This is a genomic window from Stenotrophomonas sp. 107298_Sma (assembly GCF_056480345.1).
The window spans coordinates 1-226,893 of sequence record NZ_CM151094.1 but is presented as its reverse complement, the minus strand read 5'-3'; the positions used below and the strand labels follow the sequence as shown (position 1 = coordinate 226,893).

Below are 226,893 nucleotides of genomic sequence, written 5' to 3'. Positions count from 1 at the left end.
GTCATCGCGCAGCACGTCCACATCATCATGGAAGGCATCCAGCTCAGCGCGCGGCACCACGTCGCGCGATTCCTCGGTGATGAATTCGGCGGCGCTGTGGGCCAGGTCGATCGCGCCCTGCCGCGCGTGCTGCAGAGCGCTGCGCAGGGTGTTGGCAACCTGCACGCCCAGCACCTCGCCGAACACGCTGACGAAGGGCTGTTGCCAGTCCGGATCGAAGCCCTTGGCGAGCTGCTGCAGGCGGCGCGCCAGTTCGGCATCGCCGGCCACGCGCACGCGGCCCTTGCCGTTGTTGTCGGCGCGCCGTGCACTGGCCAGCAACGGCAGCTGCGCGAGCACGCCGGCCAGGCTGCTGCGCACGGCCAGATCGGCTTCCTGTGCGTCCACTGGACCGACCCGCAGCTGGTCGCCATCGACACTGATGCGCATCGCCAGAGAGGGCGCTTCCAGGGTCAGGTCGATATGCCGGCCATCCAGGCTGGCCAGCGCGTGGCGGGTATCCGGATCCAGCGCCAGCGCGCGGTTCAGGGCGATCTGCAGGGCGCGGCCGGCGACCGGCTTGAGGGACTTGAGCAGGGAGAGAGCCATGTGTGCATTCTACCTGCGTGGGTGGGGGGCTTGGGCCGGGCTGCTGCCCGGCACCCGCAGAGGCCACTGCCAGAGCAACATCAAAGGCTGGCTTCCTGTGGGAGGCGGGGTGGTGTGGGTTTACGGGGACGCCGTGAACCCGTCCATGGGGGCTTGGTCGCCGCTTGCTCGTGTGCGCTGTCCTGCGCACACGGCAAGACCGGGGTTGGGCGTCCTGCCCAACCCGCCCGAGGCATGCCTCGGGCCCATGCGGCTCACACCCCGCAAACCCACACCACCCCGCCTTCGACAGTTTCCTGCAGTCTGTCGGAACGACTGGGGTCGGATCCCGTTGCTGCGCAACGGGCTCTGACCCCAATGCTGATGGCATCTCGCGTTGGTAGATGCCGACCTTGGTCGGCGCTGGATTTCCGGGAGCCAACCAAGGTTGGCCGCTACTTGAGCCGGCCGCCAGGCGGTTCATCTGTGCCTCACCTGAGCGGCAATGGAAGGTTCATGCTGTACGGCCACGCAACGCAAAGGACATCGCAACACCATGGCACGGACCCGGGTCGGCATCATCTTCGGTGGCAAGTCTTCCGAGCACGAAGTTTCGCTGCAGTCGGCGAAGAACATCCTCGATGCGCTTGATCGCGAGCGCTTCGAGCCGGTGCTGGTCGGCATCGACAAGCAGGGCCAGTGGCATCTGAGCCAGCCGGATACCTTCCTGATCAATGCCGATGATCCGTCGCGCATCACGCTGCATCGGTCCGGCACGTCGCTGGCGGTACGCCCGGGTGCCGAGCAGTCACAACTGCAGCCGTCCGATGCAGCCAGTGCGCTGGGACAGATCGATGTGGTGCTGCCGATCGTGCATGGGCCGCTGGGCGAGGACGGTGCGTTGCAGGGCCTGCTGCGCATGGCCAACCTGCCCTTCGTCGGTTCGCCGGTACTGGGCTCGGCGGTGGCGATGGACAAGGACGTGACCAAGCGCCTGCTGCGCGACGCCGGGCTGCAGGTGGCACCGTGGCTGTGCATCCGTCGCCATCAGGCGGCGGCAGTCGATGTCGATGCGGTGATCGCGCAGCTCGGCCTGCCGTTGTTCGTGAAGCCGGCCAACCAGGGTTCGTCGGTGGGTGTGAGCAAGGTCAAGGATGCGGCGGGCTTCGCCGGGGCACTGGAACTGGCGCTGCGTTATGACCACAAAGTGCTGGTGGAATCGGCGGTGGTCGGCCGTGAGATCGAGTGCGCGGTGCTGGGCAACGAACTGCCGCAGGCCAGCCTGTGCGGCGAGGTGGTGGTACACGACGAGTTCTACGCCTACGACACCAAGTACATCAACGAGGATGGCGCCGAGGTGGTGGTGCCGGCGGATATCGATGCCGCAACCCAGGCGCGCATCCAGCAGATCGCGCTGCAGGCCTACCAGGCGCTGGAGTGTGCGGGCATGGCGCGCGTGGATGTGTTCCTCACCGCAGACGGTGAGATCGTCATCAACGAGGTCAACACGCTGCCGGGCTTCACCCGCATCAGCATGTACCCGAAGCTGTGGGGCGCCAGCGGTGTGGACTACACCACGCTGATCACGCGCCTGATCGAACTGGCGCTGGAGCGCCATGAAGCCGATCGCGGATTGCACAGCGCCGTGTAGGGGCGCTCTCTGTAGAGTCGAGCATGGCTCGACTCTACAAAGGAGCGTACCGGCCAACGGTCGGCACCCACCGGAAAGAGCAGTGCCGGCCAGCGGCCGGCACTACCCTGCGGTCTTCTAACCGCGCTTGCGGAACATCGAGATCACTGCCAGTACCAGGAACACAACGAACAGGATCCAGGCAATGTTGCTGGCGGCACCGGCGATGCCGGAGAAGCCGAGCACGGCGGCGATGATGGCGATGACGAAGAAAATAACGGCGTAATGCAGCATGGTGCTCCTCGCAGATGTCCGGGCCGTTGGATGGCGTGGGTCCATCCTCCCGATTCGGCGGTGTGCAACCAGTGATGGCAGGCTCTGCGCGTGATGAAGTCTTCAGCGCCGTGAGCCTGACGTCATGACGCAGCCTTCAGCCTGCGCAGCCCTTCTTCAATGCTGACCTGCGGCACGTAGCCGAAATCGCGGCGCGCCGGTTCCATGCTGTACCAGTGAGGTGTGCACAGCTGCTCGGCCAGGAAGCGGGTCAACGGCGGCTCGCCGCGCAGGCGCAGCAGCGGCCACAGCCGTTCGCAGACCGCACCAATGCGATAAGCGGTCTTGAAGCTGATCGCCTTGTCCACCGTCGGTGCACCCACAGCGGCCAGCAGCTTGTTGACCAGCTCGCGCATCGGCAGCGGTTCGCCGTTGGAAATGAAGTAGGCCTTGCCCGCACACGCTGCACCCGGGGCCAATGCCTCGAAAGCGAGGAAGTGCGCGAGCGCGGCGTTGTCGATGTAAGTGGTATCCACCTTGTTGTTGCCATCGCCGACCAGGCGCAGGCGGCCCTGCCGTGAACGTTCGGCCAGGCGCGGCACCAGCTGCTGGTCGCCCGGGCCCCAGATCAGGCGCGGGCGCAGCGCCACCGTCGCCAACGAGGCGTCGTTGGCCGCCAGCACGCGCTGTTCGGCAATCGCCTTGGTCGCCGCATACGGCGCCTGGAAATCTTCGCCGTACGGGACTTCATCGGCACCCAGGCCCTCCACCGGATGGGTGGCGCGGTGGGTAACACTGGGCGTGGAGGTGTAGACCAAGCGGCTGATGCCATGTGCACGGCAGGCCGCGATGACGTTGTCGGTGCCGACCACGTTGGCCTGGTGGTAGCTGTCATAGCTGCCCCAGGCGCCGGCCTTCGCACCGTTGTGGAATACCGCATCGACGCCGGCCACCGCGTGCAGCACCGCCTGCGCATCGGCCAGATCGCCGCGGATCTGGCCCACGCCCATGGCCTGCAGTTCCGGGTAGTGGCTGCGGTTGAACGCCAGCACCTGGTGGCCACGTTCGACCAGACCGCGGCACAGCGCCTGGCCAAGGAAACCACCACCACCGGTGACCAGGATCTTCATGCGCGCTTCTCCAGTTCGGCGCTGGCCCAGACGGCGAGCTTCTCGCGGCCGATCTTGGCGTTGTGACGGATATCAACGGGGAACGCCGGATGCACCAGGAAGTGCTGCAGGCCGGCTTCTGGCGCGCGGGCTGCTGCGTGCGCACGCAGCGCTTCCTGCAGCGCCGGGCTGTCTGACTGACCACGTTGCAGTTCCACGCACAGCACCGGCACCTGCGCACCGGCCGGACCAACACCGACCAGCGCCGTGCGCGCAACCCCGGGCACGGTATTGAACACCGGCTCGACCTGCTCGGTGTACAGCGGCCCATGCGCGGTTTCCACCCGATGGGTCTTGCGGCCGCAGAACCACAGACGACCCTGCGCATCGAAGTAGCCGACGTCGCCCATGCGATGCACGACGCGCACGCTGCCATCAGCCAAGGTCTCGCTGATCTTCGCCGCCGCGGTGGCCTGCGGGCGGTTGAAGTAGCTGTCGGTGGCGGTCGGTCCGGCCACGGTGATCTCGCCCACCTCGCCCACCGCCAGCACACGCGCCTGCGACCAGTCCGGCAGCGGTGCGTCATCGATGGCGATGATGCGCACCTCGTTCGGCTCGACCACGCTGCCCACGCAGGTACCGGCGCCGGCCTCGGTAGCAGCACGGGTGCGCTCCAGCTCGCGGCCCTCCACCACCGCCACCGGCAAGCATTCGGTGGCGCCATACGGGGTCCAGAACTGCGCATCGGCGGGCAGCAGACTGCGGATGGTAGCGACCACATCCGGCGGCACCGGCGCACCGGCCGAGGTCACCCGGGTCACCGTTGGCAGGGGCCGGCCGTGGCGGGCCAACACCCGCATCAGCGCCGGCGAGCCGAACAGCTGGGTCACCCCGAAGCGCTGGATCGCGTCATGCAGCCGCGCAGGGTCGGCCTGCGCCGGCCGGGTAGGGTCCATGTCCGGAATCACCGAGGTCAGGCCCAGCGCCGGGTCGAACAAGGCAAACGGCGGGAAGGTCGGCAGGTCCACGCCGCCCGCTTCCATGCCGAAGGCGCTGCCCAGCAGCTGGATCTGGCCGACAAAGTGGCGGTGGCGGTAAACCACGCCCTTGGGCACGCCGGTCGAGCCGCTGGTGAACAGGATCGCGGCCATGTCCTCGCCATCGGTAGCGGCCAGCATCGGCCCCCTGTTGGCGCCAGCGCGTTCCAGCGCGGCCAGAGTGGTTCCGCCCCAGCCCAGGCGCCGACCGACGGTGACCAGACGGGTTGCCGACGGTGCCCAGCGCAGGACCAGCCGCGCCACATGGGCCAGCGGAATGCCGATGAAGGCTTCCGGCTGCGCCTCGTCCAGGCACTGCTTCAGCGCGCGCTTGTCGATGCCCGGGTCGACCAGTACCGGCACCGCGCCCAGCTTGAACAGCGCGAACATCAGCAGGAAGAACTCCGGCGACGGCCGCACCATCACCACCGTGCGCACCCCGCGGCCGATCCCATAGCCGGCCAGGCCGGCGGCCATGGCGTCGCTGCGGGCGTCCAGCTGGCGGTAATCCAGGGTCACATCGTAGGCGGCCATGCCGTTGCCGGCGCCGCGGCGGCCAGGGCAGCGGATGGCGATCTGGTCGGGGCGTTCACGCGCCAGTTCAGGCAAACGGGCCGAAATATTGCAGGGTCGGTTCATCCGTTCATTGTCGCCGCTTACGGAATTTCTTGCGCGGCGGCCCACTTCGTGGAAAATCCGCACCCTCGTTCCTGATTCCGACTGCCGCCCGGGGCGGCTTGCCCATGCAACATCCCTGCATGACCTGCGGCGCCTGCTGCACTCAATACCGCGTGGCCTTCCACTGGATGGAATCGGACGAGGTCACTCCCGGTGGCGTCCCCCACCAGCTGACCGAGGTGCTCGATCCGCACCGGCTGTGCATGCGCGGCACCCACTCCAAGCCGGTGCGCTGCGTGGCGCTGGATGCGCAGATCGGCGTGTATTCACGCTGCACCATCCACCCCAACCGGCCCAGCGTGTGCCGCGAGGTGGATGCGTCGTGGGAATACGGCAAGGCCAGCCCGCAGTGCGACAAGGCCCGTATCGCCTATGGGCTGGATCCGTTGACCCTGGCCGACTGGCGCTGGCGCGACGAAGCGGGCAACGACGACGACCATCCGGACGACAACGGCAACAGCCCGTCTTCGCCGCCGCAGGCGCCGATCGCGGCGTAGTGGTAGTGCCGGCCGCTGGCCGGCAACCTCATGAACCCGGCGCGCATTGTGCGCTTGCCGGCCAGCGGCCGGCACTACCGGGATCCGACCCGGGAACCGATCAGATCGGGTTCTTGACCAGGAACGCCCGGATCTCCGGCACCAGCACTTCATGCTTGTCTTCCAGCACGTAGTGGCCGGCATCCTCGAAGGCATGCACCTGCGCCTTCGGCAACGCCGCCTGGAAGCCCTTCAGGAAGTGGTGGTCGAACACGAAGTCGCGCAGGCCCCAGCCGAGGAAGGCCGGACGATCGGCGAACGACGGCAGCGCCTTGCCGGCGCGCTCCAGCAGTGACCACGCCTTGTCGGCCGGCGACAGCGGAATGTCCTGCATGAAGCGGATGGTGCTGATGCGGTTGGCGTAGCTGTTGTACGGCGACACGTAGGCGCGGCGCACATCGGCCGGCATCTTCCGCTCCACGCCCAGCCACGAGGCACCGGACGAGAACGCGTTGAAGGTGCGGATGATCCACTCGCCGATCTTCCAGTGGCGGCCCAGCGCGATCTGCCACGGCATCTTCTTCGCCGCCGGCATCGGGAACGCGGCCGTGTTGAGCACCACCAGGCGCTTCACCTGGTCATGGTGCGACAGCGCCCAGCCGAAGCCGATCATGCCGCCCCAGTCGTGCACGGCCAGCGTCACCGGACCGGTGATGCCCAAGTGCTTCAGCAACGCGTCCAGATCATCCACGCGCGACTGCAGCGTGTACTCGTAGCGGCTGTCATCGGGCTTGTCCGACAGGCCCATGCCGATGTGGTCCGGCACGATGCAGCGGTACGTGTCCGACAGTCCGGACACCAGCGTGCGCCAGTAATAGCTCCACGACGGGTTGCCGTGCACCATCACCACCACCTCGCCATCGCTCGGACCTTCGTCGAGATAGTTCATCGACAGGCCAGGGCGGACCTCGAAACGCTGCGGGTGGGCGGGGTAACCGGGAAGCTGGGACATCGGATCGCACCTGTAGAAAGGGCCGGTAGAACCGGCCCTTGGACACTTGGAAAATCATCGCTGCCCGTCGCGAGCGGTTGGCTGGCACGTGCGGACGGCGCGCAGCAGGTCAGCGGTGACTTTTTTACCAGACCACTTCAGCCATCGAGCAGTTCAGGCCCGAGCCGATGCCCAGAAGCGCGATGCGATCGCCCTTCTTCAGCTTGCCCAGCTGCTTGAGCTTGCTCAGCACGATCGGCACCGAGGCCGGGCCGATGTTGCCGTGCTCGCCGAAGATGGTCATGACCTTCTTCGGGTCGATGCCGAAGTTCTTGATGAACGCAGCGGTATGCGGCTGGCTGACCTGGTGGATCACGAACTGGTCCAGCTCTTCCACGGCCCAGCCCAAGGCGATCTTGGCGGCGGTGAAGGTCTTCTGGGCCAGCTTGATGCCTTCGATCAGCAGCAGGCGGGTATCGGTGACCATGCGGTCCAGGTTGCCCAGGCACAGCTGGTTCCACTCGGTGGCCGAGCGGGTCACGCCGCCCTTGTAGCGCGGTGCATCCGGCACCAGCTCCGAGCGCGCCATCACCATCGCGGCGGCACCCGAACCGGTGGTCAGGGCGGCCAGTTCGTTGCGGAAGTCGTCGGCGGTGACGTCCGGGGCGGTCATCCGCTCCAGGGTCTTCTCGTACACCAGGTTGGCGGTCTCGCCGTCCACCACCAGCGCGTAGTCGATGTCACCGCGCTCGATCATGCGCGCCGCGATATCCATGCCGTTGATGAAGGCCAGGCAGGCATTGGCGACGTCGAAGGTCATGCACTCGTCGCTGACGCCGAGGTTGCCGGAGACGATCGACGCAGTGGACGGCTCCAGGTAGTCGCGGCTGACCGAGGTGTTGACCAGCAGGCCCACCTGCGTCGCATTGATGCCTGCGTCTTCCAGCGCCTTGCGGCCGGCCATGGTGGCGGCGTCGGAGGCCAGCACGCCGTTGTCCCACAGGCGGCGGGCATGGATGCCGGCGATATCGCCGAGCACGTCGGTGCGGATACCAAGGCGATCCAGCGTCGGCTGCAGCCGCTCGTTGATTTCCTTGGTCGTCAGCGTATGCGGCGCATCAACGTGTGCCAGGCCGGCGATCGAGACATTCTTGAAGAGCATCGAGGTTAGCGCCAAGGCTCAGGCAAAAGGGGGCGCTATTCTATAACTCCCGGGGCCTTCACCGCATCTTTACGAATTCAGGCTTGGCCGTATGGTGAAGCATTCAGCGCGGCGGGCACTGGAATGCGGCGAAGCGCTGGCTGCCCTCGGCCGGTGCGGCAGCGGCCTGCACGGCATTGGCACCGGCGCTCGGGGCCTCGTTGCGGGCCAGGGTTTCCAGCTCTTCCTGCACGCGCAGCGGGTTGCGGTTGTAGAAACCGACCTTGCTCTTCACCGTGACCACCACCTCGCCCTTGGCGATGCAACCGGCCGGAACCGGGCCTGCCGGCAGCACGCGGGTCGTCTTGCCCGCCGGTTCGATCGGCACCCAGGTACAGGCGGTGACGGTGAGCAGCAGGGAGGAAAGCAGCAGAACGCGCATGGGCAGATCCTGGAAGGGTATGGGGGGATTCTGCCTGAACAGCCTGAATCGGGGGTAGCCCGTGGGCGGGGTCAGATCCCCCGCAGGGACTCTGACCCCTTCAGAGTTGCCGGCCAGCGGCCGGCACTACCAAGGGGAGCCGGCCCGCCACATGGCGGGCCGGGTCTTGCCTTATTTCATTTCTTGACCGGATTGCCTTCGGCGTCGATCACCGTCACCTCACCCAGATTCAGCGCACGCACCGCCGCTTCAGTCTGCTTGAGGTCACCCACCACCACCCAGGTCAGCGCCTGCGGCTTGATCTCGGCGGCGGCCTGCTGCACCTGTGCCGGGGTCATCGACTCGATCTCGGCCTTGCGACGCAGCACGTAGTCGTCCGGGCGCTTGAACTGCACGATCGAACCGATGGTCGACGCCACCGCGCTGGCGGTCTCGTAGGCACCAGGCAGGCTCAGGGTCTGGATGTTGCGGATGCGGTTGACCTCGGCGGCGGTGGCCGGCTTGCTGCCATCGGCGAACGCGGCAATTTCCTTGCGCATTTCCGCCATCGCCGGGCCGGTCTTGTCGATCTGCACCGGCGCGCTGGCCATCCACGGGCGCTGGCCCACCGAGTTGATCGCGCTGCTGCGCGCACCGTACGACCAGTGCTTGTCCTCACGCAGGTTCATGTTCAGGCGCGAGGTGAAGTCGCCGCCGATCACGCCGTTGGCGATGTCGAAGCGGGTCGAGCTGGTGGCGCTGGACGGCGCCACCACCTGACCGGCGAACAGGTTGGCCTGCACCGCGCCCGGCTGGTCGATCAGGAACACGCGCGGGCCCTTCGGCAATGCGACGTCGGTGGCCGCCTTCACCTGCGGGGCGTCGCCGGCAGCCTTCCAGTCGCCCAGCTGCTTGTCCAGCAGCGGCACGATCTCGGCCAGGGTGGTGTCACCGACCACGATCAGGGTGCCGTTCTGCGGACGCAGCCAATCGTGGTGGAAGTCGACCAGGTCTTCGCGGGTCAGGCCGTTGATCGCCGCCTCGTCACCGCTGCCGGTAAACGGAATGGCATACGGGTGGCCCTTGCCGTACAGCAGCGGCGGCAGCACGCGCATCGCCACCGCACCCGGGTTGACCTTCTCCTGCTGGATGCCGGCGATCCAGGTCGCCTTGACCCGGTCGATCTCGCCCTGCTCGAAGCGCGGCTCACGCAGCAGGTCGCGGTACAGTGCCAGCGACGGCGCCAGGTTTTCCTTCAGTGCCGACAGGTCCACGCTCATCGAGTCCAAGCCGGCCGAGGCATCCAGGCTGGCACCCAGCGCATCGGCAGCATCGGCGAAGGCCAGCGAGCCGAGCTTGCCGGCGCCTTCGGTCATCAGGCTCATGGTGAAGTTGGCGGTGCCCGGCTTGCGGCCCTGGTCGGCGCTGAAGCCGCCCGGGAACTGGTAGCTGAACTGCACCACCGGAATCTCATGGCGTTCGGCCAGGATCACCTGGGTGCCATTCTTCAGCGTGGCGCGCTGCAGGGCCGGGAACTTCAGCTGCGGGAACTCGCGGGTCTGCGGCACGCCGGCCTTGCGGTCCACCTGTTCGGGCAGGGTGCTGTACTTCGGGTCCACCGCCGGCACGTTGAACGGCTTCGGTGCCTGGCTTGGTTCCTCCTTCAGTGCCACGCGCTCACCCGGTGCGATCACCAGGGTATGGCTGCCCTTGTCCAGCCACTGGGCGCCCAGGCGGCTGAGATCGGCGGCACTGGCCTTGTCGATGTTGGCCAGCGAGGTGCGGAAGCAGCCCGGGTCGCCGGTGAACACCGCGCACTCGGCCAGCGCATCGGCCTTGCCGCCAAAGCCGCCGATGCGCTCGATGCCACGGATGAAGCCGGCGCGGGCGCCGGTCTTGGCGCGCTCCAGCTCGGCCGCGGTCGGGCCCTGCTTGATCAGGCGGTCCAGTTCCTCGTCGATGATCTTCTCGACCTTGGCCGGATCCTGGCCCTGCTTCACGGTCGCCACGATCACGAAGTTGGAGCCCAGCTGCGAGGCCGACAGGCCCGAACCGATGCTGTCCACCAGCTTGTCCTGGTGCTGCAGGCGCTGGCTCAGGCGCGAGGACTTGGCACCGCCCAACACCTCGGCGAACAACTGCAGCTGGTCGATGTCGGCGGTGCCGACCTGCGGCACGTTCCAGGCGCGGTAGATGCGCGCCTGCGGCACCTTGTCGGTCATCGTCTCGCGGGTATCGGCGCTGCGCTTGGCCACGTTCACTGCCGGCTGCGCCATGCTCGGGCCGGCCGGGATGCTGCCGAAGTACTTGGCAGCCTTTTCCTTGGCGGTGGCCAGGTCGATGTCACCGGCCAGCACCAGCACCGCGTTGTTCGGGCCGTACCAGGTGCGGAACCAGGTCTTCACGTCGTCCAGCGAAGCGGCGTTGAGATCGTTCATCGAACCGATCACACCGTGGTGGTACGGGTGGCCGACCGGGTACAGCGCCTTGTTGAGCTGATCCCAGGCCTGGCCATAAGGCTGGTTCTCGCCCTGGCGCTTCTCGTTCTGCACCACGCCACGCTGCTCGTCCAGCGCGGCCTGGTCGATCGCACCGACCAGGTGGCCCATGCGGTCCGACTCCATCCACAGCGCCATGTCCAGCGCGGTGGTCGGCACGTTCTCGAAGTAGTTGGTGCGGTCGGTGTTGGTAGTGCCGTTCTGGCCGGTGGCACCCACCTGCTTGAAGGGCTCGAAGTACTCACCGTCGTGGTTTTCGCTGCTCTGGAACATCAAATGTTCGAACAGGTGCGCGAAGCCGGTGCGGCCGGCCGGCTCGTCCTTGCTACCCACGTGGTACCAGACATTGACCGCGACGATCGGCGCCTTGCGATCGGTATGCACGATCACGCGCAGGCCATTGGGCAGGGTGAACTGCTCATACGGGATATCGACCTTGGCCGGTACCGCCGGCTTGGCGGCCAGTGCAGAGGTTGGGGCGAGCGTGCCCAAGGCGGTGCTGAGGGCAACGGCCAGCAATGCAGCGCGCGGGCGAAGGGCGAGAGACATATCCAGATCCTTGGTCACATAGGTGAACCCCGATCCTAGCCTGCGCACGCAGCGGCAGGAATCGGTCGCCAGTCACTGGGGGTGTTTGCCCTTGTGCACCATTCGCGGCCCCTCACGGCCGTGTCCTGGGCGGTCACATGCACCGGCAGCCATCGTCCGGACAGTGTCCGCAACGCATCAAATGGACAGGTGTCCGCCCACCGGACACTTTTTGTCCGACAAAAATCCTTTTAAATCAATGATTAAAAGTTGGCACGGGGATTGCTTGGTACTTCCTGCGCCAGGAAGGGCTTCAGACAAAAGCTGACTGAAGACTGAACAAATGCAGGAAATGGAAAATTTTCCTTGCATGCCCAGAATTGGTGTACTACCTTACTACCACACCACTACCCACCAACACTAAACAGGCCCCGTCATGAACGCCAAGACCATTGCCATCGCCATCGCCCTGATCGCCGGCACCGCGGTTGTTTCGTCGGTGCAGGCCTCCGAATCCATCAAGACCCTGTCCACCGTGCAGGTTCGTCCGGCCGCCGACCAGCTGGCCCAGCAGGCCTGGGAACAGGCCAGCGGCATCCCGACCCTGGCCACGGTGGAAGTTCGCCCGAGCAGCGACCAGCTGGCCGAGCGCAACGGCTACCTCGCCGCCCCGGTTGCTGCCGCGATGCCGATCACCACCTTGGCCTCGGTGGAAGTTCGCCCGAGCCTGGAGCAGCGTGTCGCCCTGGTCGCCGAGCAGGAAGCCCAGCGCTACGCCGCCACCCTGGCTGCCGCCGCCACCAGCGTCGCCAACCAGGTCATCACCAACCTGCCGGCCCTGCAGGTTCGCCCGAGCGCCGCCGACCTGCAGGCCCTGGCCACCGAAACCGCCCAGGTCCTGCTGCGCCCGTAACCGGTGCCGCCCTGCCCCGTGCGGGGCGTGCGCCGTAAAGGCGGCGGTCGTCGCAGGTACACTGCGCCGATGAATGCCGCGCCCCAGTTCCATGTGATCCTGTTCCAACCGGAAATCCCGCCCAACACGGGCAATGTGATCCGGCTCTGCGCCAACACCGGCGCGCAGCTGCACCTGGTCGAGCCGCTCGGTTTCGCACTGGAAGACAAGCAGCTCAAGCGCGCCGGGCTGGACTACCACGAGTACTCGCGCCTGCAGGTGCACCCCGATCTGGACACGACGCTGGCGCGGGTCGCACCGAAGCGGTTGTTTGCCCTGAGTACGCGGGCCAGCGTCCGCTATGACAGCGTGGCGTTCGAAGATGGCGATGCGTTCCTGTTCGGCCCGGAAAGCCGCGGCCTGCCGCAGGACGTGCTTGATGCATTGCCCGATGGCCGCCGCCTGCGCCTGCCGATGCGGCCGGACAACCGCAGCCTCAATCTTTCCAACACCGTTGCGGTGGTGATGTACGAAGCGTGGCGCCAGCACGGGTTTGCCGGCGGGGCGTAAACCGCCTCAGGTAAGTGTGAACCGATCCTGGTGGTTGCGGACCTTGGTCCGCACAGATGTTGCGTCGCACGCTGAAGGAATGTGCCAACCAAGGTTGGCACCCACCGGGAACAGGTTTCAGAACGCGTTGATGCCGGTCAGCTCACGCCCAATCACCAGCTGGTGCACGGTCTCGGTGCCTTCATAGGTGATCACCGATTCCAGGTTCAGCGCATGCCGGATCGCTACATGCTCGGTGGTGATGCCGGCCCCGCCCAGCAGATCGCGACATTCGCGGGCGATGTCGATGGCCATGCGGCAGTTGTTCCACTTGGCCAGGCTGACCTGCTGCGGCTGCAGCTGGCCGGCTTCCTTCAGGCGCCCGAGCTGCAACGCCAGCAGCTGCGCCATGGTGATGCGGCGGGCCATCTCGGCCAGCTTGATCTGTGCGCTCTGGGTCGCGGCCAGCGGGCGGCCGAACAACACGCGCTCCTTGGCATAGCCCAGCGCTTCATCCAGACAGGCAATGGCCGAACCGATCGGGCCCCAGCTGATGCCGAAACGGGCCTGGGTCAGGCAACCCAGCGGCCCCTTCAGGCCCTTCACGTTGGGCAGGCGGTGGCTGTCGGGCACGCGCACGTCGTCGAAGAACAGCGCACCGGTCAGCGACGCACGCAGGCTCATCTTGTGCTTGATTTCCTGCGTGGTGAACCCCGGCATGCCCTTTTCCAGCACGAAGCCCTGGATGCCGTCCTCGGTCTGCGCCCAGACGATGGCCAGGTCGGCCACCGGGCCGCTGGTGATCCACATCTTGCTGCCGTTGATGCGCCAGTCGTCGCCATCGCGCACGGCGCGGGTCTTCATGCTGGCCGGATCGGAACCGCCGTGCGCCTCGGTCAGGCCGAAGCAGCCGATCAGCTCGCCGCGCGCCATCGCCGGCAGCCATTGCCGGCGCTGTTCTTCGCTGCCGTAGGCGTAGATCGGGTACATGCACAGCGAGCTCTGCACCGATACGAAGCTGCGCAGGCCGGAATCGCCGCGTTCCAGTTCCTGGCAGATCAGGCCGTAGCTGACCGCGCCGAGGTCGCCGCCGCCGTATTCGGCCGGAAGGGTGGCACCGAGCAGGCCCAGCGCGGCGATCTCCGGCACCAGCTCTGAAGGGAAGCGTGCCTGGTCGAAGGCATCGCCGATGATCGGCAGCACGCGCTCGTTGGTGAAGCGGGCGACGCTCTTCTGGACCGCGCGCTCTTCCTCGCTGAGCAGGGAACGGACATCGAACAGGTCGTACGGATCCAAAGCCATGGCACTCACACGCAGTCAGGACCCGACCATTGTCGGTCATCCGGGCAGAGCGTGCCGACCAAGGTCGGCACCCACCAGAGCTGCAGCCCTACGCTGCATTGCAGCAATCCGGATGTGAACATCGGCGATCTAGCTCGATCACGCGCGGCCCGGTACCCTGACACATTCAAACAACCGTTTCGCTCGTGGCTGCACGCGCGATTCCCAGGCAACCGCCGGTGGCCCCGATGCCGGCACTACCCACGAGTCATGCAATCGATGAGCGCTGAAGCCAACGCCCTGCCCCCGCGTGAAGTAATGGAGTTCGACGTGGTGATCGTCGGCGCCGGCCCCGCCGGCCTGGCCACCGCGATCCGCCTGCGCCAGCGCGCGATCGAAGCCGGTCGCGAGCTGTCGGTGTGCGTACTGGAAAAGGGCTCCGAGCCGGGCGCGCACGTGCTGTCCGGTGCGGTGATGGACCCGCGCGCGCTGACCGAACTGTTCCCGGACTGGGCCGAGCGCGGCGCACCGCTGAAGCAGAAGGTCACCCGCGACGAATTCCTGTTCCTCAGCGAAACCGGCGCACGCAGCACGCCCCATGCGCTGCTGCCGGAGTGCTTCCACAACGAAGGCAACTACATCATCAGCCTGGGTGAAGTGACCCGCTGGCTGGCGCAGCAGGCCGAGGCGCTGGAAGTAGCGATCTTCCCCGGCTTCGCTGCCGCCGAGGTGCTGTACGGCGACGACGGCGCAGTCATCGGCGTGGCCACAGGCGACATGGGCATCGAGAAGGACGGCACGCGCGGCCCCGCCTTCGAACGCGGCATGGCCCTGCAGGCGAAGTACACCGTGTTCGCCGAAGGCGCGCGCGGTCATCTCGGCCGCCAGCTGATCAGCCGTTTCAAGCTGGATGACGGCAAGGACCCGCAGGCCTACGGCATCGGCATCAAGGAGCTGTGGCAGATCGACCCAGCCAAGCATGAGCCGGGCCTGGTCGTGCACGCCGCCGGCTGGCCACTGGACAGCGACACCTACGGCGGTGCCTTCCTGTACCACGCAGATGGCGGCAAGGTCGCCATCGGCTACGTGGTCGGCCTGGACTACAAGAACCCGTGGCTGAGCCCGTTCGAAGAGTTCCAGCGCTTCAAGACCCACCCGTCCATCCGCAAGCATCTGGAAGGCGGCACCCGCATCGGCTACGGCGCGCGCGCGATCACCGCCGGCGGCCTGATGTCGCTGCCGAAGACGGTGTTCCCGGGCGGTGCGCTGGTCGGCTGCGAAGCCGGCTACCTCAACGTCAGCCGCATCAAGGGCAGCCATGCCGCGATCAAGACCGGCATGCTGTGCGCCGATGCCGCGTTCGATGCGCTGGCCGCCGATCGCCAGCACGACGAACTGAGCGCCTACCCACAGGCCTTCGAAGCCAGCTGGCTGCATGACGAGCTGAAGCTGTCGAAGAACTTCAAGCAGTGGTTCAAGAAGGGCCAGACCGTGGCCACGCTGATGACCGGCATCGAGCAGTGGCTGCTGCCGAAGCTGGGCGTGCGCAACCCGCCGTGGACCCTGCGCCACAGCATCCCGGACCACGCCTGCCTGGAGCCGGCGTCCAAGCACACCCGCATCGCCTACCCGAAGCCGGATGGCGTGCTGACCTTCGATCGCCTCAGCTCGGTGTTCCTGAGCAGCACCAACCATGCCGAAGACCAGCCCAGCCACCTGACGCTGAAGGATGCGAGCATTCCGGTGAAGGTGAACCTGGCCGAGTACGCCGGCCCGGAAGCGCGTTACTGCCCGGCAGGCGTGTACGAGTTCGTCGGCGACGGTAACGACGCGCGCCTGCAGATCAATGCGCAGAACTGCGTGCACTGCAAGACCTGCGACATCAAGGACCCCACCCAGAACATCGTCTGGGTGACCCCGCAGGGCGGCGGCGGCCCGAACTACTCGGGCATGTGATCGCCACGGGCTGCGACTGCGTGTCGCAGCCCACCTGCCCCGTTGCATCGCTATCCTGCCCGCCCATGCGCGCTGCCTGCCTGCTCATTGCCGTCGTCGTGGCCCTTGCGGCCACGGCCTGCCAGCGCCCGCCGTCAGCACCCGCCACGCCCGAACAGGCGCGCCAGCAGGCCATGCAGCGCGCGTTTGAACTGTGTGCGGGCTGCCACACCGTGCAGCCCGGCGGCATCCATCGCTTCGGGCCGAACCTGCATGGAGTGATCGGCCGCCGTGCCGGCAGCCTGCCCGATTACGGCTACTCCGACGGCATGCGCCGCGCCGACATCACCTGGAGCGCGCAGACCCTGGATGCCTTCCTGCAGTCGCCCACCCACGTGGTGCCGGGTACGCGCATGTACAACGCCTTCCCCAGTGCCGAACGCCGTGCGCTGGTGATCGCCTACCTGCAGCAGCAGTCGACTCAGTGAGCCAGGCGCTGCAGTTGCTGCTGCAGCCGCGCCACGAATTCCGCCACGCTTGCGAACACCGCGGTCGGATCGGTGTCGGCCGCATCCTGCAGGCGCTCCACCAGCGTATTGGCCTGCCCGGCCAGCACCGTCGCGCCTATTGCGCCCAGGCCACCGGCCTGCCGGTGCAGGTGCAGCGCGGCTGCCTCGCGATCTCCGGCCTGCAGCGCGCGCTGCACGGCGGCAAGATCGCCTTCGCTGGCCTGCAGCAGGCTGTCGCGCAGCTGGATTGCCACTGCGCGTGAGCCGAAGCGCTGCTGCAACGTGGACAGATCCGGCAGCGCCATGCCGTCGTCGGCAACCACCTCCGTCACCGGTTCGGCGAACGACTGGCCCTGTGCCTGCGGCAACCAACGCAGCAGCGCCGCGCGCAATGTGGCCAGTGACAACGGCTTGGCCAGCACTTCGTCCATGCCGGCCTCGCGGCAACGGCGCGCATCGTCGTCCAACACACTGGCGGTCAGCGCCAGCACGGTCAGGCGCGGCTGGCCATTGCGGCCCTCGCGCTCGCGCAGCAGCCGGGTGAAGCCGAAGCCATCGAGCACCGGCATCCGGCAATCGGTGATCACCAGGTCGAAGCATTCCGACAACAGCCGATCCAGCCCCTGCTGGCCATCACCGACCATCACGTGCGGCACGCCCAGCTGCTGCAGGCGCCAGGCCATCATCGCCTGGTTGGTCGGGTGGTCCTCGATCACCAGCACCCGCGCCTGGCGCAGCGCCTGCGGCAGCAGCGAAGCCTGTTCCTGCTCAGCCACCAGCGCTTCGACATCACCGCTGCCGGCCTCCACCAGCGACAACCGCACCTCGGCACGAGTGCCTTCGCCCAGCGTGCTGTGCAGGGTCAGTTCGCCGTCCATCATCTGCACCAGGCGCTGGCTGATGCTCAGGCCAAGACCGGTGCCACCATGGTCGCGCTGGATGTAGGCACCGGCCTGGGTGAACGGCGCGAACAGATGCTGCAGCTGCTCCGGCGCGATGCCCATGCCGGTGTCGGTCACGCTCAGGCACAACGGCTGGCTGCCATCCTCCGCGGTAGGCCCCAGCACCTCCAGCTGCAGCCGCACTTCGCCGCGCGCCGTGAACTTGATGGCGTTGCTGAGCAGGTTGAACACGATCTGGCGCAGGCGCACGCCATCCACTTCGTGTGCCGGTGCCAGCTGTGGATCGATCTCCACCAGCAACGCCAACCCACGTGCACTGGCCTGCGCCGACAACAACCGGCACACGCTTTCCAGCAGCGGCCGCAGCGGTTGCGGCACCGGTTCCAGGCGCAGCGCACCGGCCTCCAGCCGCGAATAATCGAGGATGTCATCCAGGATCTGCCGCAGCATCTGCGCCGAATCCTCGATCACGCCGAGGATGCGCTGCTGCTCGGCATCCAGCGGCGAATGCGCCAGCACTTCCAGCATGCCCAGCACGCCACTCATAGGAGTACGGATCTCATGGCTCATCGTGGCCAGGAAACGTGACTTCGCTTCCGCCGCCTGCTCGGCCTCGGCTTTGGCCGCGGTCAGGGCCTCGGCCTGCGCACGTGCCTCGCTGACGTCCACCCAGTAGCCACTCCAGGTCACCGCCCCTGCCTCTGCCGCATAGGGATGGGCCTGGCTGCGGACCCAGCGCGCGCCGCCCGCATCGGCACGCAGGCGGAACTCGAGGATCAATGGCGCGAACTGGCGTGCGGCCTGTTCGACCGCCTGCAGGATGCGTTCGCGATCCTCCTCCTCGATGCGTTCCAGCAGCAGTTTCGCGTCCTGCTCGGCCTGCTGCCGGGTAATGCCGAACAACGCCTGCAGGTCACCGGCAATGAACGGAAAACCGAGAGTGCCATCGGCATCGCGCCGTGCCTGGTAGACCACGGCGGGAAGGTTGTCGGTGACCTCGGCCAGGCGCTGCTCCAGATGACGCCGCCCGGCCACCTCGCGACGCAGGCGCCAGTACCCGATGCCATGTACCAGCAGCGCGGTCAGCAGCACCAGCAGCAGCGGCACCCCCCAGCGCAGCGCGTCCCTCCAGTCGATGCCATTGCGATACTCCACGGCCAGCCAGTCGCCCCGCAACGCCTCGCGCTTGCGCGGCGTCATCTGCAGCAGCAGGCGGTCGAAGGTGGTCGCCAGGGCGGCATGGCGGCGTTCCACGGCCAGCACCAGCTGATCGTTGAAGCCCGCAGGGGCGGCCACCTGCAGGCGCCCCGGGAAGCTGCTGCGCAGCAGGTGATCGACCAGTGCCAGGTTGCCCACGTAGGCATCGGCTTCGCCAGCGGCAAGGCGCTGCAGTGCCTGCTCGGTACTGCGCGCGGCGATGATCCGCGCGCTGGGGGCCTGCTGCAGCACGTAGCCACGTATGCGCTCGGGATCGGACAGCAGTACGCGCTTGCCCTGCAGGTCCGACAGGCCCAGCAGCGCCGGGCTGTCGACGCGGCTGACGATCACGTTCGGTACGCTGATGAAGGGCTGGCTGAACACCCAGTCCGGCCCCAGATAGCGTGAATCGGCGGGAATGCCCATTACTGCCTGCAGCTCGCCGCGGCGCGCCTTCTCGCGCACCTCATACCAGTCGTGGCTGTTCTCCGGCTGAAGATTGGCACCGGCCTGCAGCAGCCGTCGCAGATACTCGCCGGCCAGGCCACTGGGCTTGCCTTCCTTGTCGACGAACGACAACGGCGCCGCGTTCGGCGCGAAGCCGATCTTCAGCGGCTGCTCCAGCACCCGCTTCTCGGCCTGGCTCAGCGCCAGCCGTGCCGATGCCGACCACTGCGGCAACGGCAGCCAGCGCTGCACCAATGCGTCGCGCTGGGCCTGGCTGGTCGCGGCCAGGGCCAGGTCCAGTGCTTCGGCCAGCGGCTGCTTGCTGTTGGGAACGCCGAAGTGCAGGCGCTCGGGAGGCAGGTCACTGGGCCGCAGCAGCACCACACCCTGCAGACGCTGGCTGGCGATCAGCTCGGTGGCGACATAGGCATTGCCGATATAGACATCGGCTTTGTCGTCTCTGACCATCTGCAGCGCCGCAATCGAGCTGTTTGCGACAAGCTGCCGGGCGCGCGGGAAACGCGCGCGTACCTGCGGGCCGGTCAGGAAATCCTGCTCGATCACTACCCGCAGCCCATCCAGGTCGGGATTGTCGGAGGCACGCAGGTCGCCCGGGCGTCCGACCAAGGCCAGCGGCGCCTCGCCATAGGCGGCGGTGTAGACCATGCAGCGGGTACGGTCGGCACTGAGACCGACATTCATCACCACGTCGATTTCGCCACGGCACGCCGCGTCCAGCACGGAAGTCCAATCTGGATAACGACGGGCTTCGACCTTCACACCCAGCTGACGGGCAAGAAGCGACAGATAATCCGGCCCCAGCCCGATCTGCCGACCATCACGGAGGGACTCGAACGGCGGCCAGCCGCTGTCATACTGGCCCACGACGATGCTTGGATGCGCGGCCAGGTACTCGCGCTGCAGGGGAGTGAGCGGCAGCGGTCCTGGCACGGCCTGTGCCGGTGCGGCAGGCAGCACCAGCACGGCCAGCAGCAGGACCAGCCCGCGAACAGCCCAGCTACGCATCGGCGTCGATCTCCTAGAATCCTGCCAGGAACCGCGATGGTCGCGGTCCGGCGTGCCCGGTGGCCATACTAGAGCATGAGCTTGCGCATCATCATCGCAGACGACCACCCGGTGGTCCGTATCGGTACCCGCGCCGTCATCGAGTCGAGCGGGGTGGGCCGCGTGGTCGGCGAGGCGGACAGCGCGCAGGCGCTGATGACCCTGCTGGGCAGCCAGCCCTGTGACCTGCTGGTCACCGACTACTCCATGCCGGGCAGCCCACAGGCCGACGGCTTCGCCATGATCGGCATGATCCGCCGCCGCCATCCCGACCTGCCGGTACTCATGCTCAGCGTCTCCAACAACCTGGCGATCCTGCGCATGGTGCTCGACAGCGGTGTGCTCGGCCTGGTCGACAAGAGCTCGTCGATGGACGAACTGCCCCAGGCCATCCAGGCGGTCTATCGCGGCCAGCCCTATATCAGCCGCAGCCTGCGCGAGCGGGTCGAGGCGGCGGGCAGCTGGCGCATGCGCGAGGGCGACGGCAAGCCACTGTCGCCGCGCGAGGTGGAGGTGCTGCGGCTGCTTGGCACTGGCATGACGGTGAAGGAGATCTCGCTGCAGCTGCACAAGAGCGTCAGCACCATCAGCCGGCAGAAGGGTGACGCCATGCTCAAACTGGGTCTGAAGGGCGACGCCGAGCTGTTCGACTACCTGCGCGATGGCAATATCTGAGATGCCGTTCACATAAGAGGGCGCGGCGTGCTGCCCTCTTTGATGCGTCGCGATTCTGTGCAAAGATTGCCGGGCATGGGTTCTCAATGCGAGGTCGAAGGAATCGACCGGCTCATGTCCTCGCTCCTGTCCCCGGTGGATGGGGTGCGGTTTCCTGCCGGCCGTCTGGCCCGGCAACGCTGACCATGGAGAGGCGCATGCATCACCCCCCAAAACCACGTTGGACCCTGCCATTGCCGCCCCTGCGCGCATTCGCGGCGTGCCTGCTCGTCTCTCTTTCCGCTGCCGCCTGCAGCGCCGCCGACCCGGCCCCCTCGTCCTCCCAGCCCGGCGCGCACGCGCAGGCTGCCAATGCGCCCCGACAGGATGTTGCCCCGATGCAGAACACTTCCCCCGATACCGCCGTCACCCCGCCAGATGCGCCGACCGTGATGTATTTCACCTACCAGCAGGACGGCGATGGCGCGACCTCCTATGAGGTCCAGAACGGCAGCGTGGCGACCTTCTGGTTCGGCCATCAGTTCACGCTCGACGGCACCACCTACTACACCGGTTTCTCGTGGGATACCCGCGAGCACTACGGCAAGCCCGGCGAGCAGCAAGCGGCCGGCCCGGATGACCGCGCCAACCTGGCCGAGGCCACCTTCGTGCTGGCCGGCGGCGATGCGAAGAAGCCGTGGAAGTTCCGTGGCCAGGAATGGACCATCGGCGCGCTCGGCGCCTACGACAAGGCCGACGACATCGACACCCGGCGCAAGCCGCTCGAACATCGCACGGCCGATGGCCGCCTGCTGCTGGCGGTGCCGACCAGCAGTTTCGACCGCGGCATCAGCGGCAGCGGCTATGCCCTGCTGCTGTTCAACCCGAAGCGCAGCGAAGACGACGTGGACAGCAAGGTCTGGCGCTATGTCGGTTCGGTACGCACCGGCGAAGACAACAGCGCCGCCTGCGACGACGGCAACGTGATGCCGTGCACCGACAGCGATGGCGAACTGGCCTTCATTGCCGACGGCAACGGCCTGCCGCAGCTGACCGTGAGCTTCAAGGGCACCACCATCGATAGCCCGGGCAAGACCCGCGCACTGGGTGTCGGCGACGCCGTGCACTACCGCTTCGACAGCGTGACCCAGAAGTACCTGGCGCGCTGATTCCCACCCGCACACGCGGGTTACCTGTTGACCGACATGTTCTTGACTCACGGATGAGTCCGGTTGGCGATTCGCGGCTTCCGCCGCTCCATCAACCCCGAGGAAAACGTCATGGCACAGCATGACTACAGCAGAAAGGAAGTCCTGGACATCGTCGAGCAGGTCGCCAGGCAGAAGGGCATCCCCGTGGATGACTTCATGCGCTTCGCGCATATCGAGACCGGCGGCAGCTTCAACGAGCGCGCGCACAACACCTCGTCCGGTGCCAAGGGCCTGTTCCAGTTCGTGCCCGGTTCCGCGCGCCAGTACCACCTGACCGGCCACGAGTTCGATCCGACCCGCAACACCGAAGCGGCCGCACAGATGTACCAGGACAACCTGGACTCGATGGCGCGCCGCAACGAGCGCACCGGCAATCCCTACCTGTCCGGGGGCAACACGCCCACCGGCTTGGACCTGTACCTGGCCCACCAGCAGGGCAGCGCCGGCTATGGCTCGGTACAGACCGCCATTGCCACCGGCACCTTCGGCGTGGTCCGCAACAGCCACGGCGAAGAAATCAACATGCGCCGCAACGTACTCAACCAGATCGGCTCCGACGCGAAGGCGCTGACCGGCCACACCCTGGCCGAGATGCGCGGCATGGACGATGGCGACCTGGCGCGGACGTTCTCCAGCTACTACATCCACAAGTACGCGGCGATCAGCATTCCGGAAAAGAACATCGAACCGCAGGCGGTGGCGCAGGGCCAGGGCCAGACCCCGGCAGCGCCTGCACAGGCCAGCGCAGCCGTGGCGACTGGTGCAGCCACGCTGGCGGCAACCGCAACGGCGGCTGCCACGCCGAAGCCGGGCATTGAACTGCAGGCCGCCTACGAGGCCGGCGTGAAGTACGACGACGTAAGGTACGCCATCAACATTCCGGGCCACGCGCTGTACGTACCGGGCAAGACCGGCAAGAACGTCGAGCAGGGTTATATCGACTGTTCCGGCTGGGTCGGCACGCTGCAGAACCGGACCATGGACGAGATCAACCAGAAGGCCGGGCACGCGGTGTTCGGCAAGGCTGATCGCATCGACCTGGGCAACCTCGGTTCCGGCGGCATCGTGCGCAAGGCGTTCGACCAGTCCGGCGTGCTGCTTGACCGCGACGCGATCCTCAAGCCCGATGCGTTGAAGGAAGGCATGATCATCGGCCTGGATACGGCCAAGACCCGCCACGAGCACTGGAACGGCATCGACCACATCGTGATGGTGGTGCGCGATCCCAACACCGACAAGCTGCTGATCAGCCAGTCCACCGGCAGCAAGGGCGTGCACACCATGCCGGTCGAGGACTACCTGAAGCAGGTGAAGGACCACCCGAACTGGAAGCTGTACGCCTCCGACCCGCTGTCCAGGGCCCGCGATCTGCTGGAGAACCGTACCCAGTCGCACGAGCAGACCCAGGGCAGGCCCGCGGCCGAGCACAAGGCCGCTGCCACGCCGCACGCCGAACTGTACAAGCAGGGCGCGCACAGCGAGGGCGTGCGCAAGGTACAGGAACAGCTGGGCCACCTCGGCTATGTCGGGGCCGATGGCAAGCCGCTGGTCGAAGACGGTCGCTACGGCCGCAACACCGACGCGGCGGTGCGCCAGCTGCAGAAGGACAACGGCCTGGTCGCCGACGGCATTGTCGGGGCAAAGACGCTGGAAGCGATCAAGGAGGCTCGCGAGCGGCCGCTGCTGAACGACGAGCGGCACCCGCGCAATCCGCTGTTCATCCAGGCCAGCAAGGGCCTGGAGCTGATGCCGGCCGGCACCTTCAAGGATCGGCATGCGCTGGAAAGCGCTGCTGCCGCATTGACCAAGGAGGCACACGCCGCCGGCCTGCAGCGCATCGATTCGGTGGTACCCAGTCCGAACGGTGAGCGCCTGTTCGCCGTGCAGGGCACCATTGGCGACCCGGCCGCCATTCGCGCGGCGGTGGACACCCGTACGGCCAGCGAGCAGAGCCTGGCACTCAGCAGCGGTGCCGTCCAGGGCGCCCCGAACGTGCTGCACCAGCAGCAGGATGCCCAGCAGGAGCAGGCCCGGCAGGCCCAGAAGGCGATGGGCGTCTAAGCCCGCGGCGCCTTGGGAGAGAAGGGAGGGCCGCGTCCGCGTGGCCTTTTCCCTTTCTGCCAGCTGAGCGGCCGAGGCCGCTTTCAGCCTTGCTTCATGCCGCCTGCCGCTAGATGAATGCGCAAGCCGCACGGTGGACCAGGCAATGTTCCGGCAATGTTGGAACGCCAGCGTGGACATCACGGCAGCCGGGGCGCCCCGCGCCCTCCCTGCCCAGCGTGGCATGCACCTCACAGGAGAACGAACATGCTCAGTACTTCCGCACTCAGCTTCCGTGGTCTGGCGATGGCTCTGGCACTGGTGGCCGGTGTGGCCGTGGTCAGCGATGCCAGCGCGATGTCGAGGAAGGACAAGCGCACCCTGGTCGGCGCCGTGGTCGGTGGCGTGGCCGGTAACCTGCTCTCCAACGGTGATCCCGCTGCCACTGTCGGCGGTGCCGTGGCCGGCGGCGCGATCGGCAACCTGACCACCTCCGACCGCCGCGACCGTCGTTACTACGACAATCGCCGTTACGACGACCGCTACGATCGCCGTTACGACCGTGGCTACTACCGCAGCGGCTACTACGACCGCGGTGACGACCGTCGCTGGCAGCGCGAGCGCTACTACGACAACCGCTACTACCACGACCGCGGCCGCCATCGCGGCTGGTAACCCGGCGCGGCGGTACCGCCGATGACCATGTGACGACGGGCGGGTCGATGACCCGCCCGTTTGCGTTGCGGGCGGCCATGGCGTTGAATGCGCAGCCTTGGATGTGATTTTCCCCCTTGGGGCTGCGGCATGACTTCTTCTTCCCACCGGGTGCAGGGCCTCAACAACGACGAGGTCGCTGCCGACTGGCCGCCGATCAGCACCGCAGACCTCGCGTGGCTGCGCCAGCGCTTTCCGCAGCTGGATGCGGACAGCCAGCCGCACTGGCACAGTCCTCGGCCGTTGTCGGCCGCCGCCATCGTCAATGGCACGCGCGGACCGGTGTTCATCAAGCGCCACCACCACAGCGTGCGCAGCGCCGCCTGCCTGGAAGAAGAACACCACTTCATCGTCCATCTCGCTGCCGCCGGCGTACCGGTGGTGCAGGTGCTTGCGGCAGCCGATGGCCGCACCGCAGTCGAGCACGGCGAATGGACCTTCGAGCTGCATGCCGTGGGCGTGGGCGAGGACCTGTACCGCGATGCCGTGTCGTGGTCGTTGCTGACCGATGTCGCGCAGGCCCGCGAAGCCGGCCGCATGCTGGCCCGGCTGCACTGTGCCGCCGCCAGCTATCACGCGCCACAACGCAGTACCCATCTGCTGGTGGCGCGCGACGACCTGATCCGCGCCGACGATCCGATCGCCGCGATCAAAGCCGAACTGCCCACACGACCGGGTCTGGCCCGCTACCTCGCGCGCATTCCGTGGGAAACCCAGCTTCGCCGCGACGTGCTGCCGTGGCACGCCGGCCTGGCCCAGCGCCTGCGCGACGAACCGCGGCTGTGGGCGCACAACGACTGGCATGTTTCCAACCTGCTGTGGCGCGATGGGCAGGTCAGCACCGTGCTGGATTTCGGCCTGGCCTCGCCCACCAGCGCACTGTTCGACCTCGCCACCGCGATCGAGCGCAACGCGGTGGCCTGGCTGGAACTGGAGCGCGGCCTGGAGGCGGTGCGCATCGACATCGCACTGGCGTTGCTCGACGGCTACCGCGAGGTACAGCCACTGTCGGCAGCACGCGTGCAGCTGCTGGCCGACCTGCTGCCGATGGTGCATTTCGACTTCGCACTGTCCGAAGTGGAGTACTTCGAAGGCATCACCGGCTCCACCGCAAACGCGGATGTGGCGTGGCAGCCGTTCATGCTGGGGCATCCGGCGTGGTTCCACAGCGCGCCGGGACAGGCACTGCTGCAGGCGTTGCACGCAGCGGCGTGACCCGGTTGGCGCACCGTTGGGGTCAGAGCCCTTTCCTGCGGAAAGGGCTCTGACCCCGCTGCCTGAAGGGCACCAGCTCGCAAATCCGTACCATTTGTAGTGAAATGGTGACCTGAAGCGGGGGTGCCTGGATCTGCCAGGCTGAGAGAGTCCCTTGGAACCTGATCCGGTTTGCACCGGCGTAGGGAGCTTTGAGCCGCAGCCACACCCCCGTCATGGGCCGGTGCACCTGCGCGCCGTCGCTTCGTCTCCCTTGTTGTCCGAAGACGAACCGAATGAACCGCTGCCTGCACCCCACCCTGCTCTCCCTCGCCCTTTGCGCCGCGCTGCCGCTGCACGCCAGCGAAGCCGAGGCGTCCCCCGATGCGGCTGCCACCGGCGCCGAGCGTTCGCCGACCGAACTGGCGGCGGTGCGCGTGCAGGCCGGCAAGCCGAAGGCCGATACCTCGCGCGTGAACGCCTTTGGTGGTGGTTCCTGGAAGGACACGCCGGCGTCGGTGAACGTGCTTGAGCGCGACTACCTCGACCGCCGCCAGGTGCGTTCGCTGTCCGAGCTGGCCAGCAACGATGCCTCGCTGGGCGATGCGTATGCGCCGGTGGGCTACTACCAGAACATCGCCATCCGCGGTTTCGCGCTGGACGCCGCCACCGGCTACCGCTTCAACGGCCTGTCCATCGCCGGCGAACAGCGCCTTGCGCTGGAGAACGTGCAGTCGGTGGAGATCCTCAAGGGTGAAGCCGGCTTGGCCGCAGGCGTGATGGCGCCCGGCGGCATCATCAATTACATCGGCAAGCGCCCGGCCGAAGTGCGCAGCGCCACGCTCGGCACCGATTCGGAAGGCTCGCGCTACGTCGCCGTCGATGTCGGCCACTGGATCACTCCGCGTTTCGGCCTGCGTCTGAATGCCGCATGGGACTCCAGCAATTCCTATGTCGAGCACGCCGATGGCCGTCGCAACTTCTATTCGCTGGCCGCCGACTGGCTGATCGGCGAACGCGGCAAGCTGGAAGTGGATGCCAACTACCAGACCAGTTCTCAGCGCTCGGTGTCCGGATACCAGCTGCTGGGCGCGCGCGAGCTGCCACACGGCGTGGATCGCGAATTCCTGCTGGGCTACCAGCCGTGGCAGCGTCCGGTCGACATTGCCAGCACCAACATCACCGCGCTGCATACCTACGAATTCAACGATGCCTGGCAGTCGCGCGTCTCGGTCGGCCACAGCCGCTCGGTCATCGATGACAACGTCGCCTTCGCCTACGGTTGCTACTACGCCGCGCAGTGCGCCGATGGCAGTGTGCCGGGCAACTACTTCGCGCCCAATGGCGACTACGACGTCTACGACTACCGCAGCCCGGACGACACCCGCCGCAACCAGCAGGCCCGTGCCGAGCTGCGCGGCCGCTTCGAGACCGGCAGCGTCGGCCATGAGCTGACCATCGGTGCCGACTACTTCCGCCGCACCGTGGACAAGCGCCCGAGCGTCAACGAGTACGTGGGCACCAGCAACATCCACGATGCGCAGGTGCCGGTGTTCGAACCGTCGCCGAAGATGCCAGGGCCGTCCGCACGACGCCTGGACAGCCGCCAGACCGCGTTCTTCGCGCTGGACCGGATGAGCTTCGGTGATGACTGGCAGTGGCTGGCCGGCGGCCGCTTCGTGCGCCTGGACGAGCGTGCCTACGACAAGCGTGGTACCCCGCAGCGGCACAGCCGCCTGTCGCGTTTCCTGCCGCAGACCGCCGTGGTGTGGAAGGCCACCGACCAGCTCAATGCCTATGCCAGCTATGTGCGCGGCATCTCGCTGGGCCAGGAAGCGCCGTTCTGGACCAGCAACGCCGATACCTTCCTGCCATCGGTGCAGTCGCGGCAGCTGGAAGTGGGTGTGAAGTACATGCCGGTCGAGGCGCTGACCCTGGGCGCGGCGCTGTTCCGCATTTCGCAGCCGTACCAGTACGCCAAGCCGGACGGCAGCGATGTCGGCTACACCTTCGTCGAGGAAGGCAAGCAGACCCACACCGGCCTGGAGCTGACCGCCAATGGCCAGCTGACCGATGCGCTGCAGATCGTGGCCAGCGCCAGCGTGCTGCGGGCACGCGCGCGCGACACCGGCACGCCCGCCTATGAAGGTCATCAGCTGGTGAACGTGCCGAAGGTGCGCGCCAGCGTGCACGTGGCCTATGCGCTGCCGTTCGTACAGGGCCTGGACGTGACCGGCGGCTGGCGCTATGCCGGTGCCAATGTCGCCCGCGCCGATGGTGGTGTGCGCGCACCGGACTACTCGGTGTTCGATGCCGGCCTGCGCTTCCAGCATCGCCTGCACGAGCGTGCGGTGACCTGGAACCTGTCGGTGGACAACGTGTTCAACCGCTTCTACTGGCGCGATACCGGCAGCAGCGGCGGTGACTACTACCTGTTCCCCGGCGCACCGCGACAGGCCCGCCTGTCGGTGACGTTCGCGCTGTGAGCGGCCTGATGCTGGAGTGGGCCGCCGCGCTGTGCAGCATCCTCGGCGTCTGGCTGATGGCCAAGCGCCGGCTGGTGGCGTGGCCGGTGGGCCTGCTGTCGGTGATGCTGTATGGCCTGGTGTTCGCCGAGGCCAAGCTGTACTCGGACACCCTGCTGCAGGTCGCCTTCGGTGGCTTCCTGGTCTACGGCTGGCTCAACTGGCGGCAGCACGCCGCCGACGAGGGCAGCGTCCGCATCGTGCCACTGGCGCGCGACAAGCTGCTGCGCGACCTGGCCATCGGCCTCTGCGGTGGCGTGGCGCTGGGTGCGGCCATGCACACCTTCACCGATGCCGCGCTGCCGTGGCTGGACGCGATGCTGACCGCGCTGAGCCTGGTCGGCCAGTGGTGGCAGGCACGCCGCCACGTGGCCTGCTGGTGGGTGTGGATCGCGGTGGACGTGGTGTACGTGGGTGCGTACCTGTTCAAGTCGCTGCATGTGACCGCCGCGCTGTACGTGTTCTTCCTGGGCCTGGCATTGTTCGGGCTGCGGGCGTGGCGCGCCGCCGCGCGCGAGCCGCAGGCAGTACCTGCGCAGTAGAGCCACGCCGTGCGTGGCCGGGGTTTACCGGTTGTCGCCAACCTTGGTTGGCGCACGCCTGCCGATCAAGGTCGGCATCTACCAGGCCCATCCACGCATGGCGTGGATCTACTGGGTAAGCAGCAGGCCCAGCCGCAGCGGCTGGCGCATGTCAGCCGGTGGGGCGGCCTGCAACGGCGCGGACTGCAATGTCGCGCGCAGGTCGGCGTCGATCTGGGCGTCGCCCAGGCTGCCGAATTCGAGTTCCGAAATGCGGCCATCCGCCGCGATCCACACGCTCACCGGCAACGGCGTCGGCGTATCCGGGTGTGCCTGCATCCATTCCAGCACGCGCTGCGCCCGCGGATCCTGCTCCTGCTGCAGGCGCTGCTGCAGCTGGCCGCCCACGGCGGCGGCATAGGCCATCCAGTGTGCGGGAGCCTCCTGCGCGGAAACGCTGGCACTTCCAAGTGCGAGCGCACCGAACAGCGCGGCCAACGGCCGCCACCAGCGGCGCACGCCGGCCCTGTTTCCTGCCATGACCATCGCCAGCCTCCTGCGCTTCCATCCAACCTCTGATGGTCGGCGCGATAGATGACAGGCAGATGGCGGGCGGTAATGGCCAGCGCGTAGACCGCAGGCCTGGCGCTATCAGTCGCCCAGGTCGGCCAGCACCTTGCGCGACGGCGCGAAGAAGGTCACGCCGGTGGTGGCGGTGGAGAAATCGAGGATGCGGTCATGCAGCGGCGCGGGATTGCCGATGAACATGCGCTCGAGCATCTTCTCGATCACCCACAGGTGGCGCGTGTAGCCGATGAAGTAGGTGCCGTACTCGCCACGGCCCGGGTTCGCGAAGGGCATGTTGTCGCGCAGGATCTCGTGCTCGCCGTCGGCATCCTCGATGGTGCACAGCGTCTTGTGCGATTTCTGCGCATCGGCCGGCGCATCATCCAGCTCGATGTTGTCGTGCTTGGTGCGGCCGATGATCGCTTCCTGCGCTTCGGTCTTCTGTGCGCGCCAGGCATCGAGGTTGTGCAGGTACTTCTGCACCACCACGTAGCTGCCACCGGCGTGCTCCGGGTCTTCCTCGCCCACGATGGTGGCTTCCGGCAGCGACAGCCCTTCCGGGTTGGCGGTGCCATCGACGAAATCGAGCAGGTCGCGGCCATCGAAATAGCGGAAGCCGGCCACGTCATCGACCGTTTCCACCGCATCACCGAACGCCATCAGCAGGTTGCGCTCGAACGCCACGATCAGGTCCATGGTGCGCGCACGGATGTGGTACAGCAGGTCGCCCGGCGTGGACACCGCGGTGTGGGTCGTGCCCTTGATCTCGCGGAACGGCGCCAGCTCACGCGGCGGCGTGGTACCCACCAGCGGCTGCCACACGCGGTGGCCAATGGCCACGTTGCAGGTGAAGGTGCGCTCGATCTCGCGGATGGCGGTGTTCTTGATCAGGTCGTCGGTGCTGGCCAGTACCTCGCGCGCCTTTGCGATCGATGCCTCGTCATCCTTCACCTTCAGCACCAGGAACGCCGCCGAATGGGTCAGTGGCGCGGTGATCTGCTGCGGCTCGTTGTCGAGCGTGTGGTTGACGGCGGTGATCGGTGCGGGCTGGGAGTTCACGACGGTTCCTGCTGGCTTGAGGCGGGCGCATCGCGTGTAGCGATGTGCGGGCGATCATAGCGGAACCACCTGACCGGGGACGGAGCGGTTCTCGTTCCGTCCACCGGCGAAGGTACGAAGACCTCAATCCACATCACTCCAGACCGCCAGCTCGTAGCCATCCAGATCGCGGAAGTGGAAGCGACGGCCACCGGGGAAGGCGAATACCGCCTGCACCACCTCGCCACCGGCAGCGACCACGCGCTGCTGCGCATCCGCCAGGTCCGCGCAGTAGAGAATGACCAGCGGACCACCGTGCGCACGCACCGGCGCGTCGGAAACGAAACCACCTTTCAGGCGACCATCGTCGAACTCGGTATAGGCGGGGCCGTAGTCGGTGAAGCACCACCCGAATACCTCGCCGTAGAAGCGTTTGCTGCGGGCGATGTCGGCGACGTTGAATTCGATGTTGTCGATGCGGCGTTCGGCACCGGGGGTGGCGTGGCTCATGGTGGACTCCGTGGTTGGAGCCTGCAGCATCGATCAGCGTGGTCTGCCGGTCTTGAACGAAACGGCCATCATTGTCCCCACTCCCCGCGAAGTTCGCGTGCGGTCATGCCAGCCAGTTCGCGGGCCTCGCGGCTGAGATGGGCCTGGTCGGCATAGCCGGCATCGACGGCCAGCATCGCCAACGAATGCTGCGGCAACCCACGGCTGTGGCGCAGGAAGCGTTGCAGGCGCAGGATCCGCTCCAGCGTCTTGGCGCCGTAGCCGAACTGCGCCTGGCTGAAACGGCGCAGGCTGCGCGGGCTCAGGTTCAAGCCTGCCGCCAGCTCGTCCAGCGTAGCTTGGCCACGGCCAAGCGCGTGGAACAACACATGCGCCCGTTGCGCCTGCACGTCGAGGGCCGCCGCGCCCATGTGCTGCTGCAGGCACTGCGCCATCCGCTGCAATCGTTGGGCCGGCGCGGTATCGCCAATGGATGCAGCGGCTGCTGTGGCCCATCCGCCCTTCAGATCGGCCAACGGCACCGCCTGTCCAATGATGCCGGCCAATGGCAATCCCAACGCGGCCAACGCCTGGCCGGGACGAAAGCGCGCACCCAGCACCTGCGCACCGGGTGCAAGCGCCGGATGCGCAGCCACACGATCCGGGCCGACCACGAACAACGCGCCGTCACGCCAGAGGATGTCCACGCAGCCATCGGGCAGCACGGTGATATGGCCATCGGCATCCGCAGCGAGCTGGCTCTGCCATAGCTGGCCGAAATGGCCACGCAGCGGCGCTGGCGCCCGGTGCTCCTGATAGGCCGTGTCGGTACCTGCGAGGGAGGAAGGGTCGCCCATGCCGCATTGTGGCGCCCAGAAGCCCATAAAAGTGAAGCCCGGCGCGAGGCCGGGCTTCGGTTGGCGTGTGGGAGAGAGAGAGAGAGTCACACGCCAGCACAACACGCACTAACGACAGGCGTTTGTTACCAGGTGAAGCGCGGGCCCACGAACCACTCGCGGTCGCCGGCCTTGGCCAGCTTCACTTCGCCACTCAGGCCCCAGTTCTGGTTGAACTTGGCGGTGGCGCCGACGCGGCCGTAGAACTCGCCGTCCGGGTTGATGCCGTGCTTCTTGGTGAAATCTTCGTAGCCGGCCATCACGTAGCCTTCCACGTACGGGTTGAACGCAGTGCGCACGCCCACTTCGGTGGAGTAGCCGTTGAAGTCCAGGCCGCGCTTCTCGTCGTACTTCTGGTAGGCAACACGGGCCACCAGGTCGGTGTTCGGTGCGATGCCGTAGTTGTAACCGACACCCAGGCGCCACTGGTCGACGTCATTCTTGAACTTGTCGGTCTCCTGGGCGCTGTAGTCGCCGAAGACGTGGAAGTTCGGGTGCACCGCAACGGAACCCTTCACCTTCCAGCCATCGGCGTCGCCGCCCTTGGCATCGGTGTTCACGTAGCCGCCTTCAACGTAGTTGTACGACAGGCCATCGGTCGCCGATGCAGCGAACGGCAGAGCAGCCAGAAGACCCAGGGCAAGCAGCGAATTCTTGTTCATCGGGACACACCTTTAATTATTTTGGTTTCGTCGACCGCCTCCCGGGAGGGGGAGAGAGAAGAGGCGGTCGACAGGTGTGAATTATCCGTTAGAGGGTCTAATCGACCCTGAATATTGAACTGACTGGTGTATAAATATGGTTCCCGTTCAGGGAACTCCGCATGGCCTTGCCGGCGGCTTCTTACGCGCACCACGCTCGATGCTTGATGCGGGCGCTGATCCTGGTCGCCTCGCCGGTCGCGCTGCTGCAGGCACAGGCGGCTGAGCGCATCGTTCCTGCCGGGCGCATCGTCGTACAGACAGACGATGTCACGTGCTTCTTCAAGGTGCTGGACGCCAACCACGGGCGCCCAAGCGCCGATGATCTGCAGCACGGCTACCTGGATGTGGGTACGGATGCCCTGCGCAGCTTCACCGACAGCCGTATCGGCTCGATGGAGCGGCTGGCCAGGGCCATCCAGGACAAGCCGTCACTAGTTTGCGAAAGCGAGAACCACAGCATTGCCATCGATCCGCACGCGCGTCGCCGCTGCCGTCGATCAGCTGGGCGCCCTGTTGCCGTCTGCGCGCTTTCCCTCGGTCACCGTACTGGTGGGCCGCGGCAACAGTGGTGGCGTTACCACCGAAGCAGGTGTGGTCATCGGACTGGAAGCGCTGTGCAACGCCGACTGGATGCAGGCCGATGTAAGTGACCGCTTCGTGCATCTGATCGCCCATGAGTATGTGCACGTGCAACGGCCCGGTGCACGCGTGGAAGTCGAGCAGCCCACCCTGCTCTATCAGACGCTGGTGGAAGGCGGCGCCGAATACGTGGGAGAACGGATCTCCGGGCAACCGTCCAAGGCGCATCTGCAGCGTTGGACGCAGGGTCGCGAGTAAGCGCTGGAGCGCGCGTTCCTGCAGGACAGCATGGGTACCGATCTTTCGAAGTGGCTGTACAACGGCCCCGGCGACGACACGCGCCGCGGAGACCTCGGCTACTGGACGGGCTACCGCATCGCCCATGCCTATATTGCGCGCGCGCCGGACATGCACAACGCCATCGCCGAACTACTGAATGTCCAGCCTGGAAACGCTGCAGCGCTGCTGGAAGCAAGTGGATGGCAACCTGCGTGCGGAGCAGGCGGAAGCACGCAGGCGCAGATGCCGTGATGCCGGCTTCATGCTGGTGAATGGGTGATATTGAACAGGCACAAGGCGATCCGCCGGTGCAGATCAGCTCGCTTGATCCCGCTTGTTAAGGTTTGTTGATTTACCGACCTTCACAGCCCATCCACGTCTTCCAACTGCAGCTGAAAGCGCTTGGTAGCGCCGGGAACAAACGCCGCTATATTCCAGCTTCCCCAGACGAAGGAGGGAGTGGAATGAAACTGACCTCGCAACACATGAAGATGGCCCGTGCACTCAGCGTGGCGCTCATCGCCACCGTGAGCCTTGGCGCTTGCGCCTCTTACAAGAACGAGTTTGCAACGATCAACTCGCGTCTCGACCAGCTCGATGTAAAGGTGCAGGGCGCCGCCCAGAGTGCCGAGTCCGCCAACCAGTCGGCGCAGCAGGCCAACCAGCGTCTGGACCAGATCGAAGGCCGCGTGCAGCAGCTTGAAAGGGCACCTGCCGGCCGCAAGCCGCGCGGCTGATCGCTCCCTCACCGTTTGAATTGATCCACCTCTGTATCGGGAACCAGTGGCCTTCGCCGGCCACTGGCGTCCTTCCACCCGCGGTCTCAATGCAAGGAGCCGTCCCATTCGTACCTCCTCCTCCCCTGCACGTCGTGCCCTCCCTGTGTTGATGTTGGCACTGGCCGTAGCGTGCAGCGGCGCAGCCAGCGCCAAGGGCAAGGACAAGGAAGCGCCTGAACAGCGGAGTGCCGCCGTTGATGAACTTCCCGCTGACCAGAGCGTCTCCGAGACGGTGATCGAACTGGCCGGCTGGGTGGTCGCCAGCAAGGACAACCAAGGTTATCCGTTCGCGATCATGGACAAGGCGGCTGCGCAGGTACTGGTCTTCGGCGGCGACGGCAAGCTGCGCGGCGCGGCACCGGCGCTGTTCGGTTCGGCCATCGGCGATCACTCTGCACCCGGCGTTGCCAAGCTCGCGCTGAGTGCGATTCCAGGCCATGACCGCACCACCCCAGCGGGCCGTTTCATTGGTGGCTACGGCCCCTCCGACGATGCCGGACGCGTGCTGTGGGTGGACTACGATTCCGCCGTCTCGATGCACCCGCTTCCGCCAGGCACCCCGAAAGAGAAGCGCGCCGAACGGCTGGCATCACCTTCGCCGGACGACAACCGCGTTACGCACGGCTGCATCAACGTCACGCCCGCGTTCTACGAGCAGATTGTGCAATCCACGTTCGAGAAGGGCGGCGTGTTCTACATCCTGCCGGACAAGGATTCGATCGCGAAGACATTCCCGGAGTTCGCGCAGAGCCGTGGGGATGCCAAGGACGAAGACGAGAAGGGCGCGCGGCGCGCAAGCAAGTAATGCGCCCATCGGCGGATCAGGAATTCAGGAAGCCGCAGCGCCCGCGGCCCGCGCCAATGCAGCGGCATGCGCATCGCCCTTGCGTTCGCTGTAGCGGTCCACCAGGTAGTCCGACCGCCCTCGCGTCAGCAGCGTGAACTTCACCAGTTCCTCCATCACATCCACCACGCGGTCGTAGTAAGGCGAGGGCTTCATTCGTCCATCGTCATCGAACTCCTGCCAGGCCTTGGCCACCGATGACTGGTTGGGGATGGTCAGCATGCGCATCCAACGACCAAGTACGCGCAGCGTGTTGACCGTGTTGAACGACTGCGAACCGCCGCTCACCTGCATCACCGCCAGCGTCCTGCCCTGTGTGGGGCGCACGCTGCCGTCTTCCAGTGGCAACCAGTCGATCTGGTTCTTGAGCACACCGGTGATCGTCCCGTGCCGCTCGGGGCTGACCCAGACCTGGCCTTCCGACCACTGCGACCACGCACGCAACCGCTGCACTTCGGGGTGGCTCTTGTCCACGCTGTCCAGCATGGGCAGCGCATGCGGATCGAACACGCGGGTCTCGCACCCCAGGTAATGCAGCAGCCGCTCGGCTTCCAGCGCCAGCTTGCGACTGAACGACTGCGGCCGAAGCGAGCCGTAGAGCAGGAGGATGCGTGGTGGCCCCAGATCGGCGGCGGCGAGCTGGTGGTGATCGGGCTGGGGCAGCGAGGCTTCTACCAGGTTCGGCAGGTGGGCACTTGTGATTGGCTTATTCATTCGACTATTCTAGAAATATGGAAACGTCGAATGCAATCACTGCCCTGACTGCCCTGGGTCACGCCACCCGCCTGGCTGCCTTCCGCCTGCTGGTGGAGGCCGGCCCGGCAGGACGCATGGCTGGCGACATCGCCACGGCCCTGCTGGTGCCACCGGCTACGCTCAGTTTCCACCTGAAGGAGCTGGTGCAGGCCGGCCTGGTAGAGAGCGAAAGCCAGGGCCGCCATGTGTGCTATCGGGCCAACTTCGATGCCATGAACGGCTTGATCGAGTACCTGACGCACAACTGCTGCGCGGGCTCACCCAGCGATGAGTGCTCGTCCGCAGCACCCGCCTGCAAGTGCTGATACCGCACACGACCTGCCCCATCGAGGCGATTGCCCCATGACCCGTTCTGTCCTGTTCCTCTGTACCGGCAACAGCGCCCGCAGCGTGCTTGCCGAAGCCACCCTGCGCGCCTGGGGCGGCGACCGCTTCACCGCCTTCAGCGCCGGCAGCCAGCCCACCGGCCGGGTCAATCCGTTCGCGCTGGCACAGCTGCAGACCGAAGGGATGCCCATTGAAGGGCTGCGCAGCAAATCATGGGACGAGTTCATGGATGCAGCGCCCATGAATCTGGTCATCACCGTATGCGACTCAGCCGCAGCGGAGGCCTGCCCGGTGGTGTTCGGTGACTTCATCCGCAGCCACTGGGGCCTGCCCGATCCGGCGGCCGTGGCGGGCAGCGATGCCGACAAGGCCGCAGCCTTCGCGCAGGCCCATGCCATCGTGAAGCTACGCCTGCGCGCATTGCTCGCGCTGCCCGAATCGTTGTGGTCCGACCGCGAGGCAATGCAGCACGCACTGGACCGGATCGGCCAGCTGTTGCCGACCGACGGCATGCCGTGAGAGCGCCACTGCCATGAGCCTGTTCGAGCGACACCTGACCCTGTGGGTTGTGCTGAGCATTGCAGCCGGCACCCTGCTTGGCCACGCGCTACCCGATGCCTTCGCGGTGCTGGCCTCCGCCGAAGTGGCCAAGGTCAACCTGCCGGTTGCGGTGCTGATCTGGCTGATGATCATCCCGATGCTGCTGAAGGTCGACTTCACTGCGATGCGCCAGTTGCAGCAGCACTGGAAGGGTATCGGCGTAACGCTGTTCATCAACTGGGCGGTCAAGCCATTCTCGATGGCGCTGCTGGGCTGGCTGTTCCTGCGCCATGCCTTCGCCGACTGGTTGCCGCCGGGGCAGATCGACAGCTACATCGCCGGGCTGATCCTGCTGGCGGCCGCGCCCTGCACCGCCATGGTGTTCGTGTGGAGCAACCTGTGCCGCGGTGATGCCAACTTCACCCTGAGCCAGGTGGCGTTGAACGACGCGATCATGGTGGTTGCCTACGCGCCGGTGGTTGCACTGCTGCTGGGCCTGTCAGCGATCACCGTGCCGTGGGATACGCTGCTGCTGTCGGTTGGCCTCTACATCGTGTTGCCGGTGCTGGTGGCTGCGTTGCTGCGGCGCTGGATCCTGATGCGTAGTGGCGAGGCAGCGTTGCAGCGGGTGCTTCGCAAGCTTGGGCCCGTCTCGCTGTGCGCGCTGCTGCTCACACTGGTGCTGCTGTTCGGCTTCCAGGGCCGGCAGATCGTGGAGCAGCCGCTGGTGATCGCACTGATTGCGGTGCCCATCCTGATCCAGGTCTATTTCACTTCCGGCCTGGCCTACCTGCTCAATCGTCGTTTGGGGGTGGCGCACTGTGTGGCCGGCCCATCAGCGCTGATCGGGGCCAGCAACTTCTTCGAACTGGCGGTAGCCACGGCCGTAGGGCTGTTCGGCGTGCATTCGGGGGCGGCGCTGGCGACGGTGGTGGGCGTGCTGATCGAGGTGCCGGTAATGCTGTCCGTGGTGCGGATCGTGAACCGTACTCACGCTTGGTACGAGAGACACGACGAGCACTGACAGATCACAGTGCGTCGATGTCGATGTACGTTCTTCGCCCCGCACTGTCGTCATCGGCTTGGTGTGGCGCCCGTACGCCACATCATCAACTTCGACCCATGTCGCATATTCCCCATACCGCTACGGCCGTTGCGGCGCCTGCGCCTGCGACGGCTTAACAGCATGCAAGAATGCTGAAAGCGTCTTCGATCAAACGCTGTTTGCAACTCTTCTGATTGGCACCGCGCAGCAGCACGCGTACAGATGACGTGCCACCGGAAAAGGGTGGCCGGGCCTCGAAAACCCGTGGCAATGCGTACGTTGTTTGCGCCTGCCCGTCGGCGTCACCCTATGTGGCGCCGGCGGGCAATTCGTCTGCCGGTCATGGTGGGCGGAGCGTGGAGGCCTTGTGCCTGCCGGCCTTGTACGCACTGTCCCGGTTTTCGAGCCACGTCTCCGCCCGCCACCCTTGTGTGGCGGCTACCGTCTGTCCTGCACGGAGCATTGCCATGACCTCACCGGACTTCCCGCGCCTGCATCCGCATCACTCGCCCGCCAATGCCGGTGAGTCGCCAGATCACACCCCTGCGGCCGATCCGAACACCTTCATCGCCACCCTCAACCGCATCGGCAAGGGCGCGGCCGCCGACGGCCAGCCCTGGCCCGAACGTCATCAGATGCCCGGCCGCCGCATGGCGCTGGCCGACGCGGACTGCGCGTTGGCCGGGCTGCGCGTGGCACTGGAAATGATGCTGGCGGCCGAGCGCGTGCGCCAGAACGGTCCCGACCACGAGTACGTGGGCGACCGCGTGATGGAGGGCCTGATGATGGCCAGTCTGTCGCTGACCGCACAGGTCAGCGCACGCATGCGGCCGGAAGGGTGATACGGGGAGCAACGCTCACTGCAGCGCCGGGCACGGCCCGGCGCCGCGGCGGGCGCCGTGTCACTCGCAGAGCGCGCTGTCTTCCTTCAACGCGGCATCCTGCAGTGGCTGGCGCTGTTCGATCTGCGCACGTTGTTCCGCCGTCGGCTCGCCCAGCCACCACACACGGCAGCGCGCGGTAAGACGGCCGACCATCTTCGCCTGATCGGGCGAATACAGCATCGCCAATGCGGTGCCGGGGCAGTCGTGGGCCTGGCAGGCGGTGTAGAACCACCACGGCTCGCCCTGCAGCACCACCAGTTCGCCAGGCCCGCTGGGCCCGCTCAACAGCCGCTCGCGCAGCGACGGAATCTCTTTGTCGGCGGATTCGGCCGCGGCCGTGTTCTTCATCAGGGCGTTGAACGCGGTCAGCACCTTCCGGTCCTTGCGGCCGCAGTCGTCCACGGTATTGCCGCCCACCAGGGTGAAGAAATGGGTCGCCAGCGGGTTGTCTGCGCAGGTGAGTTCGCCGCCGGCACTCGGGTCTTCCGGTTCGCCTTCGTTGTCCCACACCGAAGGGTCCACACCGTCTTCGATGGACGGTTCCTTTTCGACCACCGTCGCCGTGGCAGCCGGTGCTTCGGTGGTCGGTGCCGGTGCGGCCGGTGCTGCATCCGGCGCCGGTGCCTGTCCGCAGGCGGCCAGCAGCGCGGCCATCATCGCCATCCCTGTGATTCGAATCTTCATTCCGTGTCCTTGTCTGATCTGCGCTGCATGCGCCACGCGGGCAGCTGCGTGATTCTAACCAGCGCCGCGCTAGGATGCGTCTGAAGCCTTCCCATCATCGCCAGGGCCTGGACGCATGCGCCGCACACGACTCGCCATGATGTTCTGCAGTGCCCTGCTGCTGGCATCGCCGGCAATCGCCCACGATGCAGAAGGCGCGCAGCCTCTCCCGGATGCAGCCCTGCCCGCGCCGCTGGAGCGCGTGCTGCGCGACTACGAGCAGGCGTGGCGCACCGGTGATGCCAAGGCGCTGGCCGGGCTGTTCACCGAGGATGGCATTGTGCTGCAGAGCAACCAGCCGCCGGTGCGCGGCCGCAGCGCGATCGAAGCCGCGTATGCCGGCCAGGGCAGCAGTCCGTTGCGGCTGCGTGCCTTGGCGTATGCGGTGGAGGGGAATACGGGTTACATCATCGGTGCGTACAGCTACGGCAACAACGTGGGCGACATCGGCAAGTTCACGCTGACGCTGAAGCGCGTGGGTGACGGCCCGTGGATGATCTTCTCGGACATGGACAACGGCAACGCGCCGCCACGGGCGCGGTGATGAATGCCGCGGGTTCCGCCGTGGATCCACGCCATGCGTGGGTGGGGCGCGCACAAAAAAAACCCGGCGCGTGGCCGGGGTTTTTCGATTCACTTGAACAGCGTGTCCGGATACTCCGGTTTCTGTTCCCGTGCCAGCAATGCGCGCAGGCCTTCTTCAGGCGTCTGCTCGCCGTGCAGCACGGCACGCACGCGGTCGGAGATCGGCAGGTCGATGCCATGACGGCGCGCCTGTCGCATCACTTCGTCTGCGGTCTGCACCGACTCGACCACCTGGCCGATTTCGCGGATGGCGTCCTGCAGCGTCTGCCCGCGGCCCAGGGCCAGGCCCAGGCGGCGGTTGCGCGACAGGTCGCCGGTGCAGGTCAGCACCAGGTCGCCCAGCCCCGCCAGGCCCATCAGCGTTTCCGGCTTGGCGCCGATCGCAGCGGCCAGGCGCAGCATCTCGTTGAGACCGCGGGTGATCAGGCCGGCACGGGCGTTCAGGCCCAGCTGCATGCCATCGGCCACGCCGGTGGCCACGGCCAGCACGTTCTTCATCGCACCGCCCAGCTCGGCACCGACCATGTCGTCGCCGGTGTAGGCGCGGAACGCCGGGCCATGCATTGCCTCAGCCACCGTCTGCGCGAACTCGGGCACGTCGCCGTGCACGGTGATCGCGGTCGGCAGGCCCTGGGTCACTTCCTTGGCGAACGACGGCCCGGTGACGACGGCCAGCGGCACGTCCTCGCCCAGCACTTCGCGCGCTACTTCGTGCAGGAAGCGGCCCGAACCGGGTTCAAAACCCTTGGTGGCCCACGCCACACCGGCACCGGCCGGACGCAGCGGCGCCAGCGCGCGCACGGTTTCACCGAACGCGTGCGACGGGGTCACCACCAGGATCCAGGCCGCGCCTTCCACCGCCGACGCCAGGTCAGTGGTGGCACGCAGGCTGTCCGGCAGCGGGATGCCCGGCAGGTAGCGCGGGTTCTCGTGGCGCTGGTCGATGGCCTCGACCACGGCAGCGTCGCGCCCCCACAGCACGGTCGGGTGACCGTGCCGTGCGAGCAGGCTGGCCAGCGCGGTTCCCCAGGAACCGGCGCCGAGCACGGCGATCTTGTCAGCGGTAGTGCTCATCCGTGACGTCGCGGCCGGAATCAGGCGTTGCCGGCCGGCTCGGAGTCAGCCAGCGACGGTGCGTCGCCCTGCTCCTGGCGCTGGCGCAGGGTTTCTGCGTACAGGCCTTCAAAGTTGATCGGCTGCAGGAAGAACGGCGGGAAGCCGCCGGCCTGGATCAGGTCGCTGACCAGCTGGCGCACGTACGGGAACAGGATGTTCGGGCACTGGGTACCGAGCAGCACGTCGATCGACTGCGGGTCCAGGCCGACCAGGCCGAACACGCCGGCCTGCTTCACTTCGGCCACATAGGCGGTGCGCTCACCGGCCTGGCAGGTCAGGGTCACGGCCAGCACCACTTCGAAGGCGTTCTCGCCCAGGCGCTGCACCTGCTGGTTCAGGTTGAGCTGCAGTTCCGGCTGCACCTGGTCATTGAAGATGGTCGGAGCATTCGGCGACTCGAAGGAAACGTCCTTGACGTAGATCTTCTCGACGGTGAAAGCGGGGCCGGTGGCGGCATCGGCCGGCGCAACGGCGCCGTTGGTGGTCTCTTCGGACATTTCCAGTAACTCCAGGTGAATGCAATGAAAACGATGGTCGAACTACTGCGATGGGGGCGGTTCCAGGCCCATACAAGGCCGGATCCGCCACCTGCGACAATCAGTTGCGGCCCTTGACCAGCGGCAGCTCGGCCTGCTGCCAGGCGGGAATGCCGCCGTCGAGCACGTAGACCTTCTCGAAGCCGGCCTTCTTCAGCGCCTTGGCGGCGGTTTCCGAGGCGTTGCCACTGCGGCACACCAGCACCACCGGCGACTGCTTGGCGTTGGCGACCAGCTTGTTGTCCGGGCCGAAGGCACTGGCCTGGGCATTGCGGCTGCCGGCGATGTGGCCCTTCTCGAAGTCACCGCTGGCCGACAGGTCGACCACCACCGTGCCACCTGCATTGATCAGCTGGGTCAGTTCGGCGGGCTTGATGCCCTTGAAGCCCCGGAACAGGCGGCGGATCTCGGTGACGATGATGGCCACGGTCAGGCCGACCAGGGCCGCGGACAGCATCGGGTTTCGGCCTGCAAAGGCCAGCAACTCTTCGTAATTCACTCAGGTCACGGGTCGATTAAGCGGGCGCCGATTGTCGCACAAGCCGGACGCGGCCCGTCACTGCCCCTTCCACAGGTCCGGCAGGCCGGCGGTCTGCCACCAGCGCTTGGCCTCGGCATCCCAGCGCCAGCGCTCGACCACCACCACGGTGCGCTCGGCCTGGGTGTTCTGGTTGATCACCCCGATTTCGACCCGGCGCTCGACCAGGCCCCCTTCCAGCGCGGCGCTGCTGCGCTCGCGGTAGGACGACACGCGCAGCTGCGCGTAGCGGTTGAGCTCGAACTCGGTGGGCGGCTTTTCCTTGCGCAGCTTGGGGTCCAGATAGCCAATGGCATCGTCCATGCTGCCCCAGCGGATGGTGGCGCCGTAGGCGATCTGGGTCTCTTCCAGCAGCTTGCGCTGCTTGCGGCTCAGATCGTCGGCCGAAGCCACGGCGCTGACCAGCAGCAGGGAGAGCATCAGGAACTGGATGAGGCGGCGCATCGGTGGTTTCCCCAGAACGTCAGCCTGCCATCCTACCCTTTGGCGAAGGCTACGAAGCGACCACTGAACTCGGCGGCGGGCTTGCCGTCGGCGCCGGGCTGGATGGCGACGATGCTGATACGGGCCTTGCGGCGCTGGCGGAAGGTGTTCAGGAAGGCGTCCCAGCCGGTGGCCTCGGCCGCTTCGGCATGGGCGTGCAGGTCTTCGTAGACCGGCGCCAGGTAGCGCAGGTTGCTGTCGGCCACGTAGACCTCCGCATCGTGGCCGGCCAGGCGCAGGCGCAGGCTGACCAGCGCCCAGCCGGACAGGGTCAGCACCGAGGCCAGGCTGCCACCGAAGGCATTGCCCTTGTCGTTGACGTTGGCGGCCAGCGGCGCGGTGATGCGCAGCACGCCATCGGCATAACCGTCGAGCTGGATCTGCATGGCGCGGACCGCCGGCATGCAGTCCAGCACGTCCTGCAGGGCGGCCAGCGAGGAAGTCAGAGCATCAACGGACATCGGAGCAGAGACCACGACAACGAAGGGCCCGCATAATGCAGGCAATGGCCGACCATACGATACCCACTGGCGCCGCCGGTTCCGACGCGGACTGGACCTTCATTTCGCTGCGACCGCAGGGCCAGCATGCGGCGCTGCGCCGCGCCGTTGCTGGGCTGGACGGGCATCTGCTGGCGCTGTCGCCCTGGCGGCTGCAGCGCCTGCATGGCACGCCAGTGGTGCGCCAGCTGCAACGCGCGCTGAACTGCGATCGGGTGGTGTTCACCAGCCCGGCCGCAGTGGCAGCGGCCGCGTCCCTGCTGCCGCTGGCCGACGCGCAGCGCAGCCCGTGGCTGACCGTGGGCGACGGCACCGCGCGTGCGCTGCAGGCGCAGGGGGTCAACGAGGTACATGCGCCGCAGCGGATGGACAGCGAGGGGCTGCTGGCGCTGCCGGTGCTGGCCGACGTACGCGGCCTGCGCATCGGGCTGGTGACCGCCCCCGGCGGGCGCGGCCTGATCGCTGCGCAGTTGCAGGCGGCCGGCGCCAGCATCGAACGTGCCGACGTCTACCAGCGTCGCCTGCTGCGCCTGTCGCCACGCGCACTGGCTCGATTGGCGCATTCAGCGTATCCGTGGGTGCTGGCAGTCAGCAGTGGCGAAGCGCTGCAGCATTTCTGGCAACAGCTTCCACGTGCGTTGCAACAACGCCTGCAGGCCCACGCCAGCGTGGTGGTCGCCAGCGATCGGCTTGGCGAGCAGGCGCAGGCACTGGGCCTGCAGCGCATCAGCCGTAGCGCCGGCCCTGCCGGTGCACAGCTGGTGAGCGCTGCACACGCCACGCTCACCGTCCCGGCAGCGACCTGAACAGGGACGTGGATCACGCTTGCCGCTGTCGTCGGCAACAGTGATGCTGTGCACAACGCGGCCTGCCGGAACCCCACCGGCGACTTGCCGACAAGGAAGCCCGATGAACGAGACCCCGCCCGTTTCCCCGCCCCGTCGACCGGTGCGCTGGCTGCTGCCGCTGGCCGGCGTGGTCGTGCTTGGCGTGGGTGGCTATGCCGGCTGGCGCTTCTGGCATGAGCAACAGGACGCACAGGACGCACAGGCACAGACCACCGCCGTGCAGCTGCAGGGCCTGGAAGCCACGCTGGATGCCCTGCGCCGCGACCAGCGCGCGACCAGCCAACGCCTGCAGGATGCCGCCGCCACCAACCGCGTGCTGCGCGACGAGATGCTTGGCCTTTCGCAGCGTAGTGCGCTGCTGGAAGAAAATCTGGCCAAGCTGGCCGACAGCGCCAACCAGGGCCGGCAGGCGGTGCAGCGCGACGAGGCCGAGCTGCTGCTGACCCAGGCCGCGCAGCGCCTGAACTACGCCGACGATGTGGAAGGTGCGCGTCGTCTGTACGCGCAGGCTGCCACCGCGCTGGCCGATCTGCCCGACAGTGATGGCCTGAACCTGCGCCAGGCACTGGTGCAGGAGCGCGAGGCGCTGGACACGCTCGGCGCCGGACCACGTGTGCAGTCGCTGCAGCGCCTGGATGCATTGGCCAAGGCATTGCAGGGCCTGCCTTCGCAGGTGACGGGCAGCGCCACCGCTAACGCCAGGCCCTGGTGGCAGGCCACGCTGGCACCGTTCGTGGATATCACCCCGAGCCGGCAGAACGGCCCACTGACCGCCGCCGAGCGGCACAACGCCGACGATGCGCTGCAGCTGGAACTGACCCTGGCGCGTGCGGCCATTGAACGTGGCGACCGCAGCGGACGCGATACCGCGTTGACGCGCGTGGAACACTGGGCACAGCGGCGTTGGCCGGATTCACCGGCCCTGCGCGCGCAACGTGCTGAACTGAAGGCCTTGCGCGAGCTTCCGCTGCAGGCCAGCAACACCGTTCTTGGCAGCACCCTGCAGCAACTGCGCACCCAGACCGACCGGAGGTAATCCCGCATGAAACCCCTGCAATCCCTGGTCGTGCTGTTGCTGGCCGTGGCCATCGGCGTGGTCGCCGCGCAATGGCTCGGCGCCGATGACCTCAACCGCTTCGGCGAAGTGACCCTGCGCTATGGCGGCTACGACTATCACAGCAACCTGCCGAAGGTTGCCCTGCTGACCGTGGTCGCCGTGCTGGTGCTGTGGCTGCTGTGGAGCCTGATCGCCGCACCGTTCCGTGCCTGGGGCCGCTACCGCCGCAAGCAGGGCCGGGTGCGCCTGATCGACGGCCTGCAGGCCTATGAGCATGGCCAGTGGCAGCGCGCGGAAAAACTGCTGGATGGCGCGGCGAAGGATCCGGAAGTGAGCGCGGTGGCGCTGGCCAACGCCGTGCGCAGTGCGCAGGCGCGTGCCGATGGTCCCGCCGGTGAAGCACTGCTGCAGCGCCTGGGCGAAAGCGATGCCACCCTGCAGGCGCTGCTGCGCGCCGAGCAGCTGCTGGCGCGCGACCTGCCGGTGGATGCGATCAACGCGCTGGACGTGGCAGCGATCCAGCCGCTGCCGCCGCGTGGCCTGTGGCTGCGTACCGAGGCACTGGCCCGCGCCGGCCGCGCACACGAGGCGTACGGCCAGTTGGGCGCACTACGCCAGAGCAAGGTGCTGCCGGCCGAATCGAACAGCGAACTGGAAGCACGCCTCGCCGCACAGGCACTGCTGGAAGCAGCCGACGTCAATGCGCTGGCCGCACAGTGGGAAGCCACGCCGAAGGCGCTGCGCCCGACCCCGGACGTGGTCGGTGCGTATGCCAGCCGTGCGGTTGCGTTGAGCTGGGACGAACCGGCGCTGCTGGCGTTGGAACACGCCCTGGACCAGCGCTGGGACGATGAGCTGGTGGCGCTGTACGGCCGCCTCCCAGCCGAGCGCCTGGCCACCCGCCAGGCCAATCTGGCGCGCTGGCGCAACGTGCATGACAGCTCGGCCGCGCTTCGCCTGGCGCAGGGCCGCGTGGCCCTGGCCCAGCAGCAGTGGGATGCCGCCGATACGTTCCTGCACGAGGCGATTGCCGCCGGTGCCGGTGCCGCGGCCTGGGAAGCACTGGGTGAACTGTTCGCACAGCGTGGCGACCACGCGCTGGCCGCGCAGTGCCTTGCCAATGCGCTGCGCCTGCAGCGTGGCGAGGACAGCGTGGAACTGGTGCACGGCAACGAGGCGCCGCTGCGTGCCACGGTGGAAGAGCAGCCGATCGCGGTGCAACCGCCGGTGTACGACGCCAACGAAGAGCGCGACGAATTCGGCAACCCGCGGTTGCCGTGATCCCTGCCGAAGCGTGCCGGCCAACGGTCCGCACCCACCGGAGCAAGAAAAAACGCCGCCCACTGGGCGGCGTTTTCATCTGTGGAACCCGGTAGTCGCCAACCCTGGTTGGCGCTCTGACATCTTCCGAACGATGACATCGCATGGCCGACCAAGGTCGGCATCTACCACAGCAGATCCAGCGCGCATTCCCGGTAGTCACCAACCTTGGTTGGCGCGCGGTCGCAACGATCAGCGTTCGACGATCGCGACCACACCCATGCCGCCGGCGGTGCAGATCGACACCAGCGCGCGGCCACCGCCGCGTTCGGCCAGCTGCTTGGCCGCGGTGGCGATCACGCGTGCGCCAGTGGCGGCGAACGGATGGCCGGTGGCCAGCGACGAGCCCAGCAGGTTGATCTTGTCCGGGTCGATGCGGCCCATCGGTGCATCCAGGCCCAAGCGGTTGCGGCAGTAGTCCTCGCTCTCCCACGCGCGCAGGGTGCACAGCACCTGTGCAGCGAAGGCCTCGTGGATCTCGTAGATGTCGAAGTCCTGCAGGGTCAGGCCGTTGCGCTTGAGCATCTCCGGCACGGCCACGGTCGGTGCCATCAGCAGGCCTTCGCCGTGCACGAAGTCCACGGCAGAGACATGCGCGTCGCGCAGGTAGGCCTGCGGCTCATGGCCGTGCGCACGTGCCCACTCTTCGCTGGCCAGCAGCACGGCGGCGGCGCCATCGGTGAGCGGGGTCGAGTTGGCGGCGGTCAGCGTGCCACGGCCGGAGACCTTGTCGAACGCCGGCTTCAACGTCGCCAGCTTTTCCAGCGAGGTGTCGGCGCGCAGGATGTTGTCGCGCTCGACGCCGCGGAACGGTGCGATCAGATCGCTGAAGAAACCGCGCTCATAGGCCGCGGCCAGCTTCTTGTGCGATGACACTGCCCACTCGTCCTGCGAGTCGCGCGAGATGTTCCATTCCTTGGCCATGTCCTCGCAGTGGTCGCCCATGCTCTTGCCGGTACGCGGCTCAGCCACGCCCGGGAATTCGGGCTTGAGCTCGGAGAACTTGAAGCCGGAGGTCAGTGCACGGATCTTGTCACCGGTGCTCTTGGCACGGTTGGCAGCCAGCAGGCGCGCGCGCAGCTTCTTGCCGTACACGATCGGCACGTCGGAGGTGGTGTCCGAACCGCCGCCGATGCCCGATTCGATCTGGCCCAGCGCGATCTTGTTGGCGACAGTGATGATGCTGTCCAGCGAAGTGCCGCAGGCGCGCTGCAGGGTGATGCCGGGGGTCAACGGCGACAGGCCGGAGGACAGCGTGGCTTCGCGGCCGAGGTTCCAGTCGCTGGAGTGCTTGATCACCGCACCCATCGCCACTTCACCCAGCTGCTGGCCGTGCAGGCCGAAACGTTCGACCAGCGCGCCCAGCGTACGGACCGACATGCCGAGGTTGCCGACATCCGAATACGCGGTGTTCTGGCGGCAGAACGGAATGCGGACGCCACCGAGGATGGCGACGGGACGAGCGTTGGGCATGGAGATACCTGGCATGGATGAGGGTGTCTGCAACATGGCCTGCACGACGGAGCAGGCATAATGGAGCCAAGTGTAGCTGCCGCCCTGTGATGGGCCAACCGTGGAACCATGAGCAAACCCGACCCCGCGATGAATGCCCTTGGCGTGCTGGCCCTGGAACTGGCCGGCGGCGAAATCCCCCGCCAGGCGGTGCTCAGCGCCGAACAGGCCGGTGAACTGGCCGAACGCGTCGGCCGTGACCTGGCCAAGCAAGTGCCGCAGGTGGCCGAGCTGGACCTGGTGTTCGCCGCCGCCCATTTCGACCCGGCCGAAGTGCTGCGCCCGGGCTGGCCGATCCACCGCCGCCTGGAAGAGCTGCAGATGCGCGCACCGGGCCGCAACCAGGGGCCGCGCCTGCTGGCCTTCGGTACCGACGCCGCTGGTGATGTGCCGCTGCCGTTCCAGGCCGATGCCAGCCTGGTGGGCGGTGGCCTGCGCGTGGTGCCGTTCCTGCTGACCGGCAGTGACGTGGCCACCACCAATGCGGTGGCCGAAGCGCTGGAAGAGACGCTGCTGGCCAACGGCATGGCGCATGCCGACACCGCGCTGATGGCGCAGAACGCGTTCGGCGCCCGTATCGAGCATGCGCGCTATTTCACCGTGAACGACCTGGCCGCGATGATGTCGATGCAGTACGACAACCAGGGCCTGGCCGCGCTGTGGCCGCTGATCGAGACTGCGATCATGGCGCCGGGCGAGGACGAGTGGCTCAATGCCGCGCCCGAGCCGCTGCTGCGCTATACCCATGGCGAAGCACGCATGGCGCTGTTCGATCCGGCCGGCTGGTGCGCGCATTACGACCACGGCAACAACGACTGCGACCGCCTGCAGGGTATCTACGAGCAGTTCCTGATGCGCCAGCGGCAGATGGCTGCGGTGCTGGAAGCGCACGGCGTGCCGGTGCTGTTCGTGCACTGCGAAGCCGGGCAGGACGCGCGCGAGCTGCTGGCGCGCTGATCGGAAACAGCCGCCGCCGTGTGTTGTAGAGCCGAGCCCATGCTCGGCTCAGGTCCACCGAAGAGCAGGTAGTGCCCGCCGCTGGCCGGCAACCTCCGGATCTGCGATTGCCGGCCAGCGGCCGGCACTACCGATCAAGAAAACGCCGGCTTGCGCCGGCGTTTTCTGCTTCTTACGGCGCCTTCTGGATCACAGCACACGCCAGGCGTGCGCCGGCATTGCCGGTCGGCTGGGTCTTGTAGTCGTCCGCGTCGGCGTGGACGATCAGGCCTCGGCCGATGATGTCGAAGTCATCACCCTTGCCGATGTTGACGTTGCTCGACACCGGGCCGTCGATGGTGGCCACGCCCTTGTCGTCGGCCTTGATGTTGGGCATGTCGCCGCCGTGGTGCGGATCGACGGCCACGCTGCCGTGGTCCTGCTTGCCCGGGTTGAAGTGGCCGCCGGCGCTCATGCCGTCCGGCGCGCTGCAGTCGCCCTTCTCGTGGATGTGGAAGCCGTGCTCGCTGCCCGGCTTCAGGCCGCTGATCTGGCCGGTCACGTGGACCTTGCCGTCGACCACCTTGAAGGTGACGCTGCCCTTGGTCTCGTTGCCCTGGGTCGGTGCCAGTTCGGCCGTGGCCGAGGCGTCGGCAGCCGGAGCTGCTGCCGGCGCTGCGGCCGGTTCGGTGGTGGCGCCCTCGGCCGGGGCGGCCGGCGGGGTTTCAGTCTGCGGCGCGGCGGGCTGCTGGTTGCAGGCCGCCAGGCCCAGTGCGGCAATGGCCGCGAACAGCGAAGTGTGGATCAGACGCATGGAATCTCTCCCTGGATGATGCCGGCAACGATCAACGGACAACCCGGATCACGCCACAGGCGATGCGGACGCCGGCATTGCCGGCGGGCTGGCTGCGATAGTCGTCGGCATTTGCATGCACGACCAGTGCACGTCCGGCGATATCGGTGGCGGCGCCTCCGCCAAGGGTAACCCCCTTGAGGTGGATATCGACGTTGGCGCGGCCCTGGGCGTCGGCACGCAGATTGTCCATGTCGCCCAGATGGTGCTTGCCGGTGCCTGCGCGGCCATGCGCGGTGCCACCGGGGTTGAAATGGTTGCCGGCGCTACTGGCATCCACCGCGCTGCAGTCGCCGCGCTCGTGGATGTGGAAGCCGGCCTGCTGCAGGGGCTGCAGTCCACCGACCAGGCCGGTGATGTGGATGCCACCGGGCTCCACCATCAGCGCGATGCGGCCGCTGACGATGCTGGCCGAGGCCGGCGAGAGGTTGGCCTCGGCCTGCTTGGCGGCGCTGACGGCCACCGGCGGTGGCGGGGTGGGCTCGGCCTTCTTCGGCGCACTGCCACAGGCAGACAGCAGCACGGCGGCGGACAACGGCAGGATGGCAAAGGACAGACGCATCGAAGACTCCTTGCAGGTGACACTACGGACGGCATCGTCCATGAACGATCAACAGTTCGGCAAGCGGGTGCGAGGATCGCGTGCAGGGACCGTTCAATGGCCCCCGCGGCGGCGCCCGGCGCCCAGCTTGCGGGTGAGGGTATTGCGGCCGAGGCCCAGGCGGGCAGCGGCTTCGGCACGGCGGCCATGGGTGATCTGCAGCGCCGCCTCCAGCAAGGCATGATCGACCCGCTCGCGCACCTGTGCGTGCAGTCCTTCCACGCCCTCGCCCAGCTGCCGGCGTGCCCATTCGGCCAGCAGCGCCTCCCACTGCCCCGGATCGGCGCCACTGGCGCTGCTGCGGCGGCCCCGCGTGCGATTCAGCGCGGTATCAACGTCGGCCACGCCGATGGTATCGGCGGCGGCCAGCGCCGCCATCCGCCAGCACACGTTCTCCAGCTCGCGTACGTTGCCCGGCCAGTCGTGCTCGCGCAGCGCCTGCAGGGCGGCGGCGGTCAACCGCTTCGGCGGCGTATCCAGCCTGTGTGCAGCGGCAGCCAGGAAGGTGCTGGCCAACTGCGCGATGTCCTCGCGGCGCTCGCGCAGCGGCGGCAGCTGCAGGCGCACCACGTCCAGGCGGTGCAGCAGATCGGCGCGGAACTTGCCCTGCGCGACCAGGCCTTCCAGGTCCTGGTGGGTGGCGGCCACCACGCGCACATCGACGCGGATCAACTCGCGGCCACCGACGCGGAAGAACTCGCCCTGTGCCAGCACGCGCAACAGACGGGTCTGCAGCGGCAGCGGCATGTCGCCGATCTCATCCAGGAACAGGGTGCCACCGTTGGCCTGCTCGAAGCGACCGATATGGCGGCGCTGGGCACCGGTGAAGGCGCCGGCTTCGTGGCCGAACAGTTCGCTCTCCAGCAGCTCGGCCGGGATGGCGGCGGTATTGAGCGCAACGAAGGGCGCCTGTGCGCGCGGCGATTCGCGGTGCAGGGCATGCGCCACCAGCTCCTTGCCGGTGCCGGTCTCGCCGGTGATCAACACCGCCAGCGGTGCCTGCGCCAGGCGGCCGATGGCGCGGAACAGCGCACGCATCGGCGGGGTGTCACCCACCAGCTGCGGTGGCTGATCGCTGCGGGTCTCGGCTGCGGTTGTGGGCGCAGCCATTGCCGGCGCCACCGCCGGCAGCACGCGCTGCGCCAGCGCCACTGCATCATCCAGATCAAACGGCTTGGACAGGAATTCATGCGCGCCGCCGCGGAATGCACCGGCGGTACTGGCAACATCGGTATAGGCCGACATCACCACCACCGGCAGCTGCGGCAGCGCGGCCTTCAGCTTGTCCAGCAACACCAGGCCATCGTCGCCGGGCATGCGTACATCGGTGAACAGCAGCGCCGGCGGCGGGCCCTCGCTCAGGGCCTGCAGGGCGGGAGCGGCGCTGTCGAAATCGACAACCTGGTAGCCCGCCTCGCGCAGCGCGGTGCACAGCACGAAGCGCACGGCACGGTCGTCGTCGACCACCCAGATGCGTTGTGCGGGAGTGGAGGCGTCAGACATCGCGCGGGGCCTCCTCGGCCGGGGCGGCGCCGTTGCCGATCGGCAGCAGCAGAGTGAACACGGTATGTCCCGGGCGCGAGCGATAGGTCAGCGTGCCGCGATGTTCGCGTGCGACCTGCTGCGCCAGCGCCAGGCCCAGGCCAGTGCCTTCGGCGCGACCACTGACCAGCGGCAGGAACAGATGCTCGGCCAGCTCCTCGGGCACGCCACGGCCGTCGTCGGCAATCTCCAGGCGCAGCGCCAGCGTGTGCAGCTGCTCGGCGATGCGTACGCCGTGCTCGACGCGGGTGCGCAGGGTGATGTTGCCGGCACCGGCCTGGATCGCGTTGCGCACCAGGTTCCACACTGCCTGGGTGAGGCGGTCGGCATCGCCATGGAATTCGGGAATGCTGGGGTCGTAGTCGCGCTGCAGGCGTACCGCCCAGCCGGCCTCGTTCTCGGCCAGGCGCAGCACGCGTTCCAGCGCGGCGTGGATGTTCAGTTCGGCGTGAGGCGCGGCCGGGGCCGGTGACAGCAGCTGGTCGAGCAGGCCGTTGAGGCGTTCGATCTCCGAACCGATCAGCTCGATCAGCTCACGTTCGCTGGCGTCACGCTGGGCGGCGCGCCGGGCCAGCAACTGGGCCGCGCCCTTCAAGCCAGCCAACGGATTGCGCAGTTCATGGGCCAGCCCCTTCAGCGCCGCGCTGAGCGCGCTGGGCAGGGCCTGGGTCGGGTCGAGCCCGGGGAACTCATCGACCGGGTGCGCCTCCAGCAACCAGCCACCATCGTCGCGGCGGCTCATCCAGCCCTCGGCGAAGCGCGGTGCCTCACCGGGCACCGCCAGCGCCAGCCGGTTCAGGCGCAGGCTGTCGCGCTCATCGCGGGCCAGGAAATGGGCCAGCGCCTCACCCTGCACTTCCAGCGCGGCCAGGGGCTGGCCGAGCAGGCGGCGGATGCTGACACCCAGCCAACGCGCGAAGGCCGGGTTGCAGCCGATGATGCGGCCATCAGCCCCAGCCCAGGCCAGCGGCGTGCCCAGGGCGTCGAGGGATGGCGGCGGTGTGGGGTCGGACATTGCACCAATGTAGTGCAAAAACCGGATCCGGGGTCAGAGTCCTTTCCGTATGGAAAGGGATCCGACCCTGCGGGGCCTGCGACGGTTACACCGGGTAGCCGGTCGCCTCGCGGGCCTTCTTCCAGGCGATGTCGAACTCGCGCGCGCTGATTTCGTCGTCTTCATCGAAATCCATGAACGACACCGGCTGGTCGGCCAGCACGAAGCGGTCATCGCTCTGCCCGGTTTCATCGGCCCAGACCACCTTGGCCCCGTAGATCTCCACCTGGCGCACGATTTTTTCACCACGGGCTTCCATCAACACGTTGCCCTTGCCCAGGCTCGATTCGGCCCAGTGCTTGTAGTACTTCTTGCTGTTGGTCTTTGCGTTGGGTTTTGCGTATTTCATTGCATTGGTCCTGGCCGCAGGTGCGACCGGAAAGTTCGGAATGGCGCCATTATCAGGCATTCGCGCGCAGATCCCTTTCCTGCGGAGAGGGATCTGACCCCTGCCAAACTACTTCGGCAAGGGGGCGCCCTTCGGCCACAGCATCCAGATGCTGCCCTTCTGTTTCATGTCACCGGCCAGCTTGCCCGCGGCATCGCCGCTGCCCCAGTACAGGTCCGCGCGCACTTCGCCGGCAATCGCGCCGCCGGTGTCCTGCGCGGCCACCGGGCGCACCACCGGGCTGCCGTCCGGGCGCGTGGTGGACAGCCACAGCAGGCTGCCCAGCGGCACCACGGTGCGGTCTACCGCCACGCTGTAACCCGCCGTCAGCGGCACGTTCAGCGAACCGCGCGGGCCTTCCGGGCTGTCCGCGCTGCGTACGAAGAACACGTAGCTGGGGTTGCTGCGCAGCAGTTCCGGCACACGGGAAGGGTTGGCCCTGGCCCAGGCGCGGATCGCGTCCATGGTCACGTCCTCCTTCTTCAGCTGGCCCTGGTCCACCAGCCAACGGCCGATCGCGCGATAGGGATGCCCGTTCTGTTCGGCATAGGCCAGGCGCACCTGCGTGCCATCGGCCAGGCGAACCCGGCCCGAGCCCTGGATCTGCAGCAGCTGCAGGTCCATCGGATCGGTCAGCCAGGCCAGCACCGGGGCCTTGGCGCCCTTGGCCGCGATGGTGCCTGCATCGTCATAGGGCTTGAGCACCTTGCCATCGACACGGCCGCGCAGGCGCTTACCCTTCAGTTCCGGGTAGACGCTGTCCAGCTGCACCACGATCAGGTCATCCGGCGTGCCGTACACCGGCACGGTGGCCTTGTCGGTGCGGGTCAGGCTGCCGGGGTAGATCGGCTCGTAGTAGCCGGTGATCAGCCCATCAGCCTGGTGCCCCCCGGCACGCAGCGCGTAGGCATCGAGGTCGCGCTGCAGGAACTGGCGGATCGCGGCAGGGTCCTTGTCGTTCACTGCTGCAGCCGTAGTGCAGGGCTTGGCCCAGACAGCGTCGTTCTTCAGGCGGGTGCAGCTGCTGCGCCAGGCAACGAAGCCGGCCTGCAGATCGGTATCGGAAACCGGCGGCAGCGCACTCCATTCAACCTTGGCGTAGGTGGCGGCAGGCTTGATTGGTGCTGGCGGTGCTTCGGGACGGGTGCCGGTGGTGCTGCAGGCCGCAAGCACGGCCAGCGCAAGAAGGCTCAAGCTCGTGCGGCTCAGGGGGGCGATGATGTCTTTCATTGCCCCAATGTAGAGGAAATGGCACGGCACCGGACCCGTCGGGTGCCCGGCGCCGCGCTCTCCCTTCAGCGTCCGCCGCTACCCAGCAGGCCACTGTTGCTGGTGGCGAACACCGGCGGCGGCACGTCCAGCATGGCATCGCTCACGGTGCGACCGGCCAGGAACTCGACGATGCTGCGGGCGATGGCGGGGTTGCCCGTCCACAACTCGTTGTGATGGCTGGCGTTGCGTACCAGCAGCGAGCGGCCGTTGCGGAAGCCTGGACGCAGTGCATCGGCGTTGGCTGGTGGCGTGCGTCCATCCAGCGTGCCGCTGATGAACAGCACCGGCACCTCGCTGCGCAGCGGGCCACGGAAGGATTCGCCCAGATCGGCCAGGCCCAGGCCGTTGCCGATGGCGGGGAACGGGAAGTTCAAGGCGTCGCCGAACAGGCTTTCGCGCGCCTGCGCCTCCACCCGTGCCAAGCGCTGCGGGCTCTGCCCGGACGCCACATCCATCGCCAGCCCCATTGCCGGGTACTCGGCGAACTGAGCACGCACGATCAGCACCAGGTCTGCCAGCGGATCGTAGTTGCCGCGCTCGGCCTCGCGCAGCACCAGCGGCAGCCACTGCTGGGTGTGCCGCTGGCCGAGCGCATTGGCGATCAGGATCTGCGCATCGAATTCACCGATGGTCACCTGGCGACCCTCGTGCATGCGGCTGCGGCCCTGCCGTGGCTGCTCACGCAGCGCCTGCAGCACGCGTGAGGCCGATCCGACCAGATCGTCGAAGCCATCCTTGCGCGCCAACTGCGCAAGCTCCTGCAGCAGCGCGTCGCTGCTCAGCGGCAGCTTCAGTGTGTCATCAGGACCTTCGGTGCCCATCAACACCACGCGCTCGAGGCCTTCACCGTGCAGTCGCACCGCAGCCAGGGCCAGATGCGTGCCGTAGCTCATGCCCCACAGGCTGATCTTCGGCACACCCAGCGCGCGGCGCAGGTCGTCAAGGTCGGCGGCGCTCTCGGCCGTGGTGTAGGCACCCAGATCAACGCCAGCCTGCCGCCAGAACGCCACGCACTTCGCTGCCGTTGCCTGCAGCGCGACCAGCGCCGTATCGCGCTGCAATGGCTGCGCATCATCGAATCGGGTCTGGTGCGGGCATTCCGGCGGCGGTTCGGACAGGCCGGCGCCGCGCTGGTCGAGCAGCAGCACATCGGTCTCGCGGCGGACCAGGTCGAACACCGGCCAGCGTGGGCCGCGCGCAGTGTCGATGCCGGAGCCGCCCGGGCCACCGGCCAGGTAGACCACGGGAGCGCTGCGACCATTGCCGCCGTTTGCACGCAGGCGTACCACTTTCAGCTGCATGCGTGGTCCATCCGGCTCGCTGTGCCGTCGTGGCACCGCAAGCACGGCGATTTCCGCAGGGATGCTGCCATGTGCCTTGGTCTGCAGTGTGTAGGGCTCGAACGCCAGTGCAGCCGGACTGGCCTGCGCGGGGGTGGCCACGGCCAGCGCCAGGCCGATTGCAGCCAGCGCGGCGGCGATGGCAGTGCGGCAACGATGGGAACTGCGGGGAAGCGTGCGGGCGCTGCGGGTCATGTCGGGCTCCGATGGAAGGACGTGCGCCACCAGCGTCTGCCCTTCCGCAGCACACGGGGCGTGCGCACCTGCCGAACGTCTCCAGGCGGCCGTCCACTGTCTCCACGCAACCGATAGGATGGCCTCCATGCAGATCCCACGAACCCTGGCTGTCCTTGCTGTGCTGCTTGCGGCCGTGGCCGTCTGGCTGCTCGTGTCGACGCCGCCACCCGGTCTGGTGCAGGTGCCGGGCGCGCAGATGGCGCTTGCGAACATCGGGGCCGCCGGCGCCGTGCCCGCGCGACCGCCGCAGGATCTGGACTGGCAGCCACTGGACCAGCGCGAGCTGGCAGGTTGGCGCGGCCCCTACTGGCTGCGCTGGCAGGTGCCAGCGCCGACCACCGCGGACGTGCATGGCCGCACGATGCGGCTGTCGCTGCGTGCCGCCAGCCAGCTGTACTGGAACGGCAACCCGTGGGTCGGCAATGGCGTGGTCGGCCGCAGCGCTGCGGAAGAGCACCCTGGACGCATCGACCTTGTGCGTGTGCTGCCTCCTGCTTCGGGCAACCGCAGCGACGAACTGATCGTGCTTGCGTCGAGCCAGCAGCAGCACTTCCATCTGCATGGTGCCGATGCGATGGTGCTGATCGCACCCGCGGCCGTGCTGTACGGCCAGATCATCCTGCCGTGGTTGATCGCCGCCTTCGCCACCGGTGCACTGGCGGCGGCCTGTCTGTACTTCCTCACCGTGTTGCGCGGCCAGACGCAGGCACCCGGGGCCCGTCTGCTGCTGGCACTGGGCGCAGTGGGGCTGGCACTGCCCGTGGTCGAGGCCTGGCGCTCCCTGCTGGGGTATCCCTATCCATGGCATGGCCCACGCCTGGTGGCACTGTTGTGCCTGCATGTGGCGGCAGCGGCGTTGCTGCCGGCCTATCTTGCACGCCGCTTCGCGGTAGCCATGCCGCGGGCCGCCTACCTTGGCTATCTGGCCGTGATCATTGCCGCCGCTGTCGCGCTGCCCGGCTTCGATACGCGCTCAGCGGCAGTGCTGCTGTCGAGCCTGATCGCCTCGGCAGGGGTACTGTTGCGCGCGCATGGCGAGTCCGAGGACCGCTGGCCGATCCTGGCCTTGCTGCTGGCCGGACTGCTGGCGCTGCTGGTCGCAGGCGGCGCCTTCCTCGATGGGCCCTTTTTCCTGCTGCTGGCGGTGCTGATGGTGTTCCTGCTGCTGCGCCACGCTGCCCAGTTGCAGGCACTGGACCGGCACAACGCTTGGCTGAGCGAAGAACGCGCGCAGCTTTCGCTGCAGCTGCTGCAACGGGGCATCCAGCCGCATTGGCTGATGAACACCCTGACTTGCCTGCAGGAGTTGATCGAACAGGCACCAGCGCGTGCCAGCCGCCTGGTGGAATCACTGGCCGACCAGTTTGATCGCCTGCGCGACAGCAGCAGCCGGCGCAGCGTTCCCCTGCAGGACGAACTGGCGCTCTGTCGCAGCCATCTGGATATCGTTGGCATGGCATTGGACCAGCGCATGCGGCTGGAGGTCGATGGCGAAGACGCGATGCTGTCGTTGCCGCCCGGCATCCTGCATGCCCAGGTGGAGAATGCATTGACCCACGCAGGTGCGCTGGCCTGCGCAAAGCATCCGTTCCACCTGCACGTGCAACGCACCAACGCGCGCTGGATACTGGAGCTGCGCAGTGCGCGGGGTTCCGCCCCACACCGTGGCCGCGGCACCGGCACGCGCTATATCGAGGCCAGCCTGGCCGCCGCCTGTCCTGGCGGATGGGCCTTCGTGCAGGGCGCCGAAGGCGACCACTGGTGCAGCCGGATCGAACTGACATGCGCATCCTGATCGTCGAGGATGAGCCGCTGGTACGCCAGCGCCTGCTGCGCCTGTGCAGTGAACTGGCAGGCGCGCGCGCGCGCTTCGACGCCGTTGCTGATCTGGAGTCGGCCGGAGATCGACTGCAACGCAGCGTCTACGATGGCCTGCTGCTGGACCTCAACCTGGGCGGCGACGATGGTTTCGAGCTGCTTCGGCGCGCGGTGGCCGGACGCTATCAGTGCGTGGTGGTGTCGGCCCATCGCGATCGCGCGCTGCAGGCATTCGAGCATGGTGTGCTCGACTTCGTACCCAAGCCGTTCTCGCGTGAGCGCCTTGGCCAGGCACTGGAACGCCTGCTCGACACCGGCGGCTCCCGCCCTGGCCGCGCGCGCTATCTGGGTGTCTGGCGGGCGCAGGGCACGGCGACCGTAGAACTTGCTGACGTGCTCTGGATCCGCGCCGACGGCGACTACAGCCAGGTGCGCATGCGCGATGGCCGCAGCGAGCTGCACGACAAGTCCCTGGCCGGACTGGGCAGCGTGCTGCCTGGCGACTTCGTGCGTTGCCATCGTTCCTATCTGGTCAATCTGCAGCATGTGCGCATGCTGCATGCAGGATCGGGCAGCCGTTACTGGCTGGTGTTGAGCGATGGCAGCGAGCTGGCCGTGGGCCGCGCGCATGTGGCGGCAATACGCGGAGAGCTGGGGATGGAGTGAGGTGTGGAAGCTGCCAGCCATGGGCTGGCACTACTGCACTTCGTGGTGGTGGCCGCGCTGCGCGCTCGCCGGGCATGGCCCGGCGCTACCCACTTCCGGGTGTTCTGCGCCGCGCGAGCATCTACGGGGTCTGCAGCAGCAAGGAATGCAGGATGCGGGCATCTTCGGCATCCAGCGTCTTCGGCAGGTCGTCGCGGCCACGGAAGCGACGGTGGAAGGCGGCGACGGTGGCCTCGCGGTTGTCCAGCGGGTAGCCAAAGCGGGCCAGCGCATTCCATGCATCGAAGCCTTCGGGTGCCGCACCATCGGCGGCGCGCGGCCACACGCCGAACCCGGCGTCGGCCAGCTGCTGCCAGGGGAAGAAGCGGCTTGGGTCCTGCTTGCGGGTCGGCGCCAGGTCGGCATGGCCGATGACCTGCCGCGGCGGGATGTTCAGCCGTTCAGTGAGATCGCGCAGCAGCACGATCAATGACTCGATCTGCGCCGGGCTGAAGGGACTGCGACCGTCGTTGTCGAGTTCGATGCCGATCGAGGCTGAATTGAGATCGGTGATGGTGCCCCAGCGCCCGGCACCGGCATGCCAGGCGCGGCGTTCATCGGCCACCAGCTGGTAGCGATGGCCATCGGCGCCGATCAGGTAGTGCGCGCTGACCCGTCCGCCGCTGTTGGCGGTACGCAGCGTGTGCAGGCTCTGCTGCACCGACTTCTGCTCGGTGTGATGGATGACGATGATGACCGGCGTGCGCGCGTTCTGGTTCGGCGACGGCACCCAGGTGGCGAGCGGATTGCGGGCTTCCTGTGGCGCGGAAGCGCAGGCGGCCAGCAACAGACAGGCCGAGAGCATCAGAGCGGTGCGGATCGGGTGCATGGCCCGATTGTGCGCGATCAGGCCGGATGATGCATGCCACGGTGCCGACCAACGGTCGGCACCCACCAGAGCAGGAGCAGTGCCAAGCAAGCTTGGCACCCACCAAACGCAAAGGCGGCCCCGCAGGGCCGCCCGCCACGCATCAGGCCTCGTAGGCCGATTCGCCGTGCGAGGTCACATCCAGGCCAGTACGCTCTGCTTCCTCGGTCACGCGCAGGCCGACCACGCTGCGCACCACCAGCAGGATCAGCGTGGTCACCACCGCCGACCAGACCACCGTCAGGCCAACACTGACCACCTGCACCCACACTTGGTGCGCGATATCCAGATCGGCCTTGGTGCCGCCCAGCGACTGCGCACTGAACACGCCGGTGAGGATCGCGCCGACGATACCGCCGACACCGTGTACGCCGAACACGTCGGCGGTGTCGTCCACCTTCAGCAGGCGCTTGAGACCGGTCACACCCCACACGCAGACCACACCGGCGACGAAGCCGATGACGATCGCGCCGAGCGGGCCGACTGTGCCGCAGGCCGGGGTGATGCCGACCAGACCGGCCACCGCACCCGAGGCGGCGCCCAGTGCCGACGGCTTGCCCTTGCTGATCGCTTCGACCAGCGTCCAGCCCAGCACGGCAGCAGCGGTGGCCAGCACCGTGTTGAGGAAGGCCAGCGAGGCGACGGTATCGGCGGCGGCGGCGGACCCGGCATTGAAGCCGAACCAGCCGACCCACAACAGCATCGCGCCGATGTAGGTGAACGGGACGTTGTGCGGCTTCAGCGCGGTCTGTCCGTAGCCCAGGCGCTTGCCGACGAACCACGCGGCGACCAGGCCGGCAACACCGGCATTGATGTGGACCACGGTGCCGCCGGCGAAATCGATCGCACCCATTTCACCGAGGTAACCGCCACCCCACACGATGTGCGCCATCGGGATGTAGCTGAGGGTGAACCACAACGCCGAGAACAGCAGCACCGCGCGGAACTTGATGCGCTCGGCGAAGGCGCCGACGATCAGTGCGGTGGTGATGCCGGCGAAGGTCGACTGGAAGGCGACGAACAGGTAGTCCGGCAGGCCCTTGATCGGGGTGTTGCCCACCGACTCCGGCGTGAACCCCTTGAGGAAGGCGAACTCGGTGAACGAACCGAAGAACGGATTACCGGCGCTGAACACCGCGCTGTAGCCATAGGCCACCCACAGCAGCAGCACCAGCGAGAACACGACCAGGATCTGGCTGAGCACCGACAGCACGTTCTTCGAACGCACCAGGCCGCCGTAGAACAACGCCAGGCCCGGCACCACCATCAGCAGCACCAGCAGGGTGGAGGTCAGCATCCACGCCACGTCGCCATGGTCGTAGGCCGCGGCGGCTTCGGCGACGGCAGGTGCGGCAGCCGCGGCGACCGGGTCCTGCAGCGGTTCGACCGCTACGGTTTCGCTTGGCAGCGGCGACACCTGGGCCTGCGCATGGGCAGTTCCCGGCCAGGCGCCAGCAGCCAGCGCACTGAGCAGCATCAACAGGCACACCAGATGGAACCGGGCTTGCCACCCGGTGAGAAGGCGCATCTTCATGGGGGAGTCTCCGGAAGGGGGTTACAGCGCGTCGGCACCGATTTCGCCGGTGCGGATGCGGATGACCTGTTCGACGGCGGTGACGAAGATCTTGCCGTCACCGATCTTGCCGGTGCCTGCAGACGACTGGATCGCTTCGATCACTGCGTCGGCACGTTCGTCGGTGACCACGGTTTCGATCTTGATCTTGGGCAGGAAGTCGACCACGTACTCGGCACCGCGATACAGCTCGGTGTGGCCCTTCTGGCGACCGAAGCCTTTCACTTCGGTCACGGTGATGCCCGACACGCCGGCATCGGACAAGGCCTCGCGGACCTCGTCGAGCTTGAACGGTCGGATGATGGCGGAGATCAGTTTCATGCGCATGTCCCGATGGTGGATGGGGCCAGCGCGCCAGCGCGCGATGGCATCAGGCAACCACGGGCCATCGTGTTGATGGCCGTGGCTGTTGCACCGGACACGAACCGGGCCGGGACAGCCGTGCCTCTCTCCTTGCACGGCCGACGCGGGAGGGAGGGCGGCCCATGTCGCGTATCCGGTCTCTCTTACCCCTGGATCAGCGGGCCAAGGGCCCGCGTTTCCAATGCAGCGGACCAATGGTCCGCTCTACCACGGCGGGCCGGGGCCCGCCCTGCGGCTCCCCAGCCGCGAAGACGGAAGCGATGGCGGCGGGTGGGAGGGGGAAGCCCACCGCCATCGCCACCGATCAGCTGGCGTAGTACAGCTGGTATTCCAGCGGGTGGGTGGCCGCGCGGAACTTGGTCACTTCCTGCATCTTCAGCGCGATGTAGCCGTCGATGAAGTCATCGCTCATCACGCCGCCGGCCTTCAGGAACTCGCGGTCCTTGTCCAGCGCTTCCAGCGCCTGGTCCAGCGAGGAGCAGACCTGCGGGATCAGCTTCTCTTCTTCCGGCGGCAGGTCGTACAGGTCCTTGTCGCTCGGTGCGCCCGGGTCGATCTGGTTCTTGATGCCGTCCAGGCCGGCCATCATCAGCGCGGTGAAGGTCAGGTAGCCGGACTGGATCGGATCGGGGAAGCGCATTTCAATGCGGCGTGCCTTCGGGTTGGACACCCACGGAATGCGGCACGATGCCGAACGGTTGCGGGCCGAGTAGGCCAGCATCACCGGCGCTTCGTAGCCCGGCACCAGGCGCTTGTAGCTGTTGGTGCCCGAGTTGGCGAAGGCGTTGATGGCCTTGGCGTGCTTGAAGATGCCGCCGATGTACCACAGCGCCATCTGGCTCAGGCCGCCGTAGCCGTCACCGGAGAACAGGTTGGTGCCGCCCTTGGACAGCGACTGGTGCACGTGCATGCCGCTGCCGTTGTCGCCGACGATCGGCTTGGGCATGAAGGTAACGGTCTTGCCGTTGCGGTGCGCCACGTTCTTGATCACGTACTTCATGCGCAGCAGTTCGTCGGCCTTCTGCACCAGGGTGCTGAACTTGGTGCCGATCTCGCACTGGCCGGCGGTGGCCACTTCGTGGTGCTGCACTTCCACTTCGATGCCGACCTGTTCCAGGGTCTTGCACATTTCGGCGCGCAGGTCGTGCAGGGTGTCGGTCGGCGGCACCGGGAAGTAACCGCCCTTCACGCCCGGACGGTAGCCGCTGTTGGCGCCGTCGTACTTGGCGCCGCTGTTCCACGCCGCTTCTTCCGAATCGACCTGGAAGAAGGTGTGGCCCATTTCATTGGCGAAGCGGACCGAATCGAAGATGAAGAATTCCGGCTCCGGGCCGAAGAAGGCGGTTTCGGCAATGCCCGAGGACTTCAGGTACGACTCGGCGCGCTTGGCGATGCCGCGCGGGCAACGGCCGTAGGGCTGCATGGTGGCCGGGTCGAGGATGTCGCAGCTGATCACGATGGTCGGATCGGCGTAGAACGGATCAACGTAGGCGCTGGCGGTGTCCGGCAGCAGCACCATGTCCGATTCGGCGATGCCCTTCCAGCCAGCGATCGAGCTGCCATCGAACATCTTGCCTTCTTCAAACAGCGACGGCTCGACGATGCTGACCGGGAAGGTCACGTGCTGCTCGACACCGCGCATGTCGACGAAACGCAGGTCGACGAACTCGATCTGGTTGTCCTTGATCAGCTTTTCTACGTTTTCCACGGACATCGGTACGACCTCGGATGGGGATGAATGCCTGCTGAGGTACAGCAACGACCGTGCCAACTTTTGGCCGCCCGCAAGTCATTGATTTCAAAAAGGGCGCTCCGGATCGGTGCAGAACAGCGCGCACCAAACGGGTGCAACTGGAACCAGACGCACCCGTTTGGTGCGGCATGGATCGTCTATTCTTTCGACCTTCTTCTGCCGCCCACACCCGCACTGTCCATGTCCGACCTGCTCTCCGCCCTGCTGCTGGGCATCCTCGAAGGCTTGACCGAATTCCTGCCGATCTCCAGCACCGGCCACCTGCTGATCGCCCAGCACTGGCTGGGCGCGCGATCGGACTTCTTCAACATCATCATCCAGGCCGGTGCGATCCTGGCCGTGGTGCTGGTGTTCCGCCAGCGCCTGCTGCAGCTGGCCACCGGCTTCGGCCAGCGCGAGAACCGCGAGTACGTGTTCAAGCTCGGTGCCGCCTTCCTGGTAACCGCGGTGGTTGGCCTGGTGGTGCGCAAGGCCGGCTGGTCCCTACCGGAAACGGTCAGCCCGGTGGCCTGGGCATTGATCATCGGCGGCATCTGGATGCTGCTGGTGGAGGCCTATACCGCACGCCTGCCCGACCGCGACCAGGTGACCTGGACGGTGGCCATTGGTGTCGGCCTGGCACAGGTGGTGGCCGGTGTGTTTCCCGGCACCTCGCGCTCGGCCTCGGCGATTTTCCTGGCGATGCTGCTGGGCCTGAGCCGTCGCGCGGCGGCCGCCGAATTCGTGTTCCTGGTCGGCATTCCGACCATGTTCGCGGCCAGTGCGTACACCTTCCTGGAACTGGCCAAGGAAGGAAACCTGGCCAGCGAGAACTGGACCGAGGTGGGTGTGGCCTTCATTGCCGCGGCCATCACCGGCTTCGTCGTAGTGAAGTGGCTGATGGGCTACATCAAGTCGCACAGGTTCACCGCGTTCGCGCTTTACCGCATCGCGCTGGGCGCCGCGCTGCTGCTGTGGTTGCCCTCCGGCAGCTGAACAGCGCCGGGGCACGGTAACCCCGTTGCCGGCCCCACCCCGTTTCCCCCACGGTTCCCCAAGGAGAATCACCATGAACCGCAAGCTCACACTGCTCCTCCCGCTGGCCCTGATGGCCGCCTGCAGCCAGACCCCGGCACCGGCCGGCACCGGCGGCGACGACGTTGCCCCGGCGGCGGCCAAGGCAGCAGACCAGCAGACGCTGGCGCACCTGGATGCGCAGCGACTGCAGAGCCAGCATTGGCTGCTGCAGCAGGCCACCGCCGCCGACGGCAAGCGCATCGACGCGCTGTTCGCCCGCGAAGACAAGCCGGTCACCCTGGACTTCGCTGATGGCCGCCTGTCGGTCAGCAACGCCTGCAACCACATGGGTGGCGGTTACACCCTGGCCGACGGCAAGCTGAGCGTCAGCGCGATGGCCTCGACCATGATGGCCTGCACCGACAAGGCGCTGATGGCGCTGGACGAAGCCGTCTCCAGCCGTCTGCAGGGCGAACTGAAGGCCGAACAGGACGCCAACGGCGTGCTGACCCTGACCACCGCCAAGGGCGATGTGCTGGTGTTCAACCCGGAACCGACCGCTGAAACCCGCTATGGCGGCGCCGGCGAAACCGTGTTCCTGGAAGTGGCTGCGAAGACCGAAAAGTGCTCGCACCCGCTGATCCCGGATTACCAGTGCCTGCAGGTGCGCGAAGTTAAGTTCGACGACAAGGGCCTGAAGCAGGGCGAGCCGGGCAAGTTCGAGAACTTCTACGGCAACATCGAGGGTTACACCCACGAAGACGGCGTGCGCAACGTGGTGCGTGTGAAGCGCTACGAAGTGAAGAACCCGCCGGCAGATGCGCCGTCGCAGGCGTACGTGCTGGACATGGTGGTCGAGTCGGCCATCGAGAAGAAGTAAAACGATGGAAGGGCGGCCGAAAGGCCGCCCTTCTTCGTTGGCGGTAGAGCCGGCCGCTGGCCGGCTGCCACAGGCACCGCCGGCGGACATGGGACATGCCGGCCAGCGGCCGGCACTACCCGATATACAGCCTCAGCCCAGCGCCGGGTTCAGCGTGTAGGTGCCGTGCAGCGCCGCTTCGGCCAGTACGTGGCCGTGCATGGCGCGGTACGCATCGGCGGCGGTGAAGCGCACCGGCAGATCCAGCGAAGCCACGTCCAGCGCGAACACGCGGAAGAAGTAGCGATGCATACGCTCGTCGTTGAACGGCGGATACGGGCCGTCGTAGCCAAGGTAATCACCGGCCATGTCCGGGTTGCCGGCGAACCAGCCGGTGAAATCGTTCAGGCCCTGACGGCTGCCGGCCGGGCCAGCCGGCGCGGTCTTGCCCTTCACCACGAACCCGTCGCTGCAGCTGCCTGCGGCGATCTCCTGCACCGAGGCCGGGATATCGGCCATCACCCAATGCACGAAATCGCAGCGCGGCTGGTCGCGCGGCACGGTCATGTCCGCGCGGCCGACCGTTTCCGGCACGGTCGGCACGTCCGGGTCCACGCATACCAGCAGGTACGAACGGGTGCCTTCCGGCACGCCGCTCCAGGCCAGGTGCGGATTGCGGTCCGGCGCGAAGCCGGCGGCATCGCCGGCGGCGAACTCGCGGCCGATCGGTGCACCGTTGGTCAGGCTGTGGCTGCTCAGTTGCATCGGTGTCTCCTCACTCTTCCGGGTAACCCAGGCGCACCGCGATCGGGGTGAGCTTGGCGAAGGCGGCGCTCATCACGTCGCGGTAGGTGCGCCAGTGGCCCGGCGGGAAGCGCGGTGCACCCAGCTGGGCGGCCGGCGGCATCGGCCGCTCGAACAGGCGGCCCAGCAGATCGGCCATCGCCTGCGGATCGTTGCCGATCTGGTCGATGCGCAGCAGCACCTGCGGATACAGGTCTTCCTCGTGCAGGGTGGCGACCTGGGCCAGTGCGCGTGCCAGCCATTCGCTGGCTTCGGCCAGCGAGGTCATCGCCAGCGGTGCGGCGGCGCCATAGGCCACCCAGTCCAGCAGCATGTCGCGCGGATCGCGCACCACCACCAGCAGGCGGCCCTGCGGCAACTGCGGGCGCAGCGCCCACAGCAGCGCGTTGTCCCACCACAGCAGCCAGTCGATGACGGCGTCGTCCTGGATCCCACGCGACGGCAACTGCTCGCGCCAGCGCTGCACCAGCCGCTCCGGGGTCAGCACGCCGGACGCGAGGTCCTGCAGCGTGTGGTAGTTCTGGAAGGCATCGTCAGGCGCATTGGAGGTATAGCGGTCGCTGCGCAGCACCGGGCTGGCGGCGGCCAGGCCGGTCGCCACGCGTTCCACGCCCGAACCCGGTGCGCCCCACAGGAAGATCGGCGCAGAGGTGGCATCACCGTCGATCTCGCCCTTGTCCGGCCAGCTCGGCGGTGCCTTGGCCTGCGGCGGCAGCGGCAGGCGCTGTGGTGCCTGCTCGGCCTGCAGCGCCAGCCACGTGTTCAGTGCTTCTTCCGGCTGGCCGGCGCGATCCTGGATTTCACCCAGCCAGGTGCGCAGGTCGGCGCGATGGCCTTCCGGTGCCATGTCGATCAGCGCCTGCACGCGGGCGACGGCGGCGGCCGGGTCGCGCTGCAGCAGGCCTTCGACCAGGCGGGTTTCGCCGCTTACGCGGCCCGGCTCGAGGCTGACGATGCGCTCGGCGATTGCTTCGGCCTGCGCATGCTCGCCCAGCATGTCATGCAGGCGAAGGCGTGCTTCCAGCGCCGGCAGGTGGCCCGGCATCGTATCCATCCAGCGCTCGACCGTCGCGGCGGCGGTGGGGCTTCCAACGTCTTCCACGGCCAGCCGTGCCAGCCACAGGTCGTGCAGCTGCGGATGCTGTTCCAGCGCGGCGTCGAGGCGTGCGCGCGCCTCGTCCTCGCGGCCCAGGCGCTGCCAGGACATCAGCAGCAGCTGCAGTACCTGACGATCGTCGGGCAGCGATTCCAGCAACGGCAGCAGATGCTCCAGCGCCTGCAGCGGCTGCCCGCTGCGCAGGGCCAGCTCACCGGCCAGGCGGCGCATCGACGGTGTATCCAGGCCTTCCTGCTGCAGGGCGATCTGCATTGCTTCGGCCGCCGCCTCCAGGTTGCCCTGGCGCAGCGCCAGCTGCACCACCAGGCCGTGCAGCGAGGTGATCGCCGGGTTCAGCTCCAGCACACGGCGGAAGGCCTGTTCGGCGAAGGCCAGCATGTCCTTGCCCAGATAGGCGAAGCCCAGTGCGTAGAGCACGCGGGTATCGTTGGGCTGTGCCTGGTTGGCGGCCGACAGCAGCGTCAGTGCACGATCCGGGTCGTCACGGCGCAGCGCGATCATGCCGTCGATGGTCAGCAGTTCCGGATGGTCCGGCTCGACGCGCGAGGCAAGAGTGGACAGGCGCTGGGCTTCGTCGAAATCGTTGCGGCCGATCGCCAGGTGCGCCCGCATCAGGTAGGCGGAGAAGGAATTGGGATCGAGGCCGGTAGTACGCGCCAGCGCTTCGTCAGCACCTTCGAACTGGCGCAGCGCCAGCAGCAGGCCGGCGTGCTGCAGGTGCAGCTGGGCATCGTCCGGAGCCAGCTGCAGCGCCTGCTGCAGGGCCTCCATCGCGGCCCCGGCGTTGCCCTGCTGCTGCAGCGCAAGCGCCAGCCAGCGGTGGGCCTCGGCCTGGCCGGGTTCATCACGGGTCCACGCCTGGGCCAGCTGCACGGCCTGGTCGGCCTGGTTCTGGCGCAACGCTTGGATGATCTGGTCTTGCATGACAGTCCGGTTCAAGTGCAAACCCGCATTGTAGCGGCCTGCGCACCGGTGCCGGTTCAGGCCTGCAGCACCCGCTGCAGGCGCTGCGCCACCCAGCGCTCGGAGAAGCCATCACCCCGCCAGTTTTCGAGGAAGCCGCAGTGGCCTCCCCAGCAGGCCGTTTCCAGGTGCGCCTGGCGCGGCAGCTGCCAGTCGCTGAAGGTCACGTACGGGATCACCGGGTCATCCTTCGCCATCAGGATGTCGGCCGGCACCTGCAGCGTGGCCAGGCGGTCACCGGCAATCGAATAACCGTCGAAATAGGCCTGCAACGAGCCGAAGCTGGTATGCCGTTCGACCAGCCATGCGGTCAGCGCGCGGATGTCCAGCTTCAGCACGCGGTCGTCGCAGTCGCTCAGCTCGGGGAACAGGTCGCGCTTGCGGCGCAGCGAACCGGCCCATTTGCGGCGGAAGTACCAGTCGTACATCGCCGGGCCGCTCTCGATGCTGTCCATGGTCAGCGCCGGGTCCAGCACCGGGCACACCGACGCCACCCGCAGCAGCGGCACGCCGGCGGCCGGCGCGCGCAGGGCCAGCCGCAGCACGAAGTTGCCACCCAGCGAATAGCCGGCCGCCACCAGCGGCAGCTGCGGCCAGCGCTGGGCGATATCGCCTGCGGCATGCACCACTTCGTCGATCAGGTTGGAATGGAAGATGCCGGGGTTGAGGTGATGGGTGTTGCCGTGATCGCGGAAGTTCAGGCGCACCACATCGAAACCCTGTTCGATCATGCGCGCAGCCGCCATGCGCATGTAGCTGGATTCGGCACTGCCCTCCCAGCCATGCAGCAGCAGCGCGATGCCCTTGGGCTCGCGACCTTCGACATGGCTGTGCCAGCCCTGCAGGCGCACGCCGTCGCCGCCATCCAGGATCAGTTCTTCGCTGACCGCACCGGTGGCCGCCAGCAGCAGCAGGCCGCGCTGCAGGCGCATGCGGCTGGAGCTGAGCATCGACTGCAGGTGCGGATTGCGCAGCCAGCGTGGCGGCTGGTAGTCGGCCGCATGCAGCGTCGGCGTACCGGCGTCCAGGACAGGTGGCGGGATCAGAGCCACCGCACCCTCACTGCGTGCTCATGGCCGCCACGATGCGCGCGCGCGAGGTTTCCGCGATGCGCCGACGGCCTTCCAGGTCCTGGGCACCGATCGGCTCCAGGAAATGCACTTCGGTATGCCGCGCCGGCTCACCGAGCAGGCGCAGGAAATTGGCGAAGAAACTCTCGCCTGGACCGAACGCGACAATGGTCTGCGCGTCGCCCTTCAGCCCGTACACCAGCGCCACCGGCTGCACCGGCACGCCGGTTTCAACGGCAGCCTGGAAGATGCGGGCATGGAACGGGCCCACCTCGTGGCCTCCGCGGGTGCGCCCTTCAGGGAACACGCCCACCGCCTTGCCGGCACGCAGCCGGTCGGCCATCACCTGCATCACCCCACCGAGCGATTCGGTGTTGCCACGCTGGTGGAAGATGGTCTGCCCGCGCGCGGCCAGCCAACCGACCAGCGGCCAGCTGGCGATCTCGCGCTTGGCAACGAAGCCCATCATGCGCTGGCTGTGCAGGATGGAGATGTCGACCCAGCTGACGTGGTTGGCAACGAACAGCACCGCGCCCGGCAGCGGCCTGCCGACCTGCGACAGGCGGAAGCCGAAGATCCACATCAGCCCGCCCTGCCACCAGTTCACCACTTTGGCTCCGAACGTATCCTCGCCCACCCGCAGCTCGCCCCACGGCGGCAGCATGCCGATCAGGATCAGCGGCAGGAACACGGTGATGTGGACCAACAGCAGCGGTACGCGGTACAGGTAACGGCACACACGCGCCACGCCGCCACGGGGGGCCGGAGTGGGGGAAGTCATCCGCGCACGATACCGGAGCGCCGCAGCAGCTGCCAGCCGATTTAGGCCATAACAGCCATTGGCCGGGGCAATCGGCGGGGAACGCTGGGTTCCGCTGCCGTCAACGCGCCCTCGTGGGGCTCAACCGTGGCCGGCGGCCACCACCGCCAGGGTCAGCCGCGAGATGCACACCAGCCGCCCCTGCTCGTCCTCGATGCGGATCTCCCACAGCTGGGTGCTGCGGCCCACGTGCAGCGCGCGGGCGGTGCCGGTGACCGTACCCGAACGCACGGCACGCACGTGGTTGGCGTTGATCTCCAGGCCAACGCAGATCTGCTTTGTGGCATCCACGCACAGGTTGCCGGCGCTGCTGCCCAGCGTCTCGGCCAGCACCACCGAAGCACCGCCATGCAGGATGCCGTACGGCTGCCGGGTGCGTTCGTCCACCGGCATGGTGGCCTGCAGCCAGTCCTCGCCAACCGCACTGAAGACGATGCCCAGCGATTCGATCGCCGTGTTGCGGCTGAGCGCGTTGAGCTGCTCGATGGAAACGGCTTCGCGGAACACCTGGGTCATGCGGGCACCTTCAGAGGATGGGAACGAGGCCGGCACCGAATGCGGTCAGCATGCGCACCAGCAGCCACTTCGGCCCGACGTTGACTTCGGGGAAGTCACCGACGGCGCTGTAGCAGCGATGGAAATCAGGATCCTGCCTCGGCAGCGGCTGCGGGCAGTCCGGGCCGGGCTTGAATTCGTAGTCGGTGGCGTAGCGCCACGGCCAGAAATCGAGAATCGGCAGCGCTTCGGAAGCCTTGCCTACGCTGTAGTTCAGCCCCGACAGCACCGGCGGCTTGGCCCGCGGCGCCACCGTCCATGAGTTCTGCGGATGGGTGTCGCGCAGGATGCTCTGCGCCAGTTCCTCGGCAAAGACCGGGTCGTCGATGATCACCGCGCCTTCGGTGTTGTAGTTCTCGCTGCGCGGATCGAAGTTGTGGGTGCCAACCACGCCGATGCGGCGATCCACCACCAGCGACTTGGCGTGCAACCCCATGCGCGCGCCCTTGCGGGTGACCGGCAGCGGCTTGTTGACTGCCTTGCTGCCCAGGAACGACGGCCGCGTCTCGGTGCGCAGCAGTCGCGTTTCGACCTCGCTGCCAGCCGCCCGACGGCGTTCGCGGGCATTCTGGTAGGCGCTGCCGGTACGCGGGTGGTTCACCGGCCCCTGCTTGCCGGTCCCGTTTGAACCGCCATCGCTGCCACCCCGCGCGTTGCTGCCCGCCGCGCTGCCACCAATCAACGGGTTGCGGCCACTGTCATCCGCGCCATCGGGCACGGCGATCGGGTCAGGCAGCAGATTGCGGTAGTCGACCGGCGCATCCAGCGGGAACGGCTTGTATTCGAAGATGTTGAAGCCCAGTTCGCGCATGTTGCGGCGCTTGTACTTGTACGACAGCGCATACACGATCGGGTTGTCGGTGGCCGCCAGGCTGTTGCTGGACACCACCACGCGCGGCGGCTGCGGACGCTTGCGCAGTTCACGGAACAGCTTCTGCGCCGGCTTGGACAACACCAGGTAGGGCGTCTGCAGGATCACTTCCTTCTGCGCGCTGGCGATCAGCGCATCCAGCTGCGGCTCGGTCACATGCTGGCCGGCCAGCGGTGCATCGGCTTTTTCACGGCGATGCTTGCGCGGCAGGTCGGCGACATAGCGCACCGAGGCGACCGGCAGCGCGGTATCGACAAAGGAACGGGTGACGAAGTCGATGTCGTTGGCTTCAGCACTGACCCGCTGCACCCGCTCGGGACGGCGGAAGGTGGCCGGGGGCAATGTGGGCACGCCCTGTCGCAGCAGGGTACGGCCTACGTCGTTCAGGCGTTCGGCCGGCACGCTGCGCTGCGCGCGCCAGAACGCATCGAAGTTGGCGGCCATCGCCCGCGCTTCCGGTCCAGCGATCAGCACATCGCGGTCGCGGAAGTTGTACTCGCGGTCCCAGTCGTAATAGTCGTCCTGGTAGTTGCGGCCACCGACCACGCCGATCGCATCGTCGATCACCAGCAGCTTGTTGTGCATGCGCTGGTTGAAGCGACGGAAGCAGCACAGCACGCTGCCGGCGTAGTCGAAATAGTTCAGGCGCGCCTTGCCGAAGGTCGGGTTGTAGACCCTCAGCTGGAAATTCTGGTGGGCACCGGACAGCGCGCCGAGGATCTCGAGGTCGGAGATCGCCGAGAGCTGGTCGATCAGCACCCGCACCTTGACCCCGCGCCGGGATGCGGCCAGCAGTTCGTCGATGACCAGGCGGGCGCTGTCGTCCTTGTCGAAGATATAGGTCTGCAGGTCGATGCTGCGGGTGGCGCTGCGCAGCAGGTTGAGCCGCGCGACCAGGGCGCCCTCGCCCTCATCCAGCAGCGTGGCGTAATGCTGCGGCCGTTCCGGGGTGGATTCGGTGAACGCCCGGCCGGCCAGGGCCCGCAGTGGCGAATCCAGCGCACAACGGTCGGCGCGCTGGCAATCGACTTCGGTCGAGCGTGCCTGCACGGCGATGGCTTCGGCCCGGTCACGCTCGGCATGCGACAGCGATGCACAACCGCTGCCCAGCAACACGGTTGCCAGCACCAGTACACGCAGCAGGTGGTTCACGGTTTAGGCGCCTCGCTCAGGCGCGCACGCAATACGAAAGTCACTCGGTCACTCAAGGCAAGCTGCCAGCTTTCCATGCCATACCGGCCTCGTTGCACGGTACCGCGGCTGACGACGTCGCAATCATAGCCGGGTCGGGCGCAGTCCGCCTTCTCGACCTTGAGCGACTCCGGGTGGCTGATCCCACGCAGGGTCAACCTGCCGTTGATGTCGCCCCCGTCCTCCACGGTCTCCGGCCAGTACGGCAGGGAGTCGAACTCGACCACCGGATGGCGGCCGGCATCGAAGAACTCCTCACCGCGCATCCAACCGGTGTAGCGCGGCTTGCCAGGGATCTCGACCGAGCGTGTGAACATCTTCAGGTGCACCTGGTGGCGGCCGTCGGAGAGGATCTCGATGCGTCCCTCGAAGTGCGGAAACACGCCCTCGATGCGCTGCCCGAAGCGGGTGCGCACCTCGAAACCGATCTGCGAACGCTGCGTATCCAGGCGCAACACGCGGTGCGCCTCGGCGACCACCGGTGGCAATGTCGCAGGCGGTGGTGCGGCAGCCCAGGCCGGGCCGTACACCAGCAGCACGGGCAGCAGGAAGCGGCTGCGCCGCGCCATGCTCATCGGATCACGGCCACCAGAACGCATTCAGGCTGGCCACGCCCGGCTCGATCGAGGCCTCGCGGGGGAAACCGAGCACAGCCACGCCGCCCGGCGGCATGCCGCGATAGTCACTGCTGGTGCCGTCGGTCATCAGCGCCACCAGCTGCTCCAGGCCCGGGTTGTGGCCGACGATCAGCACCCTGTCCAGGTCACGCCGCTCATCCACCAGCGCGGCCAGGGTACCCGGGGTCGCTTCGTAGATACGGTCTTCCAGGCGCTTTTCGACATAGCCGATGGCCGCCATCACCGCTTCCAGGGTCTCGCGGGTCCGTCGCGAAGGGGAACACAGCACGCAGTCCGGCAGCAGCTTGTTCTCCTTCAGCCACTTGCCGGCGGCTTCGGCTTCGGCGAGCCCCACCGGCGACAACGGCCGGTCGAGATCAGCCTGGCCGGAAACGGCCGGTTCGGCATGGGCGTGACGGAGCAGGATCAGTTCGCGCATTGCGGGATTCCAGTAAAGGGGTGGGTACCTACGACTCTTACAGCTTCAGCCAGGACAACAGGGGTTCCCAGTCGGCCTGGTGCTCGCGCACCTGGGCGGAGCGGTAATCGAACAGACTGCGGCCCAGGCCGGTCATGACCACGTAGCTCTGGCTGTCGCGCAGCTGCGCGACCACCGGGTACGGCCATTCGGACAGCATCTGCAGCGCCTGCTGCGAGGTCTGGGTCCAGGGCTTGGTGCGGTTCAGCACCAGCCCCACCGGCAGCTTGCGGCTGTGCACGCGCGGGTTCTGGGCCAGGCTGTTGAGGAAGCCGACGATGGCTTCGATGTCCAGCGCCGAGGGCAGCACCGGCACCACCACCGCGTCGGCAGCGTCAAGGAAATGGGGGATATCGTCGGCCAACGCCCCCGCCGGGGCATCGATGATGACGGTTTCGGTGCCGTCGGGCAGTTTCTGCGCCCACTGCTTCTTCCGATACACGTCGATGGGGAGCACCGCGCTTTCCAGCCCGGCACGCCGTTGCGCCCAGCGGGTGCTGGAGCCCTGCGGGTCGGCATCGGCGATCACCGTGGCCTTGCCCTGCAATGCCGCGTACGCGGCCAGGTGGGTGGCGACGGTGGTCTTGCCCACCCCGCCCTTGGAACCGGCCACCAGGATCGTCTTCATGCCAGCCTCGCTTCCGGGTACGTGCCCCGAGCGTACACCGGCGGTGGTGACGGGAGGTAGCACCGCGCTGAACCTGCGGCCATTGCCTTTGCTATCGTGGCGCCCCCGAAGGATCGAACCGGCATGAGCGAACTGCAGGACCTGAGCGCACTGATCCGCGCCAATACCCCCCTGATCGTGATCGAGACCCAGGATGAGGGTCGCATCGTCGAACTCTTCCGGCAGACGCTGATGCACGTCTGGCGGGCCCTGCACCGCTGGTCGATCACCGAGGGCCTGCGCCGTATCGATCTGGACAGCGAGGACCCCGCGATCGGGCCGCCCGATGCCAGCGCGGCCCTGCAGATGATCCGCCAGGCCGACCAGCGCGGGGTCTACCTGCTGCTCGATTTCCACCCCTACCTGGGCTATGCCAGCCACCAGCGCGCCCTGCGCGACCTGATCCAGCGCCGCCACAGCGAGCCGCACGTGCTGGTGCTGATCGGTGCCAAGGTCGAACTGCCGGCCGAGCTGGAAGCGCTGGCGGTACGCTTCAACCCGCGCCTGCCCGATGCCAACGCCCTGCTGAAGATGCTGCGCGAGGAGGCCGACGCCTATGCGCGCGAGCATGGTGGTCGGCGGGTTGAAGTCGACAGCGAAGCGGTCAAGAAGATCCTGAAGAACCTGCAGGGCCTGAGCCTGGTCGATGCCCGGCGCATCGCGCGCCAGCTGATCTATGCCGACGGCGCATTGCGCGACGATGACCTGCCACAGCTGGCGCGGCTGAAGTTCGAGCTGCTCAACCGCAGCGGCCACCTGTTCTTCGAGCATGACAGCGCGCGCTTCGGCGATGTCGCCGGAGCGAACCGGCTCAAACGCTGGATCAACCAGCGCCGGGTCGCATTCATCGCCGGCTCGGCGCCGGCCGGGCTGGATCCACCGCGCGGCATGCTGCTGCTGGGCGTGCAGGGCTGCGGCAAGTCGATGCTGGCCAAGGCCACCGCCGCCGGCTTCGGCGTGCCGCTGCTGCGCCTGGACGTAGGCGCGCTGTACAACAAGTACCACGGCGAGACCGAGGCCAACCTGCGCCAGGCGCTGGCCTCGGCCGAGCAGCTGGCACCATGCGTGCTGTGGATGGATGAGATCGAGAAGGGCCTGGCCACCGGCAGCGAGGACGGCGGCGTCTCGCGTCGCGTGCTCGGCTACCTGCTGACCTGGATGGCCGAGCGCAAGGCGCCGGTGTTCATCGTCGCCACCGCCAACCAGGTGCACGAACTGCCGGCCGAGCTGCTGCGCAAGGGCCGCTTCGACGAGATCTTCTTCGTCGACCTGCCCTCGCCGGAGGTCCGCGTGGAACTGCTGCGGCTGCACCTGGGCCGGCGCCAGCTCAACGCGGATGACTTCGCGCTGCCGGCGCTGGCCGCCGCCGCGAATGGTTTTTCCGGCGCCGAGATCGAGCAGGCGATCGTGGCCGGCCTGTATGCAGCACATGCCGAGGGCCGGCCGCTGGACACCGAGCTGCTGATGAACGAGATCCGCGCCACGCGCCCGCTGTCGGTGCTGATGGCCGAGCAGGTGGCGGCATTGCGTGGGTGGGCGTCGGGGCGGACGGTTTCCGCGGACGACTGAGGGGTTTCCAGCGAACGGCGCAGCCCCTCGTGGCGGCTGGTTGACTGTGAACATCAAAAGCCGCGCTTGGCTGGGCGGGGTGGATTCGCGGGGGACGCCGTGAACCCGTCCATGGGGGCTTGGCCTGCCGCTCTTTGTAGAGCCGAGCCCACGCTCGGCTGCCTTTCGATCAGATATCGAAAAATCGATTCCGATACAGATTCATCCACGCATGGCGTGGACCTACCGTGTCGACCAAGGTCGACACCTACCAACAGCAACAGGGAACTGTCAGAGGCGGGGCGGTATGGGCAGGCAGGACCGTTGGCGCCATGGATGGCGCCATCGAGCCCCCATGGACGGGTTCACGGCGTGTCCTGACTGCCCATACCGCCCCGCCATCCTCGGGAAGTCTGCCGTTGCTGTTGCTTCGGCTGTTGCTGTTGCTGTTGCTGTTGCTTCAGCCCTTGCCTCTGCAGGTGCCGGGTGCAACCCGGCCGAACCCCCTCCTTATGGCCAGGCTGGCGGCGCGGCGGCCCAGGCCTGCTGCACTTCCATCAGCGTGGCGCGCTCGTCCTCGCGCCATTGCGGCAGCAGCTGCGCATAGTGCGCACTGGTGCTCCACTGCGACGGCTCGGTACGCACCGCAGCGGCGTACCACTGCACTGCCTCCTGCTTCTGCCCCAGCCGCCACAGCGCCAGCGCGTAGGTCGGTGGCACCCAGCTGGGCTTGGTACGGGCGTTGCCGGCCGATGAAAGCCACTGTTCCAGCGCCGCCTCCACCCTACCCTGGCGCAACAGATCCCATCCGTAGTTCCAGCGCACGCTGCGGCCACTGCTGCTCTGTGCCGATGCCTCCTTCAAGGCTTCGCCATACAGCTGCTCGGCCAGCTCGCCGCGGCCCTGGGCGCCGGCCACCGACGCCAGCTGCACCGTGGCCTCAACCGCACGCCGGCCGCGTTCACGCAGCTTGACCAACTGGGCAACGAGCTCATCGCCTTCACCCTGTATCGCCACCATCGGCGTGGCCGCCAGGTCGCTGTCGAAGTAGAACTCCTGTGGTGCCGGCAGGGCCGGCGCGGCCCACGCAGTGGCCGCTCCCGAAGCCAGCAGCACGCTGGCCAGGATCTTTCCTGAAACTGACATCCCTTCTCCCCAGGCCGCAAGCGCAGCCTCCCTCTCTCCCCCCGATCCTAACCCCGGCGCCGCCACCGGCGCGAGTGCCGGGGCCCGCACGGCCTCGCTGCTACAATTCGCGCCTTTCCCGCCGCGTGCCTGCACGTGGCCGGTGCCAGCCGATCCTCACCGGGCCAGCCATGACCAGTACCGCGCAACTCACTTCGCCCTCTTCCGCCGACCTGCTCGACCGTGATTACACGCTCGACCACAAGTACACCCGCAACGAGGGGCGGATCTACCTGAGTGGCGTGCAGGCGCTGGTACGGCTGCCCTTGATGCAGCGCCTGCGCGATGCCGCCGAAGGCATCGACAGCGCCGGTTTCGTCAGTGGTTACCGCGGCAGCCCACTGGGTGGTTTCGACCTGGAACTGTGGCGCGCGCGCAAGCATCTGGACGCGGCCAAGGTGAAGTTCACCCCCGGCCTCAACGAGGATCTGGGCGCGACCATGGTCTGGGGCACGCAGCAGACCAACCTGTTCCCTGGTGCCAACGTGCAGGGCGTGTTCGGCATGTGGTACGGCAAGGGCCCGGGCGTGGACCGTTGCGGCGACGTGTTCAAGCACGCCAATGCAGCCGGCACCTCGCGGTATGGTGGTGTGCTGGCGCTGGCGGCCGACGACCATGCCTGCCGCAGCTCGACCCTGCCGCACGGCAGCGAAGACGAGTTCGTCAGCGCGATGATGCCGGTGCTGAACCCGGCCGGCGTGCAGGACATCCTCGACATGGGCCTGCTCGGCTGGGCAATGAGCCGCTATACCGGGCGCTGGGTCGGCTTCAAGACGATCGCCGAGACAGTGGAATCCTCGGCCTCGGTAGAAGTCGATCCGTTGGCACGCCGCATCGTGCTGCCGGAAGATTTCGAGATGCCGTCGGGCGGTCTCAACATCCGCTGGCCGGATCCGCCGCTGGACCAGGAGATGCGCCTGCACCGCTATGCGGTGAAGGCTGCACAAGCGTTTGCCCGTGCCAACGGCATCGACAAGGTGGTGATGGACGCACCGCGTGCGCGGCTGGGCATCGTCACCACCGGCAAGAGCTATCTGGACGTGCTGCAGGCGCTGGAGTACCTGGGCCTGGATGAAGCCGCCTGCGCCGACATCGGCATCCGCGTGTACAAGGTCGGCATGACCTGGCCGCTGGAGCCGGAAGGCATCGCGCGCTTCGCGCAGGGCCTGGAAGACATCATCGTGGTGGAGGAGAAGCGTGCCTTCATCGAGCGCCAGATGAAGGAACAGTTCTTCAACTGGCCGGCCAGCTGGGGCCAGCGCCCGTCGATCGTCGGCAAGTACGACGAGAGCGGTGAGTGGATCCTGCCGTCCACCGGTGAGCTGACGCCGGCCACCATCGCCGGCGTGATCGGTCGCCGCATCCAGAAGTTCTTCAACAACGAGTCGATCGAGCAGCGCCTTCAGTGGATGCAGGAGAAGGAAGCCGAGCTTGCGTTGCCGCGTGCCAGCTTCCCGCGCGTACCGCATTACTGCTCGGGCTGCCCGCACAACACCTCCACCCAGGTGCCGGAAGGCTCGCGGGCGCTGGCCGGCATCGGTTGCCATTACATGGTGACCTGGATGGACCGCAGCACCGATACCTTCACCCACATGGGCGGCGAAGGCGTGACCTGGGCCGGGCAGGCGCCGTTCACCGATACCCCGCACGTGTTCCAGAACCTGGGCGACGGCACTTATTTCCACAGCGGTTCGCTGGCGATCCGCCAGGCGGTCGCCGCCGGCGTCAACATCACCTACAAGATCCTCTACAACGATGCGGTGGCGATGACCGGCGGCCAGCCGGTGGACGGCCCGCTGAGCGTGCCGGACATCGCAAGGCAGATGCGTGCCGAGGGCATCCACACCATCGTTGTGCTGTCGGACAACATCGGCAAGTGGACCGGCCAGCGCGAGCACTTTCCCAGTGACGTCGAGTTCCATGACCGCAGCGAACTGGATGCGGTGCAGAAACGCCTGCGCGAAGTGAAGGGTGTATCGATCCTGATCTACGAACAGACCTGCGCCACCGAGAAGCGCCGTCGCCGCAAGCGCGGCAAGCTGGAAGATCCGCAGAAGCGCGTGCTGATCAACTCGCTGGTCTGCGAAGGCTGCGGCGATTGCGGCAAGAAGAGCTTCTGCGTGTCGGTGCTGCCGAAGGAAACCGAGTTCGGGCGCAAGCGCGAGATCGATCAGTCCAACTGCAACAAGGACTATTCCTGCGTCAATGGTTTCTGCCCGAGCTTCGTCACCGTGCACGGCGGCCAGCCACGCAAGGGCAGCAAGCGCGATGCCTCCACCCTGCTGGACAACCTGCCGACGCCGGCCATCCGCGGCACCCTGGAACAGCCCTGGAACATCCTGATCACCGGCGTCGGCGGTACCGGCGTGGTGACCATCGGCGCGCTGCTGGGCATGGCCGGCCACCTGGAAGGCAAGGGCGCGACCGTGCTCGACCAGACCGGCCTGGCGCAGAAGGGCGGCGCGGTGACAACCCACATCCGCATCGCCCGTCGTCCCGAAGACATCCACGCCGTGCGCATCGCCGCCGGTGAGGCTGACCTGGTGGTGGGCTGCGACATGGTGGTGGTGAACGATTACTGGGCGCTGTCGAAGGTGCGCGCCGGTCGTTCGCAGGTGGTGCTCAATACCTACGAAGCAATGCCGGGCACCTTCACCACCCGCCCGGACATGCAGTTCCCCGCCGCCGACATCGTGGCCGGTGTGCGCGTGGCGCTGGGGGGCGAGGAACCGCTGCTGCTGGATGCCACCCAGCTGGCCACCGCGCTGCTGGGCGATGCCATCGCCGCCAACCTGTTCATCCTCGGCTACGCGTGGCAGCAGGGTCTGGTACCGCTGTCGTTCGAGTCGCTGATGCGCGCCATCGAGCTCAACGGCGCCGCCGTGGCGATGAACCAGCAGGCCTTCGCCTGGGGCCGCCTGGCCGTAGTCGACCCACAAGCCGTGCAGCAGGCCGCCGGCCTGGTGCGCAACCGCCACACCGATACCGAATCCACCCCGGGCCCGCTGCACCCGCTGCCGCCGGGGGAGTGGGAAGGCAACGAATGGGGCGCCACCGCCGCACCGCGCAATACCGGCGACGAGCGCGAACTGCGTGGCCTGCCCTCGCACGGTGGCGACGTGGCGTTCCTGCCGCTGGACGACGCCCGCCTGTCGCGCTCGCTGGACGAAATGATCGAGCGCCGCGCCGCCTTCCTGGTCGAGTACCAGGACGCTGCCTACGCCAACCGCTACCGCAGTCTGGTCGAGCGCGTGCGCGCCGCCGAAGCCGACCGCATCGGCGGTTCCACTGCATTGACCGAGACCGTGGCCCGCTACCTGTTCAAGCTGATGGCCTACAAGGACGAATACGAAGTGGCCCGCCTGTACACCAGCGGCGACTTCCAGCGCCGCCTGCAGCAGCAGTTCGAGGGCGACTACCAGCTGCGCTTCCACCTGGCACCGCCGCTGTTCGCCAAGAAGGACGAGCAGGGCCGGTTGCTGAAGAAGGAATACGGCCCGTGGATGTTCAAGGCCTTCGGACTGCTGGCCAAACTGAAGTTCCTGCGCGGCGGCCGCTTCGACGTGTTCGGCCGCACCGGGGAGCGCCGCATGGAGCGCAAGCTGATCGGCGATTACGAGGCCACCGTGCAGCTGCTGCTGGACGGCCTGGATGACGACCGCCTGGCGCTGGCGGTGGAGATCGCCAGCGTCCCCGAGCACATCCGCGGCTTCGGCCACGTCAAGGAAGCGCATTTCGAGCAGGCCAAGGCGCGCGAAGCCGCCCTGCTGGCGCAGTGGCGCAATCCGAAGGCGCTGCATATCGTGCAGGTGGCTTGAAGGTAGTGCCGGCCGCTGGCCGGCATCCCTCCTGGCAATCGGGTGCCGGCCAGCGGCCGGCACTACCGGCGATTCACCCCAGCCGCCACAGCAGCAGGCGGTTGTTGGCCGGCATTGCCACATCACCCAGGCGGGTGAAGCCTTTGTCCGCTGCCAGCGCCTGCACCGCTTCCACATCGCGGATGCCGCTGCGCGGATCACGCGCCTTCAGCCAGGCATCGAACTGCGCGTTGCTGTCGCTGGTGTAGCGGCCGCCGTAGTTGAACGGGCCGTACATCGCCAACAGCGCACCGTGGCGCAACAGCGGCGGCAGCGCGCCGAACAGCACCTGCACATGCTCCCAGCCCATGATGTGCAACGTGTTGGCGCTGAATGCGGCGTCGAACGTACTGCCCTCGGGCAACGACAGGCCCGGCGCTGGGGGCAGTTCCACCTGCAGCGCCACCGGCGGCAGCAGGTTCAGCAGCGCGGCCTCCGCACGCCAGGCCTCGATGCCGGGCAGATGGTCCGGATGATCGCTGGGCTGCCAGCGCAGCCACGGCCAGCGCTCGGCGAAGAAGGCCGCGTGCTGGCCGGTGCCACTGCCGATCTCCAGCACCCGATGGCGGTCGCCCATCCATGGGTCGAGTGCAGTGGCGATGGGTTCGCGGTTGCGCTCGCAGGCTTCTGAATACGGCTTGCTCGACATCAGGACGGTGTCCAGGCGGGGTCGGCCCCATTGTGCACGAGGGGGTGTTGCTCGGCAGGGCTGCGCCCTGCACCTGCAGAAGCCGGAGCCGGAGCCGGAGCCGGAGCAACGTCAAAAGCTGGCATTCCGTGGGTTGGCGAGGTGGGGCCGGTTGCGGGGGACGCTGCAAGTACGTCCATGTAAGCTCGGTCGCCGCATCCATGCGGCTCACGCCCCCGCAACCGGCCCCACCCCGCCTTCGACATTTTCCTGCGGTCTGTTGGAACGGCATTGGGGTCAGATCCGTTTTCCTGCGGAAAACGGATCTGACCCCGGATTCATTTCGATATCTGACAGATGTGTCGACCAAGGTCGACACCCACCAACAGCCGCGGAGATCTGTCAGAGGTGGGGCGGTGTCGGATTGCGGGGTGTCAGCCGCATGGATGCGGCTGCCAAGCCTACACGGACGTACTTGCGGCGTCCCCGCAATCCGACACCGCCCCGCCAACCCACGGAATGCCGCTCTGGCTCTGGCTCTGGCTCTGGCTTTGGCCGTTGCCGTTGCATTGAGCAGGTGCAGGGCTGCAAGCCCTGCCGAAACACCACCAACCATGACTGCAGTCACTTGCCCGGAGGCGCCGCGCTGGCGAAAGTCGAGGAGTTGACGTGATCGGCTCGGCCTGTTGCCGGCTGCACGCAAGCGAGAGAGAGAAACGCTGTGCAACGACGTGAGTTCCTGGCTTTTTCCGGTCTGGGCCTGGCGGGCCTGCTGCTGCCGCATTCCCGTGCCATCGCCGCCGAGCAGTTGCTCGCCCCGGTCGACACCGCGCTGCGCAGGCGCTTGGCCGAGGTCGCCCTCGCTACCGCGCGCACGGCCAAGGCCAGCTACTGCGATGTGCGCATCGGCCGCTACCTCAACCAGTCGGTCATCACCCGCGAGCATCAGGTCGGCAACGTGACCAACCGCGAATCGTCCGGCGTGGGCGTGCGGGTGATCGTCAACGGCGCCTGGGGATTTGCCGCTACCCATCAGCAGACCGAGGCCGCCGTACGCGCTGCGGTCGAGCAGGCCACGGCCATCGCCCGTGCCAATGCCAGCATCCAGACCCGGCCGGTGCAACTGGCACCAACGCCGTCGGTCGGTGAGGTCCGCTGGCAGACGCCGATCCGCCGCAATGCCATGGAAGTACCGATCCAGGACAAGGTCGAGTTGCTGCTGGCGCTCAACGCCGCCGCGCTGAATGCGGGCGCCGACTACATCAACTCCACCCTGTTCCTGGTCAACGAACAGAAGTACTTCGCTTCCAGCGATGGCTCGTTCATCGACCAGGACATACATCGCATCTGGCTGCCGTTCACTGCCACCGCCATCGACAAGGCCAGCGGCAAGTTCCGAACCCGCGCAGGCCTGTCCTCGCCGATGGGCATGGGCTACGAGTTCCTCGATGGCGATGCGCGCGGCAAGGTGCAGCTGCCCGGCGGCATCACCGCCTATCGTGATTCCTACGACCCGGTCGAGGACGCCATCGCCGCCGCCCGCCACGCGCGCGAAAAACTGAAGGCGCCTTCGGTGAAGCCGGGCAAATACGACCTGGTGCTGGACCCGTCCAACCTGTTCCTGACCATCCATGAGAATGTCGGTCACCCGCTGGAGCTGGACCGCGTGCTCGGCTACGAAGCCAACTACGCCGGCACCAGCTTCGCCACGCTGGACAAGCGCGATGCCGGTTTCCGCTGGGGCAGCGACATCGTCACCTTCTTCGCCGACAAGACCCAGCCCGGCAGCCTCGGTGCGGTCGGCTACGACGACGAAGGCGTCAAGACCCAGCGCTGGGATCTGGTGCGCGACGGCATCCTGGTCGATTACCAGGCCACCCGCGATGAAGCCCACATCCTCGGTCGCAATGCTTCGCATGGCTGCAGCTATGCCGATTCCTGGTCCAGCGTGCAGTTCCAGCGCATGGCCAATGTCTCGCTGGCGCCGGGCAGGAAGCCACTCAGCGTCGAGGACATGATCAAGGACGTGGAGAACGGCATCTACATCCACGGCCGCGGTTCGTATTCGATCGACCAGCAGCGCTACAACGCGCAGTTCGGCGGCCAGCTGTACTACCAGATCAAGGACGGAAAGATCGCCGGCATGGTCGAGGATGCGGCCTACCAGATCCGTACGCCGGAATTCTGGAATGCCTGTACCGCGATCTGCGACGAGCGCGACTTCCGCCTCGGCGGTTCGTTCTTCGACGGCAAGGGCCAGCCCGGCCAGGTCTCGGCGGTCTCGCACGGTTCGTCCACCACCCGCTTCAACGGCATCAACATCATCAACACCGCGCGCAGTCTCGGCGCTTGAGCCACCCATCGTTCGACATGGAGAGCAGCCTTGCAAAGACGTGACTTCCTGGCCCTGACCGGGCTTACCGCGGGCGGGCTGATCGTGCCCTCCTTCTTCGGCAAGGTGATCGCCGCCGAACAGCTGCAGTCCAGCCTCGACCCGGCGTTGAAGAAGCGCCTGGCCGACGCCGCCCTGCAGGCTGCGCGCAGCGCCGGCGCCACCTACTGCGACGTGCGCATCGGCCGCTACCTGCGGCAGTTCGTGATCACCCGCGAGGACAAGGTGCAGAACGTGGTGAACACCGAGTCCACCGGCGTCGGCATCCGTGTGATCGTCAACGGCGCCTGGGGCTTCGCTGCCACCAACGCGCTGGGCACCGCCGACGTGGCCAGGGCCGCGCAGCAGGCCGCGGCAATCGCCAAGGCCAATGCAGGCGTGCAGACCGCCCCCGTACAGCTGGCCAAGGCACCCGGCGTCGGTGAGGTGAGCTGGCGCACACCGATCCGCAAGAACGCGATGGAGGTACCAATCAAGGACAAGGTCGGCCTGCTGCTGGACGTCAACGCCGCAGCAATGGGCGCCGGTGCCAGCTTCGTCAATTCGATGCTGTTCCTGGTCAACGAACAGAAGTACTTCGCCTCCACCGATGGCTCCTACATTGACCAGGACGTACACCGCATCTGGGCCCCGATGACGGTCACCGCCATCGACAAGACCAGCGGCAAGTTCCGCACCCGTTCGGGCCTGTCCTCGCCGATGGGCCTGGGCTACGAGTACCTGGACGGCGCCGCCGCCGGCAAGGTGGTCAGTCCCAACGGCGTGGTCAACTACAGTTCTTCCTACGACATGAAGGAAGACGCCATCGCCGCCGCCAAGCAGGCGCAGGAGAAGCTGAAGGCACCGTCGGTGAAGCCGGGCAAGTACGATCTGGTGCTCGATCCGTCGCACACCTGGCTGACCATCCACGAGTCGATCGGCCACCCGCTGGAACTGGACCGCGTGCTCGGCTACGAAGCCAACTACGCCGGCACCAGCTTCGCCACCCTGGACAAGCGCGAACAGCATTTCCAGTACGGCAGCGAGCTGGTCAACATCTTCGCCGACAAGACCCAGCAGGGCAGCCTCGGTGCGGTGGCGTACGACGACGAAGGCGTGAAGTGCAAGCGCTGGGACCTGATCAGCAACGGCAAGCTGGTGGACTACCAGACCATCCGCGACCAGGCCCACATCCTCGGCAAGACCGAGTCCGATGGCTGCTGCTATGCCGACTCGTGGTCCAGCGTGCAGTTCCAGCGCATGGCCAACGTGTCGATGGCGCCGGGCAAGAAGCCGCTGAGCGTGCCGGACCTGATCAAGGACGTGGAGAACGGCATCTACATCATCGGTGACGGTTCGTTCTCGATCGACCAGCAGCGCTACAACGCGCAGTTCGGTGGCCAGCTGTTCTACGAGATCAAGAACGGCCAGATCACCCGCATGCTGGAAGACGTGGCCTACCAGATCCGCACGCCGGAGTTCTGGAATGCCTGCACGGCCGTGGCCGACGAGCGCGACTACCGCCTGGGCGGTTCGTTCTTCGATGGCAAGGGCCAGCCGGGCCAGGTCTCGGCGGTCTCGCACGGTTCGTCGACCGCGCGCTTCAACGGCATCAATGTCATCAACACCGCACGCAGCCTCGGCTGATCGGTCAGGAGCCCTTACACCATGAGTATCTTTACCGAAGCCCAGGCCAAGGCCATCCTCGACAAGGTCATCGCCCTGTCCAAGGCCGACGAATGCACCGCCGTGCTGGCCGGCGCGATCAGCGGCAACATCCGTTTCGCACTGAACAATGTCTCCACCAGCGGCATCGTCGACAACACCGAGCTGGCCGTCACCGTCGCCTTCGGCAAGCGCGTCGGCACGGCCTCGATCAACGAGTTCGACGATGCCGCGCTGGAACGCGTGGTGCGCCGTGCCGAAGACCTGGCGCGCCTGGCCCCGGAGAATCCGGAGTTCATGCCGGCCATCGGCAAGCAGAGCTACCGCGCCAGCCCCACCTTCAGCGAATCCACTGCAGCAATCGACCCAGCCTTCCGCGCCAAGGTCGCCGCAGATTCGATCGCACCATGCCGTGGCCACGGCCTGATCGCCGCCGGTTTCCTTGAAGACGGCCAGGGTTTCCAGGCCACCGCAAACAGCAATGGCAACTTCGCCTACCAGCGCACCACCAACTTCGATTACACCTGCACCGTGCGTACGGAAGACGGTCGTGGTTCGGGCTGGGTCGGCCGCAACCTGAAGGACGCGGCGGACTTCAAGGCCGACCAGGACATCCGCATCGCCATGCGCAAGGCCACCGAGTCGGCCGAAGCCAAGGCGCTGGAGCCCGGCAAGTACACGGTGATCCTGGAACCGGCCGCGGCCGCAGGCCTGATCAGCTTCATGATGAACTTCTTCAGCGCACGCTCGGCCGATGAAGGCCGCAGCTTCCTGTCGAAGAAGGGCGGCGGCAACAAGCTGGGAGAGCAGGTCTACGACCCGCGCGTGACCATGTTCGCCGACCCGTGGCACCCGGATGCACCGGTGCTGCCGTGGGACAACGAGGGCATGCCACGCGAGCGCATCGCCATCATCGAAAACGGCAAGATCGCCAATCTGGACTACTCGCGCTTCTGGGCCCAGAAGCAGGGCAAGACCGCCAAGGCCTCGCCGGGCAACCTGCTGATGAGCGGTGGCGACAAGAGCACCGCCGAGCTGGTGCGCGGTACCCAGAAGGGCATCCTGGTCACCCGTACCTGGTACATCCGCATGGTCGATCCGCAGACCGTGCTGCTGACCGGCCTGACCCGCGACGGCACCTTCTACATCGAGAACGGCCAGATCAAGCACCCGGTGAAGAACTTCCGCTTCAACGAGTCGCCGGTGATCATGCTCAACAACATCGAAGAGCTGGGCAAGCCGGTGCGCGTGGCCGGTGATGAATCCAGCTACGTGATGATGATCCCGCCGATGAAGCTGCGCGATTTCACCTTCACCTCGCTGTCCGACGCGGTCTGATGGATCGCCGGGCCTGCCTGCGCTGGTTGGCCGCTGCCGCTTCGGCGGCGGCGCTGCCGGCCTTCGCGCAGGCAGGCCCGCGCAGTTCGCGCTACGACTTCTGGTTCACCCGCCTGCAGTACGACTCCGGCGACTGGGACGTGGACGCGCGCATGCCGTCCAACCTGATCACCTCGCTGATCGACTACACCTCGCTGCGCGTGGATCCGCAGGAACACGTGGTGGCGCTGGCCGACCCGCGCATGCTGGAAGCGCCGTTCTGCTACCTGGCCGGGCACACACTGGTGGAGTTCAACGCCGCCGAGCGGCAGAACTTCGTGCGCTACGTGCGCAATGGCGGCTTCGTCTTCGTCGACGACTGCAACCATGATATCGACGGCCTGTTCGCCACCTCGTTCGAGGCACAGATGGGTCGCCTGTTTGGACCGAAGGCATTGCAGAAGCTGCCCAACAGCCACGCGCTGTACCGCAGCTTCTTCCGCTTCCCCGATGGGCCACCGGCCACCAGTTTCGAGCTCAATGGCTGGGGCGATGACCTGGTACACGACTACCTGAAAGGCATCGAGGTCGACGGCCGCCTGGGCCTGCTCTACAGCAACAAGGACTACGGCTGCGAGTGGGACTACGACTGGCGCAACAAGCGCTTCCTGGCCGAAGACAACACCCGCTTCGGCGTCAACATCGTGATGTACGCGTTGAACAATTGATAGGACCTGCACGCCCATGACCACCGCTGACCTCGACTCCCTGCTGCCGCGCCTGCACGATCTGCGCGCCGCGCTCGCACGCGCGGTGGTTGGCCAGAACACCGTGGTCGAGCAGCTGCTGATCGGCCTGTTGGCCGGAGGCCACTGCCTGCTGGAAGGTGCGCCCGGGCTCGGCAAGACCCTGCTGGTGCGCTCGCTCGGCCAGGCGCTGGAACTGCAGTTCAGGCGCGTGCAGTTCACCCCCGACCTGATGCCCAGCGACATTCTCGGTACCGAGCTGCTGGAGGAAGATCACGGCACCGGCCATCGCCATTTCCGCTTCCAGCAGGGCCCGATCTTCACCAACCTGCTGCTGGCCGACGAGCTCAACCGCACCCCGCCCAAGACCCAGGCGGCGCTGCTGGAAGCGATGCAGGAGCGTACGGTCAGCTACGCCGGCACGACCTACACATTGCCGGCGCCGTTCTTCGTGCTGGCGACGCAGAACCCGATCGAACAGGCCGGTACCTACCCCTTGCCCGAAGCACAGCTGGACCGCTTCCTGCTGCATGTGCTGGTCGATTACCCCAGCGAGGACGAAGAGCGGCAGATCCTTGAACAGACCACCGGCGGTGCCACCGACGCGGTGCCCAAGGTGATGGATGCCGAAGCGGTGATTGCCCTGCAGGCCGCGGTGCGCCAGGTGCATGTCAGCCCCGATGTGCTGGCCTGGATCACCCGCCTGGTGCGCGCCAGCCGTCCCAGCGAAGGCGCACCGGCAGCAATCAACCAATGGGTGAAATGGGGCGCTGGCCCACGCGCCGGGCAATCGCTGGTGCTGGCGGCGAAAGCACGTGCATTGCTGCAGGGCCGTTTTGCCGCCACCCGTGAGGATGTGCAGGCCTTGGCCGCGCCGGTGATGCGTCATCGCCTGCTGTTGTCGTTCGCCGCCGAGGCTGAGCAGAAGCGTGCCGACGACGTGGTCGCCGCCCTGCTGCAGGCCGTGCCGTTCCCGGGTTGATCCACGCGTGAACGCTGGTATGTCGTTGACCCTGCCACCCGAACTGCGCGCGCGCCTGCGCCTGCTGCGGTTGCGGCCGCGCCTGGCCAGCGGTGCGAGCGGCATTGGCCAGCACGCCAGCCGCAGCCGTGGTGCCGGCCTGGAGTTCGCCCAGTACCGGGCCTACGAGCCGGGCGACGAACTGCGCCAGATCGACTGGAAGCTGTATGCACGCTCGGACCGCTTCTTCGTACGCGAATCCGAACGCGAAAGCCCGATCACGGTCTGGCTGCTGCTCGATGCCACCGCCTCGGCCGGCCAGGCCGATCGCGCCGCGCCGGAACGCACGCGCCTGGACCATATGCGCGGCGTTGCCGCCTGCCTGGCCGAGCTGGCCCTGCAGCAGGGCGACCGTTTCGGCCTGCTGGCGATCAATGGCGATGGGCTGCAGCTGGTGCCCGCAGCGAGCGGCGCACGCCAACGTGACCGCGTGCACCTGCAACTTCATGCGCTGCAGGCGCGCGGCGGCTGGCCTGCGGCGGATCGACTGCGCCCACTGTGGGAACGCGTGCGCCCGGGCGACATGCTGCTGGCCATTGGCGATGGTTTCGATGAAGCCGGCATCGTGCTGCTGGAGCAGCTGGCCAGCGCACGCCGCGAAGTGGCACTGCTGCAGATCCTGACCGCTGACGAACGCGATTTCCCGTTCGATGCCGGCCACCGCTTCCGCGACCCGGAGACCGGCGAGGAACTGCTGGGCGATGGCGCGGCGATCCGCGCCGACTACCTGCAACGCTTCGCCGACGCACGTACCGCATTGCAGTCGCGGCTGCAGGCCAGCGGGATTGCCAGCGCGGCCGGCTGGCTCGACCAACCGCTGGACCAGCCGCTGCAGGCGCTGTTCGGTCGCGGGGGCGACGCGTGAGCCTGCTGTTCCCACTGGGGCTGGCAGCGCTGGCCGCGTGGCTGCTGCCACTGCTGATCCACCTCGCTCGACGCCATCCGTATACGCCGCTGGATTTTGCCGCGTTGCGCTGGCTGCGCGCACAGATCCGGCCGCGCCAGCGCATCCGTTTCGATGACTGGCCGTTGCTGCTGGTGCGCCTGCTGTTGCTGGCCGCGCTGGCATTACTGCTGGCACGACCAGCGCTGACCGGCCCTGCTCCAGCCCCCGATGCGTGGACGGTGGTGGTCCCAGGACTGGATGCCACGGCGCTGCGCGGCACGGCCAAGGATGGCAACTGGCATTGGCTGGCGCCCGGCTTCCCAGCCATTGATCAGGCGCCCCCCACATCCTCGGCAACCCTGCCCAGCCTGCTGCGCGAACTGGACGCGCAGCTGCCATCCGGCACCGCATTGACCGTGCATGTTCCCGATCCCCTGCCCGGCCTGGATGGCGCCCGCCTGCAGCTGTCGCGCGAAGTTCAGTGGCACCCGCAGCCGACGGCGATCACTCCGCCGCGGACGGCAGCCGCACTGCCGCAGCTGCGCGTGCACGGCGAGGCATCCGCCACTGCCCAGCATTGGTTGAACGCACTGCAGCGCGGCTGGGGCGTGCAGGCACCGCTCGCGCCGCTGGCAGCGAATGCGCTGCCCGAACGTGGCGAGATCGGTGTATGGAGCCGCAGCGATGCACTGCCGGCGAACTGGCAAGCCTGGCTGCATGAGGGCGGCAGCGTATTGACCGCGGCCAGGCCCGCCGCCAACGCCGCCGTCCTGCTGCGTGATACCGAAGGCGTGCCGCTGCTGGGGCAGCAGCGCATCGGCCAGGGTCGCCTGTTGTCGCTGACGGGCGAGTGGAACACCGCCAGCAACGCCGCGCTGCGCGATCCACAGCTGCCGCGTTCCCTGCTGCTGGCCCTGCAGCCGCTGCCGTCGCCACGCCTGGGCGATGCACAGGACCAGGCGCCGCGCCAGGTTGCACTGCCCGCAGCAGCATCGCCGGTGCGTGAGCCCACGGCGTGGCTTCTGCTGGCAATCGTGCTGCTGTTCGCACTGGAACGCTGGATGGCCAGCAGCGCGCGGCGCAGGGCGGTCGCATGAAGACGCTGCAGCATGCCTGGCAACGTGCGCGCCGTCGCCGCGCCGCCATCACCCTGCTGCTGGGCCTGCCGTGGGCGCTGGCCGCGACGGCGCTCGCACTGCGGCTGTCCGGTTTCGATATCGCCTGCGTGGTCGCCACGGTCAGCCTGCTCGCCTGCGCGGCCTTCGCCACTGCACGTGGCCGCCAGCTGGACCGCCAGTGGCTGCAGCGGCAACTCGATGGCAGCGGTACGAGCGAAGACAGCGCCGATCTGCTGTTCGCCGACGCCACCACGCTCAATCCGCTGCAGCAGCGCCAGCGCGCGCATGTGCTTGCCACGCTGGAACAGGCGATGCCGGAGCTGCGTCCACGTTGGCCGCACCTGACGGTGGTGCTGTGCTGCATCGGTGGCTTGGCCGTTGCCCTGCTCGCGTTCGGCTGGCCGCGTTCGAACCCAGTCCCGGCAGCCGTCCATTCCGCCACGACCAGCAGCGTCGCGTCCGCGGGCCCGCTGCGGCTGCAGTCCACCCGGCTGCGCATCAACGCACCGGCCTATACCGGACAGGCCACGATCACCCAGAACACGCTGGATGCCAAGGTCGCCGCCGACAGCCAGCTGTCGTGGTCGTTGCGCTTCGACCGCGCACCGGCCAGGGCATGGCTGCAGTTCCACGATGGTCGACGGCTGCCGCTGAGCGAGCGCGATGGACAGTGGCAGGCACAGGATGTGGCGCGCACGCCGGTGCTGTACCGCGTGGTGAGCGAACCGGCGCTGGCCGAAACCCGCCTGCACCGGCTGGATGTGGTGGCCGACCGCGCGCCCAGCGTGCGCGTGCTGGAGCCGACCGCCAGCCTGGTTCTGGGCACGCCCGGGCAACGGCAATGGGCGCTGCGCTTCGAGGCCAGCGACGATTACGGTGTCGCGGCGCAGGCAACGCTGTCGATCACCACCACCCAGGGCAGCGGGGAGAACATCACCTTCGTGAAGCGCAGCGTCACGCTTGCCGGCAGCGGCGAAGCCACCGCGCGGCGTTTCGCACATACTCTTGATCTTGCTGCGCTGGGCGCGCAGCCCGGCAACGATGTGATCGCCCAGCTGGAGGTGCGCGACAACCACGCGCCAACACCGCAGACCGGGCGCAGCAGCAGCGTGATCCTGCGCCTGCCCAGCGCCGAAGTCGCACTCGGTGCAGAGCTGGAAGGCCGCATCAAGAAGACCCTGCCGGCCTACTTCCGCAGCCAGCGGCAGATCATCATCGATGCCGAAGCGCTGATCCGACAGCGCCGCACTCTCGCCGCCGAGGACTTCGTGAAGCGCAGCGATGCGATCGGCGTCGACCAGCGCATCCTGCGCCTGCGCTATGGCCAGTTCCTGGGTGAGGAAAGTGAAGGTGCGCCGAAGCCACCGCCGACCAGCGATCTGCCCACCAGCGATACGCCCGCCGCAGACGACCACGATCACGATCACGACCATGACGCCGATGCCGGGACGCACGACGCGCATGGCCACGATCACGGTGGCAAGCCGGCCAATGCCGATACGTCGCCGGTGTTCGGCAGCGCCACCGACGTGCTCTCCGAGTATGGCCACACCCATGACCATGCCGAGGCCGCCACTCTGCTCGATCCGCAGACCCGCGCGACGTTGAAGGCTGCGCTGGACCAGATGTGGTCGGCCGAAGGCGAGCTGCGCCAGGGCCGTCCGGAGCAGGCATTGCCATTCGCCTACAAGGCATTGGCCTTCATCAAGCAGGTGCAGCAGGCCGAGCGCATCTACCTGGCCCGGGTCGGACCGGAGCTGCCGCCGATCGATGAAGGCCGCCGGTTGGGCGGTGATCGCGCCGGGCTGGCCAGCCGCGAACTGCCGTTGGCCGCACGCACGCCGCCGGACCCGGCCATCGTCGAAGCCTGGCAGCGCCTCGGCGATGACACCGGCGCGCCCGATCTCGATGCGCTCGCGACCTGGCAGCAGCGCAACACCGCCTACCTGCCCGATGCACTCGATCTGGCTGCCGCCATCGAGCAGCTGCGCATCGAACCAGGATGCCGTGACTGTCGCCAGCGTCTGCGTGCGCAGTTGTGGCGTGCGCTGCAGCGGCCGCTGCCGCAGGCGATGCGGCGCAGTGCCGCCGATGCGATGGGGCAACGCTATCTTGATGCGTTGGAGACGCAGCCATGAGCGCCTCCGCTGTGAACCTGTGGATTGCTCTGGCGCTTGCTCTGGTCGTGGTCATCGCCAGCGTGCGCCAGCTGCGTGGAAGCACCACGCGCCGTGGACGACAGGGGATCGTGATCGGACTGCAGCTGATCGCCGCGACTCTGCTTTATTTCTGCCTGGTGCCGCCCACACGCCAGCAACCCGCAGGCGGGCTGGTCGTGCTCGGAACCGATGCCGGCAAGGCCGGCGCACTCCCGGCCAGCGAAGGCCCGCTGTTGCTGTTGCCGGAAGCTGCTGATGTGCCTGGCGCACAGCGCGTTCCCGACCTTGCCACCGCGCTGCGCCAGCATCCGGCCTCCGCGCTGACGCTGGTCGGTGCGGGCCTGGCCGCACGTGACCGCGACGCGGTGCTGCCACAGGATGTGCGCTGGCAGCCAACGCCCGCGCCGCGTGGCTGGGTCGCACTGCAGCCACCGGTCGACGTCGCCCCCGGTGCGCGCTTCGCCGTGCAGGCGCAGGCGCACGGCGTGGCAAAAGCCAAGGCAGAGCTGCTCGACCCGGCCGACAGCGTGGTCGATCGCGCGGTCGTTGACGACGACGGCCGCGTGCAGCTCAGCGGCATCGCCCGCGCGGCGGGACGCAGCGTATTCCGCCTGCGCCTGCTCGATGCAGATGGCCATGTGGTGGATAGCGTGCCGGTGCCACAGCAGACCGTGCCCGCGGCGCCGTTGCGCCTGCTGGTGCGCGCCAGCGCGCCGGGCCCAGAGCTGAAGTACCTGCGCCGCTGGGCGGCCGATGCCGGCATCCGCGTGCAGGTGCAGGCCGATACAGGCGCGGGCCTCAGCATCGGCGATGGCCCGGTGTCGATCGATGCAGCATCGCTCGCACACACTGACCTGCTTCTGCTGGACGAGCGCAGCCTGGCGGCATTGAGTGCGGGCCAGCTGGCCGCCGTGCGCCAGGCGCTGCGCGATGGAATCGGTGTACTGGTACGGAGTGCAGGCGCACCTTCGGCCAGCGCGCGCCAGCGCCTCCGCGATCTGGGCCTGCCAGTGCAGGGTGATGGCAGCAGCCATGCAGTCGAGCTTCCCGGCGACGGCGAAAGCGCCATCCTGGCCGCACGACGTGGCCCACTCGCCGCCGGCACACTGCCGACCGGCTACGGCGAAGACGCCGACCGCAGCTCGCACGGTGCCGTCCTGCCCGTGCTGGAAGCACTGGCGCTGCAGTTTCCGGGCGGCAGCGCGCTGCTGCATGATCGTGCTGGCAACGCCATCGGTGGCTGGCGCGCGGTCGGCAAGGGCCGCATCGGCCTGTTGCCGCTGACCGACAGCTGGCGCTGGATGCTGGCCGGCCGCGATGACCGTCATGGCGAGCTGTGGAGCAGCGTGGTGGCCACGTTGGCGCGGGCACTGGGCAGCGGTGATGCATTGTGGTCGCCGCAGCCGATCAGCTGGGCAGGCGAACGGCAGTCAGTGTGCGGCGTGCAGGCACCGCTGCAGGCCCTCAATGAGCGCGGCGAAGGCGCGCCGCTGATCGTCGATGGCGCGACATCTGCAATGCGCTGCGCTGGCTGGTGGCCCCTCGAATCGGGCTGGCAGCGCCTGCAGCATGGCGACAGCACCGTCTGGCGCTATGTGTTCGACCCGAAGGATGCAGCTGCGCTGCATCGGCAGGCGATGATCGATGCGACTGCACGGATGTTGGCCGCCAGCACTCCGACCGGCACATTGGCCACGCAGCCAGTACCGGGCTCGCGCTGGCCCTGGTGGCTGGCCTTCGTGTTGTGCGCATCGTTGTTGTGGTGGCTGGAACGGCGGCGCTGATCCCGGGGTCGGATCCCTTCCGCCCGCGAAAGGGCTCTGACCCCACCGATCGGATTGCAGGCAGCATCCACGCATGGCGTGGATCTACTGGCCGGTTGCCCTGGTAGATGCCAACCTTGGTTGGCACTTTTCAACGCATGCCCGCGCGCCGGTACACGCCATTGAAGCGCACGTTCATGCCACCGCATTCGCTGTTGTCGGCCACGATCAGCACCTCACCCAGAGAATGCACGCGCACTCTGCAAGTGTCCTCGACGAACTCGGCATCGGCACCACGGGGCGCCGCGTGCGCTTCCACCTGGCCCATGTTCGGCCCATACGGGCGCTGCTCCGGCGTGGGGTTGGCGGAGGGCCAGTAGGCGTCGCCTTCGACATGCAGCTGCCCACCCTGCACGGTGATGCGCAGGCCGTTGTCGCCATCCTTCCAATTGCCCGTCCAGTCCTGCAGCGACGGCACGACCACCGGCAACGCCTGCAGCTTGCTGCGGTCCACCCAGCCAGCACTACCGCCCACCTTGTTCGGGAAGAACGCGCAGCGGTATCGGCCAAGATCACGCCCGGTCACAACGGTATCGCCGTTGACCACATAGCTGCGCTGGCGGCAGGCAGGTTCGCCTTTCGCCGGGCAGCCGTCCATGTCACCAAGCAGGTACAGACGGGGCGCACCCGTCACCTTGGCCAGCGCGAACCGGCTCTGTTCGGAGGGAAACGCACCGTTGCGGCAGGCGCCATCACCGGCGATGGCATCCGCGAAGGCGGACGCCGGCAGCAATGCGGCCAGCAGGCAGATCGAACGCAGGAACATGGCAGCACTACCGGAGGGGGAGCCGGCAGGATATACCGACCTACTTCACCGGCGATGCATCACCGGCATCCTGCTGCTGGGAGAACCGCAGCGCACGCTGCCGCTGTTCCGCGCTGAGTTCCGGCGGTGGCCGTGCGGTCGCGGCCTGGATCTGGTCCGGTCCCCCGGTGAGCTTGTTCAAGCCCCTGCCAGCCGCCAGCACGCCCTTGACCACGCCCATCATGATGTAGCCACCGCCCATGCTGACCTGCTCCGGCGACGGCGGCTCGCTCCAATCGCGACTGAAGCGGTTGTCGCCGAACTTGACCGGGTTCTTGAAGCGGTACAGGTCCAGCGGCTCGTCTTCGGGCTTGAGTGCACGCACTTCGCCGAGGGTGGTGACGTTGTCCTGCTGCGGGGTGGTGGAGACCGGCGCGGTGGTTGCCGCCGGCGCATCTGCAGGGGGCACGGGCGTTGGGTCGGGCACCGCTACCGGCGTGGCCTGCTGCGCCTGTGCGATGCCGGCCAGCAGCATGCTGGCCAGGAGTGCTCCCTGCGTTCCACGTCGTGCCACAGCCATCCACCCTGTTGGTTGCGTCCAGCACCCAAGGATACGGATGCGGGCTTCAGATTTCGTTGCCATCGACGGGGTCATTCAGGGTGTGTCACGCATCACCGAAGCGCGGCCAGCCCGCCGAAGTTTGCAACTAACTTCATTCCCCTGCCAGGGCGGGGCCTGCATCCTGTGGCATACCGGGTACGGCAGACAGCCATGACAGCTTCCTCTACAGCCCCATCGCTGCGGTCGGTTGCCTGGTGATGTCGCGCGCATCCTTGCTGATCGGTCTGGCAGTCCTGTTGGTTATGGTCCTCGCGGCCGTTACCGAATGGGCAACACGTGTCCGCACACGCTTGGCCTCGCTGCGCCGGAGCAGCACCCTGCGGACGCTCGACGCCGACGAACACTGCGCACTGGCAGCACTGCGCGCGCTGACCGGCTGCGTCTACGACGACCAAGTGAAACGGCTGCGCGGGGTGTTCACCGGGGGGGCGTGCTGGAACAACTTCCCGGTCGGCGACGGCCTGCTGGGTGGAGTTCCCGTCCTGGTCCCAAGGCGGGCGTGGCCCTACCTCTCGGAAGACAATGAAGCCGAAGTGGTGCTGGACAAACGCGTGGCGGTGGTGGTGCGTCTCAATGGCTTCAGTATTGCTGCTGCACGGCCGGATGCAGCCACCAGCCGCGTCTGTGGCGAGCGCCTAGAGACGCCCGAGGAAGTTTCGATGCGACGAGGTCCCGGCCTGCGCCCTTCCCCACTGGTGATTGCCGCACTGGCGCTATGGGCCGCCACCGGCGTCCCGGGCCTGCTCGCCATGACGTTGCTCGCCATCGCCGGTCTTGCGGCCTGGCTGGGCTTCCCTCGCCGCAACGGCCCTGCGACAGCGCAGCGCGTGCTGCAGGTCCGCGGGCGCCTGCGCGCATACCAGCGTACTGCTCAGACATCACGAGTGTGGTTGCTCGGCAATGACCGGCGTGTGCAGCTTCCAGAGAAGTGGGAGCACGCTGCGGCATTCTCCCACGGGCGCTCGATGCTGATGGAAGTGCGCACCTGTGATGGATGGGTACTCGGCGTGGGCACGGCATGGTGCCTGGCCAGCGACCGACGGCGCTATCCGCCCACGGGAGGGTTCTGGCAACTGGCGTGGCTGGGCCTGCTGTTGTGCGTGCTGGTCTTCGGCGCCGCCTGGATGCCGTTGTCGCAGCGGCTGGAGCTGGGCTGGCCGCTTGCGTCCGGCTGGCAGGCGCTGGCATTGCTGGCGTTGGGCTGGCACGCGGTGCGGTTTGTAATCTGCATGGTGCAGTTCCTCCGCCGCAACGAGGCACTTGACGCTGACATCGCGCAGCGTCCGGACCCGTGGCACTGAACGGTTCACGCCCTTCGCGTGCGATGTCTCACATCCTGAGACGTGAATGTGGTGCCATGTGACCCCTCGAAAAACGTCCCGGCTCCATCTTCCATGGCTTACGAACTCGCCAAGCGCACCGCCGATGCCGAGCAGAAGCTCGCCACCCGTGATGGCCTGCCGGCCCGCGACGGTGCCCTGCTCAGTGCGCGCCTGCAGCGCCGCTACCAGGACCGCATCACCGGCAGCTTCGCCATTCCCGGCCGCGAAGGCCGCTATGCGCCCATTCCCGATTCGGTTCCGCCGGCCCTGGCTGCCGCCCTTAAAGCGCGAGGCATCGAACAGCTCTACAGCCACCAGTCCGAAGCCTGGGAGGCCAGCCAGCGCGGCGAGCACGTGGCCATCGTCACCCCCACCGCCAGCGGCAAGTCGCTGTGCTACACCCTGCCGGTGGTCAGCGCGGCAATGCAGGACAAGGCCAAGGCGCTGTACCTGTTTCCGACCAAGGCGCTGGCCCAGGACCAGGTGGCCGAGCTGCTGGAACTCAACCGCGCCGGCGATCTGGGGGTGAAGGCCTTCACCTTTGACGGCGACACCCCCGGCGATGCGCGGCAGGCCATCCGCCTGCATGGCGACATCGTGGTGTCCAACCCGGACATGCTGCACCAGGCCATCCTGCCGCATCACACCAAGTGGGCGCAGTTCTTCGAGAACCTGCGCTACATCGTCATCGACGAGGTGCACACCTATCGCGGCGTATTCGGCAGCCACGTCACCAACGTACTGCGCCGGCTCAAGCGCATCTGCGCGTTCTACGGCGTGCAACCGCAGTTCATCCTGTGCTCGGCCACCATCGGCAACCCGCAGGCCCATGCCGAGGCGCTGATCGAGGCACCGGTCACCGCCATCACCGAATCCGGCGCGCCCAGCGGGCCCAAGCAGGTGCTGCTGTGGAACCCGCCGGTGATCAACCCGGACCTGGGCCTGCGTGCCTCGGCACGTTCGCAGAGCAACCGCATCGCGCGCATCGCGATCAAATCCGGGCTGAAGACCCTGGTGTTCGCGCAGACACGGTTGATGGTGGAAGTGCTGACCAAGTACCTGAAGGACATCTTCGACCACGACCCGCGCAAGCCACCGCGCATCCGCGCCTACCGCGGCGGCTACCTGCCTACCGAGCGGCGTGAGACCGAACGGGCGATGCGCGCCGGCAACATCGACGGCATCGTCAGCACCTCGGCGCTGGAGCTGGGCGTGGATATCGGCAGCCTGGACGTGGTCATCCTCAACGGTTACCCCGGCAGCGTGGCCGCCACCTGGCAGCGCTTCGGCCGTGCCGGTCGCCGCCAGCAGCCCGCACTCGGCGTGATGGTGGCCAGTTCGCAGCCGCTGGACCAGTACGTGGTGCGGCATCCGGACTTCTTCGCCGAAGCCTCGCCCGAGCACGCGCGCATCGCACCGGACCAGCCGCTGATCCTGTTCGATCACATCCGCTGCGCGGCGTTCGAGCTGCCGTTCCGGGTCGGCGATGGCTTCGGCCCGATCGATCCGGAAGTGTTCCTGGAAGCGCTGGCAGAGACAGAAGTGATCCACCGCGAAGGCGAACGCTGGGAATGGATCGCCGACAGCTATCCAGCGAACGCAGTCAGCCTGCGCGCGGTGGCCGACGGCAACTTCGTGGTGGTCGACCGCAGCGATGGCCGCCAGCAGATCATCGCCGAGGTCGACTATTCCGCTGCCGCACTCACCCTGTACGAGGGTGCCATCCACATGGTGCAGTCCACGCCCTACCAGGTAGAGACGCTGGACTGGGAAGGCCGCAAAGCCTACGTCACCCGCACGCACGTGGACTACTACACCGACAGCATCGACTTCACCAAGCTCAAGGTGCTGGACCGCTTCGATGGCGGCGTGGCCGGGCGTGGCGATTCGCACCATGGCGAAGTGCACGTGGTTCGCCGCGTGGCCGGCTACAAGAAGATCCGTTACTACACCCACGAGAACATCGGCTACGGCCCGGTGAATCTGCCCGACCAGGAACTGCATACCACCGCGGTGTGGTGGCAGCTGCCGCAGGCCTTGCTGCTGCGCGCCTTTGCCAGCAAGCAGGATGCGTTGGATGGCTTCCTCGGCGCGGCCTACGCGCTGCACATCGTCGCCACCGTGGCGGTGATGGCCGATGCGCGCGACCTGCAGAAGTCGGTCGGCAACGGTGATGGTTCCTGGTTCGCGATCGCCGACCAGAGCGGCCGCGGCCAGCTGCGCGGCAGCGAGGGTGATCCTGGCGTTGTCGAGCTGCTGCAGGAGTTCGTGCCCACCGTCTATCTGTACGACAACTTCCCCGGTGGCGTTGGCCTCAGCGAGCCGCTGTGGCAGCGCCAGGCCGAGCTGGTGCAGCGCGCGCGTGAACTGGTGCAGCGCTGCGACTGCAAGGCCGGCTGTCCGGCCTGTGTCGGGCCGGTGCTGGCCGCGCAGGAAGAAGATGAGACTTCGCCGCGTGCGCTGGCGCTGCGCGTGCTCGACCTGTTCGATGCCGACGCCTGCCAGCATGTGCCCGACGTGGTGGTGACCACGCGCGATCCCATGGAGCTGCTGGCCCCGTGAGCCTGAGTCTGGACAAGCTGCGACTGCTGCGGAAGCAGGCCGGTGACCCGAAGGCGGTTGCGCCGGCCGTGCCCGCGCCGCCGCCCGCGCCGCCGCCCGCAGCGCCGGCCCCGGTGGCCGCCAACGATACACGGCAACCACCGGCCGAACGTTCTGTGTTCGCCTGGGTCGAACAGGAAATCCGCCACAAGGCGACTGGCGCAGCGGCGCCCGTTGCTGCAGCGGCACCGCTGCGCCAACCAGAGGTGGGCAGCCTGCATCGGTTGCTCGGCCTGCGCACACGCAGTGGTCCTTTGCCAACACGTGCCAGCGCGCAGGATCGCCAGCTCCCCGGTAAAGAAATCGCACCAGGCCTGTTCCTGATCGAATCGCTGCAGCCGCAACCGATCCCGACTGCCCCGCTGTCACTGGCCTTCGCCAAGCGCGAAGACCAACGCGTGGCCGCGCGCGACCTGCTGTTCTTCGATACCGAAACCACCGGCCTGGCCGGCGGTACCGGCACCCGCGCCTTCATGATCGGTGCCGCCGACTGGCATGTGTGCCCGCAACGCGGTGAAGGCCTGCGCATCCGCCAATTGTTGATGTCGACGATGGCCGCCGAGGACGCGATGCTGGCCACCTTCGCCAGCTGGCTGCAGCCGTCCACCGTGTTCTGCAGCTACAACGGCCGCAGCTACGATGCGCCCCTGTTGAAGGCGCGCTACCGACTGGCCCGCCAGCGTTGCCCGATCACAGCGCTGGATCACGTTGATCTGCTCTATCCGACCCGCCGCCGCTATCGCGGCACGTGGGAGAACTGCAAGCTGTCCACCATCGAACGGCAGCTGCTGCGCGTGGTGCGCGAGGATGACCTGCCCGGCTCGGAAGCGCCCGGCGCATGGCTGCGCTTCCTGCGTGGCGGCGACGCGGTGAACCTGCGCCGGGTGGCCGACCACAACCACCAGGACGTGGTGACCTTGGCCCTGCTGCTGCAGCGGCTGGTACGGGAAGAACAGCGTGAACGCGAAACCCTGGCACTGGTCGGGCAGTAGGCGTTGACGCGGCCTGACGGTGGCAGCGGTGACACTGCCGCCATCATCCACGCCTGGAGCCCGACGATGCGCCTCAATCCCCTGGTCCTGCTCGCCATCCTGCCCTTGGCAGCCTGCAGTCACGCCGGCAGCAGCACCACCCACGATCCCGCGCCAGCGCCAGTGGCCGACGCCACGCACGAATGCAGGCCGGAGGCGCTGGAAGCCTTCACCGGCAAGACCGCCGACGAAGCCACGATCAAGAAACTGGTGGCTGACAGCGGCGCGCGCGGTGCACGGGTGGTCAAACCCGGCATGGCGGTGACCATGGACTTCCGCCAGGATCGCGTGACCGTGCAGGTAGATGCGCAGAACCGCATCGAGCGCGCCAGCTGCGGTTGATGTTCCCAGGGTAGTGCCGGCCGCTGGCCGGCACCCCACATTGCCGGCCAGCGGCCGGCACTACCGATCAGAGTCGCTCGGCCTTGCCGCTGGCCAGTGCACGCGCGATCACCTGCTGCGCCTGCTGCGATGCCTGGGCCTGCACGCGTGCCTGGCGCTCGCCCAACGCGGCCTGCTGGCTGCCCAGTGCCGCCTGACGGCTGGCCAGTTCAGACTGCTGGCTGGCCAGGCGCTGCATGTCACGGGTGCGGCCGGATTGCGCGGCCTCGCTGCGGGCTTCCTGCATCGCACGACGTGCCTCGGCGGCAGCCTCGCGTGCAGCCTCTCGCGCAACGGCCACATCGTGGGTGGCACCGCGCGCCGCTTTCGCCGCTTCCGCGGCGGCATCACGGTTGATGTCATGGGCGGCCATCGCATTGCGTGCTGCCTCGGCGGCGGCCAGTGCGATGCGGCGCGACTCCTCGCCCTGCAGGCGGCCCATTTCACCCATCTGCCTGCCGAGTTCGCCCTGCTGGCGACCCAGCACGCTCTGTTGGCGGCCCAGTTCGCTCTGCTGGCGGCCCAGGTCTGCGGCGCCGCTGTAGGCGCGCTGCAGGGTCTGGATCAGCATCGGGTCACGCACCACATAGCGCTTGTCGCCCTGGCGGAACCACAGCGCCGGCCCCTTGCCGAGCTGCCTGCGGGCCACCGTTACATCGTCGATGCCGCCATTGGCGAAGGTCGAATCACCATCGACAAGCACGTAGGCCTGTCGCGGTGATTTGCCGAGATCCAGACGGCCATAGGTGGTGATGGAGGTGGTGTGGGAGGTCGAATGCTCACTGTCCATGTCGGTATCCACATCGACATCCACGTCGACCGCCACATCCGCATCGTCCGGGCCTGACAGCGCCTCGACATCGGCCGGCTCGGCCGGTGCCGCAGGAGCCACCGGAACGGCTGGCACTCGCGCGGACATCGGAGGCGCTGGCGGTGCCTTCGGTGGCGGCGGCACCACGGCCTTCGGTGCGGCCGGAGGCGCCGGCGGTGCCGGCGGCACTGGCGCCGCCACCAGCCGCATCGGTGCCACGCCCACCACAACGACGATAGCGGTCAACGCCATCGCCAGGATGCGCGGGCAGGACCGGCGCGACTGCAACGAAAGCAGGCGGCGCTTGAGGCTGGTGGTGTTCGGCGCGGCGCTGGCCACGCCCAGGTGTGGCTGCGGTGCCACGCCCAGCTGCAACAGCAGGCGGCCATAGGCCTGGCGACTCGCGCCGTGCTGGCCGACCACGGCCGCATCCACGGCTTCCTCGCGGGCCTGTGCGTATTCGCGCACCGACAAGCGCAGCAGCGGGTGGAAGAAGAACAGGTGCTGGGCCAATGCGGGCAGCAGGCCCCACTGCAGATCGCGCCGCTGCAGATGCTGCAGCTCGTGGGTCAGTGCCAGGTCCAGCGCATCGCCCTGCAAGGCGTTGTCGCCGGCCGGCAGCAGCAGCACCGGGCGGAACGGGCCGACCAGCTGCGGTGCGTCCACCTGCGTGCTCATCCAAAGCCGCGGCGCAGGGCGCACGCCGTGCGCGTCGGCGGCCAGCTGCAGGGCCTGCACCAGCGCCTGGTCCTCGCAGGGATAGGCCGCTGCCAACAGCGCGCGGCAGCGACGCCACTCACCGAAGGTACGCAGTGCCATCAGCAGCACGCCGGACATCCACAGCGCGGCCAGTGCGACGGTCCACCATGCCACCGCCGGCACATCCGCGGCAGGCATCGGCATTACGGCCAACAGCTGTGCCGAGGCCTCCGGGGCCAGCGGGTAGACCAGATCGGTGGCAACGTCAGTGGCGGTGATCGCCACCGCCTGCGGTGCCGGCAGCCAGGCCAGCTGCAGCGGCTGGCTCCAGAACAGGCCGAGCACGGCCTGCAGCGAAACCAGCCACCACAGGCGGCAGCGGGTGGCCGCCGACAGGGACGGCAGTGCGCGGCACACGCCGTACACCAGGGCCACCAGCAGCACGGTCTGCAGGCTGGTCCAGCCCAGCCGTTCCAACAACAGGATCAGCATCGTGGTGTCCATGGCTCAGCCCTCGTGGCGGCGCGATTGGAGTTCGACGACCAGCGCTTCCAGCTCGGCCAGCTCGTTGTCGCTGACCTGCTGGCGCTGCGACAGGTAGGCCACGAACGGCGACACCGAGCCCTGCAGGGTGTTGTCGACGAACTGGGCCACCGCGCCCTGCAGCACGCTTTCCGGGCCACGGGTGGCCTGGTAGCGGTAGACGCCGTCCTGCTGCTGGCGACGAAGATACCCCTTCGCCCGCAGCCGCTCCATCATCGTCAGCACGGTGGAGCGGGCCAGGCCACGGGCCTCGCCATAGCCACTGGCAACCTCGCCGACCGTGGCCGGCGCATGTTCATCGATGTACTGCAGCAGGGCCAGTTCCTGGTCCCCGATCGTCTTGCCACGCATGACACCACTCCCTTGACTACACGTGTCGTCAATTTCTGCTTGACGACAACTGTAGTCAACCCCCCGGAAGTCATGGGCCGACGAACGGTAGGCGCAACAATGCCGTTAAACCTTTTCCGTGCCCCCTGCATCCGATCCTCGACGCCCCGCCGGAATCCCGCATGTTCCGCCCAACGCTTCGAGTCGTGCTCATGCTCATCAGCGCCCTGCCCTTACCCGCCGTGTCCGCCAGCCAGGACCACCCCAACGACCGGACCCGTCGCCTGATCCGCCAGACCATGCTGGAGCAGCGCATCCCCGGATTGCAGATCGCAGTGGTCAAGGATGGGCAGGTCGTGCTGTCCGAGGCCTATGGCCTGGCCAATGTCGAGAACGGGGTGCCGGCCTCGCGTGATACCCGTTTCCCGCTCAACTCGGCCACCAAGGCGTTCACCGGCGTGGCCATCGCGCAGTTGGCGCAGCAGGGCCGGGTGGATCTGGATGCCCCGGCATCGCGTTATCTGGATGATCTTCCGGCCACCTGGCAGGACGTGCGTGTGCGCCAACTGCTGGCACATACCTCGGGACTGCCCGACATCCTCGATGCGAGCGGACTGCTGGGCGGTGGTACCGAAGCCCAAGCGTGGGCGGCGGTCACCGCGCTGCCGATGGAGGCGGCCTCCGGCCAGCGCTTCGCATACAACCAGACCAACTATGTGCTGCTGGCGCGGATCATCGCGCAGCAATCGGGCATGTCCTATCAACGATTCCTCGCCACCGGCCAGTTCAGCAGCGCGCGCATGGCACGCACCACCTTTGGCGACAGCTACGACCTGATCCCGGATGTGGCGACGATGTACAGCCTGGCCCCGCGTGCCACCGACGCAGCCGATGCACCGCCGCGCCTGTCGCACTGGTTCTACGACATTCCGCCTTCACTGTGGGCCGGTGGTGGCATCCTCACCACCGCCGATGACACCGCGCGCTGGCTGGTTGCGTTGACCGAAGGCCGCCTGCTGCCGGAGACGGCCCTGCGGCGGATGTGGAGCGCGGAGCGCCTGGCTGATGGCCGTGCCGGCCCGTGGGCGGGTGGCTGGCCGGTACTGCGCGCATCGCCCGACCTTCAGGTGGCCGGTATCGGCGGTGCGCGCTCGGCCTTCGTGGTCTATCCCGACCGCGACGTCGCGGTGGTGGTGCTGACCAATCTGGTCGGCGCCAATCCACAGCAGTTCATCCCCCGCATTGCCGATTTCTACGCGCGTGACGCCTCACCGCCCGCTCACGAACGGGTCACCCTTGCACGGCAGCAACGGGCTGTCGTCGCAGGGCCATAGGGCGGCGGGTACGGTCCTGGCCACTTCGAAGTGATCCTGGTTCCAGCGCAGGAAACCACCGTGGATGGCATTGCCATGGTCGAAGCTGCGCGCCTCGACGGCCAGTGGCTGTTCGGGGTCTGCTTCGGCCACCCAGCGCAGCACCGGCACCTTGTCCAGCGCCCCGATGAAGGCGAACAGATCACCCGCGCCCTTGTCCTGGTAAGCCGTCATGGTCGCCGCGTCGGGCAGCTCGGCCTGCGCCAGCAACGACGCGGTGACATCCTGCAGCGGTGCGGCTCCCTGTGCGATGTAGGCGCGCATGCCCGTGGTGGTTGCCGGGCAGTCCTGCAGCTGCACCAGATACCCGGTGGTACCGCCACGACCGGAGAACGACCGCATCCAGTAGCGGAAACGCGGCCCGCTGCGATCGGTGACCATGAAATCCTGCTGGCCATCCTGCGCGGGAATGGAAAGCACCTGCACCTTGCTGGCGCTCTCCACGTTGCACTTCAACTGCGACAGCACCTGCCTGGCAGGTTCGGGCAGCGCAGCGTAGCTACCGCCGGGATGGGCGCTGCCGGAGGCTTCCGGCAGTGCGGGCAATCCACGATCAGTGGGCAGGGTCTGCGCAGGCAAGGCCTCAGGTTTCGCCGCCGAGCTGGCGGTGGGCGCTACCGGCGCGACGCGCTCCCCAGCGGGCGCGCAGGCGCTGCAGGCCAGCAACAGCGTCAACGAAACGCTCGGCATCAGGTGTGATCGGATCATCGCTCAACGCCCTCCCATCGCCGGCGCTTCCTGCAGGTGTGCAGGCGCGGGTGTGGGTGCCGCCTGTTCGCGTGATTGCTGCTGCAGCTGACGCAGGCTGGCTTCCACCGCAGTCTCGCGCACCTCGGCTGCATTGACCCCTGCGCGCAGCGCCGCAGGATCGCCCGGACTGCCCTGCACCAGGAACAGTGTCTCGCCCGCCGTGCGTCCAGCACTGGGATTGCTGGCCACGATCTGGTCGACCCGGGTGATGCCCGCGGCCTTCGCTTCGCGCAGCATCACCAGACTGTAGTCATCGGCATGCTCGGCGTAGCGTCCGCCCAGGGCCTGCAGGCGCGTGCTGATCTGCTGCTGCAGGGCATGGTCGCGATGCTGCGGCTGACGGGGATCGTCAGTGGCCGCGAGCGGCACGTTCTGCCCCAGCTCGCGCGCCTGGCCGGGGGCAACCGAGGTCAGCACGTACTGCCAACGGTTCTGCCCAGGCGTGCCGCGCACCGTCGACACGAAGTCGTCGTACTCACCGCTGCCTATGGTCTGGCAGCCGGCCGAATCGGTGTTGGAGCGGCTGCCACGATGGATCTTGAAGGTGTCGTTGAGGTCCTGCACGCCCTGGGTATCGCGCGCATCGAACCAGCCGTCGCCATTGCTGTCGCGCTCCACACGGCCGGCGCCTGCGGTGATCGCGTCCTGCGAGGGGCGCAGCGCAAACTCATCGGGATGGCCATTGCGCGGATGGGTCGTTGCGCGCATCTCGGTGGTGCCCTCGCCCAAGCGCCCCAGGTCCTTGACCCGGTCGCCGTTGACGTCCTCACCCTCGGTCTTGGTACGCGGTGCCACGTTGCCGAAGCCCGGGCTGCGCGGCGTGGTCTTGGCATGGCCGTCGTACTGGGCGGTCGGTTCGGTCGTCGCCTGGTTGAACTCACGCACATGGCCTTGGCCCTGCGCATCCTTCCACAGCACCACGATACGGTCGTCGTAGACGCCACGCCCGCGCGCCTCGGTGGTGCGGTTCTCGTCGCGCAGCCCCAGCACCACGCGGTCCTGCGTTGCCATCGCGTCATTCGCCGCAGTGTTGCCGCGCTGGGCCACGATGCTGCCATACACATCGTACTGCTGGGCCTGGCTCAGCGCTGCGGTCTCTGCCGCATCGGGCATCCGCGGTGGCCGCGTCGCCTCGCCCAGGCGATCCAGCATCGGGTTCACCGTGGCCGCATCCGCTGCGGCAACACCACCGCTGCGTCGCAACGCCTCGAGTTCGCTGGCGGCACGCGCCGAAATGTAGCGATCCAGCGATTCCTGCACCACGACACTCTGGCCGTCGTGCAGGGCCTCCAGGCGAACGGCGGCACCGCGCGCGTCGTTCTGTCGTAAAAGCGCGACGACTTCATTGGCCGCCGCGTTGATGTCCATCCCGGGCATGGTCGGTCCTTGAACGTGATCGGTTGGGAGTCAGCCTACCCCAGCCGCCCGGCGGAGCTTTTGACACAGCGCACACCCCGCGCCACGTCCCATTCAGGCAGCACATGCCGCGCCCGGCCTCACCCCCGCGGCCCGCCCATCACCGGCAGGATCACCCCGCTGATGTAACTGGCACAGACCGGCGAAGCCAGGAACACATAGGCCGGCGAGAGTTCTTCGGGCTGTGCGGGCCGGCCCATGTCGCTGTCCTTGCCGAACTCCGCCACGTCCTCCGCCGGCTTGTCGGCCGGGTTCAACGGCGTCCACACCGGACCCGGTGCCACGCAGTTGACCCGGATGCCACGCGGCAGCAGCTGGCTGGCCAGCGCCTTGGTGAAGGCATGAATGGCGCCCTTGGTGGCCGAGTAGTCGATCAGCGCCTTGCTGCCGAAGATTCCCGTTTCCGAACCGGTGTTGATGATGCTGGCACCCTCGCCCAGATGCGGCAGTACCGCGCGCGCCATCTGGATGTAGCCGCCGATGTTGGTCTGCAGGGTTTCCTGCAGATGGGCGTCCTCCAGATCCTCCAGGCGCTCGCAATGCAGCTGGAAGGCAGCATTGTTGACCAGGATGTCGATGCCGCCGAAGGCCTTGGCCACCTGCTTCACCGCCTTGTTGCAGAAGCGCGGATCGCGCACGTCGCCGGCGATCACCACGCAGCGGCTACCTTCGCGCTCCACGTGCTGGCGGGTGATGTCGGCGTCTGCAGCCTCGTCCAGGTGCAGTACCGCCACATCGGCGCCTTCGCGTGCGAACAGTACCGCCACCGCACGGCCGATGCCGGAATCGCCACCGGTGACAATCGCGCGCATGCCCTGCAGCTTGCCGCTGCCGGCGTAGTCCGGTGCAAGGAAACGCGGCGCCAACTCCAGTTCGTGTTCATGCCCGGGCTTGGCCAGCTGCTGCGCCGGCATCACCTCCGGTTGTCGGCGTATGCCGGCCTGGGTTGCGGTCTTCTTCGTGGCTTTCTTTGCCGCGCGCACGTCCTTGGCCTTTTCCTGGTCCTGCAGGCGTCGCTGTCGGGCCGCGACGCGCGCTGCCCGTGGATCGCTGGCGGCCGCCTTGCGGGTTGCCGTCTTCACCACCCGTGGGCGATCGGGGTCGGCAGCGGTCTTCGTCGCGGTGCTGCCTTTACGCACCTTGGGCGAGGCTTTGCGGCGAACGGGGGTTTTCTTGGTGGTGGCCATGCAGGTCTCCTCGGGAGGGAAGGGGGCTGCCGGCCAGCGGCCGGCACTACCGGGGGCGGCGCACGCCGCTCCTGCAGTGTCTGCACCTATCCTGTTAGCGGCAGTGAGCGCACCGTGCCCACGATGTGCACGGTATTCATTCCGCCACCACGTGCGGCGTCGCACGCTGCACGCAACCACACAAGGAACGCCTCCATGAAACATGCCATTGCCACCGCCGCCGTCTGCTTTGCCCTCGCCGCCTGCAGCAGCTCGCCGGTGGCCCAGGTGCAGCCAATCGACGGCGTCATTTCCGGGCAGTGCCACAGCGACATGGTGCGCGGCGCACTGGGCCTGGCCGCTTCGGATGCCACCGTGGCCCGCGCACGCGTGGACAGCGACAGCCTGCACGTGCGGGTGCTGCGCCACGACGGTCCGCGGGTGCCGCCGGCCAGCGAGGGCGGCGACCGCCTGACCATAGAGAAGGGCCGCACCAACAACATCACCGCGATCTACTGCGGCTGAGCCTGCGCGCCCTGCGCAGCACGCGCAAGGTGGCCTGTTCCCACTGGCGCGGCCCACGCAGGCCGGCCAGCTTGGCCAGTTCGCCGCGCTCCCAGCCGACGAACACGCAAGGGTCGATGTAGGCCTTGCGGCATACCGCCGGGGTGTTGCCCAGCAGCGCCGCCACTTCGCACACCACCGCGCGCTGCGCCTGCGCCAGCGCGCGCTGGCTGGCCGGTTCCGGCAGCTCGGTGGCGGCGAACGCCTGCACCGCCGCCACCGTTCCGCCCCAGGTGCGGAAATCCTTGGCAGTGAAGTCCTCGCCCATCACCCCGCGCAGGTAGTCGTTCACCGCGCCGGAATCCACCGGCTGCAGCGCACCGTCGTCATCGCGGTACTGGAACAGCGCCTGCCCCGGCAACTGCTGCAGGCGCCGTACCAGCAGTCCCAGCCTGCGATCGCCCACCGTCACTTCCTGCAGCTGGCCGGACTTGCCACGGAAGCGCATGCGTACCCGGCCGCCGCGCAGCAACTCCAGATGGCGGTTGCGCAGTGTGGTCAGTCCGAACGAACGGTTCTGTTGTGCATAGGTTTCATTGCCGACCCGAACCAAGGTGTCCGCCAACAGCGCGACCACCATGGCCAGCACCTTTTCCTGCGGAAACCCAGGTCGCTTGAGATCCCGCGACAACCGCCGCCGCAGCGCGGGCAAGGCCTCGCCAAAGGCGATGATGCGGTCGAACTTGCCGGCGTCGCGCTCCTTGGCCCAGTCGGCGTGGTAGCGGTACTGCTTGCGGCCGCGTGCATCGCGGCCGGTGGCCTGCAAGTGGCCGTTGGCGTGGGCGCAGATCCACACGGCGGTGTACGCCGGCGGAATCGCCAGCGCACGGATGCGTTGCAGGGTGGTGGCGTCGCGTATCGCGTGGCCATCAGCATCCCGGTAGCTGAAACCCTTGCCTGCGCGGCGCCGGCTGATGCCCGGCTGGGTGTCGTCGACATAGCGAAGGCCGGCCGCGCGTGCGGCCTGTCGTTCGGGGGTGGAGGGGGTTGGCATGCCTGTAGTGTCGCCGTCGCCATGCCGCGATCCTGTCGATAACACAAGACAAACACGTGAGGGCCGGTTCGCCGCTATGCTCGGGTCTTCACAACCCCTTCCGGAGTCATGATGTCGTTCCCGATTCGCGCCCGTTCGCTCTCCGCCCTGTTGCTGCCGGCCGTGCTGGCCCTGACCGCCTGCCAGGCACCGGCGCTGGATGAACAGGATTCGGCCACGGCCCACGCCCAGCAGGCCGCCGAAGCAGCCAAGGCGCCGGCCGACGAAGCCGGCAAGGCCACCGAGGCTCCGCCGGTCGGCACCTGCGATGCCAGCCAGGTGCAGAGCCTGGTCGGCCAGGCCTACACCGATGCACTGGGCAAGCAGGCACAGGAAGATGCCGGCGCAAGCCAGGTGCGCGTGCTCAAGCCCAACGACGTGGCCACGATGGAGTTCCTCGGCGACCGCCTCAACATCGAAGTGGACGCCAAGGGCGCCGTCAGCGGCGCGCGCTGCGGCTGAGTCCGGCCCCGCGCCGGCACCGTGTTGCCGGCGCGTTCTGTTGCACCTGCAACCGTGTATTGCGGCGTTGCAGCAACCTGTGATCTAGTCGAGGCATCCGGTGGCCTCACGATGCGCTCCAGGGATTGAGCGGGCTTGAGTGTCCCCGTTCAATTCATTCCGCATCGAGGTAGAGATGGCCCCCCGCAACCGCCAAGGGCTTTACGACCCGCGCTCCGAGCGCGATGCCTGTGGATTTGGCATGGTCGCCCAGCTCGACGATCAACCATCGCGCCTGTTGGTTGATACCGCCATCGCCGCGCTTTCGCGCATGACCCACCGTGGCGGTGTCGCCGCCGATGGCCTGACCGGTGATGGCTGCGGCCTGCTGCTGCGCCGCCCCGATGCCTTCCTGAAACTGCTGGCCAGCGAAGCCGACATCGCGGTCTCCGCACGCTTCGCCGCCGGCCTGGTGTTCCTGCCACACGATGCCGATTCCGCGCAGGCGTGCCGTACGCAGCTGCAGGCGCAGCTGGAAGCGGTGGGCTGCAAGCTCGCCGGCTGGCGCGAGGTGCCCACCGATGACAGCGTCTGCGGCCAGCTGGCGCGCGACACGCTGCCGCGCATCGAGCAGGTGTTCGTCGACGCCGGCGTCGGCCAGGATGATGCTGGCTTCGCGCTGGCGCTGTTCCTGGCCCGCCGTCGCAGCGAACAGCAGCTGCGCGAGCATGCCGATTTCTACGTCACCACCCTCACCCCGGATGCGATCAGCTACAAGGGCATGGTGCTGCCAGACAAGCTCAGCCGCTTCTTCCTGGACCTGCAGCGCCGCGAACTGGCCTCCAGCGCGATCGTGTTCCACCAGCGCTTCTCCACCAACACGCTGCCGCGCTGGCCGCTGGCACACCCGTTCCGGATGCTCGCCCACAACGGCGAGATCAACACCATTGAAGGCAACCGGCGTTGGGCGCAGGCGCGCAGCAAGGTGTGGAAGACGCCGCGCTTCGACATCGGTGAATTCGACCCGGTCATCTCCATGCATGGCTCCGATTCGCAGAGCCTGGACAACATGCTGGAACTGATGGTCGCCGGTGGCATGGAGCTGATCCAGGCCCTGCGCATCCTGGTGCCGCCGGCAACGCAGTCGCTGGAATTCAAGGACCCGGACCTGGCCGCGTTCTACGAATTCCACGGCCTGAACAGCGAGCCGTGGGACGGCCCGGCCGGCATCGTTGCCTGTGACAGCCGCTATGCGGTGTGCACGCTGGACCGCAACGGCCTGCGCCCGGCGCGCTGGATGCTGACCGCCGACCGCCATTTCCTGGTCGCCTCCGAAGCAGGCGTATGGGAAGTGCCCACCGAGCGCGTGGTGCGCAAGGGCAAGCTCGGCCCGGGCGAGATGATCGCCATCGATCTCAAGCGCGGCGACCTGCTCGATTCGGATGCGGTGGACCGCATCAACCGCGGTCGCGCGCCGTACAAGCAATGGCTGCAGCAGGGCGTGACCTACCTGCAGACCGAATTGATCGATCCATCGCTGGTGGAGGAACCGTTCGACGAAGGCACCCTGCGCAGCTACCACAAGCTGTACCAGCTCAGCAGTGAGGAAGTGGAGCAGGTGCTGCGGCCCTTGGCCGAGACCGAGCAGGAAGCCACTGGCTCGATGGGCGACGACACGCCGATGGCGGTGCTGAGCCAGCGCAGCCGTCCGCTCTATGACTACTTCCGCCAGGCCTTCGCGCAGGTCACCAACCCGCCGATCGATCCGCTGCGCGAAGACTGCGCGATGTCGCTGTCCACCCAGCTCGGCAGGGAGACCAACATCTTCCATGCCGGCCCGGAGACGGTGAACCACGTCATCCTCAACTCGCCGGTGCTGAGCCAGCGCAAGCTGCGGCAGCTGCTGAAGATGGACCAGTACGTGCAGGCCAACCGCCTGCTCGACCTGTCCTACGGCGAGGATGAAGGCCTGCGTGCCGGCATCGAGCGCATCTGCGCCGAAGCCGAACAGGCCGCGCGCGATGGCATGGTGATGCTGCTGTTGTCCGACCGCTACCCGGTGGCCGGGCGTCCGATGGTGCATGCCCTGCTGGCCACCAGTGCGGTCCACCACCACCTGTCGCGCCTGGGCCTGCGCTGCGACGTCAACCTGATCGTGGAAACCGGTACCGCGCGCGATCCGCACCACATGGCCTGCCTGCTCGGCTTCGGCGCCACCGCGGTGTATCCGTACCTGGCCTACCAGACCCTGTTCGACCTCGGCCGTCGCGGCATCCTCAAGCTCAGCAAGGGCGGCGAGCAATCGCAGATCGGCCGCCGCTACCGCAAGGGCATCTACAAGGGCCTGTCCAAGATCATCTCGAAGATGGGCATCTGCACCGTGGCCAGTTACCGCGGCGCGCAGCTGTTCGAGATCATCGGCCTGGAGCCGGAAGTCGTGGACCTGTGCTTCCCCGACACCGCCTCGCGCATCGGCGGCGCCGGCTTCGCGCGGCTGGATGCCGACGCCCGCGAACTGTGCGCTCAGGCCTGGGACGCGCAGCAGGGCGTGGATGTCGGCGGCCTGCTGAAGTATGTGCACGGCGGCGAGTACCACATGTACAACCCGGACGTGGTGACCACCCTGCAGCGCGCGGCGCGCAGTGGCGACCCGCGTGCGTGGCAGCAGTACTGCGATGCGGTGCATGCGCGCCCGCCATCGGCGCTGCGCGACCTGCTGGAACTGGTTCCAGCCGCTGCGCCGACACCGCTGGATGACGTGGCTCCGGCCAGCGAACTGTTCCCGCGCTTCGACACTGCCGCCATCAGTCTCGGCGCCCTCTCTCCTGAAGCGCATGAAGCGCTGGCCATCGCCATGAACCGCCTGGGCGGCCGCAGCAATTCCGGCGAAGGTGGCGAAGATCCCGCACGCTATGGCACCGCGCGGCGCAGCAAGATCAAGCAGGTGGCCTCGGGTCGCTTCGGCGTCACCGCCGAATACCTGGTCAACGCCGAAGTGCTGCAGATCAAGGTCGCGCAGGGCGCCAAGCCCGGCGAAGGCGGCCAGCTGCCCGGCCACAAGGTCAACGAACTGATCGCACGCCTGCGCTATGCCAGGCCGGGCATCGGCCTGATCTCGCCGCCGCCGCACCACGACATCTATTCCATCGAAGATCTGGCGCAGCTGATCTACGACCTCAAGCAGGTCAACCCGACCGCGCTGGTGTCGGTGAAGCTGGTCAGCCATGCCGGTGTGGGCACGATCGCCGCAGGCGTGGTCAAGGCCGGTGCGGACCTGATCACCATCTCCGGACACGATGGCGGTACCGGTGCGTCGCCGGTCAGCTCGATCCGTTATGCCGGTGTGCCGTGGGAGCTGGGCATTGCCGAAGCACACCAGGCGCTGCTGGCCAACGACCTGCGCGGGCGCACGTTGCTGCAGACCGACGGTGGCCTGAAGACCGGCCTGGATGTGGTCAAGGCCGCACTGCTGGGCGCGGACAGCTTCGGCTTCGGCACCGCGCCGATGATCGTGCTTGGCTGCAAGTACCTGCGCATCTGCCACCTCAACAACTGCGCCACCGGCGTTGCCACCCAGGATGAGCGCCTGCGCGAGAACCACTTCACCGGCCAGCCCGAGCGCGTGGAGAACTTCTTCCGCCTGCTGGCCGAGGAAGTGCGTGGCTGGCTGTCCTACCTGGGCGTGCGCTCGCTGGAAGAGATCGTCGGCCGTACTGACCTGCTGCGGCAGATCGAGGCGGCGCCACGCGACGGCGTGCGCGTGGACCTGTCGCGCCTGCTGGCCGATGCCCGTTACGAAGGCAGCCACTGTGCCGCGCAGCGCCTGTACGAATCGCCGGACAGCCTGGCCACGCAGATGGATGGCCTGTTGGCCGATTCCATTGAGCACAAGCGCGGTGGCGAACACCGCTTCCTGATCCACAACACCGACCGCAGCATCGGCACCCGCCTGTCCGGTGCGGTGGCACGCGCGCATGGCAACCAGGGCATGGCCGAATCACCGTTGGAACTACGCTTCCGCGGCAGTGCCGGGCAGAGCTTCGGCGCGTTCAACGTCGGCGGCCTGCATCTGGAAGTGGAAGGCGAAGCCAACGATTACGTCGGCAAGGGCATGGCCGGCGGCCGCCTGGTGGTGCGTCCGCCGCGCGGCGCGCGCTTCGAGGCACGCAGCACGGCCATCATCGGCAACACCTGCCTGTACGGCGCCACCGGCGGCGAACTGTTCGCGGCCGGTCGCGCTGGCGAACGCTTTGCTGTGCGCAATTCCGGCGCGCTGGCGGTGGTGGAAGGCGCCGGTGACCACTGCTGTGAATACATGACCGATGGCGTGGTGCTGGTGCTGGGCAAGGTCGGCCTGAACTTCGGTGCCGGCTTCACCGGTGGCCTGGCCTACGTGCTGGACGTCGACCGCGATTTCGTCGACCGCTACAACCACGAGCTGATCGACATCCACCGCGTATCGGCCGAGGGCTTCGAGAACTACCGCCAGCACCTGCACCGCCTGATCGGCCGCCACCGCGAGCTGACCGGCAGCATCTGGGCACAGCAGATCCTGGACGAGTTCCGCGATTACATCGGCAGGTTCTGGCTGGTCAAACCCAAGGCCGCCAGCATCGAATCCCTGACCGAAACCCTGCGCCGCGCCGCATAACGGTAGTGCCGGCCGCTGGCCGGCAACCGGAAAACACCACAGAGCCCGCCATGAGCCGCAAGCACGCCTTCCAGTTCCTCGACCTGCCCCGCACCATGCCGCAGCGCATTCCGGTGGAACTGCGCACCTCCGGCGACTGGGGCGAGCTGTACGGAAAATTCGGCAAGGAAGATGCCCAGTACCAGGCCGGGCGCTGCCTGGACTGCGGCAACCCCTACTGCAGCTGGAAGTGCCCGGTGCACAACGCCATTCCGCAGTGGCTGCAGCTGGTGCAGGAAAACCGCATCCATGAAGCGGCCACCCTGTGCCACAGCACCAACCCGTTGCCGGAAGTGTGCGGCCGGGTGTGCCCGCAGGACCGGCTGTGCGAAGGCAGCTGCACGCTGGAGGAGTTCGGTGCGGTGACCATCGGCGCAGTGGAGAAGTACATCGTCGATACCGCGCTGGCCACCGGCTGGCGGCCGGACATGGCCGCCGTGCAGGCCACCGGCCACACGGTAGCGGTGATCGGCGCCGGCCCGGCCGGTCTGGCCTGCGCCGACCGCCTCGCGCATGCCGGCATCGCCGCCGTGGTCTACGACCGCTACGAGCAGGTCGGTGGGCTGCTGCAGTTCGGCATTCCCAGCTTCAAGCTGGACAAGGACGTGATCCGTCGCCGCCGTGAGGTGCTCGAAGGCATGGGCGTGCAGTTCCGCCTGGGGGTAGAGATTGGCCGTGACATCAGCCTGCAGCAGTTGCTGGATACGCACGACGCGGTGTTCCTCGGCACCGGCGCCTACCGCTACACCGATGGCGGCCTCGACGGCCAGGACCTGAAGGGCGTGCTGCCGGCGTTGCCCTTCCTGGTGCAGAACAGCCGCATCGTCGGTGGCGATGATCCGCAAGGCCGGCCGATCGCCGGCTGGGAAGACACCATCGCCCTGCCCGATCTCAACGGCAAGCGCGTGGTGGTGCTCGGCGGCGGCGATACCGGCATGGACTGCGTGCGCAGCGCAGTGCGCCTGGGTGCGGCCAAGGTGACCTGCGCCTACCGCCGGGACGAAGCGAACATGCCGGGCAGCGCGCGCGAAGTGGCCAATGCGCGCGAGGAAGGCGTGCGCTTCCTGTTCAACCGGCAGCCGCTGTCGATCGAAGCCGGTGCCGATGACGAAGTGATCGGCGTGACCGTAGTTGAAACGCGGCTGGGCGAGCCCGATGCCAATGGCCGCCAGAACGCGGTACCGATCGAGGGCAGCGAATCGCTGCTGGAAGCGGACGTGGTGATCATCGCGTTCGGTTTCTCGCCGAGCGTGCCGGCGTGGCTGGCCGAACATGGCGTGGAGGGGCAGTCCAACGGCCGCATCCTCGCCGGCGGCAAGGACCGCCTGCCGTTCCAGACAGCACATCCGCGCCTGTTCGCCGGAGGTGATGCGGTGCGCGGTGCCGACCTGGTGGTGACTGCGGTAGCTGAAGGCCGCGACGCCGCCGCCAGCATCGTCCGGCTACTGGCGCACTGAGTCCGGCGCCAGCAGCGCCGCAAGCAATGCACGCAGTTCACGCGGCTCCAACGGCTTGGCCAGGAAGTGATCGATGCCAGCGTCGCGGCAAGCCTCGCGGGTACGTTCCAGAACGCTGGCGGTGAGCGCGATGATCGGTACCCGCGCGCGGTGCTGGCAGCTGTCAGCACGGATCGCCCGTGCCAGCGCGAAGCCATCCATGCCCGGCATGTGGCAGTCGGTGATCACCAGTTCGAATGGCTGCGACTGCCAGGCCCGCAGGGCCTGCGCTCCATCGGCGCAGGCATGCACCTGCAGCCCCAGGTCGTGCAGGCGCTGCTCCAGCAGCTGCAGGTTGGTGGGATGGTCTTCGGCCACAAGTACCCGCGCCGGCGGCAACGGCGGTTCCTCGGCGATCGCAGGTGATGGCGCGCCAGCAGGCAGCTCGCAGGCACTCAGGTCCAGCTCCAGCCACACCGTGGTGCCCTCGCCGGTCATGCTGTGCAGCTGCAGGTCTCCCCCCATCGACACGGCCAGCTCACGGCAGATTGCCAGGCCCAGTCCACTGCCGCCGAAGCGGCGCGTGGTCGAAGCCTCGGCCTGGGTGTAGGCAGCAAACACCGCCTGCTGCCGTTCCGCACTGATGCCCACGCCACTGTCGCTTACCTGCAGGCGCAACCGCTGCCCCTGTGCGTGCTGCTGCAGCACCTGCACCCGTAGTTCCACCCCGCCATGCAGGGTGAACTTGAGCGCATTTCCGACCAGGTTGAACAGGATCTGGCGCAGGCGCAGGCTGTCGGCCAGCGACCCGGCCTGCAGCGCAGGATCGAGATGGATTCGCAGGTACAGGCCTCGGCTGGCAGCCACCGGCAGCAGCAGCTGCTGCACTGCCCGCAGCAATGCGGCCAGATCGGTCGGCTGCCGTTGCAGTGGCGCGGGTTGCAGGCGCTGGCTGTGCAGCACGTCGTCGAGGATCTGCCGCAGCATCTGCGCGGCGTCGCCGATGGTGGCCAGCACCTGTTGCTGCCGCGGGTCCAGATTACTGGCGGCCAATCGTTCGAGCATGCCCAGCAGCGTGCTCATCGGCGTGCGGATCTCGTGACTCATGGTCGCCAGGAAATGGGTCTTGGCCAGCGCGGCCTGTTCGGCCTCGCGCCGTGCATCTGCAAGCGCCTGGGTACGTGTGTGCACCTCGCTGACATCCATCCAGTAGCCGCTCCACTCAACGTTGCTGTCATCGCACGCCAGCGTGCGGCCCTGCGAATGCACCCAGCGCCAGCCCTGTGGCGAGCGCGTACGGAAGGTGACGTCGATCGGTCCACGGGCCAATGCAGCCGCTTCGACACAGCCCATCACCACAGTCCGGTCATCGGGATGGACCGCAGCCAGCAGCCGCGGGTGGTCGATCCGCGCGGTCTCCACGCTCACCCCGAACAGCGCCTGCACATCGCCGGCAATCTGCGGAAAGCTGTAGTCCCCGGTAGCGGTGCGGCGCGCCTGGTAGACCACAGCCGGCAGGTTCGCGGTCACTTCCTGCAGGCGTTGCGCGGCGATGCGACGCCTTGCGCTTTCGCGATGTACGCGCCAGTAGCCGAAGGCGTAGACCAGCGCGAGCGCCAGCAGGATCAGCGAGGCCGGCACCAACCAACGCAAGGGGGACGACGACGGCGGGTTGCGTGGCCGGGCCGGCAGCCATGCTGTGCGGATCGCGTCGCGCTGCGTGTCGGTCAGCTGCGACATTGCATGCTCGAAATCGGGGATGACGCCGGCGCAGGCCGGTACGGTGGCCAGCACCAGCGCGTCGTTGAACCCGGCTGGCGCGGCAATCACCAGCCGATCACCCTGGTAGCGGCGCAGCGCGGCCTCGACCTCGCCGAGATTGGCGATCACCGCGTCGATCAGACCGGTGCCCAGCAGCGACAGCGCATCATCCAACGGCGCCGGCGGCAGCAGCTGTGCACCCGGAGCCTGCTCGGCCAGCAGCGTGGCCAACGGCAGCCGGTCGGGACTGGCCACCGCGTGCTCGCGCAGGTCGTCCAGCCCCAGTACCGGCCGCGCATCGGCGCGGCGCACGATCACCTGCGGCAGCTGCAGGTACGGTGCGCTGGCCACCCAGCCGGCAGGCAGCTGCGAGTGCGGCCAGCCCAGCAACGCCTGGGTGGCGGGCGGCAACAAGCCTTCGACGACCGCCGTGGCCGGCAGCAGTTGCGCCTGCAGCGGCCGTTGTTCGCCCAGCAGGTTCAGGTAGGTCGCGCTGACCCCGTCCGCCTGGCCCTCGACCACGGACGACAACGGCGCCCGATCGGAGGGCAAGGCAATGCGCAGCGGTGTCTCGCAGCCAGCCGCAGACGCAGTTGCGGGCAGCATCAGGCAGACCATGACAGCAACAGCTGCAGGGAGGCCGGCGGCATTCACGGTGGACTTCCTCATTTCGCAGGCGGAAACAACGGCCGCGCAGCGGTACCGCTGCGTGACACGCTATCGACCTGCGGACGGGCGGCAATGAAGAAAGTTGCAAAAGCATCCGGAAGCGCTAATGGCGACATACACTGCCGCCTTCACCCGTACCTGCGGAGCTCTTGATGCGTATCGGCCTGGCTGCCAACCGTCTCCACCACCACGACGTGCGCGCCGCCCTGTTTCGTTGGCTGCGTGCCAGTGAGGCTGGCCTGCGCGAACTCGGTGTATCGCTGCACGCGGTCGGGCGTACCCATGATGCGATCGAACGGCACGGCTTTCTGGCCGGATACGGCGGCCTGCACCGTTATCCCTATGGCCGCGAAGGCGGGTTGATGAAGCTGGTCGCCGAGGTGGTCGGCATGGGGCCGGATCGGACACTGGATGGTGCGATCTATCTGATTGATCCGGTCGATCCGTCCTCGGTGTTTCCGGAAGCCACGGCATTGAAACGGCAGTGCGTGATCCACGGCAAGCCGTTCATTTCGACGGTGGCGACGGCGCGCGACTGGGTCGAGGTCGAACGCATCCACGCCGGGCTGGCGGCCGATGCCGGCGCCGACGATCTGCATGCGTTCGAAGACCAGACACTGGCGCTGATCGCGCACGATGCGATGAAGCCGGCGATGCTGGCCTTCGCCGATGAGCACTTCGATGTGCTGGCCCGGTTCGGCGAACGCGTGGCAACCGGCACCACCGGCCAGCGCTTGAACGAGCTGGCCTGGAGCCGCGGTTGGTCCAGCGATACGCCGTGGGTGACGCGCTACCAGAGTGGCCCGATGGGCGGGGATGCGCAGATTGCTGACCGGGTGCTGGAAGGCCGCTGCCAACGCGCGATCTTCTTCGAGGATCCGCATGTGGCGCGCCAGCATGAGGCGGATATCCAGCTGCTGGAGCGTGCGGTGACGACGGTGACCGACCAGGCGGTGTGCATTACGGCGCCACGGGTGGCGGCGCGTTGGGCGACGGCGGCGGCGCTGCGGGCGAGGTGAGGGTTTCGGCCAACGGCTGAGCCCCTCTTGGTGGGAGACATCTGAAGGCAAAGCCGTGCTTGGCCGGGCGGGGTGAATTGCGCAGGGGTCGCTGCAAGTCCCCCTCCGGGGCCCGGCCCAGCCGCTGGCGGCTGTGCGTTCAGGCGCTTGCGAAGCAGTGCTTCGCAAGCAAAGCGCCTTCACCCCTGTAAGCTCGATGGTGCCATCCATGGCGCCAACGCCCCTGCATGGCTCACCCGCCCGGCCTCAGACAGTTTCCGTGCGTGCTCAGCCACGGAAGAAGGAAGGAAGAGCAGGAGCGGGTCGCGCGCTGCGCGCGCTCCTGGCCCATGCTCGCTTGCATTCAACGGCAGCCGAGCGTGGGCTCGGCTCTACAGTTACAGAAGCTGGCGAAGCATGGCTTTCAAGCGGCGCCCTTCCAGCTGGAAGTAGTCGCGCTGTTCGCGCCAGGCGGGGAAGCGTTGTTCCACTTCGTGCCAGAACGCGGGCGAGTGGTTGGCCTGGATCAGGTGGCAGAGTTCGTGCACCAGCACATATTCGAACGCTTCCGGTCGACCGAGCACCAGGGCCAGGTCCAGCGCCATGCTGCCATCGGGTGCCAGCGAGCCCCATTGCGAAGACATCACCTTCAGGCGCAGACGGCTGGGTGCACGCGGCAGGCCCGGCAGGTACTTCGGCAGCCAGCGGCCGACGTCGGCGCGGGTCTGCGCTTCGTAGAACTCGCGCAGCAGGCGGCGCAGTGTGGCATCACCGGCACGGGTCGGCCATTGCACGCAGGCACCGTGGTCGTCGATCTCCAGGCGCGCGTAACGGCCTTCCTGCCAGCGCAGTGGCAGCAGTTCACCGCGCAGTGGCAGCACGCCGGCTTCGCCCGGCTGCAGGGGTGCTGGCAGTTCCTGGCCCTGGTACTGGCGTAGCTGCAGTGCCAACCAGTCACGGTGCTGTTCCAGGAAGCGTTCGCCCATCACCAGGCTTGCACGCGGCGGCAGGGTCAAGCGTGCGCCGCGCTCGTCCACGCTCAGCTTGATGCGGCGCGCACGCGGATCACGCACGCGCAGCACCTCGATCTCGGCATCCTCCAGGCGCAGGCGAACGGTGTCGCGCTGGACGGTGGCGGGCGGGGTCGGGCTGATCAGGCGGCGCAGCAGACGGCTCATGTACCCAGCATAGCGCCGCTTCGGGCCGCCGGATGACCGGCGGCCGTCGGGCTGCCTGTTCAGTCAGCCTTGCTGAGCTTGAAGGCTTCTTCCAGCAACAGGAACAGGCGGCGGATCTCGGCACTCTGCAGGGCGAAGCGGGCATCAAACTCGGCGCGTCGGCCGTCTTCGTCGGCATGCTCCAGCTGGTCCAGCGCGCCGTCGAGGAACTTCAGCTTGCGTACGATCAGGTCGTCGCCGATGACGAAGGACAGGTTGTCTTCGAAGATCAGCGCCAGCTTGGTCACCTGCTTGCCGGCGTCAAGATGCTTGTCGATCTCGTCGCAGCGCAGTTCCTGGTGCTGGCACTTGACCACTGCACCACCTTCCACCGGGTCCTTCATCTCGCACTCTTCGCCCAGGCTCAGCCCGGTCGGCAGCGGCTCGCCGGCGATCCAGCCGGTCAGGATCGAGCGCGGCGCGACTTCGGCGTTCAGCGGCATCGCCGGGAAGCTGCCGAGCAGGCCACGGATGTCGGACATGAAGTACTCGCCGGTCTTCCGGCTGGAGGTATCCACCGCGACGTAGCCGTGCTGCAGGTCGATGAAGGCGTCGTTGCGCGAGGACTTCACGAAGGCGCGCGGCAGCAGTTCATGCAGCAGGTCGTCCTTCATGCGCTTGCGCTCGCGGCCACCGGGGCGGCGGCCTTCCTTCTCCTCGATCTCCTCCAGCTTGCGCTCGAGCAGGTCGTTGACCACCGCTGCCGGCAGGATCTTGTCTTCGCCGCCCACGGTCAGCCACAGGTGCTCGGCGATGCGGTGGGAGAGCAGTTCCTTCTCCTCGCGGCCGAACGGCGAGATGAAGCCGCGCGAATTCATTTCCAGTGCGCCGACCGGCTTCAACAGGGCATGCGGCAGCAGCGTGTCGACTTCGGAAAAATCGGTGGTGGTCGGGAAGCGGAAGAACGTCAGGTTGCGAAAGAACATGGAATTCCGGTGTCTGAAGGAGAAGGGCGCCTGACCTTAAACGGCAGGCGTCTCGGGGACTGCGTCGGCCAGCCAGGCATCGGCATGCGCCGCACGCCCGCTGTGGCCCAGGGCCCTGAAATCGAACAGGGTGGCATCGGCCAGTTGCGCTGGCCGCACATCGGCCATGGCGCGTGCGATCTGTTCGATGCGGCCCGGATGGTCCTGGTCCCACTGCTTGAGCATCAGGCCGACCTGCCGACGCTGCAGGTTTTCCTGGCTGCCACACAGAGTGCAGGGAATGATCGGGAAACGGCGGGCCTGCGCATACTCGGCGATGTCGCGCTCGCGCACGTACGCCAACGGGCGGATCACCACGTGCTGGCCATCGTCGCTGAGCAGCTTCGGTGGCATGGCCGCCAGCTTGGCATGGTGGAACAGGTTCATGAACAACGTAGCCACCATGTCGTCGCAATGATGGCCCAGCGCGATCCGGGTGAAGCCATGTGCCTTGGCGTGGTTGTACAGCGCACCGCGGCGCAGGCGCGAGCACAGCGAACACATCGTCCGGCCTTCCGGGATGACCCGGCTGACGACCGAGTAGGTGTCCTGCTCGATGATCTGGTACGGCACGCCCAGCGCGGCCAGGTACTCCGGCAGGACATGCTCGGGGAAGCCGGGCTGTTTCTGGTCCAGGTTCACCGCGACCAGTTCGAACGGCACCGGCGCCTTTTTCTGCAGCTGCAGCAGCATGTCCAGCAGGGTGTAGCTGTCCTTGCCGCCGGACAGGCAGACCATGACCTTGTCGCCCGCTTCGATCATGCCGAAGTCGGCGATGGCCTGGCCGACCTGGCGGCGCAGGCGCTTGCCCAGCTTGTCCGCCCCGGGCCCGGCCACGCGCGGATCGCGCGAAGCGCGCTGCGGGGGATCGGGAAGGGAAATCACGGCGGTCATCGGCCCATTCTAACGGCTTGCGGCAGCCTGGACCCCGTGTCGGGATTCCCCTCTCCCGGCAGTCATCATCGCTGTGTATGCTCGGAGGCTGTGGACACCTACAGCCCCGCCGAGATCGTCGAACACCTCGCCGCCCTGCGCGCCGAGCACCGCTTGCTGGATGAACAGATCACCCGCATGGCCGCCAACGGCGAGGACGAGCTGGAATCCAAGCGCCTGAAGCGGCGGAAGCTGCAGCTGAAGGACTGCATCGCCAAGCTGGAAAGCCTGCAGATTCCCGACGAACCGGCCTAAAGACGGCCCTGGTGGGTGCCAATCCTGGTTGGTACCTTTGCTTGCGGTAGCTGCCAACCTTGGTTGGCCTCCTGCTCTGGTAGGTGCCAACCTTGGTTGGCCTCCTGCTCTGGTAGGTGCCAACCTTGGTTGGCACGGCTGGAAGGTGTGTGGACCAAGGTCCACACCCACCGCATGTCCCAGCGCCAGCCTCAATCCTGCGGCGCAGGCTCGTCCGGGCGTGCCGCTTCCGGGCTGACCCGTTCGATGGTGTGGCGCAATTCGCGGCCGAGGATGAACTTGGCATCCTTGGCCCAGGCGTCCAGGCGTTCGTCGAACAGCAGCTTGCTGTTCTCGTCCGGCCACACCAGGCGCAGCTCGCGCAGCTTCTGGATGAAACCACGGAACAGGGACTTGTCGAAGAACTCCGGTGCCGCCGGTGCATAGAGCAGGCTCAGCCGCTGCGCGGCCTGCTGGCACAGGCTTTCCAGCTCGGCCGCGCCGAGCACGCCCGGGCCGTTCTTCACCAGCACCGAGATGGCGATGTAATAGCGCTCGAAGGCCTGCTGCAGCGAGTGGCCGATGGCCCGCAGGCGGAACACTTCATCGGTCTGCCCGGTGTTGCGGGCAAGGATGCCGCCGTCGTCCTCGTTGACGTTCTGCAGCAACCCTTCGCGCACGAACACGTCGATGGTCTGGTCGATGCGCTGGGCGAACTCGTCCTCGGTCCACGGCAGGAACAGTTCGGCCTGCAGGAACGGGTACACCGTGCGGCCCAGCTGGACCAGGCCGGTGCGGCTCATGCGGCGGTTGTTCTGGAAGCAGCAGGCCACCCACGACGAGGCGGTGAACAGGTGCACCACGTTGTTGCGGAAGTAGCTCAGCAGCACCGCGGTGTCGCCGCTGACGCTGAGCACGTCGCCCAGCGGGTGCTTGATGCGGGTGAGGACGTTGATTTCCTCGGCGTGGGCGATGATCCGCTCGGGCGAGTGCGGGGTCACCGTCACCCGGTCCGAATACGGCATCTCGACCAGCAGGGTCTTGCACAGCTCGATCTGCGCGATCAGGTCGGCCTCGCCCATCGCGTGCTTCGGCGTGGACAGCAGGGCCAGCGCCAGCAGGTTGATCGGATTGACGTCGGCGGCACCGTTGATGCGTACCTGGATGCGCTCGGCCAGCGTATCGACGGTGGTCGACAGCCAGGACGGCTTCTCATCCTCGGACACCGCTTCGCCGCCCCACTCCGGGGCCTTCTCGGCCAGCACGTCGTTCAGCGCGATCGGCTCGCCGAAGTTCACCACCACCTGGCCGTAGTTCTGCTTGAGCACCTTGGGGATGCCCCACAGCAGCGACCAGATCGATTCCTTTTCCTTCGGCCGCCCGGACAGTTCATCCAGGTAGCTGCCGCCTTCCATCAACTTCTCATAGCCGATGTAGATGGGCTGGAACAGCACCGGCTTGCGCGGCTGGCGCAGGAACGCGCGCAGCGTCATCGAGATCATGCCGCCCTTGGGCTGCAGCAGGCGGCCGGTACGCGAACGGCCGCCCTCGACGAAATACTCCAGCGAGTAGCCGCCGGCCACCAGCTGTGCGACGTACTCGCTGAGCACCGCCGAGTACAGCGCGTTGCCGCGGATCGAGCGACGGATGAAGAACGCGCCGCCCTTGCGCAGCAGGGTGCCGACCACCGGCAGGTTCAGGTTGATGCCGGCCACGATGTGCGGCGGCACGATGCCACGGTCGTACAGCAGGTAGGACAGCAGCAGGTAGTCCATGTGGCTGCGGTGGCTGGGCACGTAGACCACTTCGTGGCCCGGCGCGGCGGCCTTGAACTTGTCCAGGTGGTGCACCAGCACGCCCGCATAGATGCGGTTCCACACATGGCTGAGCATGAAGCTGGCCGAGCGCACTACCGGGCTGGAATAGTCCGCGGCGATTTCCCAGGCATAGGCATGCGCCTTCTTCCAGGCATCGGCCGGCTTCGAATTGTCGCGCTTGGCCTGCGCGGCGATCGCTTCGCGCACCGGTTCGGCGGCCAGCACCTGGTCCACCAGCAGGCGCCGGGTAGACAGGTCGGGGCCGATCACCGATTCACGGATGCGTCGGAAATGGGTACGCAGCACGCGCTGCAGCTTGCGCACCGTACGCTCCGGCTCCAGGCCTTCGTCCACGGTGCTGCGCAGCGAGATCGGCGGGGCGAAGCGGACGATGGTGCTGCGGCCGTTGAGCAGCACCGCCAGCAGGCGGCGGAAGCGACCCACCAGCGCCCAGTTTTCCGAGAACAGCACGGCGAACCAGCCGCTCTGCTTGTCCGGCGCGCGGCCGACGAAGATCGACACCGGCACCAGGTGCACGTCCAGGTCATCGCGCACGCGATGTGCCTGCAGGACCTTGGCCAGCGAATCGGAGTGGGTCTTGGCGCCGCGCTGCTCGGGGATCAGCGAGTTGCTGGAACTGCGCCGCGACAGCGCCAGGTAGGCGCGCTTGCGCCCGGTCGGGTCACCGGCCAGCGGCACCAGTGGCGACGGCAGTCCGGCCTGGCGGCAGGCCTTGTCCAGGATCAGCGCATTGGACAGGCCGTAGTCTTCCAGCACGTACATCACCGGGCGGCCATCGTTGTACTGGCCCGGGTCTTCCGGCTCGATCTTCAGCGACAGCCATGGCTCGACCAGGCGGCCGAGCAGGCGCGCCCACAGCGGCCGACGGCCGGCCGGCCGCGCATGCGCCGACGGCGGTACCGGATTCGGGCCGGTACCGGTCGAGGGGGACGCCGGCGCCGTATCGGCGGGCGTCGACTGGGATTCTTCGCCGGGGAACGGCAGCGGGTTCTGTTTCGACATCGGCGCCATTATGGCTTAGGCGGCGGCGTTGCCGCTTCCCCACCCTCGATGGGGGCGTCGGCAGGCGTTGGAGCCGCCGCTGCCCGGGCAGCATCGGCCTGGCGCAGCAGGGCATCGGTATCGGCCAGGGTGCGGGTCAGGTACCAGTGGCCCTCGCGCCGGCTCAGCGGCAGCTGCAGGGTCATCTCGCGGCCGGCCAGGTCGTAGCGCAGGCGCACCAGCGCGTTGTCGCCCTCCACCGACAGCAGTTCGCCACGCACACTGCGCAGCGCTTCGTCCACACCCAGCCCGTAACTGCCAAGCACGGCCTTGAGCGTGTGGATGAACGGTGCCAGCTGCTGCAGGCTGCCTTCCATGCCCGCGGCCTGCAGGCCGGCCTCATCGTCGAAACCGACCTTGCCCGCCGCACCGACCAGCGCGGCGATGGTGTTGCGCGCACGGGCGCGGTCGCTGATGGGTGCTCCCTGCGCCCACTCGGCGAGGGTTTGCACCAGAGCGACGTAATGGGCCTGCTGGCCAGGCGTGTAGCCCTTCTGGTGGCGCAGGTACTGCACGCCGAAATTGCCCATCGACTGCGCCGCTTGGCGTACCGCGCTGGCCTGGCCTGCCAGCTGGCGGTCGAAGCTGCGCTGCAGTTCGGTACTGGCGTTGGGCTTGCGCAGTGCGGCCAGCATCGGCAGCAGCTGGTCGCCCAACGGCAGCTCGGTCAGCGGCCATTGGCTGTGGCCGTCGGCCCAGGCCTGCTGCAGGCGCTGGTACTGGCTGGGTGGAACCGACAGCTTCGCGTAGCCGATCAGATCGTCCTCGGCCAGGCGCAGGGCCATCGCCTGTACCGCCGCCACGGGTTCGGCCGCGGGCTTGGCCGGATCGTCGGCCGATTCGCGGCACGCGGCCACGGCCACGGCCAGCAGCAGCATGGCTGCCAGCCCCCATCCACGCGCAGACCTTCCTCGCACCGCCACGCTCATGCAATCGGACTCCCCGGACCGGTCCGCATCTTGCGGCCTGCGACGTGACAGCGGCAAGCCGCCCGGTCACGGTTCCGTCAGCAGAGGGGTCAGATCCCGCTGCCAGCGGCAGGAGGCTCTGACCCCGCGCGAAAAAAAAGAGCCCGGATCACGAGGATCACAGGCTCTTCAAGCCGGCGCGAGGCCGGTGGACAGTGTTGTGGCACATGTCCGGTCCGAGGACCGGATGGCGGCGATCCTACGCTGCCCCGCAAGTTAAGGCAACACATGATGTAATGCCATTCAACTTGTTGATTTATTTAAAAATCTAGAGCCACAGGCGAGACCGGAGGACTTCTCCGGCGCGATTCCTGCCGATTCGGGCACAACACCTGCGTGGAGCAAGATCGGCGACAGCCTCAGCGCGCTGCCAGTGCCGACGCGATTTCCTGCTGGATCGCCCGCGCTGCGGCCTGCGGATCGGCGGCCAGACGGATCGGGCGGCCGACCACGATGGCGTCGGCGCCATCGGCGAAGGCCTGGGCCACGCCGACCGTGCGCTTCTGGTCATCGCCGACCGGGCCACCGGGGCGGATGCCCGGGCAGACGATCGAGAACCCGGCGCCGGTGGCGGCGCGGATCGGGCCAGCCTCCTGACCCGAGGCGATTACGCCATCAATACCGGCGGTCTGGGCGGCCAGCGCGCGTTCGACAACGACGTCCACCGGCTCGCGGTCGATACCCATCTGCGCCAGGTCCGGGCGCCCCATCGAGGTCAGCACGGTCACCGCCAGCAGGCGCATGTCGCTGCTGTTGGCGGCCGCGCAGGCTTCCATCATCGCCGGGTGCCAGCCATGGATGGTGGCGTAGCTGACCGGCCACTGCGACAGGCGCTTGATCACCGCAGCGGCAGTGGCCGGGATGTCGAAGAACTTCAGGTCGACGAACACGCGCTTGTTACGGCGAGCCAGCTCGTCCAGCACCTGGAAGTACTCGCCGGAGGCCAGCAGTTCCATGCCGATCTTGTAGAACGCCACGCTGTCGCCGAGGCGCTCGACCCAGTCCAGCGCCCGCACGCGGTCAGGCACGTCCAGCGCGAAGATCAGGCGCTCTTCATCGCGCAGCGGCAGCGGCGCGCGGCTCACGGTGCATAGTCCAGGGCAGCGCGCTTTGCGTCGTGGCGGGCCTGGCGCGACTGGCTGTAGTCATTGTTGAACTGCGCCGGTTCGAAGCCGCCGTAGGTCGGGTTCGGCAGCATCCACCAGCGCTCGCCGAACCAGTCGTGGTACTGCTGCAGCAGCGCGTCGCGGCCGTCGTTGGTGTTGGCGGTCACTTCGACGAAGTCACCCAGCTGGTCGCCGAACTGCATCAGCACGCGGTACTTCTGCCCGGCCAGGCGGCGGCGGCAGTTCTTCTCGCTGCCGGCCTGCTCGCAGCCTTCAACCACGGTGCCCAGGCCGAGGAACACGCTGTCGTCGGCCACCGGCAGGCCCTGCTCGCGCAGGTTGGCCAGGGTCGCGTCCTTCAGGTGCACGGCGCGGTTGGAGATGTACAGCAGGGTCACGCCCTTGGCATTGGCGGCCTTGGCGAAATCGACCACGCCCGGGATCGCCTTGGCCTTCTTTTCGGCCACCCACTGGTCCCAGGTCATTTCATCGTATTCCTTGCCGTCGCGGACCAGGCGCGCCTGGTAGGGCGAGTTGTCCAGCACGGTCTCGTCCACGTCCAGCACCACCGCCGGCTTCAGGCCCTTGGCCTCGTTGCCGCGTTCTTCCGGCACCAGCGCGTCCCAATGGGCTTCCTTCAGCGCCACATCGAGGTGATCGGCGGCAGCACGGTAGGTCTGCTCGGTGATCGCCTTGTACTCCTGCGCGCGCTGCATCCACAGCACCGCGTTGAGGTTGTCGTTGGCGGTCAGATCGGGCGTGCCTTCAGCCTTGGCAGCGGCGGCCGGAGCCTCCGGCGCAGCGGCGTCGGCGGCAGGCGCGTCCACGCGCTTGCAGGCGGACAAGCCCAGCGCCGCGGTGGCGAGCAGGGTCAGGGACAGGGAAACGGGACGACGCATGAAGATCACCGGAAATCAGATGTACCGGCCCATTTTACCGGCAAAGGCGGCCCCGGGACGGCTATGCTTGATGGTTGACCCGTTGTCCCTGCGAAGGCCGCCATGACCGATTCCACCCCGACCCCCGACGTTCCCCTGCTCGACGCCGTGCAGGCCCGCCTGCTGGGCTGCCTGGTGGAGAAGGAAGCGACCACCCCGGACACCTATCCGCTGACGGTCAACGCCGCGCAGTCGGCCGCCAACCAGAAGACCGCCCGCGAGCCGGTGATGAACGTCGATGCCGGTAGCGTGCAGCATGCGCTGCGCCAGCTGGAGACCCTGGGCCTGGCCCGCCAGCACTTCTCCTCGCGCGCCGATCGCTACGAACACCGCCTGCAGGCCGCGCTGGACCTGACCCGGCAGCAGACCGTGCTGCTGGCGCAGCTGCTGCTGCGCGGGCCGCAGACCCTGGGCGAGCTGGTCACGCGCAGCGAACGCCTGCACCGCTTCGCCGACGCCGACGAAGCCCGCCACGCCATCGAGCGCCTGCAGCAGCGCGCCCTGCTGGTGGTGCTGCCGCGCGCCAGCGGCCAGCGTGAGGACCGCTACATGCACCTGCTGTGCGGTGAGGTGGATGGCGCTGCATTGGCGGCGAAGTACGCCAGCAGCGGCGGTGGCAGCGAAGCAGCCGATCCCGGCCTGGCCGAGCGCGTGGCCCAGCTGGAAGCGGCGGTGGCCGAACTGCAGGCGCAGCTGGCCGAACTGCGCGGCTGAAACAGTCCATCGGGGTCGGATCCCGCGAGGCGGGCTCCGACCCCGTGCGCATCAGGTAGTGCCGGCCGCTGGCCGGCATCCATGATCCACCGGGTTGCCGGCCAGCGGCCGGCACTACCCGACCAGCGCCGCACCCGGCGTGGCATACAACCGACTGGGCGAGTCGACACCCGGCAACTGGACCACACCGCGCTCCTGCATGCCCAGCCCCAGCAGGATCTTCCCGGAAACCACGTTGTCCAGGTCGGTGATGCCGTACAGATCCTGCAGGTCCAACTCAGCGCGCGCATGCGTGAACACCGCCCGCGCCGCCTCACCGGCATAGCCCTGCCCGGCGAATTCGGACAGCACCGCATAACCAATATCCGGCCCCGGCAGGCCATCACGCCGCACCAGCCCGGCATTGCCCAGCCACGCGCCATCGGCCAAACGCTCGATCGCATACATGCCGAACCCATTCAACGCGTAGCTGTGCAGCACCCGCAGTGCGATGTACTCACGCGCCTGCTCCTCGCTGCGCACGTTGCGGTCACCGATGAAGCGCACGAAGCCCGGATCGTTGAGCAGCGCCAGCATCGGCGCCGCATCGCGGTCGGGTTCGATCGCACGCAGGCGCAGGCGTTCGCTTTCAATGGGATGCACGCGCAGACCTCCAGCAGAAACCCCGATTCTGCCTCAACGCGCGGCTGTTGCTTTTGATTTTCTTTGCATTGCCGTGGCAGGACGCGCCCGGAATCTGTCAGAGGCCGGTCGGGGTGGGTTCGCGGGGGTATCCGCGCCATGGATGGCGCGGTTAAGCCGCCAGGGACGGGTTCACGGCGTCCCCCGCGAACCCACCCCGACCAGCCACACCGCGTAGCCAACGCGCGCTCCACCACGGAGGGGCGGCGCCGTTGGAGCGCCTTAGTCGAACAGCGCCTCGATCGCCGCCAACCCGGCACTCGCCCGCTCCTTCTTGCGCGCCGCATCCGCCACCGGATCAGCGCCATCGCGCTGGATCTCCTCGGCCGGAATTTCCTCGAAGAACCGGCTCGGCTTCAGCCGCACGTGTTCACCGAACTTGCGGGTCAGCTTGCTGTAACTCATCCACAGCTGGATCTTGGCGCGGGTGATGCCCACGTACAGCAGGCGACGTTCTTCCTGCAGGTTGCCCTCGTCCAGGCTCACCTGGTGCGGCAGCACGCCGTCCTCGCAACCGACGATGAACACATACGGGAACTCCAGGCCCTTGGAGGCGTGCATGGTCATCATCCGCACCTGGTTGCCGCCCTCGTCCTTGTCACTGCGCGACAGCAGTGCCAGCTGGCCGGCAAGGTCGGCGGCAGTGGCGCCGCGCGGGCCGCCCTCGAACCACTGCGCCAGTTCCTCGATGTTGTTGGCACGGCGCTGGTAGCTGGCCTCTTCCTTGGCCTGCTGGCGCAGCTCGCTGAGCAGGCCTGACTCCTTGGCCACCTTGCGGATCATGTCGCCGGAGCTGATCTGGCGGGTCTGCGCACGCAGGTCACGCAGGATGTCGGTGAAGCGCGCCAGGCTGTTGGCCGCGCGCGGCGGCAGCTGCTGCAGGGCACCGATCGCTTCTGCGGCCTGGGCCATCGGCATGTCCTTTTCCTGCGCCAATTCGGCCAGCTTGGCCAGCGTGCCGGCGCCCACATCGCGCTTGGGCGACTGCACCGCACGCATGAACGCGGTGTCGTCGTCCGGGTTCACCAGCAACCGCAGCCAGGCCAGCGTGTCCTTCACTTCCTGGCGTTCCAGGAACATGGTGCCACCGGTCAGGTGGTACGGAATGCGCAGCAGCTGCATGGCCTTTTCCAGCGGACGCGACTGGAAGTTGCCGCGGAACAGGATGCAGAAATCGCTCCACGGCACCTTGCGCGACTGCGCCACGAAGGCGATCTCGGCGGCGACCTTTTCCGCTTCGTGTTCGCTGTTGCGGCATTCCCATACGCGGATGCGCTCGCCATCAGCCTGGTCGCTCCACAGCTTCTTCAGGTGCTCATGCGGGTTGTTGGCGATCAGCGCGTTGGCCGCGCGCAGCACGCGGTTGGAACAGCGGTAGTTCTGTTCCAGCTTGATGATTTCCAGCGCAGGGTAATCGCGCCCCATCTGCTGCAGGTTTTCCGGGTTGGCACCGCGCCAGGCGTAGATCGACTGGTCGTCATCACCCACGCAGGTGAAATTGCCCTTGTCGCCGGCCAGCTGCTTGAGCAGTCGGTACTGCGCATCGTTGGTGTCCTGGCATTCGTCCACCAGCAGGTAACCGATACGCTCGCGCCAGGCCACGGCGATGTCCGGGTTCTCTTCCAGCACCTGTACCGGCAGACGGATCAGGTCGTCGAAGTCGACCGCATTGAACGCAGTCAGGCGCAGCTGGTAGCGCTCGTAGACGCTGGCCGCTTCCTTCTCGCGGTTGCTGCGAGCGGCCGCCATCGCCTGTTCGGGCGACAGGCCGGCATTCTTCGCGCGCGACACCAGGTTCTTCATGTCCTCGATGTCATCGGGCTTGGCCCCGTACATCAGGTCCTTGATCTGCGCGGCGGCATCGTCGGCATCGAAGATCGAGAAGCCGCGCTTGAGGCCCACCGCCGCGTGCTCGATCTGCAGGAACTTCAACCCCAGTGCGTGGAAGGTGCAGATGGTCACCTCGTCGGCGTCCTGCTCGCGCAGTCGCTTGGCCACGCGCTCGCGCATTTCCTTGGCCGACTTGTTGGTGAAGGTGATCGCCGCGATGCGCCGGGCGGGATAACGGCCGCAGCCGATCAGGTGGGCGATCTTTTCCACGATCACGCGCGTCTTGCCGCTGCCCGCGCCGGCGAGCACCAGCAACGGACCTTCGATGTGCAGGACGGCGGCGGCTTGGGGGGGATTGAGACCGTGCATTGGATGGGGATTGTAGCGGGGCGGCGACGGGCCGACCTGACTTGCACCGCAGCGCGCCGTAAGGTATTGAATCGGCTTCGGAACACAGGAGCGTGGTCCATGTCATCGATTGTCATCATCCGACCGTTCGCGGCCGCCCTGCTGGGCCTGCTGGCGGTACCCTCCCTCGGGTCGGCGCAGGCGCCGCGCGCCGATGCCTATGAAGCGATCGTGCTGCAGTCGCACGAATTCCTGACCTACCACCCGGACCTGCGCTTCCGCGGGCTCGGCATGGATGCCCGTGAACGCGGCCGCGACGAAGAAGCCCGCACCCAGTTCCGCAATGCCGCGCGCTATGGCGACAAGCTCTCCCAGGCGGCGCTGGCGGACATGCTGTGGAACGGCCAGGGGGGTCCCGCCGACCGCGCGCTGGGCTATGCCTGGATGGACCTGGCCGCCGAGCGCGGCACCGAATGGCTGGTGGTGCAGCGCGAGCGCTACTGGCAGGCGTTGACGCCCGAGGAACGCGAGCGCGCCGTGCGCGAGGGTCGCACGCTGTACACCGAGTTCGGCGACCCGGCAGCCAGCCCGAGGCTGGAGCGCGAACTGCGGGCCGGCAGCATGCAACAAACCGGCAGCCGCGCCGGCTGGAGCGGTGCCATGCGCAGCCAGGGCCGCGGCGATGCCGGGGCACGCGTGCTGCAGCCGGAGAAGCATCAACTGGCGCGCTACTGGGATCCAGTGGCCTACCGACAGTGGCAGGACGAGGAGCTGGCCCGGTCCGGACGATGACCCTCATCCCACGTGCAATCGGCGCCGTCGCGCTGATGCTGCTGGCGCCCTTCTGCGCCACCGCCAGCCCCTGCGCTCCCGACCCTACGGCGTCGATCCCGTCGGCCCTGCTGACCGAAGGCTTCCTGCAGGCCCACCCTGACCTCTACTGGCGCGACCTGGGCCAGCTGTCCTGGCGGCGCGGCAAGCCGGCACAGGCCTTGATGCGCTTCCAGCGCGCGAGCCTGTACGCCGACAAGTTCTCGCAATCGATGGTCGCGCGCATGTACCAGGAAGGTGTCGGCACCGAGACCGACCTGGTACTGGCCTACATCTGGATGGACCTGGCCTCCGAACGCGGCTACCGCGACCTGCTGGTCGAGCGCGAGCGCTACTGGCAACGGTTGGATCCTGCACAGCGCCGGCGGGTGCTTGCCGAAGGCCCGGCGTTGTACGCGCAGTACGGCGATACCGTGGCCAAGCCACGCATGGAGACCGTTCTGCGGGTCGCGCGCAACAGCATGACCGGCAGCCGTACCGGCTTCGTCAACCCCGGTCTGCGCATGGAGCTGGGCGAAGGCCCGGAAGCCAACCGGATGATTACCGGCGATGATTACTACCGTGACGCCTTCTGGGAACCGGACAGCTACTGGTGCCTGCAGGACCAGATCTGGCAGAACGCTCCGCCGACACCCAGCGTCGAGATCGGCACCCTGCGGCAGGTGCGCGACGAGGAGCCGGGTGGCGACTAGAATTGGCCGATGGCCAAGCTCTATTTCTACTATTCGGCGATGAACGCCGGCAAGACCACCACCCTGCTGCAGAGCGCACACAACTACCGCGAGCGCGGCATGCGGGTGGCGATCCTGACCCCGCGCCTGGACGATCGTGCCGGCGCCGGCGTGGTCGCCTCGCGCATCGGCCTGCGTGCGGACGGCATGGCCTTCGACCGTGACACCGACCTGCAGCGCTGGGTCGAGCAGGACCTGGCGACGAACGGGCCGATGGGCTGCGTGCTGGTGGACGAAGCGCAGTTCCTCAGCCGCGCCCAGGTCTGGCAGCTCAGCGAGGTCGTCGACCAGCTGCGCATTCCGGTGCTGTGCTACGGCCTGCGCACCGACTTCCGGGGCGAGCTGTTCGAAGGCAGCCAGTACCTGCTGGCCTGGGCCGACGAAATGCAGGAGATCAAGACCATCTGCCACAGCGGCAAGAAGGCGACGATGACGGTGCGCGTGGACGAGCATGGCCACGCCGTGCAGGACGGCCCGCAGGTGGAGATCGGCGGCAACGACCGCTACGTGTCGGTCAGCCGCGCGGAGTTCAAGAAGATCACACGCGGCGAAGGCCGGATCGATCCGGCGCAGGCGCCGCTGCCGCTGTAAAGGGTGTTCGGCAGGGCTGCGCCCTGCACCTGCCGAGGCCGGAGCCAGAGCAACGGCAAAAGCGGGCTATCCGTGGGATGCCCGCTTTTGACGTTGATCTGGCTTGTAAGCAGGGGCAGGGCTGCAAGCCCTGCAACCCACCACCCCTCTTAGTACAGCGTGCGCTCCGGCGCACCCGCCGGCGGCGGGGTGTACTGGTACAGCCAGGTCTCGGTCAGCGTCTTGCCACCACTGCGCAGGAACAGGCGGATGTCGATCTGCTCGGTGCTGCCTTCCGGCGGGACCAGGTCGAACATCGCGCGGTAACCGTTGATCTCGCGCAGCGGGCGCGCCGATACGATCTCGACCCGGCCGCGGCTGGCTTCCACCACTGCCTCGACCTCGCCCTTGTCGATCAGCCGGGCCAGTTCGCCGCCTTCGAAGTCCACCGCGAAGCGCCAGCTGAAGTACTCGCGCTTCTTGCCGACCACGCCACCCAGGCCGGTGCGGCTGGCCACGCAGTGCGCCAGCGGCGGCCGTGCGGGCGGCTCGGCACCCCAGTACAGGCGATACCCGACCAGCAGTTCCTGGCCCGGCTGCGGTTTTTCCTTCGGGTTCCAGAACGCCACGATGTTGTCGAAGGTCTCGTCCACGGTGGGAATCTCCACCAGCTGCACCGAGCCTTCGCCCCATTCGCCCTTCGGCTCCACCCACAGGCAGGGGCGCTTCTCGTAGAACACGCCGTCGTCCTGGTAGTGGTCGAAGTTGCGGTCGCGCTGCAGCAGGCCGAAACCACGCGGGTTGCGGTCCACGAACATGTTGAAGCGCAGGTTGCGCGGGTTCAACAGCGGCCGCCAGATCCACTCACCGGCGCCGGTCCACAGTGACAGGCCGTCGGTGTCGTGGATCTCCGGGCGCCAGTCCCATGCCATGCGGCGATCGTTCTCGCCCACCTGGTACATGCTGGTGCACGGCGCGATGCCCAGCCGCTCGATTGCCTTGCGCGGGTACAGCGCGCTGTCGATATCCATCAGCAGCACGTCGCCATTGGTGATCGCGAAGCGATAGGCGCCGGCCACGCTGGGCGAATCCAGCAGGCCGTAGACCACGATCGTCTCCGAATCAGCCGACGGCTGTTCCAGGTAATAGGCGATGAAGTCCGGAAATTCCTCCGGCTTGCCCATACCGGTGTCGATCGCAAGGCCGCGCGCGGACTGGCCGTACTGGCCTTCCTTGCCGACCGCACGGAAGTAGCTGGCGCCGAGGAAGGCGGCAAAATCGCGGTCGGTGTCCTTGCGGGTGTTCAGCCGGAAACCGGCGAAGCCAAGGTCGGCCGGCAGCTCGCCGTCCTTGATGCCGCTCTTGCCGTAGTTGAACGCTGCGCCGTCATAGGCCAGTTCCTGCGCCTTGCCGTCGACCACGTCGAACATGCGCACCGGCGAATGGAAATACAGGCCCAGATGGAAGAACTTGGCCTGGAACTTGCCCGGCTGGTCGGCCCACAGTGCGTGGTCCTGGCGGTAGCCGATCGACTGGTACTGGTCCCAGTCCAGGCCTTCCAGGCGGCCCGGCAACACCCGCTTGTGGCTCTTGTAGGGCGCCTGTGCCAGCGCGCGCGCCTGGCCCTTCAGGGTGGCGAAGTCGAACGGCTGCGGCTGGCCGAGGCGGCGCAGGCCCATCTGGCCGCTCTTGCTGGCCGCACACGCGGGCAGGGACGGCAGGCCGAATGCAGCCAGGGCGAGGGAGGCATTGCGGATGAAGTCGCGTCGTTGCATGCAGGCGCGTCGGGCACAGAGGGAAGGTCGGCCATCATAGGCAGACAAACGTTAACGGGCAGCGGAGACGCGCCCTGCCCGTTCAGCTGCCGCTGGCCGCGCGCCTCAGCGCTGGCAGTGGCTGCACCAGACGCTGGCGCGCTGGCCAATGGTGGCGTGCTTCAGCGTGCGGCCACAGTTCGGGCAGGGCAGGCCGTCGCGGCCGTACACCAGCAGTTCCTGCTCGAAGTAGCCCGGCGCACCATCGGGACTGATGAAATCACGCAGCGTAGTGCCGCCACGGGTAATGGCGTAGCCCAGGATCTCCTTCACCGCGTCGGCCAGCCGTTGGTAGCGCTCGCGTGAGATCTTCCCGGCCTCGCGCAGCGGGCTGATGCCGGCCTTGAACAGGCTCTCGGCGGCGTAGATGTTGCCCACCCCCACTACCACCGCCTGGTCCATCAGGAAGGTCTTCACCGGCGCGCTGCGTCCACGGCTGCGGGCAAACAGATAGCTGCCGTCAAAGGCATCATCCAGCGGCTCCGGGCCCAGCCCCTGCAGCAGCGGGTGGATCTCGCCTGCCGGCTGCCAGAGCAGGCTGCCGAAGCGGCGCGGGTCGTTGAAGCGCAGCAGGCGACCGTTGTCCAGACTGATGTCGACGTGGTCGTGGGCACGCAGCGGGGTATCGCCAGGCAGCACGCGCAGGCTGCCGGACATGCCCAGGTGCAGCACCGCGCTGCCGATGGCGGTATCCAGCAGCAGGTACTTGGCGCGCCGACGGATGTCCTCGATGCGCTGCCCTGGCAGCAGCTCGGCTACTTCCGGCGGAATCGGCCAGCGCAGGTCGGCGCGGCGAAGGATCACGCCGTGCACGCGGCGGCCCTGCAGGTGCGGCGCCAGGCCGCGGCGGGTGGTTTCTACTTCGGGTAGTTCGGGCATGGGGTGATTCTACGCCGGGCCATGCGAAGCCCGGCACCGGCTACGATTCGAGGTCGTTCGCTTCGACCAAGAAGGCGCCCTCGACCAGCGCGCCACGTCCGCCCAGCCTCCAGAACGCCAGGTAGGGGGCGAAGTCGATCGCCATCGGGGCCAAGGGCTGGGTGATGTACCAGCCCAGATAGAGATCGGAGGCGATGTGATACAGCGCCTCGTCGAGCGCGGCCATCTGTGGGCTGTCCAGCGTGCGCGCCTCATGCACCGCATCGCAGATGACATCGTGCAGGTAGTCGGCCGGGCCCGACCCGCGTAACGCCGCTTCCAGGCGCTCGGCCGGAGCAGCCACCACGGGCACCTCGCGCAGCGTGGCCTGCAGGCCGGGTTCACCAGCAGCGCCGGCCACGCGCGCCAGCTCGTCCAGCCAGGCGCGCGCGGCAGCCGCCCGTGCCTGTGCATTACCGGCGATGGCCGGTTGCAGGTACAGGTGGTCGCCCCAGTGGCCGGCGGTGAGCAGGTCCAGCGCGCGCGACCGCAGTTCGTCGGCATGCGGGAAAGCGGCGAACACGGCCGCCAGTGTGTCCCCGTCGGTCACGCCCTGCAGCAGGCCGGAGAAATACCAGTCTTCCTGCTCGCTGCGCCCAGCGCAGAAATCGAGCCATTCGGCGAGGAGTTCGTCGTCCATCCGGTCATCCATGGTCAGCGCGGCGGCGCCGAAAGTTCCCGTGCATCCAGGAACCCGTCACCGTTGGCGTCCTGCTTGTGGAAGCGCTGCACGATCGTCTGCCGCTGCTGTTCGCGGGTGATGGCCCTGCCCTTGCCACCGGGCAGCTCATCGGCGCTCAGCACGCCATCACCGTTGCGGTCCATGCGATCGAAGGCGTACAGCATCCACTGCAGGTACTCGGCTTCACTGACCTTGCCGTCGCCATCGCTGTCCATGCGCTGCAGATAGCTGGCAGTGTCGCTGACCTGGGCCTGCACGGCAGGTGCGCACACGGCGGCCAGCAGCAATGCCGTCAGCGCAGCCCTCATCCGCCCACCAGGGTGTAGCCCTTCAGTCGCGCGGCATAGGCCTGCAGCGCGGCGATGCCGCTTTCCTCGGCCTCGCGGCACCAGGCCTGCAGTTGACGCAGGCGCTCGGCGGCATCGTGGCCGCGGGCTTCCAGCAGCGTTGCCAGGCGCGCGCGATATTCCACCAGGGTGCGGATGCGCGGGCGCTGGGCGACCCATTCGCTGAGCTGCGCGCGGCTGTCCGGCTTCAACCAGCGGCCGTCGTTGACCAGGCCGCGACGCAGCCGGCGCGGCAGCAACCGGCGCAGCTTGGCACCCGCGTGTCGTGCTTCCTCGCGCAATGCCGGCATGAACACGTTGCGCTGGTAGTCGGTCATCGCCTGGAAGCGATGCGACAGCAGTGCCTTCAGGGTATCGGCGTCGGGCACGGCGATGTTCGGGCGCACGTCCATGGCCGGCGCGACACGCAGGACCTTGGCCAGGCGCAATGCCTGCAGCAGGCGGATCGCACTCCAGCCGATGTCGAATTCCCAGCGCCGCATCGCAAAGCGCGCCGAACTGGGGAACGCATGGTGGTTGTTGTGCAGTTCCTCGCCACCAATCCAGAACGCCCACGGCGTCAGGTTGGTGGAGGTGTCGGCCGATTCGTAGTTGCGATAGCCCCACCAGTGGCCCAGGCCATTGACCACGCCGGCGGCCCAGAACGGGATCCACGCCATCTGGATCGCCCACAGGGCGACGCCCGGCAGGCCGAACAGCACCGTGTTGATCGCAAACAGCAGCACCGGGCCGAAGGTTGCATAGGGGGTATACAGGCGGCGCTCGATCGCGTCGTCCGGAGTGCCGCGACCGTACTGTTCGATGTCCCCGCGCAGGCCGCGTGCTTCGCGGTACAGCTCCACGCCGCGCCAGAACACCTGGCCGATGCCACGGGTAACCGGGCTGTGCGGGTCGTCCTCGGTTTCCACCTTGGCGTGGTGCTTGCGATGGATCGCCACCCACTCCTTGGTGATCATCGAGGTGGTCAGCCAGGTCCAGAAGCGGAAGAAGTGCGCGACCACCGGGTGGAAGTCCACGCCCCGGTGCGCCTGGCTGCGGTGCAGGTAAAGCGTGACCGAGAAGATCGTGAGCTGGGTGAAGACCAGCAGCACCAGGGCCAGCTGCCACCAGCCCAGGCCTAGCACGCCACCGGTCAGCAGGGACATCAGGGCATCAGGCATGGCGGCTCTCCAGAGCGACACAGGTATGGCAGACATCATGGGCGCTTGCGTTGCAAACTGCATCCCTGCGGCGGTGCTTCGCATCGCCATCCGAGGCACCGTTCACAGTTGGGGACCTGAGTTGTCGAGCCTTGATCCGCGCGCCTGCGCCGTTACCGTTGCCCCGTCCGCCGGGGAACTGCCGCCGTTGATCGAACTGGACCGCGCCACCGTGGTGCGCGGCCAGGTGAAGGTGCTGCACGGACTCAGCCTGCGCATCGCGCAGGGCCAGCACACCGCCCTGCTCGGCCCCAACGGCTGCGGCAAGTCGACCTTCATCAAGCTGATCACCCGCGAGCTGTACCCGCTGGCGCAGGCCGACGGCACGGTGGCGGTGAAGGTGCTGGGGCAGAACCGCTGGCAGGTCGACCGGCTGCGCTCACAGCTGGGCATCGTCACTGGCGACCTCAGCAGCAACCTGGCCGACATGCCCGGGCTGACGGTGGAGCAGGCGGTGCTGTCCGGCTTCTTCGCCAGCTACGTGGTGCCGGCCTTCCGCGAAGTGACCGCCGACATGCAAGAACGAGTTGGCGAGACACTGGCGATGACCGGCGCCCTGTCCCTGCGCGGGCGCGCGTATGCCGAGCTGTCCGCCGGCGAAACCCGCCGCGTGCTGATCGCACGGGCGCTGGTCAACCGGCCACAGGCGCTGCTGCTGGACGAGCCCTCCACCGGCCTGGACCTGGTCGCCCGCGAGCAGCTGGTGGCGACCATGCGAGTGCTGGCCCAGCAGGGCATCACCCTGGTGCTGGTGACCCACCACATCGAAGAGATCATTCCCGAGATCGAGCGGGTGGTGCTGCTGCGCGACGGCCGCGTACTGGCCGACGGCACCCGCGCCGAGCTGCTGCGCAACGAGCCGCTGTCGGCGGTCTTCGGCGGCGCGATCACGGTGGTCGAGCAGGAAGGCCGGCTGACCGCCTACGCGGGGTAGACAGACGCATCGCTTTCCGCAGCCGTCTGTAGCGTCGAGCCATGCTCGACTGCCGTTCGCCGCGAGCAGAAGCAGCCGAGCATGGCTCGGCTCTACTAGGAGCATTGCAGCGGGCCGGAACCCGGCCCGCTGCACGCAACCTCAGAACCGCAACGCCAGTGCGCGCGATTCAATCGGTGCCATCCGGCTCTGGTCCTGCAGTTGCAGGTCGCGCAGCTCGTACGGTGCGCCGAAGCCAGCCGGCAACGCAGCCTGGTCGAACGGCAGCACCAGCTGGCCTGCGCCCGGGCCATCGAACCACGCCGCCGCGTGCGCCTGTGCAACCGGCTTCAATTGGCCATCGCGGGCAGTGGCGTACAGCGTGCCGCGCGCTTCGTAGCGACCGGCTGCAGCCACCTGCAGGGGCAGTGCCACCCGGCGGGTGTCCGGGTCCGGTGCGGCCTGTCCACTGAAGCGGGCAGTCGGCCGTGCCACCGCGAAGGCGACCTTGCCATCGCGCAGCACACCGTCGGCCTGCGCGAACACCTGCAGTTCCCACAGCCCCTGAACGGTTCCGACATCGGCCGGGATCCTTACCTGCGCGCGCAGCGCACCATCGGTGGTGCGCAGCAGCCGTTGCGGCCAGCTGCGGCCATCCGGTGCGACCAGCAACGCTTCACCGCCCAGGCTGCCGCGACGCGACGCCAACGCTGCGGCGGAGGTACCGTCTTCCAGCAGGCGTACCTGCAGCTGCACGCTGCCGCCGGCCAGCACCTGCGCCTGGTTGGCCTGCACCTCCAGCCGCAGCGGGCTGTTCGGTTCCAGTACCTGCACCACATAGCGACCCTGCGCCTGCGCGCTCTGCAGCGTATACGCACCGACTGCACTGGTCGCGCCGGTACGCAGCATGCTGCTGCCATCGCTCACCGGCATGCCGGCATCCTGCAGCGCGCGCGCATCGACACTGCGCGCCACGCTGCTGCGTCCGGCCGGGTCGCGCACCTGCAGGGAGTTGGCCGGCAGTGCGCGGGCACCGTCGGCCGGGCTCAGCTGGATCACCGCATCCGGCGCCGTCAGCGGCAGGTCCAGGCCGCGTTGCAACTGCATGCCATCGACCTGCTGCCAGTAGCTGCGACTGACCGAGTCATACGGCGTGGTCGGCTGCAGCGGTTGCGTCGGGTCCAAGGCCCAGGCAAAGGCCAGCGGCGCGTGTTCGCTTTCATCGGTGGGCAGCGGCGCGGCCACCAGGGCGGCGGGCACCTGATCGCCTGCGCGGACGGCCTGCAGCGGCTGTGCGGCCTGCGCTGTGGACAGGGACAGCACTGCCAGCACGGCGCTGGCCAGCAAGGTGGAATGGATCGTCATGGTCGTTTCCCTCACTGGGTCAGGTCGTTGCGCAGAAGGGTGCCGAGGCCGAAGCACTCGCGGCGGCTCTGGTTATGGCTGAGCGGTTCTGCACCCTGGGTACGCGCCTTGTCGGTGAACCAGGTGGTGCCGGCAGCCTTCTGGCTGCTGCACTCCAGGAAGCCATCGGAGCAGGACGACAACCAGTTCTGGGTGAATTCCAGGCCGACGTTGGCGGCATAGCCACCGCAGTAACTGTTGCTGTCCCACACGGCCGACTCCACGTCGCTGCCGACCACCGCACGGAACGGCTTGGGCAGCGCAGGGCGACCGGCGGTGCCGTAGAGGTTCTGCGCGTTGTAGGTGGCCATGCTTGCCACCTGTTGCTGGCGCACCGCGTCGTTCTTGTAACCCAGCAACCAGCCCAGCGAGGTTTCGAAGGTATTGCCGTTGAGCACCGCATCGGCCAGCGGTGTGCCGGCAGAAGACGGCGCCAGCGCGTTGACCTTGCGCACCGTGCGGATGATCTTCGGATAGCGGCTGTCGTAGGTCGGATTGGACAGGATCCAGCGCATCACGTTGCCGCCATTGGAGTGGGTGATCACCACCAGCTGGGTGATGCCGCGGCTGTCGATGAAGCCGGTCAGCTGGTTGGCCAGGCAGCCGGCGGCTTCCGGCTTCCACATGTACTGGGTGAAGTCGCAGTTGATGACCACATAGTTGTTGCTGTTCGGCAGGCCCTGGCGCACGGTGTCGATGATCGCCGGCTGCCAGTAGTCCTGGGTGGCATTGGTCTGCGCGCCGGTGCCATGCACGAAGGCCACGCCGACCACGTCGGCGGCTTGCGCTTGGGCGGTTGCCAGCCCCAGGACCAGGGCCAGGACGGTACTTCCTGTTGCGGTGCTGCGCATCGCTTCTCTCCCTCTGTCAGCGGATCCCCCCGACCCGGCTGGAACTGGACGGCGTCTCGATCACCGTTGTGCCGATGCTCACGGCGCGGCCGCGTGAAAGTCCGTGCGCTGCGCCCGGATTCAGGAGACTGACAACACTCGATGACGTTTTTCATACTGCTGCGATGACCATGCCGGGTCTGGCCGTATGACCGATGGCCACTGCGGTGTCGCATACGGGCTGCGATCATGACGCGATGTTTTTCCTCCGGAGCCCGTCCATGTCGCTGATTTCCCACCCCGCCCGCCCCCTGCTCGGCCTCGCCGTTGCCGTGGCCCTGGCTGGTTGTGCCGCCACCGCCGCCAAGCCGACCGCCGTCGAAGCCAACATCACCACCAAGGCGGTGGGCTATCTGGACAAGAGTGCGGTTCCGGCCAGCCTCGACCTGGTGCCGGCACCGCCGGTGGCCGGTTCGGCCGCCCTCGCGCTGGACGAACAGGTCAGCCGTGAAGCCCGCGCGCTGCGTGGCAGCCCGCGCTTCGCCCAGGCCGGCGTCGATGCCGAACTCGGCTTCCCCGAAGGCGCCAACCACTTCTCCTGCGCCGCTGACATCGACGTCGATGCAGTGAAGACCCCGGCGCTGTACCGCCTGCTCGAGCGCAGCCGGATCGACGCCAGCGCCGCCACCAAGGCGGCCAAGAACCACTACCAGCGCCCGCGCCCGTTCATGGTCAACGGTGAGCCGACCTGCTCGCCGAAGGACGAGGAAGGCCTGCGCAAGAACGGCTCCTACCCGTCCGGCCACACCTCGATCGGCTGGGCCTGGGCACTGATCCTGTCGGAGATCGCACCGGACCGCGCCGATGCCATCCAGGCGCGTGGCCGCAACTACGGCGAGAGCCGCCTGGTGTGCAACGTGCACTGGCAGAGCGACATCCTGGAAGGCCGTTTCATGGGCGCCGCCGCCGTGGCCCGCCTGCACGACAACGCCGCGTTCAACAAGGATCTGCTGGCCGCACGCAAGGAGATCGCTGCCGCGCGCAAGGCCGGCCTGCACTCCAGCCGCGACTGCGCTACCGAGAATGCGGTGCTGAAGGTGCGCCCGCAGAGCGCGCTGTAAGCGGCGATCCGGGGTCGGATCCCTTTCCGCAGGAAAGGGCTCTGACCCCATACAGCAGAAGGGCCGGCATTGCGCCGGCCCTTCTTCATTGCATCACGATCGACCGCATCAGAACTTCGCGGTGAACTCCACGCCCCAGGTACGCGGCTCGTTGAGGAAGCCGGTCAGGTTGTTGAAGTCGATCGCGCCGACCACACGGGTCTGGTTGGTCAGGTTGCGGCCGAACACCGCCACATCGTACTGACCGTAATCCCAGTTGTAGCCCAGGCGCAGGCCGCCTTCCAGCGAACTACGGCCGCGGAATTCCGGCGACTCGTAGATGAAGAAGTTCACCGCGCTGCGGTAGGCCCAATCGGTGTAGGCATACAGCTCGCTGCCATCGCTGAGCGGGAAGCCGACGCGCAGGGTCGCGTTGTGGATCCACTTCGGCGCCTGCGGCAGCGGGTTGCCGTTCACCAGTGCGTAGGTGCCACCGTTGATGACGGTGGTCGGGTCGTTGATGGTGCAGCCACCGCCGCAGATCGCCACCGCCAGATCCTTGTCCTTGATCTCGGTGTCGTTGTAGCTGCTGCCGAAGGTCAACAGGACGTTGTCAGCCAGGTAGGCTTCCAGGTCCAGCTCCACGCCCTGGCCGATGGTCTTGTCGGCGTTGAGCAGGGTGGCGGTGTTGTTGGTGCCGCCCACCGCGATCAGCTGCTGGCCATCGACGTTGTAGCGGAACACGCTCAAGCCCAGGCGCGCGCGACGCTCGAACAGGTCGGCCTTGATGCCGGCTTCGTACGAGATCACCTTCTCCGAATCGGCCTGAGACAGGCCCGGCGCGAAGGCCAGGCGGCCCTGGATCGACGGCGCACGGAAGCCCTTGGCCACGCGGGCGTAGGCATTCACGTTGTCGGTCAGCTTGTACACGCCGCTGACATCCCAGCTGACGTCGTTGACGTCGGTGTTGGCCAGATACGGGCCACTGACCGGGGTACCGAACGGCACGGCCTGCAGCACGCTGGCGCTGAAGTCCTTCTTGTCCTGCGTATAGCGCACGCCGGCACGCAGCTTGAAGCGGTCGGTGACATCGAAGTCACCCGAGGCGAACACCGCCCACGCCTTGTTGCGCTGGTTCTGCACCACGTGGCCGGTCTGCGGGTTGCCCGGAGTCAGCGAGTCGTAGTTGAAGTTGTTGATGGTCACGTCTTCATCGAAGTAGAAAACGCCGGCCTGCCAGTCGAAGCGACCCCATTCGTTGGATTCAACGCGGAATTCCTGGGTCCACTGGCGGTGGTGCGGCAGGCCGTCGGCCGACTCGGACGAGAACGGGATGAGGCCTGGGCCGGAGTTGCCCGCACCCAGGAACGCCGCGCCGTAGCCACCGTCGATGTCGCCGCGGTTGAGCGATTCGGCGGTCTCGTAGCCGGTGATCGAATGCAGGGTCACCGAGCCGAGGTTCCACTGCAGGCGCGCGCTGCCGCCCCAGGTTTTCAGGTCGGAGAAGTTGACGCCGTCGTTGGCGACCTTGTCGCGGTCGAAGTTCTCGACCAGTGAATTGCCGCCTTTTTCGATGATGTTGGCACGGAACAGGCGAGCGGTGCCGTTGAGCTTGCGCTTGTGCAGGTTGAACAGTGCTTCGAAGTCGTCGCCTTCGTACAGGAACTGCACGCGGCCGGCAGCTTCGTCATAGCCTTCGAAGCCGCTGTTGGGCGCACCGGCACGGGTGTTGTCGACCCAGTCGTCACGGCGCTGGTAGATGGCCGACACGCGCGCCGACCAGCGATCGGTCAGCGGGCCGCCGTAGGCACCCTGCACGTTCCAGCTGTTGTAGCTGCCATAGCCCACGCGCACGTAGCCGTCGGCATCCTGCGACGGGCGCGCCGAATCGAACTTGACCACGCCGGCCGGGGTGTTGCGGCCGAACAGCGTGCCCTGCGGGCCGCGCAGCACTTCCACGTTGGCCAGGTCGAACAGCGGGAAGCCCTTCAGCAGCGGGCTTTCCTGCACCACGTCGTCGTACACCAGCGACACCGGCTGCGAAGCGTTGAGGTCGAAGTCGGTGTTGCCGAGGCCGCGGATGTAGAAGCGCGGGAAGGCACGGCCGTAGGAGGACTCGATGTTGAGGCTGGGCACGCGTGCGGCCAGGAAGCGGATGTCATCACCCGCCGAACCCAGCACATCGAGCTTCTCGCCCTGGATCGCGCTGATCGCAACCGGCACGTCCTTGGCGTTCTCGACACGGCGCTGCGCGGTCACCTGCAGGGCATCGAGGGCAACCGGATCCTTGGCGGCGGGGGTTTCCTGGGCGGCTGCTACCAGCGGCAGCAGGGCGGAAAGAGCAGCAACGAGGGGGCGCGCGACCGGAAGGCGGCCACGGGAAGTGCGGGTCGGAGACATGGCGGTAGGCTGTGTTTGGAGGGGTGGTAAAACGGCGCTACCAGATAATTGTTGCAATACAGCACCTGCCCCGCAAATGCCGGCCGTTCATGGCCGCGTCGCCCGGCGGCCGGGTCGCTCGCTAGACTCGGGGTTTTCCAACCCTGCGGAGCCACCGCGATGACCCAGTGGTACTTCCATGCCTCCGCCCAGGCCGAGCGTATCGGCCCGCTTGATGACGACGCCGCGCGCCGTTATGCGCAGGCCAACCCGCGCGCCCTGGCCTGGTGCCAGGGCATGAGCGGGTGGACCTCGATTGCCGAGGTGCCCGAACTGCAGTCCGCGGCCCCGGGCATGCCCAACACCCCACCGCCAGTCCCCGCCGCCGCCAGCGGCCGTGCCGACGACATCGAATTCCGCATCGTCGGCCATGAAATGCAGTTCGTCGAAATCGAGCTTGATCCCGGCGAGAGCGCCATTGCCGAAGCCGGCGCACTGATGTTCAAGGACGCAACGGTGCAGATGGACACGGTGTTCGGTGCCGCCACCGGCGACCAGGGCGGCGGTTTGATGGGCAAGGTGATGGCCGCCGGCAAGCGCGTGCTGACCGGCGAGAGCCTGTTCGCCACCGTCTACACCCAGGGCGGCCACGGCAAGGGCAAGGTCGCCTTCGCCGCGCCCTACCCCGGCACCGTGCTGGCAATGAAGCTGGACCAGCATGGCGGCCGCCTGATCTGCCAGAAGGACAGCTTCCTGGCCGGCGCGCGCGGTGTGCAGATCGGCGTGCAGTTCCAGCGCAAGATCATGACCGGCCTGTTCGGCGGCGAAGGTTTCATCATGCAGAAGCTGGAGGGCGACGGCTGGGTGTTCATCCACGCCGGTGGCTGCGTGGTCGAGCGCGAGCTGGCGGCCGGCGAGCGGCTGGATGTGGATACCGGCTGCGTGGTGGCCTACCACCCGACCGTGGACATGGACGTGCGCCGGGTGGCCGGCATCAAGAGCATGCTGTTCGGTGGCGAAGGCGTGTTCCTGGCCACGCTGACCGGTCCCGGCAAGGTCTGGCTGCAGTCGCTGCCGTTCTCGCGCCTGGCCGGCCGCATGTGGATGGCCGCGCCACAGGGCGGTGGCCAGAACCGCGGCGAGGGTTCGGTGCTGGGCGGCCTGGGCCGGATGCTGGACGGCGACAACCGGTTCTGACCACAGGATCTCGGTGGGTGCCGACCTTGGTCGGCACCTACACGCCCCTTTCCTGAATGGGCGAGACTCCCCACCCTGCCCGGCCCACCACGGCTTCGGTATGCTGGCGCCCTTTCCTGAATCCGGCGCCGCGAGCGCACTGCCGATGAGCCTGTTCCGCCCCCGCATGCTGCTGTCCGTCGCCCTGATCGGCCTGCTGGCCGGCTGCGGTGGCGACCCGGTCCGCCCCACGCCGCCGCCGGCGCCGACCGTGGTGCCGCAGGCCAAGCCGGTGAAGATCGGTATCGCCCTCGGCGGTGGCGCAGCCAAGGGCTTCGCCCACATCGGCGTGATCAAGATGCTGGAGGCCAACGGCTTCGAGCCGGCCGTGGTGTCCGGCACCAGCGCCGGCAGCGTCGTTGGCGCGCTGTATGCCAGCGGCATGGACGCGTTCCAGATGCAGAGCAAGGCGGTCGCGCTGGACGAAGCCAGCATCCGCGACGTGCGCCTGTTCTCCGGCGGCCTGGTGCAGGGCCAGAAGCTGCAGGACTACGTCAACGAGCAGGTCGCCAACCGTCCTGCCGAGCGCCTGAAGAAACCGTTCGCCGCGGTCGCCACCCAGCTGGAAACCGGCGAACGCGCGATCTTCGTGCGCGGTAATGTCGGCCAGGCCGTGCGCGCGTCGAGCAGCATTCCCGGCGTGTTCGAGCCAGTGAAGATCGGCGGTCGCAACTACATCGACGGCGGCGTGGTCAGCCCGGTGCCGGTGGATGCCGCGCGCCAGCTCGGCGCCGACTTCGTGATCGCCGTGGACATCTCCAGCAAGGCAAGCGGCAAAGCGCCGACCGATATGCTGGGCATCGTCAACCAGTCCATCTCGATCATGGGCCAACGCCTGGGCGAGCAGGAACTGGCGCGCGCCGACATCGTCATCCGCCCGAAGGTGCTGGACATCGGCGCTGCCGATTTCAGCCAGCGCGGCACCGCCATCCTGGAAGGCGAAAAGGCCGCAATGGCGGCGATGCCGCAGATCCGCGCCAAGATCCAGCAGCTGCAGCGCGCGCGCGCCGCCGCGGCGGCACCGGCGCCGGTGGCCGCGCCGAAGTGCGAGGAAGCCTCGCGCCTGGGCAAGCTGATGGGCCGCAAGGACAAATGCTGACGGCGTGATGCCTGGCCACCGGGTTCGCCCGGTGGTCGCTCAGGGCTCCAGCTGCGAGAGCGGCAGTGCCTGGAAGCCCTTCACCGTGCGCAGCACGAAGCTGGAGTTGGCATCGGCCACGCCACCGGCATTGAGCAGGCGGTCCAGCAGGAAGCGCGAGAAGTGCTCCAGGTCGCGCACGTAGACGTGCAGCAGGTAGTCCATGTCGCCGGTCAGCGCATGGCAGGCCACCACTTCATCCCAGGCCTGCACGCTGTCGACGAAGTGCCCGATCGCGGCCTGGTCGTGCTTTTCCAGCTGCACGCGCACGAAGGCCTGCAGGCCCAGGCGCAGCTGCCGTGGTTCCAGCCGCGCGCCATAGCCGACGATGACGCCCTCGCTTTCCAGCCGCTGCAGGCGCCGCAGGCAGGCCGAGGGCGAGAGATTCACCCGCGTTGCCAGCTCGGCGTTGGTGGCGCGCCCATCCCGCTGGATTTCAGCCAGCAGACGTATATCCGTGCGATCGAACTGGACTTCTCCGGCCATTGTTGCCCCGCAACATGGTGAGTACGCAAGGATATTGCGCCAACAAGGCCAATCGACGCAACTTTTGCAACCCTGTTGCGCGCGCCCTGCCCTAGCATCGTGGGTATCTCATCCCGGAGTGCCCCATGGACCTCGCCCAGCCCCGCCGCGTCGAACACCAGCAGACCGACAAGGGCTACGTGCCGGTGTATACCACCGCGCTCGTCGAGCAGCCGTGGGACACCTACAGCGCCGACGACCACGCCACCTGGAGCACGCTGTACCAGCGCCAGCGCGAGCTGCTGGTCGGCCGCGCCTGCCAGGAATTCCTGGATGCGCAGGACGAGATGGGCATGAGCGCGCACATGATTCCGCGTTTCGACCAGCTCAACGAAGTGCTCGGTGCCGCCACCGGCTGGACCCTGGTCGGTGTCGAAGGCCTGCTGCCGGAGCTGGATTTCTTCGACCACCTGGCCAACCGTCGTTTTCCGGTGACCTGGTGGATCCGTCGCCCGGAACAGATCGACTACATCGCCGAGCCGGACCTGTTCCACGATCTGTTCGGCCATGTGCCGCTGCTGATGAATCCGGTATTCGCCGACTACATGGAGGCGTATGGCCGTGGCGGCGTCAAAGCCCACGCGATCGGTCCGGACGCGCTGCAGAACCTGACCCGCCTGTACTGGTACACGGTGGAGTTCGGCCTGATCGATACGCCCGAAGGCCTGCGCATCTACGGCGCCGGCATCGTGTCGTCGAAGGGCGAATCGCTGTACTCGCTGGAATCGGCCGCGCCCAACCGCATCGGTTTCGACCTGCAGCGGATCATGCGCACGAAGTACCGCATCGACACCTTCCAGAAGACCTACTTCGTCATCGACAGCTTCGAACAGCTGATGCAGGCAACGTCACCGGACTTCACCCCGATCTACGTCGCGCTGGCCGATCAGTCGCATCTGCCGGCGGGTGACGTGCAGGACGATGACCGCGTGTTCCAGAAGGGCAGCGGCGAAGGCTGGGCCGACGGCGGCGACGTGTAAGCACGCGCAACCTGCCAATGAAAACGGCGCACTCCGGTGCGCCGTTTTCATTGATGCTTGCCTGCACTGCTGCTGCGGTGCAGGCGAGGGCAGGGCAGTCAGCCGTCCACCGCCCGGCAGGAACCGCGCACCATCAGCTGTGGATGCACACTGGCCGCAGCCGGCGCATCCGGTACGTCGGTCTGCACCAGCATCGCAGCGGCCATGCGGCCGATGTCGGAGACGTGGCGGCGCACCGAGGTCAGCGGGGGCCACAACCGCGACGCCAGCGGGCTGTCGTCGTAGCTGACGATCGACAACTGCTGCGGCACCGCGATGCCCGCACGCAACGCCACCTGGTACACGCCAGCCGCCATTTCATCGTTGCCGGCGAAGATCGCACTGGGCCGTCCTTCGCCCATCAGCAGGCGCTCGGCGGCATGCACGCCCGACTCGAACGTATCGCCTGCTTCCAGCACACGCTCACCCGGCAGGGTCAGCCCCACCTGGGCCAGCCGATCAAGGAAACCATGGGTACGCTCGCGTGCGGTACGGCGGTCGCCCGGACCGGTAATCACCGCAATGTCGCGGTGGCCGAGCGAGAGCAGGTAGCCCGCCGCAGCGGCTGCACCGTCGCGATCGTGGGTGACCACCACCTGTGCTTCGTCGTCAGAGGCATGCGCGTTGATGCGGATGTAGCGGCATTCGATCTCGTCGAGCATTCCAGTCAGCGCCACCGACTCGGAGGCGCGGGGGCCAAGGATCACGCCATGCAGTTTCTGCTGCTGCACGAAGCGCCGCACACCCTGCGCGCAGTCCGCGGACTGGCTGTCGCAGGGATGCACCACCAGCTCATAGCCGGTGCCGCGCAGCGCTTCCAGTGCGCCCTGCTGCAGGTCGACGATGCATTGGGCGCCCGGGTCGTCATACACCAGGCCGATCAGGAAGGAGCGGCGGAACGCGAGCCCGCGCGCCAGGGGGTCGGGCACGTAACCGACCTCGCGCATCAACGCCTCGACCTTGTCGCGGGTGTCTTTGCGCACCAGCGGCGAGTTGTTGATGATTCTTGAAACCGTTTTCTTGGAAACTCCCGACAGTCGTGCGATGTCGTTGATCGTGGCAGCCTTGCCCTTCGATGCCGGCAACGCGGCATCGCTAATAATTCGCACTGACATGTATAGAACCAGGTAAGTCGGAGAATTCTAGCCTTGCGCCGTTGGGGCGCGAAGTTGCGGAATGTCGCAGCGAAGATGGATCGCGTCGTGTTCGACCGCTTCTGCTCCGCGAGGTTCCATTGTGATCGCTCTACTTGATGTGCATCTGAACCGTTCTTCCGCGCGTGTTCACCATGAATGCGGGCGCGACGCGCGCGAACGCCAACATTCCCTTAACCAGGCTCCGCTACAGTCGGGGCATGGACCTGCAGACTTCTCCGTTTCCGGCGTTCCGTGGCCGCGATCGGTTGATCGCCGCCGTCGACGCGGCGATGACCTCCGGTGATGCCGGGCGCATCACCGCCGATCTGCAGTTGGCACTGCAGGACGCCATCGCAGACAGCCGCATCGAACTTCCCGAGTGCGTGCATCGTCCGGTCGGTGATCATTACGCGCGACGCCCGCTCTACCACAGCCGCGAACACGGCTACAGCGTGATTGCCATGAGCTGGGGCCCAGGGCAGGGCACGCCGCTGCACGACCACGATGCCATGTGGTGTGTGGAGGGAGTGTGGTTGGGCGAACTGGAGATCACCCGCTATGAACTGCTGGAGCGCAACGGCGAGCGCTGCCGCTTCCGTCGGCATGCCGCGCTGCGCGGGGGCTGCGGCAGTGCTGGCAGCCTGATTCCACCGCATGAGTACCACACCCTGCGCAATGCCAGCGACGCGGCCCTGGCAATCTCGGTGCATGTGTATGAGGCACCGATGGAGCGCGCCGCGGTGTTCGATCCGCTCGGTGGTGACTGGTACCAGCGTCGCATCCAGGCACTGCAGGCCGACCCGGCCTGAGCGGGGGGCAGGGCGGGGCACCACCAGCACCCTCGTGAGCCACGTGGCATCATGCGCCGCTGCGCTGCCGGACCCGGCGGCGATCCGCGATGCCCCGTCGGGCAAGGAGCAAGACCATGTCCAGCGCTGATCCGCGCCTGCGCGCGCTGTTGAAGCTGGCACCGGTGATTCCGGTGTACACCCCCGAAAATGTGAATGAAGCGGTCGAAGTGGCCCAGGCACTGTTCCGCGGTGGCCTGCCGGTGATCGAAGTGACGCTGCGCACGCCGCAGGCACTGGATGCAATCAAGGCCATGGTCGAGGCCGTGCCCGATGCCGTGATCGGCGCCGGCACCGTGCTCAACGCCGCACAGATGCAGGCGGCAAAGCAGGCCGGTGCGCGTTTTGCCGTTTCCCCCGGTGCCACGCCGGCGCTGTATGCCGCCGCGCGCGATGCCGACCTGCCGTACCTGCCCGGTGCCGCCACCGCCTCGGACCTGATCCTGGGCCTGGAGCACGGCCAGGACACCTTCAAGTTCTTCCCGGCAGTGCAGGCCGGTGGCGCCGCACTGCTGGCCGCCTGGCATGGCCCGTTCGCCGATGTGCGCTTCTGCCCGACCGGCGGCATCAGCGCGCAGACCGCGCCGCAGTTCCTGCACCTGCCCAACGTGCTGTGCGTGGGCGGTTCGTGGCTGACCACCCCGGCGCTGCTGCAGACCCGCGACTGGGATGCGATCGAGCGCCTGGCCCGCGAGGCTTCGGTACTGGCCGGCTGAACCTGCTGCAGGAATCTTCAAAGGTTTGATCGTGATCAAAGCGCCGGCCTCGCGCCGGCGTCATTCTGTGGGCAAGCGCACTACGGAGATCCGAACATGAATTCGACCATGAAGGCCGCTGTCGTGCGCGAGTTCGGCAAGCCACTGGTGATCGAGGAAGTCTCGGTACCACGCCCGGGGGCGGGCGAGGTACTGGTCAAGATCGAGGCCTGTGGCGTCTGCCACACCGACCTGCACGCCGCCGAGGGCGACTGGCCGGTGAAACCGAACCCGCCGTTCATCCCCGGTCACGAGGGCGTGGGGCACATCGTGGCCGTGGGAGGCGGGGTAGGGCACGTCAAGGAAGGCGACAGGGTCGGCATCCCCTGGTTGTACTCGGCGTGTGGCCATTGCGAGCACTGCCTGGGTGGCTGGGAGACGCTGTGCGAAACGCAGCGCAATACCGGCTACTCGGTCAACGGCGGCTTCGCCGAGTACGCACTGGCCGATGCCAACTATGTCGGCCTGCTTCCGAAGGAAGTGGGCTTCGTCGAGATCGCGCCGGTGCTGTGCGCCGGCGTGACCGTCTACAAGGGCCTGAAGGTTACCGATACCAAGCCAGGGGACTGGGTGGTGATTTCCGGCATTGGTGGCCTCGGCCACATGGCGGTGCAGTACGCCCGCGCGATGGGCCTGAACGTGGCTGCGGTGGATGTGGATGACAGCAAGCTGGCATTGGCCCGGCAGCTCGGCGCGCAGATCACTGTCAACGCGCGCACCACCGATCCCGCCGCCTTCCTGAAGAAGGAAATCGGCGGCGCGCACGGTGCGCTGGTCACCGCGGTTTCGCCGAAGGCGTTCGAGCAGGCACTGGGCATGGTCCGCCGTGGCGGCACCGTCTCGCTCAATGGCCTGCCACCCGGCAATTTCCCGCTGGACATTTTCGGCATGGTGCTCAACGGCATTACCGTGCGTGGCTCGATCGTCGGCACCCGGCTGGACCTGCAGGAATCGCTGCAGTTCGCCGCCGAGGGCAAGGTCGCGGCCACGGTCAGCACCGACCGCCTGGAAAACATCAACGAGGTGTTCGCGCGCATGCACGCGGGCACCATCGAAGGCCGCGTGGTGCTCGACTTCGCCGCCTGACCGCCTGTGCATGGCCGTCGTCGCTCCGTTCCCCTCTCCCACGGACGCGGCGGCCATGCCTATCCATCGGTAGGGCCGGCCGCTGGCCGGCATCCCCAGGCACTTCGCGCAGCCGTACAATGCGCGCATGCCCGGCCTGCTCAAGACTCTGTTCCTGTCCCTCGTCGCCCTGATCGGCGGCGTGCTGTCGCTTGCGCTGGTCAGCAGCGTCGCCAGCTGGCTGCCCCCATTGTTGGGCCTGTCACCGGACAGCAACAGCGTGCAGCTGGGATGGGACCTGGCCTTCAGCGTGCTCGGTGGCGTTGCCGGCATTTCCTTCGCCACCTACTACGCGCCGTGCTGGCCGCGTTCGCATGGCTTCTCGATCTGGTCGCTGATCGCACTCGGATGCGGTTACGCGATGTGGACCGCCGGCGCGGATTTCCCACTCTGGTTCGTCATTTCGCTGCTGGCGTCACTGCCGCTGCAGCTGTTGGCCGGCTGGTGGTTCGGTCGCCGCGCGTCGCGCGATCCGCGCTGAGCGCATCCAGGTAGTGCCGGCCGCTGGCCGGCAACCTCGGCCATCCTACAGTTGCCGGCCAGCGGCCGGCACTACCGCTTCAGCGACGGCAGCGTCTGCTTCAACCGTTCAATGCCCTGCCATGGGTCACCCTTCAGCCGCTTGGCACGCGCCAGCGCCTTGGCCATCGGAAACGCGTCAGCCGCGCTCACCCGGGCCAGCTCTTCCCAGCGCAGCGGCACCGCCACGCCCGCACCATCGCGCGCGCGCAGCGACCACGAACAGACGCTGGTGGCCCCCCGCGTATTGCGCAACCAGTCGATGAAGATGACGCCATTGCGCTTGGCCTTGCTCATCGTCGCCACGTAGCGATCAGGCTGCTCCAGCGCCATTGCCTGCGCGAACGCCTCGCAGAACGCCTTCGCCTCGTCCCAGCCTGCCTTGGGCTGCAGCGGCACCACCACGTGCACGCCCTTGCCACCGGACAGGCGTACGAAGCTCTTCAGGCCCACCTGCTGCAGGCGGTCACGCACATCGCGTGCACCGGCTTTCACCTGTGCCCAGCTCACGCCTTCGCCGGGATCGAGATCGAACACCAGGCGATCCGGATGCTCTGGATCGATCACGGTCGCGCCCCACGGATGCAGCTCCAGGGTGTTCATCTGCACCAGCTGCAACAGGCCCCGTGCATCGTCGATATAGACATAGTCCTCGCGGCCGCTCTTCTGTTGCAGCGGAACCGCGTGCACGGCATCGCCCAGGCCGGGACCGTGGTGCTTCTGGAAGAAGCAGGCCTTGCCCACGCCGTCCGGGCACCGGAGCAGTGACAGCGGACGTCCGGCAAGTTCGGGCAGGATCCAACGCGCCATGCGCTGGTAGTAGTCGGCCACGTCGCCCTTGCTCAGCTTCTCCTTTGGAAACACCACCCGCTCTGGATGAGTGATCAGGACCTCGCCTCCGGCTTCGATATCGGCTGTGCTCATACCCAGATCCTCCTTCTGCTTGTCGCTGCGCAGCCGCTTGAAACTGGCCTGGCGCAGCAGGCCTTCCTTGCCCCAGCCACGGAATGCCACCTCCGCCACCGTCACCGGTTTCACCCAGCGCACGCTGGCGGCACGGAACGGCACATGCGCTGGCAGCTGCAGCACCGGTGCATTCACTGCCAACGGCTGCAGTGCCTTGAGCAGCGCGCGCAGGCTATCGTCGTCGAAGCCGGTGCCAACGCGGCCCACATAGCGCAGGCCAGCCTTGTCCGGCGTGGCCAGAAGCAGCGAACCAAATCCCACCCGGGAACCCTTGGGTGCCGTGTGGCCGACAATCACGAACTCGTCGGTGTCTTCGTGCTTCACCTTCACCCAGCTGCGCGCACGCGTGTTCACGTAGGGAGCATCCACCTGCTTGCTGACGATGCCCTCGAAGCCGGCCTCGCCGCTGGCATCGAATACCTGCGGTCCGTGGTCGATCACGTGCTCGCTGAAGGCCAGGGTGCCGGGCGCTGGCCCGATGAGATCCTTCAGCAGCGCCTTGCGTTCCAGCAACGGCACCCGACTGATGTCCACGCCGGCCACACCCGGAAGATCGAACACGATGTAGCGCAGCGGTTGTTTCGAACTACCGTCGATCACCCGCTGCAATGCCGCAAAGTCACTGCGTCCTTCCTTGTCCAACACCACCAGCTCGCCATCCAGGCGCGCATCGCGCAGCGGCACCGCCTGCACGGCCTGCACGACCTCGGGAAAATCCGCCGTCCAGTCCAGGCCGTTGCGGGAGCGGAGCTTCACCTCACCATCGTGCAGATCGGCCAGCAGACGATAACCATCCCACTTGATCTCGTGCAGCCAGCGCGCGCCGTCCGGCGCGCTGTCGCGATGATCGGTCAACTGCGGCTTGAACACGCGTGGATAGGGTGTATCGCGTGCACCGTCCAGTTTCAGCGCGCGCGCATGCCAGCGCGCATCAGCCTTGCGTGTGGTCGTGCGTGCGGCAGGTGCAGCACGCGTCGCCTTCTCTGCGGAACGCTTCTTCGCCGCAGGCGCTCGTTTCGGCATCGGTGCCGTCAGCAGGTCATCCGCTTCGGCATCGCGCGCTTCCTCGTCACCGCGCTTGATCAGCAGCCACTGCACATGACGCCCTTTCATTGCCGTACGCACCAGCTTCCAGCCACCGGCCAGGCGTTGCCCGTGCAGCACGAAGTCGATCTTTCCAGCCGCCAGCGCCTGCAGTGGATCACCTTCACAGGCCCAGGTGCCGTGATCGAAGACATCCACGTGGCCAGCACCATAGTGGCCTTCAGGAATGTTTCCCTCGAAGCCGGCGTAGGACAACGGGTGATCTTCCACTTCCACGGCCAGCCGCTTCTCACCGACGCGCAGCGAAGGCCCCTTCGGCACGGCCCAGCTCTTCAGTACACCGTCCATTTCCAGGCGGAAGTCATAGTGACGCGAGCTTGCATGATGCAGCTGGATGACGAAGGTCGGCCGCCGCTTCGGATCACCGCGTGCGGGCGTGTCGTCAGGCTCCGGCGTCTGTCCGGCGCCACCACCCAGTCTGCGCTTGCGCCGGTACTGGTGCAGCGACATGGTTCAACCTGCCTTGCGCCGCGTGGTCTTCTTTGCGGCCTTTTTGGTGGCCTTCTTTGCCACCTTCTTCGCCGGTGCCTTGCGCGTTGCCGTCTTCTTCGCCGGCGTGCGCTTGTTCGCGTCCAGGCTCTTCTGCAGCAACGCCATGAAATCCACCACATTGGTGGTGGCATCTTCGCGCGGTGCGGGCTCGTCTTCCACCCGGGTAGTGCCGCCCTTGGATTTGATGCGCTTGTTCAATACCAGCTGCAGACGCTCGCGGAACTCATCGTGATACTGCGAGGGATCCCAGTCACCGGCCATTGACTCGATCAGCTGTTCGGCCATCGCCGTTTCCTTGCTGGTGATGCGATAGTCGGACAGTTTTCCGGTGGGCAGCTTGTAGTCCTCGGGATCCACCAGCTCCTGCGGATAGCGCAGGATCATCAGCACCAGCGCGTCCTGCTGCGGCATTACCGCGCACAGGTACTCGCGCGTGCGCACCACCACCCGCGCGATGCCCACCTTGCCGGTACTGCGCAGCGTTTCGCGCAGCAGCACATAGCCCTTTTCGGCCTTCTTGCCGGGTACCAGCAGATACGGTTTCTCGTAGTAGCGTGGGTCGATCTGCGCCGCATCCACGAACGATTCCACTTCCACCGCTTCGTGGCTTTCCGGCGCCGCCGAGCGGATATCGCCTTCCTCCAGCACGACGTAGCTGCCCTTGTCGTACTCGTAGGCTTTGACGATGTCCTTCCACGGCACCTCCTCGCCGGTATCGGCGTTGACCCGCTCGAAGCGGATCGGCTTGCGGTCACGGGAGTCGAGCATGCGGAACTGCAGATCGACCTTGCGTTCGCCGGACATCAGCGACACCGGCACGTTGAGCAGGCCAAACGACAGCGTGCCGGTCCAGATCGGGCGAGCCATGGGTGCACCTTTGGCGGGGCAGGGGGCCCAGCGTGGGCCGGAGGGCGTAAACCAGCCGTGTCCGTGCCGTGCACGTGGGCTCTACGGAACACGGTAGTGCCGGCCGCTGGCCGGCAACCAAAGCACACCTGAGCGTGTACGCAGAACCCCTGCGCTACTGCAGCAACGGCCTCACCGCTGCCGCCGGGATATGGTCCAGTGCGCGCCACGCATCTTCCACCACCGGCCGCGCCTGCGACCAGCTCAAGCGCGAGTGCCCACGCATCTGTTCCCAGTGCTCGGCCAGCTCCTCGCAGGTATCGGCGGCGTCACCGCGCGGCCAGTCGGCGGCATGCGTGGTCAGCGCGAAGGCGTAGACCGGGCAGAGGTCACGCCAATTGCGATGGCTCTGGCCACGGCGCTCATCGTAATCGCTCAGCATGTACTGCAGGTAGTCCTGCGCCACCGCCTGCGGGTCCTCATGGCGACGCGTGCGGCGCTGAGCTGTACGCTGGCCGAGCGGATCGAGCAGGGCGTTGAACACGGACGGTGCGGGTCGTTCAAGACGGGGCATGGCCGGCTCCTGCAGCGGGGGCGGGTGGGCAGGAATACGCGCGATCCCGTTACCGGGGGGTGAGCGAGATGTTCATGACGCCAGGTTCGCGGCGGCTTTACCTTGTGAGGGGTGTAGTGGGAGCCCCCGAGCGCAGGTAGCCAGATCATGAGCCGAGAGACCTCCCGTGACCCGCTGCGGGAAAACCACCCGCCCATTCCCGGCGAGCAGCGCGGTAAGCGCGATGCCGACAACGCCGACTACCGCGGCACCGGCGCACCGTTCTTTGACGCCGAACACGGTGGCGCGCATCTGCCGGTGAAGCACGAGTCTGAACAGGCCGCACAGGACCGCAAGGACGGCGGCGACCGCCATCGTGGGGGCCAGGAAAGCCCGCTCAAGCGCCGCGAGCGCAAGCAGCATGCCAGCGACAACCAGGACGAGGCGCTGGAGGAGACCTTCCCGGCCAGCGACCCGACCTCGCCGTTTGTACCGGCCAAGGCCCCCGATTGACCGGTAGTGTCGGCCGCTGGCCAGCAACCTCCTGACGTCCTGCACAGCGCCATGCCGGCCAGCCGGCACTACCACTTCATCGCCACGACCACTGCAGCCCGAGGCTGGCCCGTCGGCCCGGTCCCGGCTCGTAGAAGCGGCCGTTGCCATCGTTGACGATCACCGAGCCGATGTAGGCCTGGTCCAGCACGTTCTCCAACCGCGCGAAGGCACGCAGCTCACCGCCCGGCAGGGTCCATCGGCGCCCGCCTTCCAGGTGCAGCAGAGCGAAACCGGGTGCGCGCGCCGTAGCCACGTCATTGACCACGGTATCGGTGCTGGCCGAGGCCTCCAGCGCCCACTGCCAGTCGGCGGGGCTCCACTGCAGGCGGGCGAAGGCCTGCTGGCGTGGCACGCCGGGCAGACGGCTACCCACGGCGACGCCGGTGTTCGAGGTCAGGTACGGCGAGCGCACCTGCGCCTGCAGCCAGGTCCAGGCCAGCTGCAGTTCCAGCTGTTCGGCCAGCGGCTGTCGGTACTGCAGCTCCACGCCCTGGCGACGGGTGCGGCCGATGTTGCGATAGGTGCTGCGTCCTCCGATATTGCTGGCAACTGCCAGCTCATCGTCGGTATCTGCGCGGAACAGGCTGATATCGAGCTGGGTTCCATCCTGTGCGCGCCACTTGCTGCCAATCTCCAGATTGCGGCTGCGCGCGGCCGCCAGATCCAGCGCCAATCCCGCCTGGCCGTCGGCGCGATAACCCAGCTCGTTGAAGGTAGGCGTCTCGAAGCCCCGCCCCAGGGCGGCGTGAAGCCGCCACTGCGGGCTGGCCTCGAAGCTGACCCCTGCCACCGGCGTGGTTGCTTGGTAGCGGCGGCGGCCGCTGTCGTCCGGATTGCGCCCGGTGACGTAGCGGTCATCGGATTCGAAACGCACCGCGCTGTGGCGCAGCCCGGCCAGCAGCGACCAGCGCGGGCTCCACTGCCACCAGGCCTGGGCGAACTGGTCGACGTTCTGCACGGTGTCGATCTGGTCGCGGCGCAGGCGCCCACGCACGCCCAGGGTGCTGCCGATGAAGTTCTCGTAGCCGGTACGGTGCTGGCGCTGGCGGTCGGCGCTGAGCCCGGCCACCAGATCCAACGGGCGGCCGGCGAGATCGCCGTGCCAGCCCCAGCGCGCGTCCAGCCCGCCATAGCCCGCGTCCAGATCGATCACGCCGCCCGCATGCAACGGGTTGGCCTGCGCGGTCGGCGGAATCGGCAGGTACTGGGTGACCTCACGCTGCCCGGCATAGCCCATCAGCTGCCAGCGTTGGGTGTCGGTTTCGCGGGTCCAACGCAACCCAGCCTGCTGCTGGCGCACCGATTTGCGGGTGTTGTACTGGTGCGCCACCGCAGTAGCCTGGCGTGGATCCGCAGCGACCTGCGCGCGGGTCAGGCCCAGTGGATCCTGTGCGTCCGGCGCATCCAGCGCGTTGAGCAGCAGCTCCAGTCGCCCACCGCCCAGATCGCCGCCAATGCGCGCAGTGAGCGATTCGCGGCGCGCGCGGCTGTGTTCGCGCCAGCCATCGGTGCGGAAGTGATTGGCGGCGATGTTGTAGTCCAGCCCGTGGCTGGCTCCCTTCAGCTGCGTGCCGACGCTGAGCGTGTTGTCGGCACCTGAGTTGAGGCGCAACCGCCACGGGTCGCCAGCCTGGCCCTGCGCGCTCCACACCTGCAGCACGCCGCCGGAGGAGTTGCCGTACAGCGCCGAGAACGGCCCGCGCAGCACCTCGATGCGTTCGGCACCCAGCAGGCTGGCATGCGACAGCTGGCCCTGGCCATCGGGCATGGTCGCGGGCACCCCGTCGATCAACACCCGCACCCCGCGCACACCGAAGGTCGAGCGCGCGCCGAAGCCTCGGATCGACAGCTGCGTGTCCTGGGCGAAGTTCTGCCGGTCGCGCGCCAGCAGTCCCGGCACCCCGGCCAGTGCCTCGGACAACTGCACGCTGTTGCCGGCCCGGCCGGTGTCGATCCAGACCGTGTCCTGGCTGGCCGGCAGCGCGAACGGGTCGATACCCGGCACCCGCGCCGCCTGCACCTGCACGGCGGGCAGGGCGGTGGGCGCAGGCTCGGCCATGGCCGCCAGTGGCGACAGCAGCAGGGCGGACAACGGCAGGCAGTGGCGTCGTGCGGCGGGATTCATGATTCAGGTTGATGGATCGGGCGGCAACGCACGCCATGGTACGGGGACACGGATGACGATGGCGGCGGCCAGCCCCGGCAGGCTTTGTTACGATGGGCTGTTTCCGGCCGAAAAGCCGCAGACCGCGTGGCGCAATTCCTCCCCCTTTCCGTCTACCGAACGAGTACCGCCGTGTCCTTCTTTGCAAACGTGGAACTGGTCCCAGGCGACCCGATCCTGGGCCTGACCGAGGCGTACAACGCCGACAGCCGCCCGACCAAGGTCAACCTGGGTGTGGGCATCTACTACGACGAGAGCGGCCGCATTCCGCTGCTGCGCGCCGTCAAGCAGATCGAGCAGCAGCTCGCCAACGAGGCCAAACCGCGCGGCTACCTGCCGATCGATGGCCTGCCGGCGTACACGCAGGCAACGCGTGAGCTGGTGTTCGGCAAGGACTCGCCGCTGCTGGCCGCCGGCCGCGTCACCACCGCACAGACCGTCGGTGGCAGCGGTGCGCTGCGTGTCGGCGCCGATGTGCTGAAGAAGCTGCTGCCGCACGCCACCGTTGCACTGAGCAACCCGAGCTGGGAAAACCATCGCGCGGTGTTCAGTGCGGCCGGTTTCGAAGTTGTGGATTACACCTACTTCGACCCGACCACTCATGGCGTGAACTTCGATGGCCTGCTGGCCGACCTCGGCAAGCTGGAAGCCGGCACCGTGGTGCTGCTGCACGCCTGCTGCCATAACCCCACCGGCGCCGACCTCACCGTCAGCCAGTGGAAGCAGGTCGCGCAGCTGCTGAAGGACCGCCAGCTGTTCCCCTTCATCGACATGGCCTACCAGGGCTTCGACAAGGGCATCGAGCAGGACGGCGCCGCCGTGCGCATCATCGCCGAAGCCGGCATCGACAGCTTCATCGTCGCCAACTCGTACTCCAAGTCGTTCTCGCTGTACGGCGAGCGCGTGGGTGCGCTGTCGATGGTGGCGCCGACCGCTGCTGACGCCAAGGCCGTGCAGTCGCAGGTCAAGCGCGTGATCCGCACCATCTACTCCAGCCCGTCCACCCACGGTGCCGCGCTGGTGGCCGGCGTGCTGACCAACCCGGAACTGCGCGCGATGTGGGAGCAGGAGCTGACCGAGATGCGCGAGCGCATCCATGCCCTGCGCCAGGGCCTGGTCGAGAAGCTGGCCGCCGCCGGTGCGCCGCAGTTCGCCTTCATCAACGAACAGGCCGGCATGTTCTCCTACTCCGGCCTGAGCCGTGAGCAGGTCGAGCGCCTGCGCGACGAGTTCGGCATCTACGCCGTCGGCACCGGCCGCATCTGCGTGGCCGCGCTGAACCAGAACAACCTGGAATACGTCGCCAAGGCCGTGGCCACCGTCGCCAAGAGCTGAAAAAACGTTGCACGTGCTTGAAAACAAAGGCGCCGAAAGGCGCCTTTGTTTTTTTGCATTTGCCCCTGCCTTTGCCACACCCACCGCGCTCGCGGCGAACCCTGAAGCGCGTGGGAGGGGGAGGCGATGCAGGACCGTTGGCGCCATGGATGGCGCCATCGAGCTTACATGGACGTACTTGCAGCGTGTCCTGCATCGCCTCCCCCTCCCACGAGCCTCGACAAAAGGAAGGCGCCACGAGCGCAACGCATCTGGAAACGATTACGCCTTCCCGCGCTCACGCACGGCCCCGCCATACGGGCGACAATAGGCGTTTTCCCGCTGCCGAGACCTGCCCGCTCATGTCCCGTACTTCGTTGACCCGCTTCCTGATCCAGGAACAGCACGCCGGCCGCATCAACGCCGACCTGCGCCAGCTGATCGCGGTCGTCGCCCGCGCCTGCACCAGCATCTCCATTGCCGTCAGCAAGGGCGCCCTCGGTGGCGTGCTCGGCGACGCCGGTACCGGCAACGTGCAGGGCGAAGCGCAGAAGAAGCTGGACGTCATCAGCAACGAGATCCTGCTCGAAGCCAACGCCTGGGGCGGTCATCTCGCCGCTTGTGCTTCGGAAGAAATGGACCACAGCCAGCCGGTGCCGGACATCTATCCGCGTGGCGACTTCCTGCTGCTGTTCGATCCCCTCGATGGCAGCTCCAACATTGACGTCAACGTTTCCGTCGGCACCATCTTCTCGGTGCTGCGCTGCCCGACCAATGTCGAACTGCCGGGCGATGATGCCTTCCTGCAGCCGGGCAGCAAGCAGATCGCCGCCGGCTACTGCATCTATGGGCCGAGCACCCAGCTGGTGCTGACCGTCGGCCACGGTACCCACGCCTTCACCCTGGACCGCGAGAAGGGTGAGTTCGTGCTGACCACCGAGAACATGCAGATTCCGGCGGCCACCCAGGAATTCGCCATCAACATGTCCAACCAGCGTCACTGGGAAGCGCCGATGCAGGCGTACGTCGGCGATCTGCTGGCGGGCAAGGAAGGCGCGCGCGGCCAGAACTTCAACATGCGCTGGATCGCCAGCATGGTGGCCGACGTGCATCGCATCCTGACCCGCGGCGGCATCTTCATCTATCCGTGGGACAAGAAGGATCCGTCCAAGGCCGGCAAGCTGCGCTTGATGTACGAAGCCAACCCAATGGGCCTGCTGGTCGAACAGGCCGGCGGCGCCGCCTGGACCGGCCGCGAGCGCATCCTCGACATCCAGCCCGACCAGCTGCACCAGCGCGTGCCGGTGTTCCTCGGTTCGCGCGAGGAAGTGGCCGAAGCCGTGCGCTACCACCACGCGCACGACGACGCGCAGGGCTGAGGCAAGTCTCCCGACAACGATCATGGCAGAACGATGACATGACCGTGGGGTGACACCGAGGGCGGCAAACGGCACCATCAAGCCATTGCCGCCTAAGGAATGCACGCATGCACGAGCAGGGCCCGGTCGATTTCATCGAAGTCATCCACAACGCCGTCCCCAGCGAGGTCTGCGCGGCGATCGTTGAGCGCCTGCGCGCCACGCGTGGCCTGCAACCCGGTGCCGTAGGCAGTGGCGTGTTCCCGGAACTCAAGCACAGCAAGGATCTGCGCATCAGTGGGCTGGACGGCTGGCAGGATGTCGATCAGCAGCTGCAGATCGCAGTGTTCAATGGCCTGCTGACTTATCTACGCCGTTATCCACAGGCGTTGATCGCGCCGCTGATGTTGCAGATCCAGGACAGCAACGGCCAACCGCGACGCCTGTCTGCCGAGGACTTCCCCGACATGCCGCAGCAGCAGCTGGCCGATCTGGCCCGCACCTGCCTGCGCCCGGGCGCGATCAACCTGCAGTGGTATGCGGCGGGCGAGGGCGGCTATCCGTACTGGCACTGCGAGCTGTACCCGAAGGACGCGCAGGCCGAGACCCTGCACCGGCATGTGCTGTGGACGCTGTACCTCAACGACGACTTCGAAGAGGGCGAAACCGAGTTCCTGTTCCAGGGGCGGAAGATCGCGCCGCGCACCGGCAGTCTGCTGATTGCGCCGACTGCGTTTACTCATACCCATCGTGGCAACAGGCCGCAGGGCGGCGACAAGTTCATCGCGACCAGCTGGATCCTGTTCCAGAGCGCGCAGAAGCTGTTTGGGGGGTGAACGTCAGGTCTGCTCGACGCTACGCAATCTGCTTCCGCCCATATCGCTCCGGTCGCTCCCGCACGGTAGGCAGCTTGGCGTTCCGCGAATGGAAGTACATGGCGGGTACCCAGATGAGGATCTCTTCCGCAATCATCGCAGCGACCACCCAGGGCTATCGAGGCCAGGACGCCTACAGGAAGAACTATCCCCCGGGTGTCACATCGGCCATCGTGAGCACGTACCCGATGGCGTACACCACCTGATCCCGTTCCGAGACAACCTCCACACCACAGATGTTGCATCGCGTACGAGTCTTCCTCTCGATCGCCTGGTGGACCGGGGACCTCCGCCCGGCGGCGCACATGACGGCTCCGTGCGGCGCGGTCCGGATGGTCAAGCTGAAATGCCGTTGTCCAGATGTCCTTGATGTAGGGGTCGGAGCAGCGACTACGACGGAAGCTATCAGCCTGACTCCAATTACCTTTTGGGGGGATTCGCCTCTTCAAAAGGAGAATCGTCGCCACCCGGTCTCCCCTCCCACGCTCGCAGTTCGGCGATGTCCGCGCTGTCGGCCTTGATTGCACGATGGATGCTGACAGGAGCGTCACAGTCTTCCGGCCAATCCAGAGGGCTTGCGAGTGTGAAAGTCGTCTCCAACGAAACCTCAATCCAATTCCGCTCGACTGCGTCGATGATGATCTGGCCGGAAGCGGCTGTACTGTAACAGCCACTCTTACCTGCAAAAGCACTCGCACCCTTGCTGAAGAAAACACGTACTCCCTCATCTCCAATAGCGAGGACTTGCCCAGCGCGGAGCACTCCAGGAAGTACTACCGTCAGCTTTGAGAAACTCGACCTGTCGGCATTCCAGGCACGCTTGAACTCCCTCACAGCGACTACGGTTTGCGCGCCATCGGAAATTCTGTGGCACGAGAAGGGCAAGCTTCTCGTATCAACTTCAAGGCACTTGTCTTCAATCGATGACGCATGGTTCACAAAGAACGCAGATCGGTCCGCTGCGGCTGCTGTCATCGGAAGCCAAGCCAGCATCGCCAACACAATGGATTGCGCGTGCAATCTACTGAGTACAATCACAACCGCCTCCGCTGATCCATTCCTTCTGCCTCTCTGTGCGTGCCGCCGCATCCCTGTAAATCTGCGCATGTGGCCCCTCATTGGCCGATCCCAAGCCGGACTTGATACCAACCGTCTTGTGTCCTAGTTCATGAACAATGGTGTCGTACAGATCCAGCATATCCACCGGAGTGAGTACTTTAAGATACCGGTCGTCGAGGGTTAGCCTCCTTGCAAGATGATTGTAAACCCAAGCGACATCGCCACCGAGATCTTTGACAGTCAGATCACTTTTTAGGAACTTCAGGTCACGCTCGACGCTTTTTGCACGAGCATAGAGGCAATCAATGTCAGCCTGAGTCAATCCAAGAGGGTCGATATAACTTACTGGGTTGCTTGATACGTAGGAGTAAGTGTTCATGCCTCCCACCAACCCAATCGGATCACTCTGCACATACCGCCCCGCAGTCGCGTCGTAGTCGCGGAAGCCGTTGTACCAGAGCCCGCTCTCGCCATCGTAGTAATGTCCAGGGAAACCGAGTTCCTGTAGCAGGACCGGAAGGTCGCGCCGCGCACCGGCAGTCTGCTGATCGCGCCGACTGCGTTTACTCATACGCATCGTGGCAATCGGCCACAAGGTGGAGACAAGTTCATCGCGACCAGCTGGATCCTGTTCCAGGGCGCATAGAAGTTGTTTGGGGGTGGGTGAGGTCACCGTGCCCCTTCCAATTGGAGCCAGTATCCATGGAAGCTCGTTGTTCCATCGGTGGATTACCGGGCGCTCGTAGAGCAGTAGTAGTCACCGTCCCTGTCCGAGTCCCAATAGGTTCCTCCATAGAGCTTCACCTTACTGCCTCTTGTCGTCAGCTCTACCGAGTGCGCCAGGCGATCCTCGCAGAAGACCATCAATCGGTAATGGCGCTGCCGTTTGTCTTTCTGCAGTCGCCAGTGCTTCTCTGCAGCTTGTTTGATGAAGAAGGCAGCGCTCTGCTCTGGATCAGATTCGAGTTCGGCGTCGAAAACGACACTCATGAATGTGACCTTCGGTAAGAACCTCACGTTCGTAGGACGGATCCCTGAAGGGAGTTCAAAAGTCTCGGTAGCAGCGCGCAGTTCTGCTTCTGTTGGCTTTCCGGTCCAATCGCCACCTCCGATGGATCCGAACATTGAAAGGTAATTCCCTCCTATCAAGGCAGCAACGACAGCGCATAGAAGCAGATGGCGCAACGGTACCTTTTTCATGGCCCATTCCCCGACTGCCGTTGTTCGCCGCAACTTGAATCCCGCAAGGGTTCAATCGTCTTTGTCCCGAGAACCGAAGCATTGATGCTCGGCTGATCGGTGCGCTTGCGAGGACGACGGCGATACAGGATCCCTCCCGCTACCCCACCAAATACGGCCATGCCGAGGCCGACGAGCTCTTCGATGCCTAGCGCATCCGCTGACAGCAATTTGGCCGCCGTCAGCAGAAGAAAATTCAATGGGAGCATCCACAGGAACGCGATACCCAGCCAATAGATGATCTTCACTTCAGCTATCGCGTTGTTCCGGATACATTGCCCCTAACCAGCAGGCAGATCTGTTCTGCGTCCACGACTTGAGTTCTTCCATCTCCGGCTCTCGTAGTTGTTCCATGTCGTTTCCATCGTGTTGGCATAGCAAGACGAGCTCTCAAGCTGGCCCGATCCACGCCGCCTGATCAATAGCTGCCGGGTATGTGCCGAGGTCGCACAGTTATCTGGCAGGTCCAAAGGATCCCCAGAGATCGTCGTTGCCTCCTTGCCAGGCACTGAGCTTCTCGACAGGGATTTCCTTGAGTTGACAGGTGAACTGGAGATAAAAGGAACGGTCTTCTTTTCGATAGCTGTTCCACCCAACAGCCGACACTTTGACTTCGAACCGACTATCGCCCTTGTGCGGCTGATGTAGTTCGACGTCCGCTGAATCGGACAGCCAGAAGTCTCCCTTGTGCGCGAAGCCCGCGCCGCCACTTGTCAAGCGCGCATCCACTACCTCCGGCGTCCCTTCCGTCGAAGGCGTGTTTCGCTTCAGGCTGCCTGTGATCTTGGTGTACTGCTGGGAATCGATCACGCCCGGCGACTCCGAAAAGAGGCGCAGCAGAAGAAGGGTGTCCGTGCCCTTGCGCACTCTCTGACCTGTACTTGCCGCCCATAGTCGTTGTTCGAACTCGTCCAGGCCAGCCGGCATGTCAGTGACGACCGTGGCCTGCGGAACGACGATACATTCATGCACTTTCTCCGCCTGTGCAGGCTGCGTACCGAACACAAGAGGAATGAGGAAGCAGAGTATTTGGACCGACAACTTCATTCTTGGATTCGAGCTCCATATTGAAAGCTGTCTGCCAGAGGTTGGAGAAGATTCACCTGTCGCCGCGTGGTTACCCGGAGGTTCGCCCGGGTCTGTTCGTATTGGAAGCTCCCATCCTGTGATTTATCAGAAGAAGCATGAAGAACGCGATCGTCATACCGATAAGCTGGAACTGGATGGAATCCGGGTATCCCTTGCAGTACTCGAACGCAGGGGTGTCGTCCACTTGATCGAGGCACTCTCTGACGAGGCGATACAGGGACGATGCTCTGCTGTAGAAATAGACCACCGCACCGACGCAGAGGGCTCGTCCGACTGGAAGAGCCATCGTTCTCAACTGTTCTTTATTCACCCTTTTGCCTCGACTTCCCCACGGCAAGCTTCCGCGATTGACCGGTCATCCTATAGTCGACCGAATCGCTCCCCCTGCTACCGTAGCGGACGGTTGCAACCTCTACAACTCCGCCGGGAGCATATGGATCGCTACAGGCTGAAGTGCGTAAGCTGCGGCGACCACACAGGCTTCGCCGGCATTGCTCCCTCACGCCGGCTGTAGACTCTCCTCGATGATTGAGTCCCCCTTGCCCGGGACACCCTCCCACGCAGGCAAGCGTTCAACCGGAAGCCACACCGCCTTGATGTGCCTATTGAATGCACGGGCGCCGCAGTGGCCCTCCGCAGGCCAACGCCAGCTCCCTGTAGGCAACCATTGAGCATCCGTCACGACCTGAGTCCGCAGCTGCGACATAGAACTTACTGCTTGTTCTTGTTGGCAGGAAGGCGCAGACACTCAGCACCATCGCAATGAGCAGCGGCATCAAGGCTCTGAATGTCCCCATGATCGCGCGCATACAACGCTGCTGTCCCGGTCGATCATTGCGGTGCTGATCAGGTGCATTTCCATCTTCCACTGCACCTGGAGATGATCCAGAACAACGGTTCGAAGCGTCAGAGGTCGCCTTCACTGAGCGTTCCAAGATTGAAGGTCCTGCTCTGTGAGCGGCGACTGCTGATGCTGATTTTCCTGGAGTTCAACCTGCGACCATCGCTGCAGTCGGCAATAAAGAAATAGTGTGTCGGCGCTGGGCCTGAGACAACCATCAACGTCAAGGAGAACTCACCCCCAACTTCCCTGGTATTCAGATGTTCCCCGGTCTCGATGGAGACCATCTGCAGCTGGCATGTGTCCTGGCGCTCGGCGATGACTGAGGATGCCGGCACTGTCCCTGAAATACGGATGATGATGTCCCCCCCCACGGTGCTGCAACTGGCCAGCAACAGGGCTACCATTGTGGCAAGAGGCAACTTGTCCATTCGCCGCGCTCCTCAGCCTGTCATCGCAGGCGATCCTTGAGGGACTGAGCCTCTCTTCAATCCACGTCCCCCCGCGCAAGCGCAGCGCGTTCAGGGAGAGAATGGTAGTCCGATATCCGACAGATTGAACAGTGCGCAGTGCGTCTCACGGAACGCGATGGCGTCCTTCCGACACAGCGCTGCCTCAGAACAACGAGCCCTGCGGCGATTCCTTGCGCGGCGGCAACGGCTTCTGGAACCGGCTGCAATCCAGCTTCGGCCAATGGCTGTTCTGCGCATTGAAACCCAGTCGCTTGCGTGCCAGCTTGAAGCGGTTGTTCAACAGATCGGCATATACGCCCTGGCCACGCATGCGAGTGCCGAACTGGCTGTCGTAGTCCTTGCCCCCGCGCAGCTGCTGGATGGTGCTCATCACATGTGCGGCGCGATCGGGATGATGGGTATCCAGCCAGTCGCGGAACAGCGGTGCCACTTCCAGCGGCAGGCGCAGCAGCACGTAGCCGGCGGTGCTGGCGCCCGCATCGTGTGCGGCCTCCAGCACGGCTTCCAGTTCGCTGTCGTTGATCCACGGAATCACCGGCGCCACCATCACCCCAACCGGAATACCTGCCTCATGCAGGCGCTTCATCGCGCGCAGCCGTGCATGCGGTGCAGACGCACGTGGCTCCAGCTTTGCGGAAAGATGCGGATCCAGCGAGGTCACCGAGAAGTGCACGCTGACCAGGTTCTCCGCCGCCAGCGGCTCAAGCAGATCGATATCGCGCTCGACCAGCGCGTTCTTGGTGATCAGCGAGAATGGATGCTTCGTCTCCAGCATCACTTCAATCAGCTGGCGGGTCAGTTTGAACTTGCGCTCGATCGGTTGGTACGCATCGGTGTTGATGCCCAGCGCAATCGGTTGCGGCACGTAGCCCGGTTTCGAAAGTTCCTTGCGCAGCAGTTGCGGCGCATTGGTCTTGGCGAACAGCTTGGTTTCGAAGTCCAGGCCCGGCGACAGGTTCAGATAGGCATGCGAGGGACGTGCAAAGCAGTACGAGCAACAACACTATATGTGTTTGAGGGGAAGTGTTCAGCGCAACCCCTATCGAACTGGTGCTCTGTCAAGGCTAACGCGGCTCAGGATAGAAATTCCCCCCTAGCCCATGGCAATGAAGGGGAGGTTAGCGTTCCGACTAATGCGGCGAGGACTCAGGGGCACTGTATTGGCCCCGTTGAGCGCCCGACGGCCCGTGAGTGGCCGGGCTAAAACATCGTTTGGTCAGCGTACGCTTCCGGCCAAAAGCGGACACCGCCAAACGCCTGAACTAAGCCGAGCCATCAGGCGGCTTCGGCTTGGAATCGTTAGATGCCGTCACCCGTTCCCTCCGTGACGGCCGCTTTGAGAAGGGGCTTGAGCAGGTTCGCAAAGGTGATCAACGCCGCAAGGGTACTGACGAGCACTTGCTTCGGCGCGCAGCTTGGTGGGAACAGGATCGGTTGGACCTCATTTTCAGCATTGAGCGCATGTTTCATTGTCATTGGCTCAATGTAGGTATCAACTATCTGTTGGGCAATGCGGAAATCTCCCCACTCATGCGCGCATTGATTGCGCAGCTTGTTGAGAAGGCGAGTATCAATGAATTGTTAGACATCAGTGCAAAGCACATGCGCCTTATAGATGGCATGCTGCCTTTCAGCGCCTGCTGCAAAGTGAGGTAGTTCAGCCAACAAGCGATCCACGAGAGGTGCCGGTTCTGGTAGAGGCCGAAACCCAATACCCTCCCACGCCCGCATGCTTGAAGGTGCCATAGCCTGAAGCTGGAACTCCAATGAAGTGAGGTTTGCGAAGTATGGCTCTGGCAGATAGCTACGAGGTATGGATACGTAGCTCGCCCCACAGTGCTTACGAATAAAGGCGTTTCTCAGCTTCTTTGCTGCGTCCGCATCTGTGGCGGACTGCTCGCGAGCGGCAGCTGGGTGATCAAGCTTCTTGCAGTAACGCCACATACGGCCGGTGCAATACGCTTGCGTGAACTTGTGGCTGCGACCTTCGCTGCCAGTGGCGTGCTTGCTGTAAATCCTGGTGCGGAATCCCTCGGTGGCTTTTGGTGTGCTACCGATGTACCGGATTTGTCGTTCATGGTCCCAAAGAGCGTAGATACCGAACTCTTCTGGGAGGTCTGCGAGATTGATTGGCACGGATCGTGTCAGTCTTTCAAAGATACTTCGGCTGTCCACCATCTCCCCCTGCTGCCTAACTACCTTGTAGCCGGATCCCTGGGTCCGGTTACACGACTTATCCACATACCACCATATGGTGGGCTATCCCCGCTGACAGCGGCTCGATCTTAGGGCTGCTGGGTCCGGCTGACAAGCCGAGGCATAGCCGGACCCAGCAAGCAGACCAGGCCGCATTTCAAGAGCAGTGGACAAGCACTGATGGATGTCCGCTTTGGGTCAGTTGCTGCCATGTCGAGCCCACGACAGCTTCCCGCCAGCAGCAGACAGAGAATTCACCGAACTACAGTCCAAAGAATATTCGCCGGTCACTCTCTTTATGCAAGTTGTGCTTAGCTATGTGATAGTGCGCCGGTGCTACACAGTCAGATCTTAATCTGAACGGAAGCTCGTCGATGCATATCTCTGCCACAAGCGCACTGAAATCCTTCTCGTAGCAGGCTTGAAGGACCTTCAGGTTGGTGGACGGGAAGCTGTTTTTGAACTCAATGTTGTACTCGGGAGAGAAGTACCGGATAAGTGATGCCTCATAGAGAGTGATTCGTTCTTGCTCACTAGTCTCGTATAGCTTCTCCAGCCCCGCGCGAATGCGCGTCCCATCATTATCTTTGTTCTTGGCGAATGGATTGAAGAACGTGAAGAGCTGACTGTTGGGAACAACTGTCAACAGCAGCAGGGTTAGCTTGTGCGTCTCAGGAATGCCTTTCAAGGCAATTTTCTGAAGCGTCTCGTGCTTCAGCAGTCTGTCTAAGGCATTGCGTGATCCATCTTTTCCGTAGGCCTGCCCGATGTACTTCACGTCGAAATCTATCGCCTGCGATATGGAGCTTAGTCGTGCCTGTAGGTCCTGAGGACTTGGCCATCCCAAGCGTCCCGATGCATCAACAACGTGATATATGTCATCGACCAGCTGCAACCGACACCCTTCTGGGCACGGGTACTTGACCTCGTAAGTCTGTCCTAGAGCACTCATAAAAATGCTCAGCTTGTCGTTCTCTAGTTTTGCATTCTCAAGGACAATCCTGGGTACGAGCCCAATAAGGTAGATATGGCAATCTTTGACTACGCTCATGACTGAAGCCAACGCATCTTTGTCATAGATTGCTTCTGCTGGAATGGTGCAGTAGCCAGAAGCGTACATTCCTAAAGCGTGCTCGACATCAAACACGGCTTCTTTGAGCTTTTCCTTCATGTCTTGCTTCATCACGTCCCCGTCCGCTGCCCAGAATGATTGCGCCGTGCTAAATGAACAATGGTCGGCTCCTCGAGTCGGGCTATACGAAGTACCCGCAGCCCGTGATTTGAGGACTAGACCCTTGATACGGCCTCATTTTAGGACGGCTGTGGTTCACTTAACAGTCCGATGTGTAGTGAGAGCTACCAGGGTGCAGAGCGTGCGCTCACGCTGATGTCCGCTCTGGATCGAAAGGTGCCATGCCCATGCCACGATAAACAACCTTAATCCACTGCCTTGGCGATGTCCGCTTTCGGCCATAAGCAGACATCCACCCCATCCCTGATAAACATCCCTAGGCCGCAGCAGACCTCGAGCCTGCTGCGGTCAATTGGTTTTGGGGCAGACTACGCCGATGGCCTAAATTCCCCTAGGTCAGTGAGTCTAGCCCGTCCCTTCTAGACGCCTTAGGCCACTTCAAGTTGATGTATCGTCCGCACAGAAGATCCCATGCATCGCGCCCAGCAGTGCTGCAACGCGCGGGTCTGCCATGCGGTAGACGATCGACCGCGATTCCCGTCGGGTCGCTACAAGCTTTCGTTGGCGGAGTTCGGCCAGTTGCTGGGAGAGCGCCGGCTGTCGGATGCCGGTGGCGTCCTCCAGTCCGCTCACCGTCATTTCACCTTGGGCGAGCTGGCACAGCAGCAACAGGCGGGAGGGAGTGGCCATGAAGCGCAGCAACTCGGCCACTTCGGGCACGCGCTCCTTCATCGTGGCTAGGTCTGACGGGCTGAATGGGGGGCTGGTCACGGGTAAGGGCAACTTGGCCGGGTGATGTGATGCAAACACCATGGGGAAGGCGCCCAGTCTAGCATGCTTCTATAGTTGCACACTTTATGTAACTATGTAAGTATTAAGCAACCAATCCCCCCGGAGCCAGTCGTGAACCAATCCGTAGCGGTAGACGCCCCCTTGGAGCAGGCTGTCCGCGTCGTCAACGATGCCCGTGCCGGCCTGCTCCCCTCGCCTCATGTAAAGACCTTCTTCGATCCTGCCACTTTCACTGCCAGTCACGTCGTACGCGATCCATCTTCTTCAGCGTGCGCCATCATCGACAGCGTCCTTGACTTCGACATGGCCGCAGCCCGCACCTCCACTGCCTCCGCATCGGCGTTGGTGGACTACGTGCGGACCGAGCGCCTACAGGTGCAATGGTTGCTGGAAACCCACGCGCATGCCGACCACCTCTCAGCAGCACCATGGCTGCAGGGCCAGGTGGGAGGTACGCTGGCCATCGGCGAGCGCATCACCACTGTCCAGGAAACCTTCGGCAAAGTCTTCAATGCCGGCACTGCATTCAAGCGGGATGGCAGCCAGTTTGATCGGCTGTTCGCCGATGGTGCCTCCTTCCGCATCGGTAATCTCCAGGCGATGTCGCTGCACGTGCCGGGCCACACCCCCGCTTGTATGGCGTACGTGATCGGCGACGCCGTATTTCCTGGAGACACGCTGTTCATGCCGGACTACGGCACCGCCCGCTGCGATTTTCCAGGTGGTTCCGCTCGCCAGTTGTATCGCTCGATCCAGCGCCTTATGTCCCTGCCCGACGCCACCCGCGTCTTCTTGTGCCATGACTACAAGGCCACCGGTCGAAACCATTTCGTATGGGAGACAACCATCCGTGCCGAAAGGACAACCAACCTGCATGTGCACGAGGGCGTGACCGAAGCCATGTTCGTGGAAATGCGGGAAGCCCGTGACGCGACGCTCCCGATGCCGCGACTGATCCTGCCTTCAGTGCAGGTCAACATGTGCGCCGGCCATCTGCCCGAACCCGAGGACAACGGCGTGCGCTACCTCAAGCTGCCGGTGGACCTGCTATGACGCTCTCTCATTTGGCTTGGTACTGGCCACTCGCTGGCGGTGCCATGATTGGAACAGCCGCCGGTGCCTATCTGGTCCTTCTCGGCCGCGTTGCCGGCATCTCGGGTCTACTTGCCAAGACACTGGGCATGCCGGGTGACGGCGGACGCGGGAGTGCAGCCCTATTCCTGGCGGGACTTGCCCTGGCGTCAGGCTTGGCATTGGCGGCCAGGCCCATACTATTGCCGGCGCTCTCCGCAAACGGAGCAGTGGTATTGGTGATTGCCGGACTGCTGGTGGGTTACGGAACTCGCCTTGGCGCTGGCTGTACCAGTGGGCACGGTGTCTGCGGCCTGGGCAGGGGATCGTCGCGGTCGGTGGTGGCTACCTGCGTGTTCATGCTCATGGGCATGGCCACGGCGACCCTGGTACGGATTGTGGCGGGGGGCACGGCATGATCCGTCTCGCCGCGTTCCTGTGCGGCGCACTCTTCGGACTGGGACTGGTCGTATCCGGTATGGCCAACCCAGCCCGCGTGCTTGCTTTCCTTGATGTGAGCGACGCCTGGGACCCCTCCCTGGCGCTGGTCATGCTGGGCGCACTGATCCCTTCCGGCGCAGCCTACCTGTGGATACGCGCCCGCAGAACGCCGCTGCTTGCCGTATCGCTGCACATTCCCACCCATCGCATCATCGATCGGCGCCTGGTGATCGGTGCGGCGATATTCGGCCTGGGTTGGGGTCTGGCCGGACTATGTCCCGGCCCAGCCATCGCGTTGCTGGGAACCGGCCAGCCCTTCGCGATCATCTTCGCCACGGCAATGATCGCTGGCGTGCTCCTGCATGGCCTCATTCACCGCCCCACTGCAACTACGGGAGAACCATGAACCTCAAGCCACTCTCCGCCAGCCTCAAGGTGTCCGGCCAGCTCCTGCCAAAGGACATTGAAGCCCTGAAGGAGCAGGGCTTTGCGAGCGTGATCTGCAACCGCCCCGACGATGAACAGCCGGAGCAGCCCAGTCACCATGCGCTGCAGGCCGCCTGCCACCAGGCGGGCATGCAGTTTGCCTATCTTCCTGCGCTGCCTGGCGTTATTACCGATGATCAGGTGCATACCTTTGCCAAGTTGATCGAAGCGCTGCCAAGCCCTGTTGCCGCGTACTGCAGAACCGGCACCCGTGCTGCGATGCTTTGGGCGCTGTCGGAAGTCGTTCACAATGGAGCGGCGTTTGACCACGTCCTGTCTGTTGCTTCGGATGCAGGCTATGACCTTTCTTCCATCGCAACACGGCTGCAGCAAGGCCCGGCGTCCGGCGACTGACATATGGAAGCGCTATCTCTGCTGCAGTTGGTTCTGGGCGGCCTGTCTGGCGTCCTGGTCGGCTTCGTCCTGGGCGTGGTCGGTGGGGGCGGATCCATCCTGGCGGTGCCACTGATGCTCTACGTGGTCGGAGTGGGAGATCCGCATGTGGCTATCGGCACCAGCGCCCTGGCAGTAGCGGTCAATGCGGTGTCGAATCTGGTGATACATGCCCGTAGAGGGAACGTTCGCTGGCCTTGTGCCTCGGTCTTCGCTCTGGCGGGGATCGCGGGCGCATACCTGGGTTCCAGCTTGGGCAAGGCGTTCGACGGCAGGAGCCTGTTGGCGCTGTTTGCTGTGGCTATGATCGTTGTCGGCATCGCCATGCTTCGCAGGCGCAACACGCCTGGACTCACGGACGCTCGGCTCGGCAGAGGCAACGCGCCCGCGCTGATTGGGCTGGGCGCCACCGCCGGCGGGCTTTCTGGCTTCTTTGGCATTGGCGGAGGCTTTCTCATCGTGCCCGCACTGGTGGCCGCGACGGGCATGCCGATGATCGCCGCAGTCGGAAGCTCGCTCGTCGCCGTCGCCGCATTTGGCATGACCACCGCACTGAACTACGCGCGTACAGGTCTGGTCAACTGGAAGCTCGCGGCAGTTTTCGTCGTTGCCGGCGTGGCTGGCGGTATTGCAGGTGCAGCAACTTCGACGAAGCTGGCCAACTATCGTGGAGCTCTGAACACGGTATTTGCAGTACTGATCTTCATTACTGCCGCATACATGCTGTGGAAGGTGAGCTGACCGGATGTGCTCCAGACCACAGCCGAGCACTGATAGCCAGCGCAGCGCTTCAAAGGCTTTGATAGGAAGATACTACGAACGGTGGTCCACATCTTCCAGAGTCAAATAAGATGCGACGGCTCGAAGCGCCTCGCGATCAGCTTCGAAATCCATGGCCAATAGGCCGCGCTCCAACGCGATGCGGGCATGCGCCTGTGATGCGACTCTTGTCGCTTCATTCGAGGACCCTGCCAACGCTGCGAAGGCCTTCTGCAGCCGGATACTGACCTCCAGGGACGCGGCGGCATCCCTGGCAATCGGAGTGAACGCGTCCTCAAACATGTCGCGTACGTCGAGACACTGCACGTGCACGCGCGGATACAGCACCTCGCCTGTCGCAGCGTCCCCTGCGTGGCTGGACCATGCACAGAGCAGCCTGACACATGTCCCGATGACGTCGATGCAGGTCCCAGGGTCGTTCACCGCAGGTGACATGGCTCGCTGCGCAATTTCCGCAAGCACGACCAGCCCGAACCGTGGGTCATTTTCGATGGAGCGCGCGTCGCTAAAGGAAATGGCTGAGATCACTTCACTCTGTACTTCAGGAAGTAGATTTCCCTCGATGGCTATCAACGGACGGGTTGGGGTTGCGAACGTACCCGGCTGGCAGAGCAGATGAACGCGTAGATCATGTTCCTGCGCAATGGCGTTGATCCGCCCGACATCCACGTGTTCAACGTAGGCCACCTGATCGCCGACCAGCTGCACCGCCCCCTCTCCTACCCGAACCGCACTGGCTCCGCCGAGCGAAGGCTCCTCGGCGCGGCGCTTCATTGCCACTTGGGTCGCCCGCTCCACCAGATCGATGGTTTCGCCGACGCGGCCAAAGCGTGAGAACTGCTCGATAGCCCGGAGCAACGTCACTGTGATGACGATGATGACCGCGATGGTTGCCCCGAACAGTACAAGCCGGCCGCTATCTCCGTAGATGCCAGTGCTGAGCGCGATGAGGCCCACGATCGAGAACAGGAAGGCACCAATGAAGGTGGCCAGCGCACCTTGGGCCCGGGTGTCTTCGATCAGCAGGCGGGCCGCGCGCGGGGTGGCGCTGTTGGACGCGGACCCGTATGCCGAGACCATGGTGGACAGCGAGAAGGTGGTTACCGTCAGCATCGACGCGGCAAGAATGCCAAGAATGTTGCCGACGGAATCTGCGCCGATCCGTGCGGCAAGGCCGACGGGAATGAGGAACTTCAGGAACGCGCCCGCCAACGCCGTGATGATGCCTAGGGCGCCATACAGGGTCGAGCGGAACCACATCCGCTTTGTAACTTTGCTGGCTGCAAGCCTCAATCTGGTGAGCATGGGCTACTTCCTGGGAAGTTCGACCATCAATAGCACGGCCGGGCGCCGAGGCCACGTCAACGCAGGGTCATGCCCGACCCAAGGCAGATGCCGCTACTCCGGGCGGCATCTGTGTGCAGATTCTACGAGCGCACCTTGTCCAGGAACTGACGGTGGCGCTCGTATTGATCGAGCACATCGTGGATGAGTTGAACCTTGGTCCATCCCATGACGTCGTAGTCCTGCCCGCCCTCCCGCAGATAGACCTCCGCACGGTAATGACGGGTACCCTCGCTGACCGGCCGACGAGGATCCTGCAGGGCGAACGTCGGCGGCTCATAGGGCTGGGGCCGTACCGAGTAGAAGAAGTCCATCTCCTCGCCATGGCCAACCTGCAGCCACGCACGACCATCCTCCCCCTTGGAGACTTGGACCGGCAGATCCTGCTTGCGCAGCTCAGCCGCAACCTCTTCCAATGCCGGGATGACACGCTGCTCGATGAAGCCGGTCACCTCGATCTTCAACGGATTGTGCGCCAGCAGGCGCAGGCGCGCCCGCCAATCCTCGCTGGTACCCGGCAAGATACGTGCCTCGCGCAGGATCGAGCGCTTGGTTGCATCCAGATGCATGGCCTTCAGCAGTCCCCAGCACATCAGGATCATGACGATCGTAAATGGCAACGCACTGGCAATGGTGGCCGCCTGCAATGATTCCAAGCCGCCGGCCACCAGCAGGGCAATCGCAAGGCCGCCGACCAGCAGCGCCCAGAAGATCCGCTGCCAGACCGGCGATTCCTCCTCACCCTTCGAGGTAAGCATGTCGATTACCAGGGCACCGGAGTCCGCTGAGGTTACGAAGAACAGCGCAACCAGGATGACCGCCAGCGAAGAGGTCAGCATGGTCAGCGGCAGGTGCTCCAGGAACTCGAAGAGCGCCATCGAGCTGTCGGTTGAGACCGCCTGCACCAACTGCTGGATGCCCTCCGTCCGCACCATGTGCAACGCGGTGTTGCCGTAGATGGTCATCCACAGGAATGTGAAGCCAAGCGGTACGAGCAGCACCCCTACCACGAACTCACGGACGGTGCGTCCACGTGAGATGCGCGCGATGAACATGCCAACGAAGGGCGACCACGCAATCCACCAGCCCCAGTAGAACAGCGTCCAGCCACCCAGCCAACCCGTGGGTTCGTAGGCATAAAGGTTGAAGGTCATCGAGAACAGTTGGGAAACGTACATGCCGGTGTTCTGCACCAGCGCCTGCATCAGGTGAACGGTGGGTCCACAGACCAGCACGAAGGCCAGCAGCGCCGCCGCCAGGATCATGTTGAGCTCGGACAACCTGCGTACGCCGCTGTCCAGGCCAGCCACGACCGATCCGGTGGCCACCAGTGTGATGACGGTGATCAAGCCAACCTGGGCGAGCGTACTGACCTCCAGGCCGAACAGGTAGTTCAGGCCGGCGTTGATCTGCATGACGCCCAGTCCCAGCGAGGTGGCCAGGCCGAAGATGGTACCCAGTGCGGCAAACGTGTCTACGGCATGTCCCAACGGGCCGTGGATACGGTCGCCGATGAGCGGATACAGCGCGGAGCGGACACGCAGCGGGAGATTGTGTCGGTACGCAAAGTACGCCAGCGACAGCGCTACCACCGCGTAGATCGCCCATGCGTGGATGCCCCAGTGGAAGAAGGTGATGCGCATTGCCTGGCGGGCAGCGGCGGCGGACTCAGGCGAACCAACCGGCGGCGTGGCGTAGTGCATGATGGGCTCGGCAACGCCGAAGAACATCAGACCGATGCCCATGCCCGCAGCGAACAACATTGCGAACCAGGAGCCGTAGCTGTAGTCCGGCGTACTGTGGTCAGGGCCGAGCTTGATGCGGCCGTAACTGCTGATGGCGACGCCGACGACGAAGACCAGGAAGCCGGCTACTGCAAGGATGGTGAACCAACCTGCATCATTGGCGGCCCATGACTTGGCCGCGGTGAACCACCGCGTGGCCATTTCGGGCGCGAAGGCGGCAAGCGCCAGCAGCGCGATGACGATGGCTGCCGTGGGAATGAACACCTGCGAAAGGATCCGCTGGCGAACGGGGGGATGTTGCGGAGCCGTGCTCTGCATGGATACCTCCGTGTTATTGGGTGGAAAAATCTGCGGCTTGCGCGAGGCCGATCAGAAGTAGAAGCCGATATTGAGGTTCAGCCGCGAATGCCAGCTGGAAAGGCCTCCTTCGTCGATGCCGATACCATCACCACCGGCAAACCACATGTTGCGGCCAGCGATCCAGTCGACATAGGTGAGCATGATGCCTTTCTGCAGGCTGCAACCGGTCACGTTCTGCCACGAATCACGAAGGCCCGCGCGGTGCCCGACCGGGCGGGTCATGCTGAGGTTGTTATAGCAGGTGATGTCATCCAGCCAGCCCTTCTGGCCGAACGAATAGGCGATGTTGGCGCTTGGCACATCCGCCTGCGCTGCAACCTGGAAGGGGGATTGGAACGCCGACATTGCGATGCGATCTCCGGGCACGTCATACCGGTACCGCGCCCACTGCAACTGCGCGGTCCAACCATCGCGCTGCCACTGTGCGTGGAGGGCCGCGCCCTGATGACCGTATTGACGCCGTGTCTGAGTGTTCTGCACTTTGCCAGCAAACGCTGATGCGCCCAGCAACAGTTCGCCGCCGCCCCAGTCGTGCGCGCTCTCCACGCGTGCATGCAGTCGTTGCCGCTCGCGATACGGCAATGCCTCGGTCTGCGCGACATCAAAGGAGTAGCGATCGTAGCGAGCCCCGGACCCGTATTCGTCTCCGGAGAACCAGCCAAGATGCCAAGTTGTGCTGCCGCTGCGGTGAATCACCACAAGGCCCGGATCGTAATCATCCTCGATGCCCAGGTAGTAGCCGGAGCCGAACCAGAAACTCTGCGAAACGGTGGGGAGCAGCCCGAACGGGACTTGCTGGATACCTGCCTTGAGCTGGGTAGCATCGGAGAACTGCCAGCCCGCGTAGGCGTGATGCACGGCGTCGAAGCCATCGTACCAGCGGTATTGGGCAGAGAAGGAAAACGGTCCGGTTCCAGCGTCAAGGTCTGCACGCAGCAGTTCAAGCTGCAGGCGGCTGGACGGCCCGTAGTCGAGCCAGCCATAGTTGAACCTGACGGCGCCTCCTGGATCAAAGTAAGGATCTCTATGTAGGTTATCCTCAGAAGCATCTGCAGCCAGCGAAGTTCCCGCCAACGCGGCAGCGACAATGAAGGGAATTGATCTCACGGTTATGCGCCTTGCCTCCCTGATCTGCTACGGAAAGCGCTTGAGTCTAACGTCGATTCATCCAATGCCTCAAACTGGCGATCTCAAAGAACTCTTGGCGACGCCACAGCAATCACTCACGGCGCGTCTTTAGTCCTCAGGTCCATATGCCACGTGAAAATCATGTGTAGTGAGAGAGTAGCTAACACGATCCACTTTTTAGTAGTCGATCCTGAGATTGAGCGACTCATAGTGGACATGGAGTGACACGCAATGTCATTTGAGAATAGGCTAGGGCCTCGACATCGGGGAAGAATTCATGACTATTGATATCAGCGGCCTTTCTGCCAAGGAACTTCGCTCACTGATTGCTCAGGCGGAGAAGCAGCAGTCCAAGGTGCTGTCACGCCCTAAGGCCACAGCGATGCGCGCCAAGATCAACAAGTACGTCAAGGATCATGGATACACGATAGAGGAACTCTACGGCGCTTCAGTGATCGTGCCCTCCGAAACCGCCAAGAAGCGAGGTGATCGGAGGCCTGCCAAATCGACAGGGTCCAAGATCGCTCCCAAGTACCGCAATCCTGCAGTGCGCGGCCAGACGTGGTCCGGTCGAGGGCGGCAACCGCGATGGATAGCCGAGCTGGTAGCAAGTGGAAAATCACTGAATGACTTCCTGATCAAGTAGTGATAGCGAGGTAGCCGCACACCGGTACCGCAGCAAGTCCTGAGAATCATTAGTCATCAGATCGAACAGGATGCTGGTGCGCGGAATGCCCTTCCAGGTAGGCGATCAAAGATTTCAGCTAGTCGCAGTTGATGTGACAGCGGGCGAACAGCAGGCGCTCCCCCTTGCCTTTGGAGAGTGGGCTCAGGCAGCAATGATTGCAGTATCCACTTCTGGCCGACAGCTGCCCTCCGATCTGGCAGGATCCGCTTCCTAGCGGGGATTCGACGCTGCCCGGTCTCGCCGCGCTCGCAGATCCGGGTCATCATCGAACATTCCAACCGCATGGCGGCGCGCGTAGCCGAACTGGTGCAGCGCCAACGCGACCTGACCCATGCGATTTACCTGCCCAGGCGGCCAGCAGGCCAAGCCAGCCGGCGCGGGCCAAGCCCAGCAACACCCCAACCTGGCTGCTGGCTGGGCCTGGAAGCAACTGGCACAAGGCCACCAGATCCGAGTAGCTACGGTCCGTCAGCCACCGGCGGCGCTCGACAAACTCGAGGCGGAAGTAGCTCAGATGGGCAATCGGGCCACCGAACGAGGTCAGTCCCAGTCATAGGAACACCAGAAAGTCACGCCACGCACTTTCGCTTTTTGCGGGATGGAGCGTCGGCATGGGGCAGGATCTCCTGTTGTTCTCAAAGGCGGCCAGCCCGGCCCAGCACCCAGATTAGGTCGCCGGGCCTCCCCTGTGCTCGGCCACCAACTCTCCATCTTCCTTCCGGAATGGTCCGGGAAGCTTCGGCAGGATATCCAGCACCAGTTCGGAAGGCCGGCACAGGCGCGTGCCATTATCGGTTTGCACGAAAGGACGATTGATGAGTATTGGGTGCGCCAGCATGGCATCAAGCAACGCGTCGTCGCTCAGTGCCGCATCGCCCAGTGCTAGCTCGTCATAAGGAGTGCCCTTCTGCCGGATGGCGTCGCGCACGCTCAAGCCCGCGGCCCTAATGAGGTCGACCAGGCGCGCGCGGCTGGGCGGGTGGGCCAGGTAGTCGATCACTTCCGGCTCGATCCCGGCGAAGCGGATCATCGCCAGAGTGTTGCGCGAGGTGCCGCACTTGGGGTTGTGGTAGATGACCGCGTTCACGCACTTTCCTCCTCGTTAAAAACAGTTTCCACCACCCCTGCAGCGGCCGCCAGCGCCGCCGCCTCGATGGCCCCCTTGCGCTCGCTGTAACGGTCCACCAGGTAGTCGCTGCGCCCACGCACCAGCAGGGTGAACTTGACCAGTTCCTCCATGACGTCCACCACGCGATCGTAGTACGCCGAAGGCTTCATTCGACCTTCGTCGTCGAACTCCTGCCAGGCCTTGGCGACCGAGGACTGGTTGGGGATCGTCACCATCCGCATCCACCGGCCGAGCACACGCAGCGCGTTGACGACGTTGAACGACTGCGAACCGCCGCAGACCTGCATCACGGCCAGCGTGCGGCCTTGGGTGGGGCGCACGCTGCCCTCTTCCAGTGGCAGCCAGTCGATCTGGTTCTTGAATACCGCGGTAAGGGTGCCATGGCGTTCCGGGCTGACCCACACGTGGCCCTCCGACCACAGCGAGGCCTGGCGCAGCTCCTGCACCTTTGGGTGGGTGGCTGGCACCGAGTCAAGCATCGGCAGCTCGTGTGGATCGAACAGGCGGGTTTCCGCCCCGAGCTGTTCCAGCAGCCGCTGCGCCTCCAGCGCCAGCTTGCGGCTGAACGACTGAGGCCGCAGCGAGCCGTACAGGATCAGGATGCGCGGGCGGTGCGGCTGCGCGGCCGGGTCGTTGAGCTTGGTGGCCGTCGGAATGTCCAAGGCACCTGGGACCAAGTTGGGGATCTGCTGCACGGGGTTGTCCTACGGAATCGATTCTATTATTCTAGAATCATGGAACATAAAACTGCAACCCACGCTCTTGCTGCCTTGGGCCACGCCACCCGCCTGTCGATCTTCCGCCTGCTTGTACAGGCCGGCAGCGGCGGCAAGCTGGCCGGTGACATTGCCCAGACGCTCTGCTTGCCTGGCGCCACGCTCTCCTTCCACCTGAAGGAACTGTTGGCTGCGGGCCTGATCAGCGCCGAGCAACGTGGTCGGACGATCTGCTACCGGGCCGAGTTCGAGGCGATGACCGCATTGGTGGCCTATCTCACGGAGAACTGTTGTGCCGACGAACAGGCCTGCGAACGACCCGTTGGCTGCTGACCAACCCACCTTAGAGATCGCTCAGATGACCCGTCGCGTCCTGTTCTTGTGTACCGGTAATTCCGCTCGCAGCGTGTTGGCCGAATCGACCCTGAAGAAGTGGGGCCAAGGCCGCTACGAGTCCTTCAGCGCCGGCAGCCAGCCGGCCGGCCGTGTCAACCCGTTTGCCATTGCTCAGTTGAAGCGCGAGGGTTTCCCGGTGGACGGCCTTCGCAGCAAGTCGTGGGACGAGTTCGCCGAAGCGGATGCCGCGCCGATGGATCTGATCGTCACCGTCTGCGACAGCGCGGCGGTCGAGGCATGCCCGGTAGTGTTCGGCGACTTTGTACGGGTGCACTGGGGCCTGTTCGATCCGGCCGGCGTTGAAGGCTCGGACGGAGAGAAAGCCGAAGCCTTCGATCGCGCGCACCAGATCATCAAGGCGCGCCTGAGGGCCTTCCTGGAGATCTCCGACAGCGTCTGGGATGACAGCGAGGCCCTCAAGGCCCGGCTCGACCCGATCGCACAGATCAACTGACCGTCCTTCCGGAAATCCCCATGACCACTGATACCTCCCGCCTGTCCTTCCTGGACCGGTATCTCACGCTCTGGATCTTCGCCGCCATGGCGCTCGGCGTCGGCATGGGGGCGTTGTTCGAGGGTGTGCCCAGCGCGTTGAACAGCCTCTCCATAGGGTCGACCAACATCCCGATCGCGATTGGTCTGATCCTGATGATGTATCCGCCGCTGGCCAAGGTGAAGTACGAGGAACTGCCGCGGGTCTTCGCCGACAAACGGGTACTGATGCTCTCGCTGCTGCAGAACTGGATCGTCGGTCCGTTCCTGATGTTCGGCCTGGCCGTGCTGTTCCTGCGCGATTACCCCGAGTACATGACCGGCCTGATCCTGATCGGGCTGGCACGCTGCATCGCCATGGTGCTGGTCTGGAATCAGCTTGCCCGCGGTGACGGCCAGTACGTCGCTGGGCTGGTGGCATTCAACTCGATCTTCCAGATTGCGCTGTTCAGCGTCTACGCGTGGTTCTTCCTGTCCTGGTTGCCGCCGGTGTTCGGTCTGCAGGGCAGCGTCATCGATGTCAGTTTCTGGACCATCGCCGAGGCTGTTCTGATCTACCTTGGTATCCCGTTCCTGGCGGGCTTCCTCACCCGCCGATGGTTGAAGGCGCGCAAGGGCGTGCAATGGTATGAAGAGACGTTCCTGCCCGCCATCAGCCCGGTAACCCTCGCCGCACTGCTGTTTACCATCGTGGCGATGTTCAGCCTGAAGGGAGGCGATGTGCTGAGGATTCCGATGGACGCGGTACGCATCGCGATCCCGCTGACGTTGTACTTCATCATCCAGTTCGTCATCAGTTTCTTCATGGGCAACCTGATCGCCAAAGACTACCCCCGCACCACCGCGATCGCGTTCACCGCAGCAGGCAACAACTTCGAACTGGCCATCGCCGTGGCGATCGCGGCGTTCGGGCTGGCTTCCCCGGTAGCCTTCGCGGCTGTTATCGGCCCGCTGGTGGAAGTGCCCGTGCTGATTCTGCTGGTCCACGTCGCCCTGCGCCTGGGCAAAAGCTACTTTCCTGCCGATGCACGGAGCCGCTGAACCGCCTAGGTGCTGCAGCATGAGGAAGTCCCGATGGACAGCGTCGATGTCGTGGTGATCGGAGGTGGCCAGGCGGGTCTTTCGGCTGGCTACTTCCTGCGTCGCAGCGGGCTGTCCTATGTGATTCTTGATGCCGAAACGTCACCTGGCGGGGCGTGGCAGCATGCGTGGAAATCCCTGCATCTGTTCTCGCCGGCGGGCTGGAGCTCGATTCCCGGTTGGCCGATGCCTGCTACCCGGGAACCGTGCCCGTCGCAGGCGGAAGTGCTCGACTACCTCGCGCGCTACGAGCATAAGTATGCGCTGCCTGTCATCCGTCCCGTGCAGGTAAAACGCATCAGCCGCTCGGGGAGCCGGCTGCGGGTGGAAGCAGATGACGGCCGGCAGTGGCAGACACATGCAGTGATCAGCGCCACGGGTACGTGGCGGCATCCCTGCACGCCCGGATATGAAGGTCTGAACGCTTTCGGCGGCGTGCAGCTGCACTCGGCCCACTACAGCCATCCCGAACCCTTCGCCGGAATGCGCGTGGCCATCATCGGCAGCGGCAACTCAGGCGCACAGATTCTGGCCGAGGTCTCCAAGGTGGCCAAGACCACGTGGATCACCCAGCGGGTGCCAGCCTTCCTGGCCGACGATGTCGACGGGCGCATTCTGTTCGCACGCGCAACCGAGAAGTGGAGGGCTCAGCAGGAAGGACGCGAGCCGGATATTCAGCGGGATGGTTTTGGCGACATCGTGATGGTGCCGCCGGTGGTGGACGCACGGCGCCGCGGCGTACTGGTCTCCATGCCGCCACCCGTCCGTTTCACCGCCACCGGCATGCAGTGGGCAGATGGCAGCGAACGCAACTTCGACGCGGTGATATGGTGCACCGGCTTCCGGCCGGTATTGTCGCACCTGGAAGGACTGGGCATTGTCAACGCTCGTGGTCGGATCGACGTGGATGACACCCAGGTTCGGTCGGTCGCAGCGCCATCGATTTGGCTGCTTGGCTATGGCGACTGGAATGGCGCAGCATCGGCCACGCTGATCGGGGTGACCCGATACGCGCGCGAGGCAGTTAGGCAGATCAGCGACTACATCGGGGAGGCTTCTCCGGTGTTATCTGGCGCGTGAGCCTCGGCGCCATTGCCCAGCGCCCGCACCTGCGATTGCAGGGCCATGCGGTCCAGCGCTTCAGGCTTAAGCGCCAACAGCAATCCGAGACGGTGCTGGAGCTGGTGAAGCGTGCTCAGGAACGCCTTATGGACCTGATCAGCACTGCCCTGCACTGCGGCCGGGTCGGGGATGCCCCAGTGGGCGGTAGCCGGGTGGCCTGGCCACACGGGACACGCTTCACCCGCGGCACGATCGCACACCGTTACGATGAGATCCATCTGCGGTGCTTCCGGACCTGCGAATGCATCCCACGGCTTGCTCGACAGCCCGGCAACGTCGAAGCCAATCTCCGAGAGCACCTGCAGGGCCACCGGATGAACTACGCCCTTGGGATGACTGCCCGCACTGTAAGCGCGGATACGTTCACGCCCTAAATGGCTGGCCAGTGCTTCGGCAAGAATGCTGCGCGCCGAGTTGCCTGTGCAAAGGAACAGAACATTCAGGGGACGCATGTCATCGCAACCATTTATCTAGAATAATCGAAGTATTGCCTTGCCATATGTCAACTCGATGACTGCCGAAAAGGAAGCGGGCACCCCTCGGTGCCCGCTTCGCTCATCTGTTCAATGACCCGACGACCGTGTGGCGCCTGGCGTACGATGCTTTCCCAAGCGGTCTACCAAGGTCTCACTTGCATCGTTGAGACCGAACACCTCAACGGTCGCGCCGTGCTCGCGCAGCTTCATCACTACCCGGTCGAGCGCATCAACGGCGGTCAGGTCCCAGAAGTGGGCGTCCTTCAGATCGATGATGACCTCCTTGGGGACATCCAGATAGTTGAAGCTACTCACGAACTGTCCGGCAGACGCAAAGAACACCTGCCCCTTCACAACGTAGACGCGCGAGTCGGTCTCGACCTGGGTGTCGTCGATGATCAGCATCTTGCCGACCTTGCGGGTGAAGAACACCGCCGACAGGATCACGCCTGTCAACACGCCTTTGGCGAGGTCGTGGGTAGCCACGGTCACGATGACCGTGCCAATCATCACGACCGAAGAGCTCTTGGGATGAATGGCCAGCTCGCGCAGCGAGCGCCAGCTGAAGGTGCCGATGCTGACCATGATCATCACCGCGACCAGTGCGGCCATTGGAATCTGACTCACCAGGTTTGACCCATAAACAACCAGAAGGAGCAAAACCACGCCGGCCACAAGGCACGAGAGACGGCCCCGGCCACCGGAAGTGATGTTGATCACCGACTGGCCGATCATTGCACAGCCTGCCATGCCCCCAAAGAAGCCCGTTACGGTGTTAGCCAAGCCTTGGCCAGCACATTCGCGATTCTTCTGGCTCGGGGTATCGGTCATGTCTTCGACGATCTGCGCGGTCATCAGCGATTCCAACAAGCCAACGACCGCCAAAGTCGCCGAAACCGGCAGCAGGATCTGGAGTGTTTCCCAGGTGAATGGCACATCCGGAATCAGGAACGACGGCAGGCTGTCAGGCAGCGCCCCCATGTCGCCTACGGTCCGTACCTGGAAGCCGAAATACATGGAAGCGGCCGTGAGAACCACGATCGCCACCAATGCCGAAGGAACGGCTTTGGTCAGCAGCGGCAGCAGGTAGATGATTGCCAGACCCACAGCACAGATCGCATACACCATCCACGGCATGCCGATGAGCTCGGGAAGCTGCGCCATGAAAATGAGAATCGCCAGTGCATTCACAAATCCGGTCACCACCGAGCGCGACACAAAGCGCATCAGCGAGCCCAACCGCAGGGCGCCGGCCAGCATCTGCAGGACGCCGGCCAGGATGGTGGCGGCAAACAGATACTGAATGCCGTGCTCGCGCACCAGCGTGACCATCACCAACGCCATGGCGCCGGTCGCAGCCGAGATCATGCCAGGGCGGCCACCGGCGATGGCGGTGATGACGGCGATGCAGAACGAGGCATACAAACCTACCTTTGGGTCGACGCCGGCGATGATGGAAAACGCGATTGCCTCAGGAATCAGGGCTAGCGCAACGACAATGCCCGACAGCAGGTCACCACGGATGTTACCGAGCCATTGCTGGCGCAGGGGATAAATTGCAGGCATAGAAAATGATCTCCGCGCACAGCAGTGCGCGCCAAACGAAAGAAACAGGCACCCTTCCAGACCTAAGTGTCTGGGTCGCTTCTTCAATCAAGCGTCAGGGTGGAGTCATCGCTAGCCGATCCGTTGGGTATTTGACGGTATATTGTAGACTGGCATAGCGCCTGAGGGGAAATCCGGCCGGCATCGCGGTCGCCTCGGTGCACTCTCAAGGGTAGCTTCCCAGATCCCAAGATCATTTCGCAGGCGAAGTCGACAAGCTGGTAGGCAGTTGATCAGATTGAATTGAGCTCTGACCGAATCGCCAAAGAAGAGGTGGACATTCGCCGCGGGGCCTGTGTCCGCTATCGGCCAAAAGCGGACATTCAGATTGGAAGTTGCTGTCTACAGCCATTGGGGCGAATCACCTGCCCGCCGACAACTCACCATTCTGCCATAGGCGAAAGCTGACGCCGCCCGGAACCGAGTTGCGCGCGCTCCTGAAGGCAGCTTTGGTGGTCCTCCCGTCAACTAGCATCCAAGTGAGCATGGTTTGGCAAAACTGAGAGGCTGTCGCGCCATGAACCGAGTGGAACGGCGCTGCAAAGGTTTTACAGATGGTGAACCGCGAAAAGGTCTTTCCGAAATCTGCATAACCTGTTTTGCAACAGAGAGAGATAAATGATTTTGGCTTGGCACCACGATCCTTTAGGGCATCATCTTATGTTGGAAGATTGACGTCACCATCCACGCCAAAGCCAATACAGTCCCTGTTTCCATGCCCGATGAGGATAACGTGCGTGTAAGCTCTATGGTTCTTGATCCAGAACGCTTTCAACTCAGCAACGCTTCGGACTTTCACCGCGATAACCTGGTCGTCTGGAACGAGCAGGCGGCAAAACTGAAGCACTGACTTCGCGAGTGGGTCAAGTAACGCGGCCTCGCTAACGAAGTCGCCGATATTGATGATGAGAATGCCCACATCCGAGTGGAGCCGGCCTACTCCAATGGGCCCTGAAACAGCACCACGTGGTACCTCTACAGTTGCAGACCTAGCGTTGATGGATGAAATCTTTGTCCTGTAAAGCGCGGTGTCCTGATCCTCAAGGTCGGGCACAAGAAGGCACGGAACGTATACCCGATCTCCGACCGCAAAAGCTGGCATGTTTTTCCCCTGAATGGGCCAACCAGGAATGGACCGCTTAGAGCGGCATTGCGCGAAGTGTCGCCAATCCGGTTTCAACTTGGAATAGGAAAAATCCTACACCCATTCAACAGGCTGGTCCCCGGAAAAGCAGCCGTGCTGGGCAAGTTCTGGCGGCCCAATCCGGCGTCGATGCTACTTTTGGTGCTTTTGTGTCGTATCACACCGACGTTACGGCACGCCCTAACCCTCTCCGTGATACCACACGCTCATGCTCCCACCAAACCCGAGATCGATCGCGTATGCGAGGATCCAGAAAAGGGCCCTATGCGCGTGGCCGAGCGTCTCCGGCTAGAGGCGGCACACGACTCCGAGCTGATCCGGCCAATTTGACAATCGCTTGCCCGCATCCCAGCCCCTAACCACTTGTTCAGTAGACTCGGCAAACCTAAGATCGAAGACAGGAGACGCAGACTCACTGTCTTCCGACACGAGGATCGCAGTCTGCCTCCAGGGAGGCCGACCAGCCTAACGCCGGTCGGCCATACATTGGCGAACGAAGGGGGATAAATACGCAATGGCAGAGGTTTCTTACTTCTATGTATACAAGGACGTTGCGGGACAGTGGCGATGGCGGTTCACGGCAAAGAATGGAAGAATCATTGCGGTGAGCTCGGAGAGCTACATTAACCTTTCTGACTGCGAGCACTCGGTTATGCTATTGAAGCAGGAGTCTCAGTTCGCACCTGTGATAGGTGACGAGCATTTCGATCGCCTGCGGAAATAGCGCCCCTTTGGGCCGGGGTCGGGTAATACAGAACGATCCCGGCCACTCTAGCGAGAGCCTTGCGTCTCGCTAAGTCCCATTATTCAGCCTGGCGACCGACAGCATTTCCATCGTCCTGCAACGCCTCCACTTAACGCCGAGGTCAAGCACCTCCCGCTGGAGTATTCTGATTTCTGCATCCCTCTGAGCGATTTGCAATCCCGCCGGATTCTGCGGAAATATCGAAGCCATAAACTATGGCTTAGGCAGAGGTGGTCGTGGGCATGAATCGGTGCACCATGAGTTCAAGATCGAGGCGATCCAGCAGATCGTTGAGTACGGCCGCCTGGTAGCGGAGGCCGCTTAGCGGCTGGGCGCATCAATCGACAGTCTTTTCGGCCAGAAGCGGCAGCAAGGCAAAGGCGAGCTTGGCCGGCGCGTGGAGCAGGACCAGAGCGCGGCAGCGCCTCAAGGCTGAGCTATGCACAGCCAGTGGAGCAGCGATCCTGATGTCCGCTTCCGGCCAGAAGCTGCCATTCGACATCTATCAGGACCCGAGCATATCAGCCGTCCAGAGCTGCTTGATCAATCATTACCACCCCGGGGTGATGGCCTTAGACGAAGAGCGGGCTCTCCAGTTCAGATGCCCAGTGCAGACTCCAACTGCTCCCCTGATCACTGATGGGGCGCTGACGGAAGGCCGCCAGCACCAGGTCATATCGGAACTGGAGATGTATCCGCTCACGCCAAGCGGCCACCCCATGTGCGCAGAGGCGAAGCCAGCAAGTCCCGCCTGCGCCATCAAACCGCTCGGCAACTCGTCTGCGTGTTAAGCGAGCTAACTCCCTTTCGCTTGCAGGAAAACGTCGATGCCGTTCTCGCCCGCTATGAGCATCACCGCTGGTAGTCCGTGCGCACCCAGCCTTGTGCAGAGATGTGACAGAAGTTCCTGATCCTGGATGCTTGGAACTGCCTTCACACCCTGGGGATGCGAGTGCCAAGCACCTATCCAAAGCACCATACCGGCTGTTCGACGCTGGGCCTCAGTAATGTCTTCCTGCACGCCGCAGCTACCGCACTGGAAGTCCGCCTCAGTTGACACACTGTCCTTTGGTGCGGAACGGCCGTCCACGAGATGGATTGTGTTGAGCTTGAAATCGACGACGCCCAGAAGGATTCCTCCGGTTTCGAGTGGAAGCGAGTTGGCTCGTTCCCCTAGGAGTTGTTCGCAGAGACCTTCGTCCCAGATAATCTCCCAGTCTCCTACCTTTTTCGAAAAGGTTCGTCTGGCTGCCACCTCAATGTGACGAATGCTGCCGTCGCTCGAAGACTCCCATACATCGATACTTGCACCGGAAAGCATTGACCTATTCCTGATCTGCCCTGCAAGTAATGATGCACTTCGCAACACCTGGTCGTAGCCTAGGACTACAGAGACATCGCGACAGCCCGCCCCACTTCGAAGTGGGCGACCCTTTGCTTCGAGGTGCACTGCTCCCCAATCTTGCTGGATGATCGCCCTGTAGTACTGGGCCTCAAGCGATGCGCCTCTGATTTCCCGCGAGCTGTCCTCAGCAAGAAGCACGCAGCCATCTCCCGACGGCGTCAAGAAGGTTGCCATACCTCGAGGTAGGTCCGCTCCAGACCACGACCTAGTTACCTGGATGGTTGTTGATGCATCGATGAGGAGATCGCCACGCTTCAGGCACGCATGTACCGCCTCTGTATCAAGGTCCGAGGCCCGGTTCTGCAACGCTTTCACATCTGGGTCGGCAAACCCGAGCGTCCGCCGCGCATGGCGTTTGGCTACTTCGACTTTTGGCAACCCAACCTGATCTTGGGTGCCGACATGCCGGACGACGTTGTGCTGAGCTAGAACGTCGGGATCGATGTAGTCCCAGTGACCCCATGCGGAGCGTGACCATATATCGATAAGGGCACTTCCCAGGGCGCCCACTCCTGCAATTACGCCGCGGAACTCACCGTCTTCAATTCCCGACCATCGCTTCGCCTCGTCTCGATCCAGACTGCGGCTGACGTCGATGTGCAGCACTTCGATATCTTGCCAACCCTTCTCTGGCCACCTCGGTCCTTCTCCAAGTATAAGGACTGGCTGGACTGTATCGTTCTCTCCGTACCGGCCAAGTGCCTGTATTTTTAATCCTAGCGCGACCAGGTCACAGTCGATTCTGAAGCCCATCGAGTCGATGCTCACCACTTCACCGTCTCGTAGCCGCGGAAGACGAACGATCAAGATGATTCGCCCCTGACCCGGCTGGATGTTGGCGTTGCAGCATCGCCGGAAAGCCTCTTGAACTGATTTGGCCAGTCCCGGCATCAGCGAGCTTCCCTTAGCTACAAGCAGCTCTTCAAGGCTGCCAAGCGATGACGGCGGCGAGGAGAGTGGCAGGTGCGCGATTGGGGCGGCATCCATGATGAGTATGCGATGCGGCGCCCGTGCCGGAGAAGCAGACGCGACAATGCGCGTGCGATATGTCACTCCGCGTTCCCACTCCCACGCGTCCACAAAAGCGAGCTCCTTGGACGGATCGCTCAAAGCCTCCGCAAAGTCCGGCGGAAGCATTAGGCACTGCCCAAGGCTGTAGAAGACGGGTTCCAAGCCGCGGTCGGCCCCATGAATCGTCCCATCTGCCGTCTTTTCCAGCCAAGCTAGAAGGGTCTCGAGTAGCGCTTCTGGCGTGAACCTATGTTCCGCAAGCTCCCAGTCTCCCTCCATAATGCAGAGCGACGGCGGTCCTTGGTCACCCGTAGAGTACTGATGCAGCGCTCTCGGGAAGCTCTTCCTGAGAGGTCGAGCTTCGAATGGGAATCGGGCACCAGTTCGGTAGAGAAGTGCAATTCGTTCGATGCGGTGAATCCCTGCGTCGTTCCCAGGGGACACGGCGCCATCACCAACATCGGCCACTATGATCTCTGCAACGAATGGGTGTTCAAGCCGTCTCAGCTCCACAACATTGATATCCGCGTGTGCATTGCAGGCCCTGAGGAGGGCCCGCATGCGGCCATCGCGGAATGGATCAGGCTCATCTTTGGGGATGCTGACCCCCCAGTCGAGAAAATCTGAAGTCACTGAGGGCTGCCCGCGCGCGGCGCGGCAGCCAGTGCCGCTACCGTAGAAGAGCCTGCGCCTGCCTTCCTGACTCGGACACCTCCGAATGAAACCTGGAGATCCAGCGGAGCCTGCTCCCAATGGTGCGGATACTCTCCGGTGCACATGAATTTTCCGCCCACAGTAGCCAGGATGCTCTCGTACTCCGTCTTAGCGCGAATACACGGCGGATCATTCTTGTCATCCAGGATCCGCTTTGAGCTAGCCACAATCACCGCACCTGTCTTCGCCTGACCTAGGGCAGCTCGCGCTTCAGGTGACACTTGGGCCTTTTCGCCCTTTTCGGACCAGCTATCCCATGACAGCGAATGCCACGAGCAATGGTGCGGTGCCTGAAGAAGGTCGTACTGCAGCTCTCCACTCTTGCCATACTCAGCCCAGAGAAGCTCCCATACGTAAACTTCCGCATCACCGCCAGACAAGAATTTGCAGCGCGGCCGTCCGGCCTCGACAGAGTCCAAGGCGAAGTTGATGACGATGCTGGAATTGTTCTTCTTCAGCTCCTCAACAATGTCCGGGTCATCGCAGAGGATTGGCGCGAGCAGCGTTGCCTCAAAGTAGGAGCTACTAGCCCCATTGATACGGTTGAAGGTAGTACCAGGCTGGATGACGATCGGGGCGAGATCATCCGTCTTGCCGTCAACGTCCTCACCCATCAGAAGTACGCGCTCGCCGTCCTTGTTCCCTAGACCATGGCGGAACTGCGTTACCCGCCGCTTAGCCTCGCGATTAAAAGCCAATGCGTCGTCGCAGAGAACATGGTCCTTTGAACGACGGCGGAAAACCAACGGAGACGACCAGATTTCCCGGATGACTATCCGCTTGTCGTTGTCCGCCTTGTTGTCATCAGGATAGTTCTCGATTGGGCCCAGGTAGAAGTGACGGGCCAGACCGAGACAATGGTCTTGATCAGGGTGACTCAACATGAAGACGTCGACATAGGGCCGGCCAAATCCATCCCGCTGCAGCCTGCCCCGCAGGTCCGAAGCCACATCACGTACAGAAGTGTCGTCAGCATCGTCCGCCGCCGCGCGGATGTTAACGTCAATAAGGATAGAACTGACCGCAGCATCCGCGAGGCGGATCAGGGTCATGTCACCGCAGTCGACCGGGAAGAACGTGATGTTGCTCATTCGAGTTGCGCCTCATCGTGTTGACCACCCCGTGGCCTTCAGACGCACTATACTACGAAAAACTATGAGGTCATAAAAAGTAGTGGATATTTTTGGAAGATTCTCACATGCCTAACAAATTCAATGACTTAAAGGATGTGTCCGCCCGCAAAGAGCGCTGGGGTCAGGCACGCCGGCTAGAATTCATTGACTCTCGGCTCTTGTGGGCAGGTAAGGTCAATCGTTCTGACCTAGTGGAGTTCTTCAAGATCTCACCCCCTCAGGCGACTCTGGACTTTGCTGAATACGCCGCACGCGCCCCGCTGAATGCGAAGTACGACGCCAAGGAGCGTGCCTATGTGGCGATGCCGACATATGCGCCGATCTTCACCGAAGGATCGAGCGCCCGCTATCTGGCGGAACTGCATGCGATCACTACCGGCTTGCTGAGTCCCGATTTGAGCTTCTTGGGTAACCCGCCGCCTTCAGAGATCGTGAGCTTCCCTAGCCGCCGGGTCGATGTCTCGCTACTACGGGAGACCTTGTCTGCAATTCAGTCCGGCAGAGCTCTGGAGATCACCTACCAGACCATGGCACGTGCTGAGCCAGATGTAAGGTGCGTCTCACCCTTGGCATTGGCCTACGACGGATTCCGATGGCACATCCGAGCCTACTGTCACTTGCGCAACGACTACCGTGACTTCCTCTTTGCGCGAATCTTGCTGGCGAAGCCATCTGGAGACGCTCAAGCCACGATCAGTGGCGACGTACAATGGAACCGCGTGATCGATATTGAGATAGCACCAAACCCTGCTCTCTCGGAGGGCGCGCGGCGAGTGATTGAACTTGACTACGGCATGTCAGAAGGCAAATTGAAGCTGAAGTGCAGACAAGCAATGGGCTATTACTTGTTGGCACGCTTGGGTCTTAAAGAACAAGAGAACGAAGCGGCAAGATCGCAGCAGATTGTCCTTGCAAACCGCACCGAACTAGCTGCCTACCTTCCCTCAATTGTGCGGCCGGATTTCTAGTAAAGGGCCAGTCATGCCGAACCGGGAGCAGCGGAACCTGGCTGCGCGCCCTCTATCGCCAGAACAGTTCGAACCAGACGTACGCCCGCTACGCGCGCGACGACACTTGCGCCAAGGTATTGCAGGCAGAAGATTGCGGCCACGGGGCCTCGTGCGAAGCCGAGATCGAAGAACGTGAGCGCGATGGGGGCCACCACGGTAACCGGGAGTGACACTACTGCCAGATCCCGAAAAGTGAGAAAGCGACGATTGGCATCAAGAACTGCCTCGTCATTGCGATGGTCGCGGTAAATTTTGTACCACAGGCGCTGCTGTTCATCCGGGTCTGACGGAAGAGGACCCCGCCGCGCCGCAACTGCTTCACCGTCTATTCTCGAGTCTTCTCTTAGGTGCCTGGAGAATGCCGAATAGCCAGGCAAGTGATGCTTGGTTCTCCAGAAGACGAGTGCAGCCTTCATGTCTGGCGAGAGAATTGAGGTCATCATGTAGAGCATTGGAGGGGAAAGTACTGTCGTTAGCCCACCTATGATCATCTTCGGGTCGGCAGCACCCCAACGCCAATCGGGAATCAAGACGTAGGTTAGCAGCGCCATATCGAAAGCTATGAAGGCTCCGAGCCATCTCAGCAGTCCTCCTTTTGCAGACACTTCCTTCTCCCCGGTCAACTAGATTGGCAGGCGGTTGATATTTACCTCTCCCGCCAGATTATGCCTTCCCGAAGGCACATTTAGGTAGGGCGCACGAGCTTTTGGGCCTAAGGGCACGGCCCAAGCGTTCGGTGTCAGCCCGGATCTTACCTGTCAGCCTTCCGTGGGGAGATCGGTCAAGGAGCGGCGATGGGTGGCGCTAGCTCTGGGCCAGGAAGGCCCTGCACTTCTCTGCCGAGATCTCCCATCGCCGGAATGGGAGCGTCCTAGGCCGCAGGGACCATGACCTTGGATAGCTAACCAGTATCTGCCAACATTCTTCCTATAGACAGGGAGAGCCTCCAATGGAACGAGTGATCAATATCTACCATGATGGTCAGCTGGTGCGTCTGGTAGACGAGGCTAAAGTCAGCCCAAGGGATAACACATATACAGTTGTTGTGGGAGAGAACGGAGTTGGAAAAAGCCGGCTGTTGTCGGATATTGCGCGGCTTCGGATTAGCGAGTATTACGGCCCAATCGGCACTGGGCAATTTAGTCATCCCCCACATCCTGTGGTCGTTGCGGCTTCAACGAGTCCCTTCGACAAGTTTCCAGCGCCGCCAAGGCGGAGTGCAAAGGCGCAGAAGAACTACCGCTACGTTGGGATGCGTGGAGAGGGCATGTACGGCTCATCATCAGCCGTGTCGCTGCTGTCCTCCGCAGCTCGGGGATTGCTATCGAAGCTGGCTGAGACCCCGCCTAGCTTGAACCTACTAGGTGTCCTGGAATCGCTGAATTTCTCTCCAGTGTTCACCTTTGTACTGAAGCCTCAGTTTGAACGTTCAAGGGTGGACGGTTCATCGAACCGTCATAGCGTCGAAAAGTCATCCTTCAGGTCTGGGCAATTTAGGTACAGCTTCGATCGCCGCGTCGCGTCCATTATTGAGGCCACCGATGGTCTATCGGCAGTCTTGAAAGACCTCGACATTGCTTCTGATTTGATGGATACGCCTGGCGCATTGCGTCTGGAGGTGGACTTTCGCAGCAACGTCGCGACCCTTGGCGGCACTCGGCTAGGGCGTAAGCGCCTTGGGGCATATCTGCGGCTGTTCGACGATAACTTGCTTCGATTGATGGATATTGAGGTAGAGAAGCTTGGACACCCGCCTTTCAGCCTTAAGCGCGCAAGTTCTGGCGAGCAGTGCTTGCTTGTACTCATGCTAGGTATCGCAGGGCACATTCAAGACAACTCTCTGGTTCTGATCGACGAGCCCGAGATTAGTCTCCATCCGGAATGGCAAGAGCGCTTCATGGCCCTCCTGCAGTCTGCTTTTTCGCCTTATAGCGGCTGCCAGTTTGTGATCGCCACGCACTCCCCCCAAATCATCGCGAGGCTGAATGGTCCCGGATCCTTCATCTATCACCTGCGCAAGGGGAAGCTCTATCCTGCGTCGCAGTTCCAGCGCCGCTCTGCAGACTTCCAGCTAGCGGAACTCTTCGACGCGCCTGGCATGATGAATGAGTACATCTCAAGGGTGTGCTTCAACCTGATCGCCCAGGTGCGCGTTGGTCGCCCGCTTACCCGCGAAATGAAGGGGGAGATGGAATGGCTTTTCCAAGTGCGCAACAAGCTTGACCCCAGTGACAAGCTTATCTCGTTGATCGACTCACTCTCAGCGCTTCTCAAGGAGGAGCGGGCATGATTGACGAACCCGTCGTCTTTAGCGCGGATGCGCTCAATAGAATAGATGCCATACGTGCGCACCCCCAGTACGATCACACGAAGTGGTCCGATGCCAGCCTTGAGCCGGTTCGTGTCGATGTGCGAGATCATTACCGACGCGTACAGCGCTTCGTGTGTCCGTATTGCCTGAACCTCCTGTCGGTCAGGTCGGCTGCGGGCTCTACCGTCGAGCACATCGCTCCCAAGGCGACGTACGTAGGGTACATGTTTGAGCCACTCAACCTGTGCGTCTGCTGCCCTGATTGTAATGAGTACAAGAGAAACAGGGAGGTCCATGTCGACCCACCGGTCAAGGGTTATGTGCCGGTGAATTACCCCAGTGATCCTAAAAAGTTTAGGATCGTACATCCGCACTTTGATGAGTACTCAAAGCACATTAGGCGGGCGGGCATCCTGTACATACCATTGAGCGAGAAGGGCAGCTATACCTTCTATGTCTGCCATCTCGGCCGCTATATCAGTGAGTTTGGTGTGACCGACGCGATGTTCAACGACTTGAATGCCGTTATGCAACGTCACAGGTTTCACGAGGGATAGCGCATCCCCTGCGTTACATCAAATTGGGCGATCGGGCTGTCTCGCAAACTCTAGGGACGAAGCTGGATGATTGGCGACGAGCAATCTTGTTCCTATCTGGCTTCCCGCTCCTCAGTATTGAGAGCGCGGGTTGGGCTCAGCTCGGTGCAAGCATGCTTTCAGGGACACATGCCAATCATGTATCGGTACGGTGCCATCTTGGCCAGAATATCCTCCCAAGCGGAGTTGGTGTCGGGTCGCGGTGCATTGCGGCTAGCTCAGGCTTTGGCCTGGGCGACCAGACCAGCTCAGGATGAATTCTTCCTGCTCCATTGTCTCCACCGCGCCGGGCCGCACTGAGCGCACTTTAGCAATTGCATCGATGCCGTCTGAAGCGCAGCCTGTTTCAATGAGGAGCATCGACGCCACTGTGCCGGCCCGACCCAAACCGCCTTTGCAGTGCACCACGATCCTGGTTCCGGACAAGAGCTTGGCCGCGAACTGTGGCCCTAGGGATCGCCATGGCTCAAGCAGTCGCGCATCAGGTACCGCACCATCCGTAATTGGCAGGCCGTGCCACATCAAGCCGTGCGCTCTGGCACGTTCCGCCAAAGAGGTGATTTGCAGCTCCTCGAACTCCCACGGCTCAATCAACGTGATCAGATGCTGTGCTCCCCACGCGACGATCGAAGCTAGATCGACGTCCAGGTCCCGAGCCCAAGACCCAGTCATTGCAACGTCCTGATGCTTTCCTGGTGCAAAGGTGACGCCGATCCCACCGCCGTTCGTACCGACGGGCAAGGTAGCAATCTGCAGTGGATGGGAGATACTTGTCCTGCTCACCTGCTCTCTCCAAAATCAATAGCCCTCAGGGGCGAGAAGCAAATCAGTCACGGTTGAGACGGCGCGTTGCGCAGAGGCTGGATCCGAGAAATCCGCTTCAATGCCTTCAAACACGATGTCTGCACGACGCAGGGCGGTGAAGACGCGAGCACCGTCTACTGAGAACCTTTGTGCGATCGTCAATCCAATGCCAGAGCGGCCGCCAGTAACTAATGCAACCTTTACCTTCATGGACACGGTAAGCGCTTCCCTGTTGTGTTAGAGCTGACAATCAAAGCATCTACGTGCTGAACATGGTGTATTGGGAACCTAGTTGCGTAGGATCCTGGAGGATGCCTACTACAAGCCGAAACAGAACGTCGAGGATAGAGTAGCGAACGCGACCCTTATCAGCTTCTGGAGTTTGGTAGTCGCTGTTTTCAGCAGACCCTGAGATGACGGATTCCACCCAGCTGATTCGGCGGCGCATGTGGCGTAGGCTATGTACTGGCTACGACGAATCATCGGAAAGCAGCATGAGCAGACCCTACTCAGTAGAGGACAAAGCGTTGGCCGCTCTTGACCGTCTGGTGAAGCGACGCCCAACCAATGAATTGTTGAAAGCAAAGATGGCCGCAGGTCACCGGATCATCACGCCAACCTCGGTCGCGGCGGAGGCGGGCGTAAATAGAGGAAGCTTTGGATCAAGGCACGCTCGACTGGGGCATGTCTGGCTCAAAATTCAAGAACTAGCTGAGGAGGAGAAGCGCGGCTCAGTGACTGAAGAGCTCGCCAAGCTCAGAGCCGAGAATGCAAGGTTGAAGGCTCTGGTGTACAAGACAAATATCCACAACGCTTCCCTTCAGCTCGCAGTGTCCCGGCTTCAGAAGAGAAGTGCCAACAGGGATGAAGCGGCCAATGTCGTCAACTTCCGCCGGAACGATCGGAGGCGTCCCCGGTAGCCTTAGATATCATCTTCAGAACTGCTCGACTCTGAACGATACGACTCATGGCAATCTTTGATCGCTGGTCTTTAGAGTTGATCCGATCTGCTTGGACAATGGTCTGATTCTTCAGAAGTCGATCCTCCCAGAAGTCCCGATGCTCTGGGAGGATGATGCAGCACTTGCACCCCGCACACAGGCCGGGCGATCGTACGCCGAAGTCTGGCGAGGCGCGGACGGTGAGCAGGCTTGCGTGTGGATTGCAGCTGGAGCGATCAGGCACCATATCGATCAGACAACTCGCGTACGTCCCTGTCCATATCCGCAGGTCGGTGAGCTTCACGTATGCTACGGCCTTATCAATCAGTGTTTCTCCGTCCATCACTGACAGTGCCTTGGCCATTGATTCGGCATGCTGCATGAGAAGCCGCTGTGCCGGTCCCCCCCCGATCGGCTTGCCAAGAGTGATTTGAACGAGGAACCTGGAGGTCTCCATGACTCTCTCTCCTTCCAGATTCTCGAGCAGCGCTGCGTCGTTGCCGATGTACCCTTGATCCGTGATCTGCTCGCTCATGTGACGGAAGTGGGTCCGAAGTGCAGGCATAAGCTCCGGCTTGGATCGGAAGACGTAGTGCGCAAAGGTGATCCTCCATCGCTGTGGGCGGAGGGATCTCACCTCGTAGATAGCTTGCGTCATCTCGATTCCACGCTTCTTAGTGAGGGCCTCCACGGCGAACTCGCGCTGCAGGAGAGAGTTTCGGTTGGCTGTCATTCGGCCAACTCCATCAGCACCGGATGGAAGGGACTTGGCGTGGGAGAAGCTGAGCATCAGCGTGCTGCTGCCAGAAAGAGCTCTCCAAGGCTCCATTAGCCGAACCAACACTTCGATGGACTTCAGAACAATCGGCATGTGCTTTGTACCCAGCGGACGCAGTCCGGCTGTCCACTCATGGCGAGTCGCTTCCCTTTTGGCTGAAATGCCGCAGATGGAGAAGACCTCCATCAGTCCGTCTAGAGAAGTCACTGACTTGATCACACCGTGCTGCAGCGTCGGATCGTGGTCCAAGGATAGGCCTATCAGCTCATGAGCTCGAATCCCAGTGCATGCCTGCAGCAACGTACTACATGCGCTTTGAGTCATCAGGATTAGGCGTCTGAGGGCCTGAGTTCCGCTAATTTCGCGCTCGTCCCCAGCGTCATCAATCCGATCCGTTGCGAGCAGCGGCTCATGCCAAGGCGTTAGTGTTCCAGGGATCGGACTCATCTGGAACTCCTCGATGTGCCGTTTGATCTCACGAAGACATATGATTCGTCTTGGTCCCTTCGCGCTCCTTGCGTCGATGAGCATCGGGATGATCTCGGCCTGAAGTCTGATCACATCTTCCGAGCCGTGTTCGATCCATTCATATGCGTAGGTGAGGATTGGCACCGAGATCTCGTCCGGGATAGGCAGCAATCCACCCGTTCGAGCGAGCCCAAGCGGCCCGGTCACAACGTCATAGGTTTTTCTTCCATCAAACGGTGCTTCGCAGGGTGCTTGTCCACCTCTGGCGCGCAAGCTGTCCGCGAGCTCGTAGATCTGTGTAAGTGGGTGAATAAGCTTGTAGGCAGTGGAATGCGTCCACGCTCTATCTCGACCGACATCACCTCCGGCCATGATGTATTGCTCTTCGAGACCTTCGACATACTCCCAACTCACAGCTGTGGATATGTCGAAAAGCGTGCGGATTTCCCGCTCCCCCATGAACTTCACCAGCTCCCTCACGCCCATGTAGGTAGAAGGAATAGATCCAACCGTCATGCGTACCGTGTCATCGACGATGGAGGTCTTGAGGTAGCACTTCAGTTCATCCAGCAGTCCCCTGTGTTTGTAGTCTGTGAGTAATTCCCCGCGCGCAACCGGGATTGCCCAATCAACGGTGACGAACTCCCTCTGTTGGCCGACAGTGGTTTGAGCGAACGTCCAGACATTACTGTCATAGTCCACCTGGAATGAAGGGTGCAGGGTTGCCGCCTGCGCTGATCTGATCTTTCTTACTGCAGGCATAGCCTTACCTCTAGAGTGGACGCTCTGCTAACGCTGCGGTCCGAACTATTCAAGTGTGGGGAGCGACGTCAGCATGATCATCGCCGCTGCTTGTCGATTCGCATTTGTGCTCACAGCGGGAATCCATGAGTCGCGGATCGCTAGGTAAGCGTTCTCGAACTTTCGCCGCCATATCTCGCTGCCAAGCTCTGCCCTAGCTTCTTCGTATAGCTCCTGCAGTTGAAGGAAGCGGGCGAGCGCGTAGGCTTCGTTTGAGTCAGCTACTGCGAGCGGGCACGCAGGGCAAGCTCCATAGCTGGTGCAGAGTTTGCCCGGGCGCTGACCCGGTTGCGGACTTTGGAATGGATCTGCGCAGCAGAAGCCCTGCGTGGCTGCCGTATGCTCACGGTCACTCCGGGTTGAGCGCGTATCAATATTTCCATTTGAAGTCACCCAGCGCTCCTGGGCCGCCATGGCTCCTGCCATCTGTTCCTTTTGCCGACGCTGCATCGTGGTTGTCTGATAGCTGTCTTGACCAGTTGACAGCAGCCGATGGCCCAGCATTGCTCGGAGCTCGAAGGCGTCGCCGTCGGTCAGTCCATCAACCACTTCAGAGAACGCAAGCCTATTTGCGCGTGAGCCGGAGTACTTGAGCCCCCTTCGTTTGCAGAACAGCGTGATGTAACCGGTCACGCGCGTGTTTACATCGTCGGTTCTGCATGAGTAGGAATCGATGAGCATTCCTCGGCGCTTGTGGCGCCCACCTTCGGATACTGCGTGCAGGAAGAAGTCATTGGCAAGCTCGCCATCAGCGTAGTCTCTGATTCGTCTGGTCCAAGCTATGACGAAACGTATCAATCTTTCCGGGGCTAGCGGGTGATCGCTGGCGGGGAAGGCCGCTCGCTGTGGTGCCCCCTGATCGCTCTCCCCAGCCCTGTGCTTGGATGACTTGATCACCGTACGTTTCCGTCCAAGCGGGTAGTGCTCAGATATGCCATCCAGAGTGAGTGTTCTAAGTGGCTGCTCGTTGAACCCCGAGTGCATGGCCAGTACCAGGAAGAATGGGATGAGATCACCACCGATGGGGTGCGCAAGCCTCCTCAGGCGGAAGTACTCACTTTCACTGATCTTTCCTACCCCAGGGAGCTGGCGAACCTCCGCTTGGCGAGGAAAGTGACCGTCAAAGTTTGCCAGGATCTGCGCAATTGCCTCCGCCGGGTCGCTTAGCGATACAGCGTCGCCCTTACTCTTCTTAGCAATAGCACTGTGTACCCTGTCCAGAAGCGGCCATACTTCATCCATTGTAGAGATGCATTCTTCAACAGCGGCCTTCATGACGTTGGCCCAAGCCGCACGGTCAAGCTCTTTAGGATTGCTCTTACGTGGCAGGCCTGCGAACGGCTTTGTGGGAATACGGATCACCTGCCAGCATGGGTCCATCTCGTGCAGCGCAAGGACGACCTTCTTGAAGGTCCCGTAGTAGTGACGCTGTGTCTGCACCGCGAGCGTGATCGGGTGCGTGGCATCCTTTCCTTTCAGATAGGTTAGGAACGATTCGCCCAGGTCCATCGGAACGTCATCTGGACCGTTTATCTCCACTCTTGTTGCGGCTAGGTACTGCCCCAGGCCACTCACCATGTTGTTAGCTGAAGAGGATCTACTTGTCTCTCTGCTATTTTTGTGGGCTCTGCAGAACGCTTCGGCGAAGATCGGTGCGGCTGCACCTATGCTCTTCCACCGGCTGAGGTTGACGATGTTGTCGCGTTGGTCGCCGGCGCGTCTGAACGCCGCTTCCAGGCGATCAGCGGTCTCGCGTACATCCCATTTCTTCGTTGCGCTGACCTTGTCCTCATCTCCCAAGGCGTGCCGGAGTTGAGCGGTCCTTCTTCCTGCCACGTTTTGCTCTCCTCCGTATTCGATTCTTTCTGCGTGGGTTGGTCGTTTGCGTGTGAGGTCATGCTCGTCCATTAACGGGGGAACTCTGCGCTCAAGCCGATCCGCCCGCTACGCCTAGTTGCATAAACGATTGACCTTCAATGTGCAGCCTGATGGACTCCCTGATTTCGCTCTCGAAGGCATTCGCGCTTCTCAGGTAGATGGACTCGGTCGTCTCCCTGAGGCTGTGCCCTAGTACTGACTGAACATACTTGATCGCATCCATGTCGCCGTTTGCGCGCTTCTCCATGTACGTGTACAGGGCGAATGTGTGCCGAAGCGCGTGGATGGTTATCCGCTCTCGCTGCGTTGATTCATAGCGCGCCAGGTCGGGCTCTTTGGAAAGGCGCTTAAGCAACCTGTCTTTGGCGAGAGCGAAATGGCGATCGAACGTCTGGGGAGTTATCGGACTACCCGCATGCCTGCGGTCGTTTACGTCGAGAACGAATAGTGCGCCGTGATCCTCCAGCTTGCGGTACCGCAGTCGGAGGTCAATGAGGGCCTGCCGAGTACCCTTGGCATAGCATTTCAGCGCCTCTAGGAGCCAAACTGGTACGGGAACATTGCGCTTCTTGTTGCCCTTTCCGACCACTGGGATGGCAACTGCGGAAAGCGGATCGCGCCCTTCGGTGCGCGTCTTAAGGACGGTGATCGCATGCAGATCGCACACTTCAGACCGCCTCAACCCGGCGTGGTAGCACAGCTCAGCCATCAATCGCTGCGCCGTGGTCGCGAGCGCCAGTTCAACGAGACCGTTTCTTTCGACCACGGGTTTAGGGCCTAGTTCGTCGAGAACGCCTACGACCGTCTCGGGATGCAGCGCAGTAATGAGCTCGTCAGCGTCGTTCAGCCCGGGCAGATTCACGTCAACATCGAGAACTTGAACAGTTCCTCGCTTTGTCTGCTTGCTCAGCAGCGCTGGCGGCTTCCTTAGATAGCCCCGTTTCACACAGAAGGCGACTAGCTTAGTCACGGTCGACCATCTTCGGTGGATGGTCGCGGCGGCAAATTTCTCGAGGGTCACCGCGGAGTCCAGGTCCGTCAATGTGTCCGCGTAGGCTTTGAGGAGCTGCTCGTCTACATCCGAGACGCGCTTTTTCCTTGCGTCCAAAAAGTGATGGAAGTCGGTGAGGTCAGCCGCTATTGCTGCCGTCGTATTCTTGCTGCATGCAAGCTTTGGATTCCGGTCAATGGTGAGATGAGAATCTGCAAAGAACTCAAAAGCAGGCTGAACGAGTGATCCGTCCGACCTGCTGATTAGAAAGCAGAAGCCCTCGGGCAAGGGCACGCCTTGCTCACCCGTTGTCACCGTCGCTGGTGAAGTGATCGCATGCGCGGTGCAGATTTCGACGTCGTAGGCCATGGCGCCGAAAGCTATCAGGTACGCGAAAAATTTTCTGGCGCGTGAGCCTTACGGTACATTAACAAATGGAATGAGAATCAGATCTGTTTTTTACTGTCATTGATTCAGTGGTTTACGCCTGATCGTGAGCCTTCTGGTACGCTTGATGTGAAGGACAGCCCAAACTTTAGCGGGGGCGAAGTGCGCAAAAGCCCAGCGGATTCGGTCATCGCGTACTCGAGATTTTCGCTTTCGCTACCAACTTGGGGGTCCGCTTGACCCTGCAGTCGATAGCACGCGGTCTATGGCTACCGAAGCGCGCTGGCAGTGAGTTGGCATGAGCAGATCGGAGACGACGCGCCTGCTACTGCGCATCCTTCGGCGAATCGTATCGGCTGGAACGACGTGTGCGTGCGGCGCTTCCACATTAGTTTCTGACGGCGCAGATAGGGGTGCCGTAGAAGGCCTGCAGCACCTCCACTGAGAGCGGCCTCTCGATTGCCGTCTCCGGCGTCTCCAAGACGAACCCTATGGAAGACCTACTTGAGGCTTGTTCGCATGGTGGTCCGTATCTGTTCCATTTTTGGAAGAGAACCATCCGTACATGTGTGCTCTTGCGAAGCGCCATCGAGACGACGCTGTCATTGAAGCTAGCCTTCGGTCCTGCGGGCCGGGTTGAATGCACTCTCCAGTTGCATGATGCGATCAGTCAGGCGTGCAGTTGCGATCTGCAACCCGTCGTCGTCCGCCGAGTACGGAGAGCCAAACAACGGTATCTCAACCCATAGGCTCTCTTGGCCGTCATGCACGTATGGGCCGTGGTCATCCAGCAGAAGGGCGTCGCCCAAGTGGGGGGAGACATAGGAGAGATCCTTTGTCTTTCCAGACCAATGGATGTAGCGAAGTCCGGAAAACCATACCGGTACACTGCCTTCCGTAGCCAGCAGTCCCGCAATGCTTCGGGCGAGTGCTTCGGGAACCGTGGTGAACAGCACAAGTTCCTCGAACTGAGATCGGACGTCCTCAAGGAACCTATATAGGCCTGGGCGAGGGATCTGACTGACTGCGTTCGAGATGAGCGTACCTTCGAGGTCCAACGCCAGGATGGTTGGCTTCATAAGGAGTTCCTGTTGGGATCTTTCGACCCAGAGTAATCGTGTCGTTAGGTGACTGCCTACTGCGTAGAGCGAATTATGCTGGTTCGGTTTACGCATCCTGGAGCATTCCGCGACCACTCACTTCCGCTGGATTGCTTCTGAGACTTCTATAGCCCAACGAGAGGTGTGGATAATCCGGGCCTCCTGTAGCTGCTCTTGGAGGATCTGGCGCTTGGTGAGCTGAGACACCTCCTCCCATTCGTTCCTGAAGATGTAGGTGGCGTTGCCTGTCTCCGGGCTCTCGAACACGTACCGACTCTTTCGCGTGAACCCGAAGACGATGTACTCACTGAAACCGCCTAGTCCTACTGCCATAAAGTCTGGCTCGTGACGAGTGATGGTCCGGATGCGCTGTCTAGCGGCTGCGCGATCGCTTTCGGTAAGCTGCTCCAGATAGTTATCCAGCACCTGCATCGCTCGATCGAACGGGAACTTCCCAGGAGGAAGAATGCGCCAGGTGACCTTCTCGACCCTGACTGGCACCGCAAGGTTCGGGTCAACGATTTCAAAGTGTGGGAAGCATTCCAGGTAGAGGTTGAGGAGATTTGCAATGCTCTCTTCTGGCTCCGTCCGATCAATGATCCTCGTAGCCATTGCGATACCACCGTCTGTCTCCACGGCGGTGAGGAATTCACCAGGTGGTGCAATGTGTTCCCGGGGATAGGTTTCGTAAGATCTCGTCTGAGTGCCGTGGTGGGTTTGCCCGTGCCAGTCCTTCCACGACGTGTTGATCGATCGAGACTTGGTGATCATCGGAAGGTCCTTTCTGACGATCTCTTTGCCCCGGGCATTGAAGAACGTCGCGGGTCCTTCGGCGCTTGGCACAATGGAAGCACCCGCTAGCGGAACGCCGTCAAATCCCAGCATCGCCGCCTGGTCCTCTGTGAGTGGGCTGCTAAGGAGACGAAATTGTGGCAATCGCTCAATCGTACTTCGGTAGACTGATAAACCTCTCACTTGCTTGGGCATACGCTAGTCCTTGTCATGAGGAAGCGGGATAACCAAATACGTTTAGAGAGCCGTCTGAGCTTACTACGCAGGAAGGGCTAGTTCAGTTTCGGGGAGATGGTATCAGCACTCGGGAGCCTGTTACTCCTTGTCCCTGTAAGCACCGCTCCGACTGGATCCTTCGCTCGTAACTGCTGCTACCACGCTTTCCGTCTGGTTAGAAAAGTTGACCTTGTGGCGACTTCTCCTGGGGAGGTTGAAACAGATGAGTGGCTAGTGCAGGCAGCCTTGTGAAACCGAGCTCACGATACTTTTTTTCAAATCGCTTACGGATCAAGTCCGCCACCGGTCCAGTTCCGGACATTCTGGTGCCGAAGCTGGCGTCGTACTCCTTCCCGCCATGCATCTGTCGCATCAAGCTAAGCACGTGCGCGGCCCGATCAGGGTAGTGCAGCTCGAGCCATTCTCTCCAGATCTCTTTGATCTCGTTAGGTAACCGGAGAAGCACGTAGCCAGCGGCCCGGGCACCGTGTTCGTGAGCGGCCTGAAGGATAGCTTCTAGGTCATGGTCCGTGATCATGGGTATGACAGGCGCGATCAGAACCCCAACCGGGACCCCTGCATCGTGCAGCTGATTCATTGCTCGCAGCCTGGCGTGGGGAGCGGCAGCTCGCGGTTCCAGCTTTGCCGATAGCTTCCTGTCGAGCGTAGTGACCGAGAAGTAGACCGTAACCAACCTGTCCTTGGCCATCGACGCCAGCAGTTCGATGTCCTTGGTGATCAGCGCGCTCTTGGTGACGAAGCTCACCGGATGCTTGGCATCAGCAAGCACCTCAAGGCATTGGCGTGTAATTTGGTAGTTCCTTTCAATCGGCTGATAGCCGTCTGTGTTTATTCCCAGAGCAATTGGGGCGCACTTGTAGTTCGACTTGCTAATTTCCGCTCTGAGCCGCTCCGGGGCATTCGTCTTTGCAAATAGGCGCGTCTCGAAGTCCAAGCCCGGTGAAAGGCTCAAGTAGGAATGGGAGGGGCGGGCAAAGCAGTAAACGCACCCATGCTCGCAGCCGCGGTACGGATTTACCGACGCGCTGAAGCCAACGTCGGGGGATGTGTTGCGGCTGATCACCGTTCGCGCTCGCTCTTCCTGTACCTGAGTTCTCAACTGCGGCGCGTCTTCCATCTCCTGGTAGACCGATTCCCAGCCATCGTCGATTCCCACTGTTGCAGTGGTATCGAAACGGCTCGCGACACGCGATGCTGCCCCTCTACCTTTGAGGGGAACTTGGGCCTTTCGAGCATCCTGTTCCATGGCAACAACTTGGGAAGATTAGGTTGTTAGTATTATTGCTAACCACAACCACCGCAACACCCTGGAATTCAGCTAGCTGTAGGCCATTGGGTAATCTGGCGAGAAAGTTTTACCCAAACTTATCCACAACTTCGGCTTGTGCAGTCTTTGTCAGCTACGTTGGCCGTGGAGCGCTTTGGCTTCGGCCAAGAAGGTTTGCATCAATGCACGCGATCGACGTGTTGCTGCAGGCAGTTGAATACCCAACTGCGCGCAGAGCGAAGTCGCGTACGCCATCTGTGCACCCGTGGGTGGCTTGATGTCCCAATCTGTGAGTTGCGGGATGAGCTTTGACAGCTCTTCTGCCAAGCGGCATTCGAAGCCCCTGGCTTGCCCTTCCTCCTCCTGCATCCGACGCACCTGCATTGCAACTTGCTCCCTGCCCATGGGCGAGAAGGGAACCTCAAGCGTGAACTCCAGTTCCGGACATACGAGGTAAAAGTTCATGAGATGGGCAATTAGTACTTATAAGTAGACTACCTTTAGAGGCGTAGTCTTTAAAGTACCGGGACCACAAGCTGCTTCGTATGGTCGAGCATACGAATCAAGCGAAACTTGCAGATGTGATCCGCGCGCATCGTATTGCTCTGGGTGTCAGCCAGGAAGTCTTTGCTGACCACATCGAAATGCACCGCGCCTACTACAGCAAGATCGAACGTGGCGAAAAGAACGTCACTCTCGCTACCTTGGAGCGCGTGGCTGATGGTCTGGGCACGTCGATGTCAGCCTTGCTACGCGCCGCAGGTCTCTAACTTTCTTCGCAGCTAAAAAGCGAGGGCCAGCTCGTCCGAGAGGGGCGAGCTCGCCGTTGCTGCGCGCGCTCCTGCCAAGCCGATGTGTTTACTGATACTCCGCTAAACTATTGATCTATATCCATTTGTCTGGTGAACAATCAGGGGGTATTGATACCGTGCTCGCAGCCGCGATACGGATTGACCGATTGGCTGAATCCAACGTCCGGTGAGTTGTTGCGGGTGATGATGCTGCGCGCGGTTTCGGCACGCACTTCGGTACGCAGGCGCGGAGCAAGGAATTCTTCGCTCTCGTCGACCGCCCAGCCGTCGTCCACCGCCTCGCTGACGGTGCTTTCAAAGCGCCCGGCAAGGTGGGACGTGGAACCTCGGCCCTTGATCGCAATACCCATTGCGGAAGCGTAGGCTGCGGCCGTCTCAATGGCTGCGACGGGCGCCTGAAGGGTTCAGGACTGTGCTGAGCCGAGCATGGGCTCGGCTCTACAGTTGATGCTGGGACCTTGTAGAGCCGAGCCTACGCTCGGCTGCAATGCATCAAAGCAGCGCCAGATACCCGCGCACGGTGGCATCCAGCCCGTCGTACAGGGCCTCACCGATCAGCGCGTGGCCGATCGACACCTCCAGCACGTCCGGCACGTTGGCCAGGAAATCGCGCAGGTTGTCCTGCGACAGATCGTGCCCAGCATTGACGCCCAGGCCAGCGGCCTGCGCGCGGCGTGCAGCGGTGGCGAACAGCGCCAGCATCGCATCGGCATCGCCGGCCGCATGCGCTTCGGCGTAGGGCCCGGTGTACAGCTCGATGCGGTCGGCACCGACCTCGGCCGCCTGCTCCAGCAACGGGTTGCCGGCATCGACGAACAGGCTGACCCGGCAGCCCATCGCCTTCAGTTCCGCGATCAGCGGGCGCAGGCGCTCGGCATCGCGCTCGAAGTCGAAGCCATGATCGGAGGTGATCTGGCCGTCGCCATCCGGTACCAGGGTGGCCTGCGCTGGACGGGTCTGTGCGCACAAGGGCAGCAGGCCGGGGTAGCCCTCGCGCGGCGGTGCAAACGGGTTGCCTTCGATGTTGAATTCGACGCCACGGGCACGGGTCAGCGTGGACAGGGCCAGCACATCCTCGGCGGTGATGTGGCGACGGTCCGGCCGCGGGTGCACGGTGATGCCATGCGCGCCGGCATCCAGGCAGGCCTGGGCGGCACGCACCACGTCCGGTTCGGCACCGCCGCGCGAGTTGCGCAGGACGGCGATCTTGTTGACGTTGACGCTGAGCTGGGTCATGGAACGGAACTACTTGGAAAGAGGGGACGGATCGTGTTCGTCGGGGGCGGCATTGCGACGGGCCTGGGCCTGTTCGCGCAGGCGGCGCAGTTCCTCGGCATCGACCAGGGTAGCGGGGTCGCGCTGCAGATCGCCAAAGCGGGCCACGTAGCGGCCGCGTACCCAGGCCAGCAGGAAGGCGAGGGCGGCCAGCAGGCACAGGGTCATCAACCCGGCATTGGGCGTCTTCAGGGCGAAGGCGAAACAGCCCAGCGCCAGCAGCAGGTACAACCAGTACATAGTCGGGCTCCCCGGATGATCGCCGCAGTGTAGCGCTGCGTCAGAGCAGCGGCGAGGCCAGCCGTGCGAACGCCTCCGGCAGGCGATGCAGCCACAGCGAACGGCCGGCCTGGTCATTCACCCGGGTGGCACGGTCGAATTCGCCCTGCAGCAGCTCGGCCAGTGCGGCAACACGACCTCGATCGCTGATCATCATCGATAGTTCGAAGTTCAGCCGAAAGCTGCGGTGGTCGAAATTGGCGCTGCCGACGATGCAGACGTCGTCATCGGCGATGAAGGCCTTGGTATGCAGCATGCGCGGGCCGTACTCGTAGATCTTCACGCCAGCATGCAGCAGTTCGTCAAAGTAGGAGCGCGCGGCCTGGGTGACGAACCAGGAGTCGCTCATCTTCGGCACCAGCAGGCGCACGTCCAGCCCGCCCAGCGCGGCCGAGGTCAACGCCATCCGCGCCGCTTCGCCCGGGACGAAGTAGGGCGTGACCAGCCATACCCGTTCGTGCGCTTCCTGGATGGCCGCCACGTGCAGGCGATGGATGGTCTCCCAGCCCGAATCCGGGCCGGACACCAGTACCTGGGCATTGATCGGGCCTTCGCCCCGCAGGGGCATGTCGGCTGGCCACAGGCGCGCGATATCCATCCGCGATGGATCCTGTCCACTGGCGTAGAGCCAGTCCTCGGCGAACACCAGCTGCAGGCTTCGCACCACGTGGCCACGGATGCGCATGTGCAGATCACGGTATGCATCGGTCCTGCGGCTTTCGTCCTCGTCGTCGGTGATGTTGATGCCACCGGTGAAGGCCAGGCGGCCATCGACGATCACCAGCTTGCGATGGGTACGCAGGTTCAACCATGGGCGCTTGAACGGCTTCAACAGCTGCCGTGGGTGGAACCAGATCGCTTCGCCACCGGCATCGAGCAGGGGTTGCAGGAAGCGCCGCGGCAGGGCGGATGAGCCCACCGCATCGAGCAGCAGGCGCACCTGCACGCCGGCCCGCGCACGTTCCACCAGCGCGTCGCGCAGCGCGGTGCCGGCATGGTCCGGGTTGAAGATGTAGTACTCCAGATGCACGTGATCGCGTGCCTGCGCGACAGCTTCAAGCAGCGCGGCGTAGGTGGCTGCGCCGTCCACCAGCCAGGTCACTTCGGTGGCACTGCTCGGTGCCAGCCCGGTGGTGGCCTGCGCGATCTTGGCCAGCTCGGTGCAGTCGGCATCGGGCGGGCAGACGTCGCTGTAATGCTCCATGCCCGAGCGCGCACGCCCGCGACGCAGGCGCTGCCGCTTCACCTTCTGCGGGCCCAGCAGGTAGTAGATGAAGAGGCCGAGGTACGGCAGCAGCGCCAGCGACAGGATCCAGCTCAGCGTGGCGACCGGCTCGCGCTTCTGCAGCATGATCCAGCCCGCCAGCGCGAACAGGTACAGCAGATAGGCCACCGCCAGGATCGTCCCGAGGTGGGCGATGCCATCCAGCCAGTGGCGCAGGGAGTCGAAGAGGGCGAGCATCCGCCGATCATAACGGGCGCGTGCAGCCTGATGGGGTCAGATCCCTCTTCCTGTTGAAAAGGAATCTGACCCCAACGGGCAAAAAAAGACGCCCCTGTTTCCAGGGGCGTCTGCAGTCGCGTCATGACTGTTGTATTGCGGTGTTGCGTTTACTGCTGCACAAAACCGATCTTCTTCATCTGAGCGTTCTTCGCGGCGGCCAGGACCTTGGCCATCACGTCGTACTCGGAATCCGGGCTGGCGTCGATACGCAGTTCCGGCTGGTTGGTCGGGTCACGCTGGACCTCCTGCTCCATCCGCTGCTGCAGCTCGCTCGCATTGATCGGGCTGTTGTTCCACGAGACCTGGTTGCTGGCGTCGATCTTCAACTCGATCGGCGGCGGCGGTTCGACCAGCTGCGGCGGTGGGTTGAGCACGCGCTGCGGCAGGTCCACGGCGATCGGGTACGTCATGATCGGCGCGGTCACGATGAAGATGATCAGCAGCACCAGCATCACGTCCACGAGGGGCGTGACGTTGATGTCTGCCATGGGGCCCTTGCCACCACCACTACTGAATGCCATGGCTTATTGCCCCTTTTCTTTGGTCGCAACGAAGCCGACGTCCAGCATGCCCTGTTCCTGCGCGATCTTGGTCATCTCGTTGATGACGCGCATCTTGGTGGTGCGGTCACCACGCAGGTTCAGCGGCGGCTGCGGGGTCTGCTGGGCGGCGGTCGCCAAGCGCGACTCGAGAGTCTGCTTGTTGATTTCTTCGTCGTTCCAGTAGATCGAGCCATCTTCCTTGACTGCCAGGGTGATGGGACCCTTGCGGTCGTTGGTGTCGTCCGGCTTCTGGACCAGGTTGGCCTCCGGCAGATCCACCTTGACCTTGTGGGACATCAGGGGCGCCGTGATGATGAAGATGATCAGCAGCACCAGCATCACGTCCACGAGGGGCGTAACGTTGATGTCGGCCATGGGGCCGCCGCTGTTACCACTACTGAAAGCCATAACGGGCTCCGTCTAGATCTTGGTGACTACTTACTTCGTCGCAGGTACAGCGCGTCGCAATTAGCGGACGCGCGAACCGGTGGCGAAGAAGTCGTGCAGGTCGTGCGCGAAGGTATCGAACTTGCTGATGGTCGCGCTGTTGATCTTGCTGAAGAAGTTGAAGGCGAACACGGCCGGGATCGCGACGAACAGACCGATCGCGGTCATGATCAGCGCTTCACCCACCGGGCCGGCAACGGCGTCGATCGAAGCGGAGCCGGTGGCACCGATCTTGATCAGCGCGCCGTAGATGCCCCACACGGTACCCAGCAGACCGACGAACGGAGCGGTCGCACCGACGGTGGCCAGCAGGGTCATGCCCGACTGCAGCTTGTTGCTTTCGCGGGTCACGGCCTGGCGCAGGGCGCGGTCGACGAACTCCGAGCGGCTCAGGTTCTCACCCACGCCACCGGTGGCGCCGCCTTCAGCGCGCTGGTGGTGGGCAGCTGCCTGGGCAGCGTCCAGAGCGATCTTCGAGAACGGCTCCGAAGCCGGCTGCTCTTCCATCGCACGGATGGCGTCCTGCGCGTTCGGGGTATCCCAGAACAGGCTGACGACGCGATCAGCGGCGCTCTTCAGGCGGGTAGCACGGAAGATGTTGATGACGGTCCAGTACCAGGACATGGCCGACATCACGACCAGGGTCAGCAGCACGACCCAGGAGACCGCGAAATCACCCGGCTTGGTGGTCATTTCGTGGATCAGATGCTCGAAGCCCATCTGCGACAGGGCGTTGGACGGATTGCCCCCGGCAGCAGCGGCGATGAAAATTTCCTGCAGCATGACGCTTACCTTTGTTGTGTGTGGTGATAAAGGGTGTAGCTAAGCTAAACAATCGAACCAGGGGCGAGGGTGGCCAGCTGGCCACCCGGGCCGCATCAGTTCAGTGCAAAGTTGACCGGGACGCGGACGCGGCCAGCAGCCTTCTTACCGCCAGCTTCGGCGGCGTTGAAACGCCACTTCCGGGCAGCTTCCATCGCAGCACGGTCCAGGTCGCGGTTACGGCTGGACTTTTCCACCGTGACATTGGTGACGTTGCCGCTGGCATCGACATCAATGATCAGGATCACTTCGCCCTGGATACCAGCGCGGAAGGCTGCCGGCGGGTAGCGCGGCGGGTTCATGGCCTTCGACGAGATGTCCACGCTGGCCTCGATCGAGGTCGGCGGAGCCGGCGGCGACGGCGGCGACGGCGGGGTGACGATGTCGCTTGGGCGCGGCTCCGGCACGTCCACGACCGGCGCCTGCGGCGGCGGCGGAACCGGCGACGGCTTCGGCGGCGACAGGTTCTTCACCGGCGGCGGCGGAGTATCCGTCGGCGGCGGCGGCGGCGGCGGCGGGGGTGGCGGCGGCGGCGCGTCTACGATGGTCACCATGACGTTACGCTCCTTCTCAGCCACGGCCTTGGGAGCCACGGCGGGGATGAGGAGCATCATGAAGGCGGCCAGATGCAGGGCAATTACAAACGCGATGCCGACGATGCGAGGCCAGCTCAGCCCCTTGTCATCGGGTTGTTCGTACCGGTGAACGACTAGTTGTTCCGTCATGCGCCAAGAGCTCAATAGTGGGGCCGGGATGCCGGGGGCGGAATCCCTGATCAGCGGTGCATGACACCGCAGGAACCTCCAAGCTTATACCAATCCTGAGCGCCTGCGCATCAACTGTGCAGGCATTCAGGCGTTATTCCTACTTACTTCAGGTTGATGATTTTCTTGGCATCAGCCTGGTTCTTCACGCCCTTCGCCAGCGCCTGCTGGGCGGCCTGCCTGGCCTCGGGGACGCGACCTTCGGCATGCAGGACGCGTGCCAGGTTCAGGTAGGTCTCACCGTCCTTGGAAAGCGGGGCGGCCTTCTGCCACGCATCGATCGCCTGCGGCACCTGGTCGGAGTAGTAGTAGGACTGGGCCAGCGCCAGGTAGACCTGGTAGTCCGGCTTCAGGATGCCCTTCTGCAACCCTTCGTTGATGACCGCGATGACGTCCTTTTCCTTGTGCTCGGTATTGGCATAGATCGAGTACAGCTGCTTGTACTCGCGCTCTTCGGTGAGCTGGCCGCTGCTGCGCAGCTTGTCCATCACCGTGGCAGCCTTGTCCATCTGATCGGCCTGCATGTACATGTTGGCCAGGTTCAGCTGGGCCTTCTTGTCATTCGGATTCTTGGCGGCCAGCGCCTCGGCTTCCTTGACCGCTTCACCGGACTGGCCGGCTTCGGACAGCGCCGCCATCAGCAGCTGGTTCCAGTTGTCCTTCGGCTCGGCGGAGCCGGCGATGGCCTGCTTCAGCACCGGGATCGCTTCCTGGTAGCGCTCCAGCTGGTACAGCGCCTGGCCCTTGGCAATCAGTTCTTCCGGCTTGGTGGACTTGCTCTCGGCGAAGTACTTGTCCAGGGTCGCCAGCCCTTCGGCGGTCTTGTCTTCCTGCAGCTCCAGCTGGCCCAGCATCAGCATCGACTGGAAGTGGCCGTTGTTGTCCAGGCCGTTGAACTGCAGGACCTGCTTCAGGTAGGCGACGGCAGCCGGAGTGTCGTCGGTCTGGTAGGCGGCCTGCGAGGCCAGCTGCGCGGCCAGCGACTTGTCGTACTCGTTCGCGGCGCTGTCAGCCAAGATTGCGTCGGCCTGGGTACGGGTCTCCGGGAACTTTTCCTTGTTGTAGCTGTCGATCATTTTCTGCAGCTTGCTGCCCATCTTGGCCGAGGCCTTGACCGACGGCTCCTGGCGGGTCGCGTTCGGGTACAGCGCCTCGGCCTTGGCCTGCTTGCTGCTGCCACCGCGGTTGCCGCGCTCGGAGGAACGCGAGGACTGCGCGAAGGCATCGGTGACCACGGCGCCGGTCAGGGCGGTCGCGACGAGGACGGAAAGCACTGCTTTGTGGTTACGGAAAATCATCGTTCACCTCGATCGAACCGCCGGTTAGCGGCAAAGTCGGACTGTCAGAAAAATCTGAGCCGCCAAACGTATCAGAAACAGATGGCGTGAGAAATCGTTTTATGTGCTGCAATACAGCATGAAACTGCGCACTCATCCGCACTTTGGCCGCAGCCCACCCGCCTGCGCCTGCTGATAGACCGGGGTCAGGCCCGGTGCATCGCGTCGCAGTTCCTGGATCCGGTTGGCCGGATCAGGGTGGGTGGACAGCCATTGTGGGCTACGACCGCCACTGGCGGCCATCATGTTCTGCCACAGATCGACCGCCTGCGCCGGGTTGAACCCCGCCTGCGCCATCAGCCGCTGGCCGATCACGTCGGCTTCGCTTTCCTGGGTGCGCGAACCCGGCAGCAGGAAAGCGGTCTGCGCGCCCATGCCACCGAGCTGGTTGACCGTACTGGCGGCGCCTTCCCCGTAGGCGGCACCGGCCAGCGCACCGAGCACGGCCAGGCCGGTCTGTGCGCCCATCTGGCGGGTGATGCGTTCTTCGTGATGGCGGGCGATGACGTGGCCGATTTCATGGCCGATTACGGCAGCCAACTGATCCTGGTTCTTGGCCACGGTGAAGATGCCGGTGTTCACACCAACCTTGCCACCGGGCAGGGCGAAGGCGTTGGGCTCCTTGTCGACGAACACCGCCGTCTCCCACCGTACGCCACGGTATTGAGGCGGCAGCTGCGCGACAAGGGCGTTGACCACGCACTGCACATAGCCGTTCTGGCGGCCATCGGTGCTGATCTTTTCCTTCTGTTTGGTCTCGGCGAATGCCTGCGCACCGAGCTGGTCCAGCTGCGCCTGTGACACGCCACCGACCATCTGCCGACGGCCAGTGGGTGACGTCGTGGTCGCACAAGCACTGACCAACGTGGTGATGACAAGGGCCAGCAGCAGGTGTTTCATGGGTGCACCCCCGTGTTCATATGCGCAGTGTGTAGCGTAACGGCTTAATCTTTCGTCAAGCGGACACGGCGTTACGTTGATCCCAGGAACACCATAGCGGCAAGTGCGACAGCGTTGTTCAGTGCATGGGCTGTGATCGCCGCCCACAGCGTGCCGGTGCGCTGGTACAGCCAGCAGAACGCGGCGCCCATGCCGCCGTAGACCAGCCACAGCTGGGCCATGCCCAGAAGTGAATTCCTGCTCACCCCTGGTACTTCGTGGACCAGCGCGAAGGCCAGGCTGCTGAGGATGACACCCAGCCAGGGACGGCCAGCCTGCCACAGGCGGCCGAACAGCACGCGGCGGAACAGCAGCTCCTCGTAGGCAGGCGCCAGCACGACTGCGAACAGCACCAGGAACAGCGGGAAACGCGCGATCGCGTTCTGCATCAGTTCCACGTTGGTGGGCACCGGCGCGATGCCAAACTGTTTGGCCAGAAAGGCGATGCCGTTGCTGCCCAGCACGATCAACAGGGCCACCAGCACGGTCCAGCCCCAGGTCGAGGGCCGCCGCAGCGCCTGTCGTGAAGCCAGACGTTCGGCCGCATTGGCCGGGCGTCGCCAGAAGTACAGGAGCAGGGCGGCTCCACCGGTGGCGATCAGGGCCATCAGGATCTGCGCCAGGGCCCCGGGCTGGCCGACGGCCGCTGTTGTTTCTGCCGGCGACAGGGCGCCGCCATTTGCCTGTGCATTGGCATAACCAACCACGATGGCGCGATAGAAGCCCCAGAGCAGGCCGGTGACCATGCTCAGGCCGAACAGGGTGACCGCGGCAATGCCCAGATCGATGAAGAAGCCCGCCAACGGGGAACCCGCGCGCGGCGCGACTGAGGCCGGCGGAACCGGGGGCGGGGCGGAAACCGGGGCGGAAGCGGACATCAGGTACCTGCGTTCAAGGGTCGAAAGCCGGTGCACCTCCCCGCGCACCGGCCATGATCCGATTGTGTCAGATATCCAGGTTTGCGACCTTCAGCGCGTTGTCTTCGATGAAATCGCGACGCGGTTCGACGACATCACCCATCAGGGTGCTGAATATCTGGTCAGCTGCGACGGCATCTTCGATACGCACCTGCAGCAGTCGGCGGGTCTCCGGATTCACCGTGGTGTCCCACAACTGCTCCGGATTCATTTCACCCAGACCCTTGAATCGCTGGATCTGACGACCGCGCTTGGCCTCCTCGAGCAGCCAGTTCTGTGCCTTGGCGAACGTGTCCACTTCGATCGACTTGGCGCCACGGGAAATGATCGCGCCTTCGCGGACCAGGCCATGCAGCAGCGTCGACGCCTGGTGGATCGCACGCAGTTCACCGCTTTCGAAGGCCGACAGCGGCAGCACCTGGATGAGCTCTTCGCCCATGTGACGGCGGGTCACCAGCACGGCTGCCGGGCGCTGCTCGTTGGCTTCCTGCAGCTCCAGGGTGAAGCGCGGGCTGCCCAGGCTGCCCTGATTGAGGCGCTTGGCCAGTGCATCCAGGCCTTCGCCTTCGCCAGCATTGCGCAGGCTGTCCATATCCATCGGCACGAAGTCGACCAGTGCTTCGAGCACGTTGCGGTCGTAGCGGTGCGCGTTGCGCTCGATCGAATCCTGCGCGGCGGCGTAGGTCAGCAGCAGCTTTTCCAGCGCCAGGCCTTCGATGCCCGGTTCACCGGCAGCCGGAACCAGCGCAGCGTTTTCCACCGCACTGCTGGCCAGGTAGCTGTCCAGCGCCGGGTCATCCTTCAGGTACAGCTCCTGCTTGCCCTGCTTGATCTTGTACAGCGGCGGCAGGCCGATGTAGACGTAACCACGCTCGATCAGCTCCGGCATCTGACGGTAGAAGAACGTAAGCAGCAGCGTGCGGATATGGGCGCCGTCAACGTCGGCGTCGGTCATGATGATGATCTTGTGGTAGCGCAGCTTGTCCGGGTTGTACTCGTCACGGCCAATGCCGGTACCCAGCGCGGTGATCAGCGTACCGACCTGGTCCGAGGCCAGCATGCGGTCGAAGCGCGCGCGTTCCACGTTGAGGATCTTGCCGCGCAACGGCAGCACCGCCTGGTTCTTGCGGTTGCGGCCCTGCTTGGCCGAGCCACCTGCCGAGTCACCCTCGACGATGAACAGTTCGGACAGTGCCGGATCCTTTTCCTGGCAGTCTGCCAGCTTGCCCGGCAGGCCGGCGATGTCCAGCGCGCCCTTGCGGCGGGTCAGGTCGCGGGCCTTGCGCGCGGCTTCACGGGCACGCGCGGCGTCGACGATCTTGCCCGCGATCGCCTTGGCTTCGTTCGGGTTTTCCTGCAGGAACTCTTCCAGCCGCGCGCCGAAGGCGTTTTCCACGGCGGGGCGCACGTCGGAGCTGACCAGCTTTTCCTTGGTCTGGCTGGAGAAACTGGGATCGGGCACCTTCACCGACAGCACCGCGATCATGCCTTCGCGCATGTCGTCGCCGGTCAGGTTGATCTTGGCCTGCTTGGCGATACCGTTCTGCTCGATGTAGTTGTTGAGCACACGGGTCAGCGCGCCACGGAAGCCGGCCAGGTGGGTACCACCGTCCTTCTGCGGGATGTTGTTGGTGAAGCAGTACATCGTCTCCTGGTAGGAGTCTGTCCACTGCAGCGCCACATCCACCACGATGTTGTTGTGCTCGCCGGTGACCGAGATGACGTTCGGGTGCAGCGGGGTCTTCAGCTGGGCCAGATGCTCGACGAAGCTGCGGATGCCGCCTTCGTAGTGGAAGTCATCGCGACGGCCATCACCACGCTCGTCGGCCAGCACGATCTTGACGCCGGAATTCAGGAACGACAGCTCACGCAGGCGACGGGCCAGGATGTCGTAGTGGTATTCCACGTTGTCGTGGAACGCCACGGTCGAGGGCCAGAAGCGCACGGTGGTACCGCGCTTGGTGGTGCTCTCCAGCTTTGCCAGCGGGGTGACCGCGGCGCCGTTGCTGAATTCCTGCTGGTAGTGGAAACCGCCCTGGAACACGTCCACCAGCAGCTTCTGCGACAGCGCGTTGACCACGCTGACGCCGACGCCATGCAGGCCGCCGGAAACCTTGTAGCTGTTGTCGTCGAACTTGCCGCCTGCGTGCAGGACGGTCATCACCACTTCGGCAGCGGACACTTCCCGGCCAAGCTTGGCGCTCATCTGCTCGTGCTTGCCCGTCGGAATGCCGCGACCGTTGTCGGACACCGAAACCGAGCCGTCGGCGTGGATCGTCACCGCCACGTGGTCGGCATGGCCGGCGAGGGCTTCGTCGATGGAGTTGTCGACCACCTCGAACACCATGTGGTGCAGGCCGGTGCCGTCATGGACGTCACCGATGTACATGCCTGGGCGCTTGCGGACAGCCTCCAGGCCTTCCAGGGCCGTAATGCTGTTGGCGTCGTAGTTGCCGTTGTTTGCCGGGGTGTTCTGTTCGTCGCTCATTGCGCTTGCCGTAGGCTCCGCAGGTCGGGCACCGCTTTGGGCGATGCTCCGAGAATGAAAGGATTCCAACCCAAATTATACCAGCCGGGGTCGAGCGGCCCTGTTGTGCCCACTATGGCACAGCCACGATCTGTGCATGTTCCACGTGGAACCGGGCGATGTGGGTCAGTTCCTGCAGCGCCACCGGGGTTTCGGTAGCGGTGACGAAAATCTGGGCCGGCCCGCCAAGCAGCCGCTCCAGTACCCGTGCCTGGTGGGTACGATCCAGCTCCGAGGCCAGATCATCCAGGGCGATGACCGGCCACTCCCCACGCTGTTCCGCATAGTCTTCGGCCTGGGCCAGCAGGCAGGCCAGGGCTGTCAGCTTGGCCTGGCCACGGGACAGCGCATCACGGCCAGGAATACTGTGGAAGTCCACGCTCCAGTCCGCCCGGTGCGGCCCGACCGAGGTATAGCCCGCTTGGCGGTCGCGTTCGCGGGCCAGCAGCAGCGCATCGGCCAACGGCAACTCGTGGCGACGCCAGCCCGGACTCAGTTCCATCGCTTGGATACCCAGCTGGGGAGCCAGTTCCGCCGCAAGTGCCACGGTTCGTTGCTGCAGCCGTTCCAGATAGTGCTGGCGGCGGCTGGTCAGCGGTTCGCCTGCCTCGGCCAGCTCGTGGTCCCAGGTATCCAGCATCCGCGAAGGCCCGCCCTGTTTGAGCAGTGCATTGCGTTGCTTGAGCGCCCGGGAGTAGCGGCGCCACAGGGATAGAAAATCCGGTTCCACGTGGAACAAGCCCCAATCGAGGAACCGGCGGCGGGGTTCGCCGCCCCCGCTGACCAGTGCGTGGCTGCCTGGTTCAAAGGTCACCACCGCCAAGGCAGCACAGAGGTTGCCGAGCTGGGCAACGTCTTCGCCATCCAATCGTCCCTTCCAGTCCTGGCCACTGTGGCGCAGACCGGCCTTTCGCCGATGAGGAGGGTGGCTGGCGCGCTGTTCATCCCATTCCACGAAGATCTCCAACGCTTCCTGCCCCTGGCGGACCAGGCCATCACGTACCCGGCCGCGGAAACTGCGCCCATAGGCCATCAGGTGCAGGGCCTCAAGAATGCTGGTCTTGCCGGCGCCATTGTCTCCGGTCAGCAGGTTCAAGCCCGGCTGCGGAGAGAGGTCCACCGCATTGAAGCGACGCAGTTGGTGCAGGGCGAGGCGGCGGATCTGCATGGGGCGCGAAGGACCATCCGCACAGGGCGGTAGAGGAGCGGGGAATCCATCAGCTTACTGCATCGGTCAAGCCCAGCGGCTGCAGCTGGATGCTTGGCACACAGGACACCGTTGGCGCTGACCCAATGCTGGGTTCCACGTGGACAACGGTTGCCGTAGCGGCGATGCCAAGGCCCGCACCCAGCGAAAAATCCTTCAAATCTGTGCGCCGTGGCAGGGGGTTGACCCGCAGATTTCAACGATTTCAGTGCCACTTACAGGATCTTCAGCAGCCGGCACCAGCCGCCACCGGATCTACACCTGCAGATTCCTTGAAATCCGGGAAGCCCTGGCCCGCGAGGTTCCACAGATTTCAAAGAAATTCGCATTGCCGTTTCACGCTATCCACAGCAGGACTGTATGACTTATACACAAGGTATGGGCAATCTGTGGATAAAAAAGGCCTTCAGCGCTCAGTTCGAAACTATCCACAGGTTCCCCCCCAGCCCCAGGGCCCGCTATACAGGGGGTTTCAGGCCAATAAATCTCTTTTAAATCATAAAGATAGGCTGTTTCTCCACGAAATCTGGCCCTACCATCACCACCATGCTTTAGATTTATACCCAGATTTAGAAGCTTGGCAGGGCCCGAATCCCCCGGAATCAACCCTGTGGACAGTCGCGTCAGCAGGCACTGCAGATCGATCGTTGAGCCATACCCAAATCGTCGCGACTTCCGCTTTCCTGGAAGCGCTCCCTCGATCTGCGGATTCACCCGCACAACTCGCCCTCGACATGATCGCAATTGCGTTGGAAGCAGGCCTCGAGGTGAGTGAAGCTCTTCGTCAATGCAGGCAGCACTTCACGCCACGAGTGATCGAAGAGAAGCGGAGCATCTGAAAGAACCAGCGGGCATGACTCAGCTCCGCAAAGATCCAGGTGACGATGCTCCACGTGGAACAAAAAAAACGCCCGGGAAGATCCCGGGCGTCGTTCGGTTCCACGTGAAACAGCGCTGATGTCAGAGACGCAGCGGCATCACCACGTGGCGCGACTTCTCGCTGCTGGATTCACGCACCAGCGCCGAGGAGTTGGAATCGCGCAGCTGGATGATGACTTCCTCGTCGCGCAGGGCGGACAGGGCATCCAGCAAGTAGTTCACGTTGAAGCCGATGGCCAGGTCGCTGACGGTGGTGTCCGCTTCGATCTCTTCCTGGGCCTCTTCCTGCTCCGGGTTGTGCGCGCTGATCTTGAGGTTGCCCGGCGAGACTTCCACGCGAATACCGCGGTACTTTTCGTTGGACAGGATCGCCGCACGCTGCAACGACGCACGCAGCGACTCACGGTTCACCTTGACCTCGCGATCGGCGCCGATCGGGATCACTGCTTCGTAGTCCGGGAAGCGGCCATCGATCAACTTTGAGGTAAAGGTGACATCGTCGCGCTTGACGCGCACGTGGCTGCGACCGACTTCCAGCTCGATCTCACGGTCGCCGCTTTCCAGCAGGCGTTGCAATTCGGTCACGCCCTTGCGCGGCACGATGATCTGGCGCTTGGAACCGCTGGGCTTGGCCAGATCGGTTTCGCACAGGGCCAGGCGATGACCGTCAGTGGCAACCGTACGCAGCGCATCGCCACGCAGGTCGAACAGCAGGCCATTGAGGTAGTAGCGCACGTCCTGCTGGGCCATCGCGAACGCAGTGCGTTCGATCAGCTCCTTCAGGGTCGCTTCGCCGATCGCAACGCGCTCGGTCGCTTCCACTTCATCCACCGACGGGAAGTCGTTGGAGGGCAGGGTAGCGAGCGTGAAGCGGCTGCGGCCTGCCTGCACGGTGATCTTGTCACCGGTCTGCGAGACGGTGATCCGGCTGCCATCGGGCAGGGCGCGGATGATCTCAAACAGCTTGCGGGCTGGGATCGTGGTTTCGCCGTCCTGCGCATCTTCAACCGCGATCCGCGACACCATTTCGACTTCCAGATCGGTACCGGTCAGCGACAGCTGGCCGTTCTGCACCTGGACCAGGAAATTGGCCAGAACCGGAAGGGTCTGGCGGCGTTCGACCACGTTGACGACCTGTGCCAACGGCTTGAGAAAGGCTTCGCGCTGCAGTGTGAAACGCATGTGGTTCCGTGCCCCTATGCTTTAAAAAGATGTGGAATAAATCAAAAGCTTGGTGGTGATGGTAGAGCCAGAATCGCTGGAAAACACAGCTAAGTCTTTGTAATAAAAGAAGTTTCAGGCCTCGAAACCCTCTGCACTACCAGCCCCCAAGGGGTGGGGAAAGCTGTGGATAAATTTACCGCGAAATCGAACGGCTTTTTTATCCACACCCTGTCCCGCGCTTGCTACCGGATTTTGCACCGTTTTATGCGATGACGCCTTATCGGCGGACGTGCATCATTCGCTCAGCTTCCGGATCAGCTTGTCCCAGTCCTCGCGGAGCTTGCCGTCGGCCTCCATCAGGGTGCGGATCTGCCGGCAGGCATGCAGCACCGTGGTGTGGTCGCGACCGGCGAAGGCGTCGCCGATCTCGGGCAAGCTGTGCTCGGTCAGCTCCTTGGTCAGGGCCATGGCGACCTGGCGCGGACGAGCCAGCGAACGGGTCCGGCGCTTGGACAGCAGATCCTTGATCTGCAGGCCGTAGTAGTCGGCAACCGTTTTCTGGATGTTGGGAATGCTGATCGCCTGCTGCTGGGCGCGCAGCAGATCGCGCAGGGTTTCCTGGGCGAATTCGGTGGTGATCGCACGGCCGGTGAAATTGGCACGGGCAGTCAGGGTATTCAGCGCGCCCTCGAGGTCGCGCACGTTGGAGCGCATCTTCTTGGCGATCAGGAACGCAACATCATCGGGAATCTCGGCACCGCGTTCGCGCGCCTTGGCCAGCACGATCGCGGCGCGGGTCTCGAAGTCCGGCGGTTCGATCGCGACCGACAGGCCCCAGGCAAGCCGCGACTTCAGGCGCGCTTCCAGGCCTTCGACTTCGCGCGGATAGCGGTCGCAGGTGAGGATGATCTGCTGCTTGCCATCGAACAACGCGTTGAAGGTGTGGAAGAACTCTTCCTGGGTGCGGTCCTTGCCGGCGAAGAACTGGATGTCATCGATCAGCAGCGCGTCCACCTGCTGGAACTGCCGCTTGAACTGATCCATGGTCTTTTCCTGCAGGGCCCGGATCATCGCGCTGAAGAACTGTTCCGAGCGCAGGTACAGCACCTTCGCCCCCGGGTTGGCCTGGCGCATGGCGTTGCCGGCGGCGAACATCAGGTGGGTCTTGCCCAGGCCGGTGCCTCCGTACAGCAGCAGCGGATTGTGCGCACGGTCGCCCGGCTTCTGCGCCGCCTGGAAGGCAGCGGCCAGGCCCAGCTGGTTGCTGCGGCCTTCGACGAAGTTGGCGAAGGTGTAGTGATTGTCCAGGTTGCCGGCGAACGGAACCTGCGGTTCGCTGGAAGCATGTCCCGACGGCGTGGAAACCGGCGCGTTCTGCGCCTCCACCGGCCGCGGGCGCGAGCCGATTTCAAGAAAAACGTCGCTGAAACCGGCGAAGTGGGCCAGCAGTTCGCGGATCCGGGCCAGGTACAGTTCGCGTACCTGGTCGACGATGAAGGCATTCGGTGCATACAGCACCAGGCTGTCCACGCGCAGATCGGCCTGCAGTGGCTTCAACCAGGTGTGAACGTCTTCCGGCGGGAACTCCGCTTCGAGGCGCTCGAGACTACGGGACCAGGCATCCAT

At 65.3% G+C, this 226,893-nt stretch carries 203 protein-coding genes, 7 pseudogenes and 1 riboswitch (1 of these 211 only partly in view); of the genes and pseudogenes, 88 read left to right on the top strand and 122 right to left on the bottom strand.

Translation table 11 applies throughout. The features are described from left to right. Window positions 1-588, bottom strand: the 5' portion of a protein-coding gene (locus ACZK2G_RS01050; RefSeq protein WP_046985340.1) for a ubiquinone biosynthesis accessory factor UbiJ. 48 nt of this gene lie to the left of the window's left edge; 588 of the gene's 636 nt are visible here — the first part of the coding sequence; the start codon lies at window positions 586-588; the stop codon falls past the left edge of the window. A 535-nt stretch (window positions 589-1,123) separates the two neighbouring features. Here ACZK2G_RS01050 and ddlA point away from each other — a divergent pair. After that, on the top strand, window positions 1,124-2,218 hold the full coding sequence (gene ddlA, locus ACZK2G_RS01045) for a D-alanine--D-alanine ligase (RefSeq protein ID WP_478474418.1): 1,095 nt from the start codon (window positions 1,124-1,126) through the stop codon (window positions 2,216-2,218). A gap of 117 nt (window positions 2,219-2,335) precedes the next feature. Here ddlA and ACZK2G_RS01040 read toward each other — a convergent pair whose 3' ends face one another. The 3 genes from ACZK2G_RS01040 to oleC all read right to left on the bottom strand — a co-directional run bounded on the left by ACZK2G_RS01040 (window position 2,336) and on the right by oleC (window position 5,255). Continuing rightward, on the bottom strand, window positions 2,336-2,491 hold the full coding sequence (locus ACZK2G_RS01040) for a DUF1328 domain-containing protein (RefSeq protein WP_004153593.1): 156 nt from the start codon (window positions 2,489-2,491) through the stop codon (window positions 2,336-2,338). A gap of 122 nt (window positions 2,492-2,613) precedes the next feature. Continuing rightward, window positions 2,614-3,600 carry a 2-alkyl-3-oxoalkanoate reductase gene (gene oleD / locus ACZK2G_RS01035; RefSeq protein ID WP_046985342.1) on the bottom strand — a complete coding sequence of 329 codons (987 nt, stop codon included), beginning with the start codon at window positions 3,598-3,600 and terminating at the stop codon, window positions 2,614-2,616. Continuing rightward, window positions 3,597-5,255 (bottom strand): olefin beta-lactone synthetase, encoded by a 1,659-nt coding sequence (gene oleC / locus ACZK2G_RS01030; protein ID WP_136638495.1) that lies wholly within the window; start codon window positions 5,253-5,255, stop codon window positions 3,597-3,599. The genes oleD and oleC overlap by 4 nt, the downstream gene beginning before the upstream one ends. A 104-nt stretch (window positions 5,256-5,359) precedes the next feature. Here oleC and ACZK2G_RS01025 point away from each other — a divergent pair, with 104 nt between their 5' ends. Next, window positions 5,360-5,791: a YkgJ family cysteine cluster protein gene (locus tag ACZK2G_RS01025; protein ID WP_046985344.1), complete on the top strand. Its 432-nt coding sequence runs from the start codon at window positions 5,360-5,362 to the stop codon at window positions 5,789-5,791. A 100-nt stretch (window positions 5,792-5,891) separates the two neighbouring features. Here the strand turns inward: ACZK2G_RS01025 and ACZK2G_RS01020 are convergent, their stop codons facing one another. From ACZK2G_RS01020 to ACZK2G_RS01005, 4 genes are all read right to left on the bottom strand, one after another. After that, entirely contained in the window at window positions 5,892-6,782 is an 891-nt protein-coding gene (locus ACZK2G_RS01020) for an alpha/beta fold hydrolase (RefSeq protein WP_478474417.1), read from the bottom strand. A 124-nt stretch (window positions 6,783-6,906) separates the two neighbouring features. Further along, window positions 6,907-7,923 carry a 3-oxoacyl-ACP synthase III gene (locus ACZK2G_RS01015; protein WP_004135358.1) on the bottom strand — a complete coding sequence of 339 codons (1,017 nt, stop codon included), beginning with the start codon at window positions 7,921-7,923 and terminating at the stop codon, window positions 6,907-6,909. Window positions 7,924-8,026: 103 nt separating this feature from the next. Continuing rightward, a complete protein-coding gene (locus ACZK2G_RS01010) occupies window positions 8,027-8,344 on the bottom strand; it encodes a DUF4156 domain-containing protein (protein ID WP_046985346.1) in 318 nt (105 codons plus the stop codon). A gap of 176 nt (window positions 8,345-8,520) precedes the next feature. Then, a complete protein-coding gene (locus ACZK2G_RS01005; RefSeq protein ID WP_295378613.1) occupies window positions 8,521-11,370 on the bottom strand; it encodes a M16 family metallopeptidase in 2,850 nt (949 codons plus the stop codon). Window positions 11,371-11,785: 415 nt separating this feature from the next. On the opposite strand from ACZK2G_RS01005, the gene ACZK2G_RS01000 reads away from it, so the two are divergent. After that, window positions 11,786-12,262 carry an XAC0231 family protein gene (locus ACZK2G_RS01000; RefSeq protein WP_046985348.1) on the top strand — a complete coding sequence of 159 codons (477 nt, stop codon included), beginning with the start codon at window positions 11,786-11,788 and terminating at the stop codon, window positions 12,260-12,262. A 69-nt stretch (window positions 12,263-12,331) separates the two neighbouring features. Continuing rightward, window positions 12,332-12,811: a tRNA (cytidine(34)-2'-O)-methyltransferase gene (locus ACZK2G_RS00995; RefSeq protein WP_046985349.1), complete on the top strand. Its 480-nt coding sequence runs from the start codon at window positions 12,332-12,334 to the stop codon at window positions 12,809-12,811. A gap of 117 nt (window positions 12,812-12,928) precedes the next feature. Here the strand turns inward: ACZK2G_RS00995 and ACZK2G_RS00990 are convergent, their stop codons facing one another. Further along, a complete protein-coding gene (locus tag ACZK2G_RS00990; protein ID WP_478474414.1) occupies window positions 12,929-14,092 on the bottom strand; it encodes an acyl-CoA dehydrogenase family protein in 1,164 nt (387 codons plus the stop codon). A gap of 258 nt (window positions 14,093-14,350) precedes the next feature. On the opposite strand from ACZK2G_RS00990, the gene ACZK2G_RS00985 reads away from it, so the two are divergent. Then, complete coding sequence (locus ACZK2G_RS00985; protein WP_046985351.1) at window positions 14,351-16,027, top strand: electron transfer flavoprotein-ubiquinone oxidoreductase; 1,677 nt, start codon at window positions 14,351-14,353, stop codon at window positions 16,025-16,027. Between the two features lie 65 nt (window positions 16,028-16,092). After that, window positions 16,093-16,494, top strand: coding sequence for a c-type cytochrome (locus ACZK2G_RS00980; protein ID WP_136638491.1), 402 nt, complete (start codon window positions 16,093-16,095; stop codon window positions 16,492-16,494). Here ACZK2G_RS00980 and ACZK2G_RS00975 read toward each other — a convergent pair. Continuing rightward, window positions 16,488-20,087 (bottom strand): ATP-binding protein, encoded by a 3,600-nt coding sequence (locus tag ACZK2G_RS00975; protein ID WP_478474413.1) that lies wholly within the window; start codon window positions 20,085-20,087, stop codon window positions 16,488-16,490. The two genes, ACZK2G_RS00980 and ACZK2G_RS00975, sit on opposite strands and share 7 nt — an antisense overlap. A 75-nt stretch (window positions 20,088-20,162) precedes the next feature. Between ACZK2G_RS00975 and ACZK2G_RS00970 the strand changes: the two genes are divergently transcribed. The 7 genes from ACZK2G_RS00970 (at window position 20,163) to pnuC (ending at window position 29,006) form a co-directional block, all read left to right on the top strand. Further along, on the top strand, window positions 20,163-20,801 hold the full coding sequence (locus ACZK2G_RS00970; protein ID WP_046985354.1) for a response regulator: 639 nt from the start codon (window positions 20,163-20,165) through the stop codon (window positions 20,799-20,801). Between the two features lie 377 nt (window positions 20,802-21,178). Next, the gene (locus ACZK2G_RS00965) at window positions 21,179-21,949 is read left to right on the top strand and encodes a hypothetical protein (RefSeq protein WP_478474412.1); all 771 of its coding nucleotides are present in this window, start codon (window positions 21,179-21,181) and stop codon (window positions 21,947-21,949) included. Between the two features lie 111 nt (window positions 21,950-22,060). Next, on the top strand, window positions 22,061-24,052 hold the full coding sequence (locus ACZK2G_RS00960; RefSeq protein ID WP_478474410.1) for an XVIPCD domain-containing protein: 1,992 nt from the start codon (window positions 22,061-22,063) through the stop codon (window positions 24,050-24,052). A gap of 246 nt (window positions 24,053-24,298) precedes the next feature. Beyond that, on the top strand, window positions 24,299-24,706 hold the full coding sequence (locus ACZK2G_RS00955; RefSeq protein WP_005411889.1) for a glycine zipper 2TM domain-containing protein: 408 nt from the start codon (window positions 24,299-24,301) through the stop codon (window positions 24,704-24,706). Window positions 24,707-24,835: 129 nt separating this feature from the next. Further along, the gene (locus tag ACZK2G_RS00950) at window positions 24,836-25,960 is read left to right on the top strand and encodes a phosphotransferase enzyme family protein (protein ID WP_046985356.1); all 1,125 of its coding nucleotides are present in this window, start codon (window positions 24,836-24,838) and stop codon (window positions 25,958-25,960) included. 109 nt (window positions 25,961-26,069) lie between these two features. After that, a riboswitch (TPP riboswitch) is annotated at window positions 26,070-26,165 on the top strand. Window positions 26,166-26,235: 70 nt separating this feature from the next. Then, a complete protein-coding gene (locus ACZK2G_RS00945) occupies window positions 26,236-28,425 on the top strand; it encodes a TonB-dependent siderophore receptor (RefSeq protein ID WP_337302952.1) in 2,190 nt (729 codons plus the stop codon). An 8-nt stretch (window positions 28,426-28,433) separates the two neighbouring features. Further along, window positions 28,434-29,006 (top strand): nicotinamide riboside transporter PnuC, encoded by a 573-nt coding sequence (pnuC, locus tag ACZK2G_RS00940; protein ID WP_478474407.1) that lies wholly within the window; start codon window positions 28,434-28,436, stop codon window positions 29,004-29,006. 108 nt (window positions 29,007-29,114) lie between these two features. Here pnuC and ACZK2G_RS00935 read toward each other — a convergent pair whose 3' ends face one another. The 6 genes from ACZK2G_RS00935 to ACZK2G_RS00910 form a co-directional block, all read right to left on the bottom strand. After that, window positions 29,115-29,531: a hypothetical protein gene (locus ACZK2G_RS00935; protein WP_295378586.1), complete on the bottom strand. Its 417-nt coding sequence runs from the start codon at window positions 29,529-29,531 to the stop codon at window positions 29,115-29,117. A gap of 105 nt (window positions 29,532-29,636) precedes the next feature. Next, complete coding sequence (locus ACZK2G_RS00930) at window positions 29,637-30,611, bottom strand: Dyp-type peroxidase (protein WP_478474406.1); 975 nt, start codon at window positions 30,609-30,611, stop codon at window positions 29,637-29,639. A 123-nt stretch (window positions 30,612-30,734) separates the two neighbouring features. Beyond that, on the bottom strand, window positions 30,735-31,100 hold the full coding sequence (locus ACZK2G_RS00925) for a VOC family protein (protein ID WP_253078125.1): 366 nt from the start codon (window positions 31,098-31,100) through the stop codon (window positions 30,735-30,737). Window positions 31,101-31,168: 68 nt separating this feature from the next. Then, window positions 31,169-31,936: a helix-turn-helix transcriptional regulator gene (locus ACZK2G_RS00920; protein ID WP_253078124.1), complete on the bottom strand. Its 768-nt coding sequence runs from the start codon at window positions 31,934-31,936 to the stop codon at window positions 31,169-31,171. A 125-nt stretch (window positions 31,937-32,061) separates the two neighbouring features. Continuing rightward, a complete protein-coding gene (locus ACZK2G_RS00915) occupies window positions 32,062-32,637 on the bottom strand; it encodes an OmpO family porin (protein WP_046985361.1) in 576 nt (191 codons plus the stop codon). Next, on the bottom strand, window positions 32,634-33,011 hold the full coding sequence (locus ACZK2G_RS00910) for a hypothetical protein (RefSeq protein WP_478475619.1): 378 nt from the start codon (window positions 33,009-33,011) through the stop codon (window positions 32,634-32,636). Before ACZK2G_RS00910 ends, ACZK2G_RS00915 begins: the two co-directional genes overlap by 4 nt. Here ACZK2G_RS00910 and ACZK2G_RS00905 point away from each other — a divergent pair. The 3 genes and pseudogenes from ACZK2G_RS00905 to ACZK2G_RS00895 all read left to right on the top strand — a co-directional run bounded on the left by ACZK2G_RS00905 (window position 32,907) and on the right by ACZK2G_RS00895 (window position 35,121). Continuing rightward, window positions 32,907-33,789, top strand: a pseudogene (locus ACZK2G_RS00905) (DUF2268 domain-containing putative Zn-dependent protease). The gene ACZK2G_RS00910 and the pseudogene ACZK2G_RS00905 overlap by 105 nt on opposite strands. Before the next feature lie 212 nt (window positions 33,790-34,001). Beyond that, window positions 34,002-34,274 (top strand): hypothetical protein, encoded by a 273-nt coding sequence (locus ACZK2G_RS00900; RefSeq protein ID WP_012509703.1) that lies wholly within the window; start codon window positions 34,002-34,004, stop codon window positions 34,272-34,274. Between the two features lie 154 nt (window positions 34,275-34,428). Beyond that, complete coding sequence (locus ACZK2G_RS00895; protein WP_136638498.1) at window positions 34,429-35,121, top strand: murein L,D-transpeptidase; 693 nt, start codon at window positions 34,429-34,431, stop codon at window positions 35,119-35,121. 24 nt (window positions 35,122-35,145) lie between these two features. Here the strand turns inward: ACZK2G_RS00895 and arsH (ACZK2G_RS00890) are convergent, their stop codons facing one another. Next, window positions 35,146-35,874 carry an arsenical resistance protein ArsH gene (gene arsH, locus ACZK2G_RS00890; protein WP_136638484.1) on the bottom strand — a complete coding sequence of 243 codons (729 nt, stop codon included), beginning with the start codon at window positions 35,872-35,874 and terminating at the stop codon, window positions 35,146-35,148. A 17-nt stretch (window positions 35,875-35,891) separates the two neighbouring features. On the opposite strand from arsH (ACZK2G_RS00890), the gene ACZK2G_RS00885 reads away from it, so the two are divergent. From ACZK2G_RS00885 to ACZK2G_RS00870, 4 genes are all read left to right on the top strand, one after another. After that, entirely contained in the window at window positions 35,892-36,221 is a 330-nt protein-coding gene (locus tag ACZK2G_RS00885; protein WP_136638483.1) for an ArsR/SmtB family transcription factor, read from the top strand. A 37-nt stretch (window positions 36,222-36,258) separates the two neighbouring features. Next, window positions 36,259-36,762: an arsenate reductase ArsC gene (locus ACZK2G_RS00880; protein WP_478474404.1), complete on the top strand. Its 504-nt coding sequence runs from the start codon at window positions 36,259-36,261 to the stop codon at window positions 36,760-36,762. A 13-nt stretch (window positions 36,763-36,775) separates the two neighbouring features. After that, entirely contained in the window at window positions 36,776-37,807 is a 1,032-nt protein-coding gene (arsB, locus tag ACZK2G_RS00875) for an ACR3 family arsenite efflux transporter (protein ID WP_478474402.1), read from the top strand. Between the two features lie 488 nt (window positions 37,808-38,295). Further along, the gene (locus tag ACZK2G_RS00870; RefSeq protein WP_136638482.1) at window positions 38,296-38,670 is read left to right on the top strand and encodes a hypothetical protein; all 375 of its coding nucleotides are present in this window, start codon (window positions 38,296-38,298) and stop codon (window positions 38,668-38,670) included. Window positions 38,671-38,730: 60 nt separating this feature from the next. On the opposite strand, the gene ACZK2G_RS00865 is transcribed toward ACZK2G_RS00870, so the two are convergent. Further along, entirely contained in the window at window positions 38,731-39,396 is a 666-nt protein-coding gene (locus ACZK2G_RS00865; RefSeq protein ID WP_295378543.1) for an Ivy family c-type lysozyme inhibitor, read from the bottom strand. Between the two features lie 136 nt (window positions 39,397-39,532). Between ACZK2G_RS00865 and ACZK2G_RS00860 the strand changes: the two genes are divergently transcribed. Further along, window positions 39,533-39,979: a YybH family protein gene (locus ACZK2G_RS00860; protein ID WP_046985368.1), complete on the top strand. Its 447-nt coding sequence runs from the start codon at window positions 39,533-39,535 to the stop codon at window positions 39,977-39,979. An 89-nt stretch (window positions 39,980-40,068) separates the two neighbouring features. Here the strand turns inward: ACZK2G_RS00860 and ACZK2G_RS00855 are convergent, their stop codons facing one another. From ACZK2G_RS00855 to ACZK2G_RS00835, 5 genes are all read right to left on the bottom strand, one after another. Beyond that, window positions 40,069-41,094: an NAD(P)H-dependent glycerol-3-phosphate dehydrogenase gene (locus ACZK2G_RS00855; protein ID WP_046985369.1), complete on the bottom strand. Its 1,026-nt coding sequence runs from the start codon at window positions 41,092-41,094 to the stop codon at window positions 40,069-40,071. 20 nt (window positions 41,095-41,114) lie between these two features. Further along, window positions 41,115-41,633 carry a protein-export chaperone SecB gene (secB, locus tag ACZK2G_RS00850; protein WP_046985370.1) on the bottom strand — a complete coding sequence of 173 codons (519 nt, stop codon included), beginning with the start codon at window positions 41,631-41,633 and terminating at the stop codon, window positions 41,115-41,117. Between the two features lie 100 nt (window positions 41,634-41,733). Further along, window positions 41,734-42,171, bottom strand: coding sequence for a rhodanese-like domain-containing protein (locus ACZK2G_RS00845; RefSeq protein ID WP_004134671.1), 438 nt, complete (start codon window positions 42,169-42,171; stop codon window positions 41,734-41,736). A gap of 57 nt (window positions 42,172-42,228) precedes the next feature. Beyond that, window positions 42,229-42,654 carry a hypothetical protein gene (locus ACZK2G_RS00840; RefSeq protein WP_046985371.1) on the bottom strand — a complete coding sequence of 142 codons (426 nt, stop codon included), beginning with the start codon at window positions 42,652-42,654 and terminating at the stop codon, window positions 42,229-42,231. Between the two features lie 32 nt (window positions 42,655-42,686). Next, window positions 42,687-43,154, bottom strand: a complete 468-nt coding sequence (locus tag ACZK2G_RS00835) for a YiiD C-terminal domain-containing protein (RefSeq protein ID WP_046985372.1) — start codon at window positions 43,152-43,154, stop codon at window positions 42,687-42,689. A gap of 35 nt (window positions 43,155-43,189) precedes the next feature. Here ACZK2G_RS00835 and ACZK2G_RS00830 point away from each other — a divergent pair, with 35 nt between their 5' ends. From ACZK2G_RS00830 to ACZK2G_RS00820, 3 genes are all read left to right on the top strand, one after another. Beyond that, window positions 43,190-43,999, top strand: a complete 810-nt coding sequence (locus ACZK2G_RS00830) for a uroporphyrinogen-III synthase (RefSeq protein ID WP_046985373.1) — start codon at window positions 43,190-43,192, stop codon at window positions 43,997-43,999. A gap of 103 nt (window positions 44,000-44,102) precedes the next feature. Then, window positions 44,103-45,077: a uroporphyrinogen-III C-methyltransferase gene (locus tag ACZK2G_RS00825; RefSeq protein WP_253078088.1), complete on the top strand. Its 975-nt coding sequence runs from the start codon at window positions 44,103-44,105 to the stop codon at window positions 45,075-45,077. Window positions 45,078-45,083: 6 nt separating this feature from the next. Then, window positions 45,084-46,379 carry a heme biosynthesis protein HemY gene (locus ACZK2G_RS00820; protein WP_478474399.1) on the top strand — a complete coding sequence of 432 codons (1,296 nt, stop codon included), beginning with the start codon at window positions 45,084-45,086 and terminating at the stop codon, window positions 46,377-46,379. 231 nt (window positions 46,380-46,610) lie between these two features. On the opposite strand, the gene ACZK2G_RS00815 is transcribed toward ACZK2G_RS00820, so the two are convergent. Then, entirely contained in the window at window positions 46,611-47,906 is a 1,296-nt protein-coding gene (locus ACZK2G_RS00815) for an acetyl-CoA C-acetyltransferase (protein ID WP_136638478.1), read from the bottom strand. A 93-nt stretch (window positions 47,907-47,999) separates the two neighbouring features. Between ACZK2G_RS00815 and ACZK2G_RS00810 the strand changes: the two genes are divergently transcribed. Next, on the top strand, window positions 48,000-48,887 hold the full coding sequence (locus ACZK2G_RS00810) for a hypothetical protein (protein ID WP_478474397.1): 888 nt from the start codon (window positions 48,000-48,002) through the stop codon (window positions 48,885-48,887). 172 nt (window positions 48,888-49,059) lie between these two features. Here ACZK2G_RS00810 and ACZK2G_RS00805 read toward each other — a convergent pair whose 3' ends face one another. The 7 genes from ACZK2G_RS00805 to ACZK2G_RS00775 form a co-directional block, all read right to left on the bottom strand. Further along, the gene (locus ACZK2G_RS00805; protein WP_136638477.1) at window positions 49,060-49,680 is read right to left on the bottom strand and encodes a superoxide dismutase family protein; all 621 of its coding nucleotides are present in this window, start codon (window positions 49,678-49,680) and stop codon (window positions 49,060-49,062) included. Between the two features lie 31 nt (window positions 49,681-49,711). Beyond that, window positions 49,712-50,281 carry a superoxide dismutase family protein gene (locus tag ACZK2G_RS00800; protein WP_136638476.1) on the bottom strand — a complete coding sequence of 190 codons (570 nt, stop codon included), beginning with the start codon at window positions 50,279-50,281 and terminating at the stop codon, window positions 49,712-49,714. A gap of 93 nt (window positions 50,282-50,374) precedes the next feature. After that, window positions 50,375-51,823, bottom strand: coding sequence for a nitrogen regulation protein NR(I) (gene ntrC, locus ACZK2G_RS00795; protein WP_046985379.1), 1,449 nt, complete (start codon window positions 51,821-51,823; stop codon window positions 50,375-50,377). Beyond that, the gene (locus ACZK2G_RS00790; protein ID WP_046985391.1) at window positions 51,816-52,877 is read right to left on the bottom strand and encodes a two-component system sensor histidine kinase NtrB; all 1,062 of its coding nucleotides are present in this window, start codon (window positions 52,875-52,877) and stop codon (window positions 51,816-51,818) included. Before ACZK2G_RS00790 ends, ntrC begins: the two co-directional genes overlap by 8 nt. A gap of 85 nt (window positions 52,878-52,962) precedes the next feature. Then, window positions 52,963-53,265: a hypothetical protein gene (locus ACZK2G_RS00785; protein WP_046985380.1), complete on the bottom strand. Its 303-nt coding sequence runs from the start codon at window positions 53,263-53,265 to the stop codon at window positions 52,963-52,965. Between the two features lie 108 nt (window positions 53,266-53,373). Further along, window positions 53,374-54,534 (bottom strand): murein transglycosylase A, encoded by a 1,161-nt coding sequence (gene mltA, locus ACZK2G_RS00780; protein ID WP_136638474.1) that lies wholly within the window; start codon window positions 54,532-54,534, stop codon window positions 53,374-53,376. Window positions 54,535-54,599: 65 nt separating this feature from the next. Then, window positions 54,600-56,111 (bottom strand): alpha/beta fold hydrolase, encoded by a 1,512-nt coding sequence (locus ACZK2G_RS00775; protein WP_478474396.1) that lies wholly within the window; start codon window positions 56,109-56,111, stop codon window positions 54,600-54,602. Between the two features lie 127 nt (window positions 56,112-56,238). Here ACZK2G_RS00775 and ACZK2G_RS00770 point away from each other — a divergent pair, with 127 nt between their 5' ends. Beyond that, on the top strand, window positions 56,239-57,948 hold the full coding sequence (locus tag ACZK2G_RS00770; protein WP_136638472.1) for a histidine kinase: 1,710 nt from the start codon (window positions 56,239-56,241) through the stop codon (window positions 57,946-57,948). Next, complete coding sequence (locus tag ACZK2G_RS00765) at window positions 57,936-58,637, top strand: LytR/AlgR family response regulator transcription factor (RefSeq protein WP_046985383.1); 702 nt, start codon at window positions 57,936-57,938, stop codon at window positions 58,635-58,637. The genes ACZK2G_RS00770 and ACZK2G_RS00765 overlap by 13 nt, the downstream gene beginning before the upstream one ends. A gap of 121 nt (window positions 58,638-58,758) precedes the next feature. Here the strand turns inward: ACZK2G_RS00765 and ACZK2G_RS00760 are convergent, their stop codons facing one another. The 4 genes from ACZK2G_RS00760 to glnA all read right to left on the bottom strand — a co-directional run bounded on the left by ACZK2G_RS00760 (window position 58,759) and on the right by glnA (window position 63,194). Continuing rightward, window positions 58,759-59,505, bottom strand: coding sequence for an N-acetylmuramoyl-L-alanine amidase (locus ACZK2G_RS00760; protein WP_136638471.1), 747 nt, complete (start codon window positions 59,503-59,505; stop codon window positions 58,759-58,761). 142 nt (window positions 59,506-59,647) lie between these two features. Continuing rightward, window positions 59,648-61,078: an ammonium transporter gene (locus tag ACZK2G_RS00755; protein ID WP_046985385.1), complete on the bottom strand. Its 1,431-nt coding sequence runs from the start codon at window positions 61,076-61,078 to the stop codon at window positions 59,648-59,650. A gap of 21 nt (window positions 61,079-61,099) precedes the next feature. Then, on the bottom strand, window positions 61,100-61,438 hold the full coding sequence (locus ACZK2G_RS00750) for a P-II family nitrogen regulator (protein ID WP_004134334.1): 339 nt from the start codon (window positions 61,436-61,438) through the stop codon (window positions 61,100-61,102). A gap of 346 nt (window positions 61,439-61,784) precedes the next feature. Next, on the bottom strand, window positions 61,785-63,194 hold the full coding sequence (glnA, locus tag ACZK2G_RS00745) for a type I glutamate--ammonia ligase (RefSeq protein ID WP_004134320.1): 1,410 nt from the start codon (window positions 63,192-63,194) through the stop codon (window positions 61,785-61,787). A gap of 219 nt (window positions 63,195-63,413) precedes the next feature. Here glnA and ACZK2G_RS00740 point away from each other — a divergent pair, with 219 nt between their 5' ends. Both ACZK2G_RS00740 and ACZK2G_RS00735 read left to right on the top strand, forming a co-directional pair. Beyond that, window positions 63,414-64,208, top strand: coding sequence for an undecaprenyl-diphosphate phosphatase (locus tag ACZK2G_RS00740; protein WP_136638470.1), 795 nt, complete (start codon window positions 63,414-63,416; stop codon window positions 64,206-64,208). A gap of 73 nt (window positions 64,209-64,281) precedes the next feature. Continuing rightward, on the top strand, window positions 64,282-65,109 hold the full coding sequence (locus ACZK2G_RS00735; protein ID WP_478474395.1) for an META domain-containing protein: 828 nt from the start codon (window positions 64,282-64,284) through the stop codon (window positions 65,107-65,109). Window positions 65,110-65,241: 132 nt separating this feature from the next. Here the strand turns inward: ACZK2G_RS00735 and ACZK2G_RS00730 are convergent, their stop codons facing one another. From ACZK2G_RS00730 to ACZK2G_RS00690, 9 genes are all read right to left on the bottom strand, one after another. Then, window positions 65,242-65,853 (bottom strand): YbhB/YbcL family Raf kinase inhibitor-like protein, encoded by a 612-nt coding sequence (locus ACZK2G_RS00730; protein ID WP_136638468.1) that lies wholly within the window; start codon window positions 65,851-65,853, stop codon window positions 65,242-65,244. Between the two features lie 10 nt (window positions 65,854-65,863). Continuing rightward, window positions 65,864-67,933 carry a tetratricopeptide repeat protein gene (locus ACZK2G_RS00725; RefSeq protein ID WP_478474394.1) on the bottom strand — a complete coding sequence of 690 codons (2,070 nt, stop codon included), beginning with the start codon at window positions 67,931-67,933 and terminating at the stop codon, window positions 65,864-65,866. A 56-nt stretch (window positions 67,934-67,989) separates the two neighbouring features. Further along, window positions 67,990-68,979: a YheT family hydrolase gene (locus ACZK2G_RS00720; protein ID WP_211195188.1), complete on the bottom strand. Its 990-nt coding sequence runs from the start codon at window positions 68,977-68,979 to the stop codon at window positions 67,990-67,992. Between the two features lie 52 nt (window positions 68,980-69,031). Next, window positions 69,032-69,823, bottom strand: coding sequence for a lysophospholipid acyltransferase family protein (locus tag ACZK2G_RS00715; protein ID WP_046986729.1), 792 nt, complete (start codon window positions 69,821-69,823; stop codon window positions 69,032-69,034). Between the two features lie 120 nt (window positions 69,824-69,943). Further along, window positions 69,944-70,378 (bottom strand): hotdog fold thioesterase, encoded by a 435-nt coding sequence (locus ACZK2G_RS00710; protein ID WP_046986728.1) that lies wholly within the window; start codon window positions 70,376-70,378, stop codon window positions 69,944-69,946. A gap of 10 nt (window positions 70,379-70,388) precedes the next feature. Further along, window positions 70,389-72,440, bottom strand: a complete 2,052-nt coding sequence (locus ACZK2G_RS00705) for a phospholipase D family protein (RefSeq protein ID WP_136638465.1) — start codon at window positions 72,438-72,440, stop codon at window positions 70,389-70,391. Further along, a complete protein-coding gene (locus ACZK2G_RS00700; protein WP_046986726.1) occupies window positions 72,437-73,054 on the bottom strand; it encodes a YceI family protein in 618 nt (205 codons plus the stop codon). The genes ACZK2G_RS00705 and ACZK2G_RS00700 overlap by 4 nt, the downstream gene beginning before the upstream one ends. Before the next feature lie 4 nt (window positions 73,055-73,058). Beyond that, window positions 73,059-73,535, bottom strand: coding sequence for a SixA phosphatase family protein (locus ACZK2G_RS00695; RefSeq protein ID WP_004134282.1), 477 nt, complete (start codon window positions 73,533-73,535; stop codon window positions 73,059-73,061). Between the two features lie 37 nt (window positions 73,536-73,572). Further along, window positions 73,573-74,202: a ParA family protein gene (locus ACZK2G_RS00690; RefSeq protein ID WP_012509676.1), complete on the bottom strand. Its 630-nt coding sequence runs from the start codon at window positions 74,200-74,202 to the stop codon at window positions 73,573-73,575. Window positions 74,203-74,325: 123 nt separating this feature from the next. Between ACZK2G_RS00690 and ACZK2G_RS00685 the strand changes: the two genes are divergently transcribed. Then, window positions 74,326-75,810 (top strand): AAA family ATPase, encoded by a 1,485-nt coding sequence (locus ACZK2G_RS00685; protein WP_046986725.1) that lies wholly within the window; start codon window positions 74,326-74,328, stop codon window positions 75,808-75,810. Between the two features lie 489 nt (window positions 75,811-76,299). On the opposite strand, the gene ACZK2G_RS00680 is transcribed toward ACZK2G_RS00685, so the two are convergent. Then, window positions 76,300-76,935, bottom strand: coding sequence for a tetratricopeptide repeat protein (locus tag ACZK2G_RS00680; protein ID WP_046984760.1), 636 nt, complete (start codon window positions 76,933-76,935; stop codon window positions 76,300-76,302). Between the two features lie 170 nt (window positions 76,936-77,105). Between ACZK2G_RS00680 and ACZK2G_RS00675 the strand changes: the two genes are divergently transcribed. Next, complete coding sequence (locus tag ACZK2G_RS00675) at window positions 77,106-80,792, top strand: indolepyruvate ferredoxin oxidoreductase family protein (protein ID WP_478474390.1); 3,687 nt, start codon at window positions 77,106-77,108, stop codon at window positions 80,790-80,792. A gap of 73 nt (window positions 80,793-80,865) precedes the next feature. Here ACZK2G_RS00675 and ACZK2G_RS00670 read toward each other — a convergent pair whose 3' ends face one another. Then, a complete protein-coding gene (locus ACZK2G_RS00670) occupies window positions 80,866-81,480 on the bottom strand; it encodes a DUF938 domain-containing protein (RefSeq protein ID WP_136638462.1) in 615 nt (204 codons plus the stop codon). A gap of 700 nt (window positions 81,481-82,180) precedes the next feature. Between ACZK2G_RS00670 and ACZK2G_RS00665 the strand changes: the two genes are divergently transcribed. The 9 genes from ACZK2G_RS00665 to ACZK2G_RS00625 are packed head-to-tail and all read left to right on the top strand — an operon-like array spanning window position 82,181 to window position 94,526. Beyond that, window positions 82,181-83,812, top strand: a complete 1,632-nt coding sequence (locus ACZK2G_RS00665; protein ID WP_046984784.1) for a TldD/PmbA family protein — start codon at window positions 82,181-82,183, stop codon at window positions 83,810-83,812. Between the two features lie 30 nt (window positions 83,813-83,842). Then, entirely contained in the window at window positions 83,843-85,477 is a 1,635-nt protein-coding gene (locus tag ACZK2G_RS00660) for a TldD/PmbA family protein (protein ID WP_046984783.1), read from the top strand. A gap of 21 nt (window positions 85,478-85,498) precedes the next feature. Continuing rightward, entirely contained in the window at window positions 85,499-86,833 is a 1,335-nt protein-coding gene (locus ACZK2G_RS00655; protein WP_046984782.1) for a TldD/PmbA family protein, read from the top strand. Further along, entirely contained in the window at window positions 86,833-87,540 is a 708-nt protein-coding gene (locus tag ACZK2G_RS00650; RefSeq protein WP_012509667.1) for a DUF4159 domain-containing protein, read from the top strand. The genes ACZK2G_RS00655 and ACZK2G_RS00650 overlap by 1 nt, the downstream gene beginning before the upstream one ends. Before the next feature lie 16 nt (window positions 87,541-87,556). Beyond that, window positions 87,557-88,540, top strand: a complete 984-nt coding sequence (locus ACZK2G_RS00645) for an AAA family ATPase (RefSeq protein ID WP_046984781.1) — start codon at window positions 87,557-87,559, stop codon at window positions 88,538-88,540. Between the two features lie 7 nt (window positions 88,541-88,547). Then, window positions 88,548-89,444, top strand: a complete 897-nt coding sequence (locus ACZK2G_RS00640; RefSeq protein WP_136638459.1) for a DUF58 domain-containing protein — start codon at window positions 88,548-88,550, stop codon at window positions 89,442-89,444. Beyond that, the gene (locus tag ACZK2G_RS00635; RefSeq protein WP_046984779.1) at window positions 89,441-90,562 is read left to right on the top strand and encodes a BatA domain-containing protein; all 1,122 of its coding nucleotides are present in this window, start codon (window positions 89,441-89,443) and stop codon (window positions 90,560-90,562) included. The genes ACZK2G_RS00640 and ACZK2G_RS00635 overlap by 4 nt, the downstream gene beginning before the upstream one ends. After that, window positions 90,559-92,721, top strand: a complete 2,163-nt coding sequence (locus ACZK2G_RS00630) for a hypothetical protein (protein WP_478474387.1) — start codon at window positions 90,559-90,561, stop codon at window positions 92,719-92,721. Before ACZK2G_RS00635 ends, ACZK2G_RS00630 begins: the two co-directional genes overlap by 4 nt. Beyond that, window positions 92,718-94,526 carry a hypothetical protein gene (locus tag ACZK2G_RS00625; protein WP_478474386.1) on the top strand — a complete coding sequence of 603 codons (1,809 nt, stop codon included), beginning with the start codon at window positions 92,718-92,720 and terminating at the stop codon, window positions 94,524-94,526. Before ACZK2G_RS00630 ends, ACZK2G_RS00625 begins: the two co-directional genes overlap by 4 nt. A 130-nt stretch (window positions 94,527-94,656) precedes the next feature. Here the strand turns inward: ACZK2G_RS00625 and ACZK2G_RS00620 are convergent, their stop codons facing one another. Both ACZK2G_RS00620 and ACZK2G_RS00615 read right to left on the bottom strand, forming a co-directional pair. Continuing rightward, complete coding sequence (locus ACZK2G_RS00620; protein WP_197618668.1) at window positions 94,657-95,331, bottom strand: hypothetical protein; 675 nt, start codon at window positions 95,329-95,331, stop codon at window positions 94,657-94,659. Between the two features lie 40 nt (window positions 95,332-95,371). After that, window positions 95,372-95,890, bottom strand: a complete 519-nt coding sequence (locus ACZK2G_RS00615; RefSeq protein ID WP_136638455.1) for a hypothetical protein — start codon at window positions 95,888-95,890, stop codon at window positions 95,372-95,374. Between the two features lie 239 nt (window positions 95,891-96,129). On the opposite strand from ACZK2G_RS00615, the gene ACZK2G_RS00610 reads away from it, so the two are divergent. The 4 genes from ACZK2G_RS00610 (at window position 96,130) to ACZK2G_RS00595 (ending at window position 101,228) form a co-directional block, all read left to right on the top strand. Next, window positions 96,130-97,233 (top strand): hypothetical protein, encoded by a 1,104-nt coding sequence (locus ACZK2G_RS00610; RefSeq protein WP_478474384.1) that lies wholly within the window; start codon window positions 96,130-96,132, stop codon window positions 97,231-97,233. A gap of 93 nt (window positions 97,234-97,326) precedes the next feature. Continuing rightward, complete coding sequence (locus ACZK2G_RS00605) at window positions 97,327-99,816, top strand: DEAD/DEAH box helicase (RefSeq protein ID WP_046984773.1); 2,490 nt, start codon at window positions 97,327-97,329, stop codon at window positions 99,814-99,816. After that, window positions 99,813-100,847, top strand: a complete 1,035-nt coding sequence (locus ACZK2G_RS00600; protein ID WP_478474381.1) for a ribonuclease H-like domain-containing protein — start codon at window positions 99,813-99,815, stop codon at window positions 100,845-100,847. The genes ACZK2G_RS00605 and ACZK2G_RS00600 overlap by 4 nt, the downstream gene beginning before the upstream one ends. A gap of 66 nt (window positions 100,848-100,913) precedes the next feature. Next, window positions 100,914-101,228 (top strand): I78 family peptidase inhibitor, encoded by a 315-nt coding sequence (locus tag ACZK2G_RS00595; RefSeq protein WP_046984771.1) that lies wholly within the window; start codon window positions 100,914-100,916, stop codon window positions 101,226-101,228. A 67-nt stretch (window positions 101,229-101,295) separates the two neighbouring features. On the opposite strand, the gene ACZK2G_RS00590 is transcribed toward ACZK2G_RS00595, so the two are convergent. Together ACZK2G_RS00590 and ACZK2G_RS00585 are read right to left on the bottom strand one after the other, a co-directional pair. Continuing rightward, window positions 101,296-103,281 carry a M56 family metallopeptidase gene (locus ACZK2G_RS00590; RefSeq protein WP_478474380.1) on the bottom strand — a complete coding sequence of 662 codons (1,986 nt, stop codon included), beginning with the start codon at window positions 103,279-103,281 and terminating at the stop codon, window positions 101,296-101,298. A 3-nt stretch (window positions 103,282-103,284) separates the two neighbouring features. Then, the gene (locus ACZK2G_RS00585) at window positions 103,285-103,671 is read right to left on the bottom strand and encodes a BlaI/MecI/CopY family transcriptional regulator (RefSeq protein WP_295382243.1); all 387 of its coding nucleotides are present in this window, start codon (window positions 103,669-103,671) and stop codon (window positions 103,285-103,287) included. Window positions 103,672-103,862: 191 nt separating this feature from the next. Between ACZK2G_RS00585 and ACZK2G_RS00580 the strand changes: the two genes are divergently transcribed. Next, on the top strand, window positions 103,863-104,984 hold the full coding sequence (locus tag ACZK2G_RS00580; RefSeq protein WP_046984786.1) for a serine hydrolase domain-containing protein: 1,122 nt from the start codon (window positions 103,863-103,865) through the stop codon (window positions 104,982-104,984). Here the strand turns inward: ACZK2G_RS00580 and ACZK2G_RS00575 are convergent. From ACZK2G_RS00575 to ACZK2G_RS00565, 3 genes are all read right to left on the bottom strand, one after another. Next, entirely contained in the window at window positions 104,919-105,731 is an 813-nt protein-coding gene (locus tag ACZK2G_RS00575) for a hypothetical protein (protein ID WP_478474379.1), read from the bottom strand. The genes ACZK2G_RS00580 and ACZK2G_RS00575 overlap by 66 nt on opposite strands. Window positions 105,732-105,734: 3 nt before the next feature. Further along, window positions 105,735-107,150, bottom strand: a complete 1,416-nt coding sequence (locus tag ACZK2G_RS00570; RefSeq protein WP_478474378.1) for an XVIPCD domain-containing protein — start codon at window positions 107,148-107,150, stop codon at window positions 105,735-105,737. A gap of 119 nt (window positions 107,151-107,269) precedes the next feature. Next, on the bottom strand, window positions 107,270-108,376 hold the full coding sequence (locus tag ACZK2G_RS00565; protein ID WP_428709469.1) for an SDR family oxidoreductase: 1,107 nt from the start codon (window positions 108,374-108,376) through the stop codon (window positions 107,270-107,272). Between the two features lie 195 nt (window positions 108,377-108,571). Here ACZK2G_RS00565 and ACZK2G_RS00560 point away from each other — a divergent pair, with 195 nt between their 5' ends. Further along, complete coding sequence (locus tag ACZK2G_RS00560; RefSeq protein ID WP_046984765.1) at window positions 108,572-108,880, top strand: putative periplasmic lipoprotein; 309 nt, start codon at window positions 108,572-108,574, stop codon at window positions 108,878-108,880. Here ACZK2G_RS00560 and ACZK2G_RS00555 read toward each other — a convergent pair. After that, window positions 108,858-109,913, bottom strand: coding sequence for a DNA topoisomerase IB (locus tag ACZK2G_RS00555; protein WP_046984764.1), 1,056 nt, complete (start codon window positions 109,911-109,913; stop codon window positions 108,858-108,860). The genes ACZK2G_RS00560 and ACZK2G_RS00555 overlap by 23 nt on opposite strands. Window positions 109,914-110,024: 111 nt before the next feature. Here ACZK2G_RS00555 and ACZK2G_RS00550 point away from each other — a divergent pair, with 111 nt between their 5' ends. The 3 genes from ACZK2G_RS00550 (at window position 110,025) to ACZK2G_RS00540 (ending at window position 116,540) form a co-directional block, all read left to right on the top strand. Further along, complete coding sequence (locus tag ACZK2G_RS00550; RefSeq protein ID WP_029380146.1) at window positions 110,025-110,414, top strand: I78 family peptidase inhibitor; 390 nt, start codon at window positions 110,025-110,027, stop codon at window positions 110,412-110,414. A gap of 175 nt (window positions 110,415-110,589) precedes the next feature. Continuing rightward, complete coding sequence (gene gltB / locus ACZK2G_RS00545; protein ID WP_136638446.1) at window positions 110,590-115,044, top strand: glutamate synthase large subunit; 4,455 nt, start codon at window positions 110,590-110,592, stop codon at window positions 115,042-115,044. 50 nt (window positions 115,045-115,094) lie between these two features. Continuing rightward, the gene (locus tag ACZK2G_RS00540; protein ID WP_046984763.1) at window positions 115,095-116,540 is read left to right on the top strand and encodes an FAD-dependent oxidoreductase; all 1,446 of its coding nucleotides are present in this window, start codon (window positions 115,095-115,097) and stop codon (window positions 116,538-116,540) included. Here ACZK2G_RS00540 and ACZK2G_RS00535 read toward each other — a convergent pair. Then, window positions 116,526-118,934 carry an ATP-binding protein gene (locus tag ACZK2G_RS00535; RefSeq protein ID WP_478474376.1) on the bottom strand — a complete coding sequence of 803 codons (2,409 nt, stop codon included), beginning with the start codon at window positions 118,932-118,934 and terminating at the stop codon, window positions 116,526-116,528. The genes ACZK2G_RS00540 and ACZK2G_RS00535 overlap by 15 nt on opposite strands. A gap of 167 nt (window positions 118,935-119,101) precedes the next feature. Here ACZK2G_RS00535 and ACZK2G_RS00530 point away from each other — a divergent pair, with 167 nt between their 5' ends. Then, window positions 119,102-119,968: a methylglyoxal synthase gene (locus tag ACZK2G_RS00530; protein ID WP_478474375.1), complete on the top strand. Its 867-nt coding sequence runs from the start codon at window positions 119,102-119,104 to the stop codon at window positions 119,966-119,968. 377 nt (window positions 119,969-120,345) lie between these two features. On the opposite strand, the gene ACZK2G_RS00525 is transcribed toward ACZK2G_RS00530, so the two are convergent. Genes ACZK2G_RS00525 through ttcA form a run of 3 tightly spaced genes read right to left on the bottom strand, consistent with a single transcriptional unit; the run spans window position 120,346 to window position 123,023 of the window. Then, on the bottom strand, window positions 120,346-121,125 hold the full coding sequence (locus ACZK2G_RS00525; RefSeq protein ID WP_046984705.1) for a M48 family metallopeptidase: 780 nt from the start codon (window positions 121,123-121,125) through the stop codon (window positions 120,346-120,348). Between the two features lie 59 nt (window positions 121,126-121,184). Beyond that, the gene (locus ACZK2G_RS00520; protein WP_005411825.1) at window positions 121,185-122,090 is read right to left on the bottom strand and encodes a recombination-associated protein RdgC; all 906 of its coding nucleotides are present in this window, start codon (window positions 122,088-122,090) and stop codon (window positions 121,185-121,187) included. 36 nt (window positions 122,091-122,126) lie between these two features. Beyond that, complete coding sequence (gene ttcA, locus ACZK2G_RS00515; RefSeq protein WP_046984704.1) at window positions 122,127-123,023, bottom strand: tRNA 2-thiocytidine(32) synthetase TtcA; 897 nt, start codon at window positions 123,021-123,023, stop codon at window positions 122,127-122,129. Between the two features lie 90 nt (window positions 123,024-123,113). Here ttcA and ACZK2G_RS00510 point away from each other — a divergent pair, with 90 nt between their 5' ends. After that, window positions 123,114-123,317, top strand: a complete 204-nt coding sequence (locus ACZK2G_RS00510) for a YdcH family protein (protein WP_012509637.1) — start codon at window positions 123,114-123,116, stop codon at window positions 123,315-123,317. A 191-nt stretch (window positions 123,318-123,508) separates the two neighbouring features. Here ACZK2G_RS00510 and plsB read toward each other — a convergent pair whose 3' ends face one another. From plsB to ACZK2G_RS00490, 4 genes are all read right to left on the bottom strand, one after another. Beyond that, on the bottom strand, window positions 123,509-126,145 hold the full coding sequence (gene plsB / locus ACZK2G_RS00505) for a glycerol-3-phosphate 1-O-acyltransferase PlsB (protein WP_046984703.1): 2,637 nt from the start codon (window positions 126,143-126,145) through the stop codon (window positions 123,509-123,511). Further along, entirely contained in the window at window positions 126,145-127,104 is a 960-nt protein-coding gene (locus tag ACZK2G_RS00500) for a hypothetical protein (protein WP_478474373.1), read from the bottom strand. Before ACZK2G_RS00500 ends, plsB begins: the two co-directional genes overlap by 1 nt. 398 nt (window positions 127,105-127,502) lie before the next feature. After that, window positions 127,503-128,228, bottom strand: a complete 726-nt coding sequence (pyrF, locus tag ACZK2G_RS00495) for an orotidine-5'-phosphate decarboxylase (RefSeq protein ID WP_478474372.1) — start codon at window positions 128,226-128,228, stop codon at window positions 127,503-127,505. Then, a complete protein-coding gene (locus ACZK2G_RS00490; protein ID WP_046984708.1) occupies window positions 128,225-129,148 on the bottom strand; it encodes a 5'-nucleotidase, lipoprotein e(P4) family in 924 nt (307 codons plus the stop codon). Before ACZK2G_RS00490 ends, pyrF begins: the two co-directional genes overlap by 4 nt. A gap of 102 nt (window positions 129,149-129,250) precedes the next feature. Between ACZK2G_RS00490 and ACZK2G_RS00485 the strand changes: the two genes are divergently transcribed. Beyond that, entirely contained in the window at window positions 129,251-129,901 is a 651-nt protein-coding gene (locus ACZK2G_RS00485) for a YceH family protein (protein ID WP_046984700.1), read from the top strand. A gap of 114 nt (window positions 129,902-130,015) precedes the next feature. On the opposite strand, the gene ACZK2G_RS00480 is transcribed toward ACZK2G_RS00485, so the two are convergent. Continuing rightward, window positions 130,016-130,543, bottom strand: coding sequence for a GNAT family N-acetyltransferase (locus tag ACZK2G_RS00480; protein ID WP_136638441.1), 528 nt, complete (start codon window positions 130,541-130,543; stop codon window positions 130,016-130,018). 261 nt (window positions 130,544-130,804) lie between these two features. Then, window positions 130,805-132,781 carry a UvrD-helicase domain-containing protein gene (locus ACZK2G_RS00475; protein WP_012509630.1) on the bottom strand — a complete coding sequence of 659 codons (1,977 nt, stop codon included), beginning with the start codon at window positions 132,779-132,781 and terminating at the stop codon, window positions 130,805-130,807. A 99-nt stretch (window positions 132,782-132,880) separates the two neighbouring features. Here ACZK2G_RS00475 and ACZK2G_RS00470 point away from each other — a divergent pair, with 99 nt between their 5' ends. The 3 genes from ACZK2G_RS00470 to ACZK2G_RS00460 are packed head-to-tail and all read left to right on the top strand — an operon-like array spanning window position 132,881 to window position 134,913. After that, window positions 132,881-133,552, top strand: a complete 672-nt coding sequence (locus ACZK2G_RS00470) for an SEL1-like repeat protein (protein WP_046984695.1) — start codon at window positions 132,881-132,883, stop codon at window positions 133,550-133,552. Then, window positions 133,549-134,283 carry an SEL1-like repeat protein gene (locus ACZK2G_RS00465; RefSeq protein ID WP_088479392.1) on the top strand — a complete coding sequence of 245 codons (735 nt, stop codon included), beginning with the start codon at window positions 133,549-133,551 and terminating at the stop codon, window positions 134,281-134,283. Before ACZK2G_RS00470 ends, ACZK2G_RS00465 begins: the two co-directional genes overlap by 4 nt. Window positions 134,284-134,292: 9 nt before the next feature. Further along, a complete protein-coding gene (locus tag ACZK2G_RS00460) occupies window positions 134,293-134,913 on the top strand; it encodes a thymidine kinase (protein ID WP_046984694.1) in 621 nt (206 codons plus the stop codon). Window positions 134,914-135,062: 149 nt separating this feature from the next. Here the strand turns inward: ACZK2G_RS00460 and ACZK2G_RS00455 are convergent, their stop codons facing one another. The 5 genes from ACZK2G_RS00455 to ACZK2G_RS00435 form a co-directional block, all read right to left on the bottom strand. After that, the gene (locus ACZK2G_RS00455; RefSeq protein WP_012509627.1) at window positions 135,063-136,667 is read right to left on the bottom strand and encodes an OpgD/OpgG family glucan biosynthesis protein; all 1,605 of its coding nucleotides are present in this window, start codon (window positions 136,665-136,667) and stop codon (window positions 135,063-135,065) included. 105 nt (window positions 136,668-136,772) lie between these two features. Continuing rightward, window positions 136,773-137,585, bottom strand: a complete 813-nt coding sequence (gene mutM / locus ACZK2G_RS00450) for a bifunctional DNA-formamidopyrimidine glycosylase/DNA-(apurinic or apyrimidinic site) lyase (RefSeq protein WP_295382206.1) — start codon at window positions 137,583-137,585, stop codon at window positions 136,773-136,775. A gap of 40 nt (window positions 137,586-137,625) precedes the next feature. Further along, window positions 137,626-138,264, bottom strand: coding sequence for a hypothetical protein (locus ACZK2G_RS00445; RefSeq protein ID WP_478474371.1), 639 nt, complete (start codon window positions 138,262-138,264; stop codon window positions 137,626-137,628). 14 nt (window positions 138,265-138,278) lie between these two features. Continuing rightward, window positions 138,279-138,614, bottom strand: a complete 336-nt coding sequence (locus tag ACZK2G_RS00440) for an EF-hand domain-containing protein (protein WP_046984691.1) — start codon at window positions 138,612-138,614, stop codon at window positions 138,279-138,281. Then, window positions 138,611-139,813, bottom strand: coding sequence for a DesA family fatty acid desaturase (locus ACZK2G_RS00435; RefSeq protein WP_046984690.1), 1,203 nt, complete (start codon window positions 139,811-139,813; stop codon window positions 138,611-138,613). Before ACZK2G_RS00435 ends, ACZK2G_RS00440 begins: the two co-directional genes overlap by 4 nt. Window positions 139,814-140,000: 187 nt before the next feature. On the opposite strand from ACZK2G_RS00435, the gene ACZK2G_RS00430 reads away from it, so the two are divergent. Further along, window positions 140,001-140,786 (top strand): ABC transporter ATP-binding protein, encoded by a 786-nt coding sequence (locus ACZK2G_RS00430; protein WP_046984689.1) that lies wholly within the window; start codon window positions 140,001-140,003, stop codon window positions 140,784-140,786. Window positions 140,787-140,927: 141 nt separating this feature from the next. Here the strand turns inward: ACZK2G_RS00430 and ACZK2G_RS00425 are convergent, their stop codons facing one another. Next, window positions 140,928-142,130 carry a DUF4785 domain-containing protein gene (locus tag ACZK2G_RS00425; RefSeq protein WP_478474370.1) on the bottom strand — a complete coding sequence of 401 codons (1,203 nt, stop codon included), beginning with the start codon at window positions 142,128-142,130 and terminating at the stop codon, window positions 140,928-140,930. 11 nt (window positions 142,131-142,141) lie between these two features. Further along, complete coding sequence (locus ACZK2G_RS00420) at window positions 142,142-143,020, bottom strand: hypothetical protein (RefSeq protein ID WP_046984687.1); 879 nt, start codon at window positions 143,018-143,020, stop codon at window positions 142,142-142,144. Window positions 143,021-143,280: 260 nt separating this feature from the next. Between ACZK2G_RS00420 and ACZK2G_RS00415 the strand changes: the two genes are divergently transcribed. Then, complete coding sequence (locus ACZK2G_RS00415) at window positions 143,281-144,120, top strand: acid phosphatase (RefSeq protein WP_100442918.1); 840 nt, start codon at window positions 143,281-143,283, stop codon at window positions 144,118-144,120. A gap of 108 nt (window positions 144,121-144,228) precedes the next feature. On the opposite strand, the gene ACZK2G_RS00410 is transcribed toward ACZK2G_RS00415, so the two are convergent. Further along, window positions 144,229-146,499 carry a TonB-dependent receptor gene (locus ACZK2G_RS00410; RefSeq protein ID WP_046985030.1) on the bottom strand — a complete coding sequence of 757 codons (2,271 nt, stop codon included), beginning with the start codon at window positions 146,497-146,499 and terminating at the stop codon, window positions 144,229-144,231. A 159-nt stretch (window positions 146,500-146,658) separates the two neighbouring features. Between ACZK2G_RS00410 and ACZK2G_RS00405 the strand changes: the two genes are divergently transcribed. Further along, a complete protein-coding gene (locus ACZK2G_RS00405; RefSeq protein WP_136640085.1) occupies window positions 146,659-147,675 on the top strand; it encodes a TIGR00266 family protein in 1,017 nt (338 codons plus the stop codon). Window positions 147,676-147,820: 145 nt separating this feature from the next. Then, window positions 147,821-148,813: a patatin-like phospholipase family protein gene (locus tag ACZK2G_RS00400; protein ID WP_019337382.1), complete on the top strand. Its 993-nt coding sequence runs from the start codon at window positions 147,821-147,823 to the stop codon at window positions 148,811-148,813. Window positions 148,814-148,852: 39 nt separating this feature from the next. On the opposite strand, the gene ACZK2G_RS00395 is transcribed toward ACZK2G_RS00400, so the two are convergent. Continuing rightward, window positions 148,853-149,338, bottom strand: a complete 486-nt coding sequence (locus tag ACZK2G_RS00395) for an Lrp/AsnC family transcriptional regulator (protein ID WP_046985032.1) — start codon at window positions 149,336-149,338, stop codon at window positions 148,853-148,855. A gap of 125 nt (window positions 149,339-149,463) precedes the next feature. Between ACZK2G_RS00395 and phhA the strand changes: the two genes are divergently transcribed. Continuing rightward, on the top strand, window positions 149,464-150,357 hold the full coding sequence (phhA, locus tag ACZK2G_RS00390; RefSeq protein WP_478474368.1) for a phenylalanine 4-monooxygenase: 894 nt from the start codon (window positions 149,464-149,466) through the stop codon (window positions 150,355-150,357). A 98-nt stretch (window positions 150,358-150,455) separates the two neighbouring features. Here the strand turns inward: phhA and ACZK2G_RS00385 are convergent, their stop codons facing one another. Next, window positions 150,456-151,511 carry a LacI family DNA-binding transcriptional regulator gene (locus ACZK2G_RS00385; protein WP_136640053.1) on the bottom strand — a complete coding sequence of 352 codons (1,056 nt, stop codon included), beginning with the start codon at window positions 151,509-151,511 and terminating at the stop codon, window positions 150,456-150,458. A gap of 239 nt (window positions 151,512-151,750) precedes the next feature. Here ACZK2G_RS00385 and ACZK2G_RS00380 point away from each other — a divergent pair, with 239 nt between their 5' ends. The 4 genes from ACZK2G_RS00380 to ACZK2G_RS00365 all read left to right on the top strand — a co-directional run bounded on the left by ACZK2G_RS00380 (window position 151,751) and on the right by ACZK2G_RS00365 (window position 154,741). Next, complete coding sequence (locus tag ACZK2G_RS00380) at window positions 151,751-152,341, top strand: cysteine dioxygenase family protein (RefSeq protein ID WP_046985035.1); 591 nt, start codon at window positions 151,751-151,753, stop codon at window positions 152,339-152,341. A 116-nt stretch (window positions 152,342-152,457) separates the two neighbouring features. Then, window positions 152,458-153,096 (top strand): bifunctional 4-hydroxy-2-oxoglutarate aldolase/2-dehydro-3-deoxy-phosphogluconate aldolase, encoded by a 639-nt coding sequence (gene eda, locus ACZK2G_RS00375; protein ID WP_136640054.1) that lies wholly within the window; start codon window positions 152,458-152,460, stop codon window positions 153,094-153,096. Between the two features lie 96 nt (window positions 153,097-153,192). Next, window positions 153,193-154,221 (top strand): alcohol dehydrogenase AdhP, encoded by a 1,029-nt coding sequence (gene adhP, locus ACZK2G_RS00370; protein ID WP_046985037.1) that lies wholly within the window; start codon window positions 153,193-153,195, stop codon window positions 154,219-154,221. 127 nt (window positions 154,222-154,348) lie between these two features. After that, window positions 154,349-154,741 (top strand): hypothetical protein, encoded by a 393-nt coding sequence (locus tag ACZK2G_RS00365; RefSeq protein WP_046985038.1) that lies wholly within the window; start codon window positions 154,349-154,351, stop codon window positions 154,739-154,741. A gap of 71 nt (window positions 154,742-154,812) precedes the next feature. Here ACZK2G_RS00365 and ligD read toward each other — a convergent pair whose 3' ends face one another. The 3 genes from ligD to ACZK2G_RS00350 form a co-directional block, all read right to left on the bottom strand. Beyond that, a complete protein-coding gene (gene ligD / locus ACZK2G_RS00360; RefSeq protein WP_478474366.1) occupies window positions 154,813-157,299 on the bottom strand; it encodes a DNA ligase D in 2,487 nt (828 codons plus the stop codon). Window positions 157,300-157,302: 3 nt separating this feature from the next. After that, window positions 157,303-158,208, bottom strand: coding sequence for a non-homologous end joining protein Ku (ku, locus tag ACZK2G_RS00355; RefSeq protein WP_136640057.1), 906 nt, complete (start codon window positions 158,206-158,208; stop codon window positions 157,303-157,305). 154 nt (window positions 158,209-158,362) lie between these two features. Then, on the bottom strand, window positions 158,363-158,761 hold the full coding sequence (locus ACZK2G_RS00350; protein ID WP_478474364.1) for a hypothetical protein: 399 nt from the start codon (window positions 158,759-158,761) through the stop codon (window positions 158,363-158,365). A 147-nt stretch (window positions 158,762-158,908) separates the two neighbouring features. On the opposite strand from ACZK2G_RS00350, the gene ACZK2G_RS00345 reads away from it, so the two are divergent. Next, window positions 158,909-159,253 carry a hypothetical protein gene (locus ACZK2G_RS00345; protein WP_428709484.1) on the top strand — a complete coding sequence of 115 codons (345 nt, stop codon included), beginning with the start codon at window positions 158,909-158,911 and terminating at the stop codon, window positions 159,251-159,253. Between the two features lie 76 nt (window positions 159,254-159,329). Here the strand turns inward: ACZK2G_RS00345 and ACZK2G_RS00340 are convergent, their stop codons facing one another. After that, complete coding sequence (locus ACZK2G_RS00340) at window positions 159,330-161,420, bottom strand: TonB-dependent receptor family protein (protein ID WP_136640030.1); 2,091 nt, start codon at window positions 161,418-161,420, stop codon at window positions 159,330-159,332. Window positions 161,421-161,591: 171 nt separating this feature from the next. Here ACZK2G_RS00340 and ACZK2G_RS00335 point away from each other — a divergent pair, with 171 nt between their 5' ends. The 4 genes from ACZK2G_RS00335 (at window position 161,592) to ACZK2G_RS00320 (ending at window position 165,212) form a co-directional block, all read left to right on the top strand. Then, window positions 161,592-162,794, top strand: coding sequence for an amino acid aminotransferase (locus tag ACZK2G_RS00335; protein ID WP_046987679.1), 1,203 nt, complete (start codon window positions 161,592-161,594; stop codon window positions 162,792-162,794). A 341-nt stretch (window positions 162,795-163,135) separates the two neighbouring features. Beyond that, window positions 163,136-164,152 carry a class 1 fructose-bisphosphatase gene (locus tag ACZK2G_RS00330; RefSeq protein WP_478474362.1) on the top strand — a complete coding sequence of 339 codons (1,017 nt, stop codon included), beginning with the start codon at window positions 163,136-163,138 and terminating at the stop codon, window positions 164,150-164,152. 107 nt (window positions 164,153-164,259) lie between these two features. Beyond that, complete coding sequence (locus ACZK2G_RS00325) at window positions 164,260-164,967, top strand: 2OG-Fe(II) oxygenase (protein WP_065724008.1); 708 nt, start codon at window positions 164,260-164,262, stop codon at window positions 164,965-164,967. A gap of 113 nt (window positions 164,968-165,080) precedes the next feature. Continuing rightward, window positions 165,081-165,212, top strand: coding sequence for a hypothetical protein (locus ACZK2G_RS00320; protein WP_282567867.1), 132 nt, complete (start codon window positions 165,081-165,083; stop codon window positions 165,210-165,212). Between the two features lie 815 nt (window positions 165,213-166,027). On the opposite strand, the pseudogene ACZK2G_RS00315 reads toward ACZK2G_RS00320, so the two are convergent. Further along, window positions 166,028-166,516 (bottom strand): annotated as a pseudogene (locus ACZK2G_RS00315) (RHS repeat-associated core domain-containing protein); the annotation flags it as partial. A gap of 39 nt (window positions 166,517-166,555) precedes the next feature. On the opposite strand from ACZK2G_RS00315, the pseudogene ACZK2G_RS00310 reads away from it, so the two are divergent. Then, window positions 166,556-166,711 (top strand): annotated as a pseudogene (locus ACZK2G_RS00310) (2OG-Fe(II) oxygenase); the annotation flags it as partial. Between the two features lie 83 nt (window positions 166,712-166,794). Here the strand turns inward: ACZK2G_RS00310 and ACZK2G_RS00305 are convergent. The 5 genes and pseudogenes from ACZK2G_RS00305 to ACZK2G_RS00285 all read right to left on the bottom strand — a co-directional run. Further along, complete coding sequence (locus ACZK2G_RS00305; protein WP_478474361.1) at window positions 166,795-167,265, bottom strand: hypothetical protein; 471 nt, start codon at window positions 167,263-167,265, stop codon at window positions 166,795-166,797. Further along, the gene (locus ACZK2G_RS00300) at window positions 167,262-167,552 is read right to left on the bottom strand and encodes a hypothetical protein (RefSeq protein WP_100447254.1); all 291 of its coding nucleotides are present in this window, start codon (window positions 167,550-167,552) and stop codon (window positions 167,262-167,264) included. The genes ACZK2G_RS00305 and ACZK2G_RS00300 overlap by 4 nt, the downstream gene beginning before the upstream one ends. A gap of 205 nt (window positions 167,553-167,757) precedes the next feature. Further along, window positions 167,758-168,351, bottom strand: coding sequence for a hypothetical protein (locus ACZK2G_RS00295; protein ID WP_426354639.1), 594 nt, complete (start codon window positions 168,349-168,351; stop codon window positions 167,758-167,760). Window positions 168,352-169,299: 948 nt separating this feature from the next. Further along, window positions 169,300-169,665: a hypothetical protein gene (locus ACZK2G_RS00290; RefSeq protein WP_478474360.1), complete on the bottom strand. Its 366-nt coding sequence runs from the start codon at window positions 169,663-169,665 to the stop codon at window positions 169,300-169,302. 184 nt (window positions 169,666-169,849) lie between these two features. Continuing rightward, window positions 169,850-170,704, bottom strand: a pseudogene (locus tag ACZK2G_RS00285) (PA0069 family radical SAM protein); the annotation flags it as partial. 293 nt (window positions 170,705-170,997) lie between these two features. Between ACZK2G_RS00285 and ACZK2G_RS00280 the strand changes: the two are divergent. Next, window positions 170,998-171,363, top strand: coding sequence for a hypothetical protein (locus ACZK2G_RS00280; RefSeq protein WP_100441045.1), 366 nt, complete (start codon window positions 170,998-171,000; stop codon window positions 171,361-171,363). Between the two features lie 802 nt (window positions 171,364-172,165). Here the strand turns inward: ACZK2G_RS00280 and ACZK2G_RS00275 are convergent. Further along, the gene (locus tag ACZK2G_RS00275; RefSeq protein WP_224119317.1) at window positions 172,166-173,074 is read right to left on the bottom strand and encodes a hypothetical protein; all 909 of its coding nucleotides are present in this window, start codon (window positions 173,072-173,074) and stop codon (window positions 172,166-172,168) included. Window positions 173,075-173,533: 459 nt separating this feature from the next. Next, window positions 173,534-173,827, bottom strand: a complete 294-nt coding sequence (locus tag ACZK2G_RS00270; protein WP_021202108.1) for an ArsR/SmtB family transcription factor — start codon at window positions 173,825-173,827, stop codon at window positions 173,534-173,536. Between the two features lie 243 nt (window positions 173,828-174,070). Between ACZK2G_RS00270 and ACZK2G_RS00265 the strand changes: the two genes are divergently transcribed. The 5 genes from ACZK2G_RS00265 to ACZK2G_RS00245 are packed head-to-tail and all read left to right on the top strand — an operon-like array spanning window position 174,071 to window position 177,019. Continuing rightward, entirely contained in the window at window positions 174,071-174,940 is an 870-nt protein-coding gene (locus ACZK2G_RS00265; protein WP_199849323.1) for an MBL fold metallo-hydrolase, read from the top strand. Continuing rightward, window positions 174,937-175,377, top strand: a complete 441-nt coding sequence (locus tag ACZK2G_RS00260; protein ID WP_100441042.1) for a YeeE/YedE family protein — start codon at window positions 174,937-174,939, stop codon at window positions 175,375-175,377. Before ACZK2G_RS00265 ends, ACZK2G_RS00260 begins: the two co-directional genes overlap by 4 nt. Next, window positions 175,374-175,805 (top strand): YeeE/YedE family protein, encoded by a 432-nt coding sequence (locus tag ACZK2G_RS00255; protein ID WP_100441041.1) that lies wholly within the window; start codon window positions 175,374-175,376, stop codon window positions 175,803-175,805. Before ACZK2G_RS00260 ends, ACZK2G_RS00255 begins: the two co-directional genes overlap by 4 nt. Next, a complete protein-coding gene (locus ACZK2G_RS00250) occupies window positions 175,802-176,239 on the top strand; it encodes a protein tyrosine phosphatase family protein (protein WP_065178729.1) in 438 nt (145 codons plus the stop codon). The genes ACZK2G_RS00255 and ACZK2G_RS00250 overlap by 4 nt, the downstream gene beginning before the upstream one ends. Before the next feature lie 18 nt (window positions 176,240-176,257). Next, a complete protein-coding gene (locus tag ACZK2G_RS00245) occupies window positions 176,258-177,019 on the top strand; it encodes a sulfite exporter TauE/SafE family protein (RefSeq protein WP_080353444.1) in 762 nt (253 codons plus the stop codon). Window positions 177,020-177,091: 72 nt separating this feature from the next. Here the strand turns inward: ACZK2G_RS00245 and ACZK2G_RS00240 are convergent, their stop codons facing one another. The 3 genes from ACZK2G_RS00240 to ACZK2G_RS00230 all read right to left on the bottom strand — a co-directional run bounded on the left by ACZK2G_RS00240 (window position 177,092) and on the right by ACZK2G_RS00230 (window position 181,614). Continuing rightward, window positions 177,092-178,363 carry a DUF2254 domain-containing protein gene (locus ACZK2G_RS00240; RefSeq protein ID WP_005420848.1) on the bottom strand — a complete coding sequence of 424 codons (1,272 nt, stop codon included), beginning with the start codon at window positions 178,361-178,363 and terminating at the stop codon, window positions 177,092-177,094. A gap of 122 nt (window positions 178,364-178,485) precedes the next feature. Next, window positions 178,486-180,465 carry a BCCT family transporter gene (locus tag ACZK2G_RS00235; RefSeq protein ID WP_100441040.1) on the bottom strand — a complete coding sequence of 660 codons (1,980 nt, stop codon included), beginning with the start codon at window positions 180,463-180,465 and terminating at the stop codon, window positions 178,486-178,488. A 51-nt stretch (window positions 180,466-180,516) separates the two neighbouring features. After that, complete coding sequence (locus tag ACZK2G_RS00230; RefSeq protein ID WP_100441039.1) at window positions 180,517-181,614, bottom strand: hypothetical protein; 1,098 nt, start codon at window positions 181,612-181,614, stop codon at window positions 180,517-180,519. Between the two features lie 298 nt (window positions 181,615-181,912). Between ACZK2G_RS00230 and ACZK2G_RS00225 the strand changes: the two genes are divergently transcribed. Beyond that, on the top strand, window positions 181,913-182,281 hold the full coding sequence (locus tag ACZK2G_RS00225; protein WP_100441038.1) for an H-NS histone family protein: 369 nt from the start codon (window positions 181,913-181,915) through the stop codon (window positions 182,279-182,281). 442 nt (window positions 182,282-182,723) lie between these two features. Here the strand turns inward: ACZK2G_RS00225 and ACZK2G_RS00220 are convergent. From ACZK2G_RS00220 to arsH (ACZK2G_RS00210), 3 genes and pseudogenes are all read right to left on the bottom strand, one after another. Continuing rightward, window positions 182,724-182,837, bottom strand: a pseudogene (locus ACZK2G_RS00220) (chromate transporter); the annotation flags it as partial. A 153-nt stretch (window positions 182,838-182,990) separates the two neighbouring features. Further along, window positions 182,991-183,410, bottom strand: a complete 420-nt coding sequence (gene arsC / locus ACZK2G_RS00215; RefSeq protein ID WP_065178723.1) for an arsenate reductase (glutaredoxin) — start codon at window positions 183,408-183,410, stop codon at window positions 182,991-182,993. Continuing rightward, window positions 183,407-184,147 carry an arsenical resistance protein ArsH gene (arsH, locus tag ACZK2G_RS00210; RefSeq protein WP_065178722.1) on the bottom strand — a complete coding sequence of 247 codons (741 nt, stop codon included), beginning with the start codon at window positions 184,145-184,147 and terminating at the stop codon, window positions 183,407-183,409. The genes arsC and arsH (ACZK2G_RS00210) overlap by 4 nt, the downstream gene beginning before the upstream one ends. A 39-nt stretch (window positions 184,148-184,186) precedes the next feature. On the opposite strand from arsH (ACZK2G_RS00210), the gene ACZK2G_RS00205 reads away from it, so the two are divergent. Genes ACZK2G_RS00205 through ACZK2G_RS00190 form a run of 4 tightly spaced genes read left to right on the top strand, consistent with a single transcriptional unit; the run spans window position 184,187 to window position 187,216 of the window. Next, window positions 184,187-184,501: an ArsR/SmtB family transcription factor gene (locus ACZK2G_RS00205; protein ID WP_100441037.1), complete on the top strand. Its 315-nt coding sequence runs from the start codon at window positions 184,187-184,189 to the stop codon at window positions 184,499-184,501. 25 nt (window positions 184,502-184,526) lie between these two features. Then, window positions 184,527-185,018 (top strand): arsenate reductase ArsC, encoded by a 492-nt coding sequence (locus ACZK2G_RS00200; RefSeq protein WP_100441036.1) that lies wholly within the window; start codon window positions 184,527-184,529, stop codon window positions 185,016-185,018. A 20-nt stretch (window positions 185,019-185,038) separates the two neighbouring features. Then, window positions 185,039-186,097, top strand: a complete 1,059-nt coding sequence (arsB, locus tag ACZK2G_RS00195; RefSeq protein ID WP_100441035.1) for an ACR3 family arsenite efflux transporter — start codon at window positions 185,039-185,041, stop codon at window positions 186,095-186,097. 33 nt (window positions 186,098-186,130) lie between these two features. After that, window positions 186,131-187,216, top strand: coding sequence for an ArsO family NAD(P)H-dependent flavin-containing monooxygenase (locus ACZK2G_RS00190; protein WP_100441034.1), 1,086 nt, complete (start codon window positions 186,131-186,133; stop codon window positions 187,214-187,216). Here the strand turns inward: ACZK2G_RS00190 and ACZK2G_RS00185 are convergent. The 3 genes from ACZK2G_RS00185 to ACZK2G_RS00175 form a co-directional block, all read right to left on the bottom strand. Further along, complete coding sequence (locus ACZK2G_RS00185) at window positions 187,177-187,710, bottom strand: arsenate reductase ArsC (protein WP_072167338.1); 534 nt, start codon at window positions 187,708-187,710, stop codon at window positions 187,177-187,179. The genes ACZK2G_RS00190 and ACZK2G_RS00185 overlap by 40 nt on opposite strands. 111 nt (window positions 187,711-187,821) lie before the next feature. After that, on the bottom strand, window positions 187,822-189,300 hold the full coding sequence (locus tag ACZK2G_RS00180; protein WP_100441033.1) for a SulP family inorganic anion transporter: 1,479 nt from the start codon (window positions 189,298-189,300) through the stop codon (window positions 187,822-187,824). Window positions 189,301-189,997: 697 nt separating this feature from the next. Next, on the bottom strand, window positions 189,998-190,441 hold the full coding sequence (locus ACZK2G_RS00175; protein ID WP_157804514.1) for a hypothetical protein: 444 nt from the start codon (window positions 190,439-190,441) through the stop codon (window positions 189,998-190,000). Between the two features lie 556 nt (window positions 190,442-190,997). Here ACZK2G_RS00175 and ACZK2G_RS00170 point away from each other — a divergent pair. Then, window positions 190,998-191,207, top strand: coding sequence for a YegP family protein (locus ACZK2G_RS00170; RefSeq protein ID WP_100441031.1), 210 nt, complete (start codon window positions 190,998-191,000; stop codon window positions 191,205-191,207). Window positions 191,208-191,478: 271 nt separating this feature from the next. Beyond that, window positions 191,479-191,646 (top strand): annotated as a pseudogene (locus ACZK2G_RS00165) (transposase); the annotation flags it as partial. Between the two features lie 378 nt (window positions 191,647-192,024). On the opposite strand, the gene ACZK2G_RS00160 reads toward ACZK2G_RS00165, so the two are convergent. Continuing rightward, window positions 192,025-194,205, bottom strand: a complete 2,181-nt coding sequence (locus tag ACZK2G_RS00160) for an anti-phage 6A-MBL system cap2_3 protein (RefSeq protein WP_100441029.1) — start codon at window positions 194,203-194,205, stop codon at window positions 192,025-192,027. 68 nt (window positions 194,206-194,273) lie between these two features. Further along, the gene (locus ACZK2G_RS00155; RefSeq protein ID WP_180895277.1) at window positions 194,274-195,449 is read right to left on the bottom strand and encodes an anti-phage 6A-MBL system MBL-fold protein; all 1,176 of its coding nucleotides are present in this window, start codon (window positions 195,447-195,449) and stop codon (window positions 194,274-194,276) included. 107 nt (window positions 195,450-195,556) lie between these two features. Here ACZK2G_RS00155 and ACZK2G_RS00150 point away from each other — a divergent pair, with 107 nt between their 5' ends. Continuing rightward, entirely contained in the window at window positions 195,557-196,459 is a 903-nt protein-coding gene (locus tag ACZK2G_RS00150) for a helix-turn-helix transcriptional regulator (protein WP_100441028.1), read from the top strand. 11 nt (window positions 196,460-196,470) lie between these two features. On the opposite strand, the gene ACZK2G_RS00145 is transcribed toward ACZK2G_RS00150, so the two are convergent. Beyond that, window positions 196,471-197,052 carry a hypothetical protein gene (locus tag ACZK2G_RS00145; protein ID WP_279942070.1) on the bottom strand — a complete coding sequence of 194 codons (582 nt, stop codon included), beginning with the start codon at window positions 197,050-197,052 and terminating at the stop codon, window positions 196,471-196,473. 398 nt (window positions 197,053-197,450) lie between these two features. Between ACZK2G_RS00145 and ACZK2G_RS00140 the strand changes: the two genes are divergently transcribed. Together ACZK2G_RS00140 and ACZK2G_RS00135 are read left to right on the top strand one after the other, a co-directional pair. Then, complete coding sequence (locus ACZK2G_RS00140) at window positions 197,451-198,791, top strand: AAA family ATPase (RefSeq protein WP_199849313.1); 1,341 nt, start codon at window positions 197,451-197,453, stop codon at window positions 198,789-198,791. Continuing rightward, the gene (locus tag ACZK2G_RS00135; protein ID WP_100441013.1) at window positions 198,788-199,369 is read left to right on the top strand and encodes an HNH endonuclease; all 582 of its coding nucleotides are present in this window, start codon (window positions 198,788-198,790) and stop codon (window positions 199,367-199,369) included. The genes ACZK2G_RS00140 and ACZK2G_RS00135 overlap by 4 nt, the downstream gene beginning before the upstream one ends. 252 nt (window positions 199,370-199,621) lie before the next feature. Here the strand turns inward: ACZK2G_RS00135 and ACZK2G_RS00130 are convergent, their stop codons facing one another. Then, window positions 199,622-200,191 carry a cyclin-dependent kinase inhibitor 3 family protein gene (locus ACZK2G_RS00130; protein ID WP_100441012.1) on the bottom strand — a complete coding sequence of 190 codons (570 nt, stop codon included), beginning with the start codon at window positions 200,189-200,191 and terminating at the stop codon, window positions 199,622-199,624. Between the two features lie 15 nt (window positions 200,192-200,206). Then, a complete protein-coding gene (locus ACZK2G_RS00125) occupies window positions 200,207-200,422 on the bottom strand; it encodes an SDR family NAD(P)-dependent oxidoreductase (protein WP_100441011.1) in 216 nt (71 codons plus the stop codon). A 284-nt stretch (window positions 200,423-200,706) separates the two neighbouring features. On the opposite strand from ACZK2G_RS00125, the gene ACZK2G_RS00120 reads away from it, so the two are divergent. Next, window positions 200,707-201,132 carry a hypothetical protein gene (locus tag ACZK2G_RS00120; protein WP_157804509.1) on the top strand — a complete coding sequence of 142 codons (426 nt, stop codon included), beginning with the start codon at window positions 200,707-200,709 and terminating at the stop codon, window positions 201,130-201,132. Here ACZK2G_RS00120 and ACZK2G_RS00115 read toward each other — a convergent pair. The 7 genes from ACZK2G_RS00115 to ACZK2G_RS00085 form a co-directional block, all read right to left on the bottom strand. Continuing rightward, a complete protein-coding gene (locus tag ACZK2G_RS00115) occupies window positions 201,095-203,101 on the bottom strand; it encodes an integrase (RefSeq protein WP_224119315.1) in 2,007 nt (668 codons plus the stop codon). The two genes, ACZK2G_RS00120 and ACZK2G_RS00115, sit on opposite strands and share 38 nt — an antisense overlap. 105 nt (window positions 203,102-203,206) lie before the next feature. Then, on the bottom strand, window positions 203,207-205,108 hold the full coding sequence (locus ACZK2G_RS00110; protein WP_224119314.1) for a hypothetical protein: 1,902 nt from the start codon (window positions 205,106-205,108) through the stop codon (window positions 203,207-203,209). Between the two features lie 19 nt (window positions 205,109-205,127). Then, a complete protein-coding gene (locus ACZK2G_RS00105; RefSeq protein ID WP_100441009.1) occupies window positions 205,128-206,438 on the bottom strand; it encodes a tyrosine-type recombinase/integrase in 1,311 nt (436 codons plus the stop codon). Window positions 206,439-207,067: 629 nt separating this feature from the next. Continuing rightward, the gene (locus ACZK2G_RS00100; protein WP_100441008.1) at window positions 207,068-207,535 is read right to left on the bottom strand and encodes an NIF family HAD-type phosphatase; all 468 of its coding nucleotides are present in this window, start codon (window positions 207,533-207,535) and stop codon (window positions 207,068-207,070) included. A 117-nt stretch (window positions 207,536-207,652) separates the two neighbouring features. After that, on the bottom strand, window positions 207,653-208,441 hold the full coding sequence (locus tag ACZK2G_RS00095) for a hypothetical protein (protein WP_224119313.1): 789 nt from the start codon (window positions 208,439-208,441) through the stop codon (window positions 207,653-207,655). Window positions 208,442-208,739: 298 nt separating this feature from the next. After that, window positions 208,740-209,831: a PA0069 family radical SAM protein gene (locus ACZK2G_RS00090; protein WP_100441006.1), complete on the bottom strand. Its 1,092-nt coding sequence runs from the start codon at window positions 209,829-209,831 to the stop codon at window positions 208,740-208,742. 150 nt (window positions 209,832-209,981) lie between these two features. After that, complete coding sequence (locus tag ACZK2G_RS00085; RefSeq protein ID WP_049412845.1) at window positions 209,982-210,317, bottom strand: hypothetical protein; 336 nt, start codon at window positions 210,315-210,317, stop codon at window positions 209,982-209,984. An 80-nt stretch (window positions 210,318-210,397) separates the two neighbouring features. Between ACZK2G_RS00085 and ACZK2G_RS00080 the strand changes: the two genes are divergently transcribed. Continuing rightward, on the top strand, window positions 210,398-210,622 hold the full coding sequence (locus tag ACZK2G_RS00080; protein WP_049412847.1) for a helix-turn-helix domain-containing protein: 225 nt from the start codon (window positions 210,398-210,400) through the stop codon (window positions 210,620-210,622). Window positions 210,623-210,777: 155 nt separating this feature from the next. Here the strand turns inward: ACZK2G_RS00080 and ACZK2G_RS00075 are convergent. The 15 genes and pseudogenes from ACZK2G_RS00075 to dnaA form a co-directional block, all read right to left on the bottom strand. Then, window positions 210,778-211,014 (bottom strand): annotated as a pseudogene (locus ACZK2G_RS00075) (PA0069 family radical SAM protein); the annotation flags it as partial. A 142-nt stretch (window positions 211,015-211,156) separates the two neighbouring features. After that, entirely contained in the window at window positions 211,157-211,900 is a 744-nt protein-coding gene (locus ACZK2G_RS00070) for a pyridoxine 5'-phosphate synthase (RefSeq protein ID WP_046986643.1), read from the bottom strand. Window positions 211,901-211,909: 9 nt separating this feature from the next. Next, complete coding sequence (locus tag ACZK2G_RS00065; protein ID WP_046986642.1) at window positions 211,910-212,179, bottom strand: hypothetical protein; 270 nt, start codon at window positions 212,177-212,179, stop codon at window positions 211,910-211,912. A gap of 40 nt (window positions 212,180-212,219) precedes the next feature. Continuing rightward, window positions 212,220-213,680: a cardiolipin synthase gene (gene cls / locus ACZK2G_RS00060; protein WP_136640080.1), complete on the bottom strand. Its 1,461-nt coding sequence runs from the start codon at window positions 213,678-213,680 to the stop codon at window positions 212,220-212,222. 149 nt (window positions 213,681-213,829) lie between these two features. After that, on the bottom strand, window positions 213,830-214,243 hold the full coding sequence (locus ACZK2G_RS00055) for an ExbD/TolR family protein (RefSeq protein ID WP_004132666.1): 414 nt from the start codon (window positions 214,241-214,243) through the stop codon (window positions 213,830-213,832). A 3-nt stretch (window positions 214,244-214,246) separates the two neighbouring features. Then, window positions 214,247-214,672, bottom strand: a complete 426-nt coding sequence (locus tag ACZK2G_RS00050) for an ExbD/TolR family protein (RefSeq protein ID WP_012509603.1) — start codon at window positions 214,670-214,672, stop codon at window positions 214,247-214,249. 60 nt (window positions 214,673-214,732) lie between these two features. Further along, on the bottom strand, window positions 214,733-215,494 hold the full coding sequence (gene exbB / locus ACZK2G_RS00045; RefSeq protein WP_004132614.1) for a TonB-system energizer ExbB: 762 nt from the start codon (window positions 215,492-215,494) through the stop codon (window positions 214,733-214,735). 95 nt (window positions 215,495-215,589) lie between these two features. Next, complete coding sequence (locus tag ACZK2G_RS00040) at window positions 215,590-216,258, bottom strand: energy transducer TonB (RefSeq protein ID WP_012509602.1); 669 nt, start codon at window positions 216,256-216,258, stop codon at window positions 215,590-215,592. A 143-nt stretch (window positions 216,259-216,401) separates the two neighbouring features. Next, complete coding sequence (locus ACZK2G_RS00035) at window positions 216,402-217,595, bottom strand: tetratricopeptide repeat protein (RefSeq protein ID WP_046983847.1); 1,194 nt, start codon at window positions 217,593-217,595, stop codon at window positions 216,402-216,404. 132 nt (window positions 217,596-217,727) lie between these two features. Then, window positions 217,728-218,534, bottom strand: coding sequence for a M48 family metallopeptidase (locus ACZK2G_RS00030; protein ID WP_046983846.1), 807 nt, complete (start codon window positions 218,532-218,534; stop codon window positions 217,728-217,730). A 71-nt stretch (window positions 218,535-218,605) separates the two neighbouring features. Next, window positions 218,606-219,451, bottom strand: coding sequence for a CPBP family intramembrane glutamic endopeptidase (locus ACZK2G_RS00025; protein WP_046983845.1), 846 nt, complete (start codon window positions 219,449-219,451; stop codon window positions 218,606-218,608). Window positions 219,452-219,518: 67 nt separating this feature from the next. Next, window positions 219,519-221,978, bottom strand: coding sequence for a DNA topoisomerase (ATP-hydrolyzing) subunit B (gene gyrB, locus ACZK2G_RS00020; RefSeq protein WP_046983844.1), 2,460 nt, complete (start codon window positions 221,976-221,978; stop codon window positions 219,519-219,521). Between the two features lie 112 nt (window positions 221,979-222,090). After that, complete coding sequence (gene recF, locus ACZK2G_RS00015; RefSeq protein WP_295381836.1) at window positions 222,091-223,185, bottom strand: DNA replication/repair protein RecF; 1,095 nt, start codon at window positions 223,183-223,185, stop codon at window positions 222,091-222,093. Between the two features lie 999 nt (window positions 223,186-224,184). Then, window positions 224,185-225,285 (bottom strand): DNA polymerase III subunit beta, encoded by a 1,101-nt coding sequence (gene dnaN / locus ACZK2G_RS00010; RefSeq protein ID WP_006404569.1) that lies wholly within the window; start codon window positions 225,283-225,285, stop codon window positions 224,185-224,187. Between the two features lie 276 nt (window positions 225,286-225,561). Continuing rightward, the gene (dnaA, locus tag ACZK2G_RS00005) at window positions 225,562-226,893 is read right to left on the bottom strand and encodes a chromosomal replication initiator protein DnaA (protein ID WP_046983842.1); all 1,332 of its coding nucleotides are present in this window, start codon (window positions 226,891-226,893) and stop codon (window positions 225,562-225,564) included.

Coding starts and splice junctions, on each gene's coding strand:
- ACZK2G_RS00610 (WP_478474384.1), top strand. CDS start 96,130: ATGTCGCGCGCATCCTTGCTGATCGGTCTGGCAGTCCTGTTGGTTATG.
- ACZK2G_RS00785 (WP_046985380.1), bottom strand. CDS start 53,265: ATGAAATACGCAAAACCCAACGCAAAGACCAACAGCAAGAAGTACTAC.
- ACZK2G_RS00305 (WP_478474361.1), bottom strand. CDS start 167,265: ATGAAAAAGGTACCGTTGCGCCATCTGCTTCTATGCGCTGTCGTTGCT.
- ACZK2G_RS00320 (WP_282567867.1), top strand. CDS start 165,081: ATGAGGATCTCTTCCGCAATCATCGCAGCGACCACCCAGGGCTATCGA.
- ACZK2G_RS00395 (WP_046985032.1), bottom strand. CDS start 149,338: ATGGCCGGAGAAGTCCAGTTCGATCGCACGGATATACGTCTGCTGGCT.
- pnuC (WP_478474407.1), top strand. CDS start 28,434: ATGCTGGAGTGGGCCGCCGCGCTGTGCAGCATCCTCGGCGTCTGGCTG.
- ACZK2G_RS00715 (WP_046986729.1), bottom strand. CDS start 69,823: ATGACTTCCCCCACTCCGGCCCCCCGTGGCGGCGTGGCGCGTGTGTGC.
- ACZK2G_RS00225 (WP_100441038.1), top strand. CDS start 181,913: ATGACTATTGATATCAGCGGCCTTTCTGCCAAGGAACTTCGCTCACTG.
- arsH (WP_136638484.1), bottom strand. CDS start 35,874: ATGAATAAGCCAATCACAAGTGCCCACCTGCCGAACCTGGTAGAAGCC.
- ACZK2G_RS00555 (WP_046984764.1), bottom strand. CDS start 109,913: ATGCCAACCCCCTCCACCCCCGAACGACAGGCCGCACGCGCGGCCGGC.
- ACZK2G_RS00710 (WP_046986728.1), bottom strand. CDS start 70,378: ATGACCCAGGTGTTCCGCGAAGCCGTTTCCATCGAGCAGCTCAACGCG.
- ACZK2G_RS00700 (WP_046986726.1), bottom strand. CDS start 73,054: ATGAGCATGGCGCGGCGCAGCCGCTTCCTGCTGCCCGTGCTGCTGGTG.
- ACZK2G_RS00135 (WP_100441013.1), top strand. CDS start 198,788: ATGATTGACGAACCCGTCGTCTTTAGCGCGGATGCGCTCAATAGAATA.
- plsB (WP_046984703.1), bottom strand. CDS start 126,145: ATGGCGCCGATGTCGAAACAGAACCCGCTGCCGTTCCCCGGCGAAGAA.
- phhA (WP_478474368.1), top strand. CDS start 149,464: ATGGACCTCGCCCAGCCCCGCCGCGTCGAACACCAGCAGACCGACAAG.
- ACZK2G_RS00330 (WP_478474362.1), top strand. CDS start 163,136: ATGTCCCGTACTTCGTTGACCCGCTTCCTGATCCAGGAACAGCACGCC.
- ACZK2G_RS00975 (WP_478474413.1), bottom strand. CDS start 20,087: ATGCGTAGCTGGGCTGTTCGCGGGCTGGTCCTGCTGCTGGCCGTGCTG.
- secB (WP_046985370.1), bottom strand. CDS start 41,633: ATGTCCGAAGAGACCACCAACGGCGCCGTTGCGCCGGCCGATGCCGCC.
- ACZK2G_RS00965 (WP_478474412.1), top strand. CDS start 21,179: ATGCAGAACACTTCCCCCGATACCGCCGTCACCCCGCCAGATGCGCCG.
- ACZK2G_RS00615 (WP_136638455.1), bottom strand. CDS start 95,890: ATGGCTGTGGCACGACGTGGAACGCAGGGAGCACTCCTGGCCAGCATG.
- ligD (WP_478474366.1), bottom strand. CDS start 157,299: ATGTCGCTGCACCAGTACCGGCGCAAGCGCAGACTGGGTGGTGGCGCC.
- ttcA (WP_046984704.1), bottom strand. CDS start 123,023: ATGACCGCCGTGATTTCCCTTCCCGATCCCCCGCAGCGCGCTTCGCGC.
- glnA (WP_004134320.1), bottom strand. CDS start 63,194: ATGTCCGTGGAAAACGTAGAAAAGCTGATCAAGGACAACCAGATCGAG.
- ACZK2G_RS00980 (WP_136638491.1), top strand. CDS start 16,093: ATGCGCGCTGCCTGCCTGCTCATTGCCGTCGTCGTGGCCCTTGCGGCC.
- ACZK2G_RS00915 (WP_046985361.1), bottom strand. CDS start 32,637: ATGAACAAGAATTCGCTGCTTGCCCTGGGTCTTCTGGCTGCTCTGCCG.
- ACZK2G_RS00690 (WP_012509676.1), bottom strand. CDS start 74,202: ATGAAGACGATCCTGGTGGCCGGTTCCAAGGGCGGGGTGGGCAAGACC.
- ACZK2G_RS01015 (WP_004135358.1), bottom strand. CDS start 7,923: ATGCTCTTCAAGAATGTCTCGATCGCCGGCCTGGCACACGTTGATGCG.
- ACZK2G_RS00870 (WP_136638482.1), top strand. CDS start 38,296: ATGACCTCACCGGACTTCCCGCGCCTGCATCCGCATCACTCGCCCGCC.
- ACZK2G_RS00550 (WP_029380146.1), top strand. CDS start 110,025: ATGTCGTTCCCGATTCGCGCCCGTTCGCTCTCCGCCCTGTTGCTGCCG.
- ACZK2G_RS00755 (WP_046985385.1), bottom strand. CDS start 61,078: ATGAAGATGCGCCTTCTCACCGGGTGGCAAGCCCGGTTCCATCTGGTG.
- ACZK2G_RS00185 (WP_072167338.1), bottom strand. CDS start 187,710: ATGCGTCCCCTGAATGTTCTGTTCCTTTGCACAGGCAACTCGGCGCGC.
- ACZK2G_RS00125 (WP_100441011.1), bottom strand. CDS start 200,422: ATGAAGGTAAAGGTTGCATTAGTTACTGGCGGCCGCTCTGGCATTGGA.
- ACZK2G_RS00740 (WP_136638470.1), top strand. CDS start 63,414: ATGTCCGACCTGCTCTCCGCCCTGCTGCTGGGCATCCTCGAAGGCTTG.
- ACZK2G_RS00995 (WP_046985349.1), top strand. CDS start 12,332: ATGAATGCCGCGCCCCAGTTCCATGTGATCCTGTTCCAACCGGAAATC.
- oleD (WP_046985342.1), bottom strand. CDS start 3,600: ATGAAGATCCTGGTCACCGGTGGTGGTGGTTTCCTTGGCCAGGCGCTG.
- ACZK2G_RS00670 (WP_136638462.1), bottom strand. CDS start 81,480: ATGTCGAGCAAGCCGTATTCAGAAGCCTGCGAGCGCAACCGCGAACCC.
- ACZK2G_RS00410 (WP_046985030.1), bottom strand. CDS start 146,499: ATGTCTCCGACCCGCACTTCCCGTGGCCGCCTTCCGGTCGCGCGCCCC.
- ACZK2G_RS00760 (WP_136638471.1), bottom strand. CDS start 59,505: ATGCACCCGATCCGCACCGCTCTGATGCTCTCGGCCTGTCTGTTGCTG.
- ACZK2G_RS00855 (WP_046985369.1), bottom strand. CDS start 41,094: ATGAGCACTACCGCTGACAAGATCGCCGTGCTCGGCGCCGGTTCCTGG.
- ACZK2G_RS00070 (WP_046986643.1), bottom strand. CDS start 211,900: ATGACCCAGCTCAGCGTCAACGTCAACAAGATCGCCGTCCTGCGCAAC.
- ACZK2G_RS00380 (WP_046985035.1), top strand. CDS start 151,751: ATGGACCTGCAGACTTCTCCGTTTCCGGCGTTCCGTGGCCGCGATCGG.
- ACZK2G_RS00865 (WP_295378543.1), bottom strand. CDS start 39,396: ATGAAGATTCGAATCACAGGGATGGCGATGATGGCCGCGCTGCTGGCC.
- ACZK2G_RS00035 (WP_046983847.1), bottom strand. CDS start 217,595: ATGATTTTCCGTAACCACAAAGCAGTGCTTTCCGTCCTCGTCGCGACC.
- ACZK2G_RS00695 (WP_004134282.1), bottom strand. CDS start 73,535: ATGCGCGAACTGATCCTGCTCCGTCACGCCCATGCCGAACCGGCCGTT.
- ACZK2G_RS00790 (WP_046985391.1), bottom strand. CDS start 52,877: ATGTCCGACCCCACACCGCCGCCATCCCTCGACGCCCTGGGCACGCCG.
- ACZK2G_RS00630 (WP_478474387.1), top strand. CDS start 90,559: ATGAAGACGCTGCAGCATGCCTGGCAACGTGCGCGCCGTCGCCGCGCC.
- gyrB (WP_046983844.1), bottom strand. CDS start 221,978: ATGAGCGACGAACAGAACACCCCGGCAAACAACGGCAACTACGACGCC.
- ACZK2G_RS00055 (WP_004132666.1), bottom strand. CDS start 214,243: ATGGCATTCAGTAGTGGTGGTGGCAAGGGCCCCATGGCAGACATCAAC.
- ACZK2G_RS00145 (WP_279942070.1), bottom strand. CDS start 197,052: ATGGCGCTGCTAACCTACGTCTTGATTCCCGATTGGCGTTGGGGTGCT.
- ACZK2G_RS00880 (WP_478474404.1), top strand. CDS start 36,259: ATGACCCGTTCTGTCCTGTTCCTCTGTACCGGCAACAGCGCCCGCAGC.
- ACZK2G_RS00605 (WP_046984773.1), top strand. CDS start 97,327: ATGGCTTACGAACTCGCCAAGCGCACCGCCGATGCCGAGCAGAAGCTC.
- ACZK2G_RS00120 (WP_157804509.1), top strand. CDS start 200,707: ATGAGCAGACCCTACTCAGTAGAGGACAAAGCGTTGGCCGCTCTTGAC.
- ACZK2G_RS00405 (WP_136640085.1), top strand. CDS start 146,659: ATGACCCAGTGGTACTTCCATGCCTCCGCCCAGGCCGAGCGTATCGGC.
- ntrC (WP_046985379.1), bottom strand. CDS start 51,823: ATGTCTGACGCCTCCACTCCCGCACAACGCATCTGGGTGGTCGACGAC.
- ACZK2G_RS00950 (WP_046985356.1), top strand. CDS start 24,836: ATGACTTCTTCTTCCCACCGGGTGCAGGGCCTCAACAACGACGAGGTC.
- ACZK2G_RS00155 (WP_180895277.1), bottom strand. CDS start 195,449: ATGAGCAACATCACGTTCTTCCCGGTCGACTGCGGTGACATGACCCTG.
- ACZK2G_RS00095 (WP_224119313.1), bottom strand. CDS start 208,441: ATGCTGGGATTTGACGGCGTTCCGCTAGCGGGTGCTTCCATTGTGCCA.
- ACZK2G_RS00175 (WP_157804514.1), bottom strand. CDS start 190,441: ATGCCAGCTTTTGCGGTCGGAGATCGGGTATACGTTCCGTGCCTTCTT.
- ACZK2G_RS00960 (WP_478474410.1), top strand. CDS start 22,061: ATGGCACAGCATGACTACAGCAGAAAGGAAGTCCTGGACATCGTCGAG.
- ACZK2G_RS00235 (WP_100441040.1), bottom strand. CDS start 180,465: ATGCAGAGCACGGCTCCGCAACATCCCCCCGTTCGCCAGCGGATCCTT.
- ACZK2G_RS00650 (WP_012509667.1), top strand. CDS start 86,833: ATGGATCGCCGGGCCTGCCTGCGCTGGTTGGCCGCTGCCGCTTCGGCG.
- ACZK2G_RS00050 (WP_012509603.1), bottom strand. CDS start 214,672: ATGGCTTTCAGTAGTGGTAACAGCGGCGGCCCCATGGCCGACATCAAC.
- ACZK2G_RS00945 (WP_337302952.1), top strand. CDS start 26,236: ATGAACCGCTGCCTGCACCCCACCCTGCTCTCCCTCGCCCTTTGCGCC.
- ACZK2G_RS01020 (WP_478474417.1), bottom strand. CDS start 6,782: ATGTCCCAGCTTCCCGGTTACCCCGCCCACCCGCAGCGTTTCGAGGTC.
- ACZK2G_RS00445 (WP_478474371.1), bottom strand. CDS start 138,264: ATGGACGACGAACTCCTCGCCGAATGGCTCGATTTCTGCGCTGGGCGC.
- ACZK2G_RS00295 (WP_426354639.1), bottom strand. CDS start 168,351: ATGAAGTTGTCGGTCCAAATACTCTGCTTCCTCATTCCTCTTGTGTTC.
- ACZK2G_RS00750 (WP_004134334.1), bottom strand. CDS start 61,438: ATGAAACTGATCTCCGCCATCATCCGACCGTTCAAGCTCGACGAGGTC.
- gltB (WP_136638446.1), top strand. CDS start 110,590: ATGGCCCCCCGCAACCGCCAAGGGCTTTACGACCCGCGCTCCGAGCGC.
- ACZK2G_RS00090 (WP_100441006.1), bottom strand. CDS start 209,831: ATGGAACAGGATGCTCGAAAGGCCCAAGTTCCCCTCAAAGGTAGAGGG.
- ACZK2G_RS01005 (WP_295378613.1), bottom strand. CDS start 11,370: ATGTCTCTCGCCCTTCGCCCGCGCGCTGCATTGCTGGCCGTTGCCCTC.
- ACZK2G_RS00735 (WP_478474395.1), top strand. CDS start 64,282: ATGAACCGCAAGCTCACACTGCTCCTCCCGCTGGCCCTGATGGCCGCC.
- ku (WP_136640057.1), bottom strand. CDS start 158,208: ATGGCTCGCCCGATCTGGACCGGCACGCTGTCGTTTGGCCTGCTCAAC.
- ACZK2G_RS00105 (WP_100441009.1), bottom strand. CDS start 206,438: ATGGCCTACGACGTCGAAATCTGCACCGCGCATGCGATCACTTCACCA.
- ACZK2G_RS00110 (WP_224119314.1), bottom strand. CDS start 205,108: ATGGACGAGCATGACCTCACACGCAAACGACCAACCCACGCAGAAAGA.
- ACZK2G_RS00500 (WP_478474373.1), bottom strand. CDS start 127,104: ATGAGCGTGGCGGTGCGAGGAAGGTCTGCGCGTGGATGGGGGCTGGCA.
- ACZK2G_RS00595 (WP_046984771.1), top strand. CDS start 100,914: ATGCGCCTCAATCCCCTGGTCCTGCTCGCCATCCTGCCCTTGGCAGCC.
- ACZK2G_RS00925 (WP_253078125.1), bottom strand. CDS start 31,100: ATGAGCCACGCCACCCCCGGTGCCGAACGCCGCATCGACAACATCGAA.
- ACZK2G_RS00685 (WP_046986725.1), top strand. CDS start 74,326: ATGAGCGAACTGCAGGACCTGAGCGCACTGATCCGCGCCAATACCCCC.
- ACZK2G_RS00645 (WP_046984781.1), top strand. CDS start 87,557: ATGACCACCGCTGACCTCGACTCCCTGCTGCCGCGCCTGCACGATCTG.
- ACZK2G_RS00455 (WP_012509627.1), bottom strand. CDS start 136,667: ATGCAACGACGCGACTTCATCCGCAATGCCTCCCTCGCCCTGGCTGCA.
- ACZK2G_RS00440 (WP_046984691.1), bottom strand. CDS start 138,614: ATGAGGGCTGCGCTGACGGCATTGCTGCTGGCCGCCGTGTGCGCACCT.
- ACZK2G_RS00385 (WP_136640053.1), bottom strand. CDS start 151,511: ATGTCAGTGCGAATTATTAGCGATGCCGCGTTGCCGGCATCGAAGGGC.
- ACZK2G_RS00205 (WP_100441037.1), top strand. CDS start 184,187: ATGGAACATAAAACTGCAACCCACGCTCTTGCTGCCTTGGGCCACGCC.
- ACZK2G_RS00065 (WP_046986642.1), bottom strand. CDS start 212,179: ATGTACTGGTTGTACCTGCTGCTGGCGCTGGGCTGTTTCGCCTTCGCC.
- ACZK2G_RS00170 (WP_100441031.1), top strand. CDS start 190,998: ATGGCAGAGGTTTCTTACTTCTATGTATACAAGGACGTTGCGGGACAG.
- dnaA (WP_046983842.1), bottom strand. CDS start 226,893: ATGGATGCCTGGTCCCGTAGTCTCGAGCGCCTCGAAGCGGAGTTCCCG.
- ACZK2G_RS00900 (WP_012509703.1), top strand. CDS start 34,002: ATGAAACTGACCTCGCAACACATGAAGATGGCCCGTGCACTCAGCGTG.
- arsB (WP_100441035.1), top strand. CDS start 185,039: ATGACCACTGATACCTCCCGCCTGTCCTTCCTGGACCGGTATCTCACG.
- cls (WP_136640080.1), bottom strand. CDS start 213,680: ATGCTCGCCCTCTTCGACTCCCTGCGCCACTGGCTGGATGGCATCGCC.
- ACZK2G_RS01010 (WP_046985346.1), bottom strand. CDS start 8,344: ATGCGCGTTCTGCTGCTTTCCTCCCTGCTGCTCACCGTCACCGCCTGT.
- ACZK2G_RS00425 (WP_478474370.1), bottom strand. CDS start 142,130: ATGACGATCCATTCCACCTTGCTGGCCAGCGCCGTGCTGGCAGTGCTG.
- ACZK2G_RS00820 (WP_478474399.1), top strand. CDS start 45,084: ATGAAACCCCTGCAATCCCTGGTCGTGCTGTTGCTGGCCGTGGCCATC.
- ACZK2G_RS00415 (WP_100442918.1), top strand. CDS start 143,281: ATGTCGCTGATTTCCCACCCCGCCCGCCCCCTGCTCGGCCTCGCCGTT.
- ACZK2G_RS01000 (WP_046985348.1), top strand. CDS start 11,786: ATGAACGCCAAGACCATTGCCATCGCCATCGCCCTGATCGCCGGCACC.
- ACZK2G_RS00100 (WP_100441008.1), bottom strand. CDS start 207,535: ATGAAGCCAACCATCCTGGCGTTGGACCTCGAAGGTACGCTCATCTCG.
- ACZK2G_RS00805 (WP_136638477.1), bottom strand. CDS start 49,680: ATGCGTCTGATCCACACTTCGCTGTTCGCGGCCATTGCCGCACTGGGC.
- ACZK2G_RS00200 (WP_100441036.1), top strand. CDS start 184,527: ATGACCCGTCGCGTCCTGTTCTTGTGTACCGGTAATTCCGCTCGCAGC.
- ACZK2G_RS00150 (WP_100441028.1), top strand. CDS start 195,557: ATGCCTAACAAATTCAATGACTTAAAGGATGTGTCCGCCCGCAAAGAG.
- dnaN (WP_006404569.1), bottom strand. CDS start 225,285: ATGCGTTTCACACTGCAGCGCGAAGCCTTTCTCAAGCCGTTGGCACAG.
- ACZK2G_RS00465 (WP_088479392.1), top strand. CDS start 133,549: ATGACCCTCATCCCACGTGCAATCGGCGCCGTCGCGCTGATGCTGCTG.
- ACZK2G_RS00475 (WP_012509630.1), bottom strand. CDS start 132,781: ATGCACGGTCTCAATCCCCCCCAAGCCGCCGCCGTCCTGCACATCGAA.
- ACZK2G_RS00255 (WP_100441041.1), top strand. CDS start 175,374: ATGATCCGTCTCGCCGCGTTCCTGTGCGGCGCACTCTTCGGACTGGGA.
- exbB (WP_004132614.1), bottom strand. CDS start 215,494: ATGCTGCAGGAAATTTTCATCGCCGCTGCTGCCGGGGGCAATCCGTCC.
- ACZK2G_RS00830 (WP_046985373.1), top strand. CDS start 43,190: ATGCAGGCAATGGCCGACCATACGATACCCACTGGCGCCGCCGGTTCC.
- ACZK2G_RS00815 (WP_136638478.1), bottom strand. CDS start 47,906: ATGCCAGGTATCTCCATGCCCAACGCTCGTCCCGTCGCCATCCTCGGT.
- ACZK2G_RS00770 (WP_136638472.1), top strand. CDS start 56,239: ATGCAGATCCCACGAACCCTGGCTGTCCTTGCTGTGCTGCTTGCGGCC.
- ACZK2G_RS00985 (WP_046985351.1), top strand. CDS start 14,351: ATGAGCGCTGAAGCCAACGCCCTGCCCCCGCGTGAAGTAATGGAGTTC.
- ACZK2G_RS00080 (WP_049412847.1), top strand. CDS start 210,398: ATGGTCGAGCATACGAATCAAGCGAAACTTGCAGATGTGATCCGCGCG.
- ACZK2G_RS00085 (WP_049412845.1), bottom strand. CDS start 210,317: ATGAACTTTTACCTCGTATGTCCGGAACTGGAGTTCACGCTTGAGGTT.
- ACZK2G_RS00680 (WP_046984760.1), bottom strand. CDS start 76,935: ATGTCAGTTTCAGGAAAGATCCTGGCCAGCGTGCTGCTGGCTTCGGGA.
- ACZK2G_RS00860 (WP_046985368.1), top strand. CDS start 39,533: ATGATGTTCTGCAGTGCCCTGCTGCTGGCATCGCCGGCAATCGCCCAC.
- ACZK2G_RS00345 (WP_428709484.1), top strand. CDS start 158,909: ATGAGCCGAGAGACCTCCCGTGACCCGCTGCGGGAAAACCACCCGCCC.
- ACZK2G_RS00970 (WP_046985354.1), top strand. CDS start 20,163: ATGAGCTTGCGCATCATCATCGCAGACGACCACCCGGTGGTCCGTATC.
- ACZK2G_RS00485 (WP_046984700.1), top strand. CDS start 129,251: ATGACCGATTCCACCCCGACCCCCGACGTTCCCCTGCTCGACGCCGTG.
- ACZK2G_RS00400 (WP_019337382.1), top strand. CDS start 147,821: ATGAGCCTGTTCCGCCCCCGCATGCTGCTGTCCGTCGCCCTGATCGGC.
- ACZK2G_RS00725 (WP_478474394.1), bottom strand. CDS start 67,933: ATGCAAGACCAGATCATCCAAGCGTTGCGCCAGAACCAGGCCGACCAG.
- ACZK2G_RS00810 (WP_478474397.1), top strand. CDS start 48,000: ATGAGCAAACCCGACCCCGCGATGAATGCCCTTGGCGTGCTGGCCCTG.
- ACZK2G_RS00575 (WP_478474379.1), bottom strand. CDS start 105,731: ATGATCCGATCACACCTGATGCCGAGCGTTTCGTTGACGCTGTTGCTG.
- ACZK2G_RS00435 (WP_046984690.1), bottom strand. CDS start 139,813: ATGCCTGATGCCCTGATGTCCCTGCTGACCGGTGGCGTGCTAGGCCTG.
- ACZK2G_RS00525 (WP_046984705.1), bottom strand. CDS start 121,125: ATGAGCCGTCTGCTGCGCCGCCTGATCAGCCCGACCCCGCCCGCCACC.
- ACZK2G_RS00990 (WP_478474414.1), bottom strand. CDS start 14,092: ATGGCTTTGGATCCGTACGACCTGTTCGATGTCCGTTCCCTGCTCAGC.
- ACZK2G_RS00765 (WP_046985383.1), top strand. CDS start 57,936: ATGCGCATCCTGATCGTCGAGGATGAGCCGCTGGTACGCCAGCGCCTG.
- recF (WP_295381836.1), bottom strand. CDS start 223,185: ATGCAGATCCGCCGCCTCGCCCTGCACCAACTGCGTCGCTTCAATGCG.
- ACZK2G_RS00540 (WP_046984763.1), top strand. CDS start 115,095: ATGAGCCGCAAGCACGCCTTCCAGTTCCTCGACCTGCCCCGCACCATG.
- oleC (WP_136638495.1), bottom strand. CDS start 5,255: ATGAACCGACCCTGCAATATTTCGGCCCGTTTGCCTGAACTGGCGCGT.
- ACZK2G_RS00340 (WP_136640030.1), bottom strand. CDS start 161,420: ATGAATCCCGCCGCACGACGCCACTGCCTGCCGTTGTCCGCCCTGCTG.
- ACZK2G_RS00250 (WP_065178729.1), top strand. CDS start 175,802: ATGAACCTCAAGCCACTCTCCGCCAGCCTCAAGGTGTCCGGCCAGCTC.
- ACZK2G_RS00730 (WP_136638468.1), bottom strand. CDS start 65,853: ATGCAACTGAGCAGCCACAGCCTGACCAACGGTGCACCGATCGGCCGC.
- ACZK2G_RS00885 (WP_136638483.1), top strand. CDS start 35,892: ATGGAAACGTCGAATGCAATCACTGCCCTGACTGCCCTGGGTCACGCC.
- ACZK2G_RS00825 (WP_253078088.1), top strand. CDS start 44,103: ATGAACGAGACCCCGCCCGTTTCCCCGCCCCGTCGACCGGTGCGCTGG.
- ACZK2G_RS00675 (WP_478474390.1), top strand. CDS start 77,106: ATGACCAGTACCGCGCAACTCACTTCGCCCTCTTCCGCCGACCTGCTC.
- ACZK2G_RS00580 (WP_046984786.1), top strand. CDS start 103,863: ATGCTCATCAGCGCCCTGCCCTTACCCGCCGTGTCCGCCAGCCAGGAC.
- ACZK2G_RS00275 (WP_224119317.1), bottom strand. CDS start 173,074: ATGAAGGAAAAGCTCAAAGAAGCCGTGTTTGATGTCGAGCACGCTTTA.
- ACZK2G_RS00270 (WP_021202108.1), bottom strand. CDS start 173,827: ATGAAGGAGCGCGTGCCCGAAGTGGCCGAGTTGCTGCGCTTCATGGCC.
- ACZK2G_RS00025 (WP_046983845.1), bottom strand. CDS start 219,451: ATGTCCGCTTCCGCCCCGGTTTCCGCCCCGCCCCCGGTTCCGCCGGCC.
- ACZK2G_RS00290 (WP_478474360.1), bottom strand. CDS start 169,665: ATGGACAAGTTGCCTCTTGCCACAATGGTAGCCCTGTTGCTGGCCAGT.
- ACZK2G_RS00190 (WP_100441034.1), top strand. CDS start 186,131: ATGGACAGCGTCGATGTCGTGGTGATCGGAGGTGGCCAGGCGGGTCTT.
- ddlA (WP_478474418.1), top strand. CDS start 1,124: ATGGCACGGACCCGGGTCGGCATCATCTTCGGTGGCAAGTCTTCCGAG.
- ACZK2G_RS00460 (WP_046984694.1), top strand. CDS start 134,293: ATGGCCAAGCTCTATTTCTACTATTCGGCGATGAACGCCGGCAAGACC.
- mltA (WP_136638474.1), bottom strand. CDS start 54,534: ATGAAAGACATCATCGCCCCCCTGAGCCGCACGAGCTTGAGCCTTCTT.
- eda (WP_136640054.1), top strand. CDS start 152,458: ATGTCCAGCGCTGATCCGCGCCTGCGCGCGCTGTTGAAGCTGGCACCG.
- ACZK2G_RS00655 (WP_046984782.1), top strand. CDS start 85,499: ATGAGTATCTTTACCGAAGCCCAGGCCAAGGCCATCCTCGACAAGGTC.
- ACZK2G_RS01040 (WP_004153593.1), bottom strand. CDS start 2,491: ATGCTGCATTACGCCGTTATTTTCTTCGTCATCGCCATCATCGCCGCC.
- ACZK2G_RS00325 (WP_065724008.1), top strand. CDS start 164,260: ATGCACGAGCAGGGCCCGGTCGATTTCATCGAAGTCATCCACAACGCC.
- ACZK2G_RS00625 (WP_478474386.1), top strand. CDS start 92,718: ATGAGCGCCTCCGCTGTGAACCTGTGGATTGCTCTGGCGCTTGCTCTG.
- ACZK2G_RS00350 (WP_478474364.1), bottom strand. CDS start 158,761: ATGCCCCGTCTTGAACGACCCGCACCGTCCGTGTTCAACGCCCTGCTC.
- mutM (WP_295382206.1), bottom strand. CDS start 137,585: ATGCCCGAACTACCCGAAGTAGAAACCACCCGCCGCGGCCTGGCGCCG.
- ACZK2G_RS00935 (WP_295378586.1), bottom strand. CDS start 29,531: ATGGTCATGGCAGGAAACAGGGCCGGCGTGCGCCGCTGGTGGCGGCCG.
- ACZK2G_RS00840 (WP_046985371.1), bottom strand. CDS start 42,654: ATGCGCCGCCTCATCCAGTTCCTGATGCTCTCCCTGCTGCTGGTCAGC.
- ACZK2G_RS00520 (WP_005411825.1), bottom strand. CDS start 122,090: ATGTTCTTTCGCAACCTGACGTTCTTCCGCTTCCCGACCACCACCGAT.
- arsB (WP_478474402.1), top strand. CDS start 36,776: ATGAGCCTGTTCGAGCGACACCTGACCCTGTGGGTTGTGCTGAGCATT.
- ACZK2G_RS00955 (WP_005411889.1), top strand. CDS start 24,299: ATGCTCAGTACTTCCGCACTCAGCTTCCGTGGTCTGGCGATGGCTCTG.
- ACZK2G_RS00835 (WP_046985372.1), bottom strand. CDS start 43,154: ATGTCCGTTGATGCTCTGACTTCCTCGCTGGCCGCCCTGCAGGACGTG.
- ACZK2G_RS00140 (WP_199849313.1), top strand. CDS start 197,451: ATGGAACGAGTGATCAATATCTACCATGATGGTCAGCTGGTGCGTCTG.
- ACZK2G_RS00240 (WP_005420848.1), bottom strand. CDS start 178,363: ATGCTCACCAGATTGAGGCTTGCAGCCAGCAAAGTTACAAAGCGGATG.
- ACZK2G_RS00565 (WP_428709469.1), bottom strand. CDS start 108,376: ATGGCCACCACCAAGAAAACCCCCGTTCGCCGCAAAGCCTCGCCCAAG.
- ACZK2G_RS00800 (WP_136638476.1), bottom strand. CDS start 50,281: ATGCGTCTGTCCTTTGCCATCCTGCCGTTGTCCGCCGCCGTGCTGCTG.
- ACZK2G_RS00530 (WP_478474375.1), top strand. CDS start 119,102: ATGCGTATCGGCCTGGCTGCCAACCGTCTCCACCACCACGACGTGCGC.
- ACZK2G_RS00775 (WP_478474396.1), bottom strand. CDS start 56,111: ATGACCCGCAGCGCCCGCACGCTTCCCCGCAGTTCCCATCGTTGCCGC.
- ACZK2G_RS01025 (WP_046985344.1), top strand. CDS start 5,360: ATGCAACATCCCTGCATGACCTGCGGCGCCTGCTGCACTCAATACCGC.
- ACZK2G_RS00620 (WP_197618668.1), bottom strand. CDS start 95,331: ATGTTCCTGCGTTCGATCTGCCTGCTGGCCGCATTGCTGCCGGCGTCC.
- ACZK2G_RS00590 (WP_478474380.1), bottom strand. CDS start 103,281: ATGGACACCACGATGCTGATCCTGTTGTTGGAACGGCTGGGCTGGACC.
- ACZK2G_RS00560 (WP_046984765.1), top strand. CDS start 108,572: ATGAAACATGCCATTGCCACCGCCGCCGTCTGCTTTGCCCTCGCCGCC.
- ACZK2G_RS00420 (WP_046984687.1), bottom strand. CDS start 143,020: ATGCGCAGCACCGCAACAGGAAGTACCGTCCTGGCCCTGGTCCTGGGG.
- ACZK2G_RS00570 (WP_478474378.1), bottom strand. CDS start 107,150: ATGCCCGGGATGGACATCAACGCGGCGGCCAATGAAGTCGTCGCGCTT.
- ACZK2G_RS00490 (WP_046984708.1), bottom strand. CDS start 129,148: ATGCGTCGTCCCGTTTCCCTGTCCCTGACCCTGCTCGCCACCGCGGCG.
- ACZK2G_RS00470 (WP_046984695.1), top strand. CDS start 132,881: ATGTCATCGATTGTCATCATCCGACCGTTCGCGGCCGCCCTGCTGGGC.
- ACZK2G_RS00585 (WP_295382243.1), bottom strand. CDS start 103,671: ATGCGTGGCAAGACGATCGGGGACCAGGAACTGGCCCTGCTGCAGTAC.
- ACZK2G_RS00030 (WP_046983846.1), bottom strand. CDS start 218,534: ATGAAACACCTGCTGCTGGCCCTTGTCATCACCACGTTGGTCAGTGCT.
- ACZK2G_RS00180 (WP_100441033.1), bottom strand. CDS start 189,300: ATGCCTGCAATTTATCCCCTGCGCCAGCAATGGCTCGGTAACATCCGT.
- ACZK2G_RS00160 (WP_100441029.1), bottom strand. CDS start 194,205: ATGCGGGCCCTCCTCAGGGCCTGCAATGCACACGCGGATATCAATGTT.
- ACZK2G_RS00920 (WP_253078124.1), bottom strand. CDS start 31,936: ATGGGCGACCCTTCCTCCCTCGCAGGTACCGACACGGCCTATCAGGAG.
- ACZK2G_RS00365 (WP_046985038.1), top strand. CDS start 154,349: ATGCCCGGCCTGCTCAAGACTCTGTTCCTGTCCCTCGTCGCCCTGATC.
- ACZK2G_RS00040 (WP_012509602.1), bottom strand. CDS start 216,258: ATGACGGAACAACTAGTCGTTCACCGGTACGAACAACCCGATGACAAG.
- adhP (WP_046985037.1), top strand. CDS start 153,193: ATGAATTCGACCATGAAGGCCGCTGTCGTGCGCGAGTTCGGCAAGCCA.
- ACZK2G_RS00260 (WP_100441042.1), top strand. CDS start 174,937: ATGACGCTCTCTCATTTGGCTTGGTACTGGCCACTCGCTGGCGGTGCC.